The sequence below is a fragment of the Vibrio algarum genome (assembly GCF_028204155.1).
In the GTDB taxonomy this organism is placed as follows: domain Bacteria; phylum Pseudomonadota; class Gammaproteobacteria; order Enterobacterales; family Vibrionaceae; genus Vibrio; species Vibrio algarum.
This window is the reverse complement of sequence record NZ_JAQLOI010000003.1, coordinates 288,358-519,043: the sequence shown is the minus strand read 5'-3', so window position 1 is coordinate 519,043 and position 230,686 is coordinate 288,358. Positions and strand designations below refer to the sequence as shown.

The window sequence follows — 230,686 nt, the reverse complement described above, 5'->3', positions numbered from 1 at the left end:
GTAAGCATGATAGAAATATCCATTGTCCTTTTTACATAGGTCGCTAGAGTTTCAATTGCCTCAGCATCTAACCTATACACTTGTGCTTTTAATAAGTTTAGTTTATTCGAGTTTTGTTTCCACCAAACATCTGATTTAGTGTTAAAACTATATATTCGAACATTGCGCGCCAATCGTGTCGATTTTTTAACGCGTTCAGGATCTGGTTCGCCCACATCGATCCACAACGATATTTGCTCATCGAGTGTTTTATGCCATATATCCGGCTCTTCTATATTTGAAAGCCCTTTAGTAAAAGCAAGGTCTGGTTGAGCGTTCATTGAAAATGCCAAAACACGAGCCATCATTCTTGTTAAGTTTTCTGATGGGTGCTGAGCAATCGTTAAACTAAGTGAATCATAGTAATCTCGATTCATATCGGTTAGTGCAATACGAAATTTATAGATTGTTGGTTTTAAAGCCACGTTGATTTCTCTTCTATTGGTTTTATGAAGGTCTATTTTCAGTTTTTACAGATTATTTTCTATTTCTACGAATATAGTCTTGAGCGTTTGCGTCTCTAGCGGCTGATGCGACTTCTTTTTCAACGATGGTTTTACCAATAGGGAAAAGAGCGATAGCGGCGAGTTTTAAATGCTGAATACTGAAAGGAATGCCAATAATCGTAACGAAACAAGCAATCGCAGATGTAATATGACCAATCGCAAGCCAAATGCCAGCAAAACAGAACCAAAGTATATTGCCGATAATACCAAGCGTACCAGTACCAATATCTCTATTTCTTGTCAGCTCCTCCCTATCAATCGCTTCCTTGCCAAATGGGAAGAAGGAAAAGGTGCCCATTACAAAGCAAGCGCGTCCCCATGGAATGCCTATAATACTGACAAAAGCGAGAATACCGAAAAACCACCACGCTAAACCCATGATGATTCCACCGAATAAAAACCAAATAATATTTCCTAAGGTGCGCATGTTTTCTACTCTTCTCTAGAAAAAAGACAAAAAAATAGCCAGTCGCGAGACTGGCTACATAAATTTTAGCGATTTACCAAACTGTATTAAACAGGTTTGATGTTCTCAGCTTGTGGGCCTTTTTGGCCTTGAGTTACAGTAAACTCAACTTTTTGACCTTCAGCAAGAGTGCGGAAGCCGTCAGATTGGATAGCACTGAAGTGTGCGAAAACGTCAGGGCCGTTTTCTTGTTGAATGAAACCGAAACCTTTAGTTTCGTTAAACCATTTTACTGTACCAGTCACTGTGTTAGACATAGTCTTTATTCCTAATAAATATTGTGTAGGCCCCATTTTGGGACTTATTTAGATAGCGTGGAAAAAATAGATTGCTATTTAGATACACACGGCGGGAAGTTTTGAGCTAACCAACGACTTGTAAATCTTAAAACAAAAGCTTTTCTTTCTAGCCGGGACGAAGCTTAAATCAACTACGTAGGAAGTCAATAACTATTACGTTAACTTTTTATATTAACTTCAATTTTTTGTGAAAAAGCACGTTTTTATGTACAAAATAGTCTGTCGGTACTGAAGTTTCGTGTTACAGCTTCAAAGGTTTGCCATATAACTGACTAATTTATAGATAATAATAGCGGTGATAGTGCTTTTTTCGTGGTTGTCTAAATGTTGAATAGAGTGAGCGAAAATGTCGGAATTATTCATCTCACTTCGGCTTTGTTCCGGTTTTACATCATTGTGATTAATGTATACTTTTCGCAAGGTTGAAACATTTATAGCATGGGTTGCAATAAAAATTATGAGTAAAGTGAAATGTTCGCCCAGCGCATGGTTGTTTCTTTGCACTATGGTATTTTTTGCTAACGCATTCGCGAGCGACAATATAGTGGTTGGTGGTGACCACAATTATCCTCCTTATGAGTTTATCAATGATAAGGGCGATCCCGATGGTTATAATACCGAGCTGACTTATGCCATTGCAGACGTTATGGGGTTGGATGTTAAAGTCGCTTTGTCAAGCTGGGATGAAATGAAACATGAGCTTGAAAATGGGGATATCGATCTTCTTCAAGGGATCTCTTATTCTGAAGAGAGAGCCCTATTACTCGATTTTTCTCCACCACATTCTTTGATCCATCAATCGGTTTTTGCTCGCATCGGATCACCGCCTATTAGTCATTTATCCGAACTTTCTGAAAAGTACGTTATTGTGCAAAGCGGTGGAATAATGGCTGAGCGAATTGAAAGTTCAGGCGTTGATGTTCGGCTCATATACGTAGATACCCATGCAGCTGCATTGCGAATGCTCTCTTCTGGAAAATATGATTATGCATTTGTTGCAAACTTACCGGGTCTATATTTAGGTAAAGAGTTGTCGTTATCTAATATAGAACCCGTAGGCAAACCGTTAGGGTCTCAACGTTATGGTTATGCAGTATTAAAGGGTAACGCAGAGTTACTCGCTAAGTTTAATGAAGGTCTGGCAATACTCAAAAATACTGGTAAACAACAGGAAATCTATAATAAGTGGTTTGGTTCATATACTGATAATGGCGTAAATTGGCAACGAATTAGTCTATTTGTTGTTATCGCCTCTATTTTGTTTTTGTCGTTTTTTGTGGCTGTTATTGTGTGGAACCGAAGTTTAGCGAAACAAGTCGCGCGGAGAACCAAAAAACTAGAGCAGCAACAGCAACAACTAGTCCAGGCAGATAAAATGGCGTCTTTAGGTATACTTGTTTCTGGCGTGGCACATGAAATCAATAATCCAACCAGTTTGTTGTTGCTCAATTTACCTGTTTTGAAAGAGTCGTTTGAAGATATAGAAGAGATACTCGAAGAGCACTATGAAGTCCATGGTGATTTCGATATTGCGGGTCTTAGCTATAGCCGTATACGTAAAGAGATTCCATTAATGCTAGGGGAAATGTTGGAAGGCTCAAATCATATTCGTCGGATCGTTAGTGACCTTCGTGATTTTGCTAGACAAGAACCGCAGGTTTTGTCCGATAATGTTGACTTAAACCAAGTCGTTGCAGCAGCGATTCGCTTAACGGACAGGACGATTAAATCAGCTACGGATGATTTTTCTGTTTCGTATGGTGAGCTACTTCCTCTTTTTAAAGGAAACAGCCAAAGGCTACAACAAGTTATTATCAACCTTATTGTCAATGCTTGCCAGGCATTAGACAACGCGAAGCAGGCAATTCGGATAAAAACAGAATATCAGGCAGCGAACCGAAGGATTAAAATCACTGTCATTGATGAAGGATGCGGGATAGACGCTAAGCATATTTCTCGACTTACTGACCCGTTTTTTACGACTAAACGTAAAGACGGTGGTACAGGCCTTGGCTTATCTATCTCTTCTAATATTATTGAGGAGCATGGTGGCAAGTTATTATTTGAGTCTGAATTAGGCAAAGGTACTCAGATTAAACTTATTATTCCGATTACGAAGGACATTTGATTTACATGAAAGATACGCTTTATCCGGGTTTTGGGGTTCTGGTAGTTGATGATGAATCAGCATTTATACGCAGTTTGTCCTTGGTTTTAGAAAGGCGAGGCGGGATAAATCACCTGTATCAAACCAGTGATAGTCGAGAGGTGATGACACTAATTGAAGAGCATCCGATTGAGCTGGTATTACTTGATTTAAATATGCCTCATTTAACTGGTGATGTGCTCCTTCAGCAAATTGTAGAAAAACATCCTCATGTCGGCGTTATTATTATCAGCGGAATGAATCAGATAGAAACAGCCGTGGATTGCCTTCGCCTTGGTGCCTATGACTACTTTGTAAAAACAACAGAAGAAAATCGATTATTAGAGGGGATTAAACGGGCGATCACCATGCAGGAGATGCGCAGAGAAAATGAAGAGATGCGTAGACGTTTTCTTTCTGACACTCTAGAAGAACCACAGGTATTTTCAGAGATAATCACTAAGGATAAAAAACTGCGCTCAATATTTCAGTATTTAGAGTCGGTCTCTTCTAGTCGACAATCTGTGATGATCTGCGGAGAAAGTGGGGTAGGCAAGGAGCAAATAGCCAGAGCGGTACATACTTTAAGCCGACGCCCCGGTAAAATGGTGAGTGTTAATGTTGCTGGGATAGATGACAACGTTTTTGCTGACACTTTGTTTGGTCATAGCCGCGGTGCCTTTACAGGAGCGGACAAAAAGCGCGTGGGTATGGTTGAAACGGCAGCAGATGGCACTTTGTTTCTGGATGAAATTGGAGATCTTAGCCATGCTTCCCAAACTAAATTGCTTCGACTTTTACAAGAAGGGGATTATTACCCTTTGGGCAGCGATCGCCCCAGAAGAAGCAAGGCGCGCATAGTTGCGGCAACCCATCAGAATCTTAAATCAAAAGTAGAAGAAGGTAGCTTTAGAAAAGATCTCTATTTCCGGCTTTGCACCCACTACGTCGAGGTGCCACCATTAAGAGAGCGAAAAGAAGATATTCCGATGCTGTTTATGCATTTTTTGGAAAAAGCGTCGAATGAGATGGATAAGAGAGTGCCTACTTTTCCTAAAGAGCTACCGGTGCTGCTATCTACTTACCACTTCCCTGGCAATATACGAGAATTACAGGCGTTGGTTTATGATGCAATAGGGCAGCATAAGAGTCACACTCTATCGATGGACGTATTTCGCAGGGTCATTGATCATTCTTATAACGATTTAACGCCAGTTGAGTACGACAGTGGTTTGTTTGATCCAAATAAACCTCTACCCACACTACAAGAAATAAGTGAGTTGCTTATTGGATCAGCGATGGAGCGTGCTCATGGAAACCAATCGTTAGCATCCCGTATGCTTGGTATTTCGCAACCAGCATTGAGTAAACGCCTCAAAAAAGGCCAAGAGAAGTAACAAACCAAACCCTTATAACAAAAGTTATACTATGCGAATTGTTATAAGGTGCCATCTCTTTGTTATTTTTATGGTTTTTATACCAACTATGGTTTTCTATAACTTTAGTTATACCCATTGTTATTTGCTATCCTGATTAAATCTTATTGTTATCAAATGGTTATATTAACTCATTCTCTGGCATTATCATTGCAAGTTAGGTGTTGGGTTGCTGTATATATCAAGATGTAACTATGGACAGTAGGCATATTCAATAAGGCTAATAATTAAAGGAAAAAATGATGAGTAGAAAGGATGCTGCACCACAGGCAGGTGGTGGTTTTTGGGGCAAAATGGAATTGTGGAAAAAAATCGTAGTTGGTATGGTCGCTGGTGTGATCGTCGGTGCGGTTATGGGACCAGAAGCGGAAGTACTAAAACCAATTGGTACTCTGTTTATCAACGCAATCAAAATGCTGATTGTACCGTTGATTTTCTGTTCTTTGATTGTCGGTGTTACATCGATGCAAGACTCTCGTAAAATGGGTCGTATTGGCGCAAAAGCTATCATTCTTTACCTAGGGACAACCGCTATTGCTATCACTATTGGTCTAAGTTTAGCTGCAATTTTTGGTCCTGGTGAAGGGTTAAATATGGTCGCTAAAGATTCCGCAACAATGGGTAAGGAAGCACCACCACTGGTACAAACTTTATTAAACATTATTCCTAAAAATCCAGTAGGTGCATTAGCAGCGGGCAACATTCTTCAAATCATTGTATTTGCAATTGGTTTAGGTGTGTCATTAACGCTAATTGGTGATAAGGCTAAGCCTGCTATCGCTGTTTTTGAAAGTCTAGCGGAAGCAATGTACAAGCTAACTGAAATTGTAATGAAGTTCGCTCCATTTGGTGTCTTCGGTTTGATGGCATGGGTTGCTGGTAAATACGGTATAGATATCTTACTACCGCTTATCAAAGTAATCGCTGTTGCTTACTTAGGTAGTCTGGTACATGTTTTAGTGTTCTACACTGGCATTATTAGTTTTGTCGGTCGTCTAAACCCTATACGTTATGTTAAAGCACTGGTTAATCCTGCGGCAGTCGCGTTCACTACGACGAGCAGTTCAGGTACGCTTCCTGCCACTATCAAAGCAAGCCGTGAAGAACTTGGCGTATCTAAAGGTGTATCAAGCTTTGTTCTACCGCTTGGCGCTACCATCAACATGGACGGTACTGCACTTTATCAAGGTGTTTGTGCGCTATTTATTGCTCAAGCCTTTGGCATTGATCTTGAAATGTCGGATTACATGTTGATTATCTTAACGTCTACATTAGCGTCAATTGGTACTGCGGGCGTGCCGGGTGCAGGCCTTATCATGTTATCACTCGTTCTAACGACAGTTGGTCTTCCAATTGAAGGTTTAGCGATTGTTGCTGGTATTGACCGTATTCTAGATATGGCGCGTACCACCGTTAACGTGTGTGGCGATATGATGGTTTCTGTACTCATTGCTAAGAGTGAAGGTGAGTTAGACGAAACGATTTACAATGCCGAAACGAGCAGTGCAAATTCAGAAGTTGAAACAGCATAACGTTTTCTAACTCTGTATATGAAAGGCAGGTTGCAACGCGGCACCCTGCCTTTTTTTGGTCAATTCATACTCCCCCAGCGTTTCTCTTTAGAATTATCACTCTATTTTTCTCACTAGGTCACATTTTCTTAACGAAGAGAACAAGTGTGCATCTTAATCTGTAGGTTAAATAGTGCTCATTTTCTTTAATTAGTATCGATTCATTAGAGATTCTGCGTGATGTTGATACTCCTGGTGTCGCTAGAGTTTGTCCCGCCATTGAGCAATCTCCTGCTAAGGTTAAAGATTTTACCAACATTCAAAATACTCTCGTTATTGAGACCAATGGTACCGCGATACTCGGTTATGACGGTTGTGTTTATAGGTTCATAACCTTGTTTCAAGAGAGTTGGGTAATCTGGCTCAATAAACCAACTGATATCCCTTCAATTACCAATCTCAGAAAGAAGAGTTCTTGCTCCATTATATTCATGTCATTGATCAGATAGTTTTCCAGATTGGTATCAATAAACTTTGTACGAGAGCGGAGAGATCTAATCTCTACCACCAAAAAAAGCCAAATAGAGTCAATTAGCCGTGACGAAGGTCCCAATTTTGGCGCTGATGTGAGAGCTCTGTCACGCTCGGATAAAAAGCAAATGTATTGAGCGACCCAATAAATATAAAAATCACCCAGCTAGATAAAAATATAAAACTACGTTTTGATTTTTAAGTTGTAGCTAAAATTCGTGGTAATTTTACTAATCAATACATAACTTCATTGGAGTCAAAAATGAATATTGACATGCTGGTCGTGTTCGTCTATTTCATATTTATGATAGTGGTCGGATTGTTATTCAAACGCATGGCTGGGCGATCTACCAGCGACTATTTTAGAGGGGGAGGAAAAATGCTCTGGTGGATGGTTGGATCCACCGCGTTTATGACTCAGTTTAGTGCCTGGACTTTTACAGGGGCTGCAGGTAAGGCGTTTACGGATGGTTTCCCCATCATGGTCGTGTTTATGGCCAACGCATTTGGCTTCTTACTCTCTTGGCTTTTCTTTTCTTACCGTTTTCGTCAAATGCGTACTGTCACACCTATTGAAGGGGTTCGCCGTCGTTTTGGCGCCACAAATGAGCAGGTGTTCACTTGGGCAACTATGCCAACCAGTATCGTCTACACTGGTATCTGGCTGAATGGTCTAGCATTGTTCGTTAGTGCTGTATTTAAGATAGATATTGAGACTACTATCGTCGCAACCGGATTGATTGTCCTGTTTATCTCGGTGATCGGAGGATCCTGGGGTGTCGTTGCATCCGATTTTGTGCAGATGGTTGTTATTATGTCGGTGACCGTCGTATGTGCTGTGGCCGCCATCGTCAAGGTGGGTGGACCTTCCAATCTGATTGAGCAGTTCCCGGTTGATAGTGTGATGGGATCTAACATGAACTATCCACTATTGTTCGTTAGCTGGTTTATCTTCATGTTTGTTAAACAGTTACAAAATATCAACAACATGAACGACTCATATCGATTCCTTACTGCTAAAGATTCTATTAATGCTCGTAAGGCAGCGTTACTCGCTTTTGTCCTTATGCTGATAGGTCCTGCAATTTGGTTTATGCCACCGTGGGCAACCGCAGTCCTCTATCCAGATGCAGCTGCAGTGCATGCTGGAGAATTGGGTAATAAAGCTGCCGATGCAGTATATCTGGTCTTTGTTGAGCGTGCTATGCCTGTCGGGATGGTCGGACTACTTATGGCTGCTGTGTTTGCTGCAACCATGTCTTCAATGGATTCAGGTCTTAACCGTAATGCAGGTGTTTTTGTACGCAATTTCTACGCGATTTTCGTAAATAAAGACGCAGAAGATGCCAAACTACTGCGCGTTAGTCAGGTTGTTACCTTAGTGTTTGGTGCCTTAATCATACTTGTTGCCTTGTTTATCAATTCGCTGCGTGGCTTAAGCCTCTTTGATGCCATGATGTATGTAAGTACCTTGCTACAAATGCCGATTTTGGTTCCGCTGTTCTTTGGTATGTTTATTAAGAAAACACCAGATTGGGCAGCATGGGCAACACTAGTCGTGGGCATTATTGTCTCCTACCTTGTGAGCTTTGTTATAACGGCTGATGTCGTAGCGAACTGGTTAAACCTAGATACACCGTTCACTGGCCGTGAAGCGAAAGACCTGAAAGTCTTGCTAGGTATAGTTGGACACTTATTCATCACTGGTGGTTTCTTCTGCTTTACAACCAGATTTTATAAAGAACCAGAAGGTAGTCGTCGCACGGAACTGCAAGAATTTTGGACAGACGTTGAGACACCTGTTGTCGAAGATGAAGGGCAGGATATTGTCGATTGTCAACAGCGTAACATGCTCGGCAAGCTGATATTAGTATTTGGCACGTTAGTGATGACAATGGTGCTTATACCAAATCCATTCTGGGGACGCATGGCCTTCGCATTCTGCGGAGTTGTGATACTCACCGTTGGATATCTTCTGTACAAGAGCGCTCAAACGAGTGACATATCAAAACCAGTCGACAGTACCGTTGGCTAATTAGAATCGGGTCAGCTATTTGCTTAGCTTGACCCGTATTTTTGTTACATTGCTCCAAGGAATACAATGGCTGCATACTACATAGAACCGGGTTTTCTATTAACTAATTCATTGGCTGTTCGTCTTTTTCATGAAGTCGCGAGCTCGCTACCTATTATTGATTTTCATAGTCATCTTGACGCCAAAGAGATAGTTCAAAACACGGGACCTAAGAACCTGACCGAGGCATGGTTAAAACACGACCACTATTTTTGGCGTGCAATGAGAAGTACCGGAATCGACGAGCATTTTATTACAGGGTCGGCGAGCGATTACGAAAAATTTAGTCATTGGTGTAAGGCAGTGCCTTACTTGGTTGGTAATCCGCTTTATCACTGGTCGCATCTTGAGTTAGCCCGTTTCTTTGAGTGCCATCAGTTACTAAATCCAACTAATGCTATGGAAATATGGCAAAAATGCACTGATAAACTGGCCAGTTCTCTCCATCAACCCCGAACTTTGCTGGAAAACTTGAACGTACAGACATTGTGTACCACAGACTCACCACTATCGTCGTTGGAATATCACTCTTTGCTTGCTCATGACAAACTTGTAGGCAAGATTAACACCAATATACTGCCAACATTTCGGGCCGATGACTTGTTTGCATTCCATAACAGTCGTCAGTTTTTGCTTTTCGTAAGAGATTTGGAGCTGCATTCTTCGAGTGTTATTCGCTGTTTTGATGATTATATAGCAGCAATAGAAAAGAGGATGCAGGCTTTTCATCAACTGGGTTGTCGTTTAGCCGATCTGGGTCTGCCAACCATAGAATATAAACAGGGGTCTTCTGCGGAAATAGAGAGCGCATTTCAGCGCCTTTTGGCGGGCAAAGAGTTGACTATAGACGACCAGAAAATAGTTAAGACTCAATTGTTTACCTCTCTTGGTGAGCTATGCTATCAGTTTGGATGGGCTTGGCAATTGCATATAGGCGTATCAGCAAATGTAAACAGCAGACGAAAAGAGGAGCTTGGTCCATGTACCGGGTTTAGTATCATTAATGATGATTCTGTTCTTGGCCTAGCCAGTTTGTTGGATAGCCTAGATAGGTCAAAACAATTGCCTAAAACGGTGTTGTACAATCTCAACCCCAATAACAACGCAATGTTTGTCGCGCTGTGTGGTGCATTCCAAGATAGCGATACCACCAGTGGGAAAATACAGTTCGGACCAGCATGGTGGTTCAATGATCATAAGCAAGGTATTGAATCGCAGTTAACCACTCTTAAGAATATGGGGGCGCTTGGCGGATTCATCGGAATGGTGACAGATTCTCGTAATTTGATGTCACTAAGCCGGCACGAATATTTTCGACGTATTTTCTGTAATCAGTTAAGCCTTTGGGTTGCTCAGGGAGATATCCCCGACGATTGGGACTTGCTCACGTTTACTGTGCAAAATATCTGTTACTCCAACGCCAATGCGTTTTTTGACTTCTAACTCTAGATGGTTTGTTATGCTGCAATTTAATCCCCAACAAATAAAAGAAATTCGTACTAGAGTCAGCGTGGCTCAGGTACAAAAGTTAATTGAAGAGAATCACACGGTGTTAGAAAATGACGTTTTGGTTTCGCCAGACGCTAGGGCAACTTGGAATCTTTATTATTACTGCGATGAACATGGCGTACGATTAGAGTGGGACAGACACAATTCCAAAGAGCATTGCTGTCCCATCGATGGGAAGGTGTTTACCGGAGAACCTTATGACGGCGCGTGGTGGCGATGGTTAAATACGCTCAATTCCCGTGCGTGTTATCAGCTTGGACTGCTGTGGCAGCTGACTCAGGAACGTCACTATTTTGAAAAGGTTCGTACCATTTTACTCCAGTATGCACATTATTACCCTGACTACGAAGTGCACGGCGGAATTCCTTACAATGGTCCTGGTAAGGCGAATGCTCAGACTCTCTGTGAAGCCAACTGTCACTTAGATTTTGCACGAGGTTATGATTTCATTAGTGATGATTTGGATGCTGCAGATAAAACAAAGATTGAGCGACAATTATTACGCGAAGGTGCTGAATTTTTGATGGAGCATCGTTCAGAACAATTGCATAACCATGAAATGAAGATCAATGCCACTATAGGTGTTATTGGGTTGCTGCTAGATGACCCTGCTTATTTGGACTTTGCTCTGCATTCAAAATATGGCTTGCACTACCAACTGGATAACGGTTGTCTCGGCGAAGGAATGTGGTTTGAAGGGTCAATTCACTATCACTATTACGCCTTACAAGCGGTATTGGCCTATGAGAAGATTGCATGTGGAACCGTTCACTCGGTGGCTAGCAATAACAATTTAATAAAAATGCTGAAGTTTCCGTTAAATCTTATTCTGGGGCATGGCAATTTTCCTCGTATGAACGACTGTATAGCGGGGCAAGAAAAGTTAAACCATACGCACATTTTTGAGTTCGCTAACAAGCAATTTCCTTGCTTGAAGTTTCAACAGGTGTTGCAATCGATCTACTCGAAACAAGAGCGAGATAACTTGGATGCTCTCCTTTATGGTGTTGACTCGTTAGATTCGGTTGAACGGTTACAGTGCCAGACCGTTCATGCACCATATTCTGGCTATACGTTAGGTTCAGATAACATCCACAATAATGCCTTTCTTCTCAAGCATGCACCTTACGGAGGAGAACATGATCACTATGATAGGTTAGGACTAATACTTGTTCGTAATGGTAAAGAAATTTTGCCTGATCTTGGTACCACGGGGTATGGAGCACATCTGCACTATCACTATTATAAGAATAGTGCGACGCACAATACACTCGTTGTTAATCAATCTAACCAATCACCTAATGCGCCTAAGCTGCTTAATTTTAGTCAAGAAAAGGACCATCTATTAGTAGACTCAATCGCGGATTGGCGAGAGGCTCAGCCTTCGGTAGACAGTCATGTAATTGAGCAGTGGGACAGTGCGTCGTATAAAGACATCGTCTTTAGGCGTGTTGTATTGTGGTTTGGTAACCTTGCTATTGAAATTAATCGTGTACACAATCCAAATCGTCAGCAACTTGACCTTACCTATCACGTTCGAGGTGAGCATATCCTGTCGTTAGATTGGGTACCAGTAGATAACCCGCTTTCTGGTGCGTTAACGATAATGAGATCGTGCCACAGAAAAGACAGTACTCAATACCAAGTAATGAGGTATCAAATCTCAGGTGAGTCCGATTTTAGCCAGACAATCGCCACTGATTCTCCATGTGAGTTACTTATAGGAGAAGCGCCGGATAATCCAGCGACTAAAAACATGGCCTACTTGTTGGTTCGCAGTAGAGAGCGTAACTTCTCGAGTTTAGTCATGCACGATTTATCCCAAGATTTGTGCCATCAATTGTCAAATGTACGTTGGGAAGGTGAAGAAAGCGTATACTTTGACGTGCGTAGCGAAGATGAAGTACGACAGGTAAAATACAGTTTATCTGCTGGAACGGTTACTGTAACTTTGCTTACTCATGCGCAAGTTGAATCACACGCCAATTAAGGGACAAGCTAATGCTGCAGTTTGATCAATATGAAATTGAGAATATACGCGCTCGAGCTACTCCTAATATTATTAATAAGCTATTGAAAGATAACGACATTGTTCTACGTAGCAAGACATTGGTACCGCCAGATAATCGTGCTACTTGGAACCTGTTCTACTACTGTCCTCACCACGGTGTTCGATTAGTCTGGGATAGATTTAACGCCAGCAAGCATAAGTGCCCTGTAGATGGCGTGGAGTTTTCAGGTGAGCCGTATGATGGGGCGTGGTGGCGTTGGTTAAATGAACTGAATGCAAAGGCTTGCTATGAGCTTGGTCTACTTTGGCAACTTACTCAGGAAGAAAGGTATTTAAGCAAGGTAAAAGATATTTTGCTTCAATACGCTATTAAGTACCCTCATTACGGTGTACATGGTGATATACCGTATAATGGTCCTGGAAAAGCCAACGCACAAACGCTATGCGAGGCTAACTTTCATCTCAATTTATCTCGTGGATATGATTTCATTCGCGATGATATCTTCGATTTTGAGCGACAGAAAATAGAGCATAGCTTACTCAGGCAAGGGGCTGAGTTTCTTATCGCTCATCGTTCTCCTCAGCTTCACAATCACGAAATCCGGATAAGCGCTGCGGTCGGGGTTATCGGCCTATTGCTGGAGGATACGCGCTATGTCAACTTCGCCTTGATTTCTGATTTTGGTTTACACTACCAACTTAATCACGGCTGTATTGGTGAAGGGATGTGGTTCGAAGGCTCTATCCATTACCATTATTATGCACTGCAATCGCTGCTAGTGTTTGAGAAAATTGCATATAAAACAGAACACTCTATAAGCGGTAACCCTAACTTTCTTAAAATGCTTAAGTTTCCTCTAGAGTTGATAATGAGTAACGGCTCTTTTCCTGCCTTAAATGATTGTATAGCAGGCCAAGAGCGTGTTATTCAGTCGGAAGTGTTCGAATTTGGGTATAGAGAATATCCATTCCCGCTTTTACAACAAGCACTGCAGTACATATACAGCCATGAAGAGAGGCATAATTTGGAGGCCTTACTATACGGTGTGGAAACACTCAATCCGATAGCACCTCTCTCGTGCCAAGCGAGCCATAGTCCCTACTCGGGTTACACCACTGAAATTAATCAGCAAGATAAACATTCCTTACTGGTTAAGCATGCTCCTTTTGGTGGCGAGCATGATCACTATGACCGTCTCAGTATTGTTTTATGTCGGTCTGGTCAAGAAATCTTACCCGATCTTGGTACCACAGGGTACGGAGCAGAGCTCCACAATAGTTACTATAAAAATAGCGCTAGCCATAATACTCTGGTGGTAAACGAAGGCAATCAGCCGCCCATTAACCCTGAATGTTTGTACTACGACAAAAATGATAGCTACTGCTTAGTTGACTTACTGGCAGACTGGAATTCTCCTCCTGCGGAAGTGGATAGTCATACCATTAAACAGTGGGACGAGCACGATTATCGCGATGTGGTGTATAGGCGAACCTTGATATGGTTTCACGATTGTGTGTTGGACATTAGTACCGTGAATAATCCGCACAATGCAACACTAGATATTACCTATTTGACCAGAGGAAGGCACCATACGGACGCGACATGGCAATCGATACCAAATCCAGTTCAGGGTGCATTGGCGTGTATGACTGCATGCCACAATAAATTATTGCGAGGTAGTGAAGACGTCTTTTACAAAATTGAAAATCAGGATGATTTCAGGCAGAGTATTTATACCAATACTCGTGCACATCTAATAAAGGGGTATGCACCAGACAATCCTGCGACGAGTGAAATTGCCTACTTATTGATACGGAGCGACGAATCTTATTTCTCTAGTTTAGTTCTGCACGATTTGCATGGTGACAACAATATTACGTCGGTAGATTGGCAGGGCAAGGAGTCGATTCAATTTACCATAGACCGCCATGGCAAACGAACTCGTTATCAGTTCAACTTTGCTTCTTCAAAGTTGGCTTTTATCTGAAAAAAACCAATCAATCTCGTTAGTTTTGTCATCCAAATTACCTTTTTTTGTACATAAACGAGTGTTGCGGATTTTAATTAAACAGAAAACCTGGGTGTAAAACAGTCGCTTTGATTGTTTTTAAAGCAACTGATTGAGTTTAATTGAATTTGTTGCTTTTTGGGCTTCCCTTTTAAATTCTGTGTGGCATTATAAGCACCTCAACGATGTGCGTGCATCGTATAATGGCTATTACCTCAGCCTTCCAAGCTGATGATGCGGGTTCGATTCCCGCTGCACGCTCCAAGTTTTCTTCTCTGCTCTACCAATCCCAACCCTTTGAAAATTAACCACTTAGTTGTGGGTTTTTGTGTGTCTGTAATCTGTGTAATTCTAGTTTTCGTCATCGCGATTTGGACACGGTTGCCACATGGTGGGGTACTGTCAAGTTAACCAATGCTTTGGGGTACTGTCAACTTAACAGCCTCTCAATCAATTGTGCGATAATCTGCTGACAAAAAAATTTAAATCTCTATGCAGGTTATCGTTATCCTGCCCAAATCATCAGCCATGCAGTTTGGTTTTATCATCGATTTACAATTAGCTTTCGTGATATCGAAGAATTGCTTGCGGCTAGAAGTATCGTTGTTAGTTATGAAACGATCCGTCAGTGGTGTAAAAAATATGGTTCAACTTACTGTCATCAGATAAAAAAGAGTCGTGGTCAGCTTGGCGATACATGGTATTTGGATGAAGTATTTATTAATATTAATGGTGTATTGCATTATCTTTGGCGAGCAGTAGATCAAGACGGTGATGAGATTGATATTTTGGTGCAAAAACGTAAGGACAAAAGGGCTGCCATGCGCTTCTTTAAGTAGTTATTAAAAGGGCAGGAAGTAATGCCTTTGAAGATTGTGACAGATAACCTAGCAAGTTACTCTGCAGCAAAAAGAGAATTAATACCAAATACTGAGCACTCAACAGTCCAGTATGAAAATAACGGATGTGAATTATCACATCAGCCCACTCGACAACAGGAAAGACAGATGCGGAAATTTAAATCGCAAGGGCAAGCGCAACGTTTTTTGAGTTGCCATGGTGTGATTAATAACTTGTTTCGGCCTGGGCGTCATTTAATGGAAGCCAAACATTATCGTCTTTTCCGCGATCGTTCCTTTAGAGAATGGGAACGGGTTAGTTGTGTCCAAAATTTATATTAAGGTGTGTTTAGTTGAATTTATTCGGCTCAACTTGATAGGTTGACAATACCATCAGACACTGGATTACGTTTAAATGGTTATTTGGTAATCTCTGTAGCCATATCTTTATACGATTTTGTTTCAAGATTTCGATTGGTAAGGCCGAATTTAAAAGCTAGTTCTTCTAACTCTTTCTTGTATATAGACAAACTTTCTTCTTCATCGGTCATAATCGCAAACTCGGCGAAATCACCAATGTTTTCTAATGAGTCAACAGTAATATGAAATTTACCAATGAAGTAAATACTTCTAACTTTTTCCACTTGTAACGCAACTTCATATCCCATAGTTTCAAGCATACTAGATGCTCTATCGGCATCAGTGATGTTAGTCGCTTCGCACCTGTCAGGCTCGGGCCCTTTTACTATCCAGAGTTTAATACCAGATGGCTCCATCGTGCGTATACATAAGATCTTATTTTGATTATTCAATGCCCTGTCAGGTGTGTCGTAATACCGATCTGCTTCAGCATTCTCTTCGAGCATTGTTTCATGAGGCATTTGATGGAGCGTATCTAGAAAGTCACTTTTTGATTTCAATCTATACTTCAGCTCTACTTCGTACTTACCTTGAAAATGATCACTGTACATATGTGTTATCTCACTGAAAAAATTTTTATCATAATAAAGTATCTAACTAAGACTTGATAGACCATAGACCATAGACCATAGACCATAGACCATAGACCATAGACCATAGACCATAGACCATAGACCATAGACCATAGACCATAGACCATAGACCATAGACCCTCAGATACTCCTAAAACTGCTCATCCTCATCAAATACCATTAACTCTTATCTGGTGATTGTGTTTTGGGCTACTAATAACCTGATGGAAAGATTTTGTCTGAAGGCTATAAATTGTTTTATTCCATAGAGGTTTCAGCAGGAGAGTTAACTCGCTTTTGCCCCAAACCTTCTCAGACCCAACGAACTGACCACTTAACCAGTACTGCAATAGACCAGATTTATCTAATATCAAAATTGTGTTTGATTCATTTCTCAAACCCCCATATAGTTGTATTGTGCAACTATATGGGGGTTCTATGATTTCTTTATCAGCTATCGATGCTATTCGAACATCATCACGACAACTTGTTCGTGATCTCGGATTCATGGGAGGAGCATTTGCTGGAACGGACTTATCTCCCTCTGCTGTTCATGCCTTATTGGAAATTGAAAGTGGAGATAGTGTAACAGCGCGTTATTTAAGTGATTGTCTTCAATTAGAAAAATCATCCGTGAGTCGAATGCTACAAAAGCTCATGGTTTCTGGTGATATTAAAGAAAAGCCTCATTCTGATGACGCCAGAAGTAAACAACTCATTTTAACTGCTGCGGGTCAGAAACGGGTATCAGAAATACATGCTTTCGCCCAGCGTCAGATTATTGAAGCACTTAAACATCTTAATTCTAAACAGGAAGAAACTATTATTGATGGACTAAAGTTATATGCTGATGCTTTATCGGGAAAATTTGGTGAGGTAAATAGGCTTCAAGATATTGAAATATCTACGGGTTATAGAAGTGGCATTATTGCCAAAGTAACTGAAATGCATAGTTCATATTATTCAAGAGAAGCTGGATTTGGTCAGCCATTCGAATCAGCAGTAGCCAGTGGTCTTGCAGATTTTTGTGGTCGCTTAAATCATTCTGGAAATCAGATATGGCTTGCAACATTAGGTGAAGAAATTGTTGGCTCTATTGCTATTGACGGAGAAGATTTAGGTCAGGGAAAAGCCCATTTACGATGGTTTATTGTTGATGATAAGGCAAGAGGTGCTGGTGTCGGTCATACACTTATTACTTCTGCTTTAGCTTTTGCTGATGTTTCTGGTTTTGATGAAACTCATTTGTATACAGTAGAAGGTTTGGAGGCTGCACATCATCTCTATAAAAAATACGGATTTTCATGCATAAAAGAATATATTGGAGATCAATGGGGCAAAAAAATGAAAGAACAGCGTTTCATGAGGCCTCGCCAAGTTACACTATAAATGAATCACACCAGCCACTGGGTAGAGTAACTTCGGTCTGTTAGTGTATCTAGTTGTAGTGGCATTTTGCTTAACACGGAAATGCCCCATTCGAAGTTACGATTAACTGATTAATTACTTCGTCGCCTCGTGATTTGAATTACTATTGGTCATACTTAACGTGGCAATTATACTGATGTCAATTCGTGCGGTACTCAGGGAGAAAATTTTGAAATTCACGCCCAAATTTAGTAACTCTCAGTTCTTTTTTAATCCGATCTGTATCAGTGATGCTTTCACTTTGTTTAACGCAGTTAGTTCAAACAAGTTTCCTACTTCACTACCATTAGCAAAACTTGAAACGCTCAAAGAAGCAGAAAGCTGGTGCTCAGACCGAGTTTTAGATTGGAAAACTGGAAAGTGCTATGTTTGGACGTGCAGCCGTTTATTGGATTCAGTAGTCGTCGGACAGGTCACTCTACTTCCACAGGAAGATCGCCTTGCTTTAGCCTACTGGGTAAATCCTGAACTGTGGGGACAAGGAATCGCAACTCAAATGTGTGAATCATTACTCTTTCATATTCAAAGTGAAGGTTACCGAGGTTTTGTGTGGGCAGGAGTCCATAATTGGAACGTTAGAAGTGCCTCTGTTCTGAATAACCTTGGTTTTAAAAAGATAGAGTCCAGCTGTGAAAGTAATGTTGAGTACAACTTATTAATCGAATGAAAATGCAAGATTACGTCAAGTATTTGTGGTCGCAGTGTGCCTTCTAGCCAAGCATTCTAAGAAACTATTGCCCCGAAGTGTGATATGGAATTGAACTTGATTTCAATGTCTGCAATTAGACTTACTTTTCCTTATGTCTATAACTCAAACTACGTGGCCCAATATACCATACTGCTACGCTTCAGTGCTTATACTAACAACCCTGAGCGTAGCTCAGGGTATTATATTGGAGATAGTTCTTGAAACGCTTAGAAGTGTCATGCTTTGTTGGACTGTTGTTTGTAACGGTCGAAGATAACGGCCGCTAGTAATATTATACCGCGAACAACATATTGAGAAAACGGTGACATGTTGAGCAAGTTCATTGCATTTTCGACGGTGCCTAGAATTAATACACCAGCAATGACATAAGACACTTTACCTATACCACCCTTTAGGGATACCCCCGAGTACACAAGCTGAAATGACGACTAATTCGAAACCGACAGAGGTCATTGGTTGACCACTCGTCATACGTGCGGCCAAAATAACGCCAGCAAGAGCCGAAATTAACCCTGACACGGTAAAAATGATCATCTTGGTTTTGACCACATCCACACCGGCCAAACGAGCCGCTTCTTCGTTACCACCAATCGCCAGAGTATTGCGACCGTAAACAGTGCGATTGAGAAGGAAAGCGAATAAAGCAAAAGTAAGTATGGTCAACCATATTGGTGTTGGAATACCTAGGACAGAAGAGTTACCCAAAGCAAAGAATCTCTCTTCTGTGATGCCTACAGCTCTGCCGTCAGAAATTATATAGCCGAGACCACGAGCGATCTGCATGGTTGCAAGCGTAGTAATTAACGCATTAATTTTTAGTTTAGCTATCACGAAACCGTTAATTAGACCGAAAGCTGCACCAGACAATAAGCCAGCGCCAATTCCAAGTACCAAACTGCTAGTCGCATTAATCGCTACGGCAGTTACAACACCCGAACAGGCGATGATTGAAGCGACAGATAGGTCGAGATCCCCACAAGCTAAGCAGAACAACATCGCACACGCTACCATGCCACTCATCGAAATCGCTAGGCCAAGCCCTTTCATGTTGATAAAAGTCGCAAAGTAAGGCACAAATAAAGTACACAAAAGAAATAGAGCAGCGAACACGATGAGCATTCCGAATCGGTCCCAAATTCCAGCCAAATTAAAGGAGCGTTTAGCATCCTGCTGTTCAAGAGGTTTTGTAGAGCTTGTTACAGACATAATATTAATCCTTGATTTTTAGCGTTAAGCGGCTGTTGAGTCTTCTTTGTCTAGCATTGCCAGACAAAGCGCAGTTTGTTCATTAAATTCGTATCGCTGTAATTCACCAGTCACCGCACCTTCTTTCATAACAACGACGCGATCTGAGATACCCAACACTTCCGGCAAGTCGCTAGAAACGACGAGTACGGTCACCCCGTTTTCAGCCAGCTTAAAAATGAGTTCGTAAATTTCGGACTTGGCACCAACATCGATTCCCCGTGTAGGTTCATCCAACAAGATGACGCTCATCTCTGTTGACAACCAACGGCCAAGAATAACTTTCTGTTGGTTACCTCCGGACAATTTTCCAATAGGTTGCTCTAAAGAAGATGCTTTTACATTGAGTGCTTCTTTTGCTTCGAAGCGTTCTTCTTTTCCCATTCGAAATCAATCAACCCTTTGAATCTTAAGTTCCAAGGACGAGCACTGATGTTCGTGTTCTCTTGAACTGACATGATAGGGATGATGCCGTCGGCTTTACGGTCTTCTGAGCACAGAGTAATGCCAGCTCGAATGGCATCTTGCGGGTTTTTAACTCCAATTTTGACGTTGTGAAGGTACATGTTTCCTGCACTTTTCTTATCGGCACCAAAAATAAGGCGAGTCAATTCGGTTCGTCCTGCTCCAACTAAGCCAAACAGCCCTAAAATTTCACCTTGTTTAATATCCATAGATAGCGGTTGGCTTAGTCCTGGGCCTTCGAAGTTTTCTATACGCAGGCCACTTTGACCATGCTGACGTGAACGATAATTGTAGATATCGTTGATTTCTCGACCGACCATCAATTTTACTAAGCGATCATGGGTCAGTTCGGACATGTCATGGAATGATCGCACGTGCTGACCATCTTTGAAGATAGTAATTGCATCACAAAGATCGAAAATTTCTTCCATACGATGTGATACATACATGATGACTTTTCCAGAATCACGCAGTTCACGGATAATCTTAAATAGGTTTTTAATTTCTCGCTGCGACAAGCTACTGGTTGGCTCATCAAAAGCGATAATTTGTGCATTGCGGCTCAACGCTTTGGCGATCTCAACCATTTGCCATTGGCCTATAGAAAGCTCCTTTAGTTGGCAAGATGGATCAAAGGTTTCACCTAAACGTTCTAACTGAACTCGTGCATTTCTGTTTAGAGTTTCTGTGTCTACTCGTCCTCTTTTCGTTGGTAACTGTCCGAGATAAATATTCTCAGCAACTGTCAGCTCAGGAACTAGGTTGAGTTCTTGATAAATAATGGCAATACCGTGAGCGAGGGCATCATTAGTTGAGCCCAGCATCACTTCTTTACCGTCAATTGCGATTTCACCTTTGGTGGGTTGATGAAAGCCACTGAGAGTTTTGAGGAGCGTTGATTTACCAGCACCATTTTCGCCCATCAAAGCGTGAACACTGCCCGCATCCGCTCGGAAACTAACGTTGTTCAATGCCTTAACACCGGGGAAGTGCTTCGATATATTGCGAAACTCTATGTAAGAGGGGGACTTAGCCATGACGTTCTCTCCGTTAAATCAGATAATGACGACCCATTAGGTCGTCATCGAAAGTGAGCTTATAGCCCTTTTTTCGCTAGTTCATCTTTGAAGTTATCACGAGTGATAAGTACAACGTCTGTGACTTCTACAAACTTCTCTGGCTGCATATCATCAGTCACCCATTTGTAAAGAGACTCGATACTCTTGTAGCCGTGTACGTCTGGGCTAGGTAGTAGTGAACCGTAGAACCCCGTTGGTTGAGATTTAGCCAGTTCGTTCACCGCATCAACGCCATTGATGCCAATACCGATTACGTTGTTTGCACTGAATCCTTGACCTTCAGTGGCACGTATACCGCCTAGTACAGTATTGTCGTTCATACCTAAAACTAGCCATTGCTTAACGGTTGGGTATTGAACCAGTAAAGAGTTCGCTGCGTCTAGTGCTCCTGGAATATCATTGGTTTTCGTTGGTACGCGGTAGATTTGAGCGACAGGGAAGCCCGCTTGTTTTAGCGCAGAAATAGAACCATCAACACGACGACGTGCTGTATCAAGCTCGTCGGCAGTGATTGCCATTACACCCGTTGTAGAGACATCCCAGTTACGTCTCTGCATTTCATTGTGAAGCTCGGTACCTTGGCGTTCGCCGATAGCGGTTGCTGCCATCATAACCAAAGGTACGTCGGTCATCGGCTCACCTTTAGCGTTTAAAAATTGGTCATCGACAGTGACAACTTTAAGGTCATAACTTTTTGCCTTCGCCATGATTGCTGGGCCCAATTTAGGATCAGGTGTGCAGATAACGAAACCTTTCGCACCTTGAGCTGCGAGTGTGTCGATAGCGTTAAGCGTTTTCTCTCCATCTGGTATAGCCATTTTAATCAACTCAAAACCAAGATCTTGACCAGCTTTTTCTGCGAATGACCATTCTGTTTGGAACCATGGTTCCTCCGGTTGCTTAACTAGGTAACCGAGTCTGATGTCATCGTTTGAACCGAAAAAGGCATTGGCTGAAGCGCTTAGCATTGTTACGCCAGATAGGGCCGCGATTGTGAGTAGTTGTTTTAATTTCATTGTTATCCATCCGCTGGTTGTAGGTAAGTGTTCGCAATACATATTTGTAGATTTCAAAATAATTGTTAGTGATAATAATCACACTTTAAAATTGTAGCGTTTTTGTCCATTCATTCGACTGTAGAGGCTATGATTTAGATCGCAGTAAAGCTATAAACAGCCAATAATACAGCGAATATCTTTCTTTTTTCTTCTTTTAGGTATGAGTTTCGCTCGAATTTATAATTTGTCAGATACACCACAAAAAAAATGCCGTAACTATTTTGTCCATAAATTTAGCGAGCCTATTCATGGGATAACGGCAGTATTATCGCTATAACTTTATAGGATTTAGTTTGCAGACCAAAAGTTGGAGCTCTTATGGAAACATTGAAAACACATCAGCAGTACGTAATTGGTTTAGATTTCGGATCAGATTCTGTACGTGCTCTTGTCGTGAATGCAGGCACCGGAAAAGAAATATCATCTTCCGTTGTCAATTACCCGCGATGGATGAAAGGACTCTATTGCCAGCCAGAACAATCTCAGTTCAGGCATCACCCTCAAGATTATCAGGATGCTATGACCCTTGCTATTAAAGATGTACTAAGCACAGTCTCATCCTCTGTAACTTCTTCTATAGTGGGGGTTGGTGTCGATACTACTGGCTCGACACCTGCGCCAATTGATGAGAATGGTACGATTCTCGCACTACTACCAGAGTTCGAAAACAATCCAAACGCGATGTTCGTTTTATGGAAAGACCACACCTCTGTAACCAAAGCCGACCTGATCAATGAGCTCGCGCATTCTGGAACGTTTACCGACTATACTCGCTACATCGGTGGCGTGTATTCATCTGAATGGTTCTGGGCTAAAGCTGCGTGGGTTAGTGAACAAGATGAACAAATTGCAAAACGAGCCTACAGCTGGGTTGAACTTTGTGACTGGATCCCAGCCATTCTTTCTGGTAACCAACATCCACAAAAGCTGCGCCGCAGCATTTGTGCTGCAGGGCATAAAGCCATGTGGCACGACAGTTGGAGTGGCTTGCCTGACCAAGCGTTTTTAAGCGCAATTTCTCCAACACTCGATGGCATTCGTGAACACATGTTTTCGCAAGTATTCACGTCAGACCAAGCGGCTGGATACCTCTCTAAAGAGTGGGCAGAGAAATTAGGACTACCAGAAGGTATTGCCATCGCGATTGGCGAGTTTGATTGTCATATGGGAGCCGTTGGAGCGGGCGCTGGAGCCAATGATCTAGTAAAAGTGATTGGTACCTCGACTTGTGACATTTTAATGGTGACTGCAGACGAGGTAGGTGACCGCACTATTCATGGGATTTGTGGTCAAGTAGAAGGCAGTGCTATGCCTGAGCTACTCGCTTTAGAAGCGGGACAATCAGCGTTTGGTGATATGTACGCTTGGTTCAAAAACGTATTGATGTGGCCATTGCAGGCTTACGTAGAGCGTAATCCAGATTTTTCCCTGATTGCAGAAGAAATCGCTTCTGACTTACTGCCGATGCTTTCAGAGGCAGCAGAACAACAAGGTATTGACTATTACACACCAGTAGCAATGGATTGGCTCAATGGTCGACGCACGCCATTTGCCAACCAGCGCTTAAAAGGTGCTGTCTGCGATTTAAATCTTGGTAGCGCTTCACCAGCTATATTTTCAGCGCTTGTAGAGTCAACGGCACATGGTGCGAAAGCGATTGTGGATTGCTTTATTGAGCAAGATGTACCGGTTGAACGTGTCATTGCAATTGGTGGTATTGCTCAGAAATCACCTTATGTGATGCAAATGTGTGCCGATGTGATAGGCCGTGAAATCATCGTTGTAGAATCGGAGCAATGTTGTGCCTTGGGGGCAGCGATATTTGCTGCGGTAGTCGCGGGCGTTTACCCAAATACCAAAGCAGCACAAAGTGTGATGGCCAGTCCCGTTCGTCAAGCATACTTACCAAATCCAGAAGTACAGGCGATGAGAGTGAAGCGATATGCGACATATCGTCAATTAGGACAGTATATGGAACAGCTTGCTGAATTTCACCAATCTCAGGAGCGTGGCAATGTCTGAACAAACAGTATGGAGCGATGTTGATTTAACCTCTGAACGTCTTAAAGCACTTCGCAGTCAAGTCTGGCAAGCCAATATGGATCTCCAGCAGCATAATCTTGTGACCTTCACTTGGGGGAACGTTTCAGGCATAGACCGTAAGTCGGGTTTGGTGGTTATTAAACCTAGTGGTGTTGAATACAGCGAACTCAGCGCCGCCAACATGGTGATTGTCGATCTACAAGGTCGAACCGTTGAGGGAGAGATGAATCCTTCTTCAGATACCGCGACACACTTAGAGCTTTATCGTCAATATTCCGATATTGGCGGTATCGTCCACACTCATTCGCCGCAGGCGACAGCATGGGCTCAGGCCGGTCGTGCCATTCCGGCACTGGGTACCACTCATGCGGACTATTTCTATGGTCAAATCGATTGTACTCGAGCATTGAGTAACAAAGAGATTGCTGAAGACTATGAGTTAAACACAGGCAAGGTGATTGTTGAAACCATTGGTGACAAAGACGCGATGGCTTCACCCGGTATTCTTGTTAAAGAACACGCACCGTTTTCATGGGGTAAAGATCCACATCAAGCAGTACATAATGCTGTTGTGGTTGAAGTCGTTGCTGGCATGGCATTGCAAACACTACAAATCAACTCGGGTGTGAGTTCGATTAACCCATCGCTCTTGGATAAACATTATTTACGTAAGCACGGTGCAAACGCCTACTACGGTCAAATCAAAAAATAAGGATATATGATGAAGGTTTTCAATGAGAAACAAGTATGGTTCGTTACAGGCTCTCAGCATCTGTATGGCCCAAAAGTTTTAGAAAGTGTGGCAAATAATAGTGAGGAAATCATTGTCGGCCTAAATTCGGCTCCAGGCATTTCAGTGGACATCGCCAACAAGGGCACAGTAAAAACGCCTGACGAAATCCTAGCAGTCTGCCGAGCGGCGAACAACGATCCGAATTGTGTCGGTTTAATGCTTTGGATGCATACTTTTTCTCCTGCGAAAATGTGGATTGCAGGCTTAACTCAACTTAATAAGCCGTTCCTGCACCTACATACACAGTTTAACGCGAAACTGCCGTGGGATGAGATTGACATGGATTTTATGAATCTCAACCAAAGTGCGCATGGTTGCCGTGAGTTCGGTTTCATTGGTACACGTCTGAATATTGAACGAAAAGTGGTTGCGGGTCATTGGAAAGATGAGCAAGTGCATAAAGATGTCGATGAGTGGTGTCGCGCCGCGATTGGAGTAGAAGCAGGTAAACAACTTAAAGTTGCACGCTTTGGTGACAACATGCGCCAAGTTGCCGTAACTGAAGGCAATAAAGTCTCGGCACAAATTCAATTTGGTTACGAAGTGAATGCTTATGGGCTCGGTGAACTGAGCGATGTAGTCAATTCGGTACCTGAATCAGATGTGAATCATTTGCTTGACGAATATGCATCAACATACGAGATGTCGCCAGACCTTTTAAATGATGAAAACCAAAAGATATTGTTAGTACAAGAAGCACGTCTCGAGCTGGGTATGGAATCTTTCCTAAATTCCGTTGGTGCGAGTGCTTTTACCAATACGTTTGAGAACTTAACAGGCCTTACTAATCTGCCGGGACTTGCTACGCAACGCTTGATGAGTAAAGGCTTTGGTTATGGTGGTGAGGGTGACTGGAAAACAGCTGCAATGATTCACATCATCAAAGTAATGGGGCACGGCAAGGAAGGTGGAACTTCGTTTATGGAAGACTACACCTACAACTTTGGCGGAAAAGGTCAGGTATTAGGTGCGCATATGTTAGAGGTTTGCCCATCTATCACAGCGGTGAAACCTAAACTAGAAATTCACCGCCATACCATAGGTTGTTGTTGTGATATCCCACGTCTTATTTTTAGTGGTCAATCTGGTGAAGCGTTAAATGTGTCTATTATCGACCTTGGTGACCGCTTTAGAATGGTGGTGAATATAGTTGATACGATTATTCCACCAGCATCATTACCGCATCTTCCTGTCGCTCATGCATTGTGGGAGCCACAACCTAGCTTAAATGTGGCCGCTGCGGCTTGGATTCACGCTGGTGGCGCGCATCATGCGGTTTATAGCCAAGCGGTAACCTTGTCAACACTGGCTGATTATGCAGAAATTCTAGGTATCGAAATGGTGGTGATTGATAACGATACTAACTTACGTCAGTTCAAACAAGACTTACGTAACAACGGTGTTTACTACCGCTAAGTAACCTCAATAGTGTGCTCCCGTATGGGAGCTCTTTGGAGTCAATTTGTGAATGATACAGATGTAGTTGCTAGTCCGATTTACCAATTGGGCAAATCATGCTGGCTACTTAAGCTCGCAAGTGCACACCCCGCGCGTTTTGAACTTCTGTGTGATGGTGAAACTCATTATGTAGGCGTCATTGAGATCACGAATAACAGAAATCTTATTTCAGTATCGGAAGCAAACTGGAAGTTTCGCCAAAAAAAGATCGGCTAGAGCAGTGGTGTCAGGTGCAACATTCAGAAACACTGTCGATTAACATGAATTACTATTTTTCTGGTGATGCTCTGGTGATTGAATACCTGGCACGCAACAGCGTACCTACACGTTTAGATATCCGCCACGATATCCAACATATACCGCAACCCATTGATAAGGAACCTCTCCCCAAATCTCATTTATCTTGGCAACATAGAAGAGACGGTCTACCGAGTGACTTTCTATCCAAAACAGAGAAGACCGACTTTTTCAGAGAAGCGTTTTCAGCTAAACAGTGGATTATTCTGGATAAACTGTGAGGAATCACGACGACACTCTTTAGTAGCCAGATTAAACTTACATAAACCTCAATATAGATAATGTATGCAAAACAACGATCCATTAAAGCCCGGATATAACTTTGACGCTCATCTTGTAGCGGGCCTCACTCCCATTATTGAAGGAGATGAGCTAGATTTCGTCATTGATCGGCCAAATGGGATGAAAGGTTTCATCATCAACCTCACGAGCCAAGGAGAGGGAACTATTTTCCATGGCGATGACGCTTTTGATGTTAAAGCGGGTGACTTACTGCTCTTTCCACCGAATGCGACTCACTTTTATCAACGTAAAGTCGACAATGCCTCTTGGTTCCACCGATGGGTTTATTTTCGTCCACGTGCTTTTTGGAACGAGTGGCTTTGTTGGCACGAACAACATAAAGGGGTGTATCTAACCAAGGGAATAGAAAGTAGCACGGTTTCAATGCTGGAGAAGCTATTTATTGATATAGAGTATATATCTAAATCTGATATCCCTTATCGAGATGATTTAGCAGTAAGTCTTCTCGAACAACTGATAATACGCTGTAAAAATATTCAGCCAGATGTTGTTAGTAAACCTCTTGATCCTCGTGTGATTGAGGCAATGAACTATATGTCACAGAACCTGAACCAAAGCTTCTCTTTAGAGAGTATTGCAGATTTTACTTGTTTATCCGCTTCGCGTTTAGGCCATCTATTTCGAGACGAAGTTGGTATGACTATCACCCAATGGCGAGACGATCAACGAGTCATCCGAGCTAAGCAACTCTTGGTAACCACTAACTATTCGGTCAACCGGATTGGCAGGATTGTCGGCTATACAGATCCTCTTTACTTTTCCCGTGTTTTTAAACGCAAGTCTGGTGTTAGCCCTAAGCGTTATAGAGAGCAAATCAGTTAGTCGTAGCAAGAAAACATCTTGTCTTATCTATATAATGAATTAGGTATCTCGTATGAATTACCAATCGCTCGCTCTAGCTCTTGATGGTACTGCACTTAGAAATGACGGTACTTTGAGCTGTAAATCAATTAAAATAAGTCAGAACTTAAATATTTCAACCCACTATCATTTAACGTTAATACAATATTTTTTCCTTTCTCTTTTCCCTGAAGTAATTTTATTGCGGCACAAACATTGGCTCCCGATGATATTCCTACAAAGGCGCCCTCTAAACGAGCTAGATTTCTAGTTACTTCGTACGCTTCATCATCTGATATTTCAACGAGGCCATCGATTAAATTTCTATTGATCTTTGGTAAGTCCATGGCATAGCCACAGCCTTGAACTTTATGACGCCCCGAATTTACCAATGGCTTTCTTCCATAAACGGCAGCGTTACGAGGTTCGGCAATGTAGCACTGTATTGATTCATCGTACTCTTTGAACTTTTCTGCACATCCTTCGAAAGTTCCTCCACTACCAACAAAATCGACAAAACAATCAATTTGACCATCAGTTTGCTCCCACATCTCCACTGCGGTATGGAGTAAATGTGCACGGTACGAACTGTCAAGTTTGAATTGATCTGCTCGGAATGCGTTTTGTTCTTTTGTAAGACGTCTTACTACTTGCTCGACTAGAGCCAGATCCTCACCAGAAACTTGTCCTTCTACTGAATGTTTTGCTTGAGGAACAAGTACAACTTTCGCACCAAGTGACTTCATCATCTTTGCTCTTTCTGGTGAATTACCTTCTGACATACAAGCAATAAAGGGGTGTCCTTTGGCTTGGCATACCATTGCTAAACCAGTTCCTGTGTTACCACTGGTTAGTTCAATCACAGTTTGTTCAGGTAATAACTCACCCTTGTCTTCGGCTTCAATTATCATTTGCAAAGCAGGTCTATCCTTTTTGCTGAATCCTGGATTTAAATACTCCAACTTGGCAAAAATATTTCCAGAGACACCATAATAATTTGTTATACGAGATAGGTTGAGCATGGGTGTCTCACCTATCGCTTCGTAGATATGATGGATCACTTTTTTCATCGAACTTGTCCTATTGGGAAATGATTGTTAGTATAAATATAACGTACGATCGTAAGTTATATATGTCAACAGTATTTGAAAGGTCTCTATTTATGGAAATCAGTTTCATCATTGCTCACAATCTAAAAAAACTACGAAATGAGCGCAATTTGAGCTTAGGGCAATTGGCTAAGCTATCTGGTATTAGCAAAGTAGTACTTTCTCAGATAGAGAAAGGAGAATCGAATCCGACAATAAATACAATATGGAAAATTGCTGGCGGGTTAAATGTTGCTTATACGTTATTGCTGGAGTTAGCAGCTTGCAATACTCAAGTCGTCTCACGGAACGAAACTGTTAAACAAAGTTCAGAGGACGGAACTTACCAACACTTTTGTTATTACCCGAATAGTCCTGTCAGAAATTTTGAATTATTCCAAATTGAGCTAGCACAGGGTGGGGAACATTATTCACATGGTCATCCAGAAAAATCGGAGGAGTACATATTGGTTAGTAAGGGAGAGTTAGAACTCAGATTTAATGGTAACAGCTATAAGCTTACTTCTGGTGAAGCAATAACATTTGATGCGGCTCAAGAACATACCTATGTGAATGCTGGTAAAGAGGTAGTAATAGCTATTGTGATTAACTATTACCCTTAGTAAGTTTTGCCAATATTGATACTGACTTGAAAATGTACAGGTAGCTTAGAACCCTACTCCAAACTCTGTTTTGTCCAGATACGTATATGGAATCCACGTATTTACAAAGTATTTAGGAGTTAAAGTTAAGATGCGTACGTATATTCGGCTTTTTGTTGAAGGCGCTACCTTCTAGCCTTTAATGTTTGCGCATTTTGTCGGATTAAATCCTGTGGATGCCAAAGTGAATTTTGACATTGCGCGGTAGATCATATAGATGATTCTTTTGTCGGTGGTTTAGATGTTGCAGGTGAAATAGTGACTGTAGGCAGCTCTGTCACCCAATGGGAAAGAGGTGATAGGGTGCTTTATCATGTTGATATGTATAGAAAATCAGGAGGTTTTACAGAATATGCAGTACAGGATAGTCGTACAATTATTACGCACCCAGAAGTAGATTCCGAGATAGCTGCTGCATCACCTTGTGCAGCATGGACTGCGTATCGAGCGTTAGTTGATTAGTTCTGCATTAAGAAACAAAAGAGTATTTTTATCGCGGGTGGATCTGGTGGCGTTGGGGGCTTTGCCATATAACTAGCCAAAAATTTTGGGGTGGAAACTATCATTACCACCAGTTCATCCAAAAACTACCCCTACGTACATGCATTAGGTGCTACTCACGCAATTAATTACCATGATTTAAACGTGTTTGAACAAGTAATGGATATTACTAATCAACAAGGTGTCGATGTATCTTTAGATTGTGTTGGAAGAGATAATGACATATTAGCTGCATCAGTTCTCAGATATGAAGGCTGTATGGTCGAGCTGGTTAAAACTTTAACACCGAATAATTACCAAGATGCTTTCACCAGAGGACTTAGTTTTCATCAATTGAGTTTAGGCTCTGGCCATCGTTATGGTGCATATGGGAGAAATACTATAATTAAGGCAGGAATTGCCATTTCAGCTATGTTAGAGGAGGGCCAGCTGAACGTGCCTAAGCTAGAGATAGTTAATTTTAAAGACATAGGAGGTGCACTTATTGATATGCGAAATGAACGTACCGTAGGAAAAATAGTGGCTAAACTTATTTAGTTAATATTTAAATATAGTCGAAAAATCTGGAGTTTAACCCGCACAGAGGATTCTGCTTGGATACATTAAATCGCTCTCGATAGTGATTGAGTAAAGTGGACTGTCGATACCCGACGTAATTCATTCATTGTTAAATTAGAGAGGTCGCTGACATCATTCTTTCCAAAGCCGTGTCAGCGTAATTCGTAATATGTTTTTAACATTTTTGAATATATGAAAAATGTCCCATTACAGATATCTAATTTTATCTTTCTTCTATTTTCAATTGGTTATCAATGTTTTTCTCAATAAAATGTTGTAAATAGGCGACAAAAACCTGTAACCGTGAAGAGTGATCGATTTTAGGAGGGTAAAGCATCCACACTTGACGAGGTTCTAATTGGTAATCAGATAAGAGGCGTTGTAAGCGGCCGAATTTTACATGAGCCCAGAGCAAGTGTTCTGGCACTCTCACCACTCCTTGATGCTGAATTGCAGCCTTTACCAGCATACTATTGTCACTACACGCAAATCGGCCTTGCGTTTCAATTTGGTGCGACTGCCCATCTTTTAAAAAATGCCAATTACGCCAATTAGGGAAGACTAAACAGTCAAGAGCGGAAAGATCATCAGGGTGTAGAGGTAAGGCATGACAACTTAAGTACTCAGGAGAGGCGACTACCCAATGACAATAAGACATCAGTTTTCTAGCCACCATGTTTTGTGGTGGGGTATCGGTAACACGGATAGCAAGAACAAAATTACGTTCGTGTAAATTCTCGAGTTTATGGCCTATTTCAATCTCAAAGCTGACCTCAGGGTAACTCCGATTAAATTCCGAACATGCATCAACTAGAAAGGTGTCAGCGAAAGATGAAGGCGCGGTGATACGGAGTACACCTGTGACGTCTTTATCACTGTGTTTGAGGTCGCGTTCAAGCCCCAACAATCCATGACGTATAGCTTGAGCTTGCAATAGAACCTGTTGCCCCTCAGTTGTCAATCTGACTTTACGTGTGGTTCGGACTAATAGTTGCGTATTGAAATCTTGCTCAAGCTGACGAATTTGTTGAGATAGATAGCTTCGAGAGATATCTAATTGTTCTGCTGCTTTAGAAAAACTCAACTGCTGGGCTACCTCGAAAAATAACAACATTCGCTCTAACGTTTTGTGGGCCTTACTAATAAGCTTTATCTGAATTTAGTTTTGTACACAATAATACACAAAACTCTATGATTGTGATGTATAACAAACAGTGTTTTCGTGATCGAGTTCTTTTTCTAAGGGGACGAAACCGTATAATTTACTGAGATTCTAATACTTAGTGGGTGGAAATATGGAATATCGTCGATTAGGCCAAAGTGGCCTTCAAGTGAGTGAGTTAGGTTTAGGTTCGTGGGTAACCTTTGGTAAACAAGTAGATTTATCTGCCGCAAAAGAGATTATGTCTCATTCCTATGCCGCGGGTATTAACTTTTTTGATAATGCGGAAGGGTACGAAAGTGGTGAAAGTGAGCGCCTAATGGGTGAGGCAATTGACCAGCTTGGCTGGAGCCGGGATAGCTTCATCGTTTCAAGTAAGGTGTTTTGGGGTGGAGACAAACCAACTCAACGAGGCTTAAGCCGCAAGCATGTTTTTGATGCTTGCCATGCAGCCCTTCAGCGCTTGCGTGTGGATTATTTAGATCTTTTCTATTGCCATCGTCCAGATATCGATACGCCGATTCAAGAAACGGTGCGAGCGATGAATGATCTGATTGTTCAAGGAAAGGTGATGTACTGGGGAACCTCAGAATGGAGCGCTCAGCAGATCACTGAAGCTTGGGCTGTAGCGAAAGCGGAAAACCTGCATACACCTGTTATGGAGCAACCTCAGTACAACATATTGATTAGAGATAAAGTCGAATCTGAGTTTTTGCCGTTGTATACGTTGACAGGACTTGGTACTACAATATTCTCTCCATTAGCAAGCGGCTTATTAACTGGAAAATACCTTAATGGTGTACCGAAGAATAGCCGTTTAGATTTACCTGGTTACGAATGGCTCCGAGATATGCTAATTGGCGAAGATAATAAATTGGAGCAAATTGAGCAGCTTAATCAATTGGCGAAAGACCTTGGTATGCCTTTGCACTATCTCGCGTTAAATTGGTGCTTACGGAACCTTCACGTCAGTAGTGTTATCTTAGGTGTATCTAAACTTGAGCAGCTGCAAGATAACTTGAAAGCATTAGCGTTGAAATCGCAACTCAATGATGATGTGTGGGTGAAGGTGGATGAGATAATGGGTAATAAGCCTGTTCTACCGCAACGTTTTTAACGTCTACTATAGTTTTGTATTAAAGGAAAGGGGTTATGAGAGCCCCTTTTGATTGTGATTTTTATGTAACTTACTGTGAACATTCCCTCTTAATTATTGGTCGGTTTCTTAAGTTCTTTGGGTACGTTGAGATTGGATATAATTATCACAAATGTTTGAAGAGAAGTTCATGAGATTTGATGATATTTGTATTTTTTGGATGAAGTATTTATCAACATGCGCTGCTATTTCTCACTGCTTTGCATCAGTTTATAACCTTTATAATTTACAGAGACATTTATGCTAAGTTGAATTATACAAAACTTAAAGATCTAAAGCCTTTATTACTATAGTGCAATATCTCAGGCAGTTAAGGTCATCAAGCCAGATGTTACAACGCAATGCAATATCTGGGTTGTACTCATAATCTGCTATCATTAATTGATGAAAACCAAATATAGAAAAAGGTCAATCAATGTATGGTTAGTAATTTAAGTAGGACTGGATTCATGCTATCTGAAGGTGATCAAATGAGATACATCAATGTGAAATATTTCGTTTATGCTGTTTTGGTGATTATTTATAGTGGAGGGTCTACCTTGCCATTTAGTGTGGCGAAGGCAACTGAAGTATTAAGCGCAACAAAGCCTACTGAATTACTGATAGCAGGAAAAGACAAAGATGATTTCTTTGGAGTGTGGCTTTCACATACTTACACAGAAGCCTTTAGTCGTTTAGGTATTAAGTTTTTATATGTGGAAGCGCCATTAAAAAGGGTCAGTAAAATGACGGATTCTCTACAAGTTGATGGTGACATTAGTCGAGTAGTGGATTACCACGATTCACACCGAAACTTAGTTAGGGTTAATGAATCTCATCATTTTTTGAAATTTGTCGCATATACAACAGATCCAACATTAAAACTAACTGGATGGAAAAGTCTTGAAAATACCCCGTTACGGGTTGAATATATTCGTGGTGGGGCAAGAGCTGAAAGCGAACTTACCAAACTGGTCATGGAAAAAAACTTATCGATGACAAGTACGTATGAGCAAGCTCTGAAAAAACTTGTCAGTGGCAGAACAGATTTATTTGTTAATTCTGAATCAGCTATTTTACCTTTTCTTAATGAAGGGAAGTATAAAGAAACTAATATTTATGTCGCAGGGGTTTTGGAACGAGTTCCGATGCATATGTTTTTAATCAAAAAACACAGTCAAATTGCATCTGATCTTTCTCGTGTTTTAAGAGATCTCAAGCAAGAAGGCTTGATTGAAAAATATAAGATAATAGCTCGAAAAACAGTGGTGTACTGAATGTAGTTAATTTATAGCGTAGGTGTGATCTAATATGTCTTGCGTTTTTGTTAGAGTCTAGATGAAAATTGCGTACTCTTAGGCATTAGTAATATAATAAGAAATTATTGTATTACTAATGCCTAATTGGTTTTTGGGCATGAATTAACGAGGAAAGAGCAATGAAATCCATTGCGTACCAAAAATCTACGGATACATTTTCTTTAAAAGAGCTCCCTGTTCCTACGCTAGAAACTGAAACGGATGTTGTTGTAAAAGTATCTGTCGTAGGATTGAACCCTGTCGATACCAAAGTAAATATCTGGAACAGTATGGTTGAAAACATGGATGATAGTTTTGTAGGTGGGTTAGACGTATCAGGTGAAATTGTTGAAGTTGGTGCTAAGGTTACTGATTGGAAAGTCGGGGATCAAGTTCTGTACCATGGAGACATGAGGCGCCCTAATGGAGGCTTTGCTCAGTTCGCTGTTCACGATAGTAGAACTCTAACTAGGAAACCCGATGTAAGTCATGAAGTCGCGGCAGCTAGTCCATGTGCGGCCTGGACTGCATACCGAGCGTTATATAACAAGATAACAATCGCAGGAAGCAAGAGCATATTTATTGCTGGTGGTGCTGGAGGTGTAGGCAGTTTTGCCATTCAGTTCGCTAAATTGGAAGGTATAGAAACCATTATTACTACTAGCTCAGAATCCAAACATTCGTATGTAAAGTCTCTTGGGGCGACTCATGTGATTGATTACCGAACTCAGGATGTTATCGAAGAAGTGATGAAAATCACAGGTGATTTAGGTGTGGAGTATTCTCTGGATTGTGTTGGTGGTGAAAATGTCTTTATTTGCGCTAAAGTTCTAGGTTTTGAGGGTGAGATGGTCGAGCTGGTTGACGTCGTAAATCCTACACTAATTCCAGATGCTAAAGCGAATGGGTTGAGCTTTCATCAATTGAGTCTAGGTTCTGGTCACATAAATGGAGATAAAGGCCGTAGCGCTATCGTGAATACGGGGTTAGCCGTTTCTAAATTATTGGAAAAAGGGCAAGTACATGTACCAGAGTTGCAAGTTATCTCGCTATCAGAAGTACCTAACATGCTGAAGGAAATGAGGAACCAAAAAACATTGGGTAAAGTAGTAGTAAAGGTTGCTGAATAGTTGTAAAAAAGCCCGGTTAGCCCGGGCAATGAATCGAGAAGTATTTAATGTTGTATCTATTTCGCTGTATATGGTTTCTTGTCGACATCTAATTTCCAAATTTTGAAATTAGATGTTTTAGGGTTTTTAAAATTCATCTTTCCATCAACAAAAGTATGTAGGTTGTTGGATGAAATATATAGTTGGTTGTCTGGTCCCCAAGCTAAAGTATCAGGCCAAATCATATTCTCATCGAAGGTTAGACGAGATATATCCCCTGTTTTAGCATCTCGTTTCATTATGCCGTTGATCGTTAAGCCCGTCATATACAAGTTGTTGTCACGATCAGCGGTCATACCATCAGTATTTGAAGGAAGGCTTGTCACCGTTTTTACACTAGCCTGAAGTTCAGCTTCTGAGCGATTAAAATCTCGTAGAAGTGCGGTTTTAATTGAGTACAGTGTGTTGCCTGTTAGGTTCGTCCAATAAAGTGTCTTTTTATCGCCTGATAATGCGATACCATCAGCACCTGTTAGCATTGGGTTTTGTGATAGTACAGGTTTTCCATTAATGTTAAAAAAGAAGTTCTTTTCATTGCTGGTGAACTTAGTGCCAGATAATACTCGTTTGGCGCTGTTTGTATTACTATCATAAATTATCAGTCCACCGTCGAGTGGTTGACAGAAAATCCCTGAGTCGGTTATATATGCAAAGCCAGAGTCGTTGTCGACGGCAACATCATTTAAGAAAGAGCATGTTCTACTGGAATCTTTATCTTTAAACTCGTAACGTTGGATCTCAGTATTTTTGTCAATATCCCATAGAACAAGTTTTTCATCACCAGCCTTAGTTGGCTGACCGGCTACGTGACCTTGGTCAAGGATCCACATTACGTTGTTTCTGTCGATTTCAAATCCTAATACGGCTTTTAAGCCTTTCGGGTTATTGATATCGTTTAGTGCTTCTGATGGATATGGAACCAATGAATAACCGCTATTTGTTTTCGTTAATTTAGATAGTGTAGCCGGTATCTCTGGCCCGCCCCAACGGGCAGTTGTTACATATAATTGACTCTCCTTATCGACCTTTACACCTTGCATCAAGGCTTTTCCGTATAGCTCACTATTTTCCCAGCGCTGTTTTATTTGTTTATTTTTTACCGAGTATGGCAGCGCATTCCATTCTGCTACGATCTCTAGCTGTGGCTCAGGAGCAGCAATGACAGTTGCTGAGAGTAAAGTGAGGGTGAGAAGTGATTTTCCTTTCATCTTTCATTTCCTATTGTTATTGGTGTTATTGAATCAATGTTTCTATTTATAATTTGGGCTCTAGCAAGCCTGTGGAGCAGAGCCTGCTAGAGTGAATGTGATAAACATGTCGTTACAGAACAAGCGCTATCGCATCTTTAATCAATGAACCTAATTCAGCCCATTTCCCTTGGGATATTAGGTTCTTGTCCACCATCCACGAGCCTCCGCAACATGCGACACAAGGAAGTGCTAGGTAGTTATTAATGTTAGAAGGTGTAATACCGCCGGTTGGCATGAACTTAAGATGACTGTATGGAGCAGATACTGCTTTTAACGCTTTTATACCACCGTTAGCCTCTGCTGGAAAAAACTTAACGGTTGTTAGTCCAAAACTCATCGCTTGTTCCATCTCTCCAGGGGTGGCAACACCAGGAATGATGTCTATCCCTTTTGAAACGCAATAACGAACCGTTTCTGGATTAAAACCAGGTGAAACCACCATTTTTGCTCCAGCTTTAATGGCTAAGTCTGCCTGCTTTTTCGTTGTGACTGTACCAGCGATTAATAGCATCTCTGGAAAATGTTCATTTATTGTTTGGATGGCATCCAATGCGCAAGAAGAACGAAGTGTTATTTCAGCTATTGGTAACCCGTTTTGTATTAAGGTTTCTGCCAACGGTAGAGCGTCACTTAGATGTTCAATCTGGATGACAGGAACAACTTTAGTCTTTGCCAACAGTTCGAGTTCTTTTTCCATTAGCTTGTTACCTTAGCTTTAAACGTAGCAACTGTGCTAGCAGACGGAATTGGGGCTACAGCGCCGTATCCAGTTGTTGTCAAAGCTGCCGCGCAGTTCGCATAAATTAAGGCTTCTTTTAGCGGTAGCCCCTTCACTACTTGACTTAAGAATGCACCCGAGAAGCAATCACCAGCACCTGTTGCGTCTACAGTATCCACTTTATGTCCAGATGTGGTGAAGCGCTGATCAGCTGTTGCTATCATCGCACCTTCTTTACCCATTTTGAGTACGATGGTTTTTGCACCAAGTTTTAGGTAATAATCCGCTATATCATTTGCATCGTTTAGGCCAGTTAGGAGCTGCGCTTCGTCAAGACTTGGCAGGCAAAAATCTACGTGACGAATGGTTTCATGAATAATGGCCTTGGCACGCGAAAGTGGCCAGAGTTTCAGCCTCAGGTTGGTATCGAAAGATATTTGAGTACTGTTAGACTTAGCTATCTCAATAGCTTGAAATAGCGCATCACTAGAAGAGTTGCTTATAGCGTGCGTAATGGCTGAGGTGTGTAGTAATTTCGCACTTTTTATCGCTTCTTCAGGCAGTTGTTCGGGTGTGACAAGTGAAGCTGCGGACCCTTTACGGTAGAACGTAAAATGGTGTCCCCGATCATCATGGGAAATAAAGTAGACACCAGTAGGGGCTGAGGGATTTCTAACGACAAAGTCGGTATTGACACCTTCTCTTTGCCAAAGATCGATAAATTGATCACCAAAGACGTCACTACCAATGTGTGCAAGTATTGCGACGTTTGCACCTTGACGTGCGGCACTGACCGAGAAATTTGAAGTGTCGCCACCAAATCCGCTTAGATAAGAAATCGTTTCTTTTTGCCCTGGAATTTGAGAAAACTCAAACAAAGGCTCACCAAATGAAAGAATATCAATAGTCATTTTTTTGTCTCATATTGACGAGCTGGAAAGCGAAGGTCTTAGCCTTCCAGCTCGTATGAATTTAAAAGGTTTAGATACGGCCGTATTTAGCAAGACCATCGCGCAGAGAGCCACTTTCAATGATGAGCTTAGCTTGTTCTAGTTCACGTGAATCGATAGATTGAGATTCACGAAGGATAGCTTCAACGTGCTCTGAAGGTACACAAACTACGCCATCAACATCACCAATTATTAAGTCTCCTGGGCGGATAAGCGCTTCGCCGATTTGAACGGGTTTGTTCGCTGCGACTGTTTTGAAGCGACCTAACGTGGTGCCTGGTGAAATGGTTTTGGAAAAAACAGGGAAATCGTAGTCACGGCGGATTTCAGCAATATCGCGCATGCCGCCATTTAATACAGCACCTTCGTGTTTGTTTGCGACTGCGCCTGCGGTCATTAATCCTCCCCACACTGCGACAGTTTCAAGTGCTTTATCACCAGAAATGACTACGATGCCGCCTTCTTCTGATTCATCGATAGCGTCTAATGCGTGTTGAGGTGGCATTTTTTCTAACGTTGCTTCTTCAACAATAGTAATCGCGTAGCCAACGATCTTTTTATCATTGATACGGTTTTTTATATCAAACGGTAGATACATGGTCTTACCCAAAAGCAGATCACAGGCATCTGCAATAGAAGCGGTTGAGAAAATTTCGCGGTATCCATCAATGATTTGTTTGCTATACATGACTTTTTTCCTTTGTTTAATAAATTGATTATTCAATTGTTCTAATAAGTAAGTGATATAACTATGGGTTAACCCAACTGGTTGGTTCAGAGCCCTCAAAAACACGAAGTACTTCCTTTGCACCTTTGTGTTGAAGTTCAACTACAGATTCTTCGGTAAACCAAGCGGTATGATCGGTGCAGATTGCGTTATTTAATGTAAGTAGAGGGTTTTCAAGAGGAACAGGTTCAGTTTCAAAGACGTCGATACCTGCTGCGTGGATTCGATTTTCTTTTAGAGCGTCAAACAAAGCCAGTTCATCGACAAGACCACCTCGGCTCGTATTTACGAGTACTGCCATCGGCTTCATTTTACCGATTAGGTTTGCATTGATCATATGGCGGGTATGTTCGTTCAAAGGTGCATGTAGAGAGATGAAGTCTGCTTCTTGTACTAGTGTATCTAGATCAACTTTCGTCACTCCCGCTTCTTCGGCCTGTTCCAAAGTCAGTGCTGGGTCAAATACAAGAGTAGAACGAAACCCTAATCCAGAAGCCTTTTCTGCAAAGCATCTAGCAATGCGACCAAAACCAACCACACCGAGCACTTTGCCTCCCATTCGAGGGATGGGTTCAGCTTGACCAATTCCCCATTTGCCGTTGTGAACGTCTCGGTCTCTAGTCACTACACGTCGAGTAGCAGCGACCAGTAGTGATATTGCATGTTCGGCAACATCTTCTGAACCATAGTCGGGGACATTCGCTACATAAATACCTTTGCTTTTAGCATGGTTAAGATCGATGTTGTCAACACCAACACCGTACCTTACGACAACCTTACATTTTGATGCTGCATCAATTATCTCTGCGTCTACAATGGCCTCTCTTACCATAATGGCATCCGCGTCTTTCACCACATTCAATATTTCAGTTTTGGGTGTTCCAATTGGTAGAACAGTAAACTGAGGATCAAAAAGGTTAAGTACCTCTGCTTCCTCTGCGTAATCGAGATAGCCAGGTTCAATAACTACTATTTTCTTCATGGTCTTTCCTTAAATCTAACATGTTAGTTTTTCTGTATTTAAATTTGTAAATTGAATGCCCGCAATCAAAAGTATGCATATTTGTGACTTATATCGCTATTTTAATGTGCCAAATTACCTAAAAATGGAAAATATGACCACGATCACTTAAATTGAGTAAACTATCAGGCGAGAATGTAATGGAAAACTGAAATGTCAAAAAGGAATGTAAAAATGAAAAAAAGTACCCTATGCCTTGCTCTTTCTATCGCAGTTTCGGGCGTAATTAGTACACAGGCTTTAGCTGAGACACACATCCGTGTGGGTCATGGCGCGGCAGACACTTACCACATGCATAAAGCTTGGGTGAAATTTAAGGAACTTGTTGAAAAAGATTCAGGGGCAGAGATTACGGTTGATATTTTCCCAAATGGTCAGGTCGGAGGTGATAGGGAGTTAACTGAAGCAGTTCAATCAGGCATTGTTGATATGACTGCACCTGTGGTTGAAGTTATGGCTGGTTGGGATCCGGCATTTTCTGTTCCTGGTCTCCCATATACATTTGCTAGCCGACATGCGGCGCTTGATGCTCTTAACGGTGAATTCGGTCAAATATTACTTGATAAAGTGAGTAACTTTGGAATTAAAGGCCTAGGCTGGATGGAAAATGGTATCCGAAATATAACTAGTAATAAATGCCCTATTAAAAAGCCTTCGGACCTAAAAGGTGTAAAAATTAGAACTATGCAAGTAGAAGCGCATATGGATGCATTTAAGGCGATGGGTGCTAATCCAACACCAATGTCTTTTAATGAGGTCTATTCTGCACTTCAACAAGGTGTTGTAGATGCACAAGAAAATCCACTTGGCCATATTTATTCGTCTCGTTTCTATGAAGTACAAAACTGTGTAACCTTATCTGGTCATGTTTATTCAACTCATATGGTGCTGGCGAATCCAGATTTCTACGAAGGACTTTCCAGTTCAGATAAAGCAATAATTGATTCTGCTCTTGTACGCGCAATAGATTACCAGCAAGAGGTGATTGCAAGTGAAGAAAAAGAACAGCTAGCGGCAATTAAAGCAGCAGGAGTTACGGTAACAACGTTGTCTACCGAAGAAGTGGCAGAATTCCAAAAAGTGACTGCTCCAATTCGCGAAAAATACACTAAGTTAGTCGAACCAGAATTGATTAAAGCACTAAACAAGTAAAAGCCATAGGAGGCATGACTTGACCAGCTTAGAGATGTGGTCAAGTCAGAGGGATTTTAAATGAAATGGTTGAAATTAATTGACGAAAACACTGAAGCTTGGCTAATAAATTTTTTGCTGGGTAATATTGTTTTTTGGATATTCTTGCAGGTGATCATGCGTTACATTTTTAGTAATTCATTATCCTGGAGTGAGGAGTTCGTTCGGTGGTGCTTTATCTGGTTTATTTGGGTTGGGGTGAGCTACGGGTTTAAAACTCGTAAACATATTTCTGTAACAGCGCTGATAAATCTGTTTCCCAAGAAACTATTAGATATTGTTAACGTGATTGTGAATCTTGTGGTTTTGTGGTGCATGGTCAAATTGTTTATATATGGATGGGAACAAATAAGTAGCCCAATTATTGCCCGCCAGAGCTCAGTTGTTCTTTATTGGCCTCTCTCAGAAACACGCATAAGTATGCAATGGCTATATGCTTCTCTTCCTGTTGGGGCTTTACTTAGTGCAATTCGCCTAATTCAGAATCTATATCAGGATGTATTGTCGTTAATGAAAAAGCCCGATGCCGATACTAAATTGTCGCATCAAGGAGGAAAATAATGGTCACGTTCACTTTATTTGGTGTCTTTTTACTATTAGTTTTGCTTGGTGCACCTGTTGCAATTTGTCTTGGTGTATCTTCATTAGTTGTATTGGAGTATTTGCCGAAAACTCCAAATATAGCTTTGCTAGCAAAAAGTGCGGTTATGGGAGGGAATTCCTTTCCTTTAGTTGCTATCCCTTTATTTGTTCTTGCTGGAGAAATTATGCAGCGAGGTGGTCTTTCTTCGCGAATAGTTGGAGCAGCATACAGCCTGGTGGGGCACTACAAAGCAGGACTAGCCTATGTAAATGTGCTTGCAAGCATGTTTTTTGCTGCTATCTCCGGTTCGTCACCAGCGACGGTTGCGGCTATCGGTTCGAACATGATTCCTGAAATGGAGCGTGTAGGGTATAAACGACCATTTTCCGCAGCGATCACTGCTGCAGCGGGTATTACAGGGGTAATGATTCCACCTTCAATACCTCTTATTATTTATGGGGTTACGGCAAACCAATCTATTGGGAAACTATTTCTAGCAGGGGTGATTCCTGGATTGTTATTTGGTCTTGGATTTATGTTTGTTGCGAAAATGAATGTGAATAAAAATCTATTCCCAGCAAGTCGCGCGTCAAACAATATGGAACAGGCAATTTCATCTGCTAGTGTTAAGAAAGGGTGGCGAGATCACTCGATCTGGGCGCTAATCGTACCCGTGATTATACTAGGTGGTATATATGGTGGTATTTTTACACCTACAGAAGCGGCAGGTGTCGCAGTTGTATATGCATTATTAGTTAGTCTTTATATCTATAGTGACTTAAAAGTAAGTGATTTAGGTAGTGTGTTTCTAAAATCAGGGTTAACGTCAGCCACCGTACTTGTAATGGTAGTAATGGCTTCATCTTTTGGAAGGTTACTCACGTTGGAGAGAGTACCAGTCGAGGTTGCAAATGCCATTACTTCGGTATCTGAGAATCCACTAATTGTACTGTTGTTAATTAATATCATGCTCTTAATTGTCGGTATGTTTATGGAAACCATCGCATCCATTATTATTTTGACACCAATCCTTTTACCGATTGTTCAACTAATGGGTGTAGACCCAATTCACTTTGGCGTTATTATGACGGTTAACTTGGCTATTGGTTTCTGTACTCCACCTCTTGGCGCGAATCTCTTTGTGGCAACTGGAGTTGCAAATGTCACCTTAGAGGAGTTGGTAAAAGCAATTATACCGTTCCTATTTGCCATGTTAGTAATGCTTGTTATGGTGACATTTATTCCTCATCTATCACTATTTTTGCCATCTATCATATTGTAAAATATAATATTTATATTTTAAGGAGTGGTTTTATCACTCCTTACCTTTGAAATGTTGACATTTTAGACTTGCTTGTTAATATATAATAATACAAATTAGCAAGTGAGATGGTGAGTGAGCTGATGAAACAAGATCTTCTAAAAGATGTAATTTATCGACGGATCCGAGAAATGATTATTGTTGGTACTTTACCAATGGGTATGAAAATTTCAGAGACGGTACTGGCTAACAAGCTTAACGCGACTAAATCTCCAATCAGAGATGCATTGAAAAAATTGCAGAGTGAAGGCTTAGTTCAAATAAGGCCTAAAAGTGGCACGTTTGTATTTAGTGTTTCCGCGAGTGATTTTAATGAACTTCTAGAGTTTCGTTATTTTATAGAGTCAGAAGGCTTAAAGTTAGCGTGGGAAAAGAATCCTAAGCAACTGATCCAAGAGCTTTGTTTTATCTTAGATAAAATGGAAGTTTGTTTGCATAATTCTAGTACTCTGGAATACCTTAATCTAGACAATCAGTTCCATCAAACAATGATTTCACTGTGTGGTAATCGCTACTTTCAAGAGTCTTATTCGCTTATTTCGGCAAGGATGGCTACAGCAAGAAACCATCTTGGTGGTAATGATGAACACCTTCAACGATCTTATGAACAACATGTATCAATCGTTCGATCACTACAAGATGCTAAAATCAGTGATGCTCGGTATCAATTGACTTGCCATATTCTTCCTGAACATGGTGCTTATTGGAGTTCTACTAACTTATCATGAGATATTTAAAATGCTCTTAGGCATATTCGCTAGTTTTCTAGGGGCGTTGTTTCAATCACTTAACTATATATTAACTCAGAACTGCCAGCAGAAGCATAGTATCGATGGCGTAAAATTACTTGTTGCGATTCACGTAGGAATTGGCCTATTGGCTATAGTTCCTACTGTAGTGTTTGGGTACTGGCAATTAATGACCTTAAATCTGATATGGGATCTTTTATTAATAAATTTTCCGTATTTAGTTGCGCAGTACTTGCTTATAATGGCTATTAGATATAGTGATGCATCTATCGTTTCACCTTTATTGGCCCTTAAAATTCCAGTATTAGCCATTATTTCGGTCATGTTTTATCAGGCTGGTTTTTCCGCAATTCAGTGGATAACCATTGGGATTATTTTGACTATTGCTTGGTACTTTTCTACTCTATCTGGATCCATTAATACTAAGCCGCTACTACTAGTCTTTGGTGCAAGCGTTGGGTACAGCCTTTCTGATATGGCAATAACTAATCTTTCTCATAAATTATTGGATGGTTCACCAATAGAGCAGTCTTTTGCTACTATTTGCATTAATTATTTTGCGTGCGGTGTTATGAGTATCCCGTTAATTAAGCCGATGAAGGTGAAGATTATGACTATTTATCACGCAAGATGGGTAGCATTAGCATGGTTTATTGCTGTGATTTTTTTAATCTTGGGCTTCAATATTTCAGGAGTCGTGTCTGGGAATATAGTACAGTCCTTGCGAGGTGTTATCGGTGTTATATTGGCGTATTTGTTCTTCCGTAAGCAAGTTGGTCATCCTATGTCTATATGGAGAAAAAACTTGTTGCAGCCATGGGAATGTTTGTAGCAGTAGGTTTATTTTACTATTAGTTAATTCTAGGTAACGTTAGGTTAAATTTCATTGACAAGATCTTTATTAAACGTTGCTTTGCATTTTTAAATAAATGATCAGTATCGATATCCCCTAGTCAGAATTAAAACGTTCTAATTGGGCTGGTATTTAATCACTGTTTTTAGCTTTTATTTGAGCACCAATATCGGTAGTGTTCGGTTTTTCTATCTAGATTTTATGCCAGAGTATAAGAGATTTTCTTATGCGGGTTGACAGAAAACAAAGGTGTGTTCTACACCTTAAGAGCTTTGCTTATAACACAGATGAACCATTCCTCATGATAAGCAATGAATGGAGAGTAAAGATGAGAGTCGTTGCAATAACAGCATGCCCGACAGGAATTGCACATACTTATATGGCTGCGGATGCACTTATAAAAGAAGCACCCAAACTTGGTGTAACAATAAAAGTAGAGACTCAAGGTGCAATGGGTATTGAGAATCAACTCTCATCGCGTGATATTGCTCAAGCAGATATTATTTTGATTGTATCTGACATAAAGATTGCCAAATTTGATCGCTTCACTGGACGTAGAACGATACATATTCCAATAGAAGATGTATTGCTTAACGTAAAAAAAGTGTTATTGGCTTACTGCCGAAACTAGTTAGTCATGTGTATGTATATCAAATCAAGTGTTTCGTTAACAACCCAACCATTTTTTATATTGTAATGTCTTTGAGCTGATTACTGAAAACGTTCAAAAGCACGATTCAAATTGATAATATTTAGGTAAATTGTAGTGTTGGTTTGTGGATGTTCATGGCGATTAAAATGCAGATGATATTAACTATAAAAAATCCATGTTGAGGTAGGTTCTCTCCTGTGTAAGGAGGCCATTTTATCGTTGAGAGTACAATGGTTTTCTCAGAATAAGATTTTTCTATTTTTTATTTCAAAGCTTTCAGCCATTACAAAATAGTTAATTAACAAGGAAGTTATGAATATATGTGCGCTAATTTTCTATTATCTCTGATCTAAAAGTAACTCATAATATACAGTATAAGTAATGAATTAATATATAACAACGATGTTTATTCTTAAGTTAGTTGTGACACTTTTACCGCGCAAATGGATTTATTTCAATATTTCTTACCTTATTCTCTAATAGGGATAAGAAACATGCCGAATTACTTAATTCTGCATAACTTGTGCTATTTGGACAATAGGCTCTATTCAAATTTACTTGCTGGATTAATTTATGTGTGATGGAAGTTTCATAGAAGTTTCATACGTGGAAAGTTCAACGTGGGTTGTATCTGAGTTTTTATCGAGAGATTATTTATTGGATGTAAAACTAGCTTTAGTTCACAGCGTAGTATGGCCGTTGCTCCTTAGTATCACGGAAAATTGATAAGTCGTTATTGAATTTGATAGGAGAATAGCACATGGCCTCTATAGATCTTAATGGAGAGTGGACTTTAACATCACCACAGCACCCGTATATTTCAGTTCCAATGACAATACCTGGAGATAACCACACCGCTCTAATTCAAGCAAATCAAATTGCCGATCCATATATAGGGATTAATGAGAAAAATGTACAGTGGGTCGGGGAGTCAGATTGGTGTGTAAATCGCGTTTTCGAAATAACGGAAGTGCATCTAGAGGCCAAGGCGCTGGAAATGGTTTTGAGCCGTGTTGATACAGTGGCTAAAGTTCGAATAAATGATGTCTTAGCGATAGAATGTAATAATATGTTCCGTTACCATAAGTTAGATATAAAACCTTTCCTTCATGTTGGCATCAATAAAATTACTGTCAGTTTTTTTCGGTCGGATATCGAAGCTGAGGCACGAGCTGAACGACTGCCATTTCCAATACCTTCTTCAATGGGGAATAATAATCAAATCCCTCATATGAATTTGTTGCGTAAACCACAATGCCACTCTGGCTGGGATTGGGGTATCTGTTTAATGGTGTCGGGGATCTATGATCCAATCAAACTCAATACAGTTGACGTTGTTTGTCTCGAACGTGTTTCAACGGAACAGCAGTGGCATGAAGATGGCAGTGTAGAGGTTATAGTGACTATTCTCCACGGGGCCTATCCAGGGTCTCTTTTAAAAGTGAGCTTTGGTTCTCAGTCTCAATTGGTTTCTACAAGTGGTTCCGGTAAAACAGTTGCTAACTTTCACATATCTAAACCTCTCTTGTGGTGGCCTGCGGGGTATGGAGAACAATCACTTTATCGACTAGAAGTAGAATTAGATACGCAGGTTATCAACAAAAATATTGGATTGCGTAAACTCGTATTAAATACGAAAGAAGATGAGGTCGGATCATCTATGGTATTTGTCGTGAACGATTTCCCTATTACTTCAAAAGGAGCTAACTGGATCCCAATGGATGCTATGCCGAGTAATGAGACGGAAGCTCGTTACCGCTATTTGTTGCAAAGTGCAATAGACGCAAATATGAACATGGTTCGTGTATGGGGTGGGGGTCAATATGAGTCAGATATGTTTTACGAGTTGTGCGACGAATATGGCTTGATGGTATGGCAGGATATGATGTTTGCATGCTCCTTGTACCCATCTACAGACGAGTTTATTGCGGATGTTGTTCCTGAAATACGAGATCAAATTAGACGGTTACGAGATCATTGTTCTATCGTTTTATGGTGTGGTGATAATGAAGTGATTGGTGCGATTGGATGGTATCCAGAATCTCGTGCAGACAAAACTAAATATACAGTGAACTATGATCGTCTCAATAGAAAACTTGAAGAAGTCATCGCATCTGAAGATCCAAGTAGACGTTTCTGGGCAAGTTCACCTTGTAATGGTGATTTAGATTACGGTGACGCTTGGCATGATGATAGTCGAGGTGATATGCATTTTTGGGATGTATGGCATTCCGGAGCGCCATTTAGCGCTTATCTGGAAATACAACCACGTTTTTGTTCAGAATTTGGTTATCAGTCTTGGCCGTCTTTATCTGAAATAAAAAGTTTTGTTCCTGAGAACGATTGGAACGTTACTTCGCCTACCTTTGAAAGCCATCAAAAAAATAGTACAGGCAACAGTAAAATCACAGAGATGTTGACTCGTTACTTCCGCTTCCCGTCAAGCTTTAAACAAATGTTATATATGAGCCAAGTCCAACAAGCTATCGCTATTAAAACAGGTTGTGAGTTTTGGCGATCACAAAGTCCAATATGTAGAGGTATGCTGTATTGGCAGCTTAATGATAATTGGCCAGTAAGCTCATGGTCTAGTATAGAATATAGTGGTCGATGGAAGCAGTTGCATTATCATGCACAACGCTTTTTTCTCCTCTTTATATCCCTTTCGTTGAAACTGAAAATGAATTGACTATAAAGCTGAGTAATAATAGCCGAAATACGGAGTGCGTTTTTGGTAAGGTTATATGGGTAAGCTGGGAAGGGAATGAACTTGGATGTTGGGAGTGGGAGCATAAGATCGAAGCTGACGGGAATGATGTTGTCTGGTCTTTACATAAAAGTGAATGGTTAAGTCGTCGCAAAGAAGGTTTTTTCTATGCTGAGTTGGTTCATGGAAAAGCATCGTTACAAAATACATGGTTCCCAGTTCCAGAGCTGAAAAGGGTAGCAGTACAAAAAGCCAATATTGAAGTTGCTATAGAAAACGACATTATTACCCTGACAAGTAATAAACCTGCATTATTTGTTCATTTGGAGCACGATAAAGGAGGACGTTTCAGTGACTCAAGCTTTACTTTATTACCCAATAAGCCCCAAACTATTCGTTACATCGGTGATGATCTAGAAAGTATGCAAAAAACGTTACGTGTGTATGATTTAAGTAATAGTTATTAACGCTGTCTGATGATAAATCATAATACTGATATGTGAAACACAACACGATAACAACTGATGTTTTTTCAGGTGCTTTACATTCTTATATGAGATTGGCGCTATCATCAATTATTTACTTTCATTCGGTTCAAAAAGTTATGCGGAATAAATCGACAATATATGATGTTGCAAAATTTGCGAAAGTATCGCCAGCAACAGTCTCAAGATATCTTAATCGCACTTCATTTATTAGCAAAGAGAAGGTAGAACGGATAGAGTTCGCGATTTTTGAACTGGGATTTCGACCTAGGAAGAGAAAAACAACCCAAATACTAGTCGTAATATGACAATCGGTATCATCGCTCCAACATACGATACATCTTGGGTTAGTGCGATATTAGATGGCATGTCTAGTCGCATGAAGTGTCATAGTTATGATTTATTGGTTGAAACAACGCAATGGAAACTGGAAAGAGAACGGTTGGAGTTGCACGATTACGTGCGTCGCAAAGTAGACGGCATAATTGTGTTAGGTGGTTTTTTATCGTCAGTTGAAGTTAAGAAAATATGTGGGTTTATACCAGTTCTATTTATATCACGTGATGGTGAGTCAGGAGATATTCCAGTGATAAATATTGATAATGAACTGGGTGGTTACTTGGCGACAACTCATCTAATCCAAAAAGGCCATAGCACAATTGCACATATTTGTGGGCCACAGCGTAGCTTAGACGCAAGGCAACGCCTTTCCGGATACCAACGTGCATTGAAAGGTGCAGGTATTTCTTATGAGTCGGATTTGATCGGTGATGGTAACTTTGACCAAAGTAGAAGTTTTTGGCAAGCACAAGCGATTATGAAAAAGAGACCTGACGTAACAGCAATGTTTGTAGCTAATGATTTGTGTGCCTTTGGCGCTATCCAAGCATTACATCAGATGGGTCTAGAAGTGCCTAAAGATGTATCTGTAGTTGGGTTTGACGATGTAAAAATGGCCGATTATTATATTCCTAGGTTGACGACAATACGCCAACCTTTCTTTGAAATCGGAGTTGTTGGCATCAGCTATATGCTTGATGTCATTGGTGGAGAACAAGATACCTATCATATCCCTACAGTGACGCTTGCGGAACGCGACAGTGTTGCGCCTATCAATGACATTTCATTGTGATTTTGCCCTTATGATCAGGTGCTATTGATTGCCCGCTATGAGGTCGAGAAACTAGCTAAACCGGGAAGATTGTCGTCATATTAAGTATCCGAATATATAATGTGCAAGGTTAAAACCTTTTATGTGGTGAGAACCTTGCACAGTGTCTATTCCTGACTAAACGAATATAGTGGAATCAATAGAAGTTAATATTCAAAAATTTTCTCTACGTTTGGGTAAGCAGTTTGTTGTATTTTTTGAAGCATTTTAAACCGCATTTTAGACAAAGCGTCTGAATGACTTTGTTCTTTTGCAACGTTATTTAGTTCATGGGAATCATTTTGTAAATCGAAGAGCAACTCTTCTCCTTCACTATTGCTGTAATACCTATATTGTTTATCTCTAACACTGACTTCTCGTAAACCGTGAGGCTCAAACTGTTCAGTAATTATTAGGTCCTTATGTGTAGATGTAACCCCTTGCAGTAGTGCTTTAAGAGACTTTCCTTGGATGTCATTTGCGACAGGAATACCGGCCATTTCTAACATAGTAGGTAACCAATCAACACTCTCTACAAGCTGATCAAAGCGATTAGGTGTTAGTGCTTTAGGGTAATGAATAATAAAGGGAACATTGGTGATTACATCCTCTCCGGGCATGCCTTTTTGAACTCGTCCATGATCACCCAAATACTCGCCGTGATCAGAAACGAATACGATGATTGTATTGTCGTATAAATTAGTTTCCTTAAGTTTATCAACTATTTTTCCAACACAGTCATCCACGTGACTAACTAGAGCCATGTAGAACTGTTTGATTCTTTGCCATTCTAACGGACTGATATTTCTTAAGCTTTCCATTACGTCTTCTGCTTCGCCTAATATTGGCTTAGACATGTGTTCTATCTCATATAAATCTAGAAACCTTTTGGGTGGGTTGATTGGCGTATGAGGGGCATAAAATCCTGATATACAGAAAAATGGGTTCTTGTTGTTTTCATTTCGTTCTAAGAAATCATTTGTTAGTTCGGCTACGTAGCTACTATGCGTATATTGTTCATCAGCCTCAAAAATAAATGGGTTTTGAGGCTCTCTTTCCTGTTGTGAGTATTCTGGTTTTCCAAAGCGACGGGCTTCAGGAGGAAGTGACGTTCTAATGCCTTCTAGTTGTTCTGGCGCTACATGTTGTACCCATTGCGAATATGGATCGTCATAGCATCCAGGTTCGTCGGAAATAACATGCTCATCGAACCCAAAGTCCGGATGCTTATCTCGGTGGTCTCTATATGAATGTGGTAAAAAATGTAACTTGCCAAAATTTGCTGTTTTATAGCCATAGGGCTTTAAACGCTTCTGAATAGTTAACATAGAGTCAGGGACTTCTGGTCCATTAGTTCCAATCCCATGAGCACTACAATACTTTCCAGTCAGTAAGGAAACTCTACTGGGCATGCAAATCGGGCTTTGTGTGTAGTAATTCTCAAACACGGCACCAGTGTCAGCAAGTTTGTCTATATTAGGTGTAATCGCGATGGGGTTGCCATAACAACCTAGAGAGTCTTTTCTCTGTTGGTCGGTGAACAACAATAGTATATTTGGGCGTTTTATCGTATTCATATAATTTACCAATTAATTCAAACAAAGAAGGCAAAACCAAATAGGTTTTGCCTTGATATACATTAATTACCTTTTACTTTAGACGTTTTCTTGCTCTGTTCCATCGTTGGTCAAGTTGTTTTAAGGCTTTAGTAAAATCACTTGCCGTAATTAAATCTTGCACGTAACCACCAGAGTAAAAATCGATGCGAGAATTGTTTGCTACCTCTATAAACTGAGAGGAGTTTTTAGGTGACTGAATGACATTGGGTTGATAGCTCATATATTCATTAAGCTGAGGAAGTGTTGGTTCTTTAGATTTGACGGTTGGAATGAACCCTGCAATCGAATCAAAATCAGATACTTCAAGTAAAAACTTCATATATGCTTTTGCTGTTTCTTTGTTTTTTGACTGTTTACTAATGGCATATCCCCAGTCATGATTCATTTGAGCATTCAGGTTCCCTGATTCATCCGATGGTATAGGCATAAAACCGATATTTTCAGGATCTGCACCACGCTCTATTAACTGAGGCACAACCCAATTACCAAGGTAGTACATACCCGCCTCACCTTTCGCAATGAAGTCTTTTGAATTTTCCCAAGAATTAGTCATTAGATCATCTTCGGTATAACCGTTATCTATCAATTTCTTAAGTACATTAAAAGAAGCGTTATAGGCAGTATCGCCAGAAAAGGGTGTGTCTTGTTTCAGCATTTTTTCGTACACATTCTCATTGCCTTCAACTACAAGTGGGAACTTATCCCATACTTGAAGAGGCCACTTTGCTCCAAAATTGATGTAAATTGGTGTTTTACCACTCTCTTTTATTTTTTTGTTCGCATCAAAGAATTCGGTTAGGGTTTTTAAAGGAACTTCAACCCCGGCATCTTTTAATACTTGTTTGTTATAAACTAACCCCTCTAATGAATTCCCAGAAGATATCCCATATACAGTGCCCTCTTCGGCCCAAGAATTGTAAAAGTAGACTTCTTCTTCTTTGTAAAGACTGTTGAGTGGTTCAAAGAAATTGGCAAAGCTTCCCGAAGGAACTGACGGTAAAATGAATAATAGGTCACCGTACTCATTCGTATTCATTCGTGGTCTGATGCTGCTTCTATAATCCGCAAAAGCGACCACGTTGACAGAATCAACGTTTGGATAGAGCTTTTTGAATTCTTTCTCGTATCTATCGTATGTGCCTGCTTCGAGTAAATCAGTACGGTTTGTATAAAACGTAATGCTTCCTTTTACTTTATCGGTGTCTATACCATCTTTGATTTCAGCTAGTGCATTAAATGAAGCGCAGCACGCGAAAGCACTTATTAAAAAAGAATTGGTAACATTTTTGAGTAACATATTGAGATTCCATCCTTTACTAGTCGTAACGTTGTTATTTTAGGATCGTGTTGAATTAGGTGCTAATTCCTAGAAATAATAGCGATTAACGTAATTTATTCACTATGTCATTACCATAAATGTGATCGTTACGATTTTTATAAGAATGCGTTTTCCAAAAAATGTGATCTTTCTTACTGATAACGATATCTAAAGTTCAGTTGAGTTTGTTTTCTCGGTTTTAACGTCAATAAATGATTAGGGAGGTGTTGATTTGATGCTCTACACTGGGGATTTTTTACTATGAATAAAGCGCTTCTGATTTATAGGTTGGTTTTTGGATTTAATATTTGTCATAGGTAGGCTTGGGATAGGGGGTTGGTGCGTCTATTCTTAGGTGGTTATCTCATTAGGTATTTAATGTTTTTTCCTTTGGGTTAATTTACCGTTACTATTTATCGTAACGTTTAAGTTAGTGGTGGAAACTTTTTTTGCCAAAGCAATATGATGGGTCTATCTTCTGCTTAGGTTAGTTAAATGAGGCATTTAAACTCCTTTTTTGATCGAACTCACAATTGATAGACTCAAAATAACGTTCCAATTGATTACTTAAAATCGTAACGTTAAGATTTCTGCAAAGTACTAAGTGTTTGGTCCTTTTACCTTACCTTTGTCACAACTTTTCGGAGCTTTTATGTTTAATTTTTCACTTAGGCAGCAACAAAGATTGATTGTTTTTGCTTTTTTAGCGATTCCTTTGTCTCTGCTTTTTACTTTCTCATACTATCCAGCAAGTCAATTATTTTATATGTCAGTAACTGATTGGGATGGGTATGCACCAGTTAAGAACTTTATTGGACTAGAAAACTATACGTATCTTTGGGAAGACCCTGAACAATTGAATCCTATGCTGGTCTCTTTGTATTATTTTGCCGGTGCTGTTATCCAATTGTCTTTATCACTTTGGTTTGCTGTTCTTGTGAATTCAAAATTGGCTGGAAGAAATCTATTTAAAACGTTGTTGTTTGTTCCTTTTGTGCTTAACGCTGTAGCAGCGTCAATGGTGTTCCAAATTTTTTACCAAGTAGATGGTGCCTTGGACAGCTTTCTGTCAGCAATTGGTCTAGAGTCGTTGATTCGTCCTTGGTTAATGGATAGTGATGTCGTTAACTGGGCTCTAGTTGCTGCCTCGATCTGGAGATACCTTGGTTTTAATCTGATTCTATTTTTTGGTGTATTGCAGTCTATCCCACAAGACCAGTATGAAGCTGCACAAATTGAAGGTGCAAATGAATGGCAGCAGTTTCGTTTGATTACTCTACCATCAATTAAGCTTGTCATAGGATTGCAAGTACTGCTTGCTTTCGTTGGTTCACTTTCTTCATTCGAAATACCGATGATTATCACTAAAGGAGCGAATGGAACAAAAACCTTTGTAATGGCGACATTAGAAACTGCGTTTAACTTTAATGACTTTGGTATGGCGTCAACTATGGCCGTATTGCTGCTCATGATAGTTATCATGTTTATGATTTTGCAGAAAGTGTTGTTTAAAGAGGAGAAATAATATGTCTGAACAAAATATGACATTGGCGCAAAAAGAGCAGCAACTGATAGATAAAGTAGAGCTATCTAAGCAAGAAATGAAAAAAGCTCGTCTTAAAAAAATCTGCTTAACCCTCGCTGGCTATTCTGGACTTCTATTAAGTACATCACGCTCATTTTGGCGTCTTTAGCTGTTCTTGTACCACCGTATTCGGTATTCATGGCTTCATTTAAAACCTTAGATGAATACTATAATACGAGTAAAGTTGGAATTCCCGAAAGCTTTGCCAATATTAGTAATTATATTAAAGTGTTTTCTGATGGTGATCTTGGATTAGCATTTATGAATACAGGCACAATATTACTGATATCGCTATTCTTTACAATTGTGTTTGGTACGCAGGTAGCCTATGTGCTTTCTCGCTTTGAATTTCGAGGTAAAAAGCTGGTTCTTTTGGCGTATGTTATTGCAATGATTATCCCTGCAGTGACAACTCAAGTAGCAACTTTTGAAGTGATAAAAACGCTAGGACTCATTAATAATAAAGCATCGGTTATCCTACTTTATATAGGGGCTGACGTAGTTATGATATACGTGTTCTTGCAGTTTATGAAAGGTATTCCTGTTGAATTAGACGAAGCTGCGAAAATAGAAGGAGCTTCCTACTTTCTTATTTATCGGAAAGTTATATTGCCGCTATTAAAGCCAGCGATTGCTACGATCATCATCCTAAGAACAATATTTATCTATAATGATTTCTACTTTCCATTGCTTTACTTGCCGGAGTCCTCGCAAGTGACCGTTTCTACCGCATTGTATAAGTTTACTTCAGTTTTCGGTACTGAGTGGACGACCATTTCAGCAGGTATCGTGATTATTTTAATTCCATCTATCGTGATCTTTCTTGCTCTACAAAAGCAGATTTATGCCGGAGTAACAAACGGTGCGGTAAAAGGGTAAATAATGTATTCAGCATCATCTCTGATTATAGTGTGTACCTGGTTAAGCCGTTTGGCATGGTGCAATTTATGCTGGTTAGCACTAACAATATTAGGTGGCGGTTTGGCCGGACTATTTCCAGCAACAGTTGTCGTATGTACCGTGATTCGAAGGTATCTTAATGGTGCGAATCATGTGTCTATTATGGGACTCCTAAGTGAATTTCGTAAGGAGTTCGTCCGCACTAATATAGCAGGTTGGGCGATTTTACTGCCTATATTGTCTGTTGGTTGGTGGATTCAAACTAGTGTTCTTCATGGCAGTAATTTGACGGCCACAGTAACAGTAGCCGTGGGTGTTCCGTTCGTTATTTTAGGCATGCTTCTACTTTACAGTACGTTGGTACAGATGAGTATATACAGCACTGTGTCCACGAACGCGGATATCCGAAATGGACTGGTGCTTCTTACTAAGGATTGGCAAGCACCTTTGTTAGGAATTGGAGTATTTGTAGGGACGGTGTTAACAACGGTTTTACTACCGATTGTGTCATTATTTTATTTTGTAACACCATCGTTTTTAACCACTATCGCATTTCTTTGGTGGCGAAAAGAAGAGCTTAATACATCAAATTAAGAGCAATTTTGTCAAGTTGGTGCATATCTATCGTCCAGTATTGACTGTAATTTTAAAAGAGCGTTCATATGGAACTAAAAAAGCTACAACAACAAGTTAAAGATGAGGCGAAGAACAATATTTTCGCATTTTGGTTAAAAATGATTGACCACAATAAAGGCGGCTTTCATTGCTATGCCGATTTTTATGGGAGCATAGATGAGGGTTATGAAAAGGCGGTTTTATTACACTCACGCATTTTATGGAGTTTTTCATCTGCCTATCGAGTATTCGGTAACGAGGAATACTTAGATGCGGCTAGGCATTGTTTTCGTTTTTTAGCGGATAAAGCGGTTGACCGGAAACATGGTGGTGTCTTTTGGATGCTAGATGCAAATGGTAACGTTACGGATTCGCAAAAGCATGTATATAATCAGGGATTTGCTATCTATGCGTTTAGTGAGTACTACCTTGCTTCTGGAGATGAAGAGGCATTGTTGCTTGCTAAATCATTGTTTGAATTAGTTGAAGAGCATGCGTTTGATTCTGTGTGTGGAGGCTATACAGAAGCGTTTGACCGTGAGTGGAGTGAAATTGAAAATCACCTTGTATGTGATACGGCAGAAGAAGTGTTAGCTGCTAAGTCGATGAATACTCATCTCCATATTATGGAAGCGTATACAACACTGGGTAAGGCGTGGGATGACCCAAGAGTTGAACAGCAAAATAAAAATCTTCTAAGTGTAATGCGAGACAAAGTTATCGATCAAAAATGGCACTATGGTCTGTTCTTTACTAAAGATTGGCGATGTATATCTAATGATGTTTCCTATGGGCATGATATAGAGGGAACTTGGTTGATGGATGATGCTGCTCGGCAGATAAGTGACATTGCTTTCACAGATGAAATTTTGACTTTGACAACAAAAATGGCAGAGATAACGATTTCGGAAGGGGTAGATAAAGATGGCGCTGTCTTTAATGAACTACGCGAAGGACATTTACTCGATTCGGATCGTATTTGGTGGGTGCAAGGTGAAGCGATGGTCGGCTTCTTGAATGCCTACCAGAAAAGTTGTAAACCTATGTTCTTACAGGCGGCTATAGAATGTTGGCACATTATCCAAAATCAACTGGTTGATCCGATAAACGGCGAATGGTTTTGGAAGGTCACGAGACAAGGGCTACCTTACATTCAAGAAGCTAAAGTAGAGCCTTGGAAGTGTCCTTATCATAATGGACGAGCTTGTTTAGAAGTATATACAAGAATTCAACAATTAATCGAAAATCAGTAAGTCGAGGATGACAACATGCATGCAGTAGAAGTTAAAAAATTAAACAAAACCTTTGGAAAAACTGTCATCCTTAATGACATAGATCTAGAAATGGAAGCAGGTGGATTTACTGTTCTTTTAGGTCCTTCTGGTTGTGGTAAATCAACATTATTGCGTCTAATAGCCGGTCTTGAGGATGTTACAGCGGGGCAAGTGGTGATAGGAGACAAAGATGTAACATTGGCTGATCCGAAAGATCGCGATATAGCAATGGTGTTCCAGTCCTATGCTCTATTTCCTCATATGACGGTTGGGGAAAATATTGGTTTTGGTATGAAAATCAATAAAAAGCCAAAAGAACAGATCGAAAAAAGAGTGCAAGAGGTTGCTGATTTGCTCCAAATAGGTCATTTATTAGACCGAACGCCTGCTCAGCTCTCGGGCGGACAAAGACAGCGGGTTGCTATTGGGCGTGCGTTGATGAGGGAACCCAAAGTATTTTTATTTGATGAGCCACTTTCTAATCTTGATGCAAAATTACGTGCTGAAATGCGTTTAGAGTTGAAAAAATTACATCATAAACTAGATTCGACCATTGTTTATGTAACACATGATCAGATCGAAGCTATGACTTTGGCAACTAAAATAATTCTATTAAATAAAGGGATACCACAACAGATCGGGACACCTTATGAAATATATAATCAGCCTAAAAATGTATTTGTTGCAAAGTTTGTGGGCTCTCCTCAAATAAACTTACTTAAAGGTCAGCTACAACAGGAAGGAGACGCGTGGGGAGTGCTTATTAATGATATCTGGGTTCCTGTCGGTGATTATATTTTTACCGAAAAGCCAACTCCGGGCAGAAAAGTTCTTTTGGGGATTCGACCAGAACATGTATCTCAGTCTCCTCTAAACAGTAATTATGAGTTAGAACTTAGTGTAAGTGCGTTTGAAATGACAGGGTCTGAAACATTAGCGGAGTTAGATATGCATGGCCAGCCTCTCCGAGCAAAGTTAGATGCTAATCTTGATATTGCTAATGGTAATAATGTTGCGCTGCATTTAAATTTGCAGAATGTATCATTATTTTGCTCTGCTACGGAAGAACGTATATAAAATTACTACTGATTCAAAAAAGTGTCATTTAACCAAAAATAAAAAAAACAGGCGTAACAGCCTGTTTTTTTGAACTAGATATGATTATAAATAATTAAAGTTGAGTTAAAAGGCTGTAAATGAGACACTTTTTATAACGTTACGAAATTGGTTTTATTTATGGCTAAAGCGACTTTAAAAACACTTGCTGAATATACAGGGCTCTCAGTTACTACTGTATCACGAGCGCTAAAAAATGGTGACGATGTAAAACAGCCCACTAAGGATAAGGTAAAGGCAGCGGCTGATAAGCTAGGCTATAGACCGAACTTGTCAGGTCTAGGTCTTAGAACAGGGATTAACTACAATATCTGCGCGATATTGCCAGTAACAAAACCTGGAGATATGGTCGGCGATGTAGGTATATTGGGGCTAATAGAAGGGCTCACTGCTGGTCTAGAAAACACACCATATAACTTGACCGTTCTTCCTTTGGTACCAGGACAAGATCCACTTGAACCTGTTAAATATGCGGTTGAAAATAACCTGGCTGGTGGAGTTATATTCAATCTAACTCAAACTAAAGATGAACGTGTAACTTATCTCAATGAGAACAACATTCCGTTTGTTAGCTTCGGCCAAACTGAGATGAGCCTAGAACATCCGTACGTAGATATAGATAACTATGATATCGGGTACCGAGCCGCTAATTATCTTTATGAGCGAAAACGAAAAGATATTCGACTGATTAGCTCTTCAAGAATTTATACTTATTCATGGCATAAGTACTACGGAGTTAAAAGGGCATCCATGGAAAATGGAGGTTGTTTTGAAAAAGATAAGGATATTATTTTTGACACAGATGTTGTTAATTATAGAGAGTATGCGAAGGAGTTAATGGCAGGAAGTAATGCGCCGGACGGTATTATATGTGGCTCTGAAATTTCGGCATGCGGGATCGTGGCTGGTGTTCAAGATGCCGGGAAAGTTATCGGTAGAGATGTAGATATAATTACTATTGAAACTTGTGATCTCCCAAGCTTCTTTGTACCTCCTATACCTGGATTTAGGCAAGACCTACACAGTATCGGCAGAAAGCTCTCTAAATTTATCGTTATGAATATAGAACGGGACGGACTAGATCCATCAGAAACCCAATATATTGAAAAAACAACGCTCTATAATCGATAGTTTATCGTTAAAATGAATGACTAAAAAACCTCAACGGCACTAGTCCTTTTTAATTAAATCTGACGCATTAAAAATAGAACACAGCTCACAGTATTTTCGACCCGCATTCGGAAATACTTGCTATACAGTTATTGCGAAGTAAAATGGTAACGTTACGATTTATCGAGGTATTATGATGGAAAGGTCAATTGAAGCGTTTAAAGCTTACGATATTAGAGGACGATTACCCGACGAGCTGAATGAGGATATTGCTTATCGGATAGGCAGAGCTTACGCGCAGTATTTGAAACCAAAAAGAGTTGCTATAGGTTATGACATACGTTTGAGTAGTGAAGCGCTGGCAGCTGCATTAAGTCGAGGTGTTATTGATGGTGGCGCAAAGGTATATGATTTAGGATTAGTAGGAACGGAAGAAGTATATTTTGCAACAAGTCATCTAAACTTAGATGGCGGTATTATGGTTACTGCTAGCCACAACCCAAAAGAATATAATGGGATGAAGCTTGTTAGAGAGCAATCTAAGCCAATTAGTGGCGATTCTGGATTAAATGAGATTAAAAATTTAGTGGCAAGAGAATCGTATAAAGCCTCTGAGGATGATTCTTTATATACACAGAAATCGCAACGTTACGATATCTCGCCGGATTATACAAAACACTTGTTAGGCTATTTGGACAAAAAATCTTTGGCACCACTGCGAATTGTCGTCAATGCTGGCAATGGTGCTGCTGGACATATGTTGGATGCACTAGAGCCTCATCTACCTTTTGAACTAATAAAAGTGAATCACAATCCAGATGGTAACTTCCCAAATGGCATCCCTAACCCATTACTACCAGAAAATAGACAAGCAACAATGGATGCTGTGATTGCTAACAATGCTGATTTTGGCGTGGCATGGGATGGAGACGTAGACCGCTGTTTTTTATTTGATGAGACCGGTGAGTTTATTGAAGGTTATTACATAGTAGGTATGTTAGCGGAAGCCTTCTTGAATAAGCAGCCAGGAGCGAAAATCATTCATGATCCTAGACTTACTTGGAATACGATTGATATAGCAAATCGTATTGGTGGAAAAGCAATTCAGAGTAAAACTGGACACGCATTTATCAAAGAGCGTATGCGTCAAGAAGATGCTGTTTACGGTGGAGAAATGAGTGCTCACCACTATTTTAGAGATTTTGCGTACTGTGATTCAGGTATGTTGCCTTGGTTACTTATTGCAGAACTAATTTCAATTAGAAGTCTCAGCCTTTCTCAGTTCGTTATGACGGCACAAGCTAACTATCCAATTTCTGGTGAAATAAATCGTAAAGTAGTGAATGCAGAGGCAGCAGTTAAGCGAGTTTGGGATAGCTATATTGAAATAGCAGCTGTGACTGATATTACGGATGGGATAAGCATGGAATTTGGGGAATGGCGATTCAATTTGCGTTCGTCCAATACAGAACCGGTCGTTCGACTAAATGTGGAAGCAAAGAGAGATCCAAAACTTGTTGCTGAACAGACAGAAATTATTTTGAAATTGTTAGAAGAGTAGCGACCGTCTGCTTTATATGGTTACCCGTATGCGAGTTTTATCTTTGTTTACTACAAATAAACTGGTGTATGAAAATTTGAACTGGAGAGAATACAATGACAACAAAAATTATCGGTAAATCGATACCCAATATGCCTTGGCAAGATAAGCCAAAGAATGAAGAAGGAGTTATGTGGCGCCACTCAAAGAATCCTATTATAGGCTGGAATCCGTTTCCTGCAGCCGCACGAGTCTATAACTCTGCTGTAGTACCATTTCAAGGCTCGTTCATTGGTGTGTTCCGTTGTGACTATAAAAATGGACGTCCACATCTTCACGTAGGGTATTCAGATGATGCACTAAATTGGCGCTTTGAAGATAAGCCAATTGAGTGGGTTGATACCGACGGTAACTATTTTCAACCAAGTTATGCTTATGACCCACGGGTAGTGAAGATTGAAGATACCTATTATATAACGTGGTGTACAGATGACCATGGAGCCACTCTTGGAGTGGGTATTACAAAAGACTTTAAAACATTTACTCGTCTTGAAAATGCGTGTGTTCCATTTAACCGTAATGGCGTGCTATTCCCTCGTAAGATTAATGGTCAGTTCGTAATGTTGAATCGCCCTTCTGACTCGGGGCACACGCCATTTGGTGACGTGTTCCTTAGTCATTCTAACGATATGGAGTATTGGGGTAAACATCGTCATGTCATGGGTAAAGGTGGCAATGGTTGGTGGCAAGGAACCAAAATTGGTGCTGGTCCAATTCCAATTGAGACTTCTGAAGGTTGGCTCATGATCTATCACGGCGTTTCAGGTACATGTAATGGTTATGTATATAGTTTTGGTGCAGCCTTATTAGATATAAATGAGCCATGGAAAGTACTTTACCGAACTCGTGACTACATTTTGACTCCTGAGAAAGAATATGAAACGACGGGTTTTGTACCTAATGTCGCTTTCCCATGTGCTGCGCTTGCTGATTCCGAAACTGGACGAATTGCAGTGTACTACGGAGCAGCGGATACGTATTCTGCTGTAGCTTATACAACGATTGAAGACATTATGACCGAGCTCAAAACGAAGTCAGAGGTTTTTTAACATTTAATAACAATGATGAATGTCTATTAGCATAGAATCTAATTAGGCATCATCTAATTCTAATGCGTACTGAAGGTATATGATGAATATATTTGAAAACAGAATGGCTGCATTAAAAGCGGAATTCAAAGCAAATACTGAATATAAAAACAATCCAGTTAAGCCGGGTAATGGTTTATTTTTTCGCCATGAGAAGCCAGTATTAACTGCTCAGCATGCTCCTATCCATTGGAGATATGATCTTAATCCAAGTTCAAATCCATTCTTGATGGAAAGGCTTGGTATTAACGCAGTATTAAATCCTGGTGCGATTGAATTGAATGGCAAATTTTATTTGGTTGCTAGAGTCGAAGGTTACGACAGAAAATCATTTTTTGCAGTGGCTGAAAGTCAGAACGGTATTGATGGTTTTATGTTTTGGGAAGAACCTTGTATTATTCCAGAAACAAATGAACCAGATACCAACGTTTACGACATGCGTTTAGTTAAGCACGAAGATGGGTATATTTATGGTCTATTTTGTACTGAGCGAAAGGACCCTGACGCGACTCCGGGCGATGAATCTGCAGCGTTAGCTCAATGTGGAATTGTCAGAACAAAGGACCTTAAGAGTTGGGAGCGACTTGCTGACCTGAAAACTAACTCTGCTCAACAACGTAATGTTGTACTCCATCCGGAGTTAATTGAAGGGAAATATGCTCTTTATACTCGACCGCAAGATAGCTTTATTGAGGCTGGAACTGGTGGCGGCATTGGTATGGGATTCACAGATAGTATGGTGGATGCGGTAGTTGATATGGAACATGTGATTGATCCTAAAACTTATCATACTATTAAAGAGTCTAAAAATGGACAAGGCCCAGCACCTATTAAGACTGCTAAAGGGTGGTTACATATTGCGCATGGTGTGCGTAATACTGCAGCAGGGTTAAGGTACGTATTGTATTGCTTTATGACATCGTTAGAAAATCCAATGCAGGTGACTCATAGACCAAGCGGTTACTTTCTTGCACCAGAAGGAGAAGAGAGAGTCGGAGATGTATCTAATGTGGTATTTTCTAATGGTTTAATTGCAACAGAAAAAGGCGATGTTTTTGTATACTATGCTTCTTCAGATACTCGTTGCCACGTCCTGACAACGACTGTAGATAAGTTAGTCGATTACGTTCTTAATACACCCGAAGATCCGCTCACTTCTGCATCTTGTGTCGAGCAAAGAATTAATATGATTAGAAACAACAGAAAATATATTTAAACATTAGATATACATAATATAAATAAAGGTGGGAAGTTATTCCCGCTTTTTATTTGTGAATATTAGCCTCTGTGATCTAATTCTATCAACTAAATCAGTAAGTGATCTGGGTATTTACTCTATCAAAGAGCCGCTTTGTTTCTTCATTCAGAAAGAAGATATGCTTGCTTCTATAAGTCTATTCAGCGCTTTGAACATAGCGTAAGTCTCGCTAACTTGAGCGTTGTAGAATTGCCCATCAAACAACTGTCTAACTCTATACATAGCTGTTTCTGAGGGCGAAGGTGTTCTTATTTCCAGAAATATACTACTTCTCGTGGAGGGATGATCGGAACCATTCGCTTGGTTCTAATAGCATCATTCTTAGCTTACTAACCATAAGTTAATCGAATCGTTATTATTGTGTTTTTAGAACCAAAATTAAAATATTTTCGACTATTTTTACTATATTCTATATATTTTAAAATCCACTCATTGTATTTTATATGATTGATAAATATTAATATTAATTAGTTTTTCGTTCTAATTTATAAAGAGGGTGGATATTCTAGTGATCAAATTCACGTATTCGAGATCTTTTTGTGATATTTTATAATCGTAACGTTATCATTTTTATGAGTTTAGATATGTTCTAAATAGAAAAATTGCATAATTAAGGAATAGTGATGAAAACATTTTTATCTACGGCTTCAAAAACTGCTCTAGCCGCTTCTGCGCTTCTAGGGCTTTCATTCATGGCAAGCGCAGGTGTAACCGACGGCATCAACAAAGATGAAGTGAAAGGGGAAATTACTTTTTATAGCAACCGCACGGACCTTGTTGAAGAAGGCCTTTATGACCGGTATGAAGAAGAGTTTAAAAAACTATACCCTAACGTTACGAACGTAAAGGTTGTTGCATTTGCAGACTATCAAGGTGGCTTAAGGCCAAGAATGAATACGGGCGATTATGGCGATTTAGTTTTAATACTTCCTTCAGTTCCTTCTGAGCAATATGCAAACTTTTACGAGCCACTTAATAATATCTATACGTCAGATGATGTCTACTTTTTTGATGCATGGGAAAGTGATGGAAAGTCATATGGAGTGTCTATGGGCAATGCTTTAGAAGGTCTTGTTTACAATAAGGATATTTTGAAAAGCGCTGGTGTTGAAGTGCCTATTAAGACCCTATCCGACTTCTTTGATGCAGCAGAAAAGATAAAAGCTCAGGGCCAGATTCCTCTATATATTAACTTTGGTGCTCAGTGGCCGCTTCAACAATGGGATAAATTTCCTTTAGTTGTAGAAGGGAATGATGGCGTGTATGAAAAAATGCTTGAACAAGACAAACCGTTCTCCGGTGATACTGCCTACAACAAGTCTTTGAGCGTGTTAAAAAAACTGATTGCTGATGGTCACACAGAAAAAGACTTAATAACAAACTCATGGGAAGATTCTAAAAATTCATTTGCGACCGGACAAGCTGCAATGTTTTACTTAGGTAATTGGGTTATCCCTCAATTTATCGAACGTGGAGCTACGTCTGAAAATATTGGTTTTATGCCAATCCCGTCCGACGAATCGGGTGTATTAAAGGCTCAGATGAACCATGATTGGGGTTATGCAGTTAGTAAGCATTCAAATAACAAAGAGACAGCAAAGGCATACCTTAAGTTCTTGATCGAAGGTTCAGATTTCGATGAGGTTGCAGGGTTGATTCCTTCTTTAAAATCTAAGCAGCCAGCTTTGGCACAACTAAATGAATACATGAGTTATGAGCCGGTAGTTATTCAAACACCGGAACAGTCTTCTACTTTTATAGAAGTTAATAATCGTTCGAAAATTGATTTTTATTCTGGTGGTTATATTCAAGATGTAATGACAGCGAAAGACTTCAATGGGGCGTTAGAAAAACTTGATGCACGCTGGAATCGAGCTAAAAAACGTGTATTGAAGTAAATTATACACTTAGGTTAGGTTTGGCCGCCCGGGGGGGCCTTTTTTTATAGTTTTCAACTTTATACTTAAATAAAATTAAGGTATTAAATTAATGAAAAATATACAGATCGGATTGTCACAATGGTCATTTCATAGAAGTATATTAGGTGATAGCCGTAATAATTATGAAGATTTCCTTTCTACATTGCACTCTGACAATCCAGAAAAAACCTTACGCGGAGAAATGGATTATGAAGGTTTACTAGATGTCGCTGAAAGTATAGGAGTAAAAGTAATTGATTTAGTTAATATCCTCTTTTTTGGTAGGGTAAGCGATGAACGATGGCTTAAAGCTTGGAAGGCAAGTGCTGCTGAGCGTGGTATCACATTTAACTGCTTGATGTGCGACGAGTTAGGGCCGCTGGGTTCTTCATCTGATGATAAAAGAGCGGATGCTATTCAAAAACACAAATTGTGGATTGATGCTGCAAATCTTCTAGGCTGTTCTATGGTAAGAGTTAACGCATATGGTGATGGTAGCTATTTTTCGCAGCTTAACCAAAATGCACTCAGTATTAGTGAGTTATCTGGGTATTCTGAGAAATACGGTATTAAAATCGTAGTTGAGAATCATGGCCACCCATCGAGTAATGGTGCATGGTTGGCTATGCTGATGGAACATATCGCAGATGAAAATGTTGGTGTTTATATCGATTTTGACAACTTTTTTATGGGGGGATGGAACCATACTCCTAAAAGGCTCTATGATAGGCAGCAAGGTTTGCTCGATTTAGCACCGTATACTTTTGGTGCAAGCGCGAAATCGTATGAATTTGATGAAGATGGAAATGAAACGAACGTAGATTTCAAACAATGTATAGACATATTGAAAGAAGCGGGTTTTTCAGGTGTGATGTCGGCTGAATATGAAGGTGATAAGCATAATGAACTAGATGGGGTTGTTTCTACTCTTCGATTACTAAGACGGATAATTTAGTGTTTTTGAGGGGACTGTCAAGTTAACCGACGCTATGGCCGTATATTCATATTAACATATATAAAAGACATAGATTTCCCCCTGATATCATCCAACATACCGTCTGGTTATATTATCGTTTTAGCTTGAGTTTTAGGGATGTAGAAGATCTTCTAGCAGAACGGGGTATTACCGTAAGTTACGAAACTATTCGTTACTGGTGTAATAAATTTGGACGTATATATAGCAGGTGTTTGAAGAAAAGCGTGAGAGGGTTGGTGATACGTGGTTCATGGGCGAGGTGTATATTAACATGCGTTTAGTTAAGCACGAAGGTTCTGTCGCAAAGTTTTACTGAAGTACAAACACAGTGATTTTCAGATACCATTAGGCTGCTAGCGCTTAGAATTCATCCCAAGCATATAAACCATCAGGATTATTGAGCTGCCCGTTTTTTATCATAGACCATATCTCTACCCCAGCAAGCGTTGCTTTGGCTCCTTCATCTGATTTCCATCCTAAACATTGGTGCATTTTACCTTTTACTTTGCGGTGACTTTGTTCGACTAGGTTATTCAAATACTTTACTTGCAGCACTTCAATGAGAGCGAGCATTCTCCCCGACAACCAAAGCTGAACATTGAGGTTGTGTAACGCTAACGCATTGGCTCCACTTTTATCAATGACTACCTTTTCCGGTAAGCCATTATGGTTTATCGCCTTATTGAAGAAGGCGTGAGCCGCTTTCTCATCACGGCGGTCGCACAAGAGAAAATCAATAATGTTACCGTGCTTATCAACGGCTCGATAATAATATTTCCACTGACCTTTGACGTTAATATATGTCTCCTCCATTCGCCACGAATACGCGACTGGTTTCTTTTTTTGACGAGCCTGATGTTCGAGTAAAGGGGTATACTTAATGACCCATCGATTGATGGTTGAATGATTAACATCAATACCCCGCTCAGCCATAAGCTCTTCAATATCATGATAACTGAGTTTATAAGAAACATAATAGCGGATCATTTGAAGGATAATCTCAGATGGGAAATGGCGACCGGAAAAATTGATGTTCATAATGCTAAAGTCGATGAATGCTGAAGAAAGCATACCTTACATCCTCTGTTTGCAACAGAACCAATGCGCAGCGCTTCCTCAGTATGTTTTCGCTTGTTTACAACGTATTCAATTTGCAAAGACATTTGTACAATGCGAATTTTTACAAAAGATCGGAGATCTATAGCATTTAACATTTGGCATGATATTACCGCTAGTTAATCTACTACTCGTCGAACCGTAGAGGTTAAAACCAGTTAACTTGACAGTACCCAATTGTTGACTAACAAAGTATAGGGTGTGACTTTTTTGCTTATGGTTCCAATTTTCTAAGGAACTTTATTAAGTTCTCGTTGGTTTGTACTTGTTTCATCCCCTCTTTAATTAGGGCGTCTACCTGTTCTGCTTCAAGCTCAAGGTCGGTTGGAATATTATTCATTTTTGCGTTGTCTTCAGGGTCTTTCACATTGTTCAAACTGACATCAATAAAGTAAGTGGATATATCGTTTGCTAAACCAAAGCGGAGCAAACTCTGTTTGTAATAGTTTCTTGTAACATCATTGTTGTGATGTATTTGAATATCACTCATTTGATTGAGGGTATCCAGAATACCCGGGGTTTTAGACGATTTTTCCATATCGGAGTGAGGAGTCGTGGAGGCATCGACAGTGATACTAATTAGATGAGGTTTTACATCAGAGCGAACTTCAGACAAATAGCGTTGCTTGCTTATATTCGAAATGTCCCACATAGCCTGTAATCCTAAGTTATCTGTAATACCACCATCAACAAGATGGATATACTGACGCTCATCTTTATCAGAATAGCTTTTTAATCCCTCGACAACTGATGATTTGACCGCGTTATAAGTGTTATTACTGTCTAAATCAAATAAATCTTGGCTTCCACAACCGGTATGATTTTTTAGAACAACTGGGTTAAATGCAATGGGAACGGCAGCAGATGCGGCAACCGCGCTTGCGATTGGATAGGAGGAAATATTTGAACAAATCAGGTTGAAATATTCCTGTGTGAAAGAGAACCGGACACCACCACCGAGATCAGTTGCATTAATGATAATTAATGGGCTGTTCTTCTTGTCTATATCAGAAAAAGTAGCATCACCAAATAATCTATCTTGATAGTAGGCCACTGCTTCATCTGTTAATCCCGATGTAGAAAACCATAACGCCGGATTCATTGCCCGCCAGAAAAGATCACTGCCTACGTCATTGTAGAGAAAATCGTCTTCATAATCGGTGAATATTTTGTCTCCGTGCAGACCATAATAAGCGGCGGTGAAACTTCCTCCCGATACGGAAGTGATAAAGTCGACTTCATCAAGTAGAGAGGTCTCTACACCATTAATAGTAACGAGTTCCTCTTTCAGTCCTTTAAGTACACCGTAGGAGAGCGCTGCAGCGCGAGTTCCTCCTCCTGACATCGCTATAATAATGATAAATTCACCACTATCACGACGCTCCTTTGTCGAAGCTAGCGAGTAAAGGTCTGTAACAACGGTATTGTATTTAAGAGGTTCGTTATTGATCGTACCATATGAAGAGCATGCGGATAGGGTAAGAAGGGTGATCAGTAATATGATGAAACGCATTCTGAATGGTCTCCAGTGGTATCGGTGTTGGTGATGTTACGGGTGTTAATTATACCCACCCTGAATGATAAAGGTACTTTTGAATCTTTATAATGTGAGATTTTTAGCTTAAAACCAATGCTACTAATATAGCTGGTCAGACAAAATGCAGGTACTGCCAAGTTAATCGATGCTATGGCAGTATTTCCATATGAGCATATATAAAAGACACAGGTTTTCCTCTGAGAACATCCAACATACCGTCTGGTTTTATTATCTTGGCCAAAGTTTTAGTGACGTAGAAGACCATTTCGCGGAACGAGGTATTGCCGAAAGTTACGAAACTATTCGGTATTGGTGCAACAAATTCGGACGTATCTATAGCAAACGTCTCAAGAAAAACGCCGATCGATTTGGTGATACGTGGTTCATGGACGAGGTGGATATTAACATTCGTGGTGAGCGTCATTACCTTTGGCGAGCGGTAGACCAGGATGGTGATGTTATCGATATTCTCGTCCAGAAAAAAGAGATGGAAAGGCTGCCAAGCGTTTCTTCAACCGCTTGTTAACGAGTAATCAAGGCGTAAAACCTTGGAAAATAGTGACAGATCCACATTGGTTAGGTGATGGCGCAGTAATGATGTTGCTCACAGAGAGTTAGTTCCAGAATTAATTCACGACAATAGCAAGTATCACAATAATCGGTGTGAAAGTTCTCATGAGCCACAAGGGTGAGAGAGCGGCAAATGCGAAAATTCAAAAGTAAGGCACATGCGCAACGTTTTCTCAGTACTTTCTCTTCAGTGTATAACGTCTTCAATTTGCAAAGACATTTGTGTCGAGCTGAATTTTACAAAAGTCGAAGAACTGATGCTTTTGCCAAATGGCGTGATATTACTGTTAGTTGACAGGTGATCTACTGGGAAACTACTATTCAATTTAGTTAAGCTGACAGTACCGTATTATCTGCCCAACGCCACCTCTAATTTTTTAGACGTGGCGTTGAATTTAAGCTAGCGAATAACAACCTTATCCTAGGCTGTTTCAGCAACCTCTACTGGAGCGGGGTTTCGAATTAAGTAATCAAACGCGCCTAAACTTGCTTTTGCACCTTCACCCATTGCGATGATAATTTGTTTATACGGAACGGTTGTGACATCGCCGGCAGCAAAAACGCCTTTCATTGAGGTTGCACCGTGTACATCGATCTCAATTTCACCTCTCGGTGACAGAGCAACGTTACTTCCTTTCAACCATTCACTATTTGGCATCAGACCGATTTGTACAAAGATACCTGCAAGTTCGATTTGTTTAAGTTCATCTGTATTGCGGTCTTTGTATTCTAAACTTGTTACCCTATTCCCATCACCTAGCACTCTTGTTGTTTGTGCCATCTTGATGATTTCGATGTTTGGTGTTGAGTTTGCTTTATCAATCAATACTTGGTCTGCACGGAGTGTGTCTGCAAATTCTAACACCGTGACATGCTCGACAATACCCGCTAGATCGATCGCCGCTTCTATTCCAGAATTCCCACCACCAATTACCGCTGTTTTCTTACCTTTAAAGAGTGGCCCGTCACAATGTGGGCAATATGCAACTCCTTTATTTCGGTACTCTTGCTCTCCGGGTACGTTCATTTCACGCCAGCGAGCACCAGTACTTGTGATGATAGTGCGAGCCCGCAAAATAGCACCACTTTCGAGTTCGACATGAATATAACCATCAGCTGTATCTTCTGCTTCGATAATATTTGCAGCACGCTGCTCGGTTATGACCTCTACACCATATTCTTTTACATGCTCTTCTAAGCTTGCAACTAGTTTAGGGCCTGTAGTCGCCTTCACTGAAATAAAGTTCTCAATTGCCATGGTATCCATCACTTGACCACCAAATCGATCGGCGACAATACCTGTGCGAATACCTTTTCGAGCCGCGTAAATTGCCGCTGATGAACCCGCTGGTCCACCACCGACGACTAGAACATCAAAAGGTTTTTGCTTATTTAGACTTGCTGATATTTTCTCAGCAGCGCCTATATCTACTTTATTTAGAATTTCAGCCAGAGACATTCGACCTTGACCAAATAACTTGCCATTGATGAACACGCTTGGCACAGCCATGATGTCACGAGATTTAACTTCATCTTGGAATGCTGCACCGTCAATCATCGTTGTTTTAATGAGTGGATTGATTGCAGACATCATATTAAATGCCTGAACAACTTCCGGACAATTTTGACAAGACAGTGAAATAAAAATCTCAACGTTTAATGCCTGATCGAGCTCTCTAATCTGTTCAATCATATCCGCTTCTAGTTTAATCGGGTGCCCACCGCTGTGGAGAAGCGCTAATACTAGTGAGGTAAACTCATGACCCATAGGTAGACCTGCAAAACTAAGAGCAGTGCCTTTTTGTTGATTAACAACCTGCATGATTGGGCTACGATCACTTGCGTTATCATCACGGATAACTTGGACTTTATCGTTCAGGGAGGCGATGTCATCAGCCAAAGCTTGAAGTTTTTCGGCAGTATCACTGTTATCAAGACTGAGTACTAACTGAACGTTGGTTTTAAGGTTTTCTAGGTATGCTTTTAATTGTTGCTTCATTGCTTGATCTAACATAATAGTGCCTATTGTTAAGTTGTGTTTCTTGGTTTGACCAATACCTTCTTGCTTAGAAAAGTAATAATAAAAGGGGCGCAAGTCGGCAAATATTATAGGGTTAAGTATTTTTAGGGGTGGCACGCCTCAGCCCTTTAGGAGGTAGGCCGAGGTGTGCCTGTCGAACTCTTTAGTGCTATTTAGTGGGTGATGGTTTAGATCTTACCTACTAGGTCTAGAGATGGGGCTAAAGTTTCTTCGCCTTCTTTCCATTTTGCTGGGCAAACTTCACCAGGGTTAGCTGCTACATACTGCGCAGCTTTAACTTTACGTAGCAAGTCTTCTGCGTCACGACCGATGCCTTCAGCTGTGATTTCCATTGCCTGGATAACACCTTCAGGGTCGATTAAGAAAGTAGCTCGGTCTGCAAGGCCTTGACCTTCACGCATCACGTTGAAGTTATTAGTGATTGTGCCCGTTTGGTCACCAACCATGAAGTATTCGATAGTACCGATTTTATCTGAAGTATCGTGCCACGCTTTGTGAGAAAAGTGTGTGTCAGTTGATACTGAGTAAACTTCTACGCCACGAGATTGAAGTTCAGCGTATTTATCTTGAAGGTCTACAAGCTCTGTAGGGCATACAAAAGTGAAGTCAGCAGGGTAGAAGAAAAATACTGCCCACTTCCCTTTTACATCTTGCTCTGATATTTCTACGAATTCGCCGTTTTTGAATGCAGTTGCTTGAAATGGTTTGATTTCTGTATTGATCATGATGTGTTCTCTCTATGCTAATTTATTGTATTTAACGCTACGTTGCGTCGATGGATACATATTGCATTCAGGGAGAAAATTTGTGAAGTTGGACGTTTCTATTAGTTTGATAGGGAAAATCTATTGTTAGTTAAGTTTTTCTTATAGTAGAGGTTTTCTAAATATTTGGTATGTAGAATGTTTAATTTACCAAGGTAATTGTGCCATGCCGAATTCGACAAAGTTCGTAGAACGGATGCCTTTTCTACATGGCGTATTTATATTACTGGCTAGGTAGCGTTAACCGGAAAACAGTGACTCTATTAAGTTAAGTTGGCTGTACTTTGGTGATTCAGAGCAATAGAAAAATCTCCCCTTTTTTTACAAGTATTCGTCATCTTAATTATACAGTTCAATATCCGATGCGTTAATCACATAACCTGTCTGAATCGCTTGATTCCCATCAGATAAGGCAACCGAAGTTTTGATTGAATGTGCCTTAATGTTACCTGCAACCCACACTGGTGTGTACAAGCTTTGTAATTCGTGCCCTTCAGGGAAATCGACCAAAATGGTTTGGTTGACTGGCGGTGGAGGGGTGTGGATACAAGCTCCCGCCGTTGGCACCAAAATGAACCGAACGCCCACTAGCCCTTCCATCTCAAGCGGTACTAAAAAACCGGCAAGCTTTATATCATCCATGCTAAGTTCAGGGACAATACTCGCCGTTTGTTGCGCTCGTTGCTCAATTAGTTCACGTACGTTTAAGCCCTTTTTTTCAGCTAAGGTGACGCGTTGGTTATATCCATCGTTCTCCATTGGGCTTAACTGACGAGTCACCTGAGCCACTTCATAGGCGTAAATCTCGGAAAGCAACGCCTTATCTCCAGGAGGAAGTGTTTGATATTGAGTTTGAAGCGGTCTTAATGACTGCCACGTTATCGTTTCTGAAGCTTGTGCATTTAGTCCAAAACAGCAAGCAGCAAGAATTAAGAGTACATATTTCATGTCAAAATTTCCCAATGATAGTAACTAAGAGCAATAATTTAGTGAGCAAACAGTTGCGTGATTTGGATGTGGTGTAAATTAATGTTCGAGTTCACCCTCCATGTTTAAATGGCCAAGAAAATCTTAGCCATTTAATGTTTTTTTGGGGTGAATCAATGCGTCGTGGTCAACTTATATTAAAGATTATTTAGGTTATCCATAAGTTGATAAAAGAATCCAATAGAGCGACCGTACTCTTCAACAAGGATACGTTCATTCACACCGTGGAAGCCTTCAAACTCTTTCACACTCTCCAACTGAATAGCTGTCATCGTATATACGTCAGGTGCAAAATCACGAGCTTGAAAGTGCTTCGAGTCTGAGCCGCCAATCACGAAGAACGGAGAAACAATGAGATCATTACCCCAAGTCTGACGGATAGTTTTCTCTAGCATTTTATAACCTTCACCATGTGGGTCTGCAACATTGGTTGCTGGTGTTGATGCTGAGATATCACGAATCGTCATTCTTTTATCGCCAATCGCTTTTTTCACGTGCTCAATAATCACCTCTGGGGTATCACCAGGCATTGGTCTAAAGTTGACAACAGCGGTTGCGGCTGGTGGTAATACGTTATCTTTCACACCCGCATTAAACATAGTGACGGCTGTGGTAGTGTGGAGCATTGCTCGTGTGACTTGGTTTTGCTCCATGACTTCGAAGAACTTCTGTTCTAAATCCGTCACAGTATCATCGTTACCATAAGCTACTGCCTTATACATTGGTTGTTGCGCTTCAGGAAGTTCTGGCCCCATGAATCGGTATTGGTATCGAACGGCATCGTGAATTTTATAAGGGAACTGCGCTGCTTCAACTTTTTCAACCGCTTTAGCGAGTGCAACAATGTTAGACTCTTCGGCCGGTTGTGATGAGTGGCCACCCATGCCATTAATGGCGATTTCTAAGCTAACAAAACCTTTTTGAGCAATCCCAATCAATGCTGTGTTCTCACGTATACCAGGGAAAACACCAGGAATAAGTGGTGCAGACTCATCCATTACGAATGCAATTTCATCATAACGTTGTTCTAATATATCTGCCGCGTGTTTCGCGCCTTCTGGGCCGCCGACTTCTTCATCGTGACCAAATACGAATAGAATAGTTCGCTCTGGTTGGAAACCTTCTTTGAGTTTCATTTCGGTTGCTTCAAGAATCGCGTGAATTTGGTTTTTATCATCTAATGAACCGCGTCCCCAAATATAGCCATCTTTTATATCACCAGAGAAAGGCTCCACTTCCCACTGATCGCGAGATTCTTCCGCAATAGGTACTACGTCTTGGTGCGCCATAAAGATTGCTGGTGGCAGTGATGGGTTTTTCCCTTCCCATGTGTAAATCAAACTAAATGGTCGTGGATCACCAACTTTTTCGCGTTTTAGTGTTTTGTGAACCAATGGGTATGAATCTTCAAGAAATTGGTGATAGTCGTGAAATGCCGCTTCATCAAAATCACTGCGATCTTGATTGGAAATGGTTTGAAACTTAACCGCTTGTGAGAGGCGTTGTGCTGCACCTTCAAGGTCAACTTGTACTTCTACTTTTTCGATGCCTTGCATTTGCATTGAGCTAAAGTCTTGTTCATCAGACCAAGCAGAAACGCTCGCAGTTAGTGCCAACGCAGACGCGATACTAGTAAAGAGTCTTGAGTGTTTTTTCATAATATGGTTCCTAAAATTGGATAAGAAGTAATTCTGTGTTTTTGTTGATGTGCTCAGTATTATGCAAAAATACATACAGAACCAATTCCCAGCGTAGGATTCAATCCTACAGAAACCAAATATGGCATGGGATAAGTAGCTACTTTTAAGTTAGCCAACCTTAAGGCGGTGTTTCTAGGTGGTCATATACAAATGATATTGATTCTCCCTCTAATATTAATCGTCATACTAGTCGAATTTGCGATACGTGCTTGATTAACGAGGTTTAGTAGTAACCAGCATTATCTTTGGACAGAAGGAGGACAAGAAGCGGATGAGCTCAGAAAATAGATAAAAAAGGTTGTATAGCATCTCGTTAAAAGCTTATTTACGAGTGTTCAGGGAGTTAACCGATGTAAAATAGTGACAGACAAACTTCTTAGTTATCATGTTGCTCATAGAGAGCTTGTTCTTGGGCCTACTCATGACCTAAATTGGACTTCAGATTTAACTATTGGTGAGCTTTAGAGTATATCTGTGACCCATATCATACACAGAGTAAATAGGTTTTTCCCCAAACACTTCCTTTTATCCACTCTATGTTCGATTAATAAAAATATATTAAATTACAGCTACATAGGTTGAATTTTTCTTCTCCTAATAGTGTATATTTGCATCAGTGATTGATGTGTGTTTTGTTTTATTGCACAAAATTTATCGTCTTTTGTGGCCTAAAATCTGGGTGGTTACCTAAAGACTCAACATCGAAAAAGCCATAGTGTCTACATCGTTTATTACACAAAACTATAATAGGAAAAAAACGATGATAGAAGTATCTACCCTTGGGGCCCTAGCTGCATTAGTTGTTGCTATCACCCTTATACTCAAAAAAGTGCCACCTGCTTACGGTATGATAATTGGTGCCTTAGTCGGTGGTGTTGTTGGTGGTGTATCTCTGACAGATACGGTCTCCTTGATGATTGGCGGCGCTCAGGGTATCACGACTGCAGTTCTGAGGATTTTAGCTGCTGGCGTGTTAGCAGGAGTGTTGATCGAATCTGGTGCGGCAACCTCTATAGCAGAAAGTATTGTTAAGAAAGTCGGTGAAACTCGCGCCTTGCTTGCTTTGGCTATCGCAACAATGATTCTGACGGCAGTTGGTGTGTTTGTTGATGTTGCTGTTATTACAGTATCACCAATCGCGCTAGCTGTTGCTCGACGTGCTGACATATCAAAGACTGCTATTCTTCTGGCAATGGTCGGTGGTGGTAAGGCTGGTAATGTCATGTCACCAAATCCAAATGCTATTGCTGCTTCTGATGCTTTTGATGTGCCCCTAACCTCAGTGATGGCTGCTGGTGTTGTTCCTGGTTTAATTGGGTTGGTTTTTGCGTACTTTATCGCGAAGAGGTTAGTAAACAAAGGTTCGAAAGTTTCAGATAGCGAAGTAATGAAAGTTGACTATTCCAAGTTACCATCCTTTGGCGCCGCACTGTCTGCCCCTCTGGTTGCTATTGCTCTTCTTGCTCTTCGCCCAATTGCTGGTATCAATGTGGATCCCTTAATTGCACTTCCTCTTGGTGGTTTGATTGGTACTGTTGTTATGGGCCGATTTAAAGATGTAAACAGTTTTGCAATTTCGGGGTTAGGGCGTATGGCACCTGTTGCGGTAATGCTCTTGGGCACAGGTACTCTTGCAGGCATCATCGCTAACTCTGGATTGAAAGGTGGCTTAATTGATGTACTCACAGCATCTGGTCTTCCTTCTTTTCTACTAGCTCCAATTTCTGGGGCACTAATGTCATTGGCAACCGCTTCTACCACTGCGGGCACAGCTGTAGCGTCTGGCGTGTTTGGTGGAACAATACTAGAACTTGGTGTACCTGCGCTTGCTGGGGCAGCAATGATTCATTCCGGTGCGACAGTACTTGATCATATGCCTCATGGCAGCTTCTTCCACGCCACTGGTGGTGCTCTGCATATGGATATTCGTGAACGTCTAAAGGTTGTTCCCTACGAGTCAGCGGTTGGTCTAGTTATTGCGGTCGCTTCTACTCTGATGTTTGGTGTATTTGGTTTTATGGTATAAGGAATGAAAATGAAAATTGTAATTGCTCCTGACTCATTTAAAGAAAGTCTGACAGCATTGGAAGTGGCTGAAGTTATTGAAAAAGGTTTCCGCAGTGTGTTGCCGGATGCGAAATACTTGAAACTGCCGATGGCTGATGGTGGTGAGGGTACGGTGCAATCGTTGGTAGATGCGAGCGGTGGGAAAATAGTAAAACAAACTGTTACAGCTCCGCTTGGAAATCAAGTGGAAGGGTTTTACGGACTAATGGGGGATGGTGAAACCGCTGTGATAGAGATGGCTGCAGCATCAGGTATCCAACTTGTTGAGCAAGAAAAGCGTAATCCGTTAATAACGACTACTTATGGTACCGGAGAACTAATTAAGGCGGTATTGGATCGAGGTGTGAAGCATATAATTATCGGTATTGGTGGCAGTGCGACCAATGACGGTGGCCTCGGTATGGCTCAGGCTTTGGGAATCAAGATGTTAGACCGCAAAGGTCAGCCATTGGGTTATGGAGGCGGGGCTTTGAACAACCTTGCAACTATTGACATGTCCGATATGGACCCACGTTTGACAGAAGTAAAGCTGGAAGTGGCTTGTGACGTAGATAACCCATTATGCGGTCCTCTAGGGGCCTCCCATGTTTTTGGGCCACAGAAAGGTGCGACACCAGGTATGGTAGAAGCTTTGGATAATAATCTAGCGCATTATGCCGAAGTGATTAAACAGCAAGTAGGAATGGATATCAAGAATGCTCCTGGGGCTGGAGCCGCGGGAGGCCTCGGAGCAGCTTTGCTTGGCTTGTTGAAAGCTTCATTGAGACCAGGGATAGAAATTGTGATGGATGCGGTTGATTTGGCCTCTGCGGTTTCGGATGCAGACCTGGTCATCACTGGAGAAGGTCGTATCGATAGTCAGACTATCCATGGGAAAACGCCAATCGGTGTAGCTCGCACTGCCAAGAAGTTCAATGTTCCTGTAATTGGTATCGCTGGTTGTCTGTCCCCAGACTGTAGCGTAGTTCATGAATATGGCATAGATGCAGTATTTAGTATTACACCTCGAGCGGTTGATCTACCTACAGCCTTAAAAGAAGCCGCGATCAATGTGGAGCTAACTGCTCGCAATGTTGCCGCTGCTTATTCACTGAATAAGTAATCAACTAGACAGTTTACTTTTAACAACAAGTCGAGGCATCTTGTATCGTGACTCGACTTGATTTTACATCTGATTCTGTATTTATAGGTTCCTACTATGTGCATGAAAGTAGTTATAGTAAAAGCCTATCTGAGCGGTCTGGATTAAAGCAGCAGTTAAAGAGGTCAAGACTGCTAAATATCTGAAAAAGTATTAAGGCGCGTCAGTATTGCTTACTGAAAATAGCCACATCAGGATAATCTCATCTAAAACTCTCCCACTCCACTTGCAGCTATTAACAATATCTAGAGATATTGTTTTCTATTAGAGCGAACCCGGATATGAATAGTCAAATTGCCACCATAGCGAAAGCGGAAACTCAAATGCATGTTGCTGAAATAAGTATGACTGTTGTTGCAATAAATGAATCAGCCAAATGTACATATGACTTGTGCGGAAGTAATAGTAACAAGGTTATTTCGCCTACTGTCATTACAAAACGCATTAGTTAGATCGCTAAAACTAATAGGTATCAGCTTTCCATGTATAGAAGCGAGAGATAAAGGCGAATTTTATCATTTATGTTATTGATGTTCAGGTTGGTTTCTTCTTGTATCTTATCGATACGATAGCGGAGGGTGTTGCGATGGATATGAAGGGCTTCACATGTGAGGCTTTGGTCGCAATTATGCTCAAAAAACACTTTGAGCGTTTTTATCAGCACGCCTTTTTTATCCTTATCTTTAAGTGACTTACTCGGAGAGGTGAGCTGAGCATGTTTCCAAGAGTCTCGTTTAACGTCAGAAATCAGTACCGGAATAACATAGTCATCGTAGAATAGAACATCACTGTGAGAAATATCGGCAACCCCCATCGTGGCTTTCGCGGTTTCATATGAACAGCAAATACCTGAAATTCCAGGAAAGTAGCCACCAACAGCTATTTGAAGGCTGAAGATACTTTCATGAGTGATACGCTTCATCAATTTGGCGATGCTCTTTTTTCTGGACCTTTATTCCAGTCGTTTTTACTCATGTGAATGGGTTTTAGAACCACCACTTCAGGATTTGTCATCGACACTAAAGCTACTAGGTTGTCACGTTCCGGGTACTCGAGTAAATCTACCAAACTACGTAAGCTATCCATCGAGACTTTTTCTCCAAGCTTACTACGTATCTTAATACTAATAGCTACTCGGGGTATGCTTAGATCCATATTAAGGTGGTTGGCTATTGAATGCAGTTGAGGTTCATTGAGAGTAGTACCACGAATAAGATCAAGTACCAGTTCTTCTTGATGTCGTTTATCCCACTGCAACTGTGACATCATTGCCATTTGTTCCAAGATTAATTCTGCTGTCATTTTGATAAAATCAGCATGCTTTCTTACTTTATCCGGCTCACCAGAAATCCCGACAGCACCTATGGCCTGATTCTTAAAGATTATAGGTAGATTGATTCCTAGTTTAGAGCCTTTCAACACTTCGGTTGAAATCTTGTCAATCTCCACAACACGATTATTGTTGATGGCTAAAAGAGCTCCTTCGTGAAGTTGATTAATTCGACTCTGGTCACCAGAGCTAATGATTTTACCTTCCAAATCCATCACATTTATCGAATGGTCAATGATGCGCATTCCTCGGGTAACAATTTGATAAGCAATCATTTGAGTAAGTTCAATCATAGTGTTTTACCGTAACCTTATATACAACTAATTTTATAGTAAGCAGAACTTTTTCCTAAGCATTCTCGCGATGAGAAATAGATGTTCTAGGTGTTTGTTGCTTAAACAAATAGATTAACGTTATTTGAAAAATTATAGTCTTGACCGTACGCAGTGAGAGATGCATGGTAAGTAACAGAAGGTTGTTACTGACTAATTAATCAATAATAACCGTGTGATGATTAATTACACTTGTTGTAAGTGTGAACGGAGCTATACAAAGTTTAATGGCTAATTAGCGATATAAGTGGTTCTCGCGCATATTTTTGTAGTGCTTCGGAACTGCATTATTGAAAACAAGAATCAAATTTTGTTAGCGCAATCCAATGTGGTCAGCAGTTCGTACTCTATGTCCTTTGATATGGTTAGTCTTTAGGTGACAGTCCAAATTTTCCTGCGGAAAATGGAGTGTTTTTGTGCAATAAAACAAAAGCTTATCAATTGCTATTAAATTGTAGAACGCCTTAAATAACGGGTGCCTATTATACCTTTGATATATATATTGTTTTTTTATTTCCCATTCTTAATAATTTCAGGGTATCGAGATAGATATGCGATACTAATTGGTATGACTGGCGTCACAATTGTGCCTAAAAGTTACTCTCTTCGTTATTAGCATTTAAGCACTAACGGCTGATAAGAGTGCACAGTCAAGTTAACCGACGCTTCTTTCTAGCTAAACTAGGGTACTGTCAAGTTAACCAATGCTATGGCAGTATTTCCATATGAGCATATATAAAAGAGATAGGTTTCTCCCTGATATCATCCAACATACCGTCTGGTTGTACTACCGTTTTAGCTTGAATTTTAGGGATGTAGAGGATCTTCTAGCTGAACGGGGCATTACCGTAAGTGACGAAACTATTCGGTATTGGTGCAGTAAATTCGGACGTATCTATAACAAGCGTCTCAATAAAAACCCTGGTTGATTTGGTGATACGTGGTTTATGGATGAGGTGTATATTAACATTCGTGCTGAGCGTTACTACCTGTGTTGAGCGATAGACCAGGATGGTGATGTTATGGATATTCTCGTCCAGAAAAGAAGAGACGGAAAGGTTGCTAAGCGTTTCTTCAAACGTTGATTAACGAGTAATCAAGGCGTAAAACCTTGGGAAATCGTGACAGATCCACATTGGTTAGGTGATGGTGCAGTAGTGATGTATCTCACTGGGAACTCGTTCCAGATTCAATTCACGACGACAGCAAGTATCACAATAATCGGTGTGAAAGTTCTCATGAACCAACAAGGGTGAGAGATCAGAAAATGCGAAAATTCAAAAGCAGGGCACATGCGCAGCGTTTTCTCAGTGATTTTTCTTCAGTGTATATCGTCGTTAATTTACAAAGACACTTGTGTAGTGCCAAATTTTACTAAAGTCGAAGATCGGATGCTTTTGCTACATGGTCTGGAGTCACCGCTAGTTAGTCGGTATCCAGCCGAGAAACTGCGGCATAATTTAGTTAACTTGATAGTACCTTGAATACTATGAGAAACATTTCGTGAGTTATTTTGTTCAGGAAAGTACTGCCGAGCTCGCTATCAGTGTTGCGCTATCGACCTTAATTCGATATTCATGCTCAAACCAAGAAGAATCAGACTCAGCACAACAGATGCTCTTTTGACATGCCTTTAAGCAAAGTTCTCTAATTAACTGCTTTGACTGCGAGTTTAAGCAACGCACGTGGGCTGCGCATAATTGCCTTTCATAGAGGAGCTCTTCGAACTTTTCTATGCTCATCTCTATCTGAATCGTTTGAACAGGTTTGCTTGATTGCATACAAATGATGCTCAGTAATTAATAATGCCATTAATGATCGTATAAAAAGCATCAAACGTCAATGATAATCATTATCATTGACGTGGTGTGAGTCCTATTCGAAAATATCTGAGACAAGCGCCGGTGAGGTAGTTTGGGAGAGAATTAAAGGGAACCGCAACATCATGTAATTAACTTGCCAGAAGTTGGCATGGTGATTTTATCATTCAATTTTACGTTTTCGAATTGGTATTATTCTTAAATTTTGTGATTAGCTTGGTTAGATAAATTAACGGCTACCTCGTAATAACACCAACACCTCAAACAGAAGACTTAAACTTGAATTTCCTCATCTGACCAGTTAGTGTTATAACAAATTTATAACAAGAGTAACATCATGCATATAGTCGAAATTCTATTGGTTGAAGCACCCCACAAACCTGGTTATATGGCTAAAGTTTTGGGCGTTGTGGGTAATTTCGGTGCGACAGTCGAAGGGTTAAATGCTGTCCGTCGTTTAGATAAAGAAACGATATGGGAAGTTACTCTTGAATATGATGATTCATTAAATATTAACGAACTTTTTGATGAAATCAATTTGTTGCCTGACACGTCGATTACCGGGAAGTCAGATCGCGTATTTAATCGTCATAAAAATGGCAAAATTAAAACGGTTTCCTCCATTAATATCGATTCGTTGGAAATACTGAGAGACGTATACACGCCCGGTGTGGCTCGAGTCTGTCAAGCGATACAGGAATCACCAAAAAAGATAAAAGACTTTACCAACCTGCAAAATACCGTAGCGATTGTAACGAATGGTACCGCTATTCTAGGTTTAGGGGATATTGGCCCAGAAGCTGGATTACCTGTGATGGAGGGCAAGGCCGCAATCCTAGCTGAGCTTGTCGGTCTGTCAGGTGTGCCTATTTTATTGAAAGAAAAAGATCCACTGAAGATTATTGAAGTTGTAGAAGCTATTTCTTCATCATTTGGCGCAATCTTGCTTGAAGACATTAAAGCACCTGAATGTTTCACTATTGAAGAAGAGCTCATCGATAGGGTAAATAAGCCAGTATTTCATGATGACCAGCATGGTACAGCAATGGTTGTACTGGCCGCTTTACTATCTGCTACCAAACAACAGAATATTAACTTAAAAGACCGAGTATTTGGGCAAATTGGACTTGGTGCTGCAGGTATGGGTATCTGTAACCTTTTACTAGAGTATGGGGTTAAAGATGTGGTTGGCTGTGATCTTGACCAGGAAGCGCAAAAGAAACTGAGAGGGCTAGGCGGAAATCCGATGAGCCTACAAGAAGTTATGGCTACTGCCGATGTGGTTGTCGCAACCACAGGTGTAAAAGGGTTGATTAAGCCAGATATGGTACGAGAAGGTCAAATTATCATGGCACTGAGTAACCCTGATCCGGAAATAGAACCCAACGTAGCGATTGAACACGGCGCATCATTCGCTACTTGCGGTAAGGTGGTCAATAACATGCTTGCATTCCCAGGGTTATTTAAAGGAACGCTGGCTGCTGATGTGTCAAAGATAACTCACTCAATGAAAATTGCGGTTTCAGAAACCTTATCTCAACTTGCAAAAGATGGGGCATTAGTACCGGCAGCACTGAATAAGGAGGTGCACGATCGAGTTGCTGAAGCCGTCTATCAAGCGGCTATTAAGCAAAAGAATGAGTTCCTTTAAATATATTAGTTTGGAGCCAATTTCATATCTGCTATCGGGATAAGCGCTAAGGCGTTTGTCCTCGTTAGTCCTCACCGTAGGGTCAGATGGACTAACGCTATGGCCGAATTTCTAGATGAACATATGCAAAAAATCGTAAATCTGACGTCTTTGTTACATGGTGTCATATTACGGCTAGTTAAGAGATATTCGGGTTATAAAGTGGCTAATAAATTCTAAGAAATGTGTCCAATTTAAACTAAAGTATACTCACATCGTCTGTGATAAATATTTTTTAAGCTCATCGGAGACGAAATCGAATACGCGGCGAATTCTACGGTTAGTTCTAAGTTCCTGATGACAAACAGCCCAAACGGGTAAACATATCGCTGGGCCAAATTGTTCAAACGCTTTTACTAAATGTTGCTCCTGGTCACCTACATCTTGAGTCAGGTAAATAAGCCCCAAATTTTCTTTACAAAGCTTTATTTGCATCATTTGGTAGTCAGTCGATAGCTTGACGTTATTTAGTGATAGATTCCAACCCTGTTGATTGAGTTGGTCGACCATTTTGCTACTGTCACTGAAACCTATCAATTGTATGTTGTGAATGTCTTCAAGCGAGTTGATGTCGTTATAAGGTTGTAAATATTCTTCGGTCCCATACAACCATACTGTTTCTTCACCTAGTTTTCTTGCAATTAGGTCAGGCTGAGTGGGACAAAAACTCCTAATGGCGATATCAGCATCCCTTCGATTCAGATCGCTAACTTTGTTGCTCACCACAACCTCTATGGTAATACCGGGTTCTTCTTCTCTTAATTTGGCAATGATTCGGGGTAGGCGATACACTGCGTCTAATTCGCAAACTGAAATCACTACCGTACCTTCTAGCTGTTGTGATTGCCCATTGGCCATAAGTGAAAAGTCACTGGCAGCATCACCCATCTTTCGGGCTAATTGTAGAAGTTCCATTCCACTGGAAGTCAATTCCAATCTGTGTCCAGCCCTTTCAAACAATCTAACCCCAATTTCTTGCTCTAAAGAAGCGACCTGCCGACTAAGGGTTGGTTGTGTCATGTTAAGAGCGTTCGCAGCAGCAGATAGCGTTCCTTCTTCCGCTGTGACTAAGAAAGCTCGGGTGCGATTCCAATCGAAACAGACGGATTTCCAGTTCATGCAAATATGTATACCCTTATGCTTTTTTCGACAATTAACCTATCATAATTACATGTATATCATAAACCTTGGAATATGAGATGCAAGGACAAAAGAATGATGACACTAGTACTTGGAGCAACGGGAGCAACAGGAAGGTTGGTTGTTGAAGAGTTAATAAATCAAAATAGAAAGGTCCGAATTATTGTACGTTCGTCAGATAATCTGCCTTTGTATATAACAACTAGCAACCATGTTGAGGTTGTTCATGCGAACGTGTTGGAGTTAACGGATGATCAGTTAGCGGAGTACGTTTGGGGATGTGAGGCCGTAGTTTCTTGTCTTGGCCACAATTTAACGTTTAAGGGCATTTATGGTCAACCTAGGCGTTTAGTAACCGATGTGACAACGCGAATATGTAAAGCGATCAGAAGTACTCAACCCAAAACACCAACCAAGTTTATACTGATGAGCACGACTGGTTTTCAGAATATATTGGCAGATGAAAAAATATCAGCTGCGCATCAAATTATCGTTTCATTTTTGAGAATGATTTTACCTCCTCATGTTGATAATGAACAAGCAGCGCGTTATTTACAGACGTGCGAGATAAGGTCCTCTAAATTCATTGAATGGGTAGCGGTGCGGCCAGACAGCTTAACGAACGATATAGGTCGAACAGAGTATGAAATTCATCCATCTCCACAGTTTGATCCTATTTTTGATTCGCAAAACACAAGTCGTCTAAATGTCGCCCGATTTATGACAGAATTGATAACAAGCGCTGAGACATGGTGTAAGTGGAAAAATAAATTTCCGGTTATCTATAATAAAAACTAGCGAATAGGTTTTGTTTGAAACGACTATAGCCATTAAGCGCCTACGGGAGGTTGATTCAATATTTACTTATAAACAAAAAGCAGCAGAGACCAACAACAATGGCTCTCTGCTTTTAGACAATCATTTAAGAGAATACTACTTTTGAGGGATAATTAAGTACTTCTCACCCGTTGCTTGTTTAGAATAAGACGCTATGGATTGCAATTGTAATGCTTCTGCTAAAGACACTTCATGTGTGTAGTGACTAGCAAATGTTGTGCTGATTTCTTCAGCAACACGTTGACGCATTGCAATGACGGTTTTAGTCCCTAGTTTGCCTAGTGCATTGAATAATAAGAACCCATTAACACCCCAAGCGAAACCAAAATTACGATGTAACGTAATTGGGCCACGGTCTAATGCGCCATAAATGTAAACTTGTTTATATGTGTCGGAGCCATATACGCTATGTTCTTTCATATCACGAGCAGCTGCAGCTTCCATACAGTTAAGAATGTCACTTGTTAATTGACCGCCGCCAATTGGGTCAAAAGCAATCGTTGCACCCGTTTTGATAATCGCTGCAGTTAAATCAGTAAGGAAAGTATCACTCGTTGAGTTTACAACGTATTTTGCACCCATATCACGTAGCAGCGTTTCTTGTTCTGCTTTGCGTACAATATTGATTAAATCGACACCATCGGCAATACAAATACGGTTTAGCATTTGACCAAGGTTAGATGCAGCTGCAGCGTGAATAATGGCTTTATGACCTTCGGCACGCATAGTTTCAACCATAGCTAATGCGGTAAGTGGGTTAACAAAAGAAGACGCGCCTTCTTTAGCCGTTGTGCCTTCTTTTAATTCTAAACAGCTTTGTACGTTGGCACATACATATTGACGATATGTTCCACCGCCAATGACAGCAACGGTTTTACCCATCAGCGCTTGAGCTGCTGGTGATGAACCGGCCGCTACAACGGTACCAGCACCTTCATTGCCAACAGGCGTTGCTTTACCTACGCGAGTTTTAACTGAAGGCATAAACTGCGCTGGTACATCAGCAGTAATTGCAGGGCTTTGCTCTGAGCCTGTTTGTTTTGCTGTTGTCATATCAGCAACGCTGAACATCACTCCTAAATCAGAAGGGTTTAATGGAGCAGCTTCAATGCGAATAACAACTTCATCGGCAGAAGGTTGTGGTATTGCAATGCCCTGTAAAGCAAGTGTCAATTTGTTGTCTTCGCTGATTGTTGAAATAAGCTGGATATTTGAATCTGTCATTTGATGTTGCTCCTGCATAAAGGTCAAGGTCGTAATGTTTAAGTTAAACACACTATTACTTGTTTCAATTCGATTGTATATAAGGGAAAATGCGAATCACTATTGCTTTTAAGACAATAATCAAACAAAAATACTCAAGGCTTCATTTAAAGGAGAAGTTAGTTGGATCAACTACGTGCAATACGGTATTTCAGTAAAGTCGTTGAAACCGGCAGTTTTACTAAGGCAGCGAGCGCTTTTAATGTGCCTCCATCATCGTTGTCGAGACGAGTTGCTGATTTAGAAAAGAGTTTGGGAGCAACGTTGTTAAAGCGTTCCACTCGAATTGTTAAACTGACAGAGGTGGGACAAATTTACTATGATGATGTCCAGCAAATACTAAATCAGTTAGAACAAAGTAATGAAACGGTTCGTAGTTACCAAACAACGCCAATGGGACGTTTACGTATTAGTTCGATGGTGGGGTTTGGTGAGAAGATATTGCTTCCTTTGTTAGATGAGTTCAGCGTGTTATACCCTGAAATTGTATTAGATGTGAGTTTAAGTGATGAGTTATCCGCGCTCGGGCGAGACGATGTGGATATTGCTGTACGTGGAGGTTATGCGCCAAACGAAAGGGTGTTAGCGATAAGACTTATGGACAATGGGTTTATTCCTGTTGCTTCACCAAGTTATTTAGAGAAACATGGAATACCTAACAATGCGATGGAGCTAAAGGAACATAAAGGCCTTTATTTTAAAGCACCATCAGGTCCAACACCTTGGTTATGCAATATGAACGGTCAATGGCATGATATCTCAGGTCCGGCAGTAGCGATTTCTAATAACGGGCCATGGTTGGCTAAAAAAGCCTGCGACGGTGAGGGTATTTTAATGTCTACTCGCTGGGCGTTAGCTTCATACCTTGAGTCAGGAAAGTTGCAAGAACTTAAGTTTGAACATGAGTTAGCGATAACTCAAAATTCTAATATGGCTGTTTATTTGTTGTATCAAAAACAGCGCTACTTGGTCCCAAAAGTAAAAGCGGCAGTAGATTTTTTAGTTGAAAGAATAAAAGTCGCCACTGAGAATTAAGGAAACGAGGTTACGATCAAATTAACCCATTTTTTGACCGTAACCCACTAAGTGATTAATTAAAGAGTATCGAATTACCTTTTATATTTCTCAACAAACCTCGTGAAGACCTCCTAGCAATATAAAGATCAACAAATTGGGCCTTTCAATAGTCCGTAAACAATTGCATACAATTAATAATTGAATATTTTACACTTTTCTTTGATATCTTGCTAAACATGCTGCACAATCCGATTTTATTAACCATACTAACTATTCATTGGCTAATAACTAGTTTTTAAACCTATTCACAAGCCTGTGAGTGTAAAGAAAAGTATACAATGATAAATTCCAAAATTTTAGGCAGCACTCTGATTATCGCAGGTACTACGATAGGTGCAGGGATGCTTGCTCTTCCTTTAGCTTCCGCAGGGATCGGGTTCCCAACCTCATTAACCATAATGCTCGTTCTTTGGTTATTGATGACGTACACCGCACTTCTTATGTTAGAACTGCATCAATATGTGCCTTCAAATGCAACCTTGCACACATTAGCCAAGCAATTTTTGGGTGATAAAGGGAAATGGGTTGCCAGCATTGCTATGTTATTTTTGTTTTATGCACTCTGTTCGGCGTATATCGCTGGAGGTGGTGGTCAGTTTGGTGAACGGATTTCTCAGTTTACAGGCATAGAAGTTAATGGATCGATCGCAACGGTTATCTTTACCGTTATTGTCGCCTGTATTGTTACAATTGGTACCCGAACGGTTGATCATATTAATCGAGTTCTCTTTGCAACTAAATTAGTGACGATGATTGCAGTATTGTTTTTCCTTGCGCCTAATGTGACCGAATCATATCTTCTTAATATGCCTCTACAACAGGGACTAATCGTGGCCTCTATTCCGGTGATATTTACCTCTTTTGGTTTTCATGGAAGTATTCCAGCTATTGTAAATTACCTAGATGGGGACACGAAGGCATTGAAAAAAGCGGTAGTGATAGGTTCCTCCATCCCTCTGGTTGTTTACCTCTTCTGGCAAATAATGACGCTTGGTGTCATTAGCCAGCAGGAACTATCCGAGAGTAGAGGTTTGAGTGCGCTGATTTCTGCTTTAGCTACTAAGATTCACTTTAGCCAACTTGATCAAATTATCGGGGTTTTTGCTGACCTCGCTCTATTAACCTCTTTCTTAGGGGTAAGCCTTGGTTTGTTTGAATATCTGGGGGATTCACTAAATAAAAATAATGGTAAACAGAATCGAGTACTATCTGCGTTTGTGACATTTTTGCCCCCAATGTGTTTTGCTTTGTTTTACCCACAAGGTTTTATCATGGCATTAGGTTATGCCGCGATTGCCCTCGTAGTGTTAGCCATATTTCTTCCAGTTGTGATGATTACAAAAGTAAGAAAGGATAACCGTTATGAAGGAACATACAGGGTGAAGGGCGGAAACGTTTCGTTAGCTCTGGTTTCTTCCTTTGGGGTATTAATTGTGGCTGCTCAGTTCTTGATTACCGTCGGCTATCTACCTTCTTTGGGCTAAGTTCTTATTGTCGGAGAGGCTATGCAGCCTCTCCTGAATCATTCTATTGATAAAGCTGCATACGATGCTTAGATCTCCCTCAACATTATTTTCTTGGCTTAACAAACCTTAACTCTATAAGCCTCACGAATGATTATCTTCTCCTAAAGTAAAACGCCTTGCTTCTACAAATACGTCTACAAGAGAGTAAATCAGCATAATCAATGATGAGATAGGAATACAAGAATAGAGGATCCATTGCTTAATTTGAAATACCGTTGTTACCTGATTTGTTCTTAGCGTTAGTTTCAATGAATACCAAAACAATATGGCCATAAAAACTGCAGAAATGACTACAATCAACAATTTATAAAAGTGCTTCAAACGTACATTCTTAATGCGTGGGCTTATCCAGTCACCGACTGAAAAGTGAAGTTTTGCGCACCATAATCCTGCTGCCCCATAAAAGACCAGAGCCGCGAAACTTAGCTCTATTATTTCATCAAACCAATGGAAAGAGCTAATGGTAACAACGCTTTGAAGTAAGTTGGCTACACTCTCCAAACCATGCTTGAGTAAAAACTGTATAAAGTCATTAATCAATCGCAACATTACGTTAGCAAACAATAAAAGGCCAAGTATCGAGAACATGGTCATAGCGATATAACGGAGAATCCTCTGAACCCAAATATCGATCGTTTTTAGTAGGGCAATCATTACATTTCTCCCATGACAAGATTAGGTAAAAACAGTGCAATACTAGGTACAAATGCAATGAGTAATGTGATTAAAAATATCATTAATAGGTAAGGCCATACCCGACGAGCTAACGCTGGCATGCCAACCTTTGCAAAGCTATCTACGGCAAAGAGACACATTCCAACGGGCGGCGTTAAATTACCGATCATAATCAGCAATACCATTACCACACCAAAATTGACAAGGTCGATATCGAACATCGTCGCTATTGGCATAAATAAGGGGAGTGTAATAAGGAAGATAGCATTTCCTTCTAAAAATAACCCCATCGTTAATACAATACCAATAACAATCCACATAACAACTGATTGAGTAGCACCAAAACCAACAAGGGTCTCTATAATACTATCTGGAAGTTTTTGGTGGATTATTAACCATCCAAAAAAGTTTGCCGCAGAAATAATAAATAGTAGGCTAACCGATTGAGTGATGGACTTGTAAACAATGCTAGGAATATCTTTTAGCTTTAGATCTTTATAGTAAAAACCAAGAATTGCAGCGTAGACACACACCACAACGGAGGCTTCTGTAGGAGTGAAAAAACCACTCATAATGCCGCCAATAATAATTATTGGTGCCATCAGGGGCCAAAAAGCACCATTAAACGCACGGAAGCGCTCTCTAATCGTCGCTTTATTTTCAGCACACGGGTAGTTTCGTCGCTTAGCTAAAATACTTAACGCAAGCATCATTCCAAGAGCCATCATCATGCCAGGTATAAAACCAGCTAAGAATAAACGCGCTACCGAAACGCTGGTAATTGAACCATATAAAACAAAAGGGATACTAGGGGGGATTACTGGGCCAATAACCGAAGAGGCAGCAACAAGCGTAGCTGAATCGGCTGGGTCATAGCCTTGGTCAACCATCGCTTTGTGCTCGATTTGTCCTAATCCGGCAGCGTCAGCAACTGCAGAGCCCGACATACCTGAAAAAATAACACTGGCAACAATGTTAACTTGACCTATACCGCCTGATATATGGCCAACCATTGCTTGTGCAAATCGAAAAATACGATCGGTAATCCCGCCCGTATTCATGAGGTTTCCGGCTAAGATAAAAAACGGAATAGCCAACAACGTAAAGCCTGTTGTGCCGTAATACATGCGGTGAGGTAGCATTGCTAATAGGCGAGCATCACCAAGGCCAACAAAAAATACGACTGATGTAAGTCCAATTGCAACAACCACTGGAACATTAATCAGTAGCAGGAAAATAAGAACGCCAAATATAGCTAAGGTCAACATACTAGAGGTTACCTATCTGTAATAACAAAGAAGCTAAAAAGGTGATCATTGATTGCTGCTAGTTAACATTATTTTAACTTCGTTGTGAGTTATTTCAGAACATTCTGTTCTTCACCACTTTGAGCTAGCTTAAGCTATTCATAATCGTGGCATACGATTTTCTGAGAATAACGACTATAGAATTAAAGAAAATAATTTAATTCTAATGCTAGAGGATTAATGCAATTAACCTTTTAAAAGTGACAACTCACTCCTTGTATACAATAATCTTTCCTATGCAACCTCTGATCACGTTATTAATGCCATTGCTATAATAACGAAGGAGCTCGCTAATAAAACGCGAACTAAATATTTTACAAAAGGAATCAAAAAGGTGATCATTGTCGCTAATTTACATTATATAAATTCGTAGTGAGTTTGACTCTGAACACTTCTTTAATTCCATTAGTTTAATGAAATACCTAATCTTTTAACTATTTAACAGACTCGGTCATCTCAATCCATTTATCAAAGTTAGCGGCACCAACTTTCGCTCTAATTTGTTTGTACGCGGGTTCCATCATTGCTTGGAAAGCAGCAAGCTCCGGCTCGTCGATCACGATACCTTTAGCGCGCATGTCTTCAATTTGTTTCAATTCTTCTGCTCGTGATAGCTTGCGCATTAATAAGCGTGCAGCATCAGATTCTTCGCGAACAATTTGTTGTTGTTCTTCTGTCAAGCGACTCCAAGCGTCTTTAGAAACAACATGAACCATTGAGCTGTATAAATAGTTAATGATTGAAATGTACTTTTGAGATTCATACAGTTTCAAGTTGTATATCACGCCAATCGGATTTTCTTGGCCATCTACAACACCTTGTCGCATTGCCATCACAAGCTCACTAAACGAAATAGTCTGCACATTTGCACCTATTGCTTCCATGGCAGCTTGATAAGTCATTGCAGGGGAGTTCGAATTTTTAAGCCTTTGATATCGGCCGGAGACAAAATTGGGCGAACAGAGTTAGTTAATTGACGAAACCCCCAATCCCAACTAGACAGGTACACTAGGCCTACTTTATCTAGTTCAGGAGCAGCCCAATCTTTAAAAGGACCATCTAAAACACGGTCTGCATGCTCTGCATTACTCAGTGAAAAGGGAATACTAACCGTGTCAAATAGAGGAACATGTTTAGCTAGCTGATCTTGTCCTGAGAGGCTCATATCAACCACTCCCATGATCACCTGTTCAAGTACTTCTGGTGGGCTACCTAAAGCATTATTAGGATAAAGTTCAACTTCAACTTCACCGTTTGTACGTGCTTCTACTTGTTTAGCAAACTGCATAGCGGCAATGTGAGAAGGGTGGTTTTCAGATCCAAAATGGCCAAGCTTGAGCTCAACAGCAGAGTATGCTGAAGACGCCCACGCCAAACATAAAGCTGATACTAAAGCTTTTTTTAAATTCGAACGCATAGTTAACTCCTAAGATATTATAAGTTTTCTTGCTCTGTTTTGAATGTTATATAAGTAGAAACATTCACTCTGCACCGCTCTTTATTTAAAAAGAATGAAAATCGTGCAAATACTTTACGGTTACTCTCTTCCACCAAATTAATAATGGTGAAAGCGCCTTGTTCGCTATGTGTAAAGATGGTCTGACAAAGAAAATCACTTTTACTACTCAAACCACTTTAAAATTTGCATCACAAATTAACAAAAACACTTCAAATATACTTCCGTGTACAAATAACCAGAAAAAACCTAAAATACAAAGGATAAATATATTAATGAAGCAAAAAATCTAATCTCTATGCAATAAACAATTGTCAAAACTCAATTAAGGAGTCGACAATCAAAATTTGCCTTAAAATTATCAAATTAATATCAAATTCAACCACGTCATCTTGTATTACAATACTATAACAATAGTTCCGAGAAAAAATCTAAGTGATAGGTCTCATTTTTAATCTAAAGTTAAAATACTGTTATAAAAAATTCGTTTATTTTATGAATGAAGATAGAAGGAGCATGAATAGATAAAATAGTCGTAATTTTGGGGAGACTTGGGTTAAGAGAGGAGCTTGACGAAGTAGTGTTAAACTAGAAGGTCTGACGTACTTCTTCCAGTGCTAATCCTTTCGAATTAGTGACAATCACCACTTTTTTAGTACGCAAAACTGAAATTTTCACTATCAATGCCGGCTACGCCGACAAAGATCACGTAACTCGTTATTTATCAAACTCAAATTTCTGGCCTACTGTCAGATATCATACAATTAATCTACCAAGTTGCGGTTCGTTATATTGGTACTGTCTATATCGTTAAACATCGCTCAAAGCGCGGGACAGTCTAAATCAGTGGTTTGCATGCTCAAAGGTACAGTTGCACGTGAGTAAGTAATGATAGGTATAGCGTCTAAGTTTTGTTGAAACTATTTCAAGACTTGATGATACGACACTTTAAGGGTAGATAATGTTCGATTTTACAGGGTTCTCCTGGAGAAAGCTTTCCATAGTAATTAGCATTCAAGTACTACTTTCCTCTTTAGTTATTATTGGAGCCCATCTGGCTTTCAACATTGAAGTGGGAAGCTTCTCTAGTTATATGATTACGATAGCCTGTAGTGGTTTAGGTTCATGTTATATTTTGTTTGCTCTAAAAAGCGAATATACAAAACATACGAGAATTGTAAGGCAGATTCTTGACTCTATTACAGACGTTATTGTCGTTAAGAACTATCAAGGGGACTTTGTCTTTTGTAATGATACGGTTGCTAGGCTATACAACAGCACACCAGAACAAATGATAGGTAAGGACGACTACTACTTCACGAAAAACAAAGAGCAGTGCGATTTTTTTCGTAACAATGTCCAGTCTATTATGCAGCGCTTTGAAAAAGAAGAAGTCTACGAGTCTTCAACCGATGCTAAAACAGGTCAGGTTCGCCATTTCCAATCCATTAAAATTCCGTTTCGTGACGCTCAAGATGAGTTAAAGATAGTTGTTATCGCAAAAGATATTTCTGAAATCACTAGATTAAAAGAAGAAGCGGATAGAAATAAAACACGATTGGAGCATGTTCTTGAAGTTTCGCAAGAAGGGCTCTGGGAGTGGAATACAAAAACCAATCAGGTGCTGCACAATAAACAGTGGGAACTGATAACAGGAATTAAGAGAAGTGAAAATTCCTTTAAAGAATTTGAAAGTTGTATCCTGCCAGAGGATAGAGAACTTGTTTTTTCGGCCCTAGACAAGCTAGTTAAGCTAAATCAAGCTTACAACATAGAGTTTCGGATTCAGCGGCCTGATGGAAAAATCATCTGGATATGGGATCGTGGCCAAGTTGCCGAATATGATGAAAAAGGAATACCGCTTTGGCTTGTCGGTATTGCTCAAGACATTACAATTGAAAAGAAGAATCAACAAGAAATAGTGAACTTAGCCTATAACGATCAACTGACGGGTCTTGTTAATCGAACACATTTAGAGGTTGAACTAAGAAAGACAATAGATCTAAGTGCGCTTAATGATACCTATAGTGCTGTGCTGTTTTTAGACTTAGATCGTTTCAAATTGCTCAATGACAGTTATGGTCATCACATGGGCGACAAACTATTGCAAGGCGTCGCTAATCGCCTTAAGACACTCCAACAAAAGCAAGAACTTGTCTCTAGATTTGGTGGAGATGAGTTTGTTATTGTTTTACCACTTTTAGATAGTAATCAAAAAGATGCATTACAATTGGCGCAGCAGTATGCAGACTTAGTAATACAAGAAGTATCAAAAGTCTTTACACTCAAAAGCGATACGCAAAATGTAGAGATTGAATACGCAATTACCGCTAGCGTCGGAGGAATTGTTTTTAAATCAGGGGATATATCTACGGGTAAGGTTCTCCAGTTAGCCGACACGGCACTTTATCAAACTAAAGCCAATGGAGGTCATGCAGCGATAATTTATGATATAAGTATGCAAGATGAGTTAAGACACAATAGTGAGCTACAAAAAGCAATGCATAACTCTATTGCAAATCGTGATTTTTGTATCTACCTTCAACCTAAATATGATAGAGATGAACAAATAATCGGAGCTGAAGCGCTGGTTCGATGGCGTCATGCAAAACATGGTATATTATCGCCTGCTTCATTTATCACTATGGCAGAGGAAACTAATCTTATTCTTCCCATTGGGGATATGGTACTCGAACAAGCCTGCCAGCAATTGAAAATATGGCAAGCATCCCTGAAACCAGCCATTTAGAAATGGCTATAAATCTTAGTGCAAAACAAATTTGGCAGAATCTCTTCGTGGAAGACTTTATTAAAATTGTTGAGTCTTTTGGCATCGACCACTCGAAGCTTATTGCGGAGGTAACTGAATCAGTGCTTATTCAGGATATCACTGATGCAACTGAAAAATTAACTAAACTAAAACAGTACGGAGTGTCGATATCTCTCGATGACTTTGGTACAGGCTATTCATCGTTGAACTATTTGCGATCTCTTCCAATTGATGAAATCAAAATCGACAAATCTTTCATCAATGATATTACCAAAGATAAGCAAGCTCTTTTAATGGTTAAATCGATAATAGACCTGGCCAAAAACTTTGACATGAGCCTTGTATCTGAAGGGGTTGAAGAGCGAGAACAATTGACTCTACTTAAAGAGTTAGGTGTATCCACTTATCAAGGGTACTATTTTAGTAAACCGGTTCCCGTGGAAGAAATGAGTGCATTATTATTGAATAATATGGAAAGGTAACTAACTGTTTATTTTGGGTTGTATTTAGTTCAGTGAAGCAGCCTTTTCGGGTCAAACATAGGAACGGACCGCTCGTAACCAGCGTTTGCTAACCCACATCTAAAACCAATGCCCAAGTATGGAGCTGTATAGTGTCAGAAATAAACAAACCTTCTTTTCAAAAACCTGTTGACCCACAGCTTATGGCAAAAATTTTATTTTTTGTCGAGTTAGTAAATATGAAAACCATTACAAAGGCGTCAGAGCGATGCGGTGTATCAAAAAGTACGGGGTCGCGTTGGTTATGTGAACTGCAAGATGAACTTGGGATCCCACTTTACCAAGGAAGTAAGGTAGACAATAAAATCACGGATGCGGGATTATTTCTCTACGAACAATTCTCTCAAGTCAACGAAGATGTGAATGAGATCCTCAATCAATTGACACACTATGCTACAGAGACGATCGGCAAAGTCAGTATTTGTTGCGCGCCTATCCCGTTATATTCTGAACGTTTGGTATTAACCTTAATTAATGATTTCACAAAGTTAAATCCAAATGTTGAAGTACAGTTGGTAGTCACCCCTCGGGCAATGGAGCACAGCCATCTTCATGATTTTATTATGTCCTCGTCTACCTCGAATACTCGACAGAGCGAAGAACCTCAGCATTTAGATGTGACGAACTTATTGGAAGAGAGTTTTGTTACGGTAGCTTCTCCTGAGTATATTAGACAAAATGGTGAGCCTCTTATCCCATCAGAACTAACGAACCATCGCTGTCTATATTCGGGGTCATTTTTTGATTCTGGTCAGTGGATTTTTCGCGATTCAAATGAAACCATTCCAATTTGTATTGATAAAAAACTGCAAATATCAGATTCGGTAATGGTGGTAGCGGCAGCCGTGTCGTCAATGGGAATAGCTTATCTTCCCAAATTTATGGTTAACCCACTTATTGATGAGGGAGCGCTTGTTCCTTTATTAACGGAATATGAGACGGATAGGTGGTACCTAAATCTTTACTATCATCCCAGCAATCGAACATCTCAATGTGTTCAGCAATTCAGGCAGTTTTTTATCAATAACCACAGAGATCTGGCACAACAATTATTAGTGACAACAAAACCAGCGGAAATAAAAGTCCCCGGCATCCTACTCTGACTCTAGTAAATGCTTCTTGGTAAACCATAGATATAATATGGGCAGGCACTTTATTGAAATCTCAATTATAGTGTCTGCCCACGTAGTTGTTACAACTCAACAGAAGGAGTCAAAGATAGAGATGTTAACTAATGAGTAACACACCTAAATTGATACTGTTTGTTAGGTCGATGGTTTGTGTATAGGTCAGGTCATTAAGCGTGACTTTAACTAGGTATTCACCGGAATTGGGTTCGATATCGTCGAACTTAAAATCGCCAAAATAATCGGTATTCAATCGATCTATTTCCTTATTGCCTTTCATCAAAATAACTTCAGCGTTTCCAGCGCAGTCTTTTAAGCCATCTTTGATGGTAATAACGCTGCCTGCGATATGCTCTTTATTAAAGCGATAAAGATTTTTGTACCAGATGCGAGGTTGCGTCTCTAATTCAGGTTTAAGGACTTCCAAGCCTTGAGATTTGACTTGTTCTGCCATTTCTTCATCGGTTACTTTGAGTGACTCTAGACAACCAGTGGCGCAAGATTGAACGCAACGAGGCTCTTTCCAACCAGCATCTAACAGGTGAGCATCAAAGAACCATTTTTGAGGTACTTTTAACTCCTCATTCCACCAGATATGACCATAAGGACAACTCTTAACAAGACGTTTTTCTCCCTTTGCTTTTTCTGGGTGGATCATGACAATGCCGTCTTCTCTGCGATAGATTTCGCCGTTCTTAGCCGCTTTGACACATGGGGCGTCTTTACAGTTGTTGCACATGGTTGGTAAATAAGCCACATCGATTAATGAATCGCTTCCACGTTCTCTGCGCTTAATATCAATCCACTTATGCCCATGTCTTGGTTGCTCGTCGGTATAGCCTGGAAAGCTGTTACCACAATATTCATCTTTATCTGCTAGAAAGCAGTTATTACAGTTTTCGCAACGCTCTACGTCTACAATGAGGTTCCATTTTTCCATTTTATTTTTCCTCCCAAGCACGAATATTAATCAAGCATGAGTTACAGGCTGTTGAGTGTGATTTCTTTATGATCGCTCGGCTAGGGGTCAAAATATTAACTGAACCACCACGATCCGGAGAGTGGCCAGGGACTCCAATTGGTTCGTACAATGCAGAGGACTCATAGGAATGCGTGGTACCTCTTGGTACTCGCTGTGTTACGTGAGCTGCACAAATTACTGAACCACGATCATTGTATGCCTCAATAAGTTGGTGATGGACGATGCCTCTATCCGCTGCATCTTGTTCATTAATACGCATTATCCAGTAGTAGTAGCCATCCACTTCAACTCGATGATCTTCTATGTCGTTGATATGCGAATCTTTACCATCAGCCATAGTATGGAAACTATACCGGCTATGAGGAGAAATCATCTGTAGTGGATATTTCTCATAAAGTTCCCCTGAATGAGGGCCTTCCCAAGATGGGATATATTTAGTCATAATCGGACGCTCTGGATCATCTGGAGCGAAACGTTTTAAACTATTACAAACAAACTCGATTTTACCACTTTGAGTTTGCAACCCTTCTTTAAAGTTTGCTTTATAGTCACCAGGAAGTGGATTCATCTCAGGTACATCTTTCTTTCTGCCTTCGTAGTACCAGTTCCAAGAAACCGGGTCTCGGTCTTCAGCTTTTGGTGGTGGAACAACGTAATAGCCCTTTTTCAGGAATTGCTTCCACGAAATTTTATCCGGAAGATCAGTACCATTAAATAGGCGATGTACCCACTCAATTTCTGAAGAGCCTTCGGAGAAGTACGCGCCAAGCCCTAGTTTTTTAGCAATGAGCAAGAAGATTTCGTAATCCGACTTAGATTCGCCCAATGGTTCAATACATTTATGCTGAATGGTGACAACGCGGTGGTTTACCTGAGTGTAACAGTGGGCAATATAGCCGCCACAGTTGGCAAACTCACCGATGTCCCAACGCTCAAAGTTGGTACAAGCTGGCAGTATGATGTCTGCAAAATTAGCTTCACCTTCCATCCAGATAGACTGATTGACCACGGTCTCCAGATTGGCGCTTCGATACATATGTGCATATCGATTGGTCTCATTCATGGTACCGAAATGAGAACCACCGTACTTGTAGTACATTTTGATTGGTGCATGGCCTGGTGCTGGATATTTGAAATCGGAAAATTGACCTTCGATACACTTAGTATCGGTAAAATAACCTTCAGCTTCACCGTTTAGGATGGCTTCAGGAATCCGTAAACGAGGCACTTTTTGCTTAACGGTATTAATCGTCATGACTTGAGGCATACGCTGGTACATGTTTACACCTAAACCAGTGCCTTCATAATCTCCAGATAATCCACCTTCTGAATACCCAGGGAAGAAGAAGCGAGTATCAACAGGTGTACCTTGTTGGAGGTTGCCCATGTTAACACCTGGCTTACCAATACCTTGCATCGCCATTAAGCAGACCATTGAGCGAGCCCACTCTGCGCCAGTTGCACTTCTACATGCTGAACCAAACCCTTGCAAACCGCCCGCTGCAAGGTAAACTTTTTTGTTACCCCAACGTCTAGCAAGTGCTCTAACATCATGTGCTGGTATATCGGTTTCAGCTTCTTGCCATTCTGGGGTTTTAGGAATACCGTCTTCGTTACCTAAGACGTACTCCATCCACTCTTCAAAGCCTTCCGTTTTATCTGCAACGAAATCTTTATCGTATAGGCCTTCTTGCATCCAAACATATGCGATAGCAAGTGCCATTGCGTTACTTGAGCCCGGTTTAGTACCAAACCATTTACCACCAAGCAAACCAGCTGTGTGGTTGTAGAATGGGTCGATATGAACAAATTCGATACCCAACTGTTTTGCCCAAAGACGACGCTGTGTGCCTTCCATAGCGCCATATACGCCACTAGTAGATTCAGGGTCACTTGACCAGAAAACGATCATTTCACAGTGCTTTAGCGCATCTTCTACGGTTGAATAGGTGTCTGGCGCGCCTAACCGTAACGAGTTTCCCCAATGGTGCATAGCACCCCAATAGAAACCTTCCCAGCTATCTGGGTTATGTACAACGTAAGAGGTGCCTATTGCGTTGAAGAAGCGAGGGCGAGCTGACAGCCAATAACCGAGGTTACCCCATGTATGGTGAGAGCCAGAACCATTCATGATTGCGCCTGGTCCATGTTCTGTTTTTACGCGTGTGATTTCGTTAGCAACGATGTCTGTTGCTTCTTCCCAGCTGATTCTTTCATAACCAGAAATACCACGGTTTTGTGGATTTCTTTCACCATTAGGATCGAAATCAACACGTTTCATTGGGTAAAGAATACGATCTTTAGAATAGATAGTGGACTTGATACCTTGAGTATGAGGACTGACGGTCACTTTTTTAGTTGGTTGGAATTTGTGGCCTCTTGCTTCGATGACCCATGGTTCTGGATCGTCTTCATCAAGCTCAATAGGAGTGATGCGAATGATTTTGTCATCTTTAACATAAACGAAAACCGGACCACCGTTGGTGTTATTTACCAAGCGAGTTGTCCCGTCTTCTTGCGGTACACCATATTTAATTTGACTATCGGTAATAGCACTAAGAATCTTAGTGAAATGAATGACATATTCTTCGTCACCAATGGCATCCATTTTAAAGTTTTTAAGAATATCGATGACTTCTTGATAATCACGCCATGGCACCATAACCTTCATGGCATCTTCAGCTGTTTCATAGACCATTTTTATATCGGCAGAAGGATTCTTTCCAGCTTTTGAAGTGATCTTTCCATCTTTAAAAATATAGGTTCTACCGATATCAGCGGTACGTAAATACATAGCGATAGAAAAATTCTTCTCGCTAATTAAAGATTTAAATTTTCTATCCCTGCTTGCTAATAGTTTGATAGCTTGCGTCAAACCCCATAACACGGTCTTAAACTGCTTATCGACAGCTATTTTTGTTATTTTCACGGGTACTGCTCCTGATTAGTTCTACCTAATCCCCTATGGCAATTTGCGTGCCATATCAACAGGGCTTAATTGGTTGATCTACATCAAGAAAATGGCTTGTTTTAATCTATTTCGTTATGATATTTCAAGCTTGTAGGAAATATCATAACGAAATATCCTATTTTACTTTATGATGTGTTTCGAAATTTAATGGCGCAATGAATAGACAAATTGAAGGGATTAAACGAATGGATAAGAACATCTTTTATAGGCAAGCCATCGAAGCACTCACGGGAAGCTTAAATATCGAAGATGGCTTAAAAAACTGCATTCAATTCCTACAAAATGTGTTGCCTGCCAATGTGTTGTCTGTGCATCTTTGGGATGAAAACTTGTGTTCATTGCGGATATTGGCAACAGCAAATAAAAATAAAGGTCACTTGTGTAATATTCTTATCCCGGTTGCAGAAGCCGAGCGTCATATTCCCCGCTGGGAGACAAACTATGATATTAAGATTGTTAATAATTATTTAGACGACCCAATCAGTGAGTTAGTACAGGAGCACCTTAGTGGGATCTATGGTTACCAAAGCTACTCACATTTGGTTTCACGGGTAATGATTGGAGAAAAACGAATTTGTGATATTGTTTTGCTTGCAACCGGTTCAAATAGATTTACTCAGGAACATGCCACGTTATTTTCTACCCTAGATTCACCTTTTGGTATTGCCGTTTCTAATAGTTTGCAGCATCTGTCAGTAAAGGAGATGCACTCCAAATTGTTGGATGAACATGAAAGACTAAAGAGATTGGTGGAACAAGATGCACAAAACCTCATTATTGGCAGTCAGAGTGGCCTTAAAGGTGTGGTGCAAAAGATTGAGGCTGTATCATCAACCAATGCACCGGTATTGATTAATGGCGAAACCGGTGTTGGTAAAGATGTTGTAGCGAAAGCCATTCAGCTAAACTCTACGAGAGCTGAACAAGCCTATATAAGAGTCAACTGTGGCGCTATCCCTGAATCACTTTTAGATAGTGAACTTTTTGGTCATGAAAAGGGGTCATTCACCGGAGCAACAGAAAGAAAAATCGGGCGATTTGAACGAGCCCATAACGGTACTATCTTTTTGGATGAAGTCGGTGAACTGTCTAAAGCAGCACAGGTACGGTTACTGCGAGTGCTACAAAATGGTGAAATTGAGCGAGTGGGCTCTAAAAATACCATTAATATAGATGTTCGGATTATTGCCGCGACGAACCGATCATTAGAATCAATGGTTGAAAAAGGTGAGTTTCGTGCAGATCTATATTATCGATTGTGTCTGTTCCCTATTTTCGTTCCGCCATTGAGAAACAGGCTAGAAGACATCCCGCTTTTTGTCGATCACTTTATTAAAATATGCGCGGAGAAATTTAATATCCGATTACCTGAAATAGCGCACGGTGAGATAGCCAATCTCCAGAGCCATTATTGGCCGGGAAATGTCAGAGAATTGGTCAATGTTATTGAGCGCTCAGTGATCAGTTGCCGTAATCAAGAAGTCGTTTTCTCTATTTTTTCGGATGAAAAACAGCAGACAAGTAGACAGAATGAGTCGGTAAGTAGCGAACAAGAAATACTCACACTTGCCGAGTTAAACAAGCGTCATATAGAGAGTGTGCTTAAATCGACCAATGGAAAAATTCAAGGTCGGGACGGAGCTGCAGATATCCTAGATATCAACCCTCACACGCTAAGAAGTCGTATGACAAAGTTAGGTGTTTCTGTGTCTTAGCCCTGTGTTTTAGATCCGTTTACTCGCCAGTCATCGGCCCTAAATTTATTTAATCACGTCACCCCTATCAACTTTTATTTATCTTTATCATCTTGAATAGACTAAATGAGAGTTGACGCATAAAAATTATACAGCCATTAAAAAAAACATTGCTATTGGTATGGGTATTTGGTTTCCTACGGAAACTAACAAAGAAGGCCATGTCGACAAACAATGAATTACGATTACACCACCAACTGCCCTTTATACCTTACAGGTGTTATTAACAAGCATCTACAGGAAGGCTTGGTTAAGCGATTAAAGAATGATGGTCTTATTTTATCTAGTCAGCAGGTTCACTTATTGTTGTATCTTTTTGAAGAGGATGGAATAAGCCAGAAGCGCCTGTCTGAATTAACGAAAATGAATAAAATCTCCATTGTTAAAGCACTTAACTTATTGGAATCTAACAATTATGCATTGAGGGTCCAAAATAATGAAGATCAGAGAAATAAAAATATTTATTTGACACCAGAAGGTAAAAAACTCAAAGAGCCGATGCGTGAGTTGATTGGTAAACACAGAGAAAGTGTATTTGAAGATACAACCAGTGAAGAAATTCAGATCTACAAGAAAGTGTTAAATAAAATGCTGACAAACATGACATCCTAAAAATTTTACCCAATTAGTTTCCCTAGGAAACTAATTTGAAAATTATCATCTTCCTCTGACTGAGTGATGGTGCACATGCAAGAGTCCTTGTTTTTACAAAGTTGATGCATGGGTCACTAAACAAGGGATGGGTGAACTAACAGCTTAACCAAAAGAATCAGGTAAAAGGAGATAGCTATGCCTGTTAAGAATATTAATACTGACGATTGCATAGGTTGCGGCACTTGCGTGGAGTCTTGTCCTATGGATGTGTTTAGGTTGGACACATCAGATAAACAGTTGGAAGTATCTCCCTGTAGTGACGGTTGCCCATTAGGCTTGAACCAGAGAGAGTATCACTACCTAATCAAAATGAACCAGCTTGATGATGCGGCTTTAGCTTTGCAAGCGCGACATCCTATGCCATCCATAACTGGCCGTGTATGTCCTCATCCTTGTGAAACAGCATGTACTCGTAGTCAAGTTGACGAAGCGATTAATATTAATGGATTAGAAGAATATTTAGGTGATTATGTACTGAATAACGGTCAGGTTGCTGTGACAGCAAGTGGCGATAAGGTGGCTGTAATTGGTTCTGGGCCTGCAGGTCTAAGTGCAGCATATAATCTCACGCTAAAAGGGTATCAAGTTACTGTCTTTGAGAAAGAGGCTAAACCTGGTGGATTGCTGCAATATTCGATACCTGCTTTCCGTCTGTCTAATCAAATTATTGAGCAGCAAATCGAATTTTATAAAAAAATGGGTATCGAGTTTAAAACCGGTGTCACGGTTGGTAAAGATATCAGCAAATCTGAATTAGAGTCTCAAGGGTTTAAAGCCTTTATCGCCGCTACAGGTGCAGCGAAGCCTATGAAGTTGAATGTACCTGGTGCAGATGCGAGTGGTATCAATACGGCTATCCAATTTTTGAAAGATGTTCGTACTGGAGATGCTGAAGCAGCACCTCAACGCGTAGCGATAATTGGAGGAGGCAGTGTTGCACTTGATGCTGCTCGTACCGCAATCCGCCTTGGTGCAAAAGAAGTACACGTGATTTGTTTAGAGCGTATTGAACCCGGCCATAAAGACAATATGCTTGCCCTGACAGAAGAGATCCAAGACGCGAAAGACGAAGGCGTGGTTTTCCATACCCAGCGCAGTGTGAGCTCTTTTTCTGTTGAAGACGGTAAGATAAGTGGTGTTTCCCTCGTCGAGTGTTCAAGTACTCGAAATGAAGATATGTCGTTTAACCCATGTTTGGGTTCAGAAATCGTAGAAGAGTTTGGTCTTGACGGTATTATTTTGGCGATAGGTCAAACAGCCGACGCAGAAATCGTCCCACAAGAAGTCGCGACGACAGAACGTGGTTATATTAAAGCGAATCAAAACACGCTTCACGTTGATGCAAATATGTTTGCCGCGGGAGATGGGGTAACTGGTCCTACAACGGTTGTTGTCGCATTAGCTTCTGGTAAGAAAGCGGCTCAAACGGTTGATCGTTTTCTTAAAGATGAAGGATTAGAAGTTACCCCGGCACTTTCACGCGAAATCGCGAAAGATGTCCCTAAAGGTAACAATCTTTATATTGAACAACGACAAGAAAGAGTAGCAGTAGATGTTGATATTCGAGTGAAGAACTTCGAAGAAACGATTAAGTCTCTCACCTACCAGCAAGCACAACGTGAAGCTGAACGTTGTCTTACCTGTGGAAGTAAATCGACCATCGCGTTCGTAGATGATTGTCAGGTCTGTCGATTATGTGCCCACTATTGTCCTGCGGATTGTATTGAGATTACAGACGGTGCTTACGTCAGCTCACTTCACAATTTTGATGTTGTTACTCTCGGCACAGCGCTAAATAAATAAGGAGTCTTGTTATGAGTGAAAAAATAGATTTTGAACTAACAACTCTAGAGACCGATGTCCTCGTTGTTGGTGGTGGTTTCGCTGGTTGTTTTGCTGCGGTAAAAGCAGCAGAAGACGGTGCAGATGTGACGATGGTTGTAAAAGGCCGAACTGGACGTTCAGGGCTTACACCTTGGGCAAACAGCTGGTTTGTCTACCACGATATGCCAGGAATTACTAAAGACGATTACATGAAGCAGTTTAAGCTTTCAGGCGAATACCTCAATAATCAGGATTTCTCAATGTTATTGATTGATGAAGCTTGGGATCGTTTTCAAGAGGTTCAGGAATGGGGTACTCAAACGGCACTGACTCACCCAGAAGAAGGGCGTCCTTATTATATTCAGCACGGAACAGTATCACGTTCGATTGAATATTGTGCCGCAGGTGATCCAATGCGCCGCAAAGCTTTATCGGTTGGCGTGAAAATGATTGAACGTGTCATGATCACTGACCTGATCAAAGAAGAGGGTAAAGTTATTGGTGGTATTGGTTTCCATATGGAAACGGGCAAACCTTATGCCATTCTTGCTAAAGCAACCATTCTGTGTACAGGACCTTCATCACTTAAACCACTCGGTATGGGTTATCCGTGCAGCTCTACAACTGCAGATGGTGATGCGATGGCTATTCGTGTGGGTGCGCAGATATCTGGAAAAGAGTTTAACGACGCACACCCGGCTAATAATGCCAATTTCTTGGATCACTCAACCAAAAATAAAGCGTCTGGCGATGCGGTTAGTAAAAAAACGGTACTTGGTTTGGGCGGTGGTCCACCAAGTCAAGATGGTCCACTTAACCCTGAAGATTTAAACAGTGCCAATCTGGGTCTACGAATCGACTCTGCTGTTGGTATCAGTTTGGGCGGACAGCCAATGGACGAAAAATATGGCCGTGGTCCTGGTGGAACAAACCCAAGGTTTAGTGGAGCAGGTACTGGCGCACCTAAAAAAATGGGATTCTCTACTGTTGGTATGGGTAATCACAAAGGTGAAGGTGTCTTCCCACAAGATATCAATGGTCGTTCAAATATCGAAGGTTTATGGGCTGCCGGTGACGCGATGTGTTCGATGCAAAATGGGGCGGGGTACGCAGGTTTTGGTTCTTCGTCATCAGGCTCTGCTGTGCAGGGTGCGAGATCCGGTCATGCTGTTGCTGAATATGTAAAAACACAACCTACACCTGTACCTGCACCTGAATTTCTTGAAGAGATGAAGCAGAAAATGTTTGCGCCAATCAATAACGAAAAAGGCTACTCTCCTGCATGGGTTACTCGAGTGATGCAAGGTACTATGTTTCCGTATTTTGTTATGTACGTGAAAGAACAGAGTCGAATGGAGAATGCACTTCAGCAGATTAAATATTTGCAGAACACATTTGCTGATAATTTAAAGGTTGAAGACTTCCACGAGCTGCGTAATGCGATTGAAACACGAAATATGTTGCTCAATGCTGAAATGAAGCTTGTTGCCGGTATGGCCCGTAAGGAAAGTCGAGGTACTCATTACCGTGAAGATTACCCATATCGAGACGAAAAGAACTTCCTTGCTTGGGTTAAATTAACTCTGAATGAAGAGGGTAACGTTCAATCAGAACTTCATCCAATTCCTGAAAAATGGCATCCAGAACCATCACTTAGCTACCGAGAAAAATATGGTTTTGTTTATCCTAATGAAGACGAAGAGAGAGCGAAGGTTGGCATCTTAGATTAAGCTTAAAGCTCAGCAAAGATTATTTTTAAAATAAAGAAACCCCAGATGTTACAAATATCTGGGGTTTCTTATATTTACGTGTTCTATCTCATTTTCCTTTTCATTGTTCAAGCTCAAACCTATTGTTCTTTTTTATCTCTATATTAAGTTGTGTTAGCGAAATATTGGTGTCATCGATAGCCATTTGATGAAACGACTTTATGGCTTAGGTCGCGACTAGGGTTTAAGGGCTTCACCCTTTTTGAAATATAGCCGTAGAGCCTTTTCAATCAAAGGCTGGTGGTTAAAAATCAATATTGAAAAATGAGAGGTCAGTGTCTTTTCTATGGGGCGTGTTGTTTTATAGGTGGGACTGTTATCGGAAATAGAGTGATCACAGTCATGAATAAAGCACATCTTTCGATATATTGACAAGCTAAATTGATGCACATCAAATTCGATTCGCACCTATGAAAAGAGCCATGCGATTGGTGGGATTTTACTCGGTAGTATATAGCGGTAATGTAGCTGCATAGGTTTTTAATCCGTCTACTAATTAAAGTTTGAGAGGAAGTCATGGAGAACGCTATCCAGAAAGGATTTAAGGTGCAAGCGCTTGGTGTCATCATCTATGTGTTTGTGACTATGTATCTGCAGCTAACTATTGCAGGGCCGGACAGCATGAACATCTTAATGCCGGCACTGATAGATAAGTTCAACATGCCACCTGGCGAAATCATGGGGGCTATCTCAGCGGTTCGATTGATTGGTGTTATCTCAGGTATTATCGCCGGTGCACTTATCATGAAAATGGGTTACAAAAAGATAGGTGTGCCAGCAATCATTGTCGCTGGTCTCGCTGTGTCTATGATGGGACGTGTTGATTCTTGGATGGGGATAATGGTTATTCAGACAATTCTAACCATAATCACGCCTGTATTAATGTTTATCCAAGGTGGTTTGATAGCTAACTGGTTTATGCGATATAAAGGTATTATTTTTGGTATCGTAACCATTGCAGCACCTTTGAGTACGGCAACGTTTACTCCGATTGGTATGAAAATTTTCCTTGAGGTTGGTTTTGCAGATTTCTATGCTGGTCTTGGCTATTTCATCGCATTTTGGGGTGTCTTAGGTATTGTGGCAATGAAGGAAAAACCGGAAGACCACGGCTTTGATCCCGATGGAATAGCGTTTACAGAAGAAGAAAAATTAGAAGTTGAAGCTATTCGTGCTGCAGAAAGAAACACGAAATCTACATGGACAATTCCAAGAATTGTTCGTTGTAAGGAGTTTTGGTTTGTTGCGCTAGCATGGGGCCTTATCGGTGGCTTAATGATGGCTGGTATTATGAGCCAGGTGATTCCAATTCTGACAGGTGCTGGTATTGAATTAGATACAGCTCTATTTTTGATGTCCGCAATGGCTCTTGGTGGTATGCCACTCAGTTATGTTTGGGGTTGGCTAGATGACAAGATTGGCACACCAAAAGCGAACGCTGTGTTTTCACTTGCGTACCTCGTCGGTGCAGCAGGGTTCGCGTTCGGTGGACCAGACAATCTTTACCTAATCTATATTGCTCTGTTCTGCATCTCGCTAGGTGTAGGTGGTATGCCTAATCTTATGCCATCACTGGTAGCGTATGTGTTCGGTCGCGATGAGTTTGTTAACATCTATCGTTGGGTTAATGGTATTCAAGTCGTCATGATGAGTATCGGCATGACGTACTTGGCAGTGATGAATGACATGACTGGCTCTTACAGCGCTTCGTTTATTACGTTTATTCCGCTTGCAGCGCTTTGTGGTATTTTCTTCCTATCCATTAAGAAGACCTATGATCCTGAACGCATGGCGCTAGAAGGTACAGGTAAACGTGCACAGGGTGTGGGTTCATACAAAAAAGCAGAAAGTTAATCTCTAAGGGATATGAGTACTATGGAAGATTAACTCAATATGAAACGCCTCATCACTGATGAGGCGTTTTTTTTGTGTTCAAACACTTGGCATAAATTTGTCCGTTTTGACTCATATTTTAGTTGAATGAGTAGTGATGGGTTGATGTGACCCAAGTCTTTATCATGCTGGTTTATATCTTAGTTATCGACGCGGAAACTACCTAGAAAATTCACTCAATAGTTTAAAAATAATCTTGCATCTATCGAATGCTCTCGTTCGATAGATGCAAGTAAATAACTGCGATCTGTGAAGCCGGGCAAGAAATGGCGAATTTTGTGAAGTACGGCAAACATGACCAATCATCCATAGAACGGGCGGTTGCACAGGTGCTGTTTTGAATCTTGTAGATGAGAGTAAAGTGAGACGCAACTTAACGAGAAAGAGACGTGCAACGATGCTTAAGAAAGAGATTATATCACCCAAGCAGGCGGCATCAAAACTAAAAGATGGCATGACCATAATGGTCGGTGGGTTTATGACAATTGGTACACCAGAAGCGCTGGTGAATGCTATTGCTGAATCTGGAGTTAAAAATCTTACCATCATCTGTAACGATGCAGGACTACCGAATAAAGGCGTAGGAAAACTGATTGAAAATGGTCAGGTTTCCAAGCTTATCGCCTCACACATAGGCTTAAACCGAATTGCTGGTGAGAAGATGAATTCTGGTGAAATGGAAGTTGATCTTATTCCTCAGGGAACACTGGCAGAGCAAATTCGCGCCGCTGGCGCTGGACTAGGTGGTGTGCTCACCAAAACTGGATTGAACACCTTGGTTGAAGAAGGTAAACAAAAAGTTACGGTTGCAGGCGAAGAATTTTTACTTGAAGAGCCTATCAAAGCAGATGTTGCACTGCTCAAATCATCAATAACTGACGTTTACGGTAATACCTCGTTTAATAAAACAACAGCTAACTTTAACCCTGTAATGGCTACGGCCGCTGAAATGGTTTTTGTTGAGCCTGATGTTATTTCAGAACCGAATGAAGTAGATGAAAAATTCTTTACCCTTCCTTCTGTTCTTATTGATTTCATAGTGAGGTAAGCAAAATGTCGATGAAAAATCTTATCGCAAAGCGTGTCGCGCAGGAGTTAAACCTTGGTGACTTGGTAAACCTTGGTATCGGTATGCCAACCTCAGTGGCTGATTTCGTTCCGCAAGAAAAGCACATTGTATTTCAATCAGAGAACGGCATGGTTGGCCTCGATTCGACTCCGAACGAAGGAGAAGAAAATTGGGATTTGACCAATGCAGGTGGCACGCCTGTCACTGCAACTGAAGGCGCTGCGTACTTTGATTCAACCCTTTCGTTTACTCTTATTCGCGGTGGACACGTAGATGCCACTGTATTGGGTGCCATGGAAGTGGACCGTGAAGGTAACCTAGCTAACTACATGATTCCAGGGAAAATGGTTGCCGGCATGGGTGGTGCAATGGATCTGGTAAATGGTGCTAAGAAAGTCATCATTATGATGACGCATTGCAATAAAAAGGGTGAACCTAAAATTTTGGATAGCTGCACGTTACCTCTTACAGCAACAAACTGTATCGACCTTATTGTTACTGAACTTGCTGTTATCCAACCTACTAAAGATGGCTTGGTTTTAAAAGAAATTGCCTACAACACAACTGTTGAAGAGGTAATAGAAAAAACCGGCACAGAGCTTATTGTTTCAGACTTATTGACCGTATTTGGAGAAGAATAATGAAAGCAATCAATATTCAAGAAGTGAATGCATATGAACCACCAGGTCATTTTGGTGTTGTATGTTTAAAAATCCAGGGTGAAGACACAGGGCTAACTAAGTTCTGGCAGGGTCTTTCCATATTTGAAGCTGACGGTGGTGCCGAGTGGCAGTACGGTGAAGGTACATTCGGAGCGACGACAGAAAAAACCTACTTCGTGATTGAAGGCGAACTTACGGTTGAGAATGAGTCTGGTGAACAGTTTGTCTGTGGCAAAGATTCTTCGATTTCAATGCTACCAAACGAAAAACGTAAGCTTTGGAACAGCGGCAACAGCCAAGCAAGAGTGCTTGTCACAATTACAGCAGTGTAATACTTAAACAAAATTAAAATTAAAATTAAGAAGGTATATCAAATGGTTATGACAAACACTTGGAGCAATGATTTCGCAAAAAATTGCTTTGATCTGACAGATAAAGTTGCGGTTATTACAGGTGGTAACGGTACTTTAGGTGCAGCTTACGCTCAAGCATTCGCGTTACATGGAGCTAAAGTTGTCGTCACAGCTCGTCGTCTGGAAACATTACAAGAAACCGTTAATTCTGTAGCCGAAGTCGGTGGTGAATGTACCGCAATTACTGGTGATGTAACGGATGTTGCTGCTCAGCAAGCTATCGTTGACAAAGTACATGAAATGTATGGCCGTATCGATGTTCTAGTGAACAACGCCGGAATGGCTTTCCGCGCACCGGGTGAAGACATGCCATCAGATAACTTTAACCAAGTTATGAACATCAACGTAACGGGTACGCTAGTTCCTTGTCAGGTGTTTGGTAAGTACTTCATGAAACAAGGCTTCGGTAAGATTGTTAATACATCAAGTGTTCGTGGCTTCTGTGGTCACCCTGATGGTTACACAGCTTATGCGGCTTCTAAAGCGGCTGTAGATTCGCTGACAAAACAGCTTTCTACGGAATGGTCAATCAAGGGTGTTAAAGAAGGCTTTACTATTAATGTTAACGCCATCGCTCCAACACTCATTAAATCACCGCTGACTCAAGAAATTTGTGAAGACCCAGCTCGTATAGCTCCGTTTCTTGCTCGCCTCCCAATGGGCCGTGTTGCAGAAACTAAAGATATGATCGGGTTGGTTATGTTCTTAGCGGCGCCTGCATCTGATTTTATTAATGGCCAAATTATCTATGTTGATGGCGGCTGTACTGCGGGTTAATACCGAGTCAACTTATTAAGGTTTATATATGAATCATAACGATATTAAAAATATTACCATTGTCGGTGGCTCAGGCATGATGGGTGTGGGCATCGCTCAGATTTTTGCTGGTGGCGGCCGTAACGTAACAATAAAAACAAGAAGCGTTGCTAACTGTACTGCGTTTGAAGATATGTCCGCTCAGTTAGATATGTTTATCCGTGAAGGCCTATTAGAAGCAAAGCAAAAAGATACTATTTTGGATCGTATATCTATTACGGCTGATGCTATTGAAGCTTACGCTGATGCAGATTTGATATTTGAGTCCGTTCCTGAAGTGATGGACGTCAAGCACGCAACCTTCCGTGAAATGGAAGCGCATGCTCGTCCCGATTGTATCTTTGCTTCTGGTACTTCAGTGAAATCTATTACAGAGATTGCCGAAGCGGTTGAGAAGAAAGATCGCGTTATTGGCATGCATTTCTGGAATCCAGCGGTATTAATTCCGTTAGTTGAAGTTATCAGAACCGAAGATAGCAATGACGACGTTATTCAGTCAGCAATGGATTTATTAACAGATTGTGGAAAAGCACCTGCAGAGTGTAAAAAAGATGTTCCAGGATTCCTGGCAAATAGACTTCAACATGCTCTGTGGAGAGAAGCTTTCTACATGGCAGACCAAGGTATCGCTGACCCAAAAACCATTGATGAGTGTATTAAAAACTCCTTTGGATTTCGTATCGCGCAGCTTGCACCCTTCGAAAATGCAGACATGGTATCAACAGAGCTTAGCTTGAACATTCACGATTATATGTTCCAGCACCTTTATTCTGGTACTGAGCCTAGTTCAACCCTTAAGAAGTTGGTTGAAGAGGGTAAGTCAGGCTTTAAGACCGGAGAAGGCTTCCAAAACTGGACACCTGATCAAGCGGCAGCTTCAAAAGAAGATCTATTTAAATATTTGATTGATCAGACGAAATACCGTCGTTCAATGGAAAAGTAAGTAAAAATTTGCAAAGTGACCAATATCTATGGTCAGAAAATAAATTCAGGAGATAGTCATAATGGCTAACAACAATCATAATTTTTTCGCGGGTAAAACCATTGTCGATCTTTCACATCCGGTTGGCTCTCAGTCACCACAATGGCCTTATTTCCCACAGCCAGAGATCACTCGTGCGCATGGTTTAGCTAAGTCAGGTGTACTGACTCAGTTCTTCAAAATGCCTATGCACTGTGGTACTCACGCGGATTCACCTCGTCACGTTATTGAAACTGAGTTTGATGGCCGCCGTGCTCGTTATACGCACGAAATGGACCTAAATGCTTATTGTGGTGATGCAGTATGTCTAGATCTTTCACACCTTGAGCAGTGGACACTGATCAAAGCGGAACATATGGATGAAGCACTTGAAAAAACAGGTGTAACTCATGCAGAACTGAAAGACATGATTGTTATTATCTATACTGGCATGTCAGGGCAATGGGATGACTCTAAGCAGTATTATCACTACGCAACAGGTGTAGGCGCGTCTGTTGGTCACTGGTGTATGAAGCACGATATCAAAGCACTTGGTGTTGATCAGCAAGCACTTGACCATCCATTACACACATCGATTGGTGAGCGTTGTGCAGGGAAACTATCTATGAACCTAGAAGGTTATTCTGGTTTGCCATTGAAAGATGAGTATATCGCTAAATTTGGCATCGAAGAGTATGCTCACTTCGATCGCGATATCTATAAAGAAATTCATGGTGAAGAAGCATACCAAGAGCTTTATGGTTTGGTTGAAGAGAAAGGCATGTGCAACGGTACATGGGAACCATGTCATAAACTGCTTCTAGGTAACGGTAAAGTTGGCTGGGAAAACGTCGGTGGCAACGTGGCTAAGATTGCTGGTAAGCGCTGTACTATTATTGGTGCGCCATTGAATCTTTACTGTGGTGACGGCTCGATGACTCGCTTGATGGCTATTATCGACAGCGATGACGTAAACGATGTAGCGGACCGCGTATACCCATACGGCGACCACTAAGAATAATTAAATTTTAACAGAATAATCGGCTTCTACGTTGCTCCATGCTCACCTACCTACCTTGTATGGGCGCGTAAAAGCCTTTTTCTGATTTAATAGAGGCTTTGATGATGAAAGAAGTAGTTATTGTCAGTGCGAAACGTACGGCTATTGGTGCCTATCTGGGTGCTTTTGCAAATGTTTCGGCCATTGATCTTGGAGTTACTGCTGTTAAAGCGGCTATCGCTGAAGCGGGCATCACTCCTGAACAAGTAGACAACGTTGTATTAGGCAATGTCCTTTCTGGTGGATTGGGCCAGAACCCTGCTCGCCAGGTTGCAAAGTTTGCGGGAATTCCGAATGAGAAGACAGCAAACGTTGTTTCTATGGTTTGTGGCTCAGGGTTGAAGGCTGTGATGGATGCAGCAAACCAGATTCGTTTGGGTGAGGCTGATATTGTGGTTGCTGGTGGCATGGAGTCTATGTCTAACGCAGGACATGTTCTACAATCGCACCGTACGGGTGTCAAAATGGGACACTCCCAACTGACGGATACGATGCTTAATGACGGCTTAACTGATGCATTTGGCGGGTTCCACATGGGTATTACCGCTGAAAATCTAGCCAAACAGTTCGAGATAACTCGAGAAGAACAAGATAACTTTGCGGTTCAATCTCAAAACCGTGCTGAAGTAGCTGTTACTTCTGGTCGTTTTAAAGATGAGATTGTTGCCCACGCCATCCCGGGTCGCAAAGGTGATGTCATTGTTGATACCGATGAATTCCCAAAATTCGGTGCCACAATTGAATCTGTTTCTAAACCTAGACCTGCATTTGTCCGTGATGGTAGCGGTACAGTCACTGCAGCTAACGCGTCTGGTTTGAATGACGGTGGGGCTGCATTGGTATTGATGAGCCGTGAAAAAGCAGATGAACTGGGCCTAAAACCTTTGGCAACTCTTGTCTCTCAAGGTGCTGCAGGTGTTGATCCAGAAACGATGGGTTATGCGCCAGTTCCAGCGACACAGAAAGCACTAGAGAATGCCAACTTAGATATTAGTGATATGGATCTGGTCGAAGCGAATGAAGCGTTTGCATCACAGGCTTTATCTGTATGTCGAGGTTTAGATCTTGACCCCAATATTACTAATGTAAATGGCGGTGCAATAGCTCTGGGCCATCCAATTGGTGCGTCTGGTGCCCGTATTCTTGTGACGCTCGTTCATGAATTAACGAAACGCGAGAAGCGTTATGGCCTCGCAACACTATGTATTGGTGGTGGTCAGGGCGTCGCTGTCGTAATTGAACGTAATGCATAATGAGCACACTAGTTACTGTTAATTTAAAACTACGTTTTAGCTGATCCCCATAGGGTTCTGGCTTAGGCAAATTCAAGTTAAGTTTAGTCATACGGTTAAATTTAACGCACAAATTATAAAGAGGTAATCACTATGTCTTTAGAAAATAAACGAATTCTAACGGTTGCATGTACTGGCGCTTGGCCTAAAAAAGATATGTTTCCTGATGTTCCTGTAACACCACGTGAAGAAGCAGATGAGATCATCGCCTGTCACGCTGCTGGCGCTTCTATCGCTCACATCCACGTTCGTGATGATCAACAGAATGCTACGATGGATATAGCAAAGTTCCGTGAAACAGTGAGCTATATCCGTGAAGCAGAATGTGACATCGTTATAAACCTGACGACTTCTGGTGGTTTAGGCCTTGCCGATGAAATCCGTATGCTTCCTTTCCAAGAGCTACGTCCAGAAATCGCAACGTTTGATGCCGGTACTATGAACTGGGCTCATACTACGGTATTCGAAAATACGCCTGTGTTCCTAGGTAAGTTAGCGAAAGAAATGCCGTTGGTTGGTGTTACTCCGGAGATTGAAATCTTTGATATCGGTATGATCCACAACGTACTTTTCTATCGCAAATCTATCGACAAAGCTAATGCTAAGGCGCGCGAAGCAGGGGAACCTGAAGTACATAACCCGTTTGTTCGTCCTCACTTCCAGTTTGTGTTAGGTGCACCTGGCGGTTCACCTGCCGATGTTCACATCCTTATGCAGATGTTGGATGAAGTTCGTCGTTACTGGGGCAACAACTTTACATGGGGTGGTTTAGGTATTGGCCGCGGTCACCTTCCAATCATTAATGCGTGTATTGCACTAGGTGGTCATATCCGTGTAGGTATGGAAGATAATGTTTACTATCGCCGTGGTCAGCTTGCGACATCGAATGTAGAGTTTGTTGAGCGTACTAAGCGCATGCTTGATTGTAACGATTTGGAAATTGCGACGCCAGATGAAGCTCGTCAGATTCTAAATCTAAATCCAGAAAACTTCCCAAGCTGGAAGAACTACGAATAATAGCAAGTGATATCACCCATTAGGATAACTTACTTGTAATAAAAACTATTCGCATTTTAACGCTAATATACAGAGCGTTACCGTAAAGGGAGTCGTCCGAAACAGTGGATACTCCCTTTTTTATTTGAGTGACATCTCATTAGTAATTATAGGGACTAATAGGCGTACGGTATCTAGCTTAGAATGCATGTAATTGTATTATTAAATCTTTCTATAGAGTAACTGCGATGTTGAACGAGGCATTAAAAAATGCTCCGGGCCTAAATGGCTCGAGTATTATCGACCCACATCAGTTGGTCAGAATGTTGTTTTTTATCGAGCTGATCAATGCGGGCTCGATTACAAAAGCGGCAGAAACCATGGGCGTATCGACAAGTACGGGGTCGCGATGGTTGAGTGATTTGGAAGAAGAGTTGGGTATCAGCTTATATCAACGTAACAATCCAAGCGATAGGTTGACTGAAGCGGGTTCGTTTTTATACAGCAAATTTTCAGAGATCACTGATGATATCCATTTGATGATCAATGAACTTACCGGCTTTACCACAGAAACGCGGGGCAACATCAAAATTTGTTGTACGCCAATCTATGCTGAAAGTGTCGTCCTACCGATTGTTGGTGAATTTCTTGAGGCTAATCCATTGGTTAATATTCAATTGACCCTGACTCCAAGAGGGATGGATTACTACAAGGACCACGATTTTGTTATTTCAGCAATCGCGGGCCACGCAGCAAACAAAGATTCAGAGTTGTTATTGGTTAGACGAAACCTGCTTACTCAAAAGTTTGTCACTGTCGCATCACCAGAGTATTTAAGGAAAAATGGCGAACCATTAGTCCCACAGGATCTGGTTAACCATCGCTGTTTATACTCTAAGGCACTACAAAATCAGAACCAATGGGTTTACAAGCAAAATGGCGAAATAATCCCGATTAGAATCGTGAAATCCATAGAGGTTTCAGATGCTAAAATGATGTTGTCAGGCGCAATTAATGCGACAGGAATTACCTATTTGCCAGAGTTTATTGTTCAGAAATATATTCAAGATGGCAGATTAGTTACATTATTAGATGAATATGAAACTGATGACTGGTTGTTAAATATATATTATCTACCTCAACGATTTATGACGCACTGTGTTAAATCATTTAAGGACTTTTTCTTGGCTAATCATAGAAAGCAAGTAAATGAATTCAAGTCTGAGAATAATATCGAAAAATATTAATGATTTAGACTGATGTTAAGGCGTCATACATGTTATGACGTCTTTTCTTTGTTATAAACAATTATTATTACCTTGTGTTTTTTTGTTATTTTAAATGATGTCTTATTGATGGAAATGAGCTTCCTACTGATGGAATGGGTGAGCAATTGAAGGGTGATTTAGTTCTGGTTTTTAAATTTTTAAGTGATGCACTATTAATAATAGTTAACGTGAAATTATTATTTTAAATAAGAGGTTTTGATATGAGCTCTGTATTATTGATGGTGCTAATTTATAATATCATCGTTATTGGTGGTATAGGATGGTACTTGAATCAAAAAGATAAAGCATCTGGTAGAGTAACAGATATGGCACAAGGTGGTGCAGACGCGACTATCGCCATGTTTTCAGTCACACTAGCTATAACCTATCTCGGCTCTGCACACGTGTATGGCTTGATGGAAATGTCGTTTGGTATGGGTGCAGTTGCACTATGGTTCTGTTTTGCACACACAATCCTAATGTGTGTAATTTGTCTGGGTACAGGGCGTTGGGTTCGTCGTCTTGGGTGCGCAACAATACCTCAACTACAGGGTGAATTGTTCGGTAAGCAGATGAGAAACTTGACTGCTTGTGTCGGAGGAATGGTTGTGTTTGGTTTGGTTTGTCTTGAAACTCAGGCCATAGGTATTGCACTTTCGGCAACAAGCGGTTGGAGTCTGCCAGTCTCAGTCGTTGTTGGTGCAGTGATTGGTTTGGCGTATGTGACCATGGGCGGGATCAAGCAAACAATGTGGGTTAACTTAGTTAACGCTGTTGTAATGTATGGTTCGATTATTATTGCAGGCTTTTATCTGGCATTTGCGCTTCCGGAAGGCTGGGATGGCGTGCAGCAGTTTTATGTCGATAATGGCCAGGAGTTCAAGCTGAGTATATTCGGAACACCAGATTTGTTGTTCGGTTTTGGTGTTGCTACTGTCTTCTCTGTTGTATTTTCTCAATCAGTCAACCAGCAGGGTATGGCTGCTGCGATGTCGGCCAAAGATGAGAAAGTGATACGACGTTCGCTTTGGATTGCAGCGCCAATCAATGGGCTGTTTGGTGTCTTCCCTGTACTTGTAGGTTTAGCTGCAGCAACGATTCCTGAGTTTGCTGAATTAGGACCTAAATTGGCAGGTGCTACTTTAGTGGTTAAGTTGCTACCTACTTGGTTAGTGGTTCTTCTGCAGGCTGGTTTCCTTGGAGCTCTACTTTCAACTTATGCTATGACGGTTTTAGCCCCAGCGACTATCTTTACTAAAGATATCATCCAAGCGAACCAGAAGAAGAAAATGACTGCTGTAGAAGAAAAGAAAACGATGCAGCGTTTTATTCTAATATTTGGTGGCGTTGGCGCGGTACTAACGTTCTTTAATCAACCGGCGATTGTACCTGCTATTAACTGGTTGTTTGCATGGCTCGCTCCACTATTTTTCGTGACGGTTGCTGGCTTATTCTGGAAACGTAACGCGAATGTGGCTGCGGCAACACTATTGATTTCATGGGCATGTAACCTTGCTTGGACTATTCGCCCGATAAAAGAAGCGATAATTTCTGTAATTCCTGCAGCAGCGCCATTAGAAAATGCACATATTACTGCGGTTGTAGCTCTCGTATTAACGGTCGTGTTGTTGGCATTTACGAAGAATGCTGAACCGGCAAAATTAGCTCGTAACGAACATGTTCTTGTTAGAGGAGAAGGATAATGAATTTTGCTGCAGAACTATTTTTAAGTGCTCTAGGTATGATGTTAACTATTGTTGTAATCTCTGAGATTGTAGCGAAAATATTGGGTTTGACTAAGGGAGAAGACTAATGAGTGAAACTGATATTTATATGTTCGGTGTTATTGTTGTAGGCTTTATATTTTATGGCTGTACGGTATATTATGGAAAGCGCGGTGAATAAACTACATCAAGATATACGATAAAGATATTGTTAAATAAGGGAGTGCTCAAGGTGCTCCTTTATTTGTTTGGTTTTCGTATGGAAATATAGACACCAATACACGGGCCTATTTAACTAGTTTGATATTTAGGAAGTAGCACTTTAGGACTAATGGATTAAGTTCATAATGGTTGTTTGTCACTGTCATTAATGATTGTTAAATTTGATTTTATATTCAGTAAACATTGAGTTTTTATTACGGGTGTAGACAGTGGTTATCAGTTCTTCATATAAATAAAATTATAACTGAGGGTTTATACTAATGGAAACACTGCTCTGTATTGGCATTGTTCACTCTTTATTTATTATTCTCTTTCTGTTGTCAAAGCCGCAGAAGAATAAACGAGATATTATCATCGCTTTATGGATGGTTTTCTTAGGCTTACCTATGCTATCGGAATTAGTGAGCCAGGATGGGCTCGATTTACCAATTCCGTTTTTAAGGGATAAACTCCCTTACGCATTCACTTTTGGTCCGTTATTGTTACTGTATACCTCCCATATTACTGGTGGCAGAAAATGGAGTAAAAGCCAATACCTGATTCACTTTCTACCCTTTGTATTTGCTTCCGTCTATAAGCTTATTTTTGTCCCTGAAATGACATTTAATCCCAATCTGGATTCAGGAAATAGCAAATTAGGAAACGTCCTAGCATTGGCTATTTTAAGCTCCGCTGTTGGTTATTCATTCGTGACACTTCATCACCTCAAGAAGCACAAAATTGAAGTGTTAAATCAATTTTCATCACTTTCTACAGCGATTTCTCTTAAGTGGCTGAAATGGCTAACAATCGTCTTTCTGTTTAGTTGTGTTCAACCTTTTATCCTTATCCTTTTAGATTTTCCGGAGATACTGCATACACGTATATTTGCCTTAGTGACATTGATGATTGTGGTAAGTTTTTTTGGCTTAAAACAGTTGCAGATTTTTAGTGAAGCAGAGATAGGTGTGAGTTCTGGTTATCTTGGTTATAAGGAAAAATTGAAAGTCGCCAATCCTGATCTTGAATTATCTCCCACTAACCGGTCTTTGTCGGTGACATTCATACCAACTATAGAGCAATCAGTTCCTGAGCTAGAACTCATTGATAAAGTTGAACCGTCGGTTGAACGCGATAAAGGAAGATACGAAAGATCTGGTTTAACGGATGAGAGATCTCAACAAATGTTAGTCCAGCTAGAATCTCATATGGCTGTTCAAAAACCTTATTTAGATAGTAATCTGACAGCCGATAAGTTGGCGTTACAACTATCTATTCCTCGTTATCTTCTGTCACAAGTATTTAGTGAGCAATTGGGTACTAATTTTTACCAATTTATAAATGAGCATCGAATTGATGCCGTTAGATCGTTAATGGCTGATCCTGCTAATCAATCCATGACAATCTTGGATATGGCGCATCGCTGTGGCTTTAACTCTAAATCTACTTTTAATAAGTTTTTTAAGACCATCACCAATATGACACCTTCTCAATATCGAAAGCAATTATAGCTGAAAACTCTGTCAATACAGCTGTCTAGTAAACGGCCAAACTACGCCTAAACTGCCACAACCTTCACCATTTAGAGTACTAAATGGTGAAGGTTGTGGCAGCGATTCCTCTTGTTAACGCTTCGTCGCTATGGCTAAACACCCTGAAAAAAGTGGGCCAAATAGTTCTGCCAAATAGCTCACAACTTCAATCAATAAAGGTATTTCTAACGTGGTTAGGACGCTTTCGTTGAGATTTTTTGTCTCAATAGGGTCATCACAGCCGATATGCTTTCCTTCATTCAGAACTGGGTTTCGACTCTTTTGGTTTTTAAATGACGAGAAAGGAAAGGGCTTATTCAATGTAGATCGGATCGATTGAGTACTAAAAATGCGAGGTCGGTTTATTACAAAATGATTTAACAATGATGAATGGAGCTTTTATGAAGTTATCAAAATGTACAATTGCTATTACGGCAGGCCTAGCTTTATTTGCTAGTGTCCCGGCTGCTACGGTTGCAGCAAGCCCGGTGGAACAGCCTAATGTTGTGTTAATTTTGACCGATGATATGGGTTATTCCGATCTATCTTGCTTTGGAGGAGAAATTCCAACGCCCAATATTTGTGAGTTGGCAGAGAATGGCTCAAAGTTAGTCGATTATTATACAAACCCTATGTCTGCACCGACTCGATCAATGTTGATGACTGGTGTAGATAACCACAAAGCTGGATTGGGCAATATGCCACCGCTAATGTCAGCAAACCAATTGGGTCAGCCTGGCTACGAGGGTATATTGAACAACCGTGTCGCCACCGTGGCAGAAATGCTAAAAGAGGGTGGGTATTCCACGTATATGGCTGGTAAATGGCATTTGGGTGCAACGCCTCAGAGCTCTCCTCTTGGTCGTGGGTTTACCCATTCCTTTGCATTCACAGGAGGTGGTATTTCACACTTTGGTGATCAACTTCCTTTGAACCCGTTTGAAGCCCCGTTCTTCTTTTATATGGAAGATGGGAAACGTGTTGATACATTACCAGCCGACTTTTATTCAACGGACTTCTACACCGATCAAGTGGTTAAATATATCGGTGATACTGCCACAGACAAACCATTCTTTACTTATCTTGCTTATACCGCACCACATGACCCACTTCATGCGCCAGATGAGTGGATAGCGAAATTTGATGATGGTCGTTATGATGTAGGATATGACGTGATCCGCAAGCGACGCTTAGAGAACGTGAAAAAATTAGGTCTAGTTGCTGAAGATACCCCAGATGTCGTTAACAACAAAGACTACAAGCCGTGGGATATGCTTAGCGAAAAAGAGCAAAAGCGTTCGGCTAAAAAAATGGCTATCTATGCTGCGATGATTGCTAACCTCGATCATAATATTGGACGATTAGTACAACACCTTAAAGATATCGGTGAGTATGAAAATACGCGCTTTATCTATACTCATGACAATGGAACGAACCCTAAACCAGGATCTAACTACACGGGTAATGTGCCTAAATTCTTTGAGCAATTTGATAACTCGCTGGAAAATATGGGTCGCCCTAACTCATATGTTTCTTACGAAGCAGGTTGGGCTGAAGCGGGTACTACACCGTTCTCTTTCTACAAAACAACCAGTGGCCAAGGTGGTGTGCGTGTTCCTCTGATTATTTCCGGGTCTGATATTGCTGTAAAAGGTGAGTTCGTAGAGTCTGGTAATATCCATGTCACGGATATCACGCCAACTATCTTAGATTGGGCAAATATAGAAAAACCAAAAACACGTAATGGTGTAAAACTGCACGAATTTAGTGGTCGAACACTTGTTCCATTCCTTACGGGGAAAGAGAAACAAGTTCGCAGCGAAGACGAATACATTGCTATTGAACTCAATGACTACAAATTAGTGATTAAAGGTGATTACAAGCTACGTGCCATGTCTGCAGCTCACATTCGCACAGAAGGGAGAGATTGGAAACTGTTTAACATCGCTAATGATCCTGCGGAGCAGACTGACATTGCTGAGAAAGAACCAGAAAAACTGGCGGAGTTAGTCGCACTATATAATGAATATGCCACCGAAGTCGGTATTGTGGATAAAGATCTCGCTTATCCGACCATGTACCATCGTCAAACTTGGACTATTCGAGAAGGTCGTTTAACAGAAAACCCAGATAAGAAGTAGCAGCAGAGTTCTAACTGAAAATCGTCGGCTTCTGCGGAGGCTGGCGTTTACTAACATGGGTATTAATTTATGAAAAATCCTTTTCACGTCATCGTTAAGCCAGTCGGTGATGTTTGTAACCTTAATTGTACTTATTGCTTTTACAAAGAGAAGAGTGATGAAGGGGCGAGAATGTCCGATGAAACGTTGGTAAATCTCACTAAAAAATACATTCAAGAACAGCCTAAAGGATGCAAGGAGGTTCAGTTTGTTTGGCAGGGTGGAGAACCGATGCTTGCCGGACTGGAATTTTATCAAAGAGCGTTACAGTTACAGGATAAATATCGCCGTCCAGATATGAAAATAACCAATGCAATACAGACAAATGGCACTTTGATCACCAATCAGTGGGCTGATTTTTTGCATCATCATCAATTCCTCGTCGGGCTATCCGTCGATGGAACAAAAGTGATACACGATAGTGAGCGTCTTTATTATTCTGGACAAGGAAGCTTTGACAAGGTTCTTAAAGGGTACAAAAAGCTACAAGAGCGCGGGATACAAACCAACATTCTCTGCGTTGTTCACCCTAACAACGTCGAATGTGGAACTGAAATATATCAATTCTTAACCCACAAAATGCAAGTTAAAAGGCTGCAGTTTTTGCCTGTTGTTGGTGACGAAACTATCGATCCAACAGCGTGGGGAAAATTCCTGAGCAACGTATTTGAACTGTGGTTAAAGAAAGGTCTGGGACAGGTTTCGGTCCAGCTTTTTGACACCGCCTATGCCCGAATTGTTAATGGTGTAGAGACATTCTGTGTGCATGCCCACGATTGCGGCAATCAGTTAGTAGTTGAACGAAATGGCAGTGTTTACTCATGTGATCACTATGTTGAGCCTAGCCAGTACCTTGGTTGTGTTGATCAAAATAGCTTTGCGGAGATGCTTACTAGCCCTGCTCAATTAAGTTTTAAACGAATGTCAGCATTGCATGATGAGGTATGTAGCGGGTGTGATGTAAAAGGTTTATGTCAATCAGGTTGTCCGAAGCATCGAGATAACGATCATAAAAATAAACTGTGTAGTGGTTACTACTCATTCTATAAACATTCGATCCCTTACTTCTACGCCATTGCTGAGTGTCAGCGTCGCGGAATAGCCTTAACGCACTATGACAAGTTTATTACGCAAATCAAAACATCGATAATCCAGCAAGCAGGTTAGAGTGCTGACTAAAGAAATAAAGGCGAGCGTTGTTGTGTGCTTGATTGGCTTTCATCACAATCGCTCGTTTTATTTATAGAAAGCCAATTCCCATGAGTGCAATGCTTTATGCATTCTTATTGACCGAGAATATCGTTATCCTATTCCCTATAACTTGAGTGAACCTTGATTCAAATGTGTACATTATCTTTGCAGTGAGTAGAGGCAGTGCGCGCTTAATACCGCTAACTTAAATTGTGCGGTAATCCTTCAATGAAATAATCTAATATCTATGCAGGTTATTGTTACCTTGCGTAAGTCATCGGCAAAGCAGTAAAGCATTCCAAGTGTTGTGCAGACCACTTTGCAGCATGAAGATAATCGATGCATATCATCATATCTGCCTACCCTGTGGTAAGAAAAACTGATGTGGTATTTTAAATTCCATGGGAAAATTCAATAACTTTTGAGTTACTATACATTTGTAAATAACCCGTGTTGACCTTGCCATTATTTACTCAAAGTTGAACATTTTACTCAAAGTTAAAATTGTCGCACTCATGAAAATGTCATCGTAGGACAAGATATTGAAAAAACAACAATCAATTTTAGGTGAAAAAGGAATGCTTTTCTTCCTTGTCGTTATAAGCGCTTTTCCACCATTAAGTACCGATCTCTATTTGCCTGCTATGCCTCAAATGGTAGAGATTTTTAATACCAATCAGGCCATGGTCAATATGACGCTCAGTGGATACTTCCTTACTTATGCAATAGGTTTGCTTTTTTGGGGGCCTCTAAGCGAAAAATATGGGCGAAAACCAATTCTATTAGTGGGCAGTGGTCTGTATATCACTGGCAGTTTATTTTGTGCATTTGCTACAAATATCGAATCATTGATTGCATGGCGTTTGTTTCAGGCATTTGGTGGAAGTGCTGTCACCATTGTCGCAACGGCTATCGTAAAAGATCTCTATGAGGGACGAGAGAGAGGTGATCATGGGGACCATAATGTCATTGGTTATTATTGCTCCGATGGTTGCCCCAGTACTGGGCGCTTTCCTCTTAAAAGTGGCATCTTGGAATATGATGTTTGTGGTGCTTGCGCTTTTTGGAGTGCTTGCAGGTCTATTGTCCATGTGTTTTGAGGAGACGATTGAGTCTAGATACACAGGTTCCGTAGCTCGGTCTTGGACGCGATTGGGGGTGGTTCTAAAGAACCCTAATTTTGTTAGCTTGCTGTGTATTTTTTCTATCCCACCTTTGGCAATGATGGGTTTTTTAGCTGCGGGTTCCTATATTTACATTGATGGTTTTGGCTTAACTGAGCAACAATTTAGCTTTGCTTTTGCATTCAACGCGTTATTCGCTTCAATGGGGCCTCGTATTTACCTAAGGATATCCAGACGTATTCCAATTACCACCATAATTACTGGCTGCTACGCGGCGTTAGCATTATGTGGTTTGGCTATGCTTGCCTTTGGGGACCTTTCTCCTTGGATATTTGCCTTCATTGCTGCACCTGCCACTTTAACGGTCATTACAACTCGCGTACCTGGTACTAATTTGATGCTTGAGCAGCAAAGTAAAGACACAGGATCTGCGGTTGCTATCATTCAATTCTTCGGCATGATGTGTGGGTCGCTGGGTATGGTGTTGGTTTCACTACGCCAAGAAACATTAATTTCAAACCTAGGGCTGATGCAACTGGTGATTGGTATCGTGGGTTGCGTGCTGTGGTTATTGGTCAGAAATAAAGATTATGTAGTGAATAATCTCCCAGACATGAAAGCCTCAAAAAATGTAGAGTAGTTACTTCACCCTTTATTTGTAAGGAAATCTATAATGGCTCTTGTTTTATATTATGCGCCCGGCGCGTGTTCTGGCGTCACAATTAATGCTTTGGAAGAATTAGGGTTGGATTGTGATTATCGAAAGATTGATCTCTCCTCAGGTGAACAAAAAACGGAAGCTTACCGAAAGATAAATCCATACGGTAAAGTCCCTGCGTTGATCAGTGACGATAAGCTGTTAACTGAAAATCCGGCTATCCTGCTTTACCTGCATTCGTTAGTTGCAGACTCGACATTGCTGCCGAAAACAGACGATAAATACCAAGCTGCGCTTTATTCCTCGGATCTAATGTGGATGTCTAGCTCGGTACACCCATCAGTTCGTCATGTGTGTATGCCGATGTATTATACTCTGAACCAAGATACTACGGATGTTGTTGAAAAAGGGCGCCAGTCATTAACCTCTTATTTCAACATCGCTGAAAAGAGACTACATAACCAAGCTTGGTGGTATGGTTCGAAATGGTCTATCGTCGATGTCTACTTGCACTGGTGTTACACTCGAGCCCTTCGTGGTGGATATTCGCTAAGCGATTTCCCTGCACTTCTTGAACATCAACAACGAGTAGAGGCACGTCCGAGTTTTCAGCGACGAAAAGCGATTGAAAACCGTTGATCTCAGCTCAGTGTCGCTGTTGAACATAACAAGAGATGTCATTTGACGTTATGATCCAAAATAAAATCATATCTTCTGGTAGATCGTTCAGTGCCCTGAATATACAAGGGCATGAGCCTAATGGTATTTGGGACCCTCATCGGCACGACTACTATGAAATAATGTGGTGCCTCGAAGGTAAAGGTCAACATTCAATTGATTTTTCAACATTTAAATTGAGAACTAATCGCGTATTTTTGATCTCTCCACATCAAGTGCACGACGCACGCCAATTAGACAGTTGCCTACGTGTAGTGGCGTTTAAAAGTGATCTGTTTGAAGTCAGCCAAAGGCATAACGAGGTGATGAAAAAGCTGGGCTTTGACAATGTGTTTCAACAACCTTTTCTCGACCTCGATGAGGATGGCGTTTCGCATTTAACATCGTTGTGGGAGTTGCTTCTTGTTGCTGATGAAGACAATGATCTGGGGTTGATTGAGTCATTGTTATCGAGCTATTTACGAATATTAGCTCGTTATAGAATTTCCGAACACAATGAAGGTGCACCGTCGTCGCGTGACCAGCGAATTGAAAAAATAGAATCACTGATAGAAAACAACTATATTCAGCAAAAGCGATGTGAGTTTTATGCTGATGCAGTTAATCTCACTCCTAAACGAATTAATGAGCTGATGCGAGCGGCGTGTGGCAAAACGGTGACTCGAAGTATTATCGACCGTATTTGTCTAGAGGCTAAAAGAGAGCTTACATTTTCGTCTAAATCAGTACAAAAAATTGCCATTGAATTAGGCTATGATGATAGCTCGTATTTTAGCCGATTATTTAAAAAACAAGCTGGGCTCTCACCGTCTGACTATAGAACGAAAATGTTCAAATAGTGCTACTCTTCCGGCTTTTCGTCAATTTCTATTTCGAAGCCTGTGACGTATACTTTTGCTAAAGTCCACCCCTATAAGACTTCTCTTTGTCTTTGACCCTATTTCTGATTTTTATGGGGTGGATAGAATACAAGAGTAGCCACAATATGACAGCGAAACCCATCCATCTTACCTTAGCAATGATGCTGACCCTCGGCGCGATATCTGGCCTAACCCCATTGGCGATGGATATGTATTTGCCGGCTTTGCCACAAATGGCAACCGATCTCGCTACCAGCACAAATGCCATCCAATTTACACTTACTATTTATATGGTGGGTTTTGCTTTAGGTCAGTTGGTTCATGGGCCTCTTTCCGATTGTTATGGCAGAAAAATAGTACTGTTGATTGGGATTGCACTGTTTGGGTTATCGGCCCTCGCGAGTGTGTTCATGCAAACCGCTTTTTCTCTTACTGCAATGCGCTTGATTCAGGGGTTAAGTGGTGCAACAGGTGCCGTTGTTTTGATGGCATTAATTCGCGATATGTTTGATAGGGAAAAGTTTTCACGGGTGATGTCACTAGTGAGTTTGGTTATGACCATAGCACCATTGGTCGCACCGTTAATTGGTGGTTACCTCACAGTGATTTTTGGCTGGCGAGCGATCTTTGTTCTATTGGCCATTCTTGCGTTAGTTATGCTTATTCTTATTGTCAATCAGCTCCCCGAGACTCTTCCTATAGACAAGCGTCAGCCATTAAATTTTATCGGTATATTTAACAATTATATGGAAGTACTCCGTGATCGAAGATCACTCGGTCTGATCGCTTGTGATTCACTCGCTTTTACCGGAATGTTCTCATTTTTGACAGTTGGTTCCTTTGTCTATATTGAAACCTACGGAGTGAAGGTAGAACACTTTGGTTACCTGTTTGCACTTAATATTGTCACGATGACGTTGCTTACCATGGTGAACGCCAAATTTGTTATTAAGGTAGGGATTCATCATTTACTGCGTGGTGGACTCACCATTATGGTCTTGGCGAGCGTTGGACTAACGCTTGTTATCTATATGGATCTAGGGCTTTGGGGGCTTGTCCCTTGCATCATGTTTTATGTTGGTTCTATAGGACTTATTAATAGTAACTGCATGGGCTTATTACTAAGTCGGTATTCGAAACTTGCAGGTACAGCCTCAGCTTTGGCTGGCACAATGCGATTTGGTATGGCTGCGATACTTGGCTCTATTGTCGCAGGTTCTCCCCATGACCCTACGTTTACGTTGGTGCTGAGCATGGCGTTGTGCGCTCTTGGGGCAACGTTTAGTTATATTTTTGCGGCAAGAAACTCTTAGAGCACGATTAAGTGCAAAGACGGACTAAATCCGAGTTATTCAAAATTCTTACAAAGAGTTCCATTTATGATCACTGATTATCTATTCTATTTAACGGCTGTTCCAGCAGTGCTTCTCTATGCCATTGGTAAAGGTGGTTTTGGCGGCGCATTAGGTGTTATAGCAGTGCCAATGATGGCGTTGACATCAAGCCCGGTTCAGGCTGCAAGTGTGTTATTGCCAATTCTATGCGTAATGGATGTCTTTGCTATTCGTTATCACTATAAAAACTGTGATTTATCTGAATTGAAACTGATGTTACCGTCTGCGATTGTCGGTATTGTGATTGCTTCATTCGCTATGGGTGTGGTATCTGAGCAAAGTTTAGAGCTTTTCATTGGGACGATTTCATTACTATTCTGCCTTCAATACTACTTGAAGGGCGCCACAACGAAAACGTACAAATATTCCGGCTATTTTTGGAGCAGTTTATCAGGATTCTCTAGCACTCTTATCCATGCAGGGGGAGGACCAATTAGCATGTATATGCTGCCGAAGAAACTAGACAAAATGGTGATGGTCGGCACGATGGCTGTTTTTTTCGGTATTATGAACCTGATTAAACTTATACCTTATGCTTATTTAGGTAATTTCGATCAGCAAAATCTGTTGACGTCTCTGGTACTTACCCCATTAGCGCCGATAGGGGTTAAATTAGGTACACTATTATTGAATGTGATCAGTCAACAGAGGGTTTACCAGATTTGTTATTTCATGCTTACACTCTCTGGTGGAAAATTATTTTTTAGTGGAATATTTGGTTAATAATTCGATCAAAAATAACGGTTGAATAGGTTAAATATTCCGCCGTTTTATCCCCCTTGTGTGACAGATCAAATCAACAAAAACTGCTTCTGCTACTATCAAATTTTACTTTGATGGAATGCTAAATATGAAGCTTCATTTAACTAAAATTCAAACGTTGTGTTCACTTATCGTGGCTTCTTTTTTGACCTTTTTTCCTATTTCTAGTGAAGCATGTGATCGCAGCGCACTGACCACATATATGTCAGCATCAGACGAGATGCAAGCTCTGGATAGATCGGTTCATACTTTCCTCAAATCACTCAGTAGTAAACAAGGTATGGATATGTTGATTTTGGCTTATAACGCGCCAGATTATATTGCTGAATACCGACAACGTTTAAATACCCTCACGGATAATCAATCAAAAGTAACGGATTCACTTAACCAGTTTTATCTCTGTACAGGGTTAAAACAAACTGAAGTCGATGCTCGTTTTGGTCAAACGTTCGAACAGCACGATAAGTTACTTAATCATCTACAAATGCATGATACGTCATTTGCAGAAAATAAATTTTCTAGCGAGATAAAAGCAGCGCATAACCAAGCCATTAGTTTGTTTGGTGATAGTGAATCCGGTGTAATGGAACCACTACAATTGACCCAAAATATCTATAAAAATATTGCTCAAAACTTTGCTAAACAAGCGACAATATTTGAACTTTGGGCACTGAAGGAAGCCAGAGGAACAGAAGGATTTATGAGTGTAACAGGCCTTAATATTCTGAATTATTCGCCAGAAGCACAGTTGCAATTGCATTTAGATAGAGGTTTATCTAAGGAATCTTTTTTATTATTTGGTGGGCCTGCTGATGGTGAAGAATACCCACAGTCTATTCATCATTTGGCACGAGAACTATCGGGCTATACTGGTGATGGTAATTTGCCTACGGTTGATCAAATCCCGAACCGAAGCCGACTAGCCATAATAATAGAAATCAGTGAGGCCAATAAACAAGAGCTGTTAGAATTGCTTTCACAATATGAAACCGCTGCAAACCAATTTAAGACACGGTCAGCGCAACGATATAACGTCCAAGATTGGAAACAAACTGACCGTGAACCTTCCAATATGGAAGAACTGTTACAATTCTGGGCTATTCAAAATTATCAACTAATACGTAAACAAGCCGATATTATTGATGAATTAGTTGATCCTAAAGTGGCAAAAGATTGGCAAGCTATGGTCGAAACGATACCAACAAAATAGCTCAATAGGGTAAGCGCCTTCCGATATTGGCGTTTATCCTAAGCTATCTAATGAGTTGCTTGGCTGTATTTCACACAGTACATTTTAAGGATGTAGGAGAAGGTCATGCGGAATGCTTGATTTCTCCATGTAAGGTTTCGGTAATACTAAATTTCTGAATAGGATTACTAAATTCCGGAACAGCGTTTTAATTGACTCATGTAGTGAGCGCTATTATCTTTAGAACAGTAAACTAATACGTTGATGCAATTGGTTTTTATTATGAATCGCCTCAATTCATTTTAGATGGAATATATAAAATATAAAGGTTAGGAATTTTACGATGTGTATCTATAAAAATAAAAACCATACAACTGTCGAGCGTGTGAAAGATCTCCTTTCAAAAATGACATTCGAAGAGAAAGTGGCTCAATTAGGTGCGCAGTGGCTCATTCTTGATGAAAGTGGTAACCATCAAGAACGTGAGTTAGAAATGTCCAATAATAGCGCTAATCGAACGGTAAAAGAGAAACTAATGCATGGTCTCGGGCAAATTGCACGACCACTCGGGACTCATACGGTCGGTGCAAAAAAAGGTGTTATTGCACTTAATAAGCTTCAAAAATACTTAGTGGAAGAGACTCGGTTAGGCATTCCTGCCATTCCGCACGAGGAGTGTTTGGTCGGTCTAATGGCACAAGGTGGAACCCTTTATCCTTCTTCTTTGAATTACGGGCATACTTGGAACCCGGAGTTAATAGAGAAAGTGGCAGAAGACATTGGTCGTCAAGCGAGAGCCGTGGGAGCGAAGCAGGGGCTTGCACCAGTTTTGGATGTATCTCGTGATGTTCGTTGGGGGAGAACGGAAGAAACATTGGCTGAAGACCCTTACCTTGTAGGTATGATGGCAACAAGCTATGTGAAAGGTTTGCAAGGCAAAGATCGTGATTTTATGGCAACGTTAAAACACTATGTCGGGCATTCGGCAAGTGAAGGTGCAAGAAATCACGCACCGGTAAACCTTGGTTTTAGAGAGCTGAATGATACATTTTTATTGCCATTTGAAATGGCGGTGAAGCTAGGCAACGCCGGCTCGGTGATGCCGGCTTACCATGATATTGATGGTGAACCTTGCCATAGTTCAAATTACTTGATGACCGAAATTTTACGTAACCAGTGGGGTTTTGATGGTCTTATTGTCGCTGACTACGGTGGTATTGAGCTTCTTAGTGAGCACCACGCAACGGCTGAAGATCGCGTGGATGCGGCAGCACAGGCATTTAATGCTGGCCTTGATATGGAGTTGCCCGATGATGCATGTACAACTTACATTGCTCAGGCGATTGAGCGAGGGCTTATAAACCAAGAAAAAATCGATGAAATTGTTTCACGTATTTTGTCAGTGAAGTTTGAATTAGGTTTGTTTGAAAATCCATATACACCCGTGCCCACGGAATCTCTTCACAACGAAATAAGTGAACAATTGGCATATCAAGTTGCGAGTGAATCCATTGTACTTCTAAAGAATGATGGTCTATTACCTTTGGCAGAAAGTTGCAAAGTGGCACTTCTTGGCGCTACGGCTGATGACCCACTAGCACTGCTCGGTGGTTATAGCTTTCCTGTCCATTTGATATTAAGTGGTCACGACTCAACAGAACGTGTCGCAAAATCAATTAAAGAGGCGTTTGAAGAGCGAATGTCAGTCATTGATTATCAAAAAGGCTGCGATATTCTAACGGAACGTCATGGCGGAGCACCCGTGTTCCCAGGTGATGTTGACATGGCCATCGCCCAGAATACCTTGTCACCAGTAAGTAAGGATACGTCGCACATTGAATCTGCTACCTCTAGCATCCAAGGTGCTGATGTTGCGGTCGTTTGTGTCGGTGATCTTGCGGGGTTATTCCAAACGGGTACGATTGGTGAAGGTTCAGACGCGGATTCATTGGATCTACCAGGTGTGCAACAACAGTTGCTTGATGCTGCGTTAGATAGCGGAAAACCAGTGGTGGTTCTTGTAACTGGCGGTCGACCATATTGCTTGGGTCGTGCAGAAGATGAAGCCGCTGCTATTGTGTACGGTTGGGCTCCGGGTCAACGTGGTGCTGATGCAATTGCCGATGTGCTAACCGGAGTTATCAACCCTAGCGGTAAGCTGACTATTTCGATTCCTAAAAACGTGGGCGCAGTACCATACTTCTATAACCATAAGTTGAAAAGTGCAGGTACGCCAATTGCGTTCCATTTCGGTTCGCGATTCAACTTTGGTTTTGGTCTAAGCTACACAAGCTTTGATTACTCTAATTCAACTCTAGTAAAATCAGACTACGACTTCGATGAATCAGTCACCATTTCAGTGGATATCACCAACACGGGACACCGTGCAGGCGCTGAGATTGTTCAGTTGTATGCGCGAGATAAAGTGTGTTCTGTTGTTCGTCCAGTCAAAGAACTAAAAGGGTTTAAAAAGTTATATTTAGAACCGGGTGAAACTAAAACAGTTCTCTTTAGCCTACCTATCGACATGCTGAGTTTTACTGATTTTTCTTATCAACGTGTGGTTGAAGGCGGTGAGTTTGATTTGATGTTAGGTCGTTCATCGCAAGAGATTGAGGCGCGTCATACTATTAAAGTGAAACCCGGCAAGAAAGCTTTGCCAAAAGAGTGGGAAATGGTGTGCGAAGTGTTTGTAAAATAATGCGATAATCCAACCGGTTATGAATCATTGGTGCCGTTTAACCATACTAAATACTGTCCCTAAGTCACTTCTTGTACTTGGGGATATTTGTATTGATTCCTTGTAATTTGTTCAGAATTGGTTGAAGCGATATTACTTGCTAATCAATAGCCACTTTTAGATAAATACTGATATGTTTAAGAATACCAGCAGAGTGAATTATCTAAGAAAAATGGTCTCTTAAAATGCAGCGCAGATAATTATCAAATATCGTGGGTTTACTCCAATCGCTAAGTTGCCGAAAAATGGGAGAAAAAAACCACATTACTTAGCATAATTTAAAGTGTTTTTTCTGCTATATTACAAGAGTTAATATTTGTTGCCTAAGTTAGCTAAACCGCGAAGTAAAATTAACCTGAAGGATTACGTCATGGATCGTCGAAATTTACTGAAAGTTATTTTAATTGTCATTTCATTCTTGTGTTTTTCTAATGTTCGGGCAGCGCCAGTGCCACACGAACCACACATTGTTTTCCTAAATCCCGGTGAACCTGTGGATCGTGGTAAAGGGATGTTTTGGCCGCTGACAGCTCGTTTGATGTCTGTCGCAGCAAAGAGCTTTGGAATGAACCTTGAAGTGTTGTACGCCGAGCGTGATCACTTACTCATGTTGCGTCAAGCTAAAAGCGTAGCATTACGTGCTGAACGACCAGATTACGTTGTCATGGTTAATGAGAAACAGACTGCTGAAGAAATGCTTCGTTTGTTTGCTGGTACCTCGACCAAAGTTATTCTAATCCACAACGACATGACTACAGAACAACGACATGAGATTGGTAACGAACGGGAAAAAATGAGTCACTGGATAGGGACGGTAACGACGGACGAACCTTCTGGTACATACCGAATGATGGATGAGTTGTACCGCATACTCGGTGACCAAGAACCACAGGTAATTGGGATCACTGGAGCGCGGGGAACACCGGTGTCGCTTTTACGTGCGCAGGGTGTTACTGACTACATGGCAGAGGCTGGTAAAGGTAAGCAGTTACAATTAGCATTTGGTAACTGGGGTACTTCTGATGCGCAGACTAAAGCGAGTGTTATGCTAGCGCGTTATCCTCAGGCCAACATTATCTGGGCCGCCAATTACTCTATGGCTTTAGGTGCATTACAATCGGTAGCTGAGCATGGTTCTGATATTCTTGTTGGTAGCACTGCTACTGCTCCATACACTGGTAAAGATGATAAGAATTTGACGGTTAGCTTAGGTAGCCATTTTTTCATTGGTGCTTGGGCGATGGTTCTGTTGTACGACTATCATAATGGATTAGACTTTGCCGAGCATGGTGGGCTGAGGCAGAAGCTCGATTACCTTTCTGTTATTAACTCTGAAAACGCGGCCCGTTATTATCAGGTTGTTTACGAACAAACCGATACCATTGATTTCACGGTTTTTTCGAAGTACTTACACCCTTCTTCTGGAAATTACGCATTTTCATTAACGCCAATAATGCGAAAGGAATGAAATGCACTTTTTGAATAGGCTAACACCGTCAACGACAAGTTTACATACTAAGTTGATGTTGATACTTGCACTTCTAGTTGGCCTTGCTTTGATTTCGGTTACTTTTGTATTGATCGAGCATGAACGACAAATCCGCTTTGCTGAATTGGAGGAGAGGGCGGATAGAATGACAGACTTGATAAGTCAGTCCGTAGCTTATTCTGTTTGGAACGTCGATCTTGTCGCCATCGATGACCTACTTACTTCGTTCGCATCCGATCCCGAAGTTGTTCATGTAAGCGTGAAGGCTGTTGGTTACGGCGACTTAAAAGAAATCTCAAAGTCACCTCAGTCATTGATCAATCCGCTTGTCCGGGTCAAGGCGATAAATTTTAGTGCTGCAAATACGAATTTGCAAAAGATAGGTGAAGTTCGAGTCGTATTTTCTAGGGCACTTGTGGAAGGTGCAATTGTTGCAGCACACCGTACTGCATTGGCACTGGTGGCTATTATATTAGCGATACTGTACGTAGGAACCTTCGTACTACTCAAACGTCTGGTAAGTATACCGGTTAATCGTCTCGAATTTATGGTTGATCGAATAGCTAGCGGTGACCTAGATGCTCGATGTAGTGTTGAGTCCAATGATGAGTTGGGGAAGCTAGGCGCACGCGTAAACATGATGGCGGTTCATCTTAAAGAGTCCGACAGAAGTTTGCGTAATGTGCAGGAAAACCTATCTATAACTTTAGATTCGATTGGTGATGCGGTTATTGTTACCGATGAACAAGGTTGCATTACGCGCATGAATCCGACGGCTGAGCGTCTTACGGGATGGTTACAAGCAAACGCACTTAATCAACATTTAGACAAGGTGTTTTGTATTACTAACGCTAAGACAAATCTACCTGGGGTTAGTCCAGTGCAAAAAGTCTTTGAGCATGGTCAGATAGTCGCGCTTGAAAATGGGACGGTGCTTCATGCACTAGATGGTCGTCAATATCAGATTGCTGACAGTGCTGCTCCTATTCGAAAGCCAAACGGTGATGTGGTTGGTGTCGTGTTGGTATTTAGTGATGTCAGCGATAAGTATAAAATGGAACATGAGTTAATCTCGACGCAACGGCATATGCAGTCAATTTTGGACGCAATTCCCGACCCATTATTTGAAGTAGATATGAATGGACTCATACTGCGATACCATGCTCATCGTAATGAATTGTTAGCAGCGCCGCAGCAAAACCTTGCCGGAAAACGTTTTGTAGATATTTTACCTCCAGAGGCGTCACAAGTGTGCATGGATGCGATACAAGACGCGACTATAAATGGATGGTCTACGGGGGCCACTTATGCATTGCCGCTTCCTCAAGGAGAAACGTGGTTTGAACTGTCAGTTGCTGCCATGCCTGAAGGTGACAATACTGGTACGCGTTTTACGGTACTGGCGCGTGATATCACTGAGAGAAAATTAGCTGAAGCTAAGTTGAAACTTGCGGCAAATGTTTTCGTCAATGCTGGTGAAGGGATAATGATCACGGATCCGCAAGACATCATCGTTGATGTCAATACCGCATTTAGCCGCATAACGGGGTACAGTCGAGAAGAGGCTATTGGCCAAAAGAGTAGTATTCTGAAGTCTGATATCCATGACGAGTCGTTTTATGAACAAATATGGCGTGAATTAATTGAGGTGGGGAGTTGGAGCGGTGAAGTATGGAGCCGTCATAAAAATGGTGCAGCGTACGCTGAAATGATGGCCGTTAATGCGGTACGAGATAGCGAAGGTAATGTGCTGCACTACGTAGCGATTTTCACAGATATTACTGACATAAAAAATCATCAAAGTCAGCTAGAGTACATCGCTCATTTTGATACCTTAACCAACTTACCTAATAGAGTACTTCTGGCTGAGCGTCTACAACAAGCCATGTCACAGGCTATTCGAAGTAAAAAGCAGTTGGTTGTCGCGTTTCTGGACTTAGATGGTTTCAAGGAAATCAACGACAGATATTCTCATGAAATTGGTGACAAAGTTCTTGTTATGCTCTCACAGCGCTTGAATGATATTTTGCGTGAGGATGATACGTTGGCTCGCTTAGGTGGCGACGAATTTGTGGCTGTAATTATTGATTTGGAAGATCCTACCGATAGTCTGTATTTGGTGGAGCGTCTTTTAACCGCAACTGAACAACCTATTAAGATAGATAATATTGAATTGCAGGTATCAGCTAGTATAGGAGTTACTTCTTTTCCACAGACTCAAGAAATCGATGCAGAACAATTGATGCGGCAGGCTGACCAAGCGATGTACCAAGCTAAAATAAAGGGTAAAAATCGCTATCATATATTTGACGCAGCACAAGATAATAACTTGCGTTGGCACCATGAAAGTCTAGAGCGAATTTGTTTAGCCTTAAAGCAAAGCGAATTTGTTTTATATTATCAACCTAAGGTGAATTTGCGCAGTGGTCAAATTGTTGGTGCGGAAGCACTGATTCGTTGGCAACATCCAGAAAAAGGCTTGCTGTCACCAGCGGAATTTCTACCTACGATTGAAGACAATCAAATATCAGTAGCTGTGGGAGAGTGGGTGATAGATACCGCATTGACTCAACTCGAAAAGTGGAATAACGAAGGGTTAGATTTTCTAGAAGTTAGTGTCAACGTTGGAGCACGTCAGTTGCAACAGGATGATTTTGTTGAACGTCTTAGATTACTTCTGAGTAAACATCCAAAGGTCAAGCCGAATAAGCTACAAATTGAAGTGCTAGAGACGAGTGCATTAGCTGATATAGAAAAAGTGTCTAACGTTATTGAAGAATGTGCTCGGATTGGAGTCGAGTTTGCAATGGATGACTTTGGTACTGGCTACTCGTCATTAACCTATCTAAAGCAATTGAATGTTGCAATACTCAAGATCGATCAAAGTTTTGTGCGTGATATGCTTGATGATCAGGACGATTTGGCGATATTGCAAGGTGTGATTGGCTTGGCTGAAACGTTTAATCGACAAGTGATAGCGGAAGGAGTGGAAACCCTAGAACATGGTGCAGCATTATTGAAGTTAGGGTGTGAGCTAGCACAAGGTTATGGTATCGCTCGCCCAATGCCAGCGAGTGATCTACCGAGTTGGGTTGCTGACTGGCCAATGAAAAAGGCATGGCATGATCTTAGGTGCCTTGACGTTGAAGTTCAACCTCCTAAATCTTAAATCCTTTCGCTTGTGTTATTGGTAAAAATAATCGGTTACGTCGCATAGTTTAATCTTCGTTTACGTTTATCAATTCAGGATTTAGCTTGGAAAACATCCATTAAATAAAGAACCTCATGACTAAAAGACAATTTATTTCGCATTATTTATATATGAATCGCAAGTCGTACATGCTCGCGATTGTTTTTATTTTTCTTGTCAACTGGCTTCAAGTAGAAATTCCTCGCTATATTCAATTGGCGATTGACCTGATTGATGGTGCTTCCCCTGCGGATCATGACGAGCTAAAAACGTATGTTCAGATAGTTGTGGTTATGGCTGTCTCTATGACCATCATTCGTATTTTTTCGCGAATATACGCGCTTAATCCTGGTCGCATAACAGAAGCAGCGTTAAAAAATGATCTTCTGCAACATCTCAATCGATTACCAAACAGTTTTCATAGCAAATTTGCCTCGGGAAAACTCATTTCAATTATTAATAATGATTTGAGTGGTGTCCGATTGCTGTTTGGGTCCGGTTTTTTGCAATTATTTAATGTTTTGCTTGCGCTGTCGTTAACCCCTTTATGGATGTGGCGTATTTCTCCGGAGCTGACGCTTTACTCTGTTATTCCAATTACGATAGCGTTTGTGATTTTCCGTATCGGCTTTAAGCGAATGAAAAAATTGCACATGGAGCATATGCAGCGGCTACAAAATCTCTCTGCTCAATTAATGAGCTATTTATCCGGTATTGATTTGATCAAAAGCCAACAGATGTCCCCCTGGGTGAAAAATGAGGCAGAGAAACTCAATCAGCTTTTACTGAACTGCCGAATGAAGATCACACGTATTCAAGTCTTCTTTATGCCTGTTTTAGATTATGCCAATAACCTGATGAAAATACTGATCCTTGGGCTTGGTGGCCACATGTTGATGAATGACCAACTTACGTTAGGAGAGATCACCGCTTTTCTTACTTACTCGGTATTGCTTGCTATGCCGTTGATGCAGTTAGGTCGGATTGCAACCATTTATCAACGTGGCATGGTCAGTATTGATAGCGTGCAGACCATTCTGAACGCAGACATTCCTCAACAGAATGTCATACCGCTTTCTAAACCAGAAGTTGAAAAATTGAAGGGCCAAACACTCTCGGTACTAAATCTGAGTTTCAGCTACCAAGGTGACGACCGATTAATTTTAGACGACATCAGTTTTGATATTCCTGCAGGTAAGAAAGTCGGTGTATTGGGCAGTATCGGCGCAGGTAAAACAACGTTGGTGAACTGCTTAAACCATCATCTGGATGTTCCGGTAGGCGCTATTTATCTAGGCGATAAAGATGTAACAACCATTACCCGCAGCGATTTACGTCGATATGTAAAGACAGTTACACAAGATCCTTACTTATTCTCAGCAACAGTCGAGGAAAATATTCGCTTTGGTAGCAGTGATGTTGATATTGCTAAAGCTCAGGTCGATGAAGTGCTTGAACTGAGTCAGTTAGCCAGCGATGTTTATCGTTTTGAAAAGGGTGATCAAACACTGGTTGGGGAAAAAGGCATTATGCTGTCTGGTGGTCAAAAGCAACGCTTAAGTATTGCTCGTGCACTGCTTAAGCCCAGTGATTTGATTATCATGGACAATGTACTTTCAGCAGTTGACTACGAAACTGAACGTAAAATTTTGGAAGGTTTGTTTGGGCAGATGAAAACACAGTCTGTTTTAGTGGTGTCTCATCGTGTTAACGCGCTTGAATACATGGATGAAATTATTGTGCTCAATGAAGGTAAAGTTATCGCTAAGGGTAATCACACCACTCTCATTCGAACGTGCCCTTATTACTATGAAACCTGGCAATTGCAGCAAAATGAAACGGAGGCTGAAGCATGTTAAAAGCCGCTGACGTTCAATATTTAAAACATTTCTTCAAATACGCTAAAAAGTACAAAAAATCGGCGCTGCTTGGCATTGCAATGCTACCGCTTTCGGTGACGACTAGTTTACTGTTCCCATGGCTAATTATACAAGTGATTGACGTACATCTAACCCAGAGAAATATGGATGGGTTATCACTGCATATTTTTTATCTACTTCTTGTACTCGTTGCAAACTATGTTGTAGACACTACCTACTCATACAATTTACGTAAAACGGGCCAGTACACCATTACAGACATGCGATCGGTGTTATTTGATCGTGTGCTTAAATTGCCACGTAGTTATTTCGACAGCAAGCCAACAGGTGTGACACTTTCACGTTTAACGAGTGATTTGGAAACCATTGGCGACTCTTTTGTCCAATCTATTGTGGGGTTGGTGAAAGACTCTATTAATACTATTGCTTTGCTTATTATGATGCTGTTTATCGATTGGCAGTTGACACTAATTGTATTGATCATCATGCCGCCGGTTATGTATTTAACTATGTACGTTCGTAACCGCCTACGAGCGTTGTATCAGATAACACGTTCGGCGCTGGCTCGTGGAATTGGTTTTCTTCAGGAAGCGTTACTAGGCGTGAAAACGGTTCAACTATATCGAGCCGAAGAGGAAGTAGAGAGGAAATACAAAGGCTTTACCGATGAATTTTTAAAAGCTCAAATGAAAGCGAATAAATATGATGCGATACTGTTTGCCTTTATTTCTGGTGTTACCTCTATCACCATAGCGTTGATGATCTGGTATGGGTCGGGTCTGGTTATTCAAGACGCACTAACATTGGGCGTATTGATTGCATTCATCAATACGCTAGAAAAAGTTTTTGTGCCTATCCGTGACTTCACTTCGCAAATTGCTTCGATACAGAGTTCGTTTGCCGCTTTTGACCATATTGAAGAGCTGTTTGTTGAGCCGATGGAAGAAGAGGGGCGTAATCTACTACCGAGAGATAAGGTAGAAGAACCGTTAGCCAAATTTACTTGTCTTGAATTCAAGAATGTGAGCTTCCGTTACAACGTTGATTCGCCATACGTACTTAAAAACGTTTCATTTATGCTAGAGCAAGGTCACCAGATAGCTCTAGTGGGTTCAACGGGGTCCGGCAAGTCAACTATACTGCGGTTGATCTCTAAAACGTATCAGGATTACGAAGGCAGTATTCTTCTGAATGGGATAGAGCTTAGTGATATTTCCATCGACGATTCTGCGCATCTATTTTCTTTAATGATGCAGGATGTTCATCTGTTTGAAGAAAGTATTCAATTTAACATTGCGCTCGGCAAGACGGGCATCTCACGTAAACAGGTCGAGCAGGCTGCGAGCTACGTTTATGCCGATAATTTTATTGAACAATTACCTGAAAGCTATGATTTTTGTTTAGACAAAAATGGCTCAAATCTATCGGTAGGTCAGACTCAGTTGATCTCTTTCGCTCGGGCGGTTGCGCAGGGCGGGCAGGTCATGATGTTGGATGAAGCAACAAGTTCCGTTGATTCAATCACCGAAGACCTTATCCAGAAAGCCATGCAGCGTCTGTTTAAGGAAAAGACGATCATTGCTATCGCTCACCGCCTGAGTACAGTGCGCCATTCAGATATGATTTTAGTGCTAGAAAAGGGAGAGATAGTAGAACAAGGAAATCATTATGATCTGGTTGCTCAGAATGGTGTCTACGCAGGTTTATTGAACGAGTCGATAACGCAAACACCTGAACTAGAGGTTGCGATTTGAAGTGTGGCATTCTTATCTTCGTCGACATTAATACCTAGTCTATTCAAACCCTTGCATACTGAAAACCGAATAGAAGCTGAGTATTCTCTTATCCCTCGGGTAAATAGAATGGCATCGACCCCACCTATTTGTACCATATAAGAACCGATGAATGCTCTGATACGCTGTACGAACATATCCATTGCAAGCTGTGCTCTTTGATTTCCATTTTTAGATGCTTTTTAAACATCCATGTGTGCTTTTTGGCAATAAAGACAAGTTCGATGGTTCAATATCACCACAACGTGTACCCATCATCAAAGCAACTAATGGGGTAAAACCCATCAATATACCTCCTTTAATCGCGCATATGCTAGCGCTATTGCCGAGGTGGCAGCTGATGATGTTTAGGTCTCCAATCGGTTTATTCATTTTCTTCAACACTATTTTACTTTAAAGGTAAATGTGTCGAGTCTTTTTAAGTAAAAGTAGACCCTCAATCTGTACCGGTTCCGTGGCATCGAAGTAGGCGGTTTATGTTGTCATATGAGTATTCATGCGTTTCTCAACATTTAGATATTCGTTGGTAGACAGTAAGGAATATTGATCGGAAATATCTGGGTTCAAGTTTGTCAGCACTAATGCAACGAAGAGGTAATAAAACCTCTCCATCCTAAACAGAAATAATCGGTAGCAGCATGGCTGGTAGCTTAGATAAAGGTACGATGTGATGGAAGTATATCTATATGGACATATACAAGACATCGGTTTTGTCTTGACGTCATGCACCATGCGGCTTGGCCATATTACTGTTTTAACATCAGTAATATGGCACTTTTGTCGAGCCTAATTTTAAAAAGTCGAAGAACGGATACCTTTGCTGCGTCGCGTAAGATGCGCTAGTTAAACTGACAACACCATATTAATGTCTTGGGTTACTTTTTGCATGATATTTGAAGTGATTTTCAGGTCAGAGTCTATTTTCTCCATGTCAACAGAGGTTGTAGATAGGTTTTCTGTCATATTCTGAGTGGCTAATGTCTGTTCATTCACTGACTCTGCGATAGATAAAACGATACCATCTACCTGAACCATGATTTCACTTATACTTGCCATCTTTGATTTTGCATCGTCTGATTCGTTTTGAATGTCACAGATTTTTTCTTTTATTTCAACAGATGCTTCGGATGTTTGTTTTGCGAGTTTTTTTATTTCATTGGCAACAATAGCAAAACCTCTGCCAGCGTCGCCAGCCCTTGCCGCTTCGATGGTTGCGTTAAGAGACAGTAAATTGACCTGATCAGAAATGGCAGATATAGATTCTACTACTTTGCCAATATCCTGAGCAGCATGGCTTAAAACATCCACTTGATTTGCTGAGTCACGTACGTTTTTGACTGCTTCTTGGGCGACACTGCGACCCATATTGGCATGATTAGAAATGCCACTAACCGTTGAGTGTAATTCTTCTGACGCCGTTGATACCATTCCAAGCGCTATATTAACTTGATCTGTGGCTTCTGAAATAGAACTTAGCGAACCTGACATTTCAGAAATTCCTGACAATGATAAATCCACCAGTTGTCTTCTCTGCAATCCTGATTTTGAAAAAGTGTTGGCGATTAGAAAAAGTAGATTTGCAGCGGCGATGAGTTTATCAGGGGTAATAATCGAAATTTTTTTCAACGCTTCAATATACTTATCTTCATCAATACTAAGGTTTCTGGCGATGGCTCTAAATTCTTCTTCATCCGGTTTATGAGTTAGCGTTTGCCCGCCAAGGATACTGCCAATCTGAGTGCCTTCAATAATTATTGGTACGCCAAAATCTATTAACCCAGTATGGCATTTATAGATGGCTGGCTTGTTAGTATGACCAGAGATAGTACCGCCGCCTCGATCACATTGTGTACAAAGATCCGACCCTTTTTTACTCTCTCTCGTATGCTCCATACAAAAAGAGGTAAAGTTGCTCGGTTTAGTGATGGCGTTTCCATGATTATCAACGGTAATACTTGCTACCCCCATCGCTTTTGCAAATTCGTCTTGAACTTTTTGCAATACGTCAACATCGATCAGCTCTTTAAAAGAATAATCGAGCGTGGAAACCTTTTTTTGATCTTTTATATGTCCAAAGCCCTTTAGCTGCTCATCTATTGTTTTAATACTAATTGACGATTTAGACATATTATCTGTATCTTCAGTAGAAATGACATTCTTATTTCCAAACTTTCGATATAGTAAATAACATATACCAGCAATGCTAAAAGGACTAATATATTTTAAAAGCTCTACAAACATAATAATTTTCTCTGAAATAATTAGAGATGACACATGAGGTCACTATCTGCCCAAGATCATACGTTGAGCACCAATTAAAAATCTTAAATTAAGGTTTTCAACTTAACGAACAGTAAAGCGTGGCACCTTATTCTTCGTGAGCAACTTCAGACCATGCCAACACACCGCGTACGGCACGTTTCCAACCATTGTAACGCTCTACGCGTTTTTCTTCGTCGTGAGCAGAGACAAACGTTCTGTCGATTTCAGCTTTGTTTGAGACTTCATCAATGCTATCCCAGAAACCAACAGCAAGACCTGCAAGATAAGCTGCGCCTAACGCCGTTACTTCTGTTACTTTTGGACGAAGTACATTTGTATCCAAGATATCAGATTGGAATTGCATCAAGAAGTTATTCGCTACCGCACCGCCATCCACACGCAGAGTTGCCAGCTTAATACCAGAGTCCGCTTGCATTGCGTCGATAACATCACGACTTTGATAAGCAATACTTTCTAATGTTGCGCGGATAACATGGTTTGCACCTGTACCACGAGTCATACCAACAATCGTACCACGAGCATACGCATCCCAATATGGAGCACCTAGGCCAGCAAATGCAGGAACAACATATACACCGTTAGAAGAATCAACTTTGGTTGCAAAATATTCAGAATCTTTCGCATCAGAAAGCAGTTTCATTTCATCACGAAGCCACTGGATCGATGCACCACCCATGAATACAGAACCTTCAAGTGCGTAAGCAACTTCACCTTTAGGGCCACACGCTAACGTAGTCAATAGACCATTGTTAGAGGTAATCTTCTCTTTACCAGTGTTCATTAACAAGAAACAACCAGTCCCATAGGTGTTTTTCGCTTGGCCAGGTTCCACACACATTTGACCAAATAGCGCGGCTTGTTGATCGCCAGCAATACCAGCAAGAGGAATACGAGTTCCACCTTTGCCACCAATGTTGGTTTCGCCGTACACTTCAGAAGACGCTTTGACTTCAGGCATCATAGAAAGAGGAATATTGTACTCTTTAAGAATTTTCTCATCCCACTGCAACGACTTAATGTTAAACAGCATAGTACGAGATGCGTTGGTATAATCAGTAACGTGAACACGGCCTTGCGTCATCTTCCAAAGTAGCCAAGTATCGACGGTACCAAAGAGCAATTTGCCTTCTTCAGCTAGCGCTCTTGCTCCTTCAACGTTATCAAGGATCCATTTTACTTTTGTACCAGAAAAATATGGGTCAAGTACAAGACCTGTATTCTCTTTGATGTATGCTTCAAGCCCATCAATTTTCTTCAGCTCATTACACATATCAGCGGTACGGCGACATTGCCATACAATTGCATTATATACTGGCTCACCGGTTTCTTTGTTCCATACAATAGTTGTTTCACGTTGGTTAGTAATACCGATACCAGCGACTTCGTCAGAACGAATCCCTTTTTGTGTAAGGGCTTCTACTAATGTTGAGCTTTGAGTCGCATAGATTTCTAATGGATTATGCTCAACCCAACCCGCTTGTGGGTAAATCTGAGTAAATTCACGCTGTGCCACACTTACAATATTAGCGTCATGGTCTAGAACAACAGTACGTGAGCTTGTGGTACCTTGATCGAGAGCAACGATATATTTCTTAGTCATATTAGGGTCCTTTGTTTCACTTTTTTATTAGAAGTTTTGAACTCTGTTTACGTTAGATTTTTATTTAAGCTTTTGCTTTGGTGTATTCGATTTCACACTCTTAGCATTGATTTGGATTGGTACAATCGGTACTTTCAGTTGATAATTATGCACCGATCACTTTTGGATATAACCAGCCACCAAAGTCGCTACCAGATATCGTCGCAATAACTACTTGAGGGCGCGATGTGCTCAATGAGCACTAACAAAAAAAGGGTATACTGCGTTTAAGATTACTTGGAATACCCCCTTAATTAATCAAATAATAACTCACTGAATACTATGCGTTTCTCTTGCCATCATGAGCTCTTCATTAGTATTAATAATCGCTAACGATACGGTTCCGTTCGCATCTTGGAAAAAAGTATCAGACGCAGCATTCTTATCTTCATCGACCTTGATGCCTAGTCGCTCTAAGCCACTACACACAGAGGAACGAATAGAAGTCGAGTTTTCTCCTATACCTCCAGTAAATAGAATGGCATCGACCCCGCCCATTTGTACCATATAAGAACCGATGAATGCTCTGATACGTTGTACGAACATATCCAATGCAAGCTGTGCTCTTTCATTCCCATTTTTAGCGGCTTGCTCCACGGCTCTACAATCATTTGAAACACCGGATACACCAAGCAGACCAGATTCATTGATCATAATTTGATTGACTTCTTCTACATCCATGTCGTGCTTATTGGCAATAAATACAAGTATCGACGGGTCAATATCACCGCAACGTGTGCCCATCATCAAACCAGCTAACGGCGTAAAGCCCATTGATGTATTAACAGATATGCCCCCTTTAATAGCGCATATGCTAGCGCCACTACCGAGGTGGCAGCTAATGATGTTTAGATCTTCAATCGGTTTATTCATTTTTTCAGCGCATATTTCACTTACGTACTTATGACTAGTGCCATGAAAACCGTAGCGACGAATATGATCATCTTGATAAAAACGGTGTGGAATGGCGTATAAAAAATGCTCTTTTTGTATGCTTTGATGAAACGAGGTATCGAATATCGCTACTTGATTCACTTTTGGTAGTCGTGCTGTTACCGCTTTAATAAATTCGATGTTAACTGGGTTATGTAAGGGGGCGAGTTCTATTAATGACTCTAATGTTTCGATGACATTCTGATCGATGACGACTGATTGACTAAAGTGTTCTCCACCATGCGCGACTCTGTGTCCAATGCTGTTGATCTCGTCGACAGATGTCAAAACATTTTTATGTAATAACTGTTCTAAAAGATAATCAAAAGCTTGCTGAGGGGAATGCAATTTGATGTTCTTAATGGTGTGCTTGTGTTGGTCGATATAAAGAACGAACTCCGCATCGTCCTTACCAATTTTGTCGATCATTCCTTTTACTATTAGTTTCTCTCTTGGCATGAAATAGAGTTGAAACTTTAATGTTGAGCTACCTGCGTTGATAGCTAATATTTTATTTTCCATAATGTTACGGTTATTCCCAGTTTAAAAATTGGCGCAGCTTTAGGACGCCGTCGTTGTTATACGCTGAAGTAGCAAAAATGGTGCTTGCTCCAGCGTCTCGAAGTAGTTGATTTACCGAAGAAGATGAAAGGTCGGGTACTGTGTCTGATTTGGTTACAATACCAATGACTGGTTTATTGAATGCGGTTGCAAATTGAGGTGCAAATAAGCTAGCCGGATTATCAGCGCTCTGAATTAATGCCACCACATCCACGTCATAGGATGCGGTGATGAGAGCGCTATAAAACCTTGGGTTTTCTAAATATTCACCAGGGGTGTCAATAGAGGACAGCCGGAAGTTTAAGACTTGAGTTTTGTCATACTTAAGTGGCAATTTATTTAAGCTTTGAAGCAGTGTTGTTTTTCCGCTTTCACTTCTTCCGACAAACATTATTTTTTTACGCATCATTATGTCCGAGTTAGTGGACAGGTACTAAATTTCATCATGTCACCCAATGTGTAACGAACTTGCTTTAACGCGTACTCAACGGCTGATACGTCGCCAGTAAACACGACAGAGCCGGTGAACCTGTCTACAAAACCAAGTTCGATTGCACCAGATTTAGTAGCTATATCACCAGCTATTATGGCCGCTTCACTTGGAGTGATAGTTAGAATGCCAATGGCATTAGTATCACTACTTAGGCCCATTTTTTGATGTAATGCTTTGTTTGGATTAGCAATTAAGTGAATTAAGGTGATTTGCTTTCCAGGAACATATTCTTGAATAACTCGGTTTTTGTTGTCATCGGTCATTGGTTACTCCTCAAATTACAGAACATGTTGCCAAAGCGCTTTATCAGGCTTGGCAATGGAACTGTTTTGTACCAGTAGACCTTTTTTGCCCGCACTGTTGGATGCTTCAGTTACCGCTGTTTTTACATCTGTAATTTCACCATTAAGAACCATGTAACATTTGCCACCGATGCCAAAAGCCATATGAATTCTAACCAGTTGTACGTTTGCACTTTTAACCGCTGCATCTGCCGCAGTTATGCAAGCGCCAACACTGTAGGTTTCAACGATACCGATTGATTTTTTTGTTCGATTTCATTTACGCCACTCAACGCTGGCAGAATAGAAGCGTGGACATTGGGGATAACAAAGCTATCAACAGTAAGGTGGCCTCCACAATGAATACCGTTATCTACGGCTTGCTGTATTGCTCCAATTTCACCTCCAACCATAGTAATGTATTTACCTGGGCAGATGGTTTTAGCCAGTAACAACTCAACATTAGCACTTGTGAGCATCACATCAGTGGCTTCTATACCTTTCGCTATGCTGCTCATTTCTACTAATCCAATCGCGTGATACATGGGTTACTCCTTGGTAATCGTTATGTCGGTACTGGAAATATTATGAACTACACCACAAATGCTGGAATGGATGGAGACACCTAAAGCGTCTTCGTCTGGTGTAGCAATGCATTGTCCAACACTCACTTTATCGCCAATAGAAACGATGGGGTTGGATGCTTTTCCTATATGTTGTTGTAATGGAATGCAGACTTGATCTAAATCCCAATCAATGTCTTGCATTGGGGCATCTTTGTTTAATGCGTTAAGGTCTAAGCGCGATATTAAACGTTTAGTTGGGACCATACGGTAAGGAAACATAGGATCTATATCGCGCAGTTCGCCTTCATATCTAGCCCCTTGTTCTCTGAACTGTTTTTTCAGCATTTTGTTGATACGCATTGGAGATATTTCAACAGGGCAAGCGTAAGCCTCACATATACCACACTCAGAGCACGTTAATGCTGAGAGCAAAATGGAAGGTTTACTTACTTTTTCATAGCAAACGGCTTTAACAATTTCACTCGGTGATAATTCGTGACCAACAAGATGTCGGGGGCATAATTCTGTGCACATTTTGCATTGCTCACAAACGTTGCGAGCCATGGTCATTACAGATTCGATAGACTGTTTTTGGCGTTTTATAAGTATGTGATCTTGTGGTAAAACGAGTAATCCACCGGTGGTTTTCGTCACCGGTTGTTCTAAATCCTCAATCACTTTACCCATCATTGGGCCACCCAAAATATAAGCTGGGTTATTTATTGTTACGCCCCCTGCTAATGCGAGAGCTTGCGCAAGCGTTATGCCAATTGGTGCGGTAAACGTAATTGGGTTTGCCACTGCTCCATTAACGGTTAATGTCCGTTTTGTCACAGGCTTACCTTGTTCAAAGGTATCCGCCAATTGTATTAACGTTTGTACATTATTGACGATTACTCCAATACTAATTGGTAGAGCCGCTGCCGCGACTTGTCGTCCTGTTGCCAACCAAATAGTAATCACTTCATCACCAGCCGGATAGATGTCTGGTAAGACATGAATGCGAATATTACTGGGTAATAAGGGAGTAAGCGCAGAAATAGCCGCTGAATATTTCTTTTTGAGTGCAATAATGCCTTCTTTCGCCCCTGTTAGAGACATTCCATATTGCAAACCGCGAATGAGCCTACTTGGCTCTTGAGCCATTAACTGTTGGTCTACTTTAAGTAAAGGTTCACATTCAGCCGCGTTGACCAAAAATATTTCTGCTTTAGATTGCAGTTTGACATAAGTAGGAAAGCCAGCGCCCCCAGCACCGACGATGCCAGCATTTCGAACGGCCTTAAGTAACTCGTCTTTGCTCGTTTTGTTGAGTGTCTCTGAAACGATAGCTTGGTCTGTTTCCAACGTCGATGGAGATGATGGATGGATAGTTGTCATAATATCGCCTCTAATATGTGCCTGATGTCGTTATCGGAAACCGTACACGGATTGGTTGCTAGAGTGCTGTCAGCATGTGTTGCAGCCATAATCAACGACTGCTTTTCTCGCAAATGACCCTCATTAACTCCAAGTTTTCTTAAAGACGTTTGGATATGCAACTTCGCCATTAACTTATTTATGTGAAAGATGAGTTGATTGACAGCGGTTTTGTCGTTGGCGGATTTTGGACAGAGTTGGCAAAATTTCGCCAATCTTGCGTATCGTTTTCTGGCTCTGATGTCTTTTGCATTATGGCGTATGACATGGGGTAATAATATTGCGTTGGCTAACCCATGAGGAATTTTGAACTGGCCTCCCAATTGATGAGCAATAGCATGGTTAAGCCCCAAACCGGCCTGACTAAATGCCATACCAGCCATACTTGATGCGTTATGTACTTTGGTTCTGGTTGGAATGCATTTCCCATTTGCATAGGCGGTAGGCAAATATTGAAAAATGTTGTAGACCGCTTTCTCCGCTAAGGCGTCAGCAAAATCGTTAGCATCAACGGAAACGTATGCTTCAATTGCATGGGTTAATACATCTAATCCTGTATTGGCGGTGATGTTATCTGGTACCGTAACGACCAATTCAGGGTCTAAAATAGCGATGTCTGGAAAAATAGTGGGGTGGAACAGAGGGTATTTAATCCCTTTTTCTTTATCACTAATCACCGTTGCTGATGTGACTTCCGAACCAGTACCACTAGTAGTTGGAATAGCAATGCAACACTCGAGAGGTAAGTGTTGACTTTGTTCCACAAAAAAACGGATGGCTTTGGCGGCATCAATTGCCGAGCCTCCACCAAATCCAATGATGATGTCTGGTTGTACACTTTGTAAATCGGCGATGCCTTTCACAATGGTAGCGATATCGGGATCAGGACTAATATCAGAAAAAAGGAATAGTTGATTATCATCTTCTAACATGGATTTCAGGCGCGTATAAGCTGGGCTTGAGGCTAAAAAACCGTCGCAAACAATCCATATTTTGTTTTGTTTGAATCGCTTTAAATATTCAAGGCTGCCAACGCCACTATACACTCGAGTTTTAACTGAAAATTTCTTCATGATCCCTTTATACTCACTTATTGTTATTAGCGAATTGAAAATCCGTTTTGTAATACACAACGACGCGATCTTGCGAATGATTTTGCTGATGTTGTTCCTTCACCTGTTGGTGTAGCAATAGTGAAAGTGGTAAAACTCTCGGCACCGACACCGATACCTGCATAGGAAGGTCCATTCTTAACGAAAATCGAAGTTTGCATCATTTGTGCGGCTTTATTTAAGCGAGATACGTTTTGTGAGTGCATAATCGCAGTGTGGTGTAGACCGCCTTCAATGCATAAAGAAAGCGCTAACCCATCTTCAAAATTGGCGACACGAACAATAGGTAGTACAGGCATCAGTTGCTCTTCAACAACGAAAATGTCGTCCCCACTTGTTTCTAGGATAATCAACTTTGGTTCTTGCTCTGGGCAATGGATCCCTGCAGTTTCTAGAATAGTGGCAGGGCTGCGACCTACGAGGTTTTTATTTACAGTGCCATTGTCAAAACATGCACTTCGTAAGCGTTCTATATCACTTGGGTTAGAAATTAGGTACGCACCAAATGATTGCATTTGCTGAATAAGTTGGTCTGCAACCGTGTCAACAACAACAACCGCTTTTTCAGCGATACACGGCACGTTATAATCTAAAGATGCCCCCGCAATGATACTTCTAGCTGCATTCGCGATTTCGGCAGTTTCGTCAACGAGGCAAGGGGGATTACCCGCACCAGCGCCTATCACTTTTTTACCTGTTTTCATTGCCGCATCAACAATAGCGGGTCCACCTGTAACGGCTAACAATGAGATGCCCGGATGAATCATCATATCCTGAGTGGCTTTGAAGCTAGGTTCTTTCATTGTGACGATCAGGTTTCTAATTCCACAAGCTCTAAAGGCGATGTCTTCTATTTTACTAATCAACCATAACGAGATGAGCTTAGCTCCTGGGTGAGGGAAAAGTAGACGGTGTTGCCTGCGGCTAACATACTAATACTGTTATTGATTATAGTTTCTGTTGGGTTAGTACTTGGCGTGATAGAGCCAATGACGCCGTAAGGTGAATATTCATATAGCACCATGCCGTCGTCACCAGTTAACGCTTGAGTAGTGAGGTCTTCGATACCTGGTGTATTATTCAATGCTGCCTGATTTTTTAGAATTTTGTGTTCCGTGTTGCCCATACCAGATTCAGCTACTGCATCAGCGGCTAATTTTGGAATGATGGGCGCTAACTCTTTTCTAATCGCGGTAATAATAGCACTACGAGTTTTTAGCGGGCTTTTATGAAAACGCTGAAATGCTGAAGAAGCGGCTTGTATAGCGCTATCCACACTTTCGAATAAAGCATTTTCTGTTGCAGCAGGTGATTCAACTGGTGCATTTTGGGCGAGTTTCTCGCTTAAAATATTGCGAACAATGCTTTCTAATTCATTACTGTCCATTATCTATTTTTCCTCTAAATCTAAGTTTTTGATGGCAGCAAGTGCAATCTCTATGTCTTGCTTAACCGTACCGCCACTGATGCCAATAGCACCGACGAGTTGTTGTTGTTGGTACAAAGGAATACCACCGCCAAAGGTGACAATTTTTCCATCGCACATGGTTTCTAGTTGGTAAAGGTCTGTACCGGGTTGTATCAAATCAGATAGTTGATGAGTCGCGCATTTTAGTGCGACTGACGTATAGGCTTTTTTGGGTGCTAAATCGGTGCTCACTAATAAGGCTTCTGGCATGCGATAGGTCATAATCAGATGTCCGTTCGCATCGACAACAGAAATCACCACAGGGACTTTTCGTCCAATAGATGCATCAACAGCTTGTTTCATCATTTGATGAACATGGATAAAATTGAGTCCTTCAGGCATTTGCATGATACTTTTCTCTTGCTTAATTTCGTTGGTTTGATGGCGGTGGTTAGGGCCGTTTTCTACCGCTTCACAATAGTTGTGAACAATCGTCTGAATCATATTCTCGTTGGTGGCATAATCATCTTCTGCTCGTGCAAGTGCATAGAGAAAATCGGATAGCCGGTTTATATATTTGAGAACGATAGGGCGCATGTTCGATTGTTGAGAGACTTCTACTAAGCGTCTTTCTGCTCTTCTTGCTATTGTTCTAGCACAATGAAGTCGACTCCCAGCCTCTGAACTTCCCGGCAAGATAAAACTTTTTACAGGGGGAAGTGCAGACATGCACTGGTCAATCGCACGTTCCATTGACTCGAGATCGCCAGCTTCTATCAACCTTTGGTTATTTTTAGTCGCGCTTTGGTCAGCTGTCGCTACTTCGGCACCAAGATAAAAAAGCTGATGTTGGATGGATTCCAGTAGTGGAACATGACACTCATTTTTAACCGCTTTGGTGGCGAGAGCGATGTTAGAGTTGAGTTCGTCAATGGTTCCGTATGCGTCAACCTGTAAATCCGATTTATTCACTCTTGTTCCGCCAACTAAAGAGGTTGTGCCTGCATCCCCTTTTTTTGTATAAATACTCATTCTCTTGCTTTCCTTAACCTTAAGAGCGATAGCTAACTGAGTCGACAATTCCGACGATGGCCAGATCAACTGCTTCACAGTTATTGTCTTGAATCAGTCGAGCAGAAGAACCTCTGGTGACAAACACTAGTTCTCCTTCACCAGCACCAACACAGTCGGCCGCAATTTCGTCAGACCATTCAGGGTTCGATGTTTCGGTGTCGTCACCATTTACTCTTCTTACAATTAATAACTTTCTACCGATGAGCGATGGTGTTTTTTGAGTCGAAACAATAGAACCTACAACTTTTGCTAATTGCATGATTTACCTCACTTTAATTAAGTGAATGTTGTTTTGGATAAGGATGTCCTTTGCCAATGGCGTAACCAGCGTTGTTTTTGGCGTAATCAACCATTTTCCAGTCAAAGTGATCACCTGCTGGTAACCCAAAACGGGTGCTGTTTCTAACTTGATAGTGTTGCCAAGTTGGTCACTGAGTTGGATCGGTAATAGTGCTAATCCTTCGATGGGTAAAGACGGTAAAAGATGCTCATGAATATTAATTTTGAGTTCAAGGCCATAAGAGAGAGCATCATAAACATGTTGCACAGCAGGAGTGACATGGGTACTCCTGCCATGGCTAGCGAGTTGCTGAATAAACTGCATGTCGGGTAGCGTAATAAATAACGTGCTGTAATTTGAGTAAACAGACTTTGATATTCCTTTTGTTAACGCATTTAAGTCTGTCTTATAAACAGCGTTTTGACGTTTAGTGAGAATGTTAATCACCGCGTTAACAATACTAGTAATGTCGATCTCTTGGCTCGTCACTATTACACCTATTAGTCTTTTATCAAAACTGCAAAAGCAGATTGATTACCTAAGTCCGCTGCATTGGCTTCATCGGTATCGATGTGCATTTCGAGTTTCATCGCAGGGTCAATACGAATCGCAACGTCGTCGAAAATCGCCTTTCTAAGCGTGCCTTCAATGGATACTTTTACTGAATCGCCTTCTGAAACTCCGTAAACTAGCGCCTCTAATGGAGACATGTGGATATGGCGCAGCGCAACAAGCGTACCTTGTTCTAATGTTACTTCTCCAAACGGACTGACTAAGCGAACACCGGGTGTTCCAGCCAGTTTTCCAGATAGACGGAGAGGAGCTTTAACTCCGATAGCACGAGCATCGGTTGCAGAAATTTCCACCTGGGTTTGACTACGTAAAGGCCCTAGGATTCGTACTCGTTCAATGCACCCTTTTGGTCCACATATAGTGACTATTTCATCCGCCGCATATTGACCTGGTTGTAGCAGCATCTTCTTAACGGTTAGATCTCGACCAGGGAACAGGGCTGTAAAATCGGCCTCGCAAAGATGTATATGACGATTAGATACCCCGACAGGTATTGGTCTTTGGCGCATCTCATCAAATAGGTTTTCTACAATGCTCTCGACTTTGTTGTGGATTAACGCCTCCTCAACCATTGTACTTTCCTCCATTCAAGCAGTTACCATGAGGTTCGCCTTTATGCCGAGGACATTGTGGGTCTAAGCAAAGATTACATGTCGCTGTTTGCGATAAAGCTTGTTCGGTTTTTTTGACTCTTCTTGTGGTTCATGGTCTGTTTGAATGTCTGCAATTTCAGCTTCTTGTACTGATGAATTTTCAGGTTCTTCATTCACTTCTTCAATCGTTTCTACTTGTTCTACAGTTTCATCTACTACTTGTTCTGGTTGCTCAGACGGTTGCTCTTCTACTGCTATTTGTGGTAGTTCTGCTGTTTCAGTTGCCTTTTTGGCCTCAGTCTTTTTAGGGGTCGGCGTGAAGGTTTTCAGTAATTTTAGGTCAGGGCGAGATAAAACTTTTTGAGAAACAAGGCCGCCATTTTTGTTCGCTAACAATGCTCCAGAAGATATCGCTGCCTGAACTGCAGCAACATCGCCAGTGACTTTTATTAACATCCAACCATTACCGTTGGTCTTTTCGATGTCTACAATATTAATTGCAGCACACTTTGCCATTGCATCAGCGGTATTGATCGCTAAGGCTAAGCCTTTAACTTCTAACAAACCGAGAGAGATTTTCACCTTCTGTACTCCTTGTTGATTATTCATTGATTTTGAACGGTATACCTTTGACTAAACGAGCGGCGTTGCTACCGATGTTTCTAAGCTGAAACGGATTAGCAACGTCGTGGTATGCCTTTCTAAATAAAGGTTGTTGTTTAGATAAGTTTTTGTAATGTATGACTATCTCTTCTTTGGTTGATGCGATGCCAACCGCCAATGCTGATTGATGTGCCGCTTCATAAGCTTGCTCTTCAATTGAATCTTCAGCATTTCCTTTCCTGATTTGATAAGGAATGCCTTCTTCTTCCATACCAAACAAGACTTGATTCCAATGAGATTCAAGCTCTCCACTTTGAGTCATGATCAATATGCTGGGTTTATGTTCACTGAAGTTGATCACTAGTTATCTCCCTGCTGCGCATGAGACAGAATTAACCCCGTTGCCACCGCGTTGCGTGGTCCTTCTTGTCCACGAATATTGCCTTGTCCTGCAACAAGGTTGTAATGCGCTAAGGCGTCAGTAACTAATTGAGGTATTTCGAAATCAAGTGATGACCCACCGACGAGAACGACGAATGGAATATCACGAATATTGCCTGTAGGACTAACCGATTTAAGTGCTCTTAGCGAATTTGTCACGAATACACGAGATTTGGCACTACGACGAATGTTACGGATTTTTTCTAAGGTAAGGTCTGCGTCTAAAGGAATTAGACCTTCGTCTTTAACCACAACAACTCTGGCAAATACGTCTGAGGAAAGCGGTTTGTCAAAAAATTGGACGCTGTTATCTTCGTGGCGAATGTGAAATAGGCTTTCTACTTTAGCCAAAGGATATCGTTTAATATCCTCTGCAAGGTAGCGATCGGATAAACCGAGTTCAGCCGCAATAACCATGGTTACCATCTCACCTGCTCCTGCAAGGTGGGTTGCCACAATGTCGTTTTTACCATTGATGATAGAGGCATCGGTAGAACCTGCACCTAAATCTAGAATTGCCATTGGTTTTGCTGTACCTGGCGTTGTTAGCGCTCCTAATATAGCCGCTTCCGCTTCTGCGCCACCTATTTGAACTTCAATATCAAGAGTATGATGAATTTCTTCCGCAATACGTGCCATTTGTAAATGGTCAGACTTGACCATTGACGCGATTCCTACCGCATGTTCGAGAGCAAACTCACCAGCTAACCCTCCTTGCACGTTGACAGGGACTAACGTGTCTACGGCCAGCAAATCTTGAATAAATACTTCGTCACAAGGTTTGTTTGTCAACTCAGCCATAGTCTGGCGAACATTTTCAATCATTCCACCAATGTTGGTGCCTAATTCACCAACTGCGTTGCTTAAGTGACTTAGAGAAGAGACGGCATCCATTACTGCCTGGCTTCCTTTAGCTATATCGACTTCAATAGTTTGGTTTTTACAAAAAAGAGATAATTTTCCAGCCGGAATAACTCGGGCTTTGACATCACCTTCCGGTGTTTTAACAACAACGGCAGACCGAGTTCCGATTAGTGCTCTGGCGATAGGGACAATACTTTTTGTTTCCTCTGGAGTGAGGTTAAACAAAGTTGCAATACCATATGGGTTAGATAAGGTATTGATAACTTTACCTTGGGATGCAACCTCTATTGCGGCTTGCATTCCAAGAGGAATTTTATGGACAAAAGCGACCTCATCAACAATAGGGATGATTTTGTCTAGGCGATTATTAACCAACACACCATCATCTCTCTGTAAGATAGCGCCTGTTACGTCGTAGCCTAAAGTCGACGCCTGATTTATCATCGAAGCGATATCGGCAAAATCGATATCTTTCGTTGCAACGACGATATACGCATTTGATTTATCTAAGGTTAGAAGTTCATCAAATGTAGTAGTGATGCCAACGCCAACTCCAAGACCACCAGGGGTCTTGGGGTTGTGACCGATCATGGTTGACTCGGTGATGATTGTTTCTGTGATCATCTCCATCGCAACATCACCAATCACTGGCGTAGCTTCATTAATGCGGATAAGGTCAAGATCTTTAAGCGTGATTCCTGACTTAGCAACCAAAAGGTCTAAAGCCTTGTATATCCCGACTAAGTTCTGTTTGGTTCCTTTTATCCCAGTTGTGTCTGTAATAGCGCTAGCGATAAATTGCTGCTCACCATCAAATTGTGACTGGGCTAAGGCGACTTCGGTAGAGGAGTTACCAATATCAACACCAACAATGTAGGTCATAATCTTATCCATTTAGTTAATAAAAAAACTGAAGCTTAGTTGTCGCCTTTCAGTTTTTTCCTTTCTTGGTACAGCTGAGCCGCTTCCCTTACAAATCCAGCGCATATTGTTGCTTTATATTTGCTCTCTAGTTCTTGAGCGATATCGAGCAATTCTTGTTTGCTAGAACGGTATGGGCGTAATGCATTGTAGATATCAAGGACTTGATCATCTGGCACCGCAGTCATCTCTGCAGCGCGTTCAAAGTTCAGTGCCAAGAGATCACGACCTGCATCTCGAGCAATATCAGCCTGAGTTCTTAAGATTTCAGGAGTGATACGCATATCTTTATTGGTTACACTGCCGTTTAAAACGTTTTCCAACGTGATATCTTCAGCTGTTTTTCCTGTCGGTGTTTTTACCCAGTCAGGATGTTTGCTTGCTAGCGGATAGTCGTTGACTGTCGCTGTCGAAGATCGTGTAGGAGTCGAGCTAGTAGCCGATGAAGCGCTTTGTTGACCATTCATCTTCTCCAGTACATCACGAACCATCGATTCAATCGTTTCTGAATTCATGTTATTTTCCTTATTAAATGGCTACCGCTAGCTCTACTGCGTTCTTGCCAGTTACAACGTGCTTAGTTTCCTTGATGTGCAGTACAGCCGATTTAGCTTGGTATTTAGGCCTTGCCATCTGGTCGTTAAGTGTTGGAACAGGTTGTGGTGTTTCCCCTTTCGCATATTTAGCCGAGTTTTTGCCGATTAGACGATAAGTCTCGAGCGTCAATAATGGAGCTTGAGGGAATAACTCTAAGTTAGACAAAGGTGGCAATCCTTTTTGATGGATAACCGTTGTGCCTTTAGATTGGATACCAATACAGATACCTGAGCCACAAAGGTGTTCACCTTCTACCGCAACAAATGCAACATCAGAGGACTTAAAGCAACGAACAACTCTGGCACTAAGTCCTTCTTCTTCGATACCTGCAATCATTTCTCTGATAATGTCTTTGTGAGGGACGCCAACAATACTTTCAGTCTGAGATAGACCAAATGCTGGGCCAACAGCAATCACAACTTCATCGCGTTTGGTGCTGATCTTAGCTTCACCTATTTCTTGCAAGAATCCGGCGCTAGAAGCACTATTTGACGGTTTAGTAAACGAAACCGTTTGAGATTCTTGCTTTGTTTGCATACTACTGATTACATCTTCAATGATAGTGCGTAGCAATTTTTCGTTGATTTCCATAATCAGTCTCCTTAACCCAATTCTTGTGGATCTAACGCATTTGGAATATTTTTGATTTGTTCCCAACGCTTGCCTTCAACTCGATAACCGGTTGCAGGTCCTGCGTAGTCGTTCAGGTGATTGACTGCGGAAACGACTTCGTTGTCCCCAAGAATGATGGCTGAAGTATGGAGGTAATCTCCTGATATTTTTGCTTTCTGAATATCAAGCATATTTTGAGCTACGTCTTCGAAACCACCTTTGTATAAGGCCGTAACGACTTCTAAACCAGTTCGGTCTTGGTCAATGATTTCTTGAGCTGCTTTGAGGTCTTCAACCATGTTACGTTCAGGCATATCTCTTGAGCCGTGAGCATAGGTCGCTGCGGTTACTTCTTCGTCTGTGATCTCAGGAAGTCCCATACCAGCGAATATCGCTTGCATAGCACGCGCTGCTTTATTTCGAATCGCTACTACGTCTTCCTCAACGACTGGATTAAGTCCGCCGTCTACACGTAAGTCGCGTTGAAGAACGTTGTAATCATCGAAATCTTCTGCGTCTTCATTGGAGCCTGCAAACATGTTGTCATAGTTTGGTGTGGCAGAGTAACCTGATGAAATGAAGTCTGTACCTGGCAAGAATTGCATAAGCATACGTGCCGTACGTCTCATGTCAGAGTGAGTAAAGGTTTGGTCATTACTTGACGCACATTCTAAATCAAGTGCAGAACAGATTAAGTTTTCAGCTAATACTGCACGGATACCAGAAGGCACGGCAGAAGGAACACCAATACAGCTCACTGAACCATTTTGTAAACCTTGAACACCAGCTGCTTTAGTGATGTAAATGCATCGAGCTTCCAAATAAAGCATCGATTTACCTTCAGCGTAACCCATTTGTACTTCAGAGCCACTACCAGAAGTGAAACGCATTTTTAGACCACGAGAAGCGTACGCAGATGCTAGGAAACCTTTAGACCAAGGCGTATCATCTCCATCAGTAAATACAGGTTCAGTACCGTAAACAGAAATAGTTTCCGCGTAGCAAGTGTGACCAAGCATACCGAGTTTAAGTTCTGTCGCTTCTTCCAACGCACATTGTGTCAATACGCCAGGACGACCCACTTGAGAACCAACCAATAACGCAATAGCGTTAAATGGAGCATAACGTGCAACCGCTACCGTAGTTTCTTGTTCATCGAATCCACGAAATGCACCTTCTGCTGCATCTGCTGCGATTTGCACTGGATTGTCTTTAATGTTAGTCACGTGAGCTTGTTGAGACGGCGACTTTCTTGCTCTCATTTTCTGCATTGACATCATCATTTCGACAACATTCATTTGTGACATTACGTCTACAATTTTTGCCGGGGTCATAGCAGTAGTTAGCGGCACAATGTCTTTACGTGGAACGTTTGGATCACACAACATATTGGCCAGTTTTACTGAATCCATCGCCATTACTTTTTCTGCGTTTTCTAAGTTAATACCGTAACGCGCAATAAAATGGTCTATTAAGTCAAACTCAGCTTTGGGTTTGTTATCTAGTTCAATGACTTCGCCATTGACAATTTTGATGGAAGGTATCGGATCGTTAGGGCTATCCATAGCGATAAACCCTTCTTCGACCCACTCTTTAACAAATCCGTCCTGATTAACTGGACGCTTTGCCAATGCTTCAAATCTTTTTGATTTCATGGATCAACCTCTGCGTAGCATTAGATATAAGAAGGACGAGTATTGGTTGGCTCGTCACCCATTGCTGATAGCAGGGTTTTTCCAACTTCACGTGCTGAAATGACGGCTTGACGCACTGCGCCAGAATCGCCAGAGATAACTAGAATAGCTTCATTACTAAAGCTAGTTCCGTTAGCGGGTGTGCTATAGGCAACCGTCTCAACATTTGCGGCTTTCACAGCTGTATCAGCCATTAGAACGCCAACTGCGGCAGGCGCACCGACAATAACGCCACATGCTTTACCTAGTGGAGTACCGAATGCTTTTTCTAGTGCATAACTTGCTCTAGCGCTGTATTGAAGTTCTATATGGCCAGCATCGTTTGCGTATACATCACCGAAAGTTCGGTCTAATTCTTTTAGAGCGACTTCTACTGCTCGTCTTACATCAGAAACATCATCGCCACCAAAGACGATAAGAGATCCGTGACCAGCTCCGCCTTTCGTATCACGTGGAAGCTCGATAGTAATGACTTCGGTATTGGTACTCTTAACCGCTTCGTCTGCTGCCATGATGTGAGGGCCAGCACCTACGCGTGCACCCATAATGCCGATAGAGCGATATTTCTTCTCTAACTTCATTGCGTCTAATACTTCAGTATCTACATTAGCAATCACAAGTCCGATAGTGTCGCCGATTGCAGTACCTACAAATTCTGTTAAACCACAGGTTTTCTGTGTCATTTTCCCGCCTCGTTCAATATTTTGTTGATCCGGAGTTTGATTCCCTTGATCATTAACTTTTGCCATAACCTGAGTCATGACTTCGTCGACCAGGTTCCTATCCATTACTCAAGCCCTTTTGGAAGAATTTTTTCTACGTCAGTGTGAGGACGAGGAATTACGTGTGTTGCAACAATCTCACCTACGTTCGCACCAGCAGAAGCGCCTGCATCTGTCGCTGCTTTCACTGCGCCTACGTCACCACGGACAATAACTGTAACTAAACCAGAGCCAATCTTTTCGTAACCAACTAAATCTACATTTGCTGATTTAACCATTGTGTCAGCAGCTTCAATTGCGGCTGTTAGCCCTTTTGTTTCTACCATACCTAATGCTTCTTGTTGCATAATAACCTCTACTATTTAGTGATTCTTTGTGTGCTAAAAAATTAATTAACGAGCTTTGAAAACGGAATCAAATCTATACCGAATTATTGGTAAAAAATTGTCTATTAATTGTTTTAATCAGAGTTATTTGTGGTGTGAGTACGATAAAAAATTGTCATTTATTGGTTTGCGGTCATATATGACGGGCGTATGATAGGATTGTAGCAATAAGAATAAATAGCTAAATTGAACTTTATAATTTGAGATATAGGTTAAATTATTGCAAATAGTATGACCTGTATTGCATTTTTACAAAATAGAAAAGACAAAAAAATACCATTTCATATAAAAACTGTAACCAACTGAAATAAAAGGTTTATATGTATTTATGTAAACGTTTAACAGCATAATAATTATATCAATAACGTATTGTGTTCCTACAATTTGACACGTGAATAGCAATTAATTACCATCGAAATTAATATTTAACCGCTAACATCAGCCTAGAAAAATAATGCGAGATGTTTTGAGTGTTTATATTTTTTCTTAAATATAAACACACGAAAAAATCGTGATTAACACACAATAATTTGATGAAACAAAAAGGTTAAGGGATAACTATGAAAGATTCATTGAGAGGGCAGTGTATAGCGGAGTTCTTTGCTACAGGGCTGTTCTTGTTTTTTGGCGCAGCATGCCTGTCTGCTATAAAAGTGGCGGGTGCACAATTTGGGTTGTGGGAAATATGTATCGTTTGGGGAATGGGCATTTCGTTAGCGGTTTATTTAGCTGCCGGTATTTCTGGAGCGCATTTAAATCCTGCAGTAACAATTGGTCTGTGGCTTTTTGGCAATTTTGAAAGACGCAAAGTATTGCCTTATATAGCTTCACAAACGGCAGGTGCATTTTTCGGTGTTGCTGTTTGTTACTTTCTCTATGCTGATTTATTCGTATTGTATGAACAAACTAATAATATGGTACGTGGTAGTGAAGATAGCTTGTACTTAGCGAGTATTTTTTCTACTTATTCGAACGCAGCAATACCATTATGGCGTGCAGCTATCATTGAGGTTGTTATTACCGCGACGCTTATGGGGCTAATTTTTGCTTTGACCGATGATGGTAACGGGGTACCAAAAGGACCATTAGCACCACTACTTATTGGTCTACTCGTTGCAGTTATTGGCGCAGCAACGGGTCCTCTTACGGGTTTCGCGATGAACCCAGCAAGGGATTTCGGTCCGAAGTTATTTGCATTTGTTGCGGGATGGGGAGAAATAAGCTTTACCGGAGGTAAAGAGATCCCTTACTTTATTATTCCTATTGTTGCACCGGTTGTAGGGGCAATAATTGGTGGTGCGGGGTATCGATACTTCATCACCAGAAGTCTGGAAGCAGAAAAAGCAGCCCAGATATTAGAAACAAAAAGCGCAGCCAAGAGTTTGAAAACAGAGAACGTATAACAGTATGTAACATTGCTTTTGTTATACAATTATTAAGAAATGGTTGCGCTGTTTTACATTACAGATAACGCATCCATTTTTGTCATTGGAAGACAAAGCGGACTTTTTAAAGGGTTGTATTACAGAGGAGGTAGGGAATGAACACGAAACCGGACAATTTTTTAGAGTCGCAAGGCATTAATAAAATTCTAGAAGATTTTGCTAATTCAACTGGATTAGCAGTCGTTCTAGTTGATATTGAAGGTCGGGAGGTTTCAGAAAGTATTAATTTTACGGATTTTTGTTTGCGAATTAGACAGCATCCAGATTTGTACGCTCGCTGTAAAAACAGTGATCGATGCGGTGGCTTAGAAGCATCAAAAGAGCATAAACCGTGTGTTTATCGTTGCCATGCAGGGCTAATCGATTTTTCAATACCGTTAGAAATTAATGGCCACCTCGTCGGTTTTGTACTTTGCGGTCAGGCCCGAGTAAAAAATGCCGTTGGGTTAGATGATATTCAACCAGTAGATAAAAAGTGGATGCAAAACGCAGAACTGGTTGAAGATTATGAAAAAATCAAAGAAGTCGATTATGGAAAATTGTTTGCAGCTGCGGATTTGCTTAAAACATTGGTAGATGATTCAATTAAAAAACATATGGATTTTGTGGTTATCAATGATAAATACGATATTAAAAGTCTTTTTCATAGTAGAGAAAGTGCCCATTCATATGATGGAAAAATCAAAAAGGCAGTAAAATATATAGAGTCGCATTATTTCGAAGATATTCGATTGGAAGATGTAGCCGATCATGTTTTTTTAAGCACACATTATTTTAGTAAGTTATTTAAAAAAGAAATTGGGGTTGGATTTAATACCTATGTAAATCAACAGAGGCTCCAGGGCGCGAAAAAAATGTTGCAATACAGTGACTGGTCTATTTCTAGAATTGCCCATAATCTAGGGTATTCATGTTCTAGTTATTTTTGTAAAGTATTTAGAAATTCATATGGCATGACGCCACAAGATTTTAGGAGCTCTATTTCAGATGAGGATGGTTGATTTAAATTCTTTGATTATTTAGGTTTTATTGTCCAACAGATTGTAGATCTGTGTTCATGAATTAATTCCATCGTGTAATATCATTTTACTATGGTGAGAATGTACCATTTAATACTGATGGTATAAGTTTAAATAAATAAACATATTTTGGTATGAGGGAAAAAATATGACCATTTTTTCTCGGATGCTCAAGGAATGGCAGGTTTTACTTTTATCTCTATCCATTTTTACACGCCTACCTATTCCCCGTTCTATTCCGAAAAGTAAGAATGAAGTAATCGAATCATATAAATATAGTGGTGTCGCTGGTTTACTAATTGGTGCGTTCGCAGCATTGATGTATCTTTTTATAGGGTATTACCTGTCTGATTACTATGCAATTTATCTCGCCTTGATTATTAGTTTTGTTGGTGCTCGACTCTATCAAGGGAGTGGGTTTATACCAAAAAGTAATTTAATAATTTCCAATAAAAAGATGAAGTTAAGAACACAGGCTAAAAGACAAGCTGTGATGTTCACAGTATTAATGGTGCTGTTTTTAATCAAGTATATGGTGTTGTTAAGGGTTAATAGCGTACCTCATGCAATGGTTATAGGTCATTTTTTAAGTTACTCAATGGTATTTAGTATTATCTATAAATACAGCTATTCTGATCAAAAGAAGGAATGGGTGAAAGGGGTAAGTATAAGCAGTGAGCGACAAGATGATATAATTGTATTGATGTTTATTGTATTGGCGGTTTCGTGTCTTATTTCAAATTCTAAGCTGTCTTTTTTGTTATTGCTAGTCTCTTTTTTTGTAAGTAGAGTCTTCTTTTTATTAATGGATAAACATGCTTTCATTAAAGTGACTTATGCTATTAATATCGTTCAATCTATTACGGAAATACTGTGTTATATCACTTTCTATGTGGTGGTTGGTAGTTAGTTTTTTGATGGTAAAAAATTGTCTACTTATGATAAAAAATTGTGCTTTTAATAATAATTTTAATTACAGCTCAGAATTAAGATACGCAAAATAATACTATTTCCTCATGCAAGAATTATTAATATTTATACTGAAATTACAAAGGGAATAATATGTCATTCGCATTGAATTTACCAAAGTTAAGTTTTGCCGGGGTAGGCGCTATTGAAGATGCGGTTGCTGTTTTAAATCAACAACCGATTAAGAAAGTACTGATAGTCACTGATAAAAATTTAATTAAGCTAGGTTTATTAGATAAGTTAACTCAAGAGCTAACGTCTTATTCTATTGAATACGTTATATATGATGAAGTTACACCAAACCCTACTGTTACCTTGGTACGTAATGGACTAAAAAAATTCCAAGCAGAAGAGTGTGACTGTTTCATTGCAGTAGGTGGCGGTAGCCCAGTAGATTGTGCAAAAGCCATACGAGTTGTAGCTTCCAATGAGGGTGATATTTGTGAATTTAATGGTGTAGGTAAAGTAACTAACCCCGGTGCTTTTTTTATCGCTATCAATACGACTGCAGGTACCGCAGCAGAAATGACGTCAAACTCTGTCATTACTGATGAAGAAAACAAAGTGAAAATGGTCATAATTGATGGAAAACAAATTCCTGATATTGCCGTCAATGATCCAACCTTGATGACGGGACTACCTGCGAATGTTACCGCAGCAACAGGCATGGATGCTCTAACTCATGCTATTGAAGCCTACGTAACACCAGGTGCGCATACCTTGACTAAACCTACGGCTCTTGAGGCTATTAGATTGATTTCCAAATGGCTGCCAGTTGCTGTTGATAACGGTAGTGATATAGAAGCACGTGATAACTTAGCTTGTGCGCAATTTCTAGCAGGAATGGCATTCAATAGCGCAGGCTTAGGGTTGGTGCATTCTATGGCCCATCAACCTGGTGCGACACATAACTTACCTCATGGTGTTTGTAATGCAATTCTATTACCCGTTGTGAGTAAATTTAACGCGGAAACAGGCCCTGAGCCTTTCCGTGCAGTTGCTGAAGCAATGAGCGGTAATACCTTTGACTTAAATGATAAACAAGCTGCAGATCTAGCGATCGAGCTGATTTGTAATTTATCGGTTCGCGTTGGTATTCCTAGCGGATTTTCTGAACTGGGTGTGACCGAAAGAGATTTTGATGGTTGGATTGATAAAGCGATGCAAGATCCTTGTCTTCCAGGGAACCCAAGGCAACCAAGCCCAGAAGAAGTTATGGCTTTATATAAGCAAGCACTTTAACTGTTGTGAGCCTATAAGGGTAGGCGCAAACAGATGTTATAAAAAATATCATTTTTAAATAAAAAATTTATATATTCCAATAGGTAAGAGTTAACTAATTCACTCTTTAAAAGGGAACCAAGTCAAAGCTTGGGCTGTACCCGCAACTGTAATTGGCGAGCTAATAGCAATTAACCACTGGAGCAATCTGGGAAGGAGCTATTCAGCATAGACCCATAAGCCAGGATACCTGCCTATCGGAATACAACTGCATGCGAGCGGGTGTCTCGGCATATTTAGTTATTACTAAAATAACTGGTACTCACCTCTCTATTGCCAATATTTTGCAATCTCGATTATATAATCGAAAAAATAGATGGAAATAGAATATGAAGTTTTCAAAATGTTTAACAGAAATAGTCGCTAAATATACGACTTTGTTATTCCTCACGGTATTAATTTGTTTCTCTTCTACGGTATCTAGTGCTGATAGTAAACAGCAAAAGTCCGCTATTGTTTTAGCCGCATTTGGCACTACCTACGACACGGCTGTTGTTTCATTATTAGCCATAAAACAGACCGTCGAAGAAGCCTACCCCAATACGCCTGTTAGGTTTGCCTTTACTTCTAATATTATCCGTAAAAAATGGCACTCCCGAAAAAATGATATGGAATACCGAAAACAGCACTCCGAAATTCCTGAAGATTTTTATGATGTAAAAAACGTACTTGGCACGTTAGCGGATCTGCAGAACGAAGGGTACAAAGATATCGTTGTGCAAACGACTCTATTGTCACACGGTGAAGAATATATAGATCTTCAAAATTATGTAAGCGCACTTGCTTCGATAGAAACTTTAAAAGAGAAGTGGCGTCCATTCAGCAATATTGCATTGGGCCGGCCTCTTATGGGCACATGGGGAAACAAGTATGAATATCGGTTTGATTTAGAGAGGCTTGCCGAGTCATTACAAGAAGATATCAAGCTTGCAAAGAAAAACGGTACCGCGCTTGTCTATATGGGACATGGTAATGACCATCTTTCTACCGGTCTTTACTATGAATTGGACCAGTTACTTAACAACATGTATCCAGAAGTAAAAAGTTATGTTGGCCTAGTTGAAGGGCATCCTAACTTTGACTTTATTCTGAATAAAATGAAGCAAGATGGTGTCGATAGCGTAACGTTAAAACCTTTAATGGTCGTTGCAGGTGACCATGCAACCAATGATATGGCGGGAGATGAAAATGATTCTTGGAAAGTCATGCTTTCTAACGCCAACATCAAAGTTATTGCAGTCCTAGAAGGCTTAGGTAGCAAAAAAGCAATTCAAATTATCTACCTTAATCATTTGAAGGATGCCGCAAACGATGCTGGCATCTTTTTGAATTAGTGGTTGAGAGAAAAATGGTGGCTGAGATGAACATGCGAATTTCTGATGAGGTTGACCTTGAAAGTGATGTACGCATTAACAAGAGTCTCATCGACGTGAAATCCCTTACTCGACGGTTTGATAAAAGCATCGCAGTAGACGATGTCAATTTCTCTATTCGTCAGGGAGAGATTTGCGCTTTTCTTGGGCCAAATGGCGCGGGAAAAACCACCATCATTAAGATGTTAACCGGCTTGATATCCCCAACTTCAGGGCAGATTTCCTATCAAGGCAAGAATTACGATCCCGGCCAAATTAGTTTAAAGAAAATGATTGGCGTTGTACCTCAACACAACAATCTTGATAAAGAACTAAGCCTAGCTGAAAACCTCTATGTACATGGTCTGTTATATAAAATGAGAGGCAAGCAGTTGAATCAAGCGATTGTAGATAGCTTGGAGTTTGCCGGCTTAACTGAGCATAAGGACAGACCTGCGGGCAAATTGTCCGGGGGTATGAAAAGGAAGTTGGTTATTGTAAGAGCATTGATGCACAACCCGAAAATCTTGTTTTTAGATGAACCAACAGTTGGTCTTGACCCATTAGCTCGGCGGAAAATGTTGTCTTTTCTTACCAAAATTAACCGCGAGCGTGAATGCACCATTTTTTTGACCACTCACTATATCGAAGAAGCTGAAAAACTGTCAGATAGAGTGATTTTTATCGACCAAGGTAAAATTATCGTAGAGGGTACTTCTCAAGGGCTCAAAAAACATATTGGCCGTTTCGTCCTGGACATCGAAAAAGAGGAGTTAGAACAGGAGTTTTTCGCTGATCGGGAGCGCGCGCAGGCACGGTTAATGAAGCTTGGCAATATTCCTGTAAGCATCAGAGAGACAACATTAGAAGATGTCTTTGTACATATCACTGGCACAAGGTTGAATAGCTATGTTTAGTGGTGTTATTGGTGTTTATTACAGAGAAATAATGATTCTCAGGAAGAAAATTGTACGAGTTTTAATGGCGTCTGCAGTTCCTCCCTTTTTATATTTAATGGCATTTGGCTACGGTGTAGGCAAAGAAACCGTAGTAGATGGTGTTGATTACCTTACTTTCTTACTACCAGGCTTATTAGCCATGTCGAGTATGAACTATAGCTACAATATTGCTTCTGAAATCAATATTAGTCGTTTTTACTTAAAGATATTTGAAGAGTATTTATTGGCACCGAGTCAGCGTTGGCAAATTATTGTTGGGGAAGTGTTTTATGGCATGACCAAAGGATTGATTCCGGTCTTTATGGTCTCTGTTTATTGTGTGGTATCTGACATCGACTTAACGTTTTCAGTACTGTTTATGTTGAGTTTATTTTTACACCTCATGGCCTTTGCACTTATTGGGTTAATCGTTGCCCTTAAGATGAAAAATCATCGGGATCAAGCCTCAATGAATGCGTTTATTATTACGCCAATGATGTTTCTCTCTGGGACATTCTTCCCGGTTGATCAAATGCCAATGATTATTCAAATACTTGCTGCTTTTTCACCGCTTACTTATAGCGCAGAACTTATTCGTTCCTCAATGTTGTCGTCGAGTACGTTTAGTTTTACTTCGTTGATTATTTTGCTTTTGCTAAATATCGCCTTGTGGTTTATCGCAAATCATATTGTGAAGAGGGTTGAAGCATGAAGTTGTGGTTATCCGCCATATTTATTCTAGCAAGTTCTGTTTCTATGTTGATAGGACCGCATTGGATCAATCCTTTTCACATGTCGACAATCGAAAGCAATATATTGACTGAGCTGAGAATGCCTCGAGTTCTTTTTTCCGCCATTATTGGCGCGATGTTAGGACTTAGCGGAAGTGTTTATCAACTGACGCTTAAAAATCCTTTGGCAGATAGTTTTACTACTGGTGCTGCGTCTTCTTCAGCATTGGGTGCAGTATTAGCCATCGCATTAGGTGTGCCAGTGCAATTTATCTCAGTGTTCGCTTTTGCGACTGGAATAACTGGGTTATTGATGGTTTACCGTATGTCGTTAACCGCTGGCCGAATTAATCCTATTACTATGATATTGGCAGGCGTTGTGATGAATATCATCGCCTCTGCAATCATTAGCTTTTCTAAGTATTACTTTGAAGATTCATTGAACTCCATTGTTTATTGGCTTATGGGGGGATTTTCATGGTCAGTTGGGAAAGAGTAACGGCATGCGTTGCATTATTTGGCGCTGTGTTCACTTATTTACATAGAAATTCTATGAAATTGAATGTTCTCGCTTTAGATGAACATTCAGCGCAGAGCCTAGGTATTAACGTAAATCAACTTAGGACTATTGTGTTTGTATTGTCCACTTTGTTGGTTTCTGTCGCCGTTAGCTTTTCAGGCATCATTGGTTTTGTAGGGCTTATTGTTCCGCATATTTCACGTAGCTTGTTTGGCAGCGATATGAAAAACAACATGTTCTATTCCAGTCTGTTTGGAGCCTTCCTATTGATGTCTTCAGACACCTTATCAAGAGTAATTATTCCAGGCGGAGCAGAGTTACCTGTGGGTATCTTAACAGCGATATTCGGCGGTGTTTTCTTCTTCTATCTTTTAAAACGACGTAGAGATCATTTCTGGAATGGCTGATATTCAAATTAAGAACCTTAATTATCAACGAGCAGATTTTGCACTCACTATCGAATCTCTAAACATTCGTTCAGGAGAAAAGGTGGCGTTGATGGGTGAGAACGGTTGTGGCAAAAGCACGTTGATCAACTTGATGGCTGGGTTAATTGAAGCGAATGCGAAGTCCATTTTTTATCAAAACGAAAGATTGGAAAAAATTAGCCACTCCAAGAGAGCACATTTGTTTTCGGTGTTGCCGCAGTTTTCTGATATCTCATTTCCTTTCCGTGTCTGCGAGGTGGTGTTGTTAGGTCGATTCGCAAAACTGACCGGTGTGGACTTTAATCAGTCTGATAGAGACAAAAGTTTGAATTTGATGCAGTTATTGGACATAGACCAATATGCTCAGCGTAGCTTTTCCGATTTGTCTGGTGGTGAAAAGCGTCGTGTAATGATTGCCCGAGTTCTGAATCAAGAAGCGCCGATAATTTATTTGGATGAGCCGAACTCCAGTTTAGATATTCGGCATACTCTACAAATTTTTGAACACTTGAGGCAGCTTCCTCAAACCGTTATCTCGTCAGTACACGACGTGAATTTAGCTTATCAATATTTCGATCGATTTCTCTTTTTAAAAACGGCAACCTGATCTTCGACGTGACTCGAGACGAAGTGACCAGCCCACTACTTGCGGAGGTATATGATGTTTCGGTTTCTATTGATACTCATAGCTTTAGTTTCTGTCCCTAGTTCACACGGATACGAAAGAATGGTCCTACTGGCACCAGCCGTTGGCGATATCGTCATTAAGCTTGGTGCTCGAGATCAAGTTGTGGGTGTAACGCGGAGTAATGAAGATTTTCCTGAGGCGGTGAAGATTGGGTCTCATATCAAACCAAATATTGAGTTGATTAAGGGCTTAGAACCAGACCTGATTGTGGTGAGCTCTGATCGGTTTTTCTCAGACCATCTTGCCGCAAAAGTGGGAGCCGATGTCATTCGATATGACCCATCTAATTTAGCGGAAATTCTAATCGAGATAGATCGATTTGGCGTTTTACTAGAAAAGGAAGCGCAAGCACAGCAACTTGTTCAAAAATTGACGCGGATAAGTGAACAATTACAACCAGTAACAGAAGTGCCAAGTGTGGTTTACGAAATTACCGAAAGTCCGTACATCATTGCCGGTCGTGGCAACATTGTAAATGACATTATTCGCGTTGCGGGTGGAAAACTCATTGCGCCTGCTGATCGTAAATTATTGAAATTCAATGTCGAAAGCGTGTTGATAGAAGACCCTGACTATTACCTTTATCAGGTTGGTCCTATGAATAAAAACCCAACACCACCGTCAGATAGACCCAACTTTACAATGTTGAATGGGCGTGTAGTGCAGGTTGATCAGCTGGAGTTTTCGCGAGCAAACACTAAAACATTTAGGTTGGCGTTAGAGCTCAATCAATTATTTAGCCAGTAATAATCAACGAGCGACTCGAAGATATTGCACGTTACAACAAATACGAATCACATAGAAGAGAGAGTAAAAAGTGTGGGCAAGTTAAAACGATCTAAAAGCAGAAATGATTTACGTGGAGGATATACAACGGGAGCTTGTGCTGCCGCTGCTGCACGTGCTGCTGTGAGGATGCTTCTTTGCCCAAATCCGTTTAAGGACATTGAGATAACGCTGCCGAATAAAGAGCAGGCTAATTTCTCTCTCTCACGGTTAGAAGCGACAAGTTATTCAGAAGAATTAGCCCAAGAAAAAATAAGCTCTGTAACAGCAGGAGTCATTAAGGATGCGGGAGATGACCCGGATTGTACTCATGGGATAGAAATTCAATGTACGGCTAAATGGTCATCGCAAATCGGCGTTGAGTTGAAGGGGGGAAAGGTGTCGCGCAAGTAACACTTCCAGGGCTGGAATTGGCAGTCGGTGAACCAGCCATTAATCCAGTGCCTAGAAAAAATATACTCGCTATGGTTGCGTTAGAGCTGGCACAACATGATATGCAAATCAGCTGCAATAAGGGAATTGAACTGACAATTTCGGTCCCAAGAGGTGAAGAGGTCGCAAAAGAAACCATTAGCGAACGGCTTGGGCTTATTGGAGGCATTTCTATATTGGGCACGAGAGGTACTGTTAAGCCGTATTCAACATCAGCATTTGCTGCTTCAGTTCGACAATCGATTCAAATTGCAAGCGCTAATAACGTTGAGCACGTTGTTCTTACAACTGGCAGTCGTTCTGAAAAATTCGCGATGCAACTGTTTCCTGATTTAGACAGCATCTCTTTTATTCAAGCTGGTGATTTTATGGGTATCGGCTTGCGAGCCTCTAGGCGTTATTGCATAAAAAAAGTATCTATGACGGTAATGATCGGAAAGTTAGGAAAACTACTGTCTGGCAAAATGATGACCCATGTCTCTGGGCATGAGATTGATTTTAACTACCTAAGTCAGCTAGCGGCTCAGGAAGGCTTAAGTGACTCTTTATGTGAGGCTATCCGTCAAGCAAATACAGGGCGACACGTGCTTGATTTGGTGCGAGGCAACAGCGCTCAAAAATATTTGACCCGTCTTTGCGAAGAAGCGGGTAAGCACGCTAAAAATTACGTTTCCAATCAGAATAGCTACAAACAAAGTATGTCAAAAAATCATTGTGATGAACCATTAGAAATTGACGTATTACTCGTCGATTTCGATGGTTGTTTATTGGCTAAATACGATTGTAAAAATGAAATAACAACCGACTCTGAGGGTCAAAAAGGTGGATTAACTATGGACAAAATGCAGCAGATGACCCGTCAGGGACAAGCCATTGAAAACGGTTCATTTGGCATTATTGATAGCGAGATAAAGCAGTTTCATCCTGAACATCAATTTGATGATTTCGAATGGCCAGTGGTCAGACGGGCTATCCATACGACAGGTGATTTTGAGTTTGCGAATTTGTTCCGTTTTAGTGAAAAGGCAGTGGTTCGAGGCATTGAAGCGCTAAAAAATGGTTGCCCGATTATCAGTGATGTCACAATGATAACCAGTGGTCTCAGTGCTCAAAGATTGTCGGTTTACAACAACGAAGCTCATTGCTTCATCAGCGATCCAGATGTGATTGCCAGCGCTAAAGAATGGGGTGACACACGAGCGATATGGGCGATGAGAAAAGCCCGAGATATGGGGCTTCTCAATGGGGCAATTATTGGTGTGGGCAATGCGCCTACAGCATTATTTGAAATACTGAGAATGGTTGAAGCCGGAGAGATAAAACCGGCGCTTATTATTGGAATTCCTGTCGGATTTGTAAAAGCTGTCGAGTCGAAAGAGGCTTTAATAGAGCAAAACAAGGTGTCTTATATTGCCAGTATCGGTCGAAAAGGTGGTAGTCCAATTGTTGTCTCCACCATCCACGCCCTTTTGTATCAGGCAGGTTAGATATTATGGTCAGTATTACCGTGGTTGGTGTTCCAGAAGACGGGTGCTTGAGTCTATCAAGTCGTGCCGTCAGTGCTGTATCAAGCGCTAGAATTGTTGCTGGGCATCCAAGACACTTAACTTGGTTTCCTCAATACAAGGGTGAGTTTATCAATATGGCTCAGGGGTTTTCTCGTTGGCTTAATTTTGTCATCGAAGAGAGCGAAGAGGGCGGCGTTGTAGTACTGGCGTCAGGAGACCCACTTTTTTACGGCATTGGGAATAGTTTAGTTAAAAAAATTGGTATTGAACAGGTGCGTTTTATCCCTTCCGTCAGTTCCCCACAATTGGCCTTTTCTCGTTTAGGGTTACCTTGGAACGATGCTCGGTTTTATTCATGTCACGCTCGAATTTTAAATGGCCTATCTTGTCAGCTTCAACAGGGGGATCTCTTTGCTCTGTTAACCGATCATGTACATACCCCACAAGTGATTGCTCAGCATTTAACTGCATTTAATGAAACACATTGGAAACTGGTTGTTTGTGAAAATCTTGGGTCCAACGACGAGAATATAACGTCTTTTAGCGTTGAAGAACTCGCCAATAGTAGCATTGAATTTTCGTCGCTCAATATTTTGGTCGCCCAGCGTGGTTCAAATTTAAGGTGGGGGGGACAAGGTCAATTTTCAAACGATGAAAGTTATGAGAAGCGCATGCCTAAAAATGGCCTTATTACCAAACAAGCGGTGAGAAACTTAGTGGTCACTAGTTTAAGTATTCAACCTGAAGCAACAGTATGGGATATCGGTTCTGGTTCTGGTTCAGTGGCTATCGAGGCAGGCAAACTTGCATGGAAAGGTCAAGTTTTCGCCGTGGAGTGTAATGAACCTTGTTTTCACGTAATAAAAAGCAATAAACAAGTTCATGCTACAGATAATGTTGCGCTTATTTGTGAAAAGGCACCGCAGTGCTTGAAGTCTTTACCAAATCCAGATGCCATCTTTGTTGGCGGCACGAGAGGCGAGATGGACTCAATCCTGTCATGTGCATGGCATCGTCTAAACCCCAATGGCCGTCTGGTTGTGAGTGCAGTAACCATAGATACCGTAACGGAAGTGTATTTATGGGCGAAAGAAAATGACCTCACTTTGTCAGTTCAAATTATCAATATTTCACAAACTCAGCCTCTTGCTCACTATCAACGCTATCAGGCTGAAAACCCAATTCATCTATTTTCGGTCACCAAAACTTTGCAGGAGAATTTATAATGAGTGCTAACCAACTAGGTCAGCTATATTCCGTTGGTATCGGTACGGGCGACAGCGAACTACTAACGCTTAAAGCTGTTCGCCTGATACAGGAAGTCGACGTATTAGCCATTCCAGAAAAAACTAAGGGCCAAGCTGATTCTTTTGCTTGGGAAATTGTCACTGGAGCAATACAAGAAGAGCAAATTAGTGCGGAACGTTGTTTTCTGCATTTTCCCATGACTCGCGATGCCTCGAAAAATGTACCAGCATGGCGTACAGCTGCTGAAACCATTCTTGACCGCTTAAAGCAGGGAAAGTCAGTGGCATTTGTTACTGAAGGAGATCCATCAGTATTTAGTACATGGGCTTACATCCAAGAAGAATTGGCAGAAATAGCTCCGCAAGTTGTTCCCGTTATTGTCCCGGGAGTTACCTCTATAACTGCAGTACCCGCTGCAACTAAAATTCCTTTGGCTGATGGTAAAGAACGTTTTTGCGTTGTGCCCGCGACATATGGCATTGATTGCTTGGAAAACTTAGTAAAAGAGTTCGACACTATTATGTTGATTAAAGCAGGTCGAATGATTGAGCAACTCTCTGAAAAGTTGAAACAACTAGGGTTGGAAGATACTGCAACGTATGTCTCTCATGCCAGTACTGACCGTGAAGAAATATATACTAAGCTAGAGGATGTGCCAGAGGAACATCGTTATTTCTCCATGGTACAGATCTCAATCCGCTCTCGCAAAGGAGTGCTTCGCGGCACTTCTAATGCTGCGTAAGTAGGACAATGATGAAGCTAGCTATTTACGCGATTACGGTTAATGGAGCGAAGCAAGGCAAGCGCCTTATTAAATCGCTGCCTTTTGCTGACCTGTATGTTTCGGACGCAGCGAAATTTGATTCAAAAGACGCACAACGCCTGACACTGCCCCTTTCGCACTTTGTGGCTGAAAAATTTAGCCAATATGATGGGCATATCTTTATCTGTGCAACGGGTATTGTTACGCGGATGATAAGCCCACTAATAAAAGATAAGAAAGAAGATCCGGCGGTAGTCTGCGTAGATGAACAAGCAAATTTTGCGATTTCAATGTTGTCTGGTCATCGTGGAGGGGCAAATGATCTGACCGTGCGCGTTGCTCATATTGTTAAAGCGACACCTGTAATAACCACAGCGTCAGATGTATCAGAGAGTGTTTCTGTGGATATGCTCGGTGCTCCATTTGGGTGGTACCTAGATCCTCTTTCTGAGTCTGCAATTACGCCAGTTTCCGCTGCCGTAGTAAACGATGAACCTATCATTATTGTTCAAGAAAGCGGAGAGAAAAACTGGTGGAAGTACGACAAACGTATGCCCGCTAATATTCTCTGTAGTCATCAATTAGATGGTATAGACAGCGCTAAATACCGCGGGGCTGTTTTAATCAGTGACAGACTCAAAGATATCAATAATACCGAACGAGATGATGGTAAAGAACGGCTAAAAAACGAATGGCAAAACAAATTAGTGCTTTGGCGTCCTAAGTCCCTAATTTTAGGGATTGGATGTGATCGAAATACACCATTGTCGACTCTGAAGGCAGGAATACGGGCGTTCAGTGCAAGGTTCAATTTGTCCTTAGACTCGGTACATTCTCTAGCGAGTATCGACCTAAAAGCCGATGAAGATGGCTTGTTGGAATTGTCCCAACTAAAACAGTGGCCCTTCGTTACTTTCGCCGCGGAAGAACTTGATGACATTGCTGGTATAGAAAATCCATCTGATTACGTTAAAAAAGTGACGGGAAGCAATTCTGTTGCGGAAGCGGCTGCGTTAAAGCTTAGTAAAACCAATCAATTAGTAGTAGCTAAGTGGGCATTTAAACAAGATGGTTTCAACATGACTATTGCCTGTTGTCGACGTGAGTTCAGTGAATCTTTAGTTCAGCAAAAGAGAAAGAACTGGCATGGGCAAGTGAAACATGGTGGAGAAGGTCGTCATGGTGATGAAAACCCACATTCTATTAAAGAGAAAGTAAACGCCTACGGTAATGAAGTAGCAAAAGGTTTTGAGTGCAAACCAAAACATGTGGATCTTGAACGGCCAATGCTTTTTCATCGCCATCATATTCTTTTGTGTGAGGGCAAACGCTGTGCGAAAGCTGGCAGTAAAAATCTTGCTCATGACTTAAGAGGTCTAGTTAAAAACATGGGCTTATCTACCGGTGACCGCAGGATCAAAATTAGCCGAACCATGTGTGTGGGTTCCTGCCGGAACCGTTCTACCTTAGTGATTTATGAGCGTCCTTTTAAGGATGAAAATTCAGAAGCCTCTTTAGTCAATAATGCGCAATGGCTCAGAAACGTAGAGGATTTTTCAGAGAATCAGTGGCGTGAACTGTTCGCGGCTCTGGCTGAACGTCGTCCTGTTGAGCATGTTGTTGAACAAAAATATTTTGCGGCTGTAGAAAGCCCTGCCAAGGAGACACATTGTGGCTAAATTATCATTGGTCGGGTTAGGTCCCGGCAGTCTAGATTTAATGTCCGTCAAAGCACAACAGGTTGTAAAAAGTGCTGACGTTGTTGTGGGTTACGGCCCCTACGTGAAGATGGTGTCGACACTTATTGACCAACAAGCGTTGGTGAGAACAGGTATGACAAAAGAGTGGCAAAGAGCTGATTCAGCCATTCAACATGTTCAGGAAGGTAAAAATGTAGCGTTGGTGTGCTCTGGGGACGCCGGAATGTATGCTATGGCCCCGCTTATTTTCGAGCTACTTTCTACTCAATCTATACAGATAGAAGTAGAGACAATTCCTGGGATTACGGCTGCTAATGCATGTGCTTCTTTGGTCGGGGCGCCATTAGGGCACGATAGTTGTACTATTTCGCTCTCTGATTTATTGACACCTTGGCAGGTCATTACTAAACGCATTGAAGCGGCAGCGATGGCAGATTTTGCTGTGACGTTTTATAACCCGCGCTCTAAGAAACGTCAAAATCATATCTTAGAAGCCCAACAAATTTTACTCAAATATCGCGACCCAGAAACGCCGGTTGCAGTGGTCAATGCCGCTTATCGTGAAGAGCAGTCGGTCCAGTTATCGACGCTAGAGTCATTTACTAATTTGGATTTTGGTATGAATGCGGCCGTTATCGTCGGGAACAACAGCAGTTATCGTTTCGATAATTGGATAGTGACCCCGCGAGGATACAAAAACAAATATACGTTGGACGATGGAGAGACACGAGAAGGTCAAATTCCAGGACGTTCATTGATTAAAAATCATAAAGTAAATGAGGTGGAATAATGACAGTCTTTTTTATTGGCGCAGGTCCCGGTGACCCAGACCTAATAACGGTTAAAGGTGCCAAACTCGTTGAGCGTTGCCCGGTAATTCTCTATGCAGGCAGCTTGGTACCTAAAGCGGTCATACAGCGCGCGCATCCCGATGCACAGGTACATAACTCCGCGGATATGGACCTTGATGAAATTACCAAAGTTTATACAGATGCTTTTGAAAATGGGCAGGATGTGGCTCGTGTTCAAACGGGTGATTTATCTATCTATTCATCATTGGCTGAACAGACTCGTCGACTAAACAAATTAGGCATAGATTGGAAGGTCATTCCAGGTGTTTCTTCGTTTCAAGCATCAGCGGCAGCACTTGGTCAAGAGCTAACACTACCTGAAGAGTGCCAAACCATCATCCTAAGCCGTGCCTCTGGTCGTACTCCGGTACCGGACAAAGAAAACTTAAAATCGTTAGCCAAACATGAAGCAACATTGTGTCTGTTTTTAAGTGCGACATTGATAAGAAAAGTAGTACGTGAATTGAGTGATGTCTATCCCCAGAACTGGCCAGTCGCGGTGGTAGAAAAAGCGTCTCATCCTGAGCAAAGAATACTTCGCGGTACTCTTGCTGATATTGCAGACAAAATGCACGAAGCCAATATTCGCTCTACCGCCATGATCATTGTAAGCAAGGTATTTGCGATTGATGATTTTGTTGATTCAAAATTGTACGACCCGACGTTCTCTCACGCATGTCGAAAAGCAAAAGTTGTTGAGTTAGAAAAGGAGATTAGTAATGAACAAAGGTAAAGTCTATTTAATTGGTGCTGGGCCGGGCGATCCAGGTTTGCTTACCTGTCGTGCCAAACAGTTGCTTAGTGATTGTGACGTCGTCTGTTATGACAAGCTTGTTGCCCCTGCAATTCTTGCAATGATTCCAAGTAATGTTCAGCTCCATCAGGTTGGATATCGTGGTTATCAGGGTGGGCATATTACCTATGATATGCACCCAGACGTGATGGAGTTCGCATTAGCGGGTAAAACTGTTGCGCGATTAAAGTCAGGAGATCCCTGCATATTTGGTCGGACTACAGAGGAATGCCGAGATCTTAAACAACATGGCATAGCTTACGAAATTGTACCTGGAATCACGGCCGCATTAGGTGCCGCTTCTTATTCTGGTTTTCCATTAACCAGTGGTGGTATTGCGTCCAGTGTGACGTTTGTCAGTGGGCATGAGCATTCTAAAACGATTGCCTCTTGGGGAGAACTTGGGCGTGCTGGAGGTACATTGGTTTTATATATGGGGGCGAAAAAGCTCGCACAGCATGCAGTAAATTTAATGAATAATGGGCGAGATCCCAATACGCCTATCGCGTTAATCAGTTCCGCTACACGTGCTGATCATACTTGCCTGATAGCAACACTTGCAACCATAGGTGAAAAAATTGAAAACAATGAGCTTACTGGGCCTGCGTTAACCATTATTGGCGATGTGGTTTCTCAAAGCAGCGAATTAGATTGGCGTAGTTTATTACCCTTCACAGGAGTGAGTTTTTTGGTATGTGGCCAATATTCAGAATCTAAATTATTGAAAGAACAAGGTGGAGAAGTGATTGAAATCGCTCAACTACCAACAGATTCTTTGTTAGAGGAAGAGGATCTACATTTTTTAGCGAGCCAAAGCGAATTATCGTTTTTGGACTTTACTTCGTTCACTCTTTGGCGACAGGCGATTGAAAAGTATCGCTTTGATATAAGACAGTTTGCAATGCCAATGGGCAGTCAAAGCAGTGCAGTTCGTAGGGCTTTGCGTAAGATAGGTATTAACTGCGCCAATATTTCAGACAAGTCGCTCAAATTGACGGTCGATGAAGCGAGAAGCCTTGCTATTGTTGAACATACATATTTGGTCGGTCGTTATAAAAAACAACCACTCGCTTACGCACTACCCAACATAGATTGGTTATTAGTTGATGATGTGCTTATTGCTCAATCACTTATTCAGCAAAATCCTGACCTTTTGCAAAAGACTCAAATAGTGCCTCTTAATGATCAAGCAAGAACTTGGGCGTTAATGAATAACTACATTTTAAATGAGAATGATATTCCTGACTTTATTGATGATTCTGAGTTGAGCCAATCCTACGAGCGCTCGCATGTTGCTTAATACAGAACTTGCTATCGGACACTCTATGTTTCTCAGTGCGCTGATATTACTTTTTGCGCTCTGGATGGATAGATTACTCGGTGAACCCACAAAATTTCATCCTTTAGTCGGGTTTGGATGGTTGGTTTCAAAAATAGAAATCAGCGCCAGAAAACTGAACTACCTTACTGTAAGGCAGCAAGGGATTGCCGCGTGGGTAATGGCGGTTATACCGGTCACGGCAACGACAGTTGCCTTGTTGGTGCAAGCTGCGCAACTATCATTGGTTTTATATATGGTGCTCAGTACGGTTCTTGTCTACCTAACATTAGGTGGGCGAAGCCTCATAGAGCACGCAGATAATATATATAAACCATTGCAGGCAAAAGATATCACAGCGGCTCGTTCTCAGGTTTCTTTGATAGTCAGTCGTAATACTGAAGACATGAGTGAGCAAAATATCACTTCTTCCACGATTGAATCAGTGCTGGAAAATGGCAATGACGCGGTGTTTGCTCCCATCTTTTGGTTCATCGTTTTAGGTGCTCCCGGGGCTGTGTTATTTCGCTTAGCTAATACGTTAGATGCGATGTGGGGATATAAAACTGAGCAATATCTTAACTTTGGTCGTTTCACTGCCAAAACCGATGACATTTTAGGTTGGTTCCCCGCCAGGCTCACCGCCACTATTTATGCATTTCAAGGGCACTTTAATAAAGCGACAACGTGTTGGCGAACTCAAGCTAAACAGTGCAGCAGCCCTAATGGGGGAGTTGTTATGACCGCTGGGGCAGGGGCATTGAATGTCATTATAGGCGGACCAACTTATTACCACGGTGTTTTACACGATAAGAAACCGATGGGATGCGGAGAGCTCGCAACATGGCATGTAATACCTAAGGCGAATCAACTTATTAGCAGAGGAAGTTTTGCTTTGAGTTATGTCTTAATTGTAACCGCAATAGCGGGGGTTTAGCGATGATAAAACATGGTGGAGATTTGCTTCAAATAGCGAGGCGCTACGGTGGGGAAATTGACCAATGGGTAGATTTATCTACTGGTGTCAGTCCTTACACTTATCCGGTCAGTGACTTACCAATTTCAGTTTGGAACCAATTGCCTCAGGAAAATGATGGATTAGAAGTCGCGGCAAAAAACTACTATCAGTCACCGGAAGAGCCACTAGCGGTTGCTGGTTCTCAAGCGGCAATTATGCTTTTACCTGATACTGTGAAGCAATTTCGTGGTGGTAGAACCGGTGTCGTAGCATTGCCAAAAGTCGGCTACAAAGAACACCAACATGCGTGGTGTAAAAATCGGTCTGGTAGCGAAATTGATGCGTGGGAAGTTATTTGGTATGACGATAGGCTTTCTTCTGAGCAGATAAAGCAATGTGATGTAGTCGTGATCATTAATCCCAATAACCCAACGGGATATCAATGTGATGTTGACTATTTATTAACAATACACCACGAGCTAGCTCAAAAAAATGGCATTTTGATTGTGGATGAAGCCTTCATCGATATCCATCCTGAAAAAAGCCTACTTTCGGTGATCAATGATCTAAAAAACTTAATCGTTTTACGTTCCATAGGCAAGTTTTTTGGCTTGGCGGGAGCAAGAGTGGGTTTTCTTTTTGCTACTGAACCCTTAAAAAATAACGTGGCAGAGCGACTAGGACCTTGGACCGTTACTGGCCCAAGTCGTTGGGTAGTAAAGCATGCCCTCGTTGATCATGAATGGCAAAACAAAGCATCTAAAAAAATAGAGAAAGCGTCGAGTAGATTAAAGACGCTGTTGAGTCACTATTTAACTTCTGATTTTGAAGGTACAGCCCTGTTTACCACTGTCTATGTGGAGAATGCCCCATATTTGCACGATAAGCTTTGCCAAAATCAGGTCTTTACGCGGCTTTGTGATGAAAATAATGCAGTGAGATTTGGGTTGCCAGCGAATGTATTTCAATGGGACAAACTGGAAAGTGCGCTAGTGGCAATCAATCAAGATATGGAGCCGTTATGAGCAACAGAATAAACAAGATTGAACTGGTGTTGGGCGGCGCACGTTCGGGTAAAAGTAGCTACGCGGAACAGGTCGCTAAAAGCTCAGGAAAGTCTGTTATTTATATTGCCACTTCCGAGGTTCTTGATGATGAAATGGCAAAGAGAGTGCAGATGCATCAAGCCCAAAGACCAAAAGAATGGAAAGTGATTGAAGAACCTTTACACCTAGTGCGAGAGCTGAAGTCAAACAGCAAACCAGATAATTGTATCTTAGTGGATTGTATGACCCTGTGGTTGAGTAACTGTCTTTTTTCGGAGTCTCGTATCTCGTGGACTGATTTTAAATCTCAGTTATTACAAACATTGGAGCAGCTCCCTGGTCAAGTCATTCTAGTGACCAATGAGGTGGGCTCGGGCATCGTGCCTATGGGAAATATGAGTCGTCGTTTTGTAGATGAAGCGGGTTGGTTACATCAAGCTATTGCGACTCGAGCAACAAAAGTAACCCTCGTGGTGGCAGGACTTCCAATGACACTCAAAGATCATCAAAAGAAATAGAGGACATCATGTGCTGGCTAAATTTTATAACGCTTAATTCTGTTGCTCCAATTCCTAACCTTCACTTAATTAGCGATGCAGGTGCTGGAGAAGGATTGATGCAACTTCATCCCACAAGAGATACCGAACTCATCGTGTGTGGCAAAGCGAATACCTTACTTAATGGGCAGAGTTTTCCATCTCCAGCGTTAGGCAATGGGTCGGTAACCCCTGCGATTCTTGTTCACGGAGTTTTTCGCGCTTTGCAAGCGCAAGGATATAAAATTCGCCTGCATTGTTATCAACTTGGGCTCGAATCTAAACCGGATTTTAGTGACAGTAAGTTAGATGATGTTGTGACTCACTATTGCAAATTGGGTGAAGAGTCTGAACTTGTCAACAAAGTGCTTATTCCCGAACTTCAACGTCAACATCAAGCCGGTGAGAAACATCTATTGGCTGAGTCTGGTATTGGGGGGACAACGTTTGCGACTCTTTGGTTGCAACGTTGGATAGACAGTGAACTTTCTTTCGCAGGCAGCACGAAAGACAAAGATAAATTAGCCATGAAAAATAGAGTATTGGCAGAGCTGACGGAAATGACAGCATCTTTAGCAAAAAAAGCGAGTTCCTATACAAGTAACCTCAGTTATTCGGATCCGGTCCAGAGGGCTTGTTGCACGTTACTTAATAGTGGTGTTTCTGAGCTCAACTTTGCTGGTGGTGCGATGATTTTTGCGCCTATTGTCGCAATGGCAGAAAATATCAATGTAGCGAATATTTCCGTGGCGACAACCCGATGGGTTATGGAATCGAGGGACGCAAAAATTGCGGCCAAGGCTTTACCAAATCATTGTGAACTGCGCACACCTAATATCGAATTCTATCACTCTAAATTTGAAGCGGTTCGTATGTATGAGCGAGGTTATGTCGTCGAAGGGTGTGGGCTTGGTGGCTGCTTAGATCTTGCCGAGCAGTTAGGTATTCCTAACAGTACTTTGATCGCAAGCTTAGATGATGCGGTTACTCCTTGGTTTTAAGTTTTCACCTCAACGAATTTAATGAGGAATATTATGCAAGCATGTTCTAAAGCACTAATGGTTCAAGGAACGACATCCGATGCAGGTAAAAGCGTTCTTGTTGCAGGGTTATGTCGTGTTCTCGCTAGAAAAGGCATTAATGTCGCTCCATTTAAACCACAAAATATGGCGCTTAATAGCGCTGTCACGATAGATGGCGGTGAGATTGGTCGTGCACAAGCGGTTCAAGCGTATGCATGTAACATAGAACCGACGATAGATATGAATCCTGTATTACTAAAACCAAATACGGATGTGGGTGCTCAAGTTATTATCCATGGAAAGGCTCTGACAGATATGGACGCCAAAACATACCATAACTTCAAACCTAAAGTGATGAAGTATGTGATTGAGTCTTTTGAACGGTTACAAAGTCATTATCAGTCAGTGATGATAGAAGGAGCAGGTAGCCCAGCCGAAATTAATCTTAGAGATCGTGACATTGCTAATATGGGGTTTGCTGAAGAAGCGGATATTCCGGTGATTATTGTGGCGGATATCGATAGAGGTGGTGTCTTTGCACATTTGTATGGAACGTTGGCACTGCTTAGCCCGTCGGAACAGAATCGAGTGGTAGGCTTTGTTATCAATCGCTTTAGGGGGGATGTCACGCTGCTTGAAAACGGGCTGGAATGGTTGGAAGAAAAAACAGGAAAACCGGTAATCGGCGTTCTGCCTTATCTTCATGGATTAATGCTTGAAGCAGAAGATGCGATTAATATTAATCAGCTTTGTAACGATGAACCAAGCCTTAAAGTTGTTGTGCCAATTTTACAACGGACCAGTAACCATACGGATTTTGACCCCCTTAGAATGCATCCTAATGTCGATCTGGTTTTTGTTGGAAAAAATCAACCCCTCCCAACGGCAGATCTGATTATCTTACCGGGCTCTAAGAGTGTTCGATCGGATTTAGCCTTTATTCGAGAGCAAGGCTGGGATACTCAAATAGCTCGTCACGTCCGTTTTGGAGGCAAGCTAATGGGCATTTGTGGTGGTTATCAAATGTTGGGCGAACTTATCTCAGATCCGCTTGGTATTGAAGGAAAAGTCGGTGAAAGTAAAGGGTTGGGATATCTTCCATTAACGACAGAACTTAAGCAGCAAAAACAGCTTAAACGCAGTAAAGGAACATTAACACTGCCTAATCAACAGAGTGTTGAAGTGTTTGGTTATGAAATTCATGCTGGTGAGACTAGCGGAATAACCCGCGATGCTCCAATAGAACTTAGTGATAGAAAAGATGGTGCCATTGGATGGGAGAACCAAGTGTTTGGTACCTATCTACATGGTATTTTTGAAGCTCCAGAGGCAACCGGTACGATCCTTCATTGGGCAGGTTTGACGAAAACCAACGGAGTGGATTTTGCCCAGATGCGTGAAGATGGTATTAATCGAGTCGCTGATGCTATTGAAGAATATCTCGATCTCAAGCAATTGTGGCCAGATCTCGATATCTGGGAGAAATAATAACAATGGACGAAAAATCACAATCCACGACAGTCAGATGTCCTGCACTAGTTGTAGCGGCTCCTAGCTCTGGAAGTGGAAAAACCACAGTTGTCGCTGCAATAGCAAGACATTTTTCGAATCAAGGTTTAAAGGTACGTGTCTTTAAAACTGGCCCAGACTTTATTGACCCTCATTTTCTATCTTTTGCTTCTGGTCATCCGGTCTACCAGTTAGATTTTTGGATGTGTGGTGAAGAGCATTGTAAGCAAATGGTCGCAGAGGCAGCACAAGAAGCTGACCTTATATTGATTGAAGGGGTGATGGGAATGTTTGATGGTGTCTGCTCTACTGCGGATATCGCCGAAACATTGGGTATCCCGATACTTGCCGTGATTGATGCAGGTTCAATGGCACAGACTTTTGGAGCGATAGCCTATGGATTAGCAAACTTTAGGCAAGAAATAGAGATGTACGGCGTTTTTGCGAATCGAGTGGGCTCAGCAACGCATGCTGAAATGTTAAGTGAAGCATTGCCAGAAAACCTGACGTTTTTTGGTTATTTCCCTAAAGATAGTGGTCTTACAATACCAGAACGCCACTTAGGTTTAGTTCAAGCTCAGGAGTTAGAGGATTTAGATACAAAATTGAATCTAGCGGCCTCATTAGTTGCCCAGCACAGTAGGTTAGCCCTTCCTACAGAAGTAGAATTTACGCTTAAGCAAATAAAGCCACAATCACGCATGTTGGACGGAAGGGTGATTGCCGTTGCTAGGGATAAAGCGTTTAGTTTTATTTATCAAGCTAATTTGGACTTATTGGTTGAGATGGGCGCACACATTGAATATTTCTCGCCAATAGAAAAACAGCCTTTACCGCCATGTGATGCGATTTATTTTCCAGGTGGTTATCCTGAATTATATTTGGATGTGTTGTCTGAGCACTATCGCCTTAAAGAACAAGTCGTCAAACACGTTAGTGATGGTAAGCCAATTCTTGCTGAATGCGGTGGGATGTTATATCTGAATAACAGCTTAACCGGTTTAAACAATCAAAAAGTACCATTAGCCTCGATATTGAATGCGAATTCTCACATGCAATCAAAATTAGCGGCTTTAGGGTTAGTGGAGGGAGAATTGACGCCAAATGAAACCTTGCGTGGTCATACTTTTCACTATTCAAAAACAGACTCTCATGAACAAATACTTTGTTACCCTATTTCTCAGCGTGGACGCATATTAGATCCAGTTTGGCAAAAAGGTCAGGTAGTGGCTTCCTATATTCATTGGTATTTTCCTTCTAATCCAGAACTTGTGGCTAAGATTTTTCGAGGTGAACTGTGAAACTGCTGTTAATTCGCCATGGTCAAACCGAGTGGAATTTGCAGAAAAGAATTCAAGGCTGGCAGGACAGTGCGTTAACGAATAGCGGTATCGAGCAACTAAATTGCATACCTATCCCTGATCTTAATAATCCACAGGTGTTTAGCAGTGACTTGGGGAGAGCGTACAACAGCGCCGCAATTATAGCGAAACGTTTAAGCACATATGTAGTGGCAGATGACCGTTTACGTGAAAGGAGATTTGGTCAACTAGAAGGCAAAATAATTGACCAAGATCTTAGTCTTCGAAACCACTGGAATGCTTATCATCAACGATACGTTAGGAAAATTACCACGATTTTTGGTGTTGAATCGGAGGCGCGATTTGAAGATCGGATTTTAGATTTTGTATCAGACAGAGTGGACATTAGTAGCGATTCTGACATGGTAATCGTCAGCCACGGAGAGTGGTTAAGAGCTTTTTTAAATGTGATGAAAGGAATCCCATCTTGGCATTGTGGTCAAGGTATAAACACAAATGCAGGCATGACCATCATCAATTGCCCCCTTCTACAATAGCGAAAGGGAACGAAAAAGTATGCTAAAAAGAGAATGGCAAGTGTTTTTACTTGGAATCTCAATTTTTACGCGGCTACCGATCCCCGTTTCTGTGCCATATAGCGAAACACGTAAAAATGAGTCTTATAAATATTGTGGATTAGTCGGTTTGATTATTGGAGGAATGACAGCATTAGTGTATAGCGCAGCGCTAACGTTATGGTCTACAGAAATATCAGTCGTGATTTCTATGGCCTTTAGCGTCTATATCACAGGAGCTTTTCATGAGGATGGTTTTGCTGACACATGTGACGGTTTTGGAGGCGGCTTCACAACTGAGCGCAAGCTCGAGATAATGAAAGACTCTAGGATAGGCGCTTATGCATTATTGGCCACAGTGCTCATTTTATTACTTAAGTATAGCGCTCTACTTTCATTATTGAACGTTCCAACAGCTCTTGTCCTGGCACATATTTTAAGCCGTTCGATGGCGGTGAGTTTTATCTATACGCACGGTTACGTGCGGCAGGCTGAACAATCGAAATTAAAAGTGTCCAAAAGCAGCAGTAGCCAAGGAGACTTTATTACAATCATGCTCATTGGAATGGCTGCCTGTTTGTTAATTCAAGACATCAGTACAACCATTATGATGATCGCCATGTTACTTATTGCACGGGTTTTTATTAGTCGTTGGATTATTAAGCAGATTGGTGGTTATACCGGAGATGTATTAGGAGCGATACAGCAATTGACCGAAGTGCTCTGCTATTTGATTCTACTCGCGAAGGTGTCGACGAAGGTTTAATCAGGGCCTTCTTCAGCATAAATCAAGCAACAACACACCTCTAGTCTCAATTGAAGTGATTGTATAATTTCCATACGTCTTCATTTGTAGTCGATATAGCTAGAGCTCCTGCGGAAAGGGCCATCGTTGCAGTGTTTTGGTCGCAAATTAAACCACTTGAAATTAGAGGAATGTTAATCTTTGGCAATAACCATTGAGTCACAGCGGGCATGACTCCGGGCATAATTTCTATGCTATCGGGGCGACAATTAGAAATTTGTTTTGGTATATTATGGAATGACTTGGAATCAACAATAAACAATCTCAATATTGTGTAAAAGCCATGCTCTTTAGCAGCCTTCAACATTTGTGATTTTGTACTAATAACTCCATCGGCTTGGGTAACTATCTTTAGAAAATCAACAACAACTTCTTGATTTGACGCTCCTTCTAGAAGGTCAATATGAATAAAGGCCATCTTGCCTGCACCTCTTACTCTATTTACAATCTGTCCAATATTGCAAATGTTGCCGTAAAGAATGAATATAATCTTGCAATCGCTCTCTAACGCTTTGTCCAAACTAGCGGTGTCTTTTACCGAAGCAATAACTCGATTGCTGTTAAGTAGCCTTCTAATCGTCATGGTTTATTAATTCTTGTATTATGGGAGCGATATTATGGCACATCAACCGTATTAGCTATGTTAACTAGCTTCTGTTTCACAAGATAAGAGGTTAATAACTAGATATTTTTGATCCCATTTTGTGGAAAGTAAGCCCTAGAACAATCAAAAAAATAGGCTCTATAAATGAAATATTAGAACCTATTTGACTGACGAAATATTGATTGATGTTTGACAGATTTTACGCAGGATCTGCACCCACAATAGGTGACTGTTTATGATTGCCAGCATCAACTATTTGTGCCTTACGATAAATCATTGTAACAAATACCCCTATTAGTCCAATTACTGCGCTAACGATAAAGTAAGCTTGATATCCCCCTTCATTGCCAAACGTATTCCATAAATAAGTGTTGATTTGAGGGATAACAATATCTGGAAGGTAACCGATAAATGAAATAGAACCGATTGCCGTACCCATGATAGCAACGTTAATTTTGGACTGCCCTAATAGAGACCAATAAGTACCTCGTATCATGTATATAAATAGCCCAGAAAGAACAACAAGTGCACTAATAATCAGAGATGAAAGGGTGTTAGGAAAGATAACCATCAGGCCAAGGCAAGTACATCCACCTAAAAGTGAGCCACCAATAGTAATTTCTTTACCAATTCTATCTGCCAAATAACCACCGATAACTCCTCCCACGGGACGCATCCAGAGCACTGCAACCATGATTGAGCCTACCGTAACCGGTTCCATACCAATATTTGATTGCAAATGCCCTCCCCAATAATAGTTCGTCCAAAATACGGTGTAACCAGCAAAAATGATGAAGCCATGGAGATAGATGTATTTGTTTTTAAATACTTCCCCCAAATATGACAACTTGAAGCCGTCTTTTTGTTTATCTTGTGTTTTTTTAGTCGTCGCTACGGCTGCGGATTGGCTATCGTCTTTCACGAAGATAAAAACTAGAACGGAACATAGTAGCAGTACTGTAGAGTACATATAAATAATCGACTCTAGGGCCATCTTTTTGTCTGATACTTCGTTACTATCCCCAAGTACGCTGGAGAAAATGGCTAGAGCAAAACTAGCCAGTAGTGCTTCTACAAGACCTCGTCCCCCATCAAGAATACCGAAAAATCGCCCATCTTCTTCTACTGAAGAGAGCATTTTTACGACTTTCATATGAGAACTCCAGAAAGTGAATACTGAGAAGACTCCCCATATTGCAAAAATAAATACGACATATTGATAATCAGGAACTTGAGCAAACCATATTCCACCAAGACCCGTACCTAGCAAAGAAAGGGCTAATAAGTTTTTAGCAGAAAATTTGTCGCTAAGTACACCACTTGGAAAATAGCCGATAACAAACACTAACCCTAGTACAGAATAAATGCTATTCATCTGTGTTAAGCTCATGTTGAATACTTCTAGTATAGTTTCTTGGTACTGAGCTTTAAGGTAAATCAGCGGATAAATAGCCCCCGCAGCTAATATCACAAGAGCAAATTGTAAATATCTTCCTAAATTATTAGTTTTCATATTTTTTCCTTAATTAGCTTTCACGCCTGGGTTACAGAGCGGTATTTTGTTGCGCCAATAGGTCGATCACTATGGCAATAGCGATCGATAGTATTGTGGAAATATACATGTTGTATGAACAGAGGCCCTGTTATCAGTCGACCAAAGGACTCAGCTTTTGTAGCAGAGGATCTAGGCTGAACTGTATGTTTGAGTAAACCTCAGCATTAAGCAGATTGTAGAAAGTGTGAACTTCTGTACTCGGATTGAATACATGCTCAATATTAACCATCTGTTCAATGGCTTCTTCATAGCTATTGAAGGCGTCAACGGCCATCGCGGCATTAATTGCACAACCTACAGCTGCAGATCCGCGCATTTCATTTCGGCTAGCAGGTACACCAAAAGTATCGGACAGAATTTGCATAAATAGGTCACTATTAGCGCCACCTCCTGAAACGACTAACTTTTTAGTAGGAATGCCTAGTTCTTCTGCCATTTTGTCTACGTGATTTTTCAACGTAAAGGCTAATCCTTCCAATAGAGAACGATACATATGGGCTCGGGTATGACGGCTATCAAATCCAATCATTGCCCCTTTGCGAAATTCCGCATGTGGTGGGGCAGCCCAATCATGGAGTGTTACAAGACCTTCGCATCCTGGTGGAATCTTTTTGGCTTCAAGTCCCAGTAACTCTTCTATTTGCATGTGTTTGTTTTCGGCATCAGCTAGCGCAGATTCACCGAAATTGTCTCTAAACCAACTTACTGTCCACATGCCTAAGCGTACCCCCCAGCATTCGTAGATATAACGGTGGGGGATTGAGGCTTGAAATGGCCAATAATCTTGAGAGTCCTGTACGTATTCTTTGCCTTGAGTTAGTGCGGCAATATAAGTTCCGAGAGAAATGAGTATTGTCCCTTCATCTAATGCGCCAGCACCTAACGCTTCTACGGCTTTGTCGTGTGCAGTAGCGATAACCGGTAAGCCGCTTGGCAGTCCAAGTTCCTCTGACAATTCTTTCCTCAGTTGACCAAGTTCTTCGCCAGGCTTAACTAAATCAAATACCATGTCTCGACTTAAATTGCATGATTTCCACTGCTCAGGATCGTTACTCCAATCGAGCGTTTTGTCATCCATAGGCCACCAACCGATATAATTGGCACAAGTATCTTTGTACTCTCCGGTAAGGCGGTGAGTGATATAACCAGAGCTAGTGCTGACAAAATGAGCATCTGTAAATTCACTGCTTGGCTGAAATGGATAGTTCAATCGTTTATCCATCCAACCAATAACAGGATAGGCTAAAGACCCATCTGCTTTTAGCACGGTTCGACAGCAACGAATAACACAAAGGCCCATTGCTTGTATATCATTAGGGTCTAAGTGTTTGTTTTCAAATTCTTTCATTACTTTAGTAAAAGCAATTTTCAATGAGTCCCATAGATCATCTTCTGGATGAATAGCCAGCAGGGGAGCTGGAACTTGAATTTTCTGAAGTTTTTTAACCCCTTGGCAAATGATATGACCATGAGTATCGAAAATAACTACTTTCGCACTTTGCGTGCCGATATCAACACTCATCAAATATTTATTTTTCATTTTATTTCCTTACAGATAAAACGTATTTAATATTCTTATTTGCTATGAAATCAAACAATATACATTTATGTAATTAATTATTTAGATGCAAAAAAGAGAAAAGTAACTCCCCCTAGTTAAAGGGAAGTTACTTTTCTCTCTTATCTATTAGTAACTGATTTTATTTATAACATTTGAAATATAATTAAATCTGTGAAATAAGTCATGCAAAATTGACCTTGTCGTTTCGGTGTGTATTTTTGTTTCTATTATGTGACAGTGACCACATAAATTTATCATATTAATTTCTATTAAATGACGATATATTTCTTATCAAATCATTAATAAATATAATTAACAAAAATAAAACTCATTTAAAATATATGTGAAAAAGATCACAGTAATATTGAAAATTATCATGCTATAAATATAGACAGTTACTTAACGAGACGAAGAGAAAAGTAACTTCCCTTACGGGGGAAGTGTACTTTTCTCTTTTTTTGCCTTTATCGCGGAGTGTATTCACATGAAAACAGAAGACTTTTCTTTAGATTTTTCTCTCTTAAAGGAAAAAATGCAATTGTTACTGGTGGAAATAGCGGACTAGGACAGGCGTTTGCAATGGCTCTAGCAAAAGCAGGCGCGAATATATTTATCGCAAGCGTTATTGATGATCAGGGAGAGACTCAAAAAATACTTGAAAATGAGGGGATTAAGGTTTCATTCTTCAAGTGTGACCTGACAGAAAAGGGAGTGCCAGCACAAGTAATATCAGCATGTGTAGAAACACTAGGAAGTGTAGATATTTTGGTGAATAACGCTGGCATGTGCTTTGTTGAGCCTGATGTGACAAAGTTTGATCGAGATAAATGGGACCCTATGGTTGCACTTAACTTGACGGCCGCTTTTGAGTTAAGCCACGAAGCAGCAAAAGTGATGATTCCGCAGAATAGCGGAAAAATAATCAATATCTGTTCTATGTTTTCTTTTCTTGGTGGGCAATGGTCTCCAGCTTATTCGGCAACAAAGCATGGTATTGCCGGTTTAACAAAAGCTTATTGTGACGAACTGGCTCAATTTGATATTCAGGTAAATGGTATTGCTCCAGGTTATTACGCAACAGATATTACTTTGAAAACTCGATCAAACCCTGAAGCAAATCAACGGGTTTTGGATCATATTCCGGCCAATCGTTGGGGACAGACTCAAGACTTGATGGGGACAATGGTTTTTCTAGCAAGTAAAGCATCAAATTATGTAAATGGCCATATTTTAGCAGTTGATGGTGGTTATTTAATGCGCTAATTAATAGTGCCAAGTTATTTAGTAAATATAATATAAATAGGATATTAAAATGGCGTTATCAAGAGATCAAATTGTAGATAAAATCTCAAACATTATCGGTCCGAATAATGTTGTGACTGATGAAGAAGTATTAAAAGAAAATAGCCATGACCGTTACAGGAAATATGAAACTTTGATGGGTTTGTATCGTTTGCCTCTTCCTGCAGCCGTGGTTAAAGTGCACAGCGCTAAAGATGTTTCGCTAGTGCTCGCATTCTGTAACGAACACAAAATCAACGTTGTTCCTAGAACTGGTGGCACAGCGACAGAGGGTGGATTGGAAACAATCGTAGAAAACTCGATTGTTATTGATGGCTCAGAAATGAGCAAGATCATCGAGATTAACGAAACGGATATGATAGCAACCGTTCAATGTGGTACTCCATTGCAGGTGCTCGAAGATGAAGTACGCAAACTTGGTTTAACGACGGCTCATTCTCCACAGTCGAAACCAATAGCGCATATGGGTGGACTGGTTGCAACCCGTAGTATCGGTCAGTTCTCCACGCTTTACGGTGGTATAGAAGATATGCTTGTAGGTATTGAGGCCGTATTTCCCGATGGTCATATCGCTAAGGTGAAGAATGTGCCAAGACGAGCTTGTGGCCCAGATATTCGTCATGTGGTTATGGGTAACGAAGGTGCACTTTGTTTTATTACTGAGGTATCCGTAAAACTCTTTAAGTATATACCTGAAAATAATCAGTTCCTTAGTTATCGCCTAGATGATATGAAAACAGGTTTTGAAATTTTGCGTGAAGTTATGGTCAATGGGTATCGCCCTTCTATCGCTCGCCTCTATGACGCGGAGGATGGGTCTCAGCATGGCTTTGATCAGTTCGCATTAAATCAGTGTGTACTTATATTTATGGCAGAAGGCCCCAAACCTCTTGCAGACGCGACCGTCAGCGGAATCGAAGAAATTATGCAAGGGTATAAAGAAGAGTGCACACAGGTAGATAGTAAAATCATAGAGACTTGGTTTAGTAACTTGAATTGGGGACCAGACAAGATTGAGGCTGAGCGCGAAGTGATGAAGCAACATCATCATATGGGCTTTACAACAGAGGTTTCAGGTAACTGGAGCATTATCTACGATATCTATGAAAATACTCTTAACCGTATTCGAGAAGAGTACCCACGTCTTAAGGATGTAACTATGTTAGGGGGCACTCCTCACATAGCTACCTAACCGGTACTAATGTGTATTTTGTCTATGATTACAAAGTAAAAGATTGTGCGCCTGAAGATGAGCTGATGACTTACCATCAGGCAATACATACCATCATTATAGAGGAGACGCTGAAAGCGGGTGGTTCAATTGGTCACCACCATGGTATCGGTAAATATCGTGCCGACTGGACACTAGAAGAACACACAAGTGCCTACTATATGCTTGAAGGTTTAAAGAAACAATTCGACCCGAACGGTATTATGAACTACGGAACCATCTTTCCTGTTCCTGGGTATCCGAGGTAACATGAAGCAACTAGTATGCTTTAAGTCGGTAGCTGATCTTGATCAGTTACCTTCTTCTTTTTGGCAGCAGTTGCATGCAGCCGGCATTGAGAACTTAATTCCGAATATCAATTTCTCTTTTCTTCGCCAGATTTTTAACATGGATGATCAAGTTGCACTTGAGCTTGCAATGCAAATGCGACAACGGCTCGCTGAAAGTGAATCAGAAGTTTGTGTAGAATCTTATGCAGTGACTATTGGCAAAGAAACTAATCAAGCGCTTATGAATCAGTTGCTTGCTGTCGGGTTCGACCATGTAGTGCGAGTGTTGCCAGACACAGATTCAGAACTAAAGTGGAATAGTGCTTATAAGGCAGACTTGCTTGCAAATTATGCGCAAGAAGCTGATCTGAACTTAATTGTAATGGGCGAAAAAGACAGTGAGAGTAGCGCGGGTGAAACAGGTTATGTGTTGAGCGAAAAACTGGGTTGGCCGTGCCTCAACAATGTTATTGGATACACCGCAGTAGGGTTGAATGAACTACAGGTTTGCTGTGAATCCGCGCTAGAGAAAACAGAGTATTTGGTAACGCTTCCTGTGGTACTTCTTACTAGTGATTCTGCAAGTAGAATCGTTTTAAGATCACCGACATTAGCCGAAAAATCAGCAGCAAAGAGTGAGAAGATCACAGAGATAATCAACGATAATAATCTAGAAGATAAGTCTTTGCCTGTTCGAAAGTTAACGATGTCTGACACCCAACGACAAGCAAAAATATTATCTGGAGATTTAGAAGATCAAGTCGAAAAATTGTGGCAGGAACATTTGAAGCCGAGGTGGCGTTCATGAAAGTACTTATTGTAACAGCAGATGGCTGCGAATTATCCTGTTTACAAACGACAGCTTTTCTATCTATGTTTGACGAAAACACTAAACCTATAGAAACAACTGTTTTTCAGCTTGGTTATTCATCAGAAGCGAGAGTCCAAAGTTGGGTGCCACAACACTTAAACCTTCAATGTATTTATACTCTAGACGCTGATCCGGTCCTTAATGCGTCATCGATAGCTGACAGTGTTAAAGCCCTTACTAATAAAAACGGTTATGATCTTGTTGCCTTTGTTTGTGGGGCTGTTTCAGAGCAGCTAGCTGTGCGTAGTTCTGCTCGTATTGGCGGGAATATAGCATTGCAGATTCAATCCGTTATACCAACTCCTCAAGGTTGGAAAACGGAGCAGAGTGCATACGCAAACCAGATGGTATTGACTAGTGATTTTAGTGCAAAAGCGCTATGTATTACTGTGGTACCAGCGGTTGATAACAAATTAAAAACTTATCTTACCGATAGTGAATTAATTGCATATTCCATGGACAGTAAATGTCACAATCAGGATGACACACAAGGTTCAATTCGTTTACTATCCAAAAAAAGTAATAATAAATCTTCTGCGCTTTTAGAGTCGGATAAAGTAGTTGTGTATGGCAGAGGTGCTGGTGGCGCAGATAAGATAGCCGATCTTGTCTCTCTAGCGAGTGAAATTGGTATGGAGGTCGGAGCTTCAAGAGCAGCAGTAAGCAATGGTTGGTTTACAACAGATCAACAAGTTGGAGTTTCGGGAAACTCTTTGTCTGCTAAGCTTGTCGTGGTTGCAGGGATATCTGGTACCGGAGCTTTTATGCATGGAATCAAGGATACGGGGTATATCGTCGCCATCAACAGCGACCCAAATGCCGCCGTTTTCCGCTGTGCTGATGTTGGAATAATAGGTTCATTGCACGAGGTATTACCATTACTAAAAGCAAAAATCGAATCAGATATATTTACATAGCAAAATACAGTGTAGTGAGATAAACGGCGCTTTGGCAGTGTCGTTAAATTAACAAAAGCTTGATCAAACATGTTTTTTTATAGTTACACACTATTAATATTTATATTATTAAAAATTAATAGCTTAGGAGTTTCATATATATTCTTGTTTTCTATTTTGAGCCTAAATAATTATTTTTACGAAGTGTGTAGTGGAACTGTGAATTTTATTTGTTGTAGCCTTCTCGTACATCACTAGGTTTTTTATTGAGTACTTGTTTGAATTTGGTTGAGAAATAATTGCTATCACAATACCCCACATCGAACGCGATATCTGTAATACTCTTGTCGGTATTTATCAGCAAAGACATGGCGCTTTTTGCTCTGATAAAGTGTAAGTATTGATTGAAATTCATACCGGTGACTCTTTTGATCTCCTTTGAGAGTAACCGAGCCGAGATACAAGCATAGTCTGCTAGTACCTCAATATTGAGTGGTTTTTCGTAGTGTTTATTAATATAAATAATGGAAGAAATAATCTTGTCATCTTTAGAAAGTGTGCTCATGTCGCTAATCTTACCGCGCCATAACTCCACAACAAGTTGTTGAAAAAGCAGCTCAGACATGGCTTCTGATGCCAAATTATTAGCGTGGGATTCATAATTGAGCCTCTCTATAATGTAGTTAACTCTCAATGCCGTGTCGTCTTCGATGAACCAATCAACTGGGCCGTTGGAAGGATCGGGCAAGTAATTTTGTAATTGAATCGTTGAGCTGAATCTATCTCGACGAAAAAGTACATTACTAAGATAAAGGTTATCGACATGTTCAAATAAATGTCGGTCTTGTCGTCCAACAAAACAGACATAGTTTTTGCTTAAGCACATCGGAATATCATTAATAACATGAATTCCATTTCCTTTTGCTACGACAACTATCTCTTCAAAAGAGTGGCAATGCTCGGGGAATACATCTTGAGGTTCCCTTAATTCTGTAGTGATAGCGCTAGACGAATTTAGAAAAATTCATTGGACTTGAGATATATCATTCTGCTCTTCACTCCTTTTGAAAGTACAGTTAGTAAATAACTTATTTATCGATAGAGTTAGTTTAGCAATAGTGACTGCGATTAAATTGGCTATATTGCAAAAACGTGAAACAGATAACTATTGGCTTTGAAAAAACACATTAGATTTCCCGTGTAAATGTTATTTTTCAAAGGTGCAACAATTTCACAACCTCTATGATTGAAAACATCAGATAAAGAGGTTTCCTTAAAATGAAAAAAATAATCGCAGTGGATATCGGAGCATCGAGCGGTCGAGTAATTCTGGGGACATTTAAAAACCAGAAAATAGAACTAGAGGAATTTCACCGATTTGATAATGGACCTGTTTTACGTGAAGGTCAGGCTTGTTGGAATCTGGATTATCTTCTAATGGAGATAAAACATGGTATCGACCTCACCTTACAGTCAGGCCATATTATTGATTGTATTGGTATTGATACATGGGGAGTTGATTATGTCCTTCTGGACAAAGATGGATTTCGTCTTGGTGAAGGAGTCTCCTATCGTGACAAACGAACAGAAGGTTATCTAGATAAACTTATTGAACAACTTTCAAAAGATGTCATCTATAGCCAAACTGGTATTCAATTTTTGAGTTTTAATACTCTATATCAACTTGCGGCCTTAAAAGATAGTGAACCTGAGTGGTTTAACCGAGTAGAACGCCTGCTTTTTATCCCAGATTATCTGAATTATGAATTAACTGGTGTGCAAAACTGTGAATACACTAATGCAACAACATCGCAATTAGTGAATTGTAATACAGGCAATTGGGATAAACAGTTATTTGATGCGATTGGGGTTCCGGAATCCTGGTGTTTACCCCCCAGCATGCCAAACCGATTGATTGGCCATTATGAGTCGAACCTCCAAACTATACCTGTGGCTTCTATCGCTAGCCACGATACCGCATCTGCCATATTAGCCTTACCTGTGTCTGAAGATGATGTGGTCTATATCAGCTCTGGTACATGGTCTTTAATGGGAATAGAAAGCTTAGCGCCTATTAATACACCATTGGCTCAATCAATGAATTTCACCAACGAAGGTGGCGCTGAATCTAGGTTCAGAGTATTGAAAAACATCATGGGTTTATGGTTGATTCAAAACGTACAGAAAGAACTGGCTAAATATAGTTTTTCAGAATTAGTTTCATTGGCAAAACAATCGCAACCATTCAAATGTCTAATCGACCCAGACCACCCAAGCTTTTTAAATCCATCATCAATGATGGATGCAATTTGCACCTTTTGTAGCCAAACCGGTCAACCAGTGCCTGAAACGGCTGGAGAGTTTGCTCGCTGTGTTTTTGAAAGCTTGGCTTTTCAATACCGAAAAGTATGGCTGGAAATTAATCAACTTAAAGAAACACCTGCCAGTCAAATCCATATTATTGGTGGTGGTATTCAAAATAAATTCTTAAATCAACTCTGTGCCGATGCTTGTGGTGTAGAGGTTAAAACAGGTCCTATAGAGGCTTCCGCAATTGGAAATGTCTGTGGACAATTAATCGCATTGAATGAGCTTGACGGTGTGCAACATGCACGTGACGCTGTTTCTCGCTCGTTCCCTATTGAAGTATACCAACCAAAGCAAACCGCTGAATTTTTACAATATTGGGCTGAGTTTGAAAGAGTAAGCAAAACTAATTTATAAGGAAGAAAAATGAGTAAGGCAGACCAAATAAAGTCGAGTTACGACAATGCTAAATCCGTGTTTTCTGAAATGGGGATAGACACAGAAGTTGTTATGCAGCAATTGAACGATATTTCTGTATCTATGCACTGTTGGCAAGGGGACGATGTATCTGGATTTGAAAACCCTGAAGGTGAACTAACTGGTGGTATTCAAACGACGGGTAATTACCCTGGCAAAGCAACAACACCTGAGCAATTAAGAGCGGATATCGATGTTGCTATGAGCATGATCCCTGGTGCGTTGCGTTTGAACCTTCACGCTATCTATTTAGAGAGTGATGAGTATGTTGAACGTGATCAAATTAAGCCAGAGCATTTTGAAAATTGGGTTCAATGGGCGAAAAAGCAAAAAGTTGGCTTAGACTTCAATCCTTCTTGCTTTTCTCATGAAATGAGCGCAGACAACATGACACTCAGTCATCCAAAAGAAGAAGTTAGAGAGTTTTGGATTAGACACTGTATCGCGAGTCGAAAAGTTTCGGAATACTTTGGCAAAGAGTTGGGAACGCCGTCTGTCATGAATATTTGGGTTCCTGATGGTTACAAAGATGTACCCGCTGATCGTTTAGCGCCTCGTAAACGCTTAATGGAGTCTTTGGACAAGATTATTGCAGAGCCTATTTCTAAAAAATATCATAAAGACGCTGTTGAATCTAAGTTGTTTGGCATAGGAACCGAAGCTTATACCGCTGGTTCAAATGAGTTTTACATGGGTTACGCAGCTTCAAGAGATGTCATGCTTTGTCTTGACTCGGGTCATTTCCATCCAACTGAAGTTATTTCAGACAAAATTTCTTCCGCATCACTATATGTAAATGAAATGTTACTGCACGTAAGCCGCCCAATTCGTTGGGACAGTGACCACGTAGTGATGTTAGACGACGAAACACAAGCGATAGCGAACGAGATCATTCGCCACGATTTACTAGACAGAGTTAGCATTGGCTTGGATTTCTTTGACGCTTCCATTAACCGAATTGCAGCGTGGGTTATTGGTACTCGTAACATGAAAAAAGCCTTAATGCGTGCGCTTTTAGAGCCCACAGATCAATTGAGAACTCTTGAAAATGACGGGGATTTTACTAGTAGGTTGGCCTTATTAGAAGAATCTAAATCTCTACCTTGGTCTGCTGTGTGGGATTACTACTGCTTTAAGCAAGACGTTCCTGTAGGCGCAAGTTGGTTGGATCAAGTAAAACAATATGAAGAAGAGGTGTTACTAAAGCGTTAAAATGATAATTATGATACATGATTTACGAAAGTGGATTAATACTGGTAAGAGTTCTAATTAGAAAAGTGAACCAAATCATTCTTAAATGGAGTTTACAACAAATGAAAATAGAAAAAATTCTTAAATCTACCCTACTTATAACGAGTTTATTTGCAGCTGCTTTCGCTCAAGCTGACGAATACCGCATCGGTCTTGTGGTTAAAGCGCAAGGTATTGGTTTCTTTGAAGCAGCGTATGCTGGTGCAACAGAAGCATCAAAAGAAATTAAAGATGATGTCAAAATTATTTATACAGGACCTGTAACACCAACAGCAGAAGGTCAAATTGAAATAGTGAATTCACTAATCTCTCAACGAGTTGATGCGATTGTTATTTCTGCCAATGATACTGATGCTCTAGTGCCAATTTTGAAGAAAGCGCAAAAGCGTGGAATAAAAGTGGTTTCTTTTGACTCTGGAGTAGCAGCTCCTGGTCGAGCTATCCATCTTAATCCATCTAGTAATGAACTAATAGGTCAAATCAATGTAGACCTAGCTTCAGATGCGTTGGTAGCAGCGAAAAGTGACAAAGGTGATATTGCTATCTTAAGCGCAACACCTACAGCAACAAACCAAAATATTTGGATAGCAGAAATGAAGAAAGTTCTGCCACAACACCCTGAACTAAACCTAGTTGCGACAGTATATGGCGATGACTTAGCAGATAAGAGTTATCGCGAAACTCAAGGATTGATCAAAACATATCCTAACCTTAAAGCTATTGTCGCTCCGACATCAGTTGGTATTGTTGCTGCAGCACAAGCGGTTACTGATATGGGTAAAACAGGTGAAATCTTTGTCACTGGTCTAGGGCTACCATCTGAATTAGCTGGACATGTTAAATCAGGAGCAGTTCACAGCTTTGCAATTTGGAACCCGATTGATCTAGGTTATGCAGCAACAACGATTGCTTACAACCTAATCAAAGGTAATGCGACAGACACTGAAGTAGAAATGGGTCGTATGGGCACAGCTAAGTTAGATAAAGATGGCAATGCAGCAATGGCCAAACCGTTTATCTATAACAGTACGAATGTAGAAGAATTTGCAAAAATTTTCTAATGCAGTCTATTTGAATAAATAGGACATAAACTGGTAGCTATGAACCAGTACCAGTTTAGTCTTTTCCATTGAAATAAGGCATCACTATGTCAGAAGTAAACCCTATTTTCTCTTTGCGGGACATTAGCAAGCACTTTCCAGGTGTAAAGGCCTTGGATAAGGTGCAGCTAGACCTCTATCCTGGTCAAGTCACTGCTCTGGTTGGCGAAAACGGTGCAGGTAAATCTACGCTAGTAAAAGTAATGACAGGGATTCATCAACCAACCTCTGGAACATTAATTCTAGATGATAAACCTGTCGAGTTAGTTACGCCTGAAGACGCACGATTACTTGGTATTACAGCTATTCACCAAGAAACCGTATTATTTGATGAGCTCAGTGTTGCGGAGAATATATTCGCTGGGCACTATATGAAACACCCTTCTGGCCGTTTGAATTGGCCGGGCATGGAAAGCGAATCCGCTCGTATCCTAAAAGAAATTGATGCTCCACTTGATCCTAAAAAACTATTAAAAGAATTAAGTATTGGACAAAGGCATATGGTCGCCATAGCCAGAGCACTATCATTTGATGCCAAAGTAGTCATTCTTGATGAACCAACAGCAGCGCTTTCTCATCGTGAAATCGAAGATTTTTATAATATTGTACGCCGACTGAAGGCCAAAGGTTGTGCAATCATGTTCATCAGCCATAAGTTTGATGAAATTTACACGATTGCTGACAGATTTACTGTATTTAGAGATGGATGCTATGTCGGGGATGGAAAAATCCCTGAAGTCGCAGAAGCTGAACTCGTGACAATGATGGTAGGAAGAACCATTGATAATGCTTATCCAAAAGTAGACGCTGAATTTGGCGCAGAAATAATGAAAGTCGAGAATTTCAGCCACCCGACAGAGTTTGACGATATTAATTTTGACCTTAGAGAAGGTGAAATATTAGGGTTTTATGGATTAGTTGGTGCCGGTCGTACTGAACTAATGCAGTCACTGTTTGGTGTGACAAACATAGCGTCTGGTCAAATAAAAATTGATAGGACAAATATTGCTATTAATTCCCCGAGCGATGCAATCAAGGCTGGCATTGTTTACGTTCCAGAAGAGCGCCAAAGCCAGGGAACGGTACTTGAGTTTCCAATATATCAAAACATAGGTTTACCACAGCTTGACAAAATTAACTCAAATGGTCTTTTAGACGACGAAGCTGAGTATGCATTAGCGGATGAATATGCTAAGCGTTTGCGAGTAAAAGCACCCAACTGGCACGAAAAAGTAGAGAACCTCTCAGGCGGAAATCAACAAAAAGTGGTCATTGGAAAATGGCTGGCGACAAAACCCAAAGTCATCATTTTAGATGAACCGACCAAAGGGATAGATATTGGGTCTAAAGCTGCTGTGCATGAGTTTATGTCTGAACTTACTGGTCAAGGGCTTGCGGTTATCATGGTGTCTTCTGAACTACCGGAAGTAATGGGAATGGCTGACCGTATTATTGTTATGCGAGAAGGTTTGATGGTAAATGAATTTGCTCGCGACGATTTTACCGCCGAAAAACTAGTCAGCGCCGCAACCGGTGCGACAGGGGGGCTTTATGAAAAATATGTTAAAAAACCGCGAAGCACAACTTGGTATGGTTATAGTTTTGCTACTTGCACTTATAGGAATGATTACTCCGGACTTTTTAGGATTGTCCAATCTTCTCGGTGTTTACAATGATACGTCCATACTGATTATCTTAGCGTTAGGGCAGATGTTGGTCATTATCACTCGATGTATAGACCTTTCTGTCGCTGCTAATGTTGCTCTTACAGGTATGGTGGTTGCAACAATTAATAATCTATATCCAGAAATCCCAGTCCCTTTCATCATATTAATTGGTGCGGCATTAGGCACCTTACTGGGTATGATTAATGGCTGGCTTGTGTGGAAGATGAATATTCCTGCCATTGTAGTGACATTGGGAACAATGAGTATTTATCGTGGAACGGTGTTCTTAATCAGCAAAGGTGCATGGATCAATGCTCACCAAATGAGTGACACTTTCTTGCAAATTCCACGTTTCGAAATCTTAGGGCTTCCAGTTCTGGGTTGGTGTTCAATAATCGCAGTAGCGGGAATGTATTATTTTACTCGACATCGTCAGATGGGCAGAAGAATTTACGCTGCCGGTAATAGTCCTACTGCTGCCTACTATATTGGTGTAGATGTGGGGAAAAAGCAGTTTTTGGCGTTCACTATTTCTGGCCTTTGTGCGGGTATTGCCAGCTACCTCTGGATTTCCCGATATGCGGTTGCCTACGTGGATATTGCAAATGGATTTGAATTGCAAGTTATTGCAGCATGCGTCATTGGTGGTGTGAGTATTGCTGGAGGCACGGGTACGGTTTTAGGTTGTCTTCTTGGGGCTCTGTTTTTGGGCATCATTAATAACGCATTACCTGTCATTGGTGTTTCACCTTTCTGGCAGATGGCCATCTCAGGCTCGGTAATTATTCTTGCTGTTATAGCGAACTCTCGTTCAGAACGAAAACTAGGACGGATCATTTTGCGCAAAGCCGTACAAAGTGCGTCTTAACCTATTGTCGAGGACTAGAAAAATGGAAAAAATTAATAGTAGAACTATAGAGGATAATATGCCTAAAAGTAGCTCGTTACCTAGTTGGCTGTTCGGTTGGGAATCCTTTTTGTTTGCAACTGCGGTATGTGTTTTTATAATTAATAGTTTTGCATCACCTTATTTTTTAGACCCATGGTCATTATCAGATGCCACATTTAATTTTACCGAAAAAGCAATTATCGCATTACCGCTCGCACTTGTAATAATTGTAAGGGAGATAGATATTTCCGTTGCTTCTATTATTGCATTAAGTTCAACTGCGATGGGTTTTACCGCAGAGGTAACTGACAGTTTGGCGTTAATATGCGTGTCAGGAATGATTGTTGGTACAATATGCGGTGCAATAAATGGATTGTTGGTAACGAAGTTAAATATACCTTCTATTGTCGTGACAATAGGTACGATGAGTTTGTTCCGAGGGGTTACTTATATACTTTTAGGAGATGAGGCGTTAAAAAATTACCCAGAATCATTTTCGTATTTTGGGCAGGGTTATGTATTTTCAGTATTTAGCTTTGAATTTATTACTTTCTTAATGTTAGCAGTAATATTCTATTTTTTATTACAAAAATCAAATTTTGGTCGTCGTACCTACGCGATTGGTAATAATCCTACAGCAGCCTATTATTCTGGTGTTAATGTCGCAAAGCATAAACTTATACTATTCACTTTAGTTGGCTTCTTTTGTGGTGTGGCCGCCATTATGTTGACCTCTCGTTTAGGAAGTACCAGACCAACTATCGCGCTTGGTTGGGAGTTGAGCATTATCACTATGGTTGTACTTGGCGGTGTTAGTATTCTCGGTGGTTCGGGTACCATTGTCGGCGTTGTCATTTCAATTTTCTTAATGGGATTGGTGACCGTTGGTTTAGGTCTAATTAACGTACCTGGCATCGTAATGTCGATTGTTATTGGTCTAATGTTAATTAGCGTAATTGCATTGCCTAAGATATTTAAACGTATAAAAAATAAATAAACTAATAAGTAACTTATATCATAAGGTGTAGATATGGATTCTAATATTATTAGAAAGGCATTTGTTATGTCTATTTACCCTGAATTTCATCATGAATATAAAAAAAGGCATGATGAAATATGGCCAGAGTTAATGGATGTTTTAAAAAACATGGCGCAAGTAGATATTCTATTTTTTAGATGAAGAAACAAGTAATCTATTTGCCTACGTAGAAATTACAGACCAAGAAAGATGGAATGAAATTGCCGAAACTGAAGTGTGTAAGACGTGGTGGTTTTATATGAAAGATATTATGCGGACCAACGAAGATAACTCTCCAATATCAAAAGAGCTAAAAGATGTATTTTTCATGCAGTAGACGTTCGCAGTCGTTAAATCAATAAGATTGAATACCTCAGATAAGGGAAAAATAATGAGAAAGACAGTAAAAATTAATGAACTGGTTCTAAATGAAATTTCGAAAGTTTCTGAAGTTGGTTCTTATTTATGGCAGAGAGAATGGGCTGAGCGTAATGGTGGCAATATTTCAGTTGACGTTACGGATATTTTTGGTGAGTTCAATGAGGACTTAAGCGAGTTTCCTCACTGCTTCTTACAAAGTGTAGGTGAGTTTGTATTCCCTAAAGAGAGCGCCGGTCATATCTTTTTTGTAAAAGGTACTGGAGAAAGAATTAGAGAGTTAAGTCGCCCTGAAGACGCAGGTTGCATTCTACGAATTGATGACGAAGCAAAAGGTTATCATTTATTGTGGGGAGGCCGTGGGCAAGATGATTACTCACCGACGAGTGAATTTATTTCTCATGTTGAAATCATTATGGCTAAGCAAAAAGCCGGGTTTAAAGATCGTTGTGTTGTACATACGCATCCATTAGAACTAATCATGTTATCCCACCATCCAGATTATGCACACAGTGACGAGGCATTTACGTCGGTTTGCTGGCAAATGCTTCCTGAAGTACGAGCATTTGTGCCAAGAGGTATTGGCGTTGTTCCTTACTGTATGCCTGGTAGTCAACAAATGGCGGTAACGACAACAGAAAAACTGATGGTCAACGATGTCGCTATCTGGGAAAAACACGGGGCGGTCGCGACAGGAGTTGATGCATTAGAAGCCTTCGACTTTGTCGATGTTGCCAATAAAGGCGCGAAGCTTTTCCTTGGCTGCTTAGCGAGTGGTTTTACGCCAGAAGGTGTAAGTGACGCGGATATGCAGGATCTAAAAGAAACCTTTAATTTATAGGAATAGAACGATGGCTTTTGCTTTAAATTTACCAAAACTCAGCTTTGTTGGTGCAGGCGCAGTTGCTGACGCGATTGAAGTGCTGAATCAACAATCCTTAAATAAAATATTGCTTGTAACCGACGGTAACCTAGTAAAGTTAGGAATATTGGATACTGTTTTTGAGCAACTTAAGCTACATGGTATCGACTATGTATTGTTTGATAAAGTCACACCGAATCCTACGGCTACTCTAGTTCGTGAAGGTTATCAGGCCTATCTCGACAATGCTTGTGATGGATTTGTTGCGGTTGGTGGCGGTAGTCCTATGGATTGTTGCAAAGCGATTCGCGTGGTAGCGGCAAACCCAAATAAAGATATTTGTGAGTTCAATGGTGTTGGTCACGTTACTAACCCGGGACAGTTCTTTGTTGCCATCAACACAACAGCTGGTACAGCCGCTGAAATGACATCAAATTCTGTGATTACTGATGAAGAAAACCAAGTTAAAATGGTCATCATAGACTCGAAGCAGATCCCTGATGTTACCGTTAATGATGCCAATTTAATGGTTGGCTTACCAGCGAGTGTTACTGCTGCAACAGGTATGGATGCACTAACTCACGCAATAGAAGCTTACGTGACTCCAGGAGCTCACACTCTAACCGACCCAACGGCTCTCGAAGCAATTAAACTGATCACTAAGTGGTTGCCTATTGCAGTGGCTGATGGAAAAAATGTAGAAGCTCGCGACAAGCTAGCTTGTGCGCAATTCTTAGCTGGTATGGCATTCAATAGTGCGGGACTTGGTCTGGTCCACGCGATGGCTCACCAACCGGGAGCGACTCACAATCTTCCACACGGGGTTTGTAATGCGATCCTTTTACCTTATGTATGCGAGTATAATGCTCAATATGTACCGGAAAGGTTCGCTTCAGTCGCAGAAGCTATGCTAGATGCTAAGTTAGATGTCGACGCAAAAGAGGGTGCTCAGCGCGCAATAGATCTAATTAAATCGCTTTCTGCGAAAGTATCTATCCCAAGCGGCTTTGCTGAACTAGGAATCAAAAAAGAAGATATTGGGGGCTGGATAGATAAAGCGATGGCCGATCCATGTCTGCCAGGCAACCCTCATTTACCGAGCCCAGAAGAAGTGAGTGCCATCTATACCTCTGCATTGTAATAGAAAGGTTAACCAATAGATGTGGAGTCGTTGATAGATTAACGATTCCACATTTGTATGATGACCAAACTGAGTTGATGATTTTTATTTTTTAATTTATTCAAAACGGTTAGATTTATTATTTTATAGAATGACCTTCCTATTTAAACCTTCCTTTCTTTTTTCGTTATAGTCTATTGTTTTAGTAATGGTGTTTTTTAATGCTATTTTAAATATAAAGTCTAATATCTAAAGTATATATTTTGGTGATGATAACTGACGTTGCTATTTTTGTATTTTTTGTTGGTTTTAATTTGTGCTTCGTCCTTTCGATTGGTGGTCAATAATCATAATTTAAATGTCTTAGCCAAATAATTAATGTCGCATTAAATTTTTGATATAAATCACGAAATAGTATGTAAATGGATGATTTTTTATTTACATGACCGTTATTGTTAATATTATCTTCAATCGGGCATTGTTTATACTTTTTATATATTATTAAAAATAGTGTAGCTATTTAAGTTTATGTTTTTTAGTTGTTTTTTATTTTTGTGTGTAAATTTTGTTAGGGTCTATATTACTGGTTTAATTATCATTGACATATAAATCCATGGCCACCTTCGTCTCTTTGTTGTGCTTTTGTTTCTTGTTTGTTATATTTTTGTAGCCCCTTTGATCGCTTGGTTTTTCGGAGGGTTTTATTGGTTTGGAATGTATTTTATGGAGAAGAAGCAATATGGAAAAAAATATAAAAAAATACGATAATTTCATTGGTGGTGTATTTGCTGAGTGTAAAGAAAGAATCAAGGTTTATAACCCAGCAACAGAAGAATTAATATCTACTATCCCATCTTCCGGTGAAGAAGATATTAGTCGTGCGCTTGAATCTGCTACTCACGCAAAACAAAACTGGGCTGGTCTTCCAGCGATTGAAAGAGCAAAACATCTTCGTGTTATTGCTAACAAAATTAGAGAAAAAGTTCTTTTCTGGCTCGTGTCATTAGTGAGGAACAGGGTAAAACATTAGGGCTTGCTGAGGTGGAAGTCAGTTTTACTGCTGACTATATCGATTATATGTCTGAGTGGACAAGAAGAATTGAAGGCGAGATAATTACAAGTGACAGGCAGGATGAAAACATATTCTTGTTTAGAAAACCCATTGGCGTTGTTGCTGGTATTCTTCCTTGGAATTTCCCATTTTTCCTCATTGCAAGAAAAATGGCTCCTGCGTTAGTGACTGGCAACACGATAGTAATCAAACCAAGTGAAGAGACACCTAATAATTGTTTTGAGTTTGCAAAATTAGTGGCTGAAACAGATCTACCTGATGGGGTATTTAACGTTGTTTCCGGAAAAGGTAACGTTGGAGCTGCATTAACTTCAAGCCCTAAAGTGGATATGATTAGTTTTACTGGTAGTGTGAAAACTGGTGAAAACATAATGGCTTCGGCTGCTCCTAATATTACTAAGTTGAACTTAGAACTTGGTGGTAAGGCACCTGCTATTGTTCTTGATGATGCTGATATTGAATTGGCGGTTAAAGCTATTCGCGACTCTAGGATTATTAATTCTGGTCAAGTATGTAACTGTGCTGAACGTGTTTATGTACAACGTGGTGTAGCAGAAGAATTTATTGCTCGTATTACAGCAGAAATGAAAGAGACGCGATTTGGAGACCCGTTAAAAGACGACTCGATTGAAATGGGTCCACTTGTTAATAGGCAAGGATTAGAGAAGGTGAGAGATTCGGTTGAAACGGCTTTGGCACAAGGAGCGAAACTGGAATGTGGTGGTGGGATTGCTGATACTCCTACAGGCCATTACTTTTTGCCAACAGTATTGAGTGGGTGTGATATGTCGATGGATATCATGAAACAAGAAACGTTTGGTCCGGTATTACCAATTCAAATTGTAGATACGTTAGACGAAGCTATCGCATTTTCAAATGATTGCGAATATGGTCTAACTTCTTCTATTTATACTAAAGATCTATCAAAAGCGATTCGGGCAGTGAAAAGGCTCGAGTTTGGAGAAACCTATATTAACCGAGAAAATTTTGAAGCAATGCAAGGATTTCATGCAGGAGTTAGGAAGTCGGGTATAGGTGGTGCAGATGGGAAACATGGCTTATATGAATACTTGAGCACTCAAGTCGTCTACATGCAATCTTAGCCAGATATAAAGTGATTGTAGTCTTGTTCATGATAAGTATACCTGCACTTGATCTAAAACGTATCATGAACAAGACTAAGGGAACCCTTAAGAAATATCGATGTTTGAGCGCTCACCTATTTATTTGCTATATGCAGTGCTCGGCTCATTATTTATAGATAGTGAGCAAGTCCTATTTCGATTCAGATAGGCGCCTTTTTTCAGTAAAAGGTATGCCTATTTGGCGGTAAGCAGGTAATATCTTGTTCCTTTTTGCAAAGAACTAAGATCTTCTATGCCAACCGAACATTCTCAAAAAATCGCCAGCCTTGAATTAGGTCGCATTATCTCCATGTTTGCAATTGTGCTACTCCATAATCATATTCTGATCAGTGCACCACTTTTTGATGGCACACCATGGGTAGGTTATATCGTCAATCAGCTTGCTAGATTCTCTGTCCCTTTTTTCTTTCTATTATCTGGGTATTTGATCCAACCAAAGCTTTCTAGTGATCCCTTTCATACTCTTATTTCCTATAGCTTACCACTGATTAAAATATGGGTTGTATGGAGTGTTATTTGTCTTCTGATGCCATTTAATTGGGAAATGTGGACAACACAAGGATACATGGCTGAACGGAGTGCATATTGGGGGTGGTTGATGCAAAACCCTCTAAATACCTTTATGGAGGGTGGCCTTGTTCATTTGTGGTTTATTCCAGGGCTTGTTTGTGCGGTGGCTATCATTGCATTGGGTGTTAAGTTGCAAATAACGGTGTTACTACCAGTCGTCGCTATTGCTCTGTATCTATATGGAGTGGCAGCGGGTAGTTACGATAGTATCACTGGTATTGTTGCACCGTTCTTTACACGAAATGGTCCTTTTTTTAGTACACTTCTGGTTTTGCTTGGCTATGAAATAAGACGTAAAAATTACACTCTTTCGATTCAGGTAGCGTCTCTCTTAGCTGTCATCGGTATGTGTATTCATTTCTTTGAAGCATATTGGCTCACAGGATTCGACAAAGCTTTCAACATTCATGACTTCCTACTTGGTACACCATTTTGGGGCCTAGGTTTATTTTTCATTTTGTTAAACAATCCATTATGGGGGAACCACCCATACGTATTTAAGTTAAGCAGCATGGTGCTTGGAGTTTACATTGTGCATCTTCCTGTTGTTATTGCGATGCAAAATATTACGGGTATGTTGGGTTTAGAAACCTATATACGGGATATAGTTTTAGTGGCCGGAACGACGATTGTTACCCTGTTATTTGTATGGTTGGTTTCTCGTACTATATTGAGGAAAGTATTCTTTCGTTAGATATAAACGGCAGGAATTGGCACGTCGCTTGTCCGTTGTGCTAGATTAACCAATGGGTTAGGGTATTTCATATGATATATAGATAAGTAAGTTTAAATACTTGGCCTTATTGGAAATAATGGACAGATAGAATCAGAATTGATTAATAAAATTTAACAAGGAAGTGAAATAGATGCTTGTGCTCCAACGAATCCGTATTGTCATGTTTTTAGTCGTTGTCCTTGCGGGTTGTGGCTCTCTTCCCGATGAGATTGAACACCCGGCGGAGTCGCTTTCTCAACAGCCAACCAGCACATTATCAGAATTGAGAGACGCCTATAGGCGCGAACAGCTAGGGCAAGAAACAAGTGCGGTTTTATTGCAAGACTCTGGTTGGGACGCTTTGGCTCAGCGGTTGGCATTGATTGAAACAGCAGAGCACAGCATTGATATTCAATATTATATATGGAATTCGGATGCTTCTGGACACTATTTAGCAAAACGATTGATTGAGGCCGCAGATCGCGGTGTTCAAATCCGTGTCATGCTTGATGACATCAATCTTAATGAACGAGAGGGCCTACTGGTCGCGCTTGATGCTCATCCTCAAATAGAGATCCGCGTATTCAACCCGATTCCCAGCCGCCGTGGGGTCGCAAAGTGGCTAAACTTATTGGGTGATTTGCCTCGTTTAAATCGTCGTATGCACAATAAATCATTTACCGTTGACGGGGTTCTATCTATTGTTGGCGGGCGTAATATCGGCGATGAATATTTTGACCTTTCTGATGAAATAAATTTTCGTGACCGAGACGCATTGGTAATGGGGTCTGTGGTTACGGATATACAAGCCAGCTTTAGAGAATACTGGGACAGTCGCTGGTCGTACCCAGTCGATTTATTAGGTGATGACTCTTCTATAGAGCAACCTGTGTTATATGATATTTCAGCTCCTCATTATTCAAGTTATCCCGCCTTACCAGAAGGCAACAAGGTTGCACAGCAGTTTATCCAAAAATTAATGGCTAAGATGATCTGGGTTCGAGCAATTTTTGTTTCTGACAAACCAGTACCCGTCGATGAAAATGACAGCGATCAGCCTAAGGCTACCGCTAGATTATTAGCTAAATTAGCGAGTCAATCTGAACAAGAGTTTTTATTGGAATCGGCTTATTTAATATTTGATGATCGTCAATTAAAAGCGTTACAAAAATTGACTGACAATGGCGTTCAGATAAAAGCACTGACCAATTCAATGGCCTCTAACGACCTGATCACAAACCATTCTGGTTACGCTGGACGACGAGCGGATATGCTAGAACATGGAATAGAATTATTTGAGTTAAAACCAGAAGCGAAATTGTGTGAAGAGTCTACAAAGGATATTTCAAAATGTGCTCCTACAACAGCCTATGGCCTTCATGCAAAATCTTCTGTTTTTGACAGACGCATTGCTGTCATCGGTTCTTTTAACTTCAACTTGCGCTCAACCTACTTCAATACGGAATCTGTTTTGATAATCAACAATCAAAATGTTGCCGAAAGCTTAGCCGCTGATATAGATAATGCAATGGATGAAGATAATAGCTGGCGTTTAGATTTACACGAAGGCGAAGTTCGCTGGTATTCTGGTACCGAAAGCTGGGAAACTGAACCAGAAACTGGCCAATGGGAAAGAACTAAATCCCATTTATTACAGTTATTACCAATAGAGAAGTACCTATAAAGTAACGTGTTTTTAGCGTAACTAAGGTGGAAGTTAGTTATTAATGAGGTGCTATTTTTCGTTGAGCTACTTTCTGTTCTAATCACCAATGTATAAGGTTGACGATGCAAATTTCTGATGTTCTATATGGGTTCTATTTCGATAAAGACGGCTTACACCAGCAGATCGAACATAGTTCTGAACTGGAGGTGACTAAACCACATTGGCTGCATTTTGACTACACGTCACTCTCAACAGTTGAATGGCTAAAGCAGCATAGTGGGCTCAACTCGACAGTGATCAATGCACTGTTAGATGAAGAGACACGCCCTAGGGCAACCGCTCTTGGTGATGGAATATTGATATCGTTAAGAGGGGTTAATTTAGCCGCAGGTAGCAACCCAGAAGACATGGTGTCTATCCGTTTGTGGGTAACAAAAAACAACGTGATCAGCACCAGACGTCGAAAGTTACTTTCAACACAGGACATCGCCAATGATTTTAACTTAGGCAACGGTCCAAGCTCCGCGCCAAAGTTTGTAATAGATCTAACAGAAAAACTCATTTCAAGAATGAGTGACACAATCAATGAGATAGAAGAAAAAGTCGCTGACATTGAAGAGAACATAATCACTTCTACCAATTATAGTTTGCGCAATGAACTTTCTATTTTACGTCGTCAAATCATATCTTTGAGGCGCTATTTATCGCCACAAAAAGACGCCATGTTGCAATTGTTAAGTGAAAAAATCACGTTGTTTTCAACGGAAGAAAAAATTCAATTGCGTGAAACGTTAGATCATCTTGTTCGTTACATAGAAGATTTAGATTCAATAAAAGATCGTGCCGCGGTAAGCCAAGAAGAACTCAGTAACCGCCTCGCCGAGCAGATGAACAATCGTATGTATGTTCTTTCAATTGTGGCTGCCATTTTTTTGCCTTTGGGGTTTCTTACTGGGTTGTTGGGTATTAATGTTGGCGGTATTCCGGGGGCAGAAAACAATAATTCTTTTGTTATTTTTACTCTGTTACTTGTTGGGGTTGTCGCTATCCAAATTTGGATTTTTAAGAAGAAAAAATGGTTCTAATGGCCTTAAATGAGATGATTTTACTGTAATTATTAGTTTTCAATGTGTCAGAAGTACAATGCTTAAATAGGTAAGATTAAACATATCGTGTTATGCTAATGTGTATAAGTGTATGTTGATAAGGACATAATTATAATGGAACAGACAGATGAAATTTCTCGTTTTTTAGACTTTCTAGTTGATGCCATATTAATTGTTGATGAGCATTCCAATATCGTTTTTGTGAACAATTCTTGCGTTAAGCTTTTTGGTTATGAAAAAGAAAAATTGTTAAGCCTCAAGCTCATTGATTTAATGAAGCCGAATGCAGTGAAACAACACGATGTTAAAGTAAATAATTTTATACTCAATAAATCTCAAGCTAGAGCAATGATGTCGAGAAGCATCATGCCTTGTATGCATTCAAGTGGCGAAGGTTTTCATGCAAGAATATCTATCGCCAATATTGAATTCAATGGTGCACCATGCGGTATCGCAACAATACAAGATTACTCCACAGTGCAAGAATTAATCGATGACCTAAGAAATGAAGCGACGACCGACCCGTTAACGAATCTGTTTAATAAACGTCATTTAGAAACCATATTAGAAAAGCAGTCTCTTACCATACTTGATTCTGGTTGCTTAGGAATTGCCTATTTAGATTTGAATGGCTTTAAAGCTATAAATGACACGTTCGGACATGATGTTGGTGATCAGTTACTAATAGAGGTAGCGAACCGTTTGACACAGCAGCTTCGTAGTAGTGATATTTGTTTTCGTCTTGGTGGGGATGAATTTTTGGTGTTGTTTACTATTAACGACCACCAGGGATATGAAATGGAAGCACAGGGGCTTGCTCATAAGCTCCATGATCTCATTACAATGCCTGTTAATGTAGAAAAACTGGCACGTGAGATAACTGTCGGTGTCAGCATCGGTATTGGCATTTTGCCTCATGATGGTAAAGAACTAGAGTTGGTTATAGAGCTAGCCGATAAGGCGATGTATCAGTCGAAATTAGATAAAGTTCCTTATGTTCGAGTGTCTGAATGTGATTCTCTTTAAATATTCTGCAGCCAGGTAACGAGGCTTAAGACGTAAATAACGCTGAATTTTTGAAAGGGAGAGTAGTGACATCAACGGCTACTCACCCAAGTCGCTTCTATAGTGTTTTGTATTTTAACCATACTTTTTCAAGGCAAGAGTGAGCCAGTTTAGGATTCTTTATTGCTTGTACAAAGTGCTCTTCTTCTAAATTTTCGGGAATTATCTCTCCAAGCTCTAGGGCATACATGGTTTCTCCCCAATATGTTAAGAGCTCTTCTTCTGCGTAAGTAAATTCGCCAGATTCTGCAAATCCATCAGGAAACCTATCTTCATCTTCGAAGTGGTCCTGTCCCATACGTAGCTTAATATGTTGCATAGTCCTAGTTTGAGTTGGTTAGTATTCATATAACTAATATCAGTATTTTTACCAATAATCTAGAAAAAAATTTGATTCGAAATGATAGATTTATTTTGTTGACTAAATATATATCATCGATAAAAAGTATTTGTCTTTTTAATAAAAATTTTGATTTGAATTTTATATTGGCGCATTTCAGTTTAAGGAATAGTATCAATATTTATAACATTGCCATTCTCATATTATGAGAATTTTATCTGCGTACTATTAAATTAATTGTCACTGGAAGATATGAGTAATACGAATGACAAGGTTTTCATCATTCTTTCTCAGGTCGCGACTTATGGAAAACCTGTAAGTGTAAAGCGCTTGAGTAAAGACTTAAATATGCCTCTTAGCAGTTTGTATCGCTACATAACGCTATTAAAAGATTGGCTGTTACTTGAAGAGAACCTGAGTACAAGAGAAATATACATTGGTTCAATGTCACTTACTTTAGCTAGCAACCACGAGAGAGCAAAGTTAGAAAATAGTGAGTATCAAAAAGCTTTGGAACGGTTAAGCAATGTTACTGGCGAAACGTGCATGTTTATGGTGCCTGCTGGTTATCATGCTTTATGTACTCTATGTAGAGAGAGTTCAGAAGCATTGAGGTGTTCCTTTGAAGTAGGGCAAACACAGCCATTGATAAAAGGGGCTAGCTCGAAAGTGTTGTTAGCTAACTTACCAAAAGAACGGCAAAAAAAAGTAGCCAAATACTACGGGCTAAATTTCCACGACCTTCAGTGGCAACAAAGCTTAAGTAAAACCAGAAGAGATGGCTTTTCAATTAGTACGTCGGATTACTACGCCGGTGTTGTCGGCGTGAGTGTGCCGATCATCCGTAAAAAACACCTATGTGGTGCGATTACTATTATGGCACCGAGTGAACGAGCAAAAAAAGGTTTTGAACGAGTCATTCAAGATCTAATGAATGAAGCATCAATATTATGTGGGAGCAGATGATGTTTAAAAATATTGTAGAGCGTTTTATCAAAAAAAGGGCGAGTCTCCGCAATAAAGAAATAATCCTTGTTGGCACTTGCCTTAAGTCAACAGAAGACGATTATCTATTTTTCGAAGAAGCAGAACAAGCGATAGAATATGCATATTATTGGTATAGTAAAACGGATTTAACGCATACGCTGCCAATGAAGAATGGTGGTTATTTTCCGATTTTGCAATCTAATATAGTCGACGTAATGGAGTTTTCTCGATATATACAGTCGCTATTTGAAAAATCCGCGTTGCCCGTTGTGTTCTCAAACAATTGCGAAAGTTTTACTGAATGTATTGCAGATTATGACCGTTGTGACGTCGGGGTGATAAATATCAATCATCGAATAGACTTAGTCAACAGCATGAGTTTTATCCCAATGCAGGGCTTTGTGTCTATTTTAACTCAGAAACCAAACACGAGCATGATAAGTGTAGGGGTCTTTGAAGATATTATGACCGCAACAGAATTAAATTTAGCAAAAAGTTTAGGCGTTAAATGGATGAACAGTGCTTCGTTTTATTCAACCTCTGCACTTAATCTATTCAATGAACTAGAAGAATTCCTGTTTAAACATGAAGTGATTGCTTTAAACATCGATTTGAAAACGATTGTACGAGGTATGACGATTAAACCGCCATTTGCGATGGATTTAGAGTTATTGTTATCCGCAATTAAGCTTTGTATGCATTCAAAAAAAGTAATCTTTGTGCACTTGACGGGGGAAAATGAAGCGCTGATTTTTTCCAAAGAAGTGAAAGCAGTGTTAGATGTAATTAGAACAAAAGTTGAAAACTCTCTATACGCCGCTTAATAAATAATAGTGTTAATTAATAGCAATAATAACCATAGAAATTCATTGTCGATAAGATAGATATTATTTGCTTTCATTTAACATGGTTAAAGATTATTTTCGCGCCATATTCATTCCCAAATAGTTGGAAAGTTAACATGCGTATTGCAATTTTATCTCGTAACGAATCTTTATATTCTACTCGCCGTCTAAAGGAAGCAGGTGAGGCTAGAGGGCATCAGGTAGATATAATCGATACTCTTCATTGCTATATGGATATTACCAGTAGCAATCCGAAAGTACGTTATCACGGAAAGGATTTGCCTATGTACGACGCTGTGATTCCCCGTATAGGTTCATCGATTACCTTTTACGGAACCGCCGTTGTTAGGCAATTTGAGGTGATGGGCACTTTTTGTATCAATGAATCAGTCGCTATCAGTCGGTCTCGCGACAAATTGCGGTCTTTGCAGTTGCTATCTCGTAAAGGAATAGGACTTCCTAAAACAGGTTTTGCAAGTAAACCCGATAAGATTCAAGATTTGATTAAGAATGTAGGTGGAGCTCCAGTTGTTATCAAGTTACTTGAAGGTACACAAGGAATTGGTGTTGTTTTAGCCGAAACGAATAAAGCCGCTGAGAGTGTGATTGAGGCGTTTATGGGGTTAAAAGCGAACATTCTAGTACAAGAATTTATTGAAGAGGCTGGTGGTGCTGATATTCGCTGCTTTGTTGTTGGTAATCGGGTGATTGCAGCAATGAAGCGTCAAGCTGGTGAAGGTGAGTTCCGATCTAATCTACACCGAGGTGGTTCGGCGCAATTAGTCCGACTTACAAAAGAAGAACGTCTTACGGCTGTTAATGCTGCCAAGGCTATGGGTCTGAACCTTTGCGGTGTGGATATTTTACAGTCGAAAAATGGGCCTGTTGTGATGGAGGTGAATTCATCCCCAGGTCTTGAAGGTATTGAAACGGCTACAGGCAAAGATGTCGCAGGAATGATTTTTGATTTTATCGAAAAAAGCGCTAAACCAAACGCGAATAAAACACGAGGAAAAGGTTAATGGTAAATAGTTTGACGATTGCTGGTACTGACGTTTTACCCGGCACACAGTGTCAAATCAATATTCCAGTCGCCAAGCTATACACCGATACTGAGCTTTCTATTCCTGTTCACGTGCAAAGAGCAGTAAAAAAGGGCCCAACGGTATTTGTAAGCGCTGCAGTGCATGGTGATGAACTGAATGGCATCGAAATAATTCGCCGGTTAATTAAAGCGAATTTAAAAGTCATCCGTGGAACCTTAATCTTAGTACCAATGGTCAATGTCTATGGAGTACTTAATCAAAGCCGATACTTGCCAGATAGAAGGGACCTCAACCGATGTTTTCCGGGGTCAGCGAAAGGCTCGTTGGCCGCAAGACTTGCACAAGACTTCATGGAAAATGTGGTTCAATATTGTGATTATGGTATCGATATACATACAGGCGCTATACATCGCTCAAATCTACCTCAAATTCGAGCCGATTTGAGTGATGAAAAAACACTAGAGCTTGCCCAAGCTTTTGGCGTGCCTGTGCTGTTAAATTCGGTATTAAGAGATGGGTCTCTGCGCGAAGCAGCAACGAGCAGAGGCACCCGCATTTTGTTGTATGAAGCAGGGGAAGCACTTCGTTTTGATGAATTGTCGATTCAGACAGGAGTCAAAGGCGTACAAAAAGTATTAATGGGTTTAGGGTTGCTTAGAAAGCGTTCTAGTCGCAGAAAAATTGAACCTTACATTGCGAATAAAAGCGAGTGGATTAGAGCGGCTGGTAGTGGTTTTGTACATGAGTTTGTCAAACTTGGGGAGCAAGTTGAAAAGGGGCAAATTCTTGCTGAAATTAATTCGCCCTTAGGAGACTTAATTCATAAAGCTGTTTCTACGCGCTCTGGGATAATTATTGGTAAACAGAATATCCCTTTAGTACAAGAGGGCGATGCTATGTTCCATATCGCTTATTTTGGTAAAGACGAAGATGATGTGGCAGAACATATCGAAATAATGCACGACTCTATAATTTTGTAAAACTTAAACACTTATGAAGAGGAAAACCATTGGATAGATTAATAATTGGCAACCTTGAGTTGTGTTGCTTGCCAGAATTAGGTATCTCAGACTTAGAAGTTCGCGTGGATACGGGAGCAAAAACCTCATCCATACATGTGGACAACATACGTCGATTTCGTAAAAAGGGGCAACTTTACGTTGAGTTTGATCTGCACCCCGATATTTACAATATGGAACAAACGGTTAAGACATCAGCCCCCGTTGTTGACTCAAGAAAAATAAAGTCTTCGAATGGTGAATCAGAGCAGCGATATGTCATTAGCACGCTATTTTCTATTGGCGGTTTATCATGGCCTATCGAGATAACACTAACCAACCGTAAAGATATGAGTTACTTAATGCTCTTAGGGCGAGAAGGTATGGGGGATCGCGTTTATGTTGATCCAAGCAGAGCGTTCACACTTGTAGACGAACCTACAGACATAAGCTCAGGATAGATAAAAATGACAGACTTTAATCAATTGCAAATTACTGAAAATAACCCCGAATTGTTAGCTGAATTTATTAGCGCAATGGGAGCATCCGATGATCTGAGGTTTCTCATCGATTATCAGGACAGTGAACTTGCCAATATATTAGAATCTGTCAACGTCCAACATCGATTGCAAATTGTAGAGGTTATTCCGGCAACAAGATATTGGACAATCTTAAACTTCTTGCAATATGAGACAGCGAAACATATCCATCAGTCGCTACCTGAAAATATAGCGAGTGAAAGGCTGTCCTGCATTACGGAAACAGATGTCGTCAATTTTGCCGACTTTTTACCAACAGACTTTGTTGATGAATATCTGTTAACACAAAGTAAAGAAACGGTCGCTTATATACAGCAAGCATTGTCTTATGATGACAATAAAGTTGGACGATACGTTGAACCCTATTTTTTAGTCGCTAACGCTAAGAACAGTGTAGGAAGAATCAAAAGTGAAATTCTAAAAAATGTTGAATCGGTTGTCCGTCTTATCATTGTTAGAGACGCGTCGGGGATAGTGGGCACAGTTGAACCAGAAGCCTTTTTGACTCAAGAAAATAACGTAAAATTAAAAGAACTAGCGGTAATCACACCGGTTTTAGAAGATACACAAGATATACAAGAAGTGAGTAAACAAGTCTCTATTGATGGGCACTCCCACTGGTTTCCTGTTTTATCTGATGGGAAGATAATGGGAGTAATGTCATTAACAACCATCACTCTCACTTTAAGAGAATTAAGCTTACAAGCAGTAGTTGCCGAAAATGTAAAAAGTGAAGAGGACTTGTTTACACCTTTGAAAGTGGCGACAAGGCTAAGAGCATTATGGTTAGTTATCAATCTGTTCACTGCTTTTGCCGCATCAGCCATAATTGGTGTGTTTGAAAATGTGGTGGAACAGGTTGTTGCGTTGGCTATTCTTATGCCAGTTGTCGCGAGTATGGGAGGGATTGCTGGCAGTCAAACCCTTGCTGTAGCGATAAGAGGTATTGCTTTAAATCACTTACATCAGAGCAATTTACGGCTACTTGTCAATAAAGAAGTAAAAATAGCGCTGATTAACGGTATGGTAATGGGGGCGGTTATCGCCAGTGTGGTTTATTACATATTTGACTCTGTCGCCCTGGCTATGATTATTTGTTGTGCAATTTGTGTCAACAGTCTAGCTGCAGCGTTGTCTGGAACCTTGATTCCCTTTACGCTTAAAAAGTTAAACATTGATCCCGCTGTTGCTGGTTCAGTGGTTCTTACGACTGTAACGGATGTTGTTGGCTTTCTAGTATTTTTAGGGTTAGGAGCTATCTTTTTAGTTTAAAGTTATGTTTAATTGCTGAACTTACAGTGATACTTAACTAGCAGACATAAAGAGAAAGCAACAGTGGACGTAAGAGTATTAAGTACATTTTTAGAGCTGGCTCGTGTCAGGCATTTTGGCCGAGCCGCAGAAAACCTTCACATCACGCAAGCGGCTGTTAGCGCTAGAATCAAACAATTAGAAAGCTACTTCAATACCGTTTTGTTCACTAGAGACAGAAATAACATTAAACTCACTTCTTCAGGCGAGCGGTTAATTGGTTATGCTGAAGTTATGGTGAAAACCCTACAACAAGCTAAATATGAGCTCTCTTTGGAAAGTTCCAAAGCGTTACAACTGACGATTGCGGGGACGCCTAATATATGGGATGCCTACCTGCAAAACTGTTTGAGTGTAGTGGCGGATGAATTTCACGGTTATGGTTTTAATGCTGAAGTATTAAGCCGTGATCAAATCAATAGAGGATTAATCGAGCGCACATTAGATATTGCATTTGCATTTGATCCGTTAAAAGCAGAAGAGCTAGAGTGTAAGAAAATCACTGATCTTACTTTGGTTTTAGTCTCAACTATTGAGTGTGATGTAGAAACTGCTCTTTCAAAGCGATACGTTTACGTCGATTGGGGTACGGCTTTCGCTTCGGAACATGCCGATAGGCACCCTCAGAAATATGCCCCATATTTGAGAACATCAACAGGCAGAATTGCATTAGACTTTATTCTAGAGAAAGGAGGGAGTGCTTATTTACCGGCTTCGGTTGTTGAGCCTTTCTTAAATTCTGGGCAATTAATGCCAGTAGAGGGTAGCCTGAATTGGGATAGGCCGCTATATCTAAGTTATCGCAAGAAAAGCACGTCAATTGAAGCCATTCTTGCTGTAGAGAAACTCATTCACAAGATAGATCCTTCTTCAGCGTTTAGTTTGGTACAAGCAGGGGAAATCGAGAATATTCAAAGCGACAGCGATTGATTAACCACTGTCGCGTCACTTTTAAATAGTTTTTAGTTTTTCATACCAGAGCGTCATAAAACGCTCTGTAATTTTTTGCTCTAGCGAATGCGCTTCTTCCGTTGGACAAAATATAGTAATCGAGATCACTTGATTGGCAACATCTGTTGTATGAATATAAATAAATGGTTCAATCGACGTTGCTTCGATCTCTAATCTATTACTAATCAAATTCGAATAACGAGATGCAACATCTTGAAACGGGCTAATCAATTCTGTAATCGTTGCCATCATCGGTAGTTTTAAATCGAATAAGTTAACTTCATTTTCTCTTACTATAGAAAAACTGTGCATGACATATCTGCGCATAAAGTTTAAATTGATGACCGGCTGAATAAGCAAAACACTATTCATTACCGTAATTGATTTTCCCGTATACGTGTAACCATTTTCTAAATCGACTTCTAACAACCTAAACTTTATCCAATCGATATCAGATACTTCACCGCAATGACCGTTGACCTGAATCCAATCACCTACCCTGAATGGCCTGTTTGTTACCCATGAAAAGAAGCCAAGAAAGCACTGCAACAGTTCTTTTGTCGCAATGACAATAGCGACGGTAAATGCTGCAACTGAAATTGCAAAATTCTGAAGTTCAGAAAGCCAAACAACGGCTACACCGATAACTAGGCCAAGATTACTTAAATTTCTGGCAACACTTATCCAGTTTTTATGCCTCTCTTGCAGCGGATTATGATTGTGCCTAATCGCGGCAATCCAAAGGTATTTCAGTGTCCATACGATGATGATTAACAATAATGTAAAAATCACTTTTGGAGGGACAGGGATGTCAGATATCAGCATTTTAAACTCAGAATTTTGATTAATTATTACAGTGTAAGAATAGGGTGGATTATAGGTGTGAAACACGAATTGTCATTAAAAATAATGTTAATTTTCAACTAAATAGATGAAAATATTTTTGTTGTGACGATAGTTGTTTTTTGTTGTAAATTCCGGGAAACATACATTAATAAATTTTGTCGTAATGAAAAAAATAATTTGCTGTATTTTTTGTGGAATTCGAAATACCTTTCACTCAAAGGGCCGGTGTAGGCATTTTGAGGACAGAGAAATGATTGAAACTGAAATTAGAATTGGTGAGAAACGTTTTTATGATAATAAAGCATTTTCTCGTGGTTTTGGTAAGTCTGGTGATTTTACATTGAGTGAGGATTACCTTCTAAGTTCATATGGACAAACGCTGTTAGCCTTAGAGATGGGGGAGATTTTGCCGATTAATGCAGAGGAAAAACATTTTCTGAAAGTAATAAATAATCCAGGAAAAGCAAAAACTAAACTGGAAAGAACATGGCTTAAATATATTAAGTTAGCTAGAGGAAGAAAAAATTTCTATACCTTAAACGGAAAAAGTAAACACCACAATATGTATTCAGAAGGTATGTTTGAAGAAGCATACTAACTGAGAATTTCGGGCAGAGATGCTGGAATATAAGTAGGTAAAATGAGTAATGTGATTAAGAAAATCCGCCAATTAGAAAATGCAGTCACCTACAACATTGGTAATAAGGTATGTCCCAATTGTTACTTTTTAATGGCGGATACGGTCATTGTCAGCGGCCAATATATATGCCCATGTTGTGAGTATTCACCTAGCGAATATCGAGAAGAAGAATAACTGACAGCGCTTTCAATTACGTCACCGTACCCATTGGGACGGTGACGTAATTATTTTAAGATGACAATCGTTAGTGACAAAAATTGAGTATTTAGATACCGTACAAAAGTCACGGATAGAAGCGTTTTTCGCGCAGGCAAAAAAAATGCAAAAAAAGGAAAATAAATGATACGCCATATTATGCTGATAGAAACAAAACCCGAAGCAACAACAGAAGAGATGGATGCAGCAAAACAGGCGTTTATGCAAATATCGCGGTTAATTGACGGTATTGTAGAGGTCGAGTGGGGGATAAATGATAGCCTTGAGGGGAAAAATAAAAATTACGATCTGGCTATTTTAATGACCTTTAGTGATGAAGAGGCGAGACAAAGGTATTTACCTCATCCAGAGCATGAAGCTTTGAAGGTTCATTTTCGAAAGATTATTAAAGATATCGTGGTATTTGACTATAGCATTTAGAAAGTTGCCAACAAAAATCCTATCAATCACAGATGGTGCCACAACTGAAAGAGATCTTATACAAAGCTATCAGTTGTGCACATTACTGGTGAACGCGCACCATTAGAGGGTTCTATTTTTCGTATGTATAGATATCCCCGTCCAATTAGTTTTTAGCATATTGTGCTGTTATTTTCTTACTTACTAGTTTCTCGAACTACTCTAGCTCGTCCCAATCCTACTAAATTAGCATATCAATTGATTTTTCATCATATAAATCTAACTGGCACTGAACTTGCGATAAGTAAGAGGTATAGCGGTTAGTGTATTCGCACTAAACGAAAAAAAAGCGCTCTAAAACAGGATGTTGGGTGAGTGCGAAAACTTGTGCCATTGCACGGGAATCGTCGTAAATAAGCTGTTCTAAGAGGGATGCATGAGCAATAAAAGTGACGAGAAATACGTACAGTTTCTCAAAGTTAAAAAGAGCTACGACCTGCATAATCTTGTTGTTAAAGAATTTAACCTGAATATCCGAAAAGGAGAGTTTGTCACTCTTTTGGGCCCTTCAGGCTCTGGCAAAACAACGTGTTTGATGATGCTAGCGGGATTTGAAGATGTCACCAGTGGTGAGATTTTAGTGGATGGTCAGCCGATTACCAATGTTGCTCCATACGACAGAAACATTGGCATGGTGTTTCAACACTATGCACTTTTCCCTCACATGACCGTTGAAGAAAACCTTGCTTATCCCCTTAAAGTTAGAAAAATCCCAGCAGATGAAATTGAAACTCGTGTGGCTGAATCACTCGCCTTGGTTGAGCTTGAACTATTTGGAAAACGCTATCCAGGGCAATTATCAGGGGGACAACGTCAACGAGTTGCCCTTGCTCGCTCTCTAATTTTTGAACCTTCTATTGTGCTTATGGATGAACCGCTAGGAGCACTAGATAAAAATCTGCGTGAACAAATGCAGTTTGAGATCAAGCGTCTTCACGAAAAAATTGGATTTACCGCTATCTATGTAACCCACGATCAGACGGAAGCCTTAACCATGTCGGATCGTATCGCCGTGTTTGATGACGGTGTTGTTCAGCAATGCGCGAGTCCGGATGAGTTGTACGAAAAACCGGTTAACGCATTTGTTGCCGACTTTATTGGTGAGAATAATCATCTCCCCGCCAGCGTCATACAGATCCATGGTGATCAAGCTGAACTTAAGCTTGGTGACGGAAGTATAGTGAAATCGATGGCCATGAATGCACCGGATATAGGAGAAGAGTGCATTCTTGCTGTTCGTCCTGAAAATCTATTCATTGGCGAGCACGCTCTTGAGAACGCAAATAGTATTGAAGCTAGTTTTATCACCCAACTCTATGTTGGTGATTTCATCCGCTACTTCTTCCGATTGAGTGATAAAACAGAAGTTATGTTAAAGGTCTTGAACGATCATCAGGCACCGCGCTTCAAACGTAATGAAACAGCAAGGTTGACTTGGTCGGTAAACGACGGGTTAGCCCTTAAACCGTAAACAACCCAACTTAATGGACTAAGAAGGAATCACAATGATTAGAAAAACTACAACAGCTTTGTTGTTAGCAGGAGCACTGAGTTCTAGCGCTTTTGCAGAGCAACTTACCGCCGTTTCTTTTGGTGGCTCATATGGTGCGACACAACAAAAACATATGATCGACCCTTTTGTTGAAAAAACAGGGAACAAGATTCTGTTTGAAGACTACTCTGGCGGTATAGCGGAGCTCAAAGCCCAGGTTGAAAGTGGCAATGTGCTTTGGGATGTTATCGACGTAGAAGTGATCGATCTGGAACGAGCTTGCTCAGAAGGTTTATTAGAACCATTTCCAATGGACACGTTGCCAGCGGGTTCAGATGGGACGCCAGCAATGGAGGACTTTAATAAAGAAGCGCTCGCCAACGAATGTGGTGTAGGTAACATTGTTTGGACAGTTCTGTTTGCTTACAACAGCGACACCATTAAAGGTGGCGAACCAATGTCGGTAATGGATCTGTTTGATACGAAAAAGTTCCCAGGTAAACGCGCACTACGTAAGCGTCCGCAGGTGAATATGGAATGGGCACTCATTGCCGATGGTGTGCCTAAAGAAGAAGTGTACGCAGTGTTAGAGACTGACGAAGGCCAACAGCGTGCTCTAGCAAAACTTGCGACAATTAAAGATGACATAGTCTGGTTCGATTCATGGTCTCAGGCACCACAACTGTTAAATGATGGTGGTGCGGTGATGGTTCAGTCTGCTAATGGCCGTATCTTCAACGCCATACAAGAAGAAGGAAAGCCGTTTGAAATGGTCTGGGATGCGCATCTGTATGACTTGGATGTGTGGGCTATTGTAAAGGGTACTAAACACAAGGCGCTAGCAGAAGAATTTATACGCTTCGCAACAGGATCTAAGCCACTTTCTGGCATGCCAGATATCGCTTATGGCCCGACTCGCCAATCTTCTTACCAGTATGTAGATAAAGATCTGCTCCCTAAACTGCCATCATCGCATTTGGATGAGGGTCTGAAAGCATCGGGTCTATTCTGGGCAGATTATGGTGAATCTCTAGGTGAAAAATTCAACGAATGGTTATTGAAATAATTTTTTACTAAAGTGAGAAAGGAGTAAGCAATGTCAGCACAACTTAATGCGGAAGAGAAAGCGCATTTTCAGAAACAACTGAAACGAAAAAAACTGAAGTTGTTAGCGTTTACGTTACCACTTTTGTGTTTTGTCTTGCTGGCATTTATTGCACCGATTGCCACTATGTTGTATCGAAGTGTTTATCACCCCACTGTGGCTCAGTTGATTCCTGAAACACTAACGTCCATGAAGGGGTGGGATGCAAAGCAGGGTGGAATGCCACCTCGTTCTACGATTGCGGTTTTTAGCCAAGAACTACAAGTATTAGCCAACGAGCGACTTTCTGGCAAACTCGCAGAAGAACTAAATAGGGCAATACCGGGCTCATCGAGCCTAATAAAATCTACCTCGCGTAAGCTAAAAAAGATACCGACAGAAGAGCTAGTGAATGGGGAAGGCGAGCAATTGCTTGCTAGCCATAAGAAGTGGCATAACCCAGATCTCTGGAGTGCAATGTACCAACTTGGTGGTGTTTGGACAGATAGATTTTATCTGACGTCAATGGATCTTAAGCGTAATAAAGCAGGAGATATTGAAGCCAGAGACACTCAAATATATCTTAAACTGTATTGGCGCAGTATCCGCATCGCTTTTACGATTACGCTACTTACGGCCATTCTCGCTTTCCCTCTCTCGTACTATTTGGCGCAAGCGAGTTCTAAAAAAGCCAATACACTGATTGTTTTTGTATTATTGCCATTTTGGACTTCATTACTGGTAAGAACCACGTCTTGGATTGCTTTGCTGCAAACTAACGGGGTAGTGAATTCGACATTGCAATCGATAGGGATAATTCGTGAACCCTTGGAACTCTTGTATACCGAGTTTGCGACCGTTATCTCCATGACCCATATACTTTTACCATTTATGGTTTTACCACTTTATAGTGTGATGAAAAATATCGACCCCAGTTACTTTAGAGCGGCATTGTCTCTTGGCTCAAAGCCACTTCCTGCCTTTTACAAAATCTATTTTCCGATGACATTACCCGGCCTTAGTGCTGGTGCGCTTTTGGTTTTTATTATTTCGATTGGTTACTACATTACCCCTGCATTGGTGGGAGGCACAGACGGGCAGATGATAAGTAATATTATCGCCTTCCACATGCAATCTTCTAACAACTGGGAACTGGCCGCAGCGCTAGGCAGTTTGCTGCTGGTATTAATTATATTGTTGTACTGGGTTTATGACCGCAGCGTCGGTGTTAAAAATATTAAATTGGGGTAAGTTAGTTATGTCACGTTTTCCAAGTTATTACTCACCAATGCAGAAGTTAGGGTCAATAAGTCTCTCTTTAAGTGCTTATTTAGTGTTGGCCTTTTTGATGTTACCAATATTGGTAATTATCCCACTTTCATTCAACTCTGAGCCGTTTTTCTCTTTCACTGAAGGGATGTTAGCCCTCGATCCAGAGGCATATTCAATCAAGTGGTATCAGCAGATTTGGAATGACGACAAATGGATGTTAGCGATAAAGAACAGTTTTTTAATCGGTATTGCTTCGACAATAATTGCGACAGTGTTGGGCACACTTGCCGCTATTGGTATGAGCAACTCTAATATGCCGTTTCAGCGTGCGATTATGGCGTTACTGCTTTCACCTATGATTGTGCCATTGATCATCACTGCGGCTGGGATGTTCTTCTTTTATACTCAACTGAATCTGGCAGGGACGTATCTTGGGGTTATCATCGCTCACGCCGTATTGGGGACGCCCTTTGTTATCATTACGGTAAACGCGGCATTAGCTGGATTCGATTTATCTCTTGTTAACGCTTCGTTAGGTATGGGGGCAAAACCAGGTTATACATTTTTTAAGATAATTATGCCGTTGATTCGCCCTGGTGTTATTTCTGGTGCTTTGTTCGCGTTTGTAACATCGTTTGACGAAGTGGTTGTCGTACTTTTTCTTGCAGGGCCTGAACAGCGGACTATCCCTCGACAAATGTTTTCTGGACTGCGTGAGCAAATTAACCCAACAATTTTAGCGGTCGCGACCTTATTGGTGGTTGTGTCGATGTTGCTGTTACTCACGATGGAATACTTACGCGCACGCTCCGAAAGTATTCGTTTAGGTGAGAAATAACGATAAACGCCCCTTAAACACAAATTGTATTTAAGGGGCGTTGATTTCAAGGTAAGGATTTACTAATTAATTGTTGAGAGTCTTCACTAAAAACTAATCAGCAACTAGCTTATTTTAATAACCTCTTTTAACCCTCTTTTAACCAGTGCTGTTTTATTCTCGAGAAATCTAGAATAGGAGAGACAGATCATGAAGTCTTATGGAAAAATGAGTCGTTCCCTCGTCGCACTGGCTATTGTCAGTTTAATGGGGTGCAGTTCATCACCGGATAAGAATTTTCAAGAACTTGCTAAGCAGTCCCTTGAACAGCAAATACAGTGGAACGCTGCGCAGTCAGAGGCAACAGAGGTTGTTAGTCTAACGGAATTAATGAATATTCCCGAATTAGATATGTTGATTAATCAAGCAATGGAGAAGAATCCAAGCTTGCAGCAAACCTTAATGGCTTTAAAAATTGTTTATGCAGAACGCGATGCCACAAATAGCTCTCGAATCCCTTCATTAACAGCGGGATACGATGCGGATAAAGAAGAAGAATCGGATGCATCATACAGTGCGGATCTTACCGTCAGCTGGGAAGTGGACCTGTGGAATAAAATCGGCAATGAGACGAACGCAGCCGACAAAGACATTGCTAGCAGCATTGCCAATTATCAAAGTGCAACCGATACTTTAGCCGCTAACATTATGCGTGCGTGGCTACAGATTAGCTTACAAAAACAGTTAGTGGATATTGAAAAGCAAAGACTACAGATAACCGAAGACAATGAAAGCCTCATCCTAGAAAAATACCGTGCAGGGTTAGGTGATCTAGAAGATTTAGACACCGCTAGAACAGACAGTGCTTCAACCCGCGCAACGTTAGCGAATTATACTGAAGTGCTAGCTCAAAATGAGAGAAGTCTTGCTTTACTCATTGGTACCATGGGAGGTGATCAGAGTTTCAATGTTAGCGCTGAATTTCCCGACGTTATTACACCGCTGGTCTCTCTTCCTGAACAGGATTTATCAAGACGACCCGACTTGAAAAGCGCTTTTTATGATTTAGAAGCAGAAGAATTTAGAACGGACGCGGCGTACAAGGCACTTCTACCCTCTATCAGTTTATCCGTTGCCCTCTCCGATACTGCCTCTTCTCCAACCTCTGCATTGTTAACCAGTCCATTATGGAGCCTGCTTGGTCAGTTGTCCGCCCCTATCTTTGACGGTGGTTACTTACAGTCACAAGTTGATATTGCTGAAATGACGACAGAGAAAGCCTATTGGGTTTATCAAGAAACATTATTGAATGCGGTAAACGAAGTTGAGAACGCGCTTGGTCAAGAAAAATCATTAGCGGAACAACAGCGACATTTAGAACTTGCACTTGAAAGTGCGAAACGCAGTTTTGC

The 230,686-nt window shown here is 40.8% G+C and carries 203 protein-coding genes, 1 tRNA gene, 10 pseudogenes and 1 riboswitch (2 of these 215 running past the window's edge); of the genes and pseudogenes, 149 read left to right on the top strand and 65 right to left on the bottom strand.

Annotated features, from left to right (window positions below; translation table 11 throughout):
* From PGX00_RS17705 to PGX00_RS17695, 3 genes are all read right to left on the bottom strand, one after another.
* A protein-coding gene (locus PGX00_RS17705) for a YaeQ family protein (protein ID WP_272139048.1) crosses the window boundary here: on the bottom strand, positions 1-464 show its 5' portion. The gene continues 70 nt to the left of window position 1, outside the view; only the first 464 of its 534 coding nucleotides appear in the window; its start codon is at positions 462-464; its stop codon lies off the left edge, out of view.
* 52 nt (positions 465-516) lie between these two features.
* Positions 517-972 carry a YccF domain-containing protein gene (locus PGX00_RS17700; protein WP_272139046.1) on the bottom strand — a complete coding sequence of 152 codons (456 nt, stop codon included), beginning with the start codon at positions 970-972 and terminating at the stop codon, positions 517-519.
* A gap of 86 nt (positions 973-1,058) precedes the next feature.
* Complete coding sequence (locus PGX00_RS17695; protein WP_171751734.1) at positions 1,059-1,268, bottom strand: cold-shock protein; 210 nt, start codon at positions 1,266-1,268, stop codon at positions 1,059-1,061.
* 499 nt (positions 1,269-1,767) lie between these two features.
* Between PGX00_RS17695 and PGX00_RS17690 the strand changes: the two genes are divergently transcribed.
* From PGX00_RS17690 to PGX00_RS17650, 9 genes and pseudogenes are all read left to right on the top strand, one after another.
* Positions 1,768-3,438: a transporter substrate-binding domain-containing protein gene (locus PGX00_RS17690; protein WP_272139042.1), complete on the top strand. Its 1,671-nt coding sequence runs from the start codon at positions 1,768-1,770 to the stop codon at positions 3,436-3,438.
* 5 nt (positions 3,439-3,443) lie between these two features.
* On the top strand, positions 3,444-4,853 hold the full coding sequence (locus PGX00_RS17685) for a sigma-54-dependent transcriptional regulator (protein WP_272139040.1): 1,410 nt from the start codon (positions 3,444-3,446) through the stop codon (positions 4,851-4,853).
* 281 nt (positions 4,854-5,134) lie between these two features.
* Positions 5,135-6,424 carry a dicarboxylate/amino acid:cation symporter gene (locus tag PGX00_RS17680; RefSeq protein ID WP_272139038.1) on the top strand — a complete coding sequence of 430 codons (1,290 nt, stop codon included), beginning with the start codon at positions 5,135-5,137 and terminating at the stop codon, positions 6,422-6,424.
* Between the two features lie 772 nt (positions 6,425-7,196).
* Positions 7,197-8,969 carry a sodium:solute symporter family protein gene (locus PGX00_RS17675; protein WP_272139036.1) on the top strand — a complete coding sequence of 591 codons (1,773 nt, stop codon included), beginning with the start codon at positions 7,197-7,199 and terminating at the stop codon, positions 8,967-8,969.
* Between the two features lie 66 nt (positions 8,970-9,035).
* The gene (gene uxaC, locus PGX00_RS17670; RefSeq protein ID WP_272139034.1) at positions 9,036-10,451 is read left to right on the top strand and encodes a glucuronate isomerase; all 1,416 of its coding nucleotides are present in this window, start codon (positions 9,036-9,038) and stop codon (positions 10,449-10,451) included.
* A 16-nt stretch (positions 10,452-10,467) separates the two neighbouring features.
* On the top strand, positions 10,468-12,507 hold the full coding sequence (locus PGX00_RS17665; RefSeq protein ID WP_272139032.1) for a heparinase II/III domain-containing protein: 2,040 nt from the start codon (positions 10,468-10,470) through the stop codon (positions 12,505-12,507).
* 11 nt (positions 12,508-12,518) lie between these two features.
* Positions 12,519-14,516 carry a heparinase II/III domain-containing protein gene (locus PGX00_RS17660; RefSeq protein ID WP_272139030.1) on the top strand — a complete coding sequence of 666 codons (1,998 nt, stop codon included), beginning with the start codon at positions 12,519-12,521 and terminating at the stop codon, positions 14,514-14,516.
* 210 nt (positions 14,517-14,726) lie between these two features.
* A tRNA-Gly gene (locus PGX00_RS17655) sits at positions 14,727-14,801 on the top strand.
* A 245-nt stretch (positions 14,802-15,046) separates the two neighbouring features.
* Positions 15,047-15,718 (top strand): annotated as a pseudogene (locus tag PGX00_RS17650) (IS6 family transposase); the annotation flags it as partial.
* Between the two features lie 77 nt (positions 15,719-15,795).
* Here the strand turns inward: PGX00_RS17650 and cyaB are convergent.
* Entirely contained in the window at positions 15,796-16,347 is a 552-nt protein-coding gene (gene cyaB, locus PGX00_RS17645; protein ID WP_272139028.1) for a class IV adenylate cyclase, read from the bottom strand.
* A gap of 459 nt (positions 16,348-16,806) precedes the next feature.
* Between cyaB and PGX00_RS17640 the strand changes: the two genes are divergently transcribed.
* Together PGX00_RS17640 and PGX00_RS17635 are read left to right on the top strand one after the other, a co-directional pair.
* Entirely contained in the window at positions 16,807-17,757 is a 951-nt protein-coding gene (locus PGX00_RS17640) for a bifunctional helix-turn-helix transcriptional regulator/GNAT family N-acetyltransferase (RefSeq protein WP_272139026.1), read from the top strand.
* Between the two features lie 208 nt (positions 17,758-17,965).
* On the top strand, positions 17,966-18,463 hold the full coding sequence (locus PGX00_RS17635; protein WP_272139024.1) for a GNAT family N-acetyltransferase: 498 nt from the start codon (positions 17,966-17,968) through the stop codon (positions 18,461-18,463).
* Between the two features lie 257 nt (positions 18,464-18,720).
* Here the strand turns inward: PGX00_RS17635 and araH are convergent.
* The 3 genes and pseudogenes from araH to PGX00_RS17610 form a co-directional block, all read right to left on the bottom strand.
* Positions 18,721-19,711, bottom strand: a pseudogene (gene araH / locus PGX00_RS17625) (L-arabinose ABC transporter permease AraH).
* Between the two features lie 24 nt (positions 19,712-19,735).
* Positions 19,736-21,252, bottom strand: a pseudogene (araG, locus tag PGX00_RS17615) (L-arabinose ABC transporter ATP-binding protein AraG).
* Positions 21,253-21,311: 59 nt separating this feature from the next.
* Positions 21,312-22,310, bottom strand: a complete 999-nt coding sequence (locus PGX00_RS17610) for an arabinose ABC transporter substrate-binding protein (RefSeq protein ID WP_272139013.1) — start codon at positions 22,308-22,310, stop codon at positions 21,312-21,314.
* Positions 22,311-22,670: 360 nt separating this feature from the next.
* On the opposite strand from PGX00_RS17610, the gene PGX00_RS17605 reads away from it, so the two are divergent.
* The 6 genes from PGX00_RS17605 (at position 22,671) to araC (ending at position 28,068) form a co-directional block, all read left to right on the top strand.
* Positions 22,671-24,374 carry a ribulokinase gene (locus tag PGX00_RS17605; protein WP_272139011.1) on the top strand — a complete coding sequence of 568 codons (1,704 nt, stop codon included), beginning with the start codon at positions 22,671-22,673 and terminating at the stop codon, positions 24,372-24,374.
* Positions 24,367-25,107, top strand: coding sequence for an L-ribulose-5-phosphate 4-epimerase (locus tag PGX00_RS17600; RefSeq protein WP_272139008.1), 741 nt, complete (start codon positions 24,367-24,369; stop codon positions 25,105-25,107). The genes PGX00_RS17605 and PGX00_RS17600 overlap by 8 nt, the downstream gene beginning before the upstream one ends.
* A 9-nt stretch (positions 25,108-25,116) precedes the next feature.
* Entirely contained in the window at positions 25,117-26,604 is a 1,488-nt protein-coding gene (araA, locus tag PGX00_RS17595; RefSeq protein ID WP_272139006.1) for an L-arabinose isomerase, read from the top strand.
* Between the two features lie 48 nt (positions 26,605-26,652).
* The gene (locus PGX00_RS17590) at positions 26,653-26,862 is read left to right on the top strand and encodes a hypothetical protein (protein WP_272139004.1); all 210 of its coding nucleotides are present in this window, start codon (positions 26,653-26,655) and stop codon (positions 26,860-26,862) included.
* Positions 26,863-26,876: 14 nt separating this feature from the next.
* Positions 26,877-27,164, top strand: a complete 288-nt coding sequence (locus PGX00_RS17585; protein ID WP_272139002.1) for a hypothetical protein — start codon at positions 26,877-26,879, stop codon at positions 27,162-27,164.
* A gap of 64 nt (positions 27,165-27,228) precedes the next feature.
* Positions 27,229-28,068 (top strand): arabinose operon transcriptional regulator AraC, encoded by an 840-nt coding sequence (gene araC / locus PGX00_RS17580; protein ID WP_272139000.1) that lies wholly within the window; start codon positions 27,229-27,231, stop codon positions 28,066-28,068.
* Positions 28,069-28,196: 128 nt separating this feature from the next.
* Here araC and PGX00_RS17575 read toward each other — a convergent pair whose 3' ends face one another.
* Complete coding sequence (locus tag PGX00_RS17575; RefSeq protein ID WP_272138998.1) at positions 28,197-29,156, bottom strand: PLP-dependent cysteine synthase family protein; 960 nt, start codon at positions 29,154-29,156, stop codon at positions 28,197-28,199.
* A 92-nt stretch (positions 29,157-29,248) separates the two neighbouring features.
* Here PGX00_RS17575 and PGX00_RS17570 point away from each other — a divergent pair, with 92 nt between their 5' ends.
* The 3 genes from PGX00_RS17570 (at position 29,249) to PGX00_RS17560 (ending at position 30,874) form a co-directional block, all read left to right on the top strand.
* Entirely contained in the window at positions 29,249-29,797 is a 549-nt protein-coding gene (locus PGX00_RS17570) for a helix-turn-helix domain-containing protein (RefSeq protein WP_272138996.1), read from the top strand.
* A gap of 297 nt (positions 29,798-30,094) precedes the next feature.
* The gene (locus PGX00_RS17565) at positions 30,095-30,298 is read left to right on the top strand and encodes a hypothetical protein (protein ID WP_272138994.1); all 204 of its coding nucleotides are present in this window, start codon (positions 30,095-30,097) and stop codon (positions 30,296-30,298) included.
* Between the two features lie 90 nt (positions 30,299-30,388).
* Positions 30,389-30,874 (top strand): zinc-binding dehydrogenase, encoded by a 486-nt coding sequence (locus PGX00_RS17560; RefSeq protein ID WP_272138992.1) that lies wholly within the window; start codon positions 30,389-30,391, stop codon positions 30,872-30,874.
* A 244-nt stretch (positions 30,875-31,118) separates the two neighbouring features.
* Here PGX00_RS17560 and PGX00_RS17555 read toward each other — a convergent pair whose 3' ends face one another.
* Entirely contained in the window at positions 31,119-32,009 is an 891-nt protein-coding gene (locus tag PGX00_RS17555; RefSeq protein ID WP_272138991.1) for a LysR family transcriptional regulator, read from the bottom strand.
* 181 nt (positions 32,010-32,190) lie between these two features.
* On the opposite strand from PGX00_RS17555, the gene PGX00_RS17550 reads away from it, so the two are divergent.
* From PGX00_RS17550 to PGX00_RS17540, 3 genes are all read left to right on the top strand, one after another.
* Positions 32,191-33,174 carry an aldo/keto reductase gene (locus PGX00_RS17550; RefSeq protein WP_272138989.1) on the top strand — a complete coding sequence of 328 codons (984 nt, stop codon included), beginning with the start codon at positions 32,191-32,193 and terminating at the stop codon, positions 33,172-33,174.
* Positions 33,175-33,662: 488 nt separating this feature from the next.
* Positions 33,663-34,469: a type 2 periplasmic-binding domain-containing protein gene (locus tag PGX00_RS17545; RefSeq protein WP_272138987.1), complete on the top strand. Its 807-nt coding sequence runs from the start codon at positions 33,663-33,665 to the stop codon at positions 34,467-34,469.
* Between the two features lie 161 nt (positions 34,470-34,630).
* Positions 34,631-35,620: a zinc-binding dehydrogenase gene (locus tag PGX00_RS17540; RefSeq protein ID WP_272138985.1), complete on the top strand. Its 990-nt coding sequence runs from the start codon at positions 34,631-34,633 to the stop codon at positions 35,618-35,620.
* Positions 35,621-35,676: 56 nt separating this feature from the next.
* On the opposite strand, the gene PGX00_RS17535 is transcribed toward PGX00_RS17540, so the two are convergent.
* From PGX00_RS17535 to PGX00_RS17515, 5 genes are all read right to left on the bottom strand, one after another.
* Positions 35,677-36,867, bottom strand: coding sequence for an L-dopachrome tautomerase-related protein (locus PGX00_RS17535; protein WP_272138983.1), 1,191 nt, complete (start codon positions 36,865-36,867; stop codon positions 35,677-35,679).
* Between the two features lie 112 nt (positions 36,868-36,979).
* On the bottom strand, positions 36,980-37,606 hold the full coding sequence (locus tag PGX00_RS17530) for a bifunctional 4-hydroxy-2-oxoglutarate aldolase/2-dehydro-3-deoxy-phosphogluconate aldolase (RefSeq protein ID WP_272138981.1): 627 nt from the start codon (positions 37,604-37,606) through the stop codon (positions 36,980-36,982).
* Positions 37,606-38,538 (bottom strand): sugar kinase, encoded by a 933-nt coding sequence (locus tag PGX00_RS17525; RefSeq protein ID WP_272138979.1) that lies wholly within the window; start codon positions 38,536-38,538, stop codon positions 37,606-37,608. The genes PGX00_RS17530 and PGX00_RS17525 overlap by 1 nt, the downstream gene beginning before the upstream one ends.
* Before the next feature lie 70 nt (positions 38,539-38,608).
* Positions 38,609-39,265, bottom strand: coding sequence for an RraA family protein (locus tag PGX00_RS17520; protein ID WP_272138977.1), 657 nt, complete (start codon positions 39,263-39,265; stop codon positions 38,609-38,611).
* 61 nt (positions 39,266-39,326) lie between these two features.
* A complete protein-coding gene (locus tag PGX00_RS17515; protein ID WP_272138975.1) occupies positions 39,327-40,286 on the bottom strand; it encodes a C-terminal binding protein in 960 nt (319 codons plus the stop codon).
* 213 nt (positions 40,287-40,499) lie between these two features.
* Between PGX00_RS17515 and PGX00_RS17510 the strand changes: the two genes are divergently transcribed.
* The 9 genes and pseudogenes from PGX00_RS17510 (at position 40,500) to PGX00_RS17475 (ending at position 49,998) form a co-directional block, all read left to right on the top strand.
* Positions 40,500-41,477, top strand: coding sequence for a TRAP transporter substrate-binding protein (locus tag PGX00_RS17510; protein ID WP_272138973.1), 978 nt, complete (start codon positions 40,500-40,502; stop codon positions 41,475-41,477).
* A 60-nt stretch (positions 41,478-41,537) separates the two neighbouring features.
* A complete protein-coding gene (locus PGX00_RS17505; protein ID WP_272138971.1) occupies positions 41,538-42,077 on the top strand; it encodes a TRAP transporter small permease in 540 nt (179 codons plus the stop codon).
* Positions 42,077-43,381: a TRAP transporter large permease gene (locus PGX00_RS17500; protein WP_272138969.1), complete on the top strand. Its 1,305-nt coding sequence runs from the start codon at positions 42,077-42,079 to the stop codon at positions 43,379-43,381. Before PGX00_RS17505 ends, PGX00_RS17500 begins: the two co-directional genes overlap by 1 nt.
* 122 nt (positions 43,382-43,503) lie before the next feature.
* A complete protein-coding gene (locus PGX00_RS17495; protein ID WP_272138966.1) occupies positions 43,504-44,148 on the top strand; it encodes a GntR family transcriptional regulator in 645 nt (214 codons plus the stop codon).
* 10 nt (positions 44,149-44,158) lie between these two features.
* A complete protein-coding gene (locus PGX00_RS17490) occupies positions 44,159-45,001 on the top strand; it encodes an EamA family transporter (RefSeq protein WP_272138964.1) in 843 nt (280 codons plus the stop codon).
* Positions 45,002-45,350: 349 nt separating this feature from the next.
* Entirely contained in the window at positions 45,351-45,653 is a 303-nt protein-coding gene (locus PGX00_RS17485; protein WP_272138962.1) for a PTS fructose transporter subunit IIB, read from the top strand.
* A 781-nt stretch (positions 45,654-46,434) separates the two neighbouring features.
* Positions 46,435-48,848 (top strand): annotated as a pseudogene (locus PGX00_RS17480) (glycosyl hydrolase 2 galactose-binding domain-containing protein).
* 86 nt (positions 48,849-48,934) lie between these two features.
* Positions 48,935-49,174 (top strand): LacI family DNA-binding transcriptional regulator, encoded by a 240-nt coding sequence (locus PGX00_RS23030; RefSeq protein WP_407702395.1) that lies wholly within the window; start codon positions 48,935-48,937, stop codon positions 49,172-49,174.
* Entirely contained in the window at positions 49,171-49,998 is an 828-nt protein-coding gene (locus tag PGX00_RS17475) for a substrate-binding domain-containing protein (RefSeq protein ID WP_272138960.1), read from the top strand. Before PGX00_RS23030 ends, PGX00_RS17475 begins: the two co-directional genes overlap by 4 nt.
* 185 nt (positions 49,999-50,183) lie before the next feature.
* Here the strand turns inward: PGX00_RS17475 and PGX00_RS17470 are convergent, their stop codons facing one another.
* Both PGX00_RS17470 and PGX00_RS17465 read right to left on the bottom strand, forming a co-directional pair.
* Complete coding sequence (locus tag PGX00_RS17470; RefSeq protein ID WP_272138958.1) at positions 50,184-51,593, bottom strand: sulfatase family protein; 1,410 nt, start codon at positions 51,591-51,593, stop codon at positions 50,184-50,186.
* 73 nt (positions 51,594-51,666) lie between these two features.
* Positions 51,667-52,932 carry an ABC transporter substrate-binding protein gene (locus PGX00_RS17465; RefSeq protein ID WP_272138956.1) on the bottom strand — a complete coding sequence of 422 codons (1,266 nt, stop codon included), beginning with the start codon at positions 52,930-52,932 and terminating at the stop codon, positions 51,667-51,669.
* 673 nt (positions 52,933-53,605) lie between these two features.
* Here PGX00_RS17465 and PGX00_RS17460 point away from each other — a divergent pair.
* The 10 genes from PGX00_RS17460 to PGX00_RS17415 all read left to right on the top strand — a co-directional run bounded on the left by PGX00_RS17460 (position 53,606) and on the right by PGX00_RS17415 (position 63,457).
* A complete protein-coding gene (locus PGX00_RS17460) occupies positions 53,606-54,478 on the top strand; it encodes a carbohydrate ABC transporter permease (protein ID WP_272138954.1) in 873 nt (290 codons plus the stop codon).
* Position 54,479: 1 nt separating this feature from the next.
* Positions 54,480-54,647, top strand: coding sequence for a hypothetical protein (locus tag PGX00_RS17455; RefSeq protein ID WP_272138952.1), 168 nt, complete (start codon positions 54,480-54,482; stop codon positions 54,645-54,647).
* Between the two features lie 29 nt (positions 54,648-54,676).
* Positions 54,677-55,417 (top strand): carbohydrate ABC transporter permease, encoded by a 741-nt coding sequence (locus PGX00_RS17450; RefSeq protein ID WP_272138951.1) that lies wholly within the window; start codon positions 54,677-54,679, stop codon positions 55,415-55,417.
* A gap of 3 nt (positions 55,418-55,420) precedes the next feature.
* Complete coding sequence (locus PGX00_RS17445; RefSeq protein ID WP_272138949.1) at positions 55,421-56,032, top strand: DUF624 domain-containing protein; 612 nt, start codon at positions 55,421-55,423, stop codon at positions 56,030-56,032.
* A gap of 68 nt (positions 56,033-56,100) precedes the next feature.
* Positions 56,101-57,306: an AGE family epimerase/isomerase gene (locus PGX00_RS17440; RefSeq protein ID WP_272138947.1), complete on the top strand. Its 1,206-nt coding sequence runs from the start codon at positions 56,101-56,103 to the stop codon at positions 57,304-57,306.
* Between the two features lie 15 nt (positions 57,307-57,321).
* Entirely contained in the window at positions 57,322-58,404 is a 1,083-nt protein-coding gene (locus PGX00_RS17435; protein WP_272138945.1) for an ABC transporter ATP-binding protein, read from the top strand.
* Between the two features lie 159 nt (positions 58,405-58,563).
* On the top strand, positions 58,564-59,574 hold the full coding sequence (locus PGX00_RS17430) for a LacI family DNA-binding transcriptional regulator (protein WP_272138943.1): 1,011 nt from the start codon (positions 58,564-58,566) through the stop codon (positions 59,572-59,574).
* A 175-nt stretch (positions 59,575-59,749) separates the two neighbouring features.
* Positions 59,750-61,114, top strand: a complete 1,365-nt coding sequence (locus tag PGX00_RS17425) for a phosphohexomutase domain-containing protein (RefSeq protein WP_272138941.1) — start codon at positions 59,750-59,752, stop codon at positions 61,112-61,114.
* Between the two features lie 95 nt (positions 61,115-61,209).
* The gene (locus tag PGX00_RS17420; RefSeq protein ID WP_272138939.1) at positions 61,210-62,202 is read left to right on the top strand and encodes a glycoside hydrolase family 130 protein; all 993 of its coding nucleotides are present in this window, start codon (positions 61,210-61,212) and stop codon (positions 62,200-62,202) included.
* Positions 62,203-62,281: 79 nt separating this feature from the next.
* Complete coding sequence (locus PGX00_RS17415; protein ID WP_272138937.1) at positions 62,282-63,457, top strand: glycoside hydrolase family 130 protein; 1,176 nt, start codon at positions 62,282-62,284, stop codon at positions 63,455-63,457.
* A gap of 147 nt (positions 63,458-63,604) precedes the next feature.
* On the opposite strand, the pseudogene PGX00_RS17410 reads toward PGX00_RS17415, so the two are convergent.
* Positions 63,605-63,819, bottom strand: a pseudogene (locus PGX00_RS17410) (hypothetical protein); the annotation flags it as partial.
* A gap of 303 nt (positions 63,820-64,122) precedes the next feature.
* Here PGX00_RS17410 and PGX00_RS17405 point away from each other — a divergent pair.
* From PGX00_RS17405 to PGX00_RS23025, 3 genes and pseudogenes are all read left to right on the top strand, one after another.
* Positions 64,123-65,397 (top strand): ABC transporter substrate-binding protein, encoded by a 1,275-nt coding sequence (locus PGX00_RS17405; protein ID WP_272138935.1) that lies wholly within the window; start codon positions 64,123-64,125, stop codon positions 65,395-65,397.
* A 91-nt stretch (positions 65,398-65,488) separates the two neighbouring features.
* Positions 65,489-66,373 (top strand): sugar phosphate isomerase/epimerase family protein, encoded by an 885-nt coding sequence (locus PGX00_RS17400; protein WP_272138933.1) that lies wholly within the window; start codon positions 65,489-65,491, stop codon positions 66,371-66,373.
* A 44-nt stretch (positions 66,374-66,417) separates the two neighbouring features.
* Positions 66,418-66,615, top strand: a pseudogene (locus PGX00_RS23025) (IS6 family transposase); the annotation flags it as partial.
* 139 nt (positions 66,616-66,754) lie between these two features.
* Here PGX00_RS23025 and PGX00_RS17395 read toward each other — a convergent pair.
* Both PGX00_RS17395 and PGX00_RS17390 read right to left on the bottom strand, forming a co-directional pair.
* Positions 66,755-67,432 carry an IS6 family transposase gene (locus PGX00_RS17395; RefSeq protein WP_272140896.1) on the bottom strand — a complete coding sequence of 226 codons (678 nt, stop codon included), beginning with the start codon at positions 67,430-67,432 and terminating at the stop codon, positions 66,755-66,757.
* Positions 67,433-67,724: 292 nt separating this feature from the next.
* The gene (locus tag PGX00_RS17390) at positions 67,725-69,023 is read right to left on the bottom strand and encodes a patatin-like phospholipase family protein (protein ID WP_272138932.1); all 1,299 of its coding nucleotides are present in this window, start codon (positions 69,021-69,023) and stop codon (positions 67,725-67,727) included.
* Between the two features lie 190 nt (positions 69,024-69,213).
* Between PGX00_RS17390 and PGX00_RS17385 the strand changes: the two genes are divergently transcribed.
* Positions 69,214-69,573 carry a DDE-type integrase/transposase/recombinase gene (locus PGX00_RS17385; protein WP_272138930.1) on the top strand — a complete coding sequence of 120 codons (360 nt, stop codon included), beginning with the start codon at positions 69,214-69,216 and terminating at the stop codon, positions 69,571-69,573.
* A 465-nt stretch (positions 69,574-70,038) separates the two neighbouring features.
* On the opposite strand, the gene ahpF is transcribed toward PGX00_RS17385, so the two are convergent.
* The 4 genes from ahpF to PGX00_RS17365 form a co-directional block, all read right to left on the bottom strand.
* On the bottom strand, positions 70,039-71,631 hold the full coding sequence (gene ahpF / locus PGX00_RS17380; RefSeq protein ID WP_272138928.1) for an alkyl hydroperoxide reductase subunit F: 1,593 nt from the start codon (positions 71,629-71,631) through the stop codon (positions 70,039-70,041).
* 194 nt (positions 71,632-71,825) lie between these two features.
* On the bottom strand, positions 71,826-72,383 hold the full coding sequence (ahpC, locus tag PGX00_RS17375; RefSeq protein ID WP_272138926.1) for an alkyl hydroperoxide reductase subunit C: 558 nt from the start codon (positions 72,381-72,383) through the stop codon (positions 71,826-71,828).
* A gap of 378 nt (positions 72,384-72,761) precedes the next feature.
* Entirely contained in the window at positions 72,762-73,370 is a 609-nt protein-coding gene (locus tag PGX00_RS17370) for a DUF3299 domain-containing protein (RefSeq protein ID WP_272138924.1), read from the bottom strand.
* 176 nt (positions 73,371-73,546) lie between these two features.
* Positions 73,547-75,067, bottom strand: coding sequence for a M20 family peptidase (locus tag PGX00_RS17365; RefSeq protein ID WP_272138922.1), 1,521 nt, complete (start codon positions 75,065-75,067; stop codon positions 73,547-73,549).
* A gap of 802 nt (positions 75,068-75,869) precedes the next feature.
* Between PGX00_RS17365 and PGX00_RS17360 the strand changes: the two genes are divergently transcribed.
* Both PGX00_RS17360 and PGX00_RS17355 read left to right on the top strand, forming a co-directional pair.
* Entirely contained in the window at positions 75,870-77,135 is a 1,266-nt protein-coding gene (locus tag PGX00_RS17360; protein ID WP_272138921.1) for a GntP family permease, read from the top strand.
* 9 nt (positions 77,136-77,144) lie between these two features.
* A complete protein-coding gene (locus PGX00_RS17355) occupies positions 77,145-78,278 on the top strand; it encodes a glycerate kinase (RefSeq protein WP_272138919.1) in 1,134 nt (377 codons plus the stop codon).
* A gap of 511 nt (positions 78,279-78,789) precedes the next feature.
* On the opposite strand, the pseudogene PGX00_RS17350 reads toward PGX00_RS17355, so the two are convergent.
* Positions 78,790-79,937 (bottom strand): annotated as a pseudogene (locus PGX00_RS17350) (sugar diacid recognition domain-containing protein).
* A 1,043-nt stretch (positions 79,938-80,980) separates the two neighbouring features.
* On the opposite strand from PGX00_RS17350, the gene PGX00_RS23020 reads away from it, so the two are divergent.
* Genes PGX00_RS23020 through PGX00_RS23015 form a run of 3 tightly spaced genes read left to right on the top strand, consistent with a single transcriptional unit; the run spans position 80,981 to position 81,357 of the window.
* Entirely contained in the window at positions 80,981-81,064 is an 84-nt protein-coding gene (locus PGX00_RS23020) for a hypothetical protein (protein ID WP_407702415.1), read from the top strand.
* Positions 81,065-81,100: 36 nt separating this feature from the next.
* A complete protein-coding gene (locus PGX00_RS17345) occupies positions 81,101-81,235 on the top strand; it encodes a hypothetical protein (protein WP_272138917.1) in 135 nt (44 codons plus the stop codon).
* Positions 81,172-81,357, top strand: coding sequence for a DDE-type integrase/transposase/recombinase (locus tag PGX00_RS23015; protein ID WP_407702414.1), 186 nt, complete (start codon positions 81,172-81,174; stop codon positions 81,355-81,357). Before PGX00_RS17345 ends, PGX00_RS23015 begins: the two co-directional genes overlap by 64 nt.
* Positions 81,358-81,496: 139 nt before the next feature.
* Here PGX00_RS23015 and PGX00_RS17340 read toward each other — a convergent pair whose 3' ends face one another.
* A complete protein-coding gene (locus tag PGX00_RS17340) occupies positions 81,497-81,760 on the bottom strand; it encodes a hypothetical protein (protein ID WP_272138915.1) in 264 nt (87 codons plus the stop codon).
* A 376-nt stretch (positions 81,761-82,136) separates the two neighbouring features.
* Here PGX00_RS17340 and PGX00_RS17335 point away from each other — a divergent pair, with 376 nt between their 5' ends.
* Positions 82,137-83,450 (top strand): NAD(P)-dependent malic enzyme, encoded by a 1,314-nt coding sequence (locus PGX00_RS17335; RefSeq protein WP_272138913.1) that lies wholly within the window; start codon positions 82,137-82,139, stop codon positions 83,448-83,450.
* Positions 83,451-83,699: 249 nt separating this feature from the next.
* On the opposite strand, the gene PGX00_RS17330 is transcribed toward PGX00_RS17335, so the two are convergent.
* Positions 83,700-84,608 (bottom strand): LysR family transcriptional regulator, encoded by a 909-nt coding sequence (locus PGX00_RS17330; RefSeq protein WP_272138911.1) that lies wholly within the window; start codon positions 84,606-84,608, stop codon positions 83,700-83,702.
* 96 nt (positions 84,609-84,704) lie between these two features.
* Here PGX00_RS17330 and PGX00_RS17325 point away from each other — a divergent pair, with 96 nt between their 5' ends.
* Positions 84,705-85,427 carry an NAD(P)-binding oxidoreductase gene (locus PGX00_RS17325; RefSeq protein WP_272138909.1) on the top strand — a complete coding sequence of 241 codons (723 nt, stop codon included), beginning with the start codon at positions 84,705-84,707 and terminating at the stop codon, positions 85,425-85,427.
* Positions 85,428-85,562: 135 nt separating this feature from the next.
* On the opposite strand, the gene PGX00_RS17320 is transcribed toward PGX00_RS17325, so the two are convergent.
* Positions 85,563-86,690, bottom strand: a complete 1,128-nt coding sequence (locus tag PGX00_RS17320; RefSeq protein ID WP_272138907.1) for a zinc-binding dehydrogenase — start codon at positions 86,688-86,690, stop codon at positions 85,563-85,565.
* Between the two features lie 162 nt (positions 86,691-86,852).
* Between PGX00_RS17320 and PGX00_RS17315 the strand changes: the two genes are divergently transcribed.
* Together PGX00_RS17315 and PGX00_RS17310 are read left to right on the top strand one after the other, a co-directional pair.
* Positions 86,853-87,764 (top strand): LysR family transcriptional regulator, encoded by a 912-nt coding sequence (locus tag PGX00_RS17315; RefSeq protein ID WP_272138905.1) that lies wholly within the window; start codon positions 86,853-86,855, stop codon positions 87,762-87,764.
* Positions 87,765-88,084: 320 nt separating this feature from the next.
* Positions 88,085-89,290 carry an aromatic amino acid transporter gene (locus PGX00_RS17310; RefSeq protein ID WP_272138903.1) on the top strand — a complete coding sequence of 402 codons (1,206 nt, stop codon included), beginning with the start codon at positions 88,085-88,087 and terminating at the stop codon, positions 89,288-89,290.
* 123 nt (positions 89,291-89,413) lie between these two features.
* On the opposite strand, the gene PGX00_RS17305 is transcribed toward PGX00_RS17310, so the two are convergent.
* From PGX00_RS17305 to PGX00_RS17290, 4 genes are all read right to left on the bottom strand, one after another.
* Positions 89,414-89,986: a TRAP transporter small permease gene (locus tag PGX00_RS17305; RefSeq protein ID WP_272138901.1), complete on the bottom strand. Its 573-nt coding sequence runs from the start codon at positions 89,984-89,986 to the stop codon at positions 89,414-89,416.
* Positions 89,986-91,275 carry a TRAP transporter large permease gene (locus PGX00_RS17300; protein WP_272138899.1) on the bottom strand — a complete coding sequence of 430 codons (1,290 nt, stop codon included), beginning with the start codon at positions 91,273-91,275 and terminating at the stop codon, positions 89,986-89,988. Before PGX00_RS17300 ends, PGX00_RS17305 begins: the two co-directional genes overlap by 1 nt.
* A gap of 473 nt (positions 91,276-91,748) precedes the next feature.
* Positions 91,749-92,216, bottom strand: coding sequence for a TRAP transporter substrate-binding protein (locus PGX00_RS17295; protein ID WP_272138897.1), 468 nt, complete (start codon positions 92,214-92,216; stop codon positions 91,749-91,751).
* Positions 92,213-92,731, bottom strand: coding sequence for a TRAP transporter substrate-binding protein (locus PGX00_RS17290; RefSeq protein WP_272138895.1), 519 nt, complete (start codon positions 92,729-92,731; stop codon positions 92,213-92,215). Before PGX00_RS17290 ends, PGX00_RS17295 begins: the two co-directional genes overlap by 4 nt.
* Before the next feature lie 1,000 nt (positions 92,732-93,731).
* Here PGX00_RS17290 and PGX00_RS17285 point away from each other — a divergent pair.
* The 3 genes from PGX00_RS17285 to PGX00_RS17275 all read left to right on the top strand — a co-directional run bounded on the left by PGX00_RS17285 (position 93,732) and on the right by PGX00_RS17275 (position 97,164).
* Entirely contained in the window at positions 93,732-95,519 is a 1,788-nt protein-coding gene (locus tag PGX00_RS17285; protein ID WP_272138893.1) for a diguanylate cyclase domain-containing protein, read from the top strand.
* Positions 95,489-96,022, top strand: coding sequence for an EAL domain-containing protein (locus PGX00_RS17280; protein WP_272138890.1), 534 nt, complete (start codon positions 95,489-95,491; stop codon positions 96,020-96,022). The genes PGX00_RS17285 and PGX00_RS17280 overlap by 31 nt, the downstream gene beginning before the upstream one ends.
* 131 nt (positions 96,023-96,153) lie before the next feature.
* Entirely contained in the window at positions 96,154-97,164 is a 1,011-nt protein-coding gene (locus tag PGX00_RS17275; RefSeq protein ID WP_272138888.1) for a LysR family transcriptional regulator, read from the top strand.
* Between the two features lie 124 nt (positions 97,165-97,288).
* Here the strand turns inward: PGX00_RS17275 and PGX00_RS17270 are convergent, their stop codons facing one another.
* Positions 97,289-98,128, bottom strand: coding sequence for a 4Fe-4S dicluster domain-containing protein (locus PGX00_RS17270; RefSeq protein ID WP_272138886.1), 840 nt, complete (start codon positions 98,126-98,128; stop codon positions 97,289-97,291).
* A 1-nt stretch (position 98,129) separates the two neighbouring features.
* A complete protein-coding gene (locus PGX00_RS17265; RefSeq protein WP_272138884.1) occupies positions 98,130-101,099 on the bottom strand; it encodes a molybdopterin-dependent oxidoreductase in 2,970 nt (989 codons plus the stop codon).
* A gap of 227 nt (positions 101,100-101,326) precedes the next feature.
* Between PGX00_RS17265 and PGX00_RS17260 the strand changes: the two genes are divergently transcribed.
* From PGX00_RS17260 to PGX00_RS17185, 16 genes are all read left to right on the top strand, one after another.
* Positions 101,327-102,856 carry a sigma-54 interaction domain-containing protein gene (locus PGX00_RS17260; RefSeq protein WP_272138882.1) on the top strand — a complete coding sequence of 510 codons (1,530 nt, stop codon included), beginning with the start codon at positions 101,327-101,329 and terminating at the stop codon, positions 102,854-102,856.
* A gap of 213 nt (positions 102,857-103,069) precedes the next feature.
* Complete coding sequence (locus tag PGX00_RS17255) at positions 103,070-103,507, top strand: MarR family winged helix-turn-helix transcriptional regulator (protein WP_272138879.1); 438 nt, start codon at positions 103,070-103,072, stop codon at positions 103,505-103,507.
* Positions 103,508-103,684: 177 nt separating this feature from the next.
* Positions 103,685-105,352 (top strand): FAD-dependent oxidoreductase, encoded by a 1,668-nt coding sequence (locus PGX00_RS17250; protein ID WP_272138877.1) that lies wholly within the window; start codon positions 103,685-103,687, stop codon positions 105,350-105,352.
* A gap of 11 nt (positions 105,353-105,363) precedes the next feature.
* Positions 105,364-107,103: an FAD-dependent oxidoreductase gene (locus tag PGX00_RS17245; RefSeq protein ID WP_272138874.1), complete on the top strand. Its 1,740-nt coding sequence runs from the start codon at positions 105,364-105,366 to the stop codon at positions 107,101-107,103.
* Positions 107,104-107,658: 555 nt separating this feature from the next.
* Positions 107,659-108,996, top strand: a complete 1,338-nt coding sequence (locus tag PGX00_RS17240; RefSeq protein ID WP_272138872.1) for an MFS transporter — start codon at positions 107,659-107,661, stop codon at positions 108,994-108,996.
* Positions 108,997-109,372: 376 nt separating this feature from the next.
* Positions 109,373-110,083, top strand: coding sequence for a CoA transferase subunit A (locus PGX00_RS17235; RefSeq protein WP_322107883.1), 711 nt, complete (start codon positions 109,373-109,375; stop codon positions 110,081-110,083).
* 5 nt (positions 110,084-110,088) lie between these two features.
* On the top strand, positions 110,089-110,745 hold the full coding sequence (locus PGX00_RS17230; RefSeq protein ID WP_272138870.1) for a 3-oxoacid CoA-transferase subunit B: 657 nt from the start codon (positions 110,089-110,091) through the stop codon (positions 110,743-110,745).
* Positions 110,745-111,098 carry a cupin domain-containing protein gene (locus PGX00_RS17225; RefSeq protein ID WP_272138868.1) on the top strand — a complete coding sequence of 118 codons (354 nt, stop codon included), beginning with the start codon at positions 110,745-110,747 and terminating at the stop codon, positions 111,096-111,098. Before PGX00_RS17230 ends, PGX00_RS17225 begins: the two co-directional genes overlap by 1 nt.
* A 42-nt stretch (positions 111,099-111,140) precedes the next feature.
* A complete protein-coding gene (locus tag PGX00_RS17220) occupies positions 111,141-111,956 on the top strand; it encodes an SDR family NAD(P)-dependent oxidoreductase (RefSeq protein WP_272138866.1) in 816 nt (271 codons plus the stop codon).
* Between the two features lie 28 nt (positions 111,957-111,984).
* Positions 111,985-112,938: a 3-hydroxyacyl-CoA dehydrogenase family protein gene (locus tag PGX00_RS17215; RefSeq protein WP_272138864.1), complete on the top strand. Its 954-nt coding sequence runs from the start codon at positions 111,985-111,987 to the stop codon at positions 112,936-112,938.
* A 61-nt stretch (positions 112,939-112,999) separates the two neighbouring features.
* Positions 113,000-113,971: a cyclase family protein gene (locus PGX00_RS17210; protein WP_272138862.1), complete on the top strand. Its 972-nt coding sequence runs from the start codon at positions 113,000-113,002 to the stop codon at positions 113,969-113,971.
* Between the two features lie 110 nt (positions 113,972-114,081).
* Complete coding sequence (locus tag PGX00_RS17205; RefSeq protein WP_272140892.1) at positions 114,082-115,269, top strand: acetyl-CoA C-acetyltransferase; 1,188 nt, start codon at positions 114,082-114,084, stop codon at positions 115,267-115,269.
* Positions 115,270-115,401: 132 nt separating this feature from the next.
* Positions 115,402-116,325: a BKACE family enzyme gene (locus tag PGX00_RS17200; protein ID WP_272138860.1), complete on the top strand. Its 924-nt coding sequence runs from the start codon at positions 115,402-115,404 to the stop codon at positions 116,323-116,325.
* Between the two features lie 227 nt (positions 116,326-116,552).
* Positions 116,553-117,551 carry a LysR family transcriptional regulator gene (locus tag PGX00_RS17195; RefSeq protein ID WP_272138858.1) on the top strand — a complete coding sequence of 333 codons (999 nt, stop codon included), beginning with the start codon at positions 116,553-116,555 and terminating at the stop codon, positions 117,549-117,551.
* Positions 117,552-117,793: 242 nt separating this feature from the next.
* The gene (locus PGX00_RS17190) at positions 117,794-119,275 is read left to right on the top strand and encodes a sodium:solute symporter family protein (RefSeq protein WP_272138856.1); all 1,482 of its coding nucleotides are present in this window, start codon (positions 117,794-117,796) and stop codon (positions 119,273-119,275) included.
* Between the two features lie 503 nt (positions 119,276-119,778).
* Entirely contained in the window at positions 119,779-121,008 is a 1,230-nt protein-coding gene (locus tag PGX00_RS17185) for a helix-turn-helix domain-containing protein (protein WP_272138854.1), read from the top strand.
* 114 nt (positions 121,009-121,122) lie between these two features.
* On the opposite strand, the gene PGX00_RS17180 is transcribed toward PGX00_RS17185, so the two are convergent.
* Positions 121,123-121,350, bottom strand: coding sequence for a hypothetical protein (locus PGX00_RS17180; protein ID WP_272138852.1), 228 nt, complete (start codon positions 121,348-121,350; stop codon positions 121,123-121,125).
* Positions 121,351-121,430: 80 nt separating this feature from the next.
* Here PGX00_RS17180 and PGX00_RS17175 point away from each other — a divergent pair, with 80 nt between their 5' ends.
* The 13 genes and pseudogenes from PGX00_RS17175 (at position 121,431) to PGX00_RS17115 (ending at position 142,118) form a co-directional block, all read left to right on the top strand.
* Positions 121,431-123,170 carry an arylsulfatase gene (locus tag PGX00_RS17175; protein WP_272138850.1) on the top strand — a complete coding sequence of 580 codons (1,740 nt, stop codon included), beginning with the start codon at positions 121,431-121,433 and terminating at the stop codon, positions 123,168-123,170.
* A 69-nt stretch (positions 123,171-123,239) separates the two neighbouring features.
* A complete protein-coding gene (locus PGX00_RS17170; RefSeq protein WP_272138848.1) occupies positions 123,240-124,376 on the top strand; it encodes an anaerobic sulfatase maturase in 1,137 nt (378 codons plus the stop codon).
* 566 nt (positions 124,377-124,942) lie between these two features.
* A pseudogene (locus tag PGX00_RS17165) lies at positions 124,943-126,164 on the top strand (multidrug effflux MFS transporter).
* 33 nt (positions 126,165-126,197) lie between these two features.
* Complete coding sequence (locus tag PGX00_RS17160) at positions 126,198-126,821, top strand: glutathione S-transferase family protein (RefSeq protein WP_272138846.1); 624 nt, start codon at positions 126,198-126,200, stop codon at positions 126,819-126,821.
* Between the two features lie 50 nt (positions 126,822-126,871).
* A complete protein-coding gene (locus PGX00_RS17155) occupies positions 126,872-127,699 on the top strand; it encodes an AraC family transcriptional regulator (protein ID WP_272138844.1) in 828 nt (275 codons plus the stop codon).
* Positions 127,700-127,845: 146 nt separating this feature from the next.
* Positions 127,846-129,033, top strand: coding sequence for a Bcr/CflA family multidrug efflux MFS transporter (locus PGX00_RS17150; protein ID WP_272138842.1), 1,188 nt, complete (start codon positions 127,846-127,848; stop codon positions 129,031-129,033).
* A gap of 66 nt (positions 129,034-129,099) precedes the next feature.
* Positions 129,100-129,837 (top strand): sulfite exporter TauE/SafE family protein, encoded by a 738-nt coding sequence (locus PGX00_RS17145; protein WP_272138840.1) that lies wholly within the window; start codon positions 129,100-129,102, stop codon positions 129,835-129,837.
* A gap of 127 nt (positions 129,838-129,964) precedes the next feature.
* Positions 129,965-131,086 carry a hypothetical protein gene (locus PGX00_RS17140; protein ID WP_272138838.1) on the top strand — a complete coding sequence of 374 codons (1,122 nt, stop codon included), beginning with the start codon at positions 129,965-129,967 and terminating at the stop codon, positions 131,084-131,086.
* A gap of 322 nt (positions 131,087-131,408) precedes the next feature.
* On the top strand, positions 131,409-133,766 hold the full coding sequence (locus PGX00_RS17135; protein WP_272138836.1) for a glycoside hydrolase family 3 N-terminal domain-containing protein: 2,358 nt from the start codon (positions 131,409-131,411) through the stop codon (positions 133,764-133,766).
* Positions 133,767-134,175: 409 nt separating this feature from the next.
* Positions 134,176-135,273, top strand: a complete 1,098-nt coding sequence (locus PGX00_RS17130; RefSeq protein WP_272138835.1) for an ABC transporter substrate-binding protein — start codon at positions 134,176-134,178, stop codon at positions 135,271-135,273.
* 1 nt (position 135,274) lies between these two features.
* Positions 135,275-138,463 carry a bifunctional diguanylate cyclase/phosphodiesterase gene (locus tag PGX00_RS17125; RefSeq protein WP_272138833.1) on the top strand — a complete coding sequence of 1,063 codons (3,189 nt, stop codon included), beginning with the start codon at positions 135,275-135,277 and terminating at the stop codon, positions 138,461-138,463.
* A 116-nt stretch (positions 138,464-138,579) separates the two neighbouring features.
* Entirely contained in the window at positions 138,580-140,343 is a 1,764-nt protein-coding gene (locus tag PGX00_RS17120) for an ABC transporter ATP-binding protein (protein ID WP_272138831.1), read from the top strand.
* Complete coding sequence (locus PGX00_RS17115) at positions 140,337-142,118, top strand: ABC transporter ATP-binding protein (protein WP_272138829.1); 1,782 nt, start codon at positions 140,337-140,339, stop codon at positions 142,116-142,118. The genes PGX00_RS17120 and PGX00_RS17115 overlap by 7 nt, the downstream gene beginning before the upstream one ends.
* On the opposite strand, the gene PGX00_RS23010 is transcribed toward PGX00_RS17115, so the two are convergent.
* From PGX00_RS23010 to pduA, 25 genes are all read right to left on the bottom strand, one after another.
* On the bottom strand, positions 142,058-142,294 hold the full coding sequence (locus tag PGX00_RS23010; protein ID WP_407702413.1) for a hypothetical protein: 237 nt from the start codon (positions 142,292-142,294) through the stop codon (positions 142,058-142,060). The two genes, PGX00_RS17115 and PGX00_RS23010, sit on opposite strands and share 61 nt — an antisense overlap.
* A 34-nt stretch (positions 142,295-142,328) precedes the next feature.
* Positions 142,329-142,541 carry a hypothetical protein gene (locus PGX00_RS23005; protein ID WP_407702394.1) on the bottom strand — a complete coding sequence of 71 codons (213 nt, stop codon included), beginning with the start codon at positions 142,539-142,541 and terminating at the stop codon, positions 142,329-142,331.
* 459 nt (positions 142,542-143,000) lie between these two features.
* The gene (locus PGX00_RS17110; protein WP_272138827.1) at positions 143,001-144,398 is read right to left on the bottom strand and encodes a PocR ligand-binding domain-containing protein; all 1,398 of its coding nucleotides are present in this window, start codon (positions 144,396-144,398) and stop codon (positions 143,001-143,003) included.
* Positions 144,399-144,525: 127 nt separating this feature from the next.
* Entirely contained in the window at positions 144,526-146,040 is a 1,515-nt protein-coding gene (gene glpK, locus PGX00_RS17105) for a glycerol kinase GlpK (RefSeq protein WP_272138825.1), read from the bottom strand.
* Positions 146,041-146,349: 309 nt separating this feature from the next.
* Entirely contained in the window at positions 146,350-147,534 is a 1,185-nt protein-coding gene (locus PGX00_RS17100; RefSeq protein WP_272138823.1) for an acetate/propionate family kinase, read from the bottom strand.
* A 10-nt stretch (positions 147,535-147,544) separates the two neighbouring features.
* A complete protein-coding gene (locus PGX00_RS17095) occupies positions 147,545-147,979 on the bottom strand; it encodes a EutP/PduV family microcompartment system protein (protein ID WP_272138821.1) in 435 nt (144 codons plus the stop codon).
* A gap of 2 nt (positions 147,980-147,981) precedes the next feature.
* Entirely contained in the window at positions 147,982-148,329 is a 348-nt protein-coding gene (locus tag PGX00_RS17090) for a BMC domain-containing protein (protein ID WP_272138819.1), read from the bottom strand.
* A 15-nt stretch (positions 148,330-148,344) separates the two neighbouring features.
* On the bottom strand, positions 148,345-148,569 hold the full coding sequence (locus tag PGX00_RS17085; protein WP_272140889.1) for a BMC domain-containing protein: 225 nt from the start codon (positions 148,567-148,569) through the stop codon (positions 148,345-148,347).
* A complete protein-coding gene (locus PGX00_RS17080; RefSeq protein WP_272138817.1) occupies positions 148,566-148,892 on the bottom strand; it encodes a BMC domain-containing protein in 327 nt (108 codons plus the stop codon). Before PGX00_RS17080 ends, PGX00_RS17085 begins: the two co-directional genes overlap by 4 nt.
* 3 nt (positions 148,893-148,895) lie before the next feature.
* A complete protein-coding gene (locus PGX00_RS17075) occupies positions 148,896-150,293 on the bottom strand; it encodes an SLBB domain-containing protein (protein WP_272138815.1) in 1,398 nt (465 codons plus the stop codon).
* Entirely contained in the window at positions 150,290-151,405 is a 1,116-nt protein-coding gene (locus PGX00_RS17070; protein ID WP_272138814.1) for a 1-propanol dehydrogenase PduQ, read from the bottom strand. Before PGX00_RS17070 ends, PGX00_RS17075 begins: the two co-directional genes overlap by 4 nt.
* A 26-nt stretch (positions 151,406-151,431) precedes the next feature.
* On the bottom strand, positions 151,432-152,310 hold the full coding sequence (locus tag PGX00_RS17065; RefSeq protein WP_272138812.1) for an aldehyde dehydrogenase: 879 nt from the start codon (positions 152,308-152,310) through the stop codon (positions 151,432-151,434).
* Positions 152,307-152,831: an aldehyde dehydrogenase family protein gene (locus PGX00_RS17060; RefSeq protein ID WP_272138809.1), complete on the bottom strand. Its 525-nt coding sequence runs from the start codon at positions 152,829-152,831 to the stop codon at positions 152,307-152,309. The genes PGX00_RS17065 and PGX00_RS17060 overlap by 4 nt, the downstream gene beginning before the upstream one ends.
* Positions 152,832-152,834: 3 nt before the next feature.
* Positions 152,835-153,884 carry a cob(I)yrinic acid a,c-diamide adenosyltransferase gene (locus PGX00_RS17055; RefSeq protein WP_272138807.1) on the bottom strand — a complete coding sequence of 350 codons (1,050 nt, stop codon included), beginning with the start codon at positions 153,882-153,884 and terminating at the stop codon, positions 152,835-152,837.
* A 19-nt stretch (positions 153,885-153,903) separates the two neighbouring features.
* Positions 153,904-154,185, bottom strand: a complete 282-nt coding sequence (locus PGX00_RS17050; protein ID WP_272138805.1) for a EutN/CcmL family microcompartment protein — start codon at positions 154,183-154,185, stop codon at positions 153,904-153,906.
* Between the two features lie 3 nt (positions 154,186-154,188).
* On the bottom strand, positions 154,189-154,695 hold the full coding sequence (pduM, locus tag PGX00_RS17045; protein ID WP_272138803.1) for a PduM family microcompartment protein: 507 nt from the start codon (positions 154,693-154,695) through the stop codon (positions 154,189-154,191).
* Positions 154,696-154,706: 11 nt separating this feature from the next.
* Complete coding sequence (locus PGX00_RS17040; RefSeq protein ID WP_272138801.1) at positions 154,707-155,366, bottom strand: phosphate propanoyltransferase; 660 nt, start codon at positions 155,364-155,366, stop codon at positions 154,707-154,709.
* Positions 155,367-155,414: 48 nt separating this feature from the next.
* Positions 155,415-155,954, bottom strand: coding sequence for a BMC domain-containing protein (locus tag PGX00_RS17035; protein ID WP_272138799.1), 540 nt, complete (start codon positions 155,952-155,954; stop codon positions 155,415-155,417).
* Positions 155,955-155,973: 19 nt separating this feature from the next.
* Positions 155,974-156,336: a glycerol dehydratase reactivase beta/small subunit family protein gene (locus tag PGX00_RS17030; protein ID WP_272138797.1), complete on the bottom strand. Its 363-nt coding sequence runs from the start codon at positions 156,334-156,336 to the stop codon at positions 155,974-155,976.
* Positions 156,336-158,162: a diol dehydratase reactivase subunit alpha gene (locus PGX00_RS17025; RefSeq protein ID WP_272138795.1), complete on the bottom strand. Its 1,827-nt coding sequence runs from the start codon at positions 158,160-158,162 to the stop codon at positions 156,336-156,338. Before PGX00_RS17025 ends, PGX00_RS17030 begins: the two co-directional genes overlap by 1 nt.
* Before the next feature lie 35 nt (positions 158,163-158,197).
* Positions 158,198-158,716, bottom strand: coding sequence for a propanediol dehydratase small subunit PduE (pduE, locus tag PGX00_RS17020; RefSeq protein ID WP_272138793.1), 519 nt, complete (start codon positions 158,714-158,716; stop codon positions 158,198-158,200).
* A gap of 13 nt (positions 158,717-158,729) precedes the next feature.
* Positions 158,730-159,389 (bottom strand): propanediol/glycerol family dehydratase medium subunit, encoded by a 660-nt coding sequence (locus PGX00_RS17015; RefSeq protein WP_272138791.1) that lies wholly within the window; start codon positions 159,387-159,389, stop codon positions 158,730-158,732.
* 11 nt (positions 159,390-159,400) lie between these two features.
* Positions 159,401-161,065, bottom strand: a complete 1,665-nt coding sequence (locus PGX00_RS17010) for a propanediol/glycerol family dehydratase large subunit (RefSeq protein ID WP_272138789.1) — start codon at positions 161,063-161,065, stop codon at positions 159,401-159,403.
* A gap of 20 nt (positions 161,066-161,085) precedes the next feature.
* Positions 161,086-161,892 carry a propanediol utilization microcompartment protein PduB gene (pduB, locus tag PGX00_RS17005; protein ID WP_272138787.1) on the bottom strand — a complete coding sequence of 269 codons (807 nt, stop codon included), beginning with the start codon at positions 161,890-161,892 and terminating at the stop codon, positions 161,086-161,088.
* Positions 161,892-162,173: a propanediol utilization microcompartment protein PduA gene (gene pduA, locus PGX00_RS17000; RefSeq protein ID WP_272138785.1), complete on the bottom strand. Its 282-nt coding sequence runs from the start codon at positions 162,171-162,173 to the stop codon at positions 161,892-161,894. The genes pduB and pduA overlap by 1 nt, the downstream gene beginning before the upstream one ends.
* Before the next feature lie 599 nt (positions 162,174-162,772).
* Here pduA and PGX00_RS16995 point away from each other — a divergent pair.
* The 26 genes and pseudogenes from PGX00_RS16995 (at position 162,773) to PGX00_RS16865 (ending at position 188,695) form a co-directional block, all read left to right on the top strand.
* Positions 162,773-163,615, top strand: a complete 843-nt coding sequence (locus PGX00_RS16995; RefSeq protein WP_272138783.1) for an MIP/aquaporin family protein — start codon at positions 162,773-162,775, stop codon at positions 163,613-163,615.
* A gap of 137 nt (positions 163,616-163,752) precedes the next feature.
* Positions 163,753-164,658: a PocR ligand-binding domain-containing protein gene (locus tag PGX00_RS16990; RefSeq protein ID WP_272138781.1), complete on the top strand. Its 906-nt coding sequence runs from the start codon at positions 163,753-163,755 to the stop codon at positions 164,656-164,658.
* Between the two features lie 166 nt (positions 164,659-164,824).
* Positions 164,825-165,586 carry an adenosylcobinamide-GDP ribazoletransferase gene (locus PGX00_RS16985; RefSeq protein WP_272138779.1) on the top strand — a complete coding sequence of 254 codons (762 nt, stop codon included), beginning with the start codon at positions 164,825-164,827 and terminating at the stop codon, positions 165,584-165,586.
* Between the two features lie 152 nt (positions 165,587-165,738).
* On the top strand, positions 165,739-166,887 hold the full coding sequence (gene fucO / locus PGX00_RS16980; protein ID WP_272138777.1) for a lactaldehyde reductase: 1,149 nt from the start codon (positions 165,739-165,741) through the stop codon (positions 166,885-166,887).
* 64 nt (positions 166,888-166,951) lie between these two features.
* Positions 166,952-167,138: riboswitch (cobalamin riboswitch) on the top strand.
* Between the two features lie 117 nt (positions 167,139-167,255).
* On the top strand, positions 167,256-168,260 hold the full coding sequence (locus PGX00_RS16975) for a sirohydrochlorin cobaltochelatase (protein WP_272138775.1): 1,005 nt from the start codon (positions 167,256-167,258) through the stop codon (positions 168,258-168,260).
* A gap of 26 nt (positions 168,261-168,286) precedes the next feature.
* On the top strand, positions 168,287-169,195 hold the full coding sequence (locus PGX00_RS16970) for an ABC transporter ATP-binding protein (protein WP_272138773.1): 909 nt from the start codon (positions 168,287-168,289) through the stop codon (positions 169,193-169,195).
* A complete protein-coding gene (locus PGX00_RS16965) occupies positions 169,188-169,928 on the top strand; it encodes an ABC transporter permease (protein ID WP_272138771.1) in 741 nt (246 codons plus the stop codon). Before PGX00_RS16970 ends, PGX00_RS16965 begins: the two co-directional genes overlap by 8 nt.
* A pseudogene (locus tag PGX00_RS23000) lies at positions 169,925-170,874 on the top strand (FecCD family ABC transporter permease). The gene PGX00_RS16965 and the pseudogene PGX00_RS23000 overlap by 4 nt, the downstream one beginning before the upstream one ends.
* On the top strand, positions 170,867-171,502 hold the full coding sequence (locus tag PGX00_RS16950; protein ID WP_272138765.1) for an ABC transporter ATP-binding protein: 636 nt from the start codon (positions 170,867-170,869) through the stop codon (positions 171,500-171,502). The pseudogene PGX00_RS23000 and the gene PGX00_RS16950 overlap by 8 nt, the downstream one beginning before the upstream one ends.
* 120 nt (positions 171,503-171,622) lie before the next feature.
* On the top strand, positions 171,623-172,330 hold the full coding sequence (locus PGX00_RS16945; protein ID WP_272138763.1) for an ABC transporter substrate-binding protein: 708 nt from the start codon (positions 171,623-171,625) through the stop codon (positions 172,328-172,330).
* 168 nt (positions 172,331-172,498) lie between these two features.
* Positions 172,499-173,502, top strand: a pseudogene (locus PGX00_RS22995) (cobalt-precorrin-5B (C(1))-methyltransferase); the annotation flags it as partial.
* Positions 173,500-174,288 (top strand): precorrin-8X methylmutase, encoded by a 789-nt coding sequence (locus tag PGX00_RS22990; RefSeq protein ID WP_407702412.1) that lies wholly within the window; start codon positions 173,500-173,502, stop codon positions 174,286-174,288. The pseudogene PGX00_RS22995 and the gene PGX00_RS22990, both read left to right, overlap by 3 nt.
* Positions 174,289-174,293: 5 nt before the next feature.
* A complete protein-coding gene (gene cbiE / locus PGX00_RS16930) occupies positions 174,294-175,535 on the top strand; it encodes a precorrin-6y C5,15-methyltransferase (decarboxylating) subunit CbiE (RefSeq protein ID WP_272138756.1) in 1,242 nt (413 codons plus the stop codon).
* Positions 175,535-176,299 carry a precorrin-2 C(20)-methyltransferase gene (cobI, locus tag PGX00_RS16925; protein ID WP_272138754.1) on the top strand — a complete coding sequence of 255 codons (765 nt, stop codon included), beginning with the start codon at positions 175,535-175,537 and terminating at the stop codon, positions 176,297-176,299. The genes cbiE and cobI overlap by 1 nt, the downstream gene beginning before the upstream one ends.
* Before the next feature lie 8 nt (positions 176,300-176,307).
* On the top strand, positions 176,308-177,999 hold the full coding sequence (locus PGX00_RS16920) for a cobalamin biosynthesis protein (RefSeq protein ID WP_272138752.1): 1,692 nt from the start codon (positions 176,308-176,310) through the stop codon (positions 177,997-177,999).
* Positions 177,992-178,810, top strand: a complete 819-nt coding sequence (gene cobJ, locus PGX00_RS16915; RefSeq protein ID WP_272138749.1) for a precorrin-3B C(17)-methyltransferase — start codon at positions 177,992-177,994, stop codon at positions 178,808-178,810. The genes PGX00_RS16920 and cobJ overlap by 8 nt, the downstream gene beginning before the upstream one ends.
* Positions 178,810-179,604: a precorrin-4 C(11)-methyltransferase gene (gene cobM / locus PGX00_RS16910; protein WP_272138747.1), complete on the top strand. Its 795-nt coding sequence runs from the start codon at positions 178,810-178,812 to the stop codon at positions 179,602-179,604. The genes cobJ and cobM overlap by 1 nt, the downstream gene beginning before the upstream one ends.
* On the top strand, positions 179,591-180,964 hold the full coding sequence (gene cobA / locus PGX00_RS16905; RefSeq protein WP_272138745.1) for a uroporphyrinogen-III C-methyltransferase: 1,374 nt from the start codon (positions 179,591-179,593) through the stop codon (positions 180,962-180,964). The genes cobM and cobA overlap by 14 nt, the downstream gene beginning before the upstream one ends.
* Complete coding sequence (gene cbiB / locus PGX00_RS16900; protein WP_272138743.1) at positions 180,954-181,919, top strand: adenosylcobinamide-phosphate synthase CbiB; 966 nt, start codon at positions 180,954-180,956, stop codon at positions 181,917-181,919. The genes cobA and cbiB overlap by 11 nt, the downstream gene beginning before the upstream one ends.
* A 2-nt stretch (positions 181,920-181,921) precedes the next feature.
* Positions 181,922-182,965, top strand: a complete 1,044-nt coding sequence (cobD, locus tag PGX00_RS16895; protein WP_272138741.1) for a threonine-phosphate decarboxylase CobD — start codon at positions 181,922-181,924, stop codon at positions 182,963-182,965.
* Complete coding sequence (gene cobU, locus PGX00_RS16890; RefSeq protein ID WP_272138739.1) at positions 182,962-183,504, top strand: bifunctional adenosylcobinamide kinase/adenosylcobinamide-phosphate guanylyltransferase; 543 nt, start codon at positions 182,962-182,964, stop codon at positions 183,502-183,504. The genes cobD and cobU overlap by 4 nt, the downstream gene beginning before the upstream one ends.
* Positions 183,505-183,512: 8 nt before the next feature.
* On the top strand, positions 183,513-184,523 hold the full coding sequence (locus PGX00_RS16885; protein WP_272138737.1) for a nicotinate-nucleotide--dimethylbenzimidazole phosphoribosyltransferase family protein: 1,011 nt from the start codon (positions 183,513-183,515) through the stop codon (positions 184,521-184,523).
* Between the two features lie 33 nt (positions 184,524-184,556).
* Positions 184,557-186,032, top strand: a complete 1,476-nt coding sequence (locus PGX00_RS16880; RefSeq protein WP_272138736.1) for a cobyric acid synthase — start codon at positions 184,557-184,559, stop codon at positions 186,030-186,032.
* 5 nt (positions 186,033-186,037) lie between these two features.
* Complete coding sequence (locus PGX00_RS16875) at positions 186,038-187,354, top strand: cobyrinate a,c-diamide synthase (protein WP_272138734.1); 1,317 nt, start codon at positions 186,038-186,040, stop codon at positions 187,352-187,354.
* Positions 187,351-187,911 carry a histidine phosphatase family protein gene (locus tag PGX00_RS16870; protein WP_272138732.1) on the top strand — a complete coding sequence of 187 codons (561 nt, stop codon included), beginning with the start codon at positions 187,351-187,353 and terminating at the stop codon, positions 187,909-187,911. Before PGX00_RS16875 ends, PGX00_RS16870 begins: the two co-directional genes overlap by 4 nt.
* A gap of 19 nt (positions 187,912-187,930) precedes the next feature.
* The gene (locus tag PGX00_RS16865) at positions 187,931-188,695 is read left to right on the top strand and encodes an adenosylcobinamide-GDP ribazoletransferase (RefSeq protein WP_272138730.1); all 765 of its coding nucleotides are present in this window, start codon (positions 187,931-187,933) and stop codon (positions 188,693-188,695) included.
* A gap of 46 nt (positions 188,696-188,741) precedes the next feature.
* Here the strand turns inward: PGX00_RS16865 and PGX00_RS16860 are convergent, their stop codons facing one another.
* The 3 genes from PGX00_RS16860 to PGX00_RS16850 all read right to left on the bottom strand — a co-directional run bounded on the left by PGX00_RS16860 (position 188,742) and on the right by PGX00_RS16850 (position 192,433).
* A complete protein-coding gene (locus tag PGX00_RS16860; protein WP_272138727.1) occupies positions 188,742-189,317 on the bottom strand; it encodes a glycerol-3-phosphate responsive antiterminator in 576 nt (191 codons plus the stop codon).
* A 220-nt stretch (positions 189,318-189,537) separates the two neighbouring features.
* The gene (locus PGX00_RS16855) at positions 189,538-190,851 is read right to left on the bottom strand and encodes an MFS transporter (protein ID WP_272138725.1); all 1,314 of its coding nucleotides are present in this window, start codon (positions 190,849-190,851) and stop codon (positions 189,538-189,540) included.
* A gap of 133 nt (positions 190,852-190,984) precedes the next feature.
* Positions 190,985-192,433 carry an FGGY-family carbohydrate kinase gene (locus tag PGX00_RS16850; protein WP_272138722.1) on the bottom strand — a complete coding sequence of 483 codons (1,449 nt, stop codon included), beginning with the start codon at positions 192,431-192,433 and terminating at the stop codon, positions 190,985-190,987.
* A gap of 495 nt (positions 192,434-192,928) precedes the next feature.
* On the opposite strand from PGX00_RS16850, the gene PGX00_RS16845 reads away from it, so the two are divergent.
* The 5 genes from PGX00_RS16845 to PGX00_RS16825 are packed head-to-tail and all read left to right on the top strand — an operon-like array spanning position 192,929 to position 197,044.
* On the top strand, positions 192,929-193,717 hold the full coding sequence (locus PGX00_RS16845; protein ID WP_272138720.1) for an SDR family oxidoreductase: 789 nt from the start codon (positions 192,929-192,931) through the stop codon (positions 193,715-193,717).
* A gap of 49 nt (positions 193,718-193,766) precedes the next feature.
* Positions 193,767-194,948 carry an FAD-binding oxidoreductase gene (locus PGX00_RS16840; protein ID WP_272138718.1) on the top strand — a complete coding sequence of 394 codons (1,182 nt, stop codon included), beginning with the start codon at positions 193,767-193,769 and terminating at the stop codon, positions 194,946-194,948.
* A gap of 11 nt (positions 194,949-194,959) precedes the next feature.
* Positions 194,960-195,235: an FAD-binding oxidoreductase gene (locus tag PGX00_RS16835; protein WP_272138716.1), complete on the top strand. Its 276-nt coding sequence runs from the start codon at positions 194,960-194,962 to the stop codon at positions 195,233-195,235.
* 1 nt (position 195,236) lies between these two features.
* Positions 195,237-196,064 carry an adenine nucleotide alpha hydrolase family protein gene (locus tag PGX00_RS16830; protein WP_272138714.1) on the top strand — a complete coding sequence of 276 codons (828 nt, stop codon included), beginning with the start codon at positions 195,237-195,239 and terminating at the stop codon, positions 196,062-196,064.
* Positions 196,061-197,044 (top strand): electron transfer flavoprotein subunit alpha/FixB family protein, encoded by a 984-nt coding sequence (locus PGX00_RS16825; protein ID WP_272138712.1) that lies wholly within the window; start codon positions 196,061-196,063, stop codon positions 197,042-197,044. Before PGX00_RS16830 ends, PGX00_RS16825 begins: the two co-directional genes overlap by 4 nt.
* A 205-nt stretch (positions 197,045-197,249) precedes the next feature.
* On the opposite strand, the gene PGX00_RS16820 is transcribed toward PGX00_RS16825, so the two are convergent.
* Positions 197,250-197,960, bottom strand: a complete 711-nt coding sequence (locus PGX00_RS16820; RefSeq protein ID WP_272140887.1) for a helix-turn-helix domain-containing protein — start codon at positions 197,958-197,960, stop codon at positions 197,250-197,252.
* A gap of 341 nt (positions 197,961-198,301) precedes the next feature.
* Here PGX00_RS16820 and rhaB point away from each other — a divergent pair, with 341 nt between their 5' ends.
* The 16 genes from rhaB (at position 198,302) to PGX00_RS16740 (ending at position 215,392) form a co-directional block, all read left to right on the top strand.
* Positions 198,302-199,747 carry a rhamnulokinase gene (gene rhaB / locus PGX00_RS16815; protein ID WP_272138710.1) on the top strand — a complete coding sequence of 482 codons (1,446 nt, stop codon included), beginning with the start codon at positions 198,302-198,304 and terminating at the stop codon, positions 199,745-199,747.
* Between the two features lie 9 nt (positions 199,748-199,756).
* Entirely contained in the window at positions 199,757-201,019 is a 1,263-nt protein-coding gene (gene rhaA, locus PGX00_RS16810) for an L-rhamnose isomerase (protein WP_272138708.1), read from the top strand.
* Between the two features lie 101 nt (positions 201,020-201,120).
* Positions 201,121-202,119, top strand: coding sequence for a rhamnose ABC transporter substrate-binding protein (gene rhaS, locus PGX00_RS16805; protein WP_272138706.1), 999 nt, complete (start codon positions 201,121-201,123; stop codon positions 202,117-202,119).
* An 86-nt stretch (positions 202,120-202,205) separates the two neighbouring features.
* On the top strand, positions 202,206-203,834 hold the full coding sequence (locus PGX00_RS16800; RefSeq protein WP_272138703.1) for a sugar ABC transporter ATP-binding protein: 1,629 nt from the start codon (positions 202,206-202,208) through the stop codon (positions 203,832-203,834).
* Entirely contained in the window at positions 203,719-204,693 is a 975-nt protein-coding gene (locus PGX00_RS16795) for an ABC transporter permease (RefSeq protein WP_272140885.1), read from the top strand. The genes PGX00_RS16800 and PGX00_RS16795 overlap by 116 nt, the downstream gene beginning before the upstream one ends.
* A gap of 22 nt (positions 204,694-204,715) precedes the next feature.
* A complete protein-coding gene (locus PGX00_RS16790) occupies positions 204,716-205,711 on the top strand; it encodes an ABC transporter permease (RefSeq protein WP_272138701.1) in 996 nt (331 codons plus the stop codon).
* Between the two features lie 33 nt (positions 205,712-205,744).
* Positions 205,745-205,894, top strand: coding sequence for an L-rhamnose mutarotase (locus tag PGX00_RS16785; protein WP_272138699.1), 150 nt, complete (start codon positions 205,745-205,747; stop codon positions 205,892-205,894).
* Positions 205,875-206,069 carry an L-rhamnose mutarotase gene (locus PGX00_RS16780; protein WP_322107896.1) on the top strand — a complete coding sequence of 65 codons (195 nt, stop codon included), beginning with the start codon at positions 205,875-205,877 and terminating at the stop codon, positions 206,067-206,069. Before PGX00_RS16785 ends, PGX00_RS16780 begins: the two co-directional genes overlap by 20 nt.
* 54 nt (positions 206,070-206,123) lie before the next feature.
* On the top strand, positions 206,124-206,951 hold the full coding sequence (gene rhaD, locus PGX00_RS16775) for a rhamnulose-1-phosphate aldolase (RefSeq protein WP_272138697.1): 828 nt from the start codon (positions 206,124-206,126) through the stop codon (positions 206,949-206,951).
* A gap of 10 nt (positions 206,952-206,961) precedes the next feature.
* Positions 206,962-208,113, top strand: coding sequence for a lactaldehyde reductase (gene fucO / locus PGX00_RS16770; RefSeq protein ID WP_272138695.1), 1,152 nt, complete (start codon positions 206,962-206,964; stop codon positions 208,111-208,113).
* Between the two features lie 718 nt (positions 208,114-208,831).
* The gene (locus PGX00_RS16765) at positions 208,832-209,122 is read left to right on the top strand and encodes an aldehyde dehydrogenase family protein (protein ID WP_272138694.1); all 291 of its coding nucleotides are present in this window, start codon (positions 208,832-208,834) and stop codon (positions 209,120-209,122) included.
* Positions 209,083-210,267, top strand: a complete 1,185-nt coding sequence (aldA, locus tag PGX00_RS16760; RefSeq protein ID WP_322107895.1) for an aldehyde dehydrogenase — start codon at positions 209,083-209,085, stop codon at positions 210,265-210,267. The genes PGX00_RS16765 and aldA overlap by 40 nt, the downstream gene beginning before the upstream one ends.
* 274 nt (positions 210,268-210,541) lie before the next feature.
* Complete coding sequence (locus PGX00_RS16755) at positions 210,542-211,573, top strand: acyltransferase (protein ID WP_272138690.1); 1,032 nt, start codon at positions 210,542-210,544, stop codon at positions 211,571-211,573.
* Between the two features lie 172 nt (positions 211,574-211,745).
* The gene (locus PGX00_RS16750; protein WP_272138688.1) at positions 211,746-213,278 is read left to right on the top strand and encodes a phospholipase D family protein; all 1,533 of its coding nucleotides are present in this window, start codon (positions 211,746-211,748) and stop codon (positions 213,276-213,278) included.
* A gap of 104 nt (positions 213,279-213,382) precedes the next feature.
* Entirely contained in the window at positions 213,383-214,345 is a 963-nt protein-coding gene (gene zntB, locus PGX00_RS16745; RefSeq protein WP_272138687.1) for a zinc transporter ZntB, read from the top strand.
* A 135-nt stretch (positions 214,346-214,480) separates the two neighbouring features.
* A complete protein-coding gene (locus tag PGX00_RS16740) occupies positions 214,481-215,392 on the top strand; it encodes a sensor domain-containing diguanylate cyclase (RefSeq protein ID WP_272138685.1) in 912 nt (303 codons plus the stop codon).
* 97 nt (positions 215,393-215,489) lie between these two features.
* Here PGX00_RS16740 and maoP read toward each other — a convergent pair whose 3' ends face one another.
* Complete coding sequence (maoP, locus tag PGX00_RS16735; protein WP_272138683.1) at positions 215,490-215,750, bottom strand: DUF413 domain-containing protein; 261 nt, start codon at positions 215,748-215,750, stop codon at positions 215,490-215,492.
* Positions 215,751-216,023: 273 nt separating this feature from the next.
* On the opposite strand from maoP, the gene PGX00_RS16730 reads away from it, so the two are divergent.
* From PGX00_RS16730 to PGX00_RS16700, 7 genes are all read left to right on the top strand, one after another.
* Positions 216,024-216,737 (top strand): IclR family transcriptional regulator, encoded by a 714-nt coding sequence (locus PGX00_RS16730; protein WP_272138681.1) that lies wholly within the window; start codon positions 216,024-216,026, stop codon positions 216,735-216,737.
* Positions 216,737-217,582, top strand: coding sequence for a hypothetical protein (locus tag PGX00_RS16725; RefSeq protein ID WP_272138679.1), 846 nt, complete (start codon positions 216,737-216,739; stop codon positions 217,580-217,582). Before PGX00_RS16730 ends, PGX00_RS16725 begins: the two co-directional genes overlap by 1 nt.
* A gap of 137 nt (positions 217,583-217,719) precedes the next feature.
* Complete coding sequence (gene rimK / locus PGX00_RS16720) at positions 217,720-218,625, top strand: 30S ribosomal protein S6--L-glutamate ligase (protein WP_272138677.1); 906 nt, start codon at positions 217,720-217,722, stop codon at positions 218,623-218,625.
* Entirely contained in the window at positions 218,625-219,629 is a 1,005-nt protein-coding gene (locus tag PGX00_RS16715) for a succinylglutamate desuccinylase/aspartoacylase family protein (protein WP_272138675.1), read from the top strand. The genes rimK and PGX00_RS16715 overlap by 1 nt, the downstream gene beginning before the upstream one ends.
* Positions 219,630-219,658: 29 nt before the next feature.
* Positions 219,659-220,108, top strand: a complete 450-nt coding sequence (locus PGX00_RS16710) for an ATP-dependent zinc protease family protein (protein ID WP_272138673.1) — start codon at positions 219,659-219,661, stop codon at positions 220,106-220,108.
* Between the two features lie 6 nt (positions 220,109-220,114).
* Positions 220,115-221,458 carry a magnesium transporter gene (locus PGX00_RS16705; RefSeq protein WP_272138671.1) on the top strand — a complete coding sequence of 448 codons (1,344 nt, stop codon included), beginning with the start codon at positions 220,115-220,117 and terminating at the stop codon, positions 221,456-221,458.
* A gap of 63 nt (positions 221,459-221,521) precedes the next feature.
* Entirely contained in the window at positions 221,522-222,427 is a 906-nt protein-coding gene (locus tag PGX00_RS16700; protein ID WP_272138669.1) for a LysR family transcriptional regulator, read from the top strand.
* 21 nt (positions 222,428-222,448) lie between these two features.
* Here the strand turns inward: PGX00_RS16700 and PGX00_RS16695 are convergent, their stop codons facing one another.
* The gene (locus PGX00_RS16695; RefSeq protein ID WP_272138667.1) at positions 222,449-223,273 is read right to left on the bottom strand and encodes a mechanosensitive ion channel family protein; all 825 of its coding nucleotides are present in this window, start codon (positions 223,271-223,273) and stop codon (positions 222,449-222,451) included.
* 271 nt (positions 223,274-223,544) lie between these two features.
* Here PGX00_RS16695 and PGX00_RS16690 point away from each other — a divergent pair, with 271 nt between their 5' ends.
* The 8 genes from PGX00_RS16690 to PGX00_RS16655 form a co-directional block, all read left to right on the top strand.
* Entirely contained in the window at positions 223,545-223,892 is a 348-nt protein-coding gene (locus tag PGX00_RS16690; protein ID WP_272138664.1) for a DUF413 domain-containing protein, read from the top strand.
* 42 nt (positions 223,893-223,934) lie between these two features.
* Positions 223,935-224,108, top strand: coding sequence for a hypothetical protein (locus PGX00_RS16685; RefSeq protein ID WP_272138662.1), 174 nt, complete (start codon positions 223,935-223,937; stop codon positions 224,106-224,108).
* A gap of 165 nt (positions 224,109-224,273) precedes the next feature.
* Complete coding sequence (locus tag PGX00_RS16680; protein WP_272138660.1) at positions 224,274-224,570, top strand: Dabb family protein; 297 nt, start codon at positions 224,274-224,276, stop codon at positions 224,568-224,570.
* A gap of 415 nt (positions 224,571-224,985) precedes the next feature.
* Positions 224,986-226,080 carry an ABC transporter ATP-binding protein gene (locus PGX00_RS16675; RefSeq protein WP_272138658.1) on the top strand — a complete coding sequence of 365 codons (1,095 nt, stop codon included), beginning with the start codon at positions 224,986-224,988 and terminating at the stop codon, positions 226,078-226,080.
* A gap of 34 nt (positions 226,081-226,114) precedes the next feature.
* The gene (locus PGX00_RS16670; RefSeq protein WP_272138656.1) at positions 226,115-227,167 is read left to right on the top strand and encodes an ABC transporter substrate-binding protein; all 1,053 of its coding nucleotides are present in this window, start codon (positions 226,115-226,117) and stop codon (positions 227,165-227,167) included.
* A gap of 30 nt (positions 227,168-227,197) precedes the next feature.
* Complete coding sequence (locus PGX00_RS16665; RefSeq protein WP_272138653.1) at positions 227,198-228,436, top strand: ABC transporter permease; 1,239 nt, start codon at positions 227,198-227,200, stop codon at positions 228,434-228,436.
* A 7-nt stretch (positions 228,437-228,443) separates the two neighbouring features.
* Positions 228,444-229,295 carry an ABC transporter permease gene (locus PGX00_RS16660; RefSeq protein ID WP_407702393.1) on the top strand — a complete coding sequence of 284 codons (852 nt, stop codon included), beginning with the start codon at positions 228,444-228,446 and terminating at the stop codon, positions 229,293-229,295.
* Positions 229,296-229,484: 189 nt separating this feature from the next.
* On the top strand, positions 229,485-230,686 hold the 5' portion of the coding sequence (locus PGX00_RS16655; protein ID WP_272138651.1) for a TolC family protein. 166 nt of this gene lie beyond the right edge of the window; only the first 1,202 of its 1,368 coding nucleotides appear in the window; it begins with the start codon at positions 229,485-229,487; the stop codon falls past the right edge of the window.

Bases quoted from the DNA above. Each gene is read 5' to 3' on its own strand.
- PGX00_RS17700 (WP_272139046.1), bottom strand. From the start codon at position 972: ATGCGCACCTTAGGAAATATTATTTGGTTTTTATTCGGTGGAATCATC.
- PGX00_RS17695 (WP_171751734.1), bottom strand. From the start codon at position 1,268: ATGTCTAACACAGTGACTGGTACAGTAAAATGGTTTAACGAAACTAAA.
- PGX00_RS17690 (WP_272139042.1), top strand. From the start codon at position 1,768: ATGAGTAAAGTGAAATGTTCGCCCAGCGCATGGTTGTTTCTTTGCACT.
- PGX00_RS17685 (WP_272139040.1), top strand. From the start codon at position 3,444: ATGAAAGATACGCTTTATCCGGGTTTTGGGGTTCTGGTAGTTGATGAT.
- PGX00_RS17680 (WP_272139038.1), top strand. From the start codon at position 5,135: ATGAGTAGAAAGGATGCTGCACCACAGGCAGGTGGTGGTTTTTGGGGC.
- PGX00_RS17675 (WP_272139036.1), top strand. From the start codon at position 7,197: ATGAATATTGACATGCTGGTCGTGTTCGTCTATTTCATATTTATGATA.
- uxaC (WP_272139034.1), top strand. From the start codon at position 9,036: ATGGCTGCATACTACATAGAACCGGGTTTTCTATTAACTAATTCATTG.
- PGX00_RS17665 (WP_272139032.1), top strand. From the start codon at position 10,468: ATGCTGCAATTTAATCCCCAACAAATAAAAGAAATTCGTACTAGAGTC.
- PGX00_RS17660 (WP_272139030.1), top strand. From the start codon at position 12,519: ATGCTGCAGTTTGATCAATATGAAATTGAGAATATACGCGCTCGAGCT.
- cyaB (WP_272139028.1), bottom strand. From the start codon at position 16,347: ATGTACAGTGATCATTTTCAAGGTAAGTACGAAGTAGAGCTGAAGTAT.
- PGX00_RS17640 (WP_272139026.1), top strand. From the start codon at position 16,807: ATGATTTCTTTATCAGCTATCGATGCTATTCGAACATCATCACGACAA.
- PGX00_RS17610 (WP_272139013.1), bottom strand. From the start codon at position 22,310: ATGAAATTAAAACAACTACTCACAATCGCGGCCCTATCTGGCGTAACA.
- PGX00_RS17605 (WP_272139011.1), top strand. From the start codon at position 22,671: ATGGAAACATTGAAAACACATCAGCAGTACGTAATTGGTTTAGATTTC.
- PGX00_RS17600 (WP_272139008.1), top strand. From the start codon at position 24,367: ATGTCTGAACAAACAGTATGGAGCGATGTTGATTTAACCTCTGAACGT.
- araA (WP_272139006.1), top strand. From the start codon at position 25,117: ATGAAGGTTTTCAATGAGAAACAAGTATGGTTCGTTACAGGCTCTCAG.
- araC (WP_272139000.1), top strand. From the start codon at position 27,229: ATGCAAAACAACGATCCATTAAAGCCCGGATATAACTTTGACGCTCAT.
- PGX00_RS17575 (WP_272138998.1), bottom strand. From the start codon at position 29,156: ATGAAAAAAGTGATCCATCATATCTACGAAGCGATAGGTGAGACACCC.
- PGX00_RS17570 (WP_272138996.1), top strand. From the start codon at position 29,249: ATGGAAATCAGTTTCATCATTGCTCACAATCTAAAAAAACTACGAAAT.
- PGX00_RS17555 (WP_272138991.1), bottom strand. From the start codon at position 32,009: ATGTTGTTATTTTTCGAGGTAGCCCAGCAGTTGAGTTTTTCTAAAGCA.
- PGX00_RS17550 (WP_272138989.1), top strand. From the start codon at position 32,191: ATGGAATATCGTCGATTAGGCCAAAGTGGCCTTCAAGTGAGTGAGTTA.
- PGX00_RS17545 (WP_272138987.1), top strand. From the start codon at position 33,663: ATGCTATCTGAAGGTGATCAAATGAGATACATCAATGTGAAATATTTC.
- PGX00_RS17540 (WP_272138985.1), top strand. From the start codon at position 34,631: ATGAAATCCATTGCGTACCAAAAATCTACGGATACATTTTCTTTAAAA.
- PGX00_RS17535 (WP_272138983.1), bottom strand. From the start codon at position 36,867: ATGAAAGGAAAATCACTTCTCACCCTCACTTTACTCTCAGCAACTGTC.
- PGX00_RS17530 (WP_272138981.1), bottom strand. From the start codon at position 37,606: ATGGAAAAAGAACTCGAACTGTTGGCAAAGACTAAAGTTGTTCCTGTC.
- PGX00_RS17525 (WP_272138979.1), bottom strand. From the start codon at position 38,538: ATGACTATTGATATTCTTTCATTTGGTGAGCCTTTGTTTGAGTTTTCT.
- PGX00_RS17520 (WP_272138977.1), bottom strand. From the start codon at position 39,265: ATGTATAGCAAACAAATCATTGATGGATACCGCGAAATTTTCTCAACC.
- PGX00_RS17515 (WP_272138975.1), bottom strand. From the start codon at position 40,286: ATGAAGAAAATAGTAGTTATTGAACCTGGCTATCTCGATTACGCAGAG.
- PGX00_RS17510 (WP_272138973.1), top strand. From the start codon at position 40,500: ATGAAAAAAAGTACCCTATGCCTTGCTCTTTCTATCGCAGTTTCGGGC.
- PGX00_RS17505 (WP_272138971.1), top strand. From the start codon at position 41,538: ATGAAATGGTTGAAATTAATTGACGAAAACACTGAAGCTTGGCTAATA.
- PGX00_RS17500 (WP_272138969.1), top strand. From the start codon at position 42,077: ATGGTCACGTTCACTTTATTTGGTGTCTTTTTACTATTAGTTTTGCTT.
- PGX00_RS17495 (WP_272138966.1), top strand. From the start codon at position 43,504: ATGAAACAAGATCTTCTAAAAGATGTAATTTATCGACGGATCCGAGAA.
- PGX00_RS17490 (WP_272138964.1), top strand. From the start codon at position 44,159: ATGCTCTTAGGCATATTCGCTAGTTTTCTAGGGGCGTTGTTTCAATCA.
- PGX00_RS17485 (WP_272138962.1), top strand. From the start codon at position 45,351: ATGAGAGTCGTTGCAATAACAGCATGCCCGACAGGAATTGCACATACT.
- PGX00_RS23030 (WP_407702395.1), top strand. From the start codon at position 48,935: ATGAGATTGGCGCTATCATCAATTATTTACTTTCATTCGGTTCAAAAA.
- PGX00_RS17475 (WP_272138960.1), top strand. From the start codon at position 49,171: ATGACAATCGGTATCATCGCTCCAACATACGATACATCTTGGGTTAGT.
- PGX00_RS17470 (WP_272138958.1), bottom strand. From the start codon at position 51,593: ATGAATACGATAAAACGCCCAAATATACTATTGTTGTTCACCGACCAA.
- PGX00_RS17465 (WP_272138956.1), bottom strand. From the start codon at position 52,932: ATGTTACTCAAAAATGTTACCAATTCTTTTTTAATAAGTGCTTTCGCG.
- PGX00_RS17460 (WP_272138954.1), top strand. From the start codon at position 53,606: ATGTTTAATTTTTCACTTAGGCAGCAACAAAGATTGATTGTTTTTGCT.
- PGX00_RS17455 (WP_272138952.1), top strand. From the start codon at position 54,480: ATGTCTGAACAAAATATGACATTGGCGCAAAAAGAGCAGCAACTGATA.
- PGX00_RS17450 (WP_272138951.1), top strand. From the start codon at position 54,677: ATGGCTTCATTTAAAACCTTAGATGAATACTATAATACGAGTAAAGTT.
- PGX00_RS17445 (WP_272138949.1), top strand. From the start codon at position 55,421: ATGTATTCAGCATCATCTCTGATTATAGTGTGTACCTGGTTAAGCCGT.
- PGX00_RS17440 (WP_272138947.1), top strand. From the start codon at position 56,101: ATGGAACTAAAAAAGCTACAACAACAAGTTAAAGATGAGGCGAAGAAC.
- PGX00_RS17435 (WP_272138945.1), top strand. From the start codon at position 57,322: ATGCATGCAGTAGAAGTTAAAAAATTAAACAAAACCTTTGGAAAAACT.
- PGX00_RS17430 (WP_272138943.1), top strand. From the start codon at position 58,564: ATGGCTAAAGCGACTTTAAAAACACTTGCTGAATATACAGGGCTCTCA.
- PGX00_RS17425 (WP_272138941.1), top strand. From the start codon at position 59,750: ATGGAAAGGTCAATTGAAGCGTTTAAAGCTTACGATATTAGAGGACGA.
- PGX00_RS17420 (WP_272138939.1), top strand. From the start codon at position 61,210: ATGACAACAAAAATTATCGGTAAATCGATACCCAATATGCCTTGGCAA.
- PGX00_RS17415 (WP_272138937.1), top strand. From the start codon at position 62,282: ATGATGAATATATTTGAAAACAGAATGGCTGCATTAAAAGCGGAATTC.
- PGX00_RS17405 (WP_272138935.1), top strand. From the start codon at position 64,123: ATGAAAACATTTTTATCTACGGCTTCAAAAACTGCTCTAGCCGCTTCT.
- PGX00_RS17400 (WP_272138933.1), top strand. From the start codon at position 65,489: ATGAAAAATATACAGATCGGATTGTCACAATGGTCATTTCATAGAAGT.
- PGX00_RS17395 (WP_272140896.1), bottom strand. From the start codon at position 67,432: ATGAACATCAATTTTTCCGGTCGCCATTTCCCATCTGAGATTATCCTT.
- PGX00_RS17390 (WP_272138932.1), bottom strand. From the start codon at position 69,023: ATGCGTTTCATCATATTACTGATCACCCTTCTTACCCTATCCGCATGC.
- PGX00_RS17385 (WP_272138930.1), top strand. From the start codon at position 69,214: ATGAGCATATATAAAAGACACAGGTTTTCCTCTGAGAACATCCAACAT.
- ahpF (WP_272138928.1), bottom strand. From the start codon at position 71,631: ATGTTAGATCAAGCAATGAAGCAACAATTAAAAGCATACCTAGAAAAC.
- ahpC (WP_272138926.1), bottom strand. From the start codon at position 72,383: ATGATCAATACAGAAATCAAACCATTTCAAGCAACTGCATTCAAAAAC.
- PGX00_RS17370 (WP_272138924.1), bottom strand. From the start codon at position 73,370: ATGAAATATGTACTCTTAATTCTTGCTGCTTGCTGTTTTGGACTAAAT.
- PGX00_RS17365 (WP_272138922.1), bottom strand. From the start codon at position 75,067: ATGAAAAAACACTCAAGACTCTTTACTAGTATCGCGTCTGCGTTGGCA.
- PGX00_RS17360 (WP_272138921.1), top strand. From the start codon at position 75,870: ATGATAGAAGTATCTACCCTTGGGGCCCTAGCTGCATTAGTTGTTGCT.
- PGX00_RS17355 (WP_272138919.1), top strand. From the start codon at position 77,145: ATGAAAATTGTAATTGCTCCTGACTCATTTAAAGAAAGTCTGACAGCA.
- PGX00_RS17340 (WP_272138915.1), bottom strand. From the start codon at position 81,760: ATGCAATCAAGCAAACCTGTTCAAACGATTCAGATAGAGATGAGCATA.
- PGX00_RS17335 (WP_272138913.1), top strand. From the start codon at position 82,137: ATGCATATAGTCGAAATTCTATTGGTTGAAGCACCCCACAAACCTGGT.
- PGX00_RS17330 (WP_272138911.1), bottom strand. From the start codon at position 84,608: ATGAACTGGAAATCCGTCTGTTTCGATTGGAATCGCACCCGAGCTTTC.
- PGX00_RS17325 (WP_272138909.1), top strand. From the start codon at position 84,705: ATGATGACACTAGTACTTGGAGCAACGGGAGCAACAGGAAGGTTGGTT.
- PGX00_RS17320 (WP_272138907.1), bottom strand. From the start codon at position 86,690: ATGACAGATTCAAATATCCAGCTTATTTCAACAATCAGCGAAGACAAC.
- PGX00_RS17310 (WP_272138903.1), top strand. From the start codon at position 88,085: ATGATAAATTCCAAAATTTTAGGCAGCACTCTGATTATCGCAGGTACT.
- PGX00_RS17305 (WP_272138901.1), bottom strand. From the start codon at position 89,986: ATGATTGCCCTACTAAAAACGATCGATATTTGGGTTCAGAGGATTCTC.
- PGX00_RS17300 (WP_272138899.1), bottom strand. From the start codon at position 91,275: ATGTTGACCTTAGCTATATTTGGCGTTCTTATTTTCCTGCTACTGATT.
- PGX00_RS17295 (WP_272138897.1), bottom strand. From the start codon at position 92,216: ATGACTTATCAAGCTGCCATGGAAGCAATAGGTGCAAATGTGCAGACT.
- PGX00_RS17290 (WP_272138895.1), bottom strand. From the start codon at position 92,731: ATGCGTTCGAATTTAAAAAAAGCTTTAGTATCAGCTTTATGTTTGGCG.
- PGX00_RS17285 (WP_272138893.1), top strand. From the start codon at position 93,732: ATGTTCGATTTTACAGGGTTCTCCTGGAGAAAGCTTTCCATAGTAATT.
- PGX00_RS17280 (WP_272138890.1), top strand. From the start codon at position 95,489: ATGGCAAGCATCCCTGAAACCAGCCATTTAGAAATGGCTATAAATCTT.
- PGX00_RS17270 (WP_272138886.1), bottom strand. From the start codon at position 98,128: ATGGAAAAATGGAACCTCATTGTAGACGTAGAGCGTTGCGAAAACTGT.
- PGX00_RS17260 (WP_272138882.1), top strand. From the start codon at position 101,327: ATGGATAAGAACATCTTTTATAGGCAAGCCATCGAAGCACTCACGGGA.
- PGX00_RS17255 (WP_272138879.1), top strand. From the start codon at position 103,070: ATGAATTACGATTACACCACCAACTGCCCTTTATACCTTACAGGTGTT.
- PGX00_RS17250 (WP_272138877.1), top strand. From the start codon at position 103,685: ATGCCTGTTAAGAATATTAATACTGACGATTGCATAGGTTGCGGCACT.
- PGX00_RS17245 (WP_272138874.1), top strand. From the start codon at position 105,364: ATGAGTGAAAAAATAGATTTTGAACTAACAACTCTAGAGACCGATGTC.
- PGX00_RS17240 (WP_272138872.1), top strand. From the start codon at position 107,659: ATGGAGAACGCTATCCAGAAAGGATTTAAGGTGCAAGCGCTTGGTGTC.
- PGX00_RS17230 (WP_272138870.1), top strand. From the start codon at position 110,089: ATGTCGATGAAAAATCTTATCGCAAAGCGTGTCGCGCAGGAGTTAAAC.
- PGX00_RS17225 (WP_272138868.1), top strand. From the start codon at position 110,745: ATGAAAGCAATCAATATTCAAGAAGTGAATGCATATGAACCACCAGGT.
- PGX00_RS17220 (WP_272138866.1), top strand. From the start codon at position 111,141: ATGGTTATGACAAACACTTGGAGCAATGATTTCGCAAAAAATTGCTTT.
- PGX00_RS17215 (WP_272138864.1), top strand. From the start codon at position 111,985: ATGAATCATAACGATATTAAAAATATTACCATTGTCGGTGGCTCAGGC.
- PGX00_RS17210 (WP_272138862.1), top strand. From the start codon at position 113,000: ATGGCTAACAACAATCATAATTTTTTCGCGGGTAAAACCATTGTCGAT.
- PGX00_RS17205 (WP_272140892.1), top strand. From the start codon at position 114,082: ATGAAAGAAGTAGTTATTGTCAGTGCGAAACGTACGGCTATTGGTGCC.
- PGX00_RS17200 (WP_272138860.1), top strand. From the start codon at position 115,402: ATGTCTTTAGAAAATAAACGAATTCTAACGGTTGCATGTACTGGCGCT.
- PGX00_RS17195 (WP_272138858.1), top strand. From the start codon at position 116,553: ATGTTGAACGAGGCATTAAAAAATGCTCCGGGCCTAAATGGCTCGAGT.
- PGX00_RS17190 (WP_272138856.1), top strand. From the start codon at position 117,794: ATGAGCTCTGTATTATTGATGGTGCTAATTTATAATATCATCGTTATT.
- PGX00_RS17185 (WP_272138854.1), top strand. From the start codon at position 119,779: ATGGAAACACTGCTCTGTATTGGCATTGTTCACTCTTTATTTATTATT.
- PGX00_RS17175 (WP_272138850.1), top strand. From the start codon at position 121,431: ATGAAGTTATCAAAATGTACAATTGCTATTACGGCAGGCCTAGCTTTA.
- PGX00_RS17170 (WP_272138848.1), top strand. From the start codon at position 123,240: ATGAAAAATCCTTTTCACGTCATCGTTAAGCCAGTCGGTGATGTTTGT.
- PGX00_RS17160 (WP_272138846.1), top strand. From the start codon at position 126,198: ATGGCTCTTGTTTTATATTATGCGCCCGGCGCGTGTTCTGGCGTCACA.
- PGX00_RS17155 (WP_272138844.1), top strand. From the start codon at position 126,872: ATGATCCAAAATAAAATCATATCTTCTGGTAGATCGTTCAGTGCCCTG.
- PGX00_RS17150 (WP_272138842.1), top strand. From the start codon at position 127,846: ATGACAGCGAAACCCATCCATCTTACCTTAGCAATGATGCTGACCCTC.
- PGX00_RS17145 (WP_272138840.1), top strand. From the start codon at position 129,100: ATGATCACTGATTATCTATTCTATTTAACGGCTGTTCCAGCAGTGCTT.
- PGX00_RS17140 (WP_272138838.1), top strand. From the start codon at position 129,965: ATGAAGCTTCATTTAACTAAAATTCAAACGTTGTGTTCACTTATCGTG.
- PGX00_RS17135 (WP_272138836.1), top strand. From the start codon at position 131,409: ATGTGTATCTATAAAAATAAAAACCATACAACTGTCGAGCGTGTGAAA.
- PGX00_RS17130 (WP_272138835.1), top strand. From the start codon at position 134,176: ATGGATCGTCGAAATTTACTGAAAGTTATTTTAATTGTCATTTCATTC.
- PGX00_RS17125 (WP_272138833.1), top strand. From the start codon at position 135,275: ATGCACTTTTTGAATAGGCTAACACCGTCAACGACAAGTTTACATACT.
- PGX00_RS17120 (WP_272138831.1), top strand. From the start codon at position 138,580: ATGACTAAAAGACAATTTATTTCGCATTATTTATATATGAATCGCAAG.
- PGX00_RS17115 (WP_272138829.1), top strand. From the start codon at position 140,337: ATGTTAAAAGCCGCTGACGTTCAATATTTAAAACATTTCTTCAAATAC.
- PGX00_RS23010 (WP_407702413.1), bottom strand. From the start codon at position 142,294: ATGTTCGTACAGCGTATCAGAGCATTCATCGGTTCTTATATGGTACAA.
- PGX00_RS17110 (WP_272138827.1), bottom strand. From the start codon at position 144,398: ATGTTTGTAGAGCTTTTAAAATATATTAGTCCTTTTAGCATTGCTGGT.
- glpK (WP_272138825.1), bottom strand. From the start codon at position 146,040: ATGACTAAGAAATATATCGTTGCTCTCGATCAAGGTACCACAAGCTCA.
- PGX00_RS17100 (WP_272138823.1), bottom strand. From the start codon at position 147,534: ATGGAAAATAAAATATTAGCTATCAACGCAGGTAGCTCAACATTAAAG.
- PGX00_RS17095 (WP_272138821.1), bottom strand. From the start codon at position 147,979: ATGCGTAAAAAAATAATGTTTGTCGGAAGAAGTGAAAGCGGAAAAACA.
- PGX00_RS17090 (WP_272138819.1), bottom strand. From the start codon at position 148,329: ATGACCGATGACAACAAAAACCGAGTTATTCAAGAATATGTTCCTGGA.
- PGX00_RS17080 (WP_272138817.1), bottom strand. From the start codon at position 148,892: ATGTATCACGCGATTGGATTAGTAGAAATGAGCAGCATAGCGAAAGGT.
- PGX00_RS17075 (WP_272138815.1), bottom strand. From the start codon at position 150,293: ATGACAACTATCCATCCATCATCTCCATCGACGTTGGAAACAGACCAA.
- PGX00_RS17070 (WP_272138814.1), bottom strand. From the start codon at position 151,405: ATGAAGAAATTTTCAGTTAAAACTCGAGTGTATAGTGGCGTTGGCAGC.
- PGX00_RS17060 (WP_272138809.1), bottom strand. From the start codon at position 152,831: ATGGACAGTAATGAATTAGAAAGCATTGTTCGCAATATTTTAAGCGAG.
- PGX00_RS17055 (WP_272138807.1), bottom strand. From the start codon at position 153,884: ATGAGTATTTATACAAAAAAAGGGGATGCAGGCACAACCTCTTTAGTT.
- PGX00_RS17050 (WP_272138805.1), bottom strand. From the start codon at position 154,185: ATGCAATTAGCAAAAGTTGTAGGTTCTATTGTTTCGACTCAAAAAACA.
- PGX00_RS17040 (WP_272138801.1), bottom strand. From the start codon at position 155,366: ATGGAGGAAAGTACAATGGTTGAGGAGGCGTTAATCCACAACAAAGTC.
- PGX00_RS17025 (WP_272138795.1), bottom strand. From the start codon at position 158,162: ATGACCTACATTGTTGGTGTTGATATTGGTAACTCCTCTACCGAAGTC.
- pduE (WP_272138793.1), bottom strand. From the start codon at position 158,716: ATGAATTCAGAAACGATTGAATCGATGGTTCGTGATGTACTGGAGAAG.
- PGX00_RS17015 (WP_272138791.1), bottom strand. From the start codon at position 159,389: ATGGAAATCAACGAAAAATTGCTACGCACTATCATTGAAGATGTAATC.
- PGX00_RS17010 (WP_272138789.1), bottom strand. From the start codon at position 161,065: ATGAAATCAAAAAGATTTGAAGCATTGGCAAAGCGTCCAGTTAATCAG.
- pduB (WP_272138787.1), bottom strand. From the start codon at position 161,892: ATGGATAGGAACCTGGTCGACGAAGTCATGACTCAGGTTATGGCAAAA.
- pduA (WP_272138785.1), bottom strand. From the start codon at position 162,173: ATGCAACAAGAAGCATTAGGTATGGTAGAAACAAAAGGGCTAACAGCC.
- PGX00_RS16995 (WP_272138783.1), top strand. From the start codon at position 162,773: ATGAAAGATTCATTGAGAGGGCAGTGTATAGCGGAGTTCTTTGCTACA.
- PGX00_RS16990 (WP_272138781.1), top strand. From the start codon at position 163,753: ATGAACACGAAACCGGACAATTTTTTAGAGTCGCAAGGCATTAATAAA.
- PGX00_RS16985 (WP_272138779.1), top strand. From the start codon at position 164,825: ATGACCATTTTTTCTCGGATGCTCAAGGAATGGCAGGTTTTACTTTTA.
- fucO (WP_272138777.1), top strand. From the start codon at position 165,739: ATGTCATTCGCATTGAATTTACCAAAGTTAAGTTTTGCCGGGGTAGGC.
- PGX00_RS16975 (WP_272138775.1), top strand. From the start codon at position 167,256: ATGAAGTTTTCAAAATGTTTAACAGAAATAGTCGCTAAATATACGACT.
- PGX00_RS16970 (WP_272138773.1), top strand. From the start codon at position 168,287: ATGAACATGCGAATTTCTGATGAGGTTGACCTTGAAAGTGATGTACGC.
- PGX00_RS16965 (WP_272138771.1), top strand. From the start codon at position 169,188: ATGTTTAGTGGTGTTATTGGTGTTTATTACAGAGAAATAATGATTCTC.
- PGX00_RS16950 (WP_272138765.1), top strand. From the start codon at position 170,867: ATGGCTGATATTCAAATTAAGAACCTTAATTATCAACGAGCAGATTTT.
- PGX00_RS16945 (WP_272138763.1), top strand. From the start codon at position 171,623: ATGGTCCTACTGGCACCAGCCGTTGGCGATATCGTCATTAAGCTTGGT.
- PGX00_RS22990 (WP_407702412.1), top strand. From the start codon at position 173,500: ATGTCAAAAAATCATTGTGATGAACCATTAGAAATTGACGTATTACTC.
- cbiE (WP_272138756.1), top strand. From the start codon at position 174,294: ATGGTCAGTATTACCGTGGTTGGTGTTCCAGAAGACGGGTGCTTGAGT.
- cobI (WP_272138754.1), top strand. From the start codon at position 175,535: ATGAGTGCTAACCAACTAGGTCAGCTATATTCCGTTGGTATCGGTACG.
- PGX00_RS16920 (WP_272138752.1), top strand. From the start codon at position 176,308: ATGATGAAGCTAGCTATTTACGCGATTACGGTTAATGGAGCGAAGCAA.
- cobM (WP_272138747.1), top strand. From the start codon at position 178,810: ATGACAGTCTTTTTTATTGGCGCAGGTCCCGGTGACCCAGACCTAATA.
- cobA (WP_272138745.1), top strand. From the start codon at position 179,591: ATGAACAAAGGTAAAGTCTATTTAATTGGTGCTGGGCCGGGCGATCCA.
- cbiB (WP_272138743.1), top strand. From the start codon at position 180,954: ATGTTGCTTAATACAGAACTTGCTATCGGACACTCTATGTTTCTCAGT.
- cobD (WP_272138741.1), top strand. From the start codon at position 181,922: ATGATAAAACATGGTGGAGATTTGCTTCAAATAGCGAGGCGCTACGGT.
- cobU (WP_272138739.1), top strand. From the start codon at position 182,962: ATGAGCAACAGAATAAACAAGATTGAACTGGTGTTGGGCGGCGCACGT.
- PGX00_RS16885 (WP_272138737.1), top strand. From the start codon at position 183,513: ATGTGCTGGCTAAATTTTATAACGCTTAATTCTGTTGCTCCAATTCCT.
- PGX00_RS16880 (WP_272138736.1), top strand. From the start codon at position 184,557: ATGCAAGCATGTTCTAAAGCACTAATGGTTCAAGGAACGACATCCGAT.
- PGX00_RS16875 (WP_272138734.1), top strand. From the start codon at position 186,038: ATGGACGAAAAATCACAATCCACGACAGTCAGATGTCCTGCACTAGTT.
- PGX00_RS16865 (WP_272138730.1), top strand. From the start codon at position 187,931: ATGCTAAAAAGAGAATGGCAAGTGTTTTTACTTGGAATCTCAATTTTT.
- PGX00_RS16860 (WP_272138727.1), bottom strand. From the start codon at position 189,317: ATGACGATTAGAAGGCTACTTAACAGCAATCGAGTTATTGCTTCGGTA.
- PGX00_RS16855 (WP_272138725.1), bottom strand. From the start codon at position 190,851: ATGAAAACTAATAATTTAGGAAGATATTTACAATTTGCTCTTGTGATA.
- PGX00_RS16850 (WP_272138722.1), bottom strand. From the start codon at position 192,433: ATGAAAAATAAATATTTGATGAGTGTTGATATCGGCACGCAAAGTGCG.
- PGX00_RS16840 (WP_272138718.1), top strand. From the start codon at position 193,767: ATGGCGTTATCAAGAGATCAAATTGTAGATAAAATCTCAAACATTATC.
- PGX00_RS16830 (WP_272138714.1), top strand. From the start codon at position 195,237: ATGAAGCAACTAGTATGCTTTAAGTCGGTAGCTGATCTTGATCAGTTA.
- PGX00_RS16825 (WP_272138712.1), top strand. From the start codon at position 196,061: ATGAAAGTACTTATTGTAACAGCAGATGGCTGCGAATTATCCTGTTTA.
- rhaB (WP_272138710.1), top strand. From the start codon at position 198,302: ATGAAAAAAATAATCGCAGTGGATATCGGAGCATCGAGCGGTCGAGTA.
- rhaA (WP_272138708.1), top strand. From the start codon at position 199,757: ATGAGTAAGGCAGACCAAATAAAGTCGAGTTACGACAATGCTAAATCC.
- rhaS (WP_272138706.1), top strand. From the start codon at position 201,121: ATGAAAATAGAAAAAATTCTTAAATCTACCCTACTTATAACGAGTTTA.
- PGX00_RS16800 (WP_272138703.1), top strand. From the start codon at position 202,206: ATGTCAGAAGTAAACCCTATTTTCTCTTTGCGGGACATTAGCAAGCAC.
- PGX00_RS16795 (WP_272140885.1), top strand. From the start codon at position 203,719: ATGTTAAAAAACCGCGAAGCACAACTTGGTATGGTTATAGTTTTGCTA.
- PGX00_RS16790 (WP_272138701.1), top strand. From the start codon at position 204,716: ATGGAAAAAATTAATAGTAGAACTATAGAGGATAATATGCCTAAAAGT.
- PGX00_RS16785 (WP_272138699.1), top strand. From the start codon at position 205,745: ATGGATTCTAATATTATTAGAAAGGCATTTGTTATGTCTATTTACCCT.
- rhaD (WP_272138697.1), top strand. From the start codon at position 206,124: ATGAGAAAGACAGTAAAAATTAATGAACTGGTTCTAAATGAAATTTCG.
- fucO (WP_272138695.1), top strand. From the start codon at position 206,962: ATGGCTTTTGCTTTAAATTTACCAAAACTCAGCTTTGTTGGTGCAGGC.
- PGX00_RS16765 (WP_272138694.1), top strand. From the start codon at position 208,832: ATGGAAAAAAATATAAAAAAATACGATAATTTCATTGGTGGTGTATTT.
- PGX00_RS16755 (WP_272138690.1), top strand. From the start codon at position 210,542: ATGCCAACCGAACATTCTCAAAAAATCGCCAGCCTTGAATTAGGTCGC.
- PGX00_RS16750 (WP_272138688.1), top strand. From the start codon at position 211,746: ATGCTTGTGCTCCAACGAATCCGTATTGTCATGTTTTTAGTCGTTGTC.
- zntB (WP_272138687.1), top strand. From the start codon at position 213,383: ATGCAAATTTCTGATGTTCTATATGGGTTCTATTTCGATAAAGACGGC.
- PGX00_RS16740 (WP_272138685.1), top strand. From the start codon at position 214,481: ATGGAACAGACAGATGAAATTTCTCGTTTTTTAGACTTTCTAGTTGAT.
- maoP (WP_272138683.1), bottom strand. From the start codon at position 215,750: ATGCAACATATTAAGCTACGTATGGGACAGGACCACTTCGAAGATGAA.
- PGX00_RS16730 (WP_272138681.1), top strand. From the start codon at position 216,024: ATGAGTAATACGAATGACAAGGTTTTCATCATTCTTTCTCAGGTCGCG.
- PGX00_RS16725 (WP_272138679.1), top strand. From the start codon at position 216,737: ATGTTTAAAAATATTGTAGAGCGTTTTATCAAAAAAAGGGCGAGTCTC.
- rimK (WP_272138677.1), top strand. From the start codon at position 217,720: ATGCGTATTGCAATTTTATCTCGTAACGAATCTTTATATTCTACTCGC.
- PGX00_RS16715 (WP_272138675.1), top strand. From the start codon at position 218,625: ATGGTAAATAGTTTGACGATTGCTGGTACTGACGTTTTACCCGGCACA.
- PGX00_RS16705 (WP_272138671.1), top strand. From the start codon at position 220,115: ATGACAGACTTTAATCAATTGCAAATTACTGAAAATAACCCCGAATTG.
- PGX00_RS16695 (WP_272138667.1), bottom strand. From the start codon at position 223,273: ATGCTGATATCTGACATCCCTGTCCCTCCAAAAGTGATTTTTACATTA.
- PGX00_RS16690 (WP_272138664.1), top strand. From the start codon at position 223,545: ATGATTGAAACTGAAATTAGAATTGGTGAGAAACGTTTTTATGATAAT.
- PGX00_RS16685 (WP_272138662.1), top strand. From the start codon at position 223,935: ATGAGTAATGTGATTAAGAAAATCCGCCAATTAGAAAATGCAGTCACC.
- PGX00_RS16680 (WP_272138660.1), top strand. From the start codon at position 224,274: ATGATACGCCATATTATGCTGATAGAAACAAAACCCGAAGCAACAACA.
- PGX00_RS16675 (WP_272138658.1), top strand. From the start codon at position 224,986: ATGAGCAATAAAAGTGACGAGAAATACGTACAGTTTCTCAAAGTTAAA.
- PGX00_RS16670 (WP_272138656.1), top strand. From the start codon at position 226,115: ATGATTAGAAAAACTACAACAGCTTTGTTGTTAGCAGGAGCACTGAGT.
- PGX00_RS16665 (WP_272138653.1), top strand. From the start codon at position 227,198: ATGTCAGCACAACTTAATGCGGAAGAGAAAGCGCATTTTCAGAAACAA.
- PGX00_RS16660 (WP_407702393.1), top strand. From the start codon at position 228,444: ATGTCACGTTTTCCAAGTTATTACTCACCAATGCAGAAGTTAGGGTCA.